The sequence below is a fragment of the Burkholderia sp. 8Y genome (genome assembly GCF_902506145.1).
Classification (GTDB): Bacteria; Pseudomonadota; Gammaproteobacteria; order Burkholderiales; family Burkholderiaceae; genus Caballeronia.
The window spans coordinates 1660078-1888605 of sequence record NZ_LR733520.1; the positions used below are offsets into that span (position 1 = coordinate 1660078).

Consider the following 228528-nt stretch of genomic DNA (forward strand, 5'->3'; position numbering starts at 1 on the left):
CCCATCTGCTCCAGCATGTTCTCGAGCTTCGCGGCCTGCTGCTTGGCGAGCTTCACGTCACGGAACTTGCCTTGACGGAACAGCGCGATTTCGCGCGCCTTGCGCTCGTCCGGCAGCACGATGACTTCTTCGCCCGCCGCCGGCACTTCCGACAGACCCTGAATTTCCACCGGAATCGACGGACCCGCGGTCTTGGTCGGCTTGCCGGTTTCGTCCAGCATGGCGCGCACACGGCCGTAGGCGCTGCCCGCTAGAACCACGTCGCCGCGATTCAGCGTGCCCGACTGCACCAGAATGGTCGCGACCGGACCCTTGCCCTTGTCGAGCTTCGCTTCGATCACGAGGCCCTTCGCGCCGGCATCCACCGGGGCGGTCAGTTCCATCACTTCGGCCTGCAGCGATACATTTTCCAGCAGATCGTCGATGCCCTTGCCGGTCTTCGCCGAGACCTCGAGGAACGGCGAATCCCCGCCGTACTCTTCCGGCACCACGCCTTCCGCGACGAGTTCCTGCTTCACGCGGTCCGGATTGGCATCCGGCTTGTCGATCTTGTTGATCGCCACGACGATGGGCACGCCGCCCGCCTTTGCGTGAGCGATGGCTTCCTTCGTCTGCGGCATCACGCCGTCGTCGGCTGCAACCACCAGAATGACGATGTCCGTTGCCTTCGCGCCGCGCGCACGCATGGCCGTGAAGGCCTCGTGACCCGGCGTATCGAGGAAGGTAATGACGCCGCGCGGCGTTTCGACGTGATACGCGCCGATATGCTGCGTGATGCCGCCCGCCTCGCCCGCCGCCACTTTCGCGCGACGGATGTAGTCGAGCAGCGAGGTCTTGCCGTGGTCGACGTGACCCATGACGGTGACGACCGGAGGACGCGGCAGACGCTCTGCCGTTTCCTCGGCGGCTTCGCCTTCGATGAGGAGCGCCTCGGGATCGTCCAGCTTCGCCGCGACCGCGCGGTGGCCGAGTTCCTCGACGACAATCATCGCCGTTTCCTGGTCCAGCACCTGGTTGATCGTGACCATCTGGCCGAGCTTCATCATCACCTTGATGACTTCCGAAGCCTTCACCGACATCTTGTGCGCGAGGTCCGCCACCGAGATGGTTTCCGGCACGTGCACTTCACGGATGATCGGCTCGGTCGGGGCCTGGAACGACGTCTGTTCCTGATGCTTGCCACGTCCCTTCGGACCGCCGCGCCAGCCGCGATCGACGCCGCCGCTCGTGTCGCCGCGCGTCTTGATGCTGCGGCGCTTCGATGCGTCGTCCTGCTGCCAGCCGCCCTTGCCGCCGGCCTTCTTCTTGTCGCCGGCGGGTGCTGCCGTGGCGGGCGCTGCCGCGCCGCCAGCCGGCTTCTTAGCGACCGCCGGACGCGCGGCTTGCGCGCCCTCGGGCTTCGCCGGCTTGTGCAGCGTGCCCTTCGCTTCGGCGGCCTTGGCCGCTTCCGCCGGCTTGGCTGCGGGCGCCGGTTCCGGCGCCTTCACCTGCGCCTTGCGCGGCGTGTTCATCATTTCGCGAATGGCCCGCGCTTCGGCTTCCGCCGCCGCACGGCGCTTCGCGATGGCTTCCTGTTCGAGACGCGCCTTTTCGGTGGCTTCGCGGGCGGCGTCTTCCGCCTTCTTCGCGGCTTCGCGCTGGGCGGCGCGTTCGCTCGCCGCCTTTTCTTCGGCTGCCTTCTCGGCGGCTTCGCGCTGGGCGCTATCGTCCTGCTTCTCTTGCTTGACTTCGGGCTTGACCTCAGTCGTGACCGGCGCGCGTGCTTCCTGACGCGCGGCCTGTGCGGCGCGCGAAATCTCGGCTGCCTGCGCGGCGGCGTGCGCACGGCGCGCGGCTTCCGCTTCCTGACGGCGACGCTCGGCTTCCGCTGCTTCCTCGCGGGCGCGGCGCTCGGCCTCTTCCTGCTCGAGACGCGCCTGCCGCTCCTTCAACTCGCGCTCTTCACGCTCGAGTTGCTCGGCTGCACGGCGCGCTTCTTCCTCGCGGCGCTGCAGTTCGGCCTCGTCGACTTCGTCTTCGACCTGATTCGGCGTCTCTGCCGGCTGCTCGATGCCGGCCTCGTCGCGCTTCACGAAAACACGCTTCTTGCGCACCTCGACCTGAATGGTGCGAGCCTTACCCGTTGCGTCGGATTGCTTGATTTCCGACGTATGCCGGCGGGTCAGAGTGATCTTGCGCTTGTCGGCATCGGCGGACCCGTGCGACTTGCGCAAATGATCGAGCAGACGCGCCTTGTCCGTCTCGGACAGGTCGTCGTTCGCGCTCGCTTTCTGGACGCCAGCCGCCTGCAACTGCTCGAGCAGCACGCCCGCAGGCATTTTGAGTTCCGCGGCAAATTGGGCTACGTTGTTACTCGCCATTCATTCCTCTTGATGCAAGGATCAGTCCTTGCGGTTAGATCGGGTCATGCGGCCGAACTGGCCGCGATATTTCAGTGCGCCATGGTCATTTCTCACTGGAACCAGTGTTCACGTGCTTTCATGATCAACGCCTTAGCGGCATCCTCTTCCATACCGGTCATTTCGACCAGTTCATCCACTGCCAACTCCGCGAGGTCATCGCGGGTCTGAACCTGATGCTCGGCGAGCTTTGCAAGCAGCTCGTTGTCCATGCCGTCGAGGCTCTTCAGATCGAGCGCGACGCCTTCGACCTTCTCCTCGTTGGCGATCGCCAGGGTGAGCAGCGCGTCGCGCGACCGGTTGCGCAGCTCGTGCACGGTGTCTTCGTCGAACGCTTCGATTTCGAGCATCTCGTTGAGCGGCACGTACGCGATTTCTTCGAGGCTCGTGAAGCCTTCGTCGATCAGGATGTCAGCGACTTCCTCGTCCACATCCAGACGCGCCATGAACAGGTCGCGCAACTTGCCGCGCTCTTCGTTCTGCTTCAGCGCCGATTCGTCCGGCGTCATGATATTGATCTGCCAGCCGGTGAGCTCGCTGGCGAGTCGAACGTTCTGGCCGCTGCGGCCGATGGCGACCGCGAGTTCGCTCTCGTCCACGACGACGTCCATCGAATGCTTTTCTTCATCGACGACGATCGACTGGACGGCTGCCGGCGCGAGGGCGCCGATCACGAACTGCGCGGGGTCTTCCGACCATAGCACGATGTCGACGTTCTCGCCACCGAGCTCGTTGCGCACGGCCTGAACGCGCGAACCGCGGATGCCCACGCACGTGCCGATCGGGTCGATGCGCTTGTCGTAGGCGATCACCCCGATTTTCGCACGCACGCCGGGATCGCGCGCGGCCGCCTTGATTTCCAGCAGCCCTTGTTCGATTTCCGGCACTTCGAGCTCGAACAGCTTCATCAAAAACTCCGGCGCGGTGCGCGACAATTCGATCTGCGGGCCGCGCGCGGTGCGATCTACCTTCGCGATGTACGCGCGCACGCGGTCGCCCACGCGCAGATTTTCCTTCGGAATCAGCTGGTCGCGGCGCAGCAACGCTTCCACGCGACCCGATTCGACGATGAAATTGCCCTTGTCCAGGCGCTTGACCGAGCCGGTCATGATCTTTTCGCCGCGCTCGAGGAAGTCGTTCAGGATCTGCTCGCGCTCGGCGTCGCGCACCTTTTGCAGAATGACCTGCTTGGCAGCCTGCGCACCGATGCGGCCGAATTCGATCGACGGAATGGGTTCCTCGATGTAGTCGTCCACTTCCGCGTCGGCCTTTTGCTCCTTCGCTTCGAACAGCAGGATTTCCTGGTCCGGCTCCTGAAGGCCGGCCTCGTCCGGCACCACGCGCCAGCGGCGGAACGTCTCGTGCTCGCCGCTTTCACGGTCGATCGCGACGCGAATATCGACATCTTCCTCGAACAGCTTTTTCGTTGCTGAAGCAAGCGCAGCCTCCAGAGCTGCGTACACCACGTCCTTGTTGACGTTCTTTTCGCGCGCCAGCGCATCCGCCAGCATCAAAACTTCGCGACTCATTGTTTGCGGCTCCTAAAGTCAACTTTGGGGACGAGACGTGCTTTATCGAGGTCCGCGAGCGTGAAATCGAGCATCGCGGCGCCGTCCTTCCCTTCGAATTCCAATCCGATCTTGTCGCCGTCAGGGGCGTGCAGAATGCCGCGGAACGACTTGCGCCCGTCGAGCGGCTTTTTCAGTGTGACAGCGGCTTCGCTCCCCGCGAAACGCTCGAAGTCGGCCAGCTTCTTGAGCGGGCGGTCGAGCCCCGGCGACGACACTTCGAGGCGGTCGTACTCGACGTTCTCGACTTCGAGCACATACTGAAGCTGACGCGTGACTTTCTCGCAGTCTTCGATGGCGATACCGGCCGGCTGGTCGATATAAATACGCAGCATGCCGCCTCCCGAACGTTCGAGATCGACAAGCTCGTAGCCCAGGCTCGAGACCGTGGTTTCAATCAGTTCCGTCAGTTGCACAGTAACTCCAAGGTGTTTCGCGCCCGCGCCGCGAAACACCTGCGGGCGAGCGCCTTGACTGGGCGCACCCCTGCTCCCGAGATGCCGAACCAAAAAGCCAAAAAAAAATGGGCGCAACGCCCATCTTTTTCAACCGAGGTCGCACCCGGGCAGCGCAAAAACTATGTGCCCAGCGACTTCGTGATTTTAGCCATTTTTCAGGATGAACGCAAACGTAAAGCGCGCGATCGGACCCGTTTCGTGCCAAATCGCATGCTTTTTTGCTTTATGACGACGCCCGTGCGAGCTGGCTTTCTCCGTCGGACGCAGGCGAACCCGCGACCGGCTAAAACGCCTCTTCAACGCCGGCTCAACGTCCGCGCGTGCGGTTGCGCGGGCTGCGGGCCGTGCCGGCCTTGGCTTGTCCCGCGCCTTGCTGCGCGCCGCCTTGACGGTTGCCGCGCGGGCCGTTGCCGCTCGCCTGACGCTTCGCCGGGCCGTTCGCGCCTTGCGGGCCCTGTCCACGCGCGTTGCGCTGCCCGGACCGGCCGCCGCCGCCGCCGTTCGCACGATTGCCGTTCGGCTCATTGCCGATGCGGTTGCCGTTCGCCTCACGGCCGCCGCGCCGGCCCGGACCGCCGGCGTTGCCCGCATTACCGGCGTTGCCCGCATTGCCGAACCCGCCCATGCCGCCCATGCCGCCGAGCCCGCTCGCCCCGAACGCGCCGGGAAGCCCGCCCGCGCCGCCGCGCCGGCCACCGCGAGCCGGCGTCTGCGCCATGCGCGAGTGCGAACTGAGGACCGGTTCGCGCGTGATGAAGCCCATTGAGGTTTGCATCGGGTCGGGCTGAACACGCGGCGCGGCGCTGCGTCCGCCCTTCTCGGCCGTCGGCGCCTTCAGGCCGACAGCCGCCATCAGGCTGCGCACCTCGTTGTCTTCGAGCTCTTCCCAGCGGCCGCGCTTGAGGCCGCGCGGCAACGCGATCGGACCGTGGCGCGTGCGGATCAGGCGGCTCACCATCAGGCCGGCCGCCTCGAACATGCGGCGCACTTCGCGATTGCGGCCTTCGGCCAGCGCGACGTGATACCAATGATTCGTGCCTTCGCCGCCGCCATCCTGGATCCGCAGGAAATTCGCCGGACCGTCGTCGAGTTCGACGCCTTTGAGCAGCTTCTGCTTCATCCCCTCGGACAGCTGGCCGACGACACGCACCGCGTATTCGCGCTCGACGCTGTAGCGCGGATGCATGAACCGGTTCGCCAGATCACCGGAAGTGGTGAGCAGCAAAAGCCCTTCCGTGTTGAAGTCGAGCCGGCCGACCGCGAGCCACTTCGCCGTCTTCATCGACGGCAGCTTGTCGAATACGGACGGACGACCCTCGGGATCCGCATGACTGACGATCTCGCCGGTCGGTTTGTGATACAGCAGGATGCGCGGCGGCTTGCTTGCCAGCTTGCGCTTGAGCGGCTTGCCGTTGATGCGTACCTGGTCAGTCGGCATGATGCGCTGCCCGATGTGCGCGGGCTCGCCGTTCACCGACACGCGCCCGGCAATGATCAGCTCCTCCATGTCGCGCCGCGAGCCCATGCCGGCGTCTGCGAGCACCTTGTGGAGCTTCGGGGCGTCGTCGTCCGGCTCCAGCACGCGCTTTTGCTGCGGCGCGTTGCGGCCACGCCGCAGCATCGGGGCGCGCACGCCCGCCGAACCGTTGTCCGCGTCGAAAGCCGGAGACGTGACGTACGCGAACACGTCGTCGACGGCGGCTGCAGCCGCGCTCTCGACAGTGGCCGGGCCGGCATCGTTGCGCTGGCCGGTGCCCGGCTGCCTTTCGCGCTTTTGCTGCGGATTCTTGCGACGCGCGCCTTCGCGCGGCGCGGGCGCGGCAGCCTCGCCGGAGGCTTCCACGGCAAGCTCGCCCTCGTCGCGGCGCGTACGCTTGCGGCCGCCTTGCCGCGCGGCGTCCTGCTTCCCGTCCGCCGTGTCGCGTTTGGCTGCGGCGTTGCGCGGCGCTTTTGCGCCCGCGTCCTTGCGCGGCATGCGCACCTGCGCGGCGACCACGCCGTCCGGCGGCGCTTCCGCGACCACGCCGGGCGCGGCGGGCGCGCCCTCGGGGCCCTTGGTCTTGGCGACAGCCCGGCGTCGCGCGATCAGACTACGCGGCCCGCGGCGCAGGCCGCGACGCGGACGATCGTCGCCGTCGGCGCTTTCGTCGGTGCGCGTGCGTTCGCCGGCATCGGCCGACTCATGGGCGTCCGCGCCATGCACAGGGCGCGCGGATTCGGGCGAATCGCTGTCGTGGGAGTGTGTCAAAACAACCTCAAATGTCGAATTGCGCACCCTGGCGGGCGCGTCAAAAATATCCGCTGACCGGTCCGGCTCGTCGTCTTCGACGTGATGTTTTATCGAGAGCCGGTTGAATCAGGGGCCATGCAATTGCGTCAGGCGCGGCGCGCCTTCGGTTCTTCGTCCGAGTCGCCGTCGTTCAGTTCAGCGTCGCTCAGATCGGCGTCGTTCGATGAGCGGGCGTCCGTCCCACCGTGTTCTTGATGCGGGCCGTCGGCCGCTGGTCGCGGCGCGCTGACCTCGTCTGCGTCGGCCAGCGTAGGCGTTTCTTCTGAATCAGATGCATCGACTGCCGACCTCAGGCGGACTTGGGTCAGCACGCCGCCGTCGATTTGTTCGTTCGCACGAAGCGTTCCGGCTTCGGATGCTTCGCTTGGCCGAGCATCCGTCGTGTACGGCGTCGCGGCGTCGGCCGCCTGCTCCGCCCCGGCATTGCAGGCGCCCGCTTCGTCGGAAGCCGGTAGGGCCGTTGTCTCGTTCGCGCCGTCGCTAGCAGACGACGGCTGGGCCGCCGCGCCTTCCGGGAAATCGATCGAATGCTGCGCGAGCAGCGCCGCTTCGAACTGCGACGACGGGTTGTCCAGCGCGGGCAATTCGTCGAGCGCGGTCAGGCCCAGATCGTCGAGGAACTGCTTGGTCGTGGCATACAGCGCGGGCCGGCCGGGCACATCGCGATGTCCGATCACCTCGATCCATCCGCGATCTTCCAGCTGTTTAACCACCTGCGTGTTTACCGTGACGCCGCGAATCTCTTCGATATCACCGCGCGTTACCGGCTGACGATAAGCAATAATGGCCAGCGTCTCGAGCACAGCCCGCGAGTATTTCGGCGGCTTTTCGGGATTCAGCCGGTCAAGGTAAGTCCGCATGGCGGGCTTGCTCTGGAACCGCCACCCCGACGCAAGCGCCACCAGCTCGACGCCGCGCCCCGACCAATCAGCCTGGAGTCCTTCGAGCAGCGTGCGAACCGTATCGGCCGAAATGTCCTCGGCGAAAAGTTTGCGCAATTCACTCACCCGCAGCGGTTCCTGCGCGCAGATCAAAGCAGTCTCGAGGACGATTTTCGCCTCTTGGGTATTCATGCAGCTTGGGTCAGCCCTGTGTGGTCAATGATCCGGTTCAAAAACGAGCCTGAGCGAGTTCGAACGTCACCAAAGCGGTGCGTACGATAAAGCTGGACGCGGAGATTCAAGACGCGCTCGCCCGATTGTAATCGGTCATATTGATTGGGAGCACGCACCGGGGAGAGGCGACAAAGGGCGATCGGGGAGCGAACGCCGGGCCATCTCAGCCGGACGAGGTGGCGCTTTCCTAGGCGAAAGCGCGTGACTGAGCGCCATATTACGCAAAAAGAACCGGGGCGTAAAGGTGATCGGTCACGCCCCGCTTTGCTCACTTGCCGCCTCACTTCTCGATGCCCTACGCGCCGCGCGTCGACAAGAAGCGGCGCAGGCGTTCGACGCCCATGTCGAGGCGCGCCGGATCGCAGGCGTAGCACCAGCGCACGAAGCCTTCGCCTTCCGCGCCGAACGCGCTGCCCGGCGCAAGCCCGACGCCGGCTTCCCGCACCAGCGCCTTGCACAGTTCCAGGCTGCGCGCGGCGCCCGGCAGCGAGAAGAACAGGTACATCGCGCCGTCGGGCGCGCGCACGTCGACGCTGTCGATGCCCTGAAGCGCGTTCACCAGATGATCGCGGCTCGCACGCAGATCCGCGACCAGCGATCGCGTGAACGACTCGCCCCCTTGCACCGCGACGATGCCCGCCTGCTGCACGAACGACGGCGCGCACGACGTGTTGTACTCGACGAGCTTGCCCAGATCGTCCATCAGCCGCGCCGGCGCGACCAGCCAGCCGAGCCGCCAGCCGGTCATGAGCCACGCTTTCGAGAACGAATTCACCGCGATCACGCGTTCGTCCCGGTCGGCGAGGTCCAGAAAGGACGGCGCGACGCTCCCGCCCGGCCCGTAGTAAAGGCGCTCGTAGACCTCGTCCGCGACGATCCAGATGCCGTGACGCCGGCAGTGCTCGAGCACGACGCGCTGCTCGTCGCGCGTCATCGTCCAGCCGGTCGGGTTGTTCGGCGAATTGATCATCAGCATGCGCGTGGATGGCGTGAGCGCGGCGAGCAGCCGGTCCAGATCGAGCGTCCATCCATGCGGGCCGTAAGTCAGCGCGACGGTTTGGACCGTTGCGCCGAGAATCTTTGGAATCTCGACGAGGTTCGGCCAAAGCGGCGTCACGGCGACCACGCGATCGCCCACTCCGACGACGAGCTGTGCGGCCAGCATCAGCGCGTTCACGCCGGCACTCGTCACCGCGATGTTGTCGGCGCGCGTCGCGCCGTGCAGCGCGCTGACGTAGCGCCCGAGCGCCTCGCGCAACGGCGCGATGCCGAGATTGTGCGTGTAGAACGTCGCGCCGTCGGCGAGCGCGCGGCTCGCCGCGTCGCGGATGAATTCGGGCGTTACCCGGTCGGATTCGCCGAACCAGAACGGCAGCATGTCCGGCACGCCGAAGCCCGCGTTCGCGACTTCCCGAATCTGCGAGGGACGCAACGCCCGGACGGCGTCGCGCGCGTTCGGCGCACCGTCCGCATGCGCCTTTGCCGCCGTCAAGCCGCTCAATTCAGCGATTACCGCGCCTTCCGATTCACTCATCGCCCGCTCCGTCGAAAAGAATGAAGTCTAACGCGAGCTCGGCGCATTCGAGATGACGCGTCGAAACGCGCGCGCCCGCTAGAGGTCTTCCGCGCGTCGCGGCAGCCCCGCGATCAGCGACCACACCGACTGCGCCGCCGGAGACAGCGAGCGATCCCGCCGCCGCACGAGTTCCACCGTGCGTTCGGCGCGCGGCGTGAGCGGCAGCGCGACGAGCGAGGAATCCGCCGGCAACGGCAGCGCGAGCCGCGGCAAGACGCTGACGCCGACGCCCGCCTCGACGAGCCCGAACACGGTCGCCGAATGCCCGAGTTCCTGAACCACCTGCGCGTCGACGCCGTGCTGCTGCATGACGGCATCGATGATCGGGCGACTGCCCGATGCGTAGTCCAGCATGACAAGCCGCTCGCCCGCGAGCGCCTCCCACGGCGCGGCGCACTCGTGCGCGAGCGGGTGATCCCGCCGCGCGACGAGGCAGAAGGAATCGGTCATCACGGGTTCGCCGTGCAGATCGTCGACCGAAAACGGGCCGATGACCACGCCGAAATCAACTTCGCCCGACTTCACCTTGCGCAGCACGTCCGACTGAACGTCGTCGCGCAGGCTGAGCGTGACGAGCGGAAACTGGCGCGAGCACGATGCGATGACGCGCGGCATCAGCCGGCACGCGACCGTCGGACTGGCCGCGACAATCACCCGCCCGCGACGCTGCTGCCCCAGATCGCGCGCTTCGCGCAGAGCTTCGTCGAGGTCGGCGAGCAGGCGCGACACGGTGCCCACAAGGTCCATGCCGACATCCGTCAGCTGAACTTCGCGCGTCGTCCGGTCGATCAGCTTGAGCCCGATTTCGCTCTCCAGCTCACGCACGGAGCGGCTGACCGCCGATTGCGTCAACCCGATTTCCGCGCCAGCGCGGCTGAAGCTGCGCAGCCTCGATACCTCGATGAAGACGCGCAGTTGGCGCAGGGTCACGTTCAAAGAAGCGTTCATTCAGGCGATTCATGAATAGAAGAGTTTCATGCGCGATTATAGGCGACCAAAGGAGTTTCGCTGCGGTGCAGCATTCGAACGCAAACGCACGGGCGATGGGCCTGCTGCACAGGATTGGTGATTGTCCCGATTTCTTAATCAATCGGTTTCGGGTCTGATACGGGCCATGCTGGCATCGCGTCAGCCTACTGCCATGCGGGTTTCCCGGATTTAGCAACATGCATGGCACGGTTCTCGCATTTCTTTGCGCACAGAGGTCGAAGTCACAGCGGACGTATCGGAACCCGGTTTGCCGCAGCCGCTTCGGCCTTTCCTGGATTCGTTCATCGAATTCGACCAGAGTGCGCGGCGCGGGGCAGCGCACCGGGGTTAGCTTCGCTGAGGTGACATATGGTGCTGTTCGACGATTTGAGAGATAACGAGTGGGCGCTGGTTGAGGCGTTGTTTTGTTCGGAGCCCGCGCGCAGCGAGCGGCGCGGCCGGCCGCGCGTCGAAGCGCGGTCGGTGGTCAACGCCGTGCTGTGGGTGTTGTCGACGGGCGAAGGGTGGTCCAAGCTGCCGGGCCGTTATCCATCGCCGCCCACCTGCCGCCGTCGTTTCGACGAATGGCAAGCCGACGGCACGCTCGCGGAAATCGTAAAGCGTCTCGCGAGCAATGGCCGCGAAGTGTCGTTGCGCGGGCGTATTGGGTCGAGCGCGGTGAAGCCGCCCGCTCCGCCGAGCCGCGATCGTCTGCGCGGCGCTTTCTGGACCAATCCCGAATCGTGGCGCGCGCCGGCCAAGATGGCCTGAGCGCCCGTTGCATGCCGAAGCCGGCTCGTCCGGCTTCGGCCTCATCCTCCCGGCGCAGCCTCGCCGACCTCGCGCCATTCGTTGCGCGATACAACTCTTTACGATTACTTACAGCGCCTTTGTGGATCGAGGCTTAGCGTGACGAGTGACCCAATAGGTCCGATCAGGGCTTCAGGACACTCTCATGAAGGTATCGACACGGCTCATGCACGGCGTTCTGGCGGGGTTCGCCGGCGTGGCGTTCGTTGCGCACGCGCAGCCGCCTGCATCCGATCTGCGTCTCACCGCGAAGACGGCCTCGCCTGCGCCGCCCGACGCCGCGCGTGCTCGCGCTGCCACGCCGCCTGCGCCGCGCGGCGATCTGCGCGGCGACATCGCCAGTAACGTGCGCGCCCGGCCGGATAACGACCGCGACGAACGCGCGCCGCATCACTGACATCTCTGCACAACAAGTCTCGATCGCCGCGGAACCCGGCGCGGCGGCGTCAGTCACACCCTATGCCATGAGCACAGCATGGCAACAGTGGAATCCGGTCTGCCCGTGTCCTCGGATACGGGCTTTTTTTCGACCGCATGGAATCGCTCGTTGCCTGCCACGACGGCGCCCGACGATCCGCGCGATACCGACGCCTCGTCCGATCCCTTCAGATCCTCGCTTCGAGCACCGCTTCGTGGCCGCCGAAAATGTACGGTTCCGTGCGGCGTAAATCCCAGTCGATGGAGCGTTCGTCGCGCGAAAGGCGCGTGAATTCCTGTTTTCCGCGCTCCGTCACGACGGCGATATCGACGGGTGCGTGAAAGCCCGGCGCCGGCGCGACGGTGCGTTGCCGCGCGAGTTCAAGCAGCCCGAGGGCGCGAAGATGGTCGAAACCCTTGGGGCGTTTCGCCCACGGAACTTGACGATACTGCGCCCGGCGAAGTGCTTCGAGTACCGCTTCGTTGGAATACGTGGTCATCTCGTTTTTTCTTCCTGTGCAGCCATGACGACGCTCGTGACGGTCGCAAGACGGTCCGCGACGTCGACTAAACACGGCGCGCCGAATTTCGCGCGAGCGAACGATTTAAGCGTTCGCCGCCTGAATGTTTGGTCGCCGCTTGCGCTAGGTGCTGCTTTCTATTAAAAGCCCCCGTTGAGAGCGCGTTGATCACGCGCTTTACTGCGACATCCGCCGATGCGCTCTGACCACGCGATGACGGAGCAAATTGCCCTGAAACCAATACGTTACTCCAATTAAATTGGTTCTATTTACTTTATTGCTGCTTTTTTTTGCATTGTTCGCATTTTGCAAGCGCCTCCGCGCGGCGATTGTTATCGTTACCGTCCTGCTCGCCTGGGGCTTTGGAACCGGTTGGCTCGCAAGGCCGATGCTCGACATCGCGCAACGCGGTTATGAGAAGACGATAATGCCCTCATTCGCGCCGAAAACCACCATCGTGCTGATGGGCGGCGGCACGGATCGGCGTCACGGCGAACTCGTCCCGAAACGCGATTCGATGCCGCGCATCGCCGCCGCGGCGCGGCTGTATCGGCAATGCCGTGAGAGCGGCGCGTCGTGCCGCCTCATTCTGAGCGGCGGCGATCCTCAACATCACGGACAGGCGGAAGCCGACAACTACGCGCCCTACGTGCTGGCTCAAGGCGTCGCGCCGGCTGACCTGATCCGCGAAAACAAGAGCCTCAACACATACGAGAACGCGCAAAACGTCATGCGCATCTTAGGCAATGCACATGACAACGCGTTGATCGTGGTCACATCCGCGTATCACATGCGACGTTCGGTCCGTGCCTTCGAAGCATTCGGCTACGAACCGCAGCCTTATGTCTCGGACGTGCGCGAGAATCGGCTGACCGTGTTGCCGCGCTTTAGAAGCCTGGAGAACAGCGAGCTCGCGTTGCACGAAGTCGTCGGTCTCGCGCGCTTTCACGTGTGGCGCTGGCTGCATCTGTACTGATGCGCGAAGCGGGCGTATATCAAAATAATCAGGACTGGAAAGTACCTGTGCGCGCCGGTATGATTCCGCTCCGGCTGACACGGCCGGGCCGGCATCGTCTTCCGACATACCGCTGACCTGATCTCAGCCTATGATGAGCCCTGTCGGGCTTGCGCGCTTCGCGTTTCAAACGCGCGCAGGTTCGGGCGGGAGCGATTCTTGCTCTGATGTAACCGTCTTTCCCACCGGATCGGACAGGCGATTCCCGGGTTCAACTGCTACTAGGAGGTAACAATGAAGAAAGTGTCCCTGGCTGTTTTGTTGTCCCTGAGCGCGGTCGCATCGGCCTACGCGCAGAGCGAACAAGGCGTGACGATGAGCACCGATCCCGCACGGATCGCTGACATCGAATCGCGCGCGCAGAATCTGCAATCGCAGCAATCCAACATGCAAAACATGCAGATGGATCAATCGACGACGACGCAGAAGTCGGGCCATCACAAGAAGTCGCACGGCAAGTCGATGAAGCACTCGGCCGAGTAAGCGGTTCAAGTCGCTGACCTGCCTTCGGCGGTTCTGCTGCGCCGTCATCGCGAGATATGAGCGCGCGATGACGGCGTGATCGCTTCGAGAGCGTTTCATCGTCCATCACGAGGCTTAACCGCGCCCTGCGCGATGCGCCACCCAATCGCCGCCTTCGATACGCGGCAATTCCTGCACCGCGCCTGCGGCCACCGGGTAAATGAGGCAATCGACATGCGTCGCTTCGCCGTCCAGTTGAACTTCCACATGCAGCCGGTGCGCACGGAATAGTCCCTCGACGCCCGGATACACTTCCTCGATCTCGTCCAGTACGGCAACGAGCGAGTCTTCGATCCGGTAGACGTCGCCCTTCACCGGCTCGCCCGCCTCGTCCAGCACGAGGCCAGGGTAAGAGCCGAAATCGAAAAGCCGCCCGCGCACATGCGCCGTGCCGATCCATTGCGGTGTCGCCATGGCGCTGCGCTCCGCGGCGCGATTGATGTCGTTGACCTCGCCCGCGCGCAGCGTGCCGTACACGAAGACGTATTGCATCGAAGAAGCCGCTCCTCTCGCTGATGGTTCGTTATGCGCGCATTATCGCTGCTCAAAAACAGCGGTAGCGGATTGGCGTGTGGCTTCGGTTAACATCGCGGATCATGGCTACGCATCACGTGCAACGAGCCACCATGCCAACGTTCGCCGATCCCCGACCGCATCACGAGCAAGTCGAACATCTGGACATTCCCCTCGAGCACTCGCCGACGCTCGATCATCCGATCCGTGTGCGCTCGCGGCCGGTGCCTTCCGGCGTGCGCATCGCGTTGCATACGCATCCGTGGGCGCAGATGGCTTACACGTCGCGCGGCGTATTGCGCGTGGCGACCGCCGATTCGACGTGGATGGTGCCGCCCTCTCGCGCCATCTGGGTGCCGCCGAACGTCACGCACGAAGTGTTGATCGTCGAGGATGCCTATCTGCGCACGCTCTACGTCGACGCGAGCGTGGTGCCGGGCGGGCTCGGGGCGTGCCGCGTGGTGGAGGTGTCGCCCCTGTTGCGCGAGGTCATCGCGGCGCTGGACGAAGCGTCCATCACGCGTGAGCGCGAGCGCCTGCTCGGCACCCTTGCGCTCGATGAAATCATGCGGTCTCAGCCGCTGCCGCTCTCCGTTCCGATGCCGAACGAAAAGCGGCTGCGCGCGCTGTGCGACGCGGTGCTCGCGGACCCGTCGCACTCGGACCTCGAACGCTGGTCGTCCGAAGCCGGCGCAAGCACGCGCACCATCGCGCGCCTTTTCAGACGCGAGCTCGGCGTGAGCTTTTCGCAATGGCGCCAGCAAGCGGTGCTGGCGCGCGCCATTCCGCTGCTGAGCCAGGGCCGGCCGCTCGCACAGGTCGCGCGGGAATTGGGATATCAGAGTCAAAGCGCGTTTTCGGCGATGTTTCGCCGCGCCTTCGGCGAGAGCCCGCGTGCGTTTTTCGCGCGCGACGCCAGCGACGAGCGCGACGCCGACGAACGCTAAGCACGGCGGACCGAATCAGACGCGCCGGACCATGTGGCGGATCGCGCCGAGCTGGGCGAGCCGGGGCCCGGCGGGACGATACCCGAGACGCACATAGAGACGCGCGGCGGGGTTATCGACGAAAACCCGCAACTGGCACTCCGCGAGCCCCCGCGCCCGCGCCCAGCGATGCGCGGTGTTCAGCAGAAAGGTGCCGGCGCCGCGCCCCCGATAACCCGGCGCGATCTGCACGTCGCGAATATGCAGCGAGTTGTCTTCTTCTGTCACGCGCATGACGCCGATCGGCATGCCGTCGGCCTGCAGGATGAAATTCTCGGACTCCCGCCAGCTCGACAGGAACAGATCGCCGCGCCAGACGAGATTGTGGCGACGGTAATAGCCCACCATGTTGTCGTGCGTGAGGGCTTCGGCGAAGGCGAAGTCGGCCATCGTCGCCTGGCGGAGTTGGTAGAGCGAGAGGTCTTCGGTCGGGTCGAGCATCGCACGCATGCAGGCACGGGACAGTGCCTCAACACTAAGACAGCGCGAGCCCGCTGGCAATGGAAAATGCGATGCGGGCGAACGGACCGGATCAGCCGAACACAGGAAACAGGCAAAAAAAAATCCAGCCCGAAGACTGGATTTTTTCACAACGAACTGGCGGAGCGGACGGGACTCGAACCCGCGACCCCCGGCGTGACAGGCCGGTATTCTAACCAACTGAACTACCGCTCCAGTTCTTTCATCAATTCCCGAGGGCAAACCCTCGCGAAAATGCGCAGTGCTTTCTAATAGCAGCCGCCGATGTTCTGGCGTCCCCTAGGGGATTCGAACCCCTGTACTCACCGTGAAAGGGTGATGTCCTAGGCCTCTAGACGAAGGGGACAACGTACTTCCTGCAATCCTGCGGCGAAAAAAAACCGGCTGATCAGCCGGAGTGTTCCTGCTCGCAAGACGTTGGCGGAGCGGACGGGGCTCGAACCCGCGACCCCCGGCGTGACAGGCCGGTATTCTAACCAACTGAACTACCGCTCCAGCTTTTCCTTGCTTCACGAGGCTCTAGTCACCTCATGAAACCAGCAGCGCGTTTCTAGCAGCCGCCGATATTCTGGCGTCCCCTAGGGGATTCGAACCCCTGTACTCACCGTGAAAGGGTGATGTCCTAGGCCTCTAGACGAAGGGGACAGAAACTTGTGATTCTGTCATTACTGCTTGACTTGCTGATTAAGTGCTTCAAATCAGCGAGACCGAAATTCTAAACAACTTCGTGTAGCTTGTGAAGTATTTTTTGCGACTTCCGAAATCCGGAGAACCACCTCGCAATCACTTCACCTGTTCTTGGTGGAGGTAAGCGGGATCGAACCGCTGACCTCTTGCATGCCATGCAAGCGCTCTCCCAGCTGAGCTATACCCCCTTGCAGAACAGAAACGAGATTCTATAGGCCGTTTTCGAAGTTGTAAATACCTTCTGCTGATAGAACCGAAATTTTTTCACTCTCTTTTTCGAAAAACGCGCGCAAAGCACGTTCAGCCCGTCCTCCGCGCGCGGCTCCCCCTCAAGCGCCTGCTTTCTCCAGCCGACGCAGCACCGTTTCACGACCGAAGAGCATCAGCACGATGTCGATGGACGGCGTATGCGTCGTGCCCGCAACCAGCAGACGCACCGGCATCGCGAGCTGCGGCATTTTGAGCTTGTGCGCGGCGAGCGCTGCCTTCAATGCCGCCGAAATGCCTTCCTTGTTCCACTGTGCTTGTTCGAGCCCTGCGCGCAGATCCGCGATGGCTGGCCTCACCGCGTCGGTCACATGCTGCGCGTAGGCGTCGGCGTCGATGGCCGGCTCGCGATAGAACATCGCGGCGTTGTCGGCGATGTCCTTCACCGTCGATGCGCGGTCCTTCAGCAGCCCGACGACCTGGTCGAGCGGTGCGCCGTTGTCGATCGCCGCCGCGTCGATACTCGCTTGCAGCAGGAACGGCCGCGTCAGCTCGGCGAGCCGCGCGTTGTCGGCTTCCTTGATGTAATGCGCGTTCAGCCAGTTCAGCTTGTCGTGGTCGTATTGCGCGGGCGACTTGCCGAGATGCTCCAGATCGAACCATTCGATGAACTGCTCGCGCGAAAAAATCTCGGCATCGCCGTGCGACCAGCCGAGCCGGGCCAGATAGTTGACGACCGCTTCCGGCAGGTAGCCCGCGTCGCGATAACCCATTACCGCCATCGCGCCGTGGCGCTTGCTCATCTTCTCGCCCTGCTCGTTCAGCACGGTCGGCAGATGCGCGTAGACCGGCGTTTCGCCGCCGAGCGCGCGAAGAATGTTGATTTGCCGCGGCGTGTTGTTCACGTGATCGTCGCCGCGAATCACATGCGTGATCTTCATGTCGAGATCGTCGACGACCACGCAGAAGTTGTACGTCGGCGTGCCGTCGGGGCGCGCGATCACGAGATCGTCGAGCTCTTCGTTCGAAATCTCGATTCTGCCCTTCACCGCGTCGTCCCACGCGACGACACCCGTGAGCGGATTGCGGAAGCGCACGACCGGCTTCACGCCTTCGGGAACCGGCGGCAGCGTCTTGCCCGGTTCCGGACGCCACGTGCCGTCGTAGCGCGGCTTTTCACCGGCGGCGCGCTGGCGCTCGCGCAGCGCATCGAGTTCTTCCGTCGACATGTAGCAGTGATACGCGAGGCCCTTCTCCATCATCTGGCCGACGACTTCGCGGTAACGGTCCATGCGCTGCATCTGATAGAACGGACCTTCGTCGAAATCGAGGCCAAGCCACGCCATGCCTTCCAGAATCGCGTCGACCGATGCCTCCGTCGACCGCTCGACGTCCGTGTCCTCGATGCGCAGCACGAAGGTCCCTTTCATCTTGCGCGCGAACGCCCACGGATAGAGCGCGGAGCGGATATTGCCGAGATGGATGAAGCCGGTCGGGCTTGGGGCAAAGCGTGTACGGACTTGGGTCATTGCTGTGTTCTCGATGTACTCGATGATTGCGCTCGCCCGGCGCGAAGGAGCGGCCAGGCGAAGGAGCGAAGAGGCGAACGGGCGGCGCGAGGAGCGCCGTTGGCTCTTGCACGAAAGCGGTTGCCGGCGGTACTGCGCTCGTCGCGCGGACTGGCGCGCACGCGGCAAAGGCCGGCTGAATGAGGCGAAATTATACCCGCCGCCCGCCTGACGCCTGACCGGCCGCCATTTGTTTTATGATGTGCGCGCCGTTTTTCGACGCACCCTGGAACGCGCACGCAATCGTGCATTTGCCGCATCGCTGGAGTCTCACTTGAATTCATCGTCACCCTGCTCACGCCGCGAACCTCGCATTTCGCGCCGCGCATTTTCGCTCGCGGCGGCGTCGTCCGTTCTGGCCGCCTGCACCAGCACGACCGGCGGCATCGCCGGTCGCGGCGCACCCGTCGTGAACACGCCCAACACGGATTCACAACGCCCCGCGCGAATCGGCCTCGCGCTCGGCGGCGGCGCGGCGCGCGGCTTCGCGCACATCGGCGTGATCAAGGCACTCGAAGCGCGCAACGTGCGCGTCGATCTCGTCGCGGGCACGAGCGCGGGCTCGGTTATCGCGGCGCTGTACGCGTCGGGCATGACCGGTATCGCGATGAACAAGCTCGCGCTGACGATGGACGAAGCCTCCATCAGCGACTGGGCGATGCCCTTTCGCACGCGCGGCATCCTGCAAGGCGTGGCGCTTCAAAACTTCCTGAACAAGACGCTCGACAACCGGCCGATCGAAAAGATGGCGAAGCCGCTCGGCATCGTCGCGACCGATCTGAAGACCGGTCAGCCGATTCTCTTTCAGCGCGGCAATACGGGCGTGGCGGTGCGGGCGTCGTGCAGCGTGCCATCGATCTTCGAGCCGGTGAAAATCGGCGATCACGAATATGTCGATGGCGGCCTCGTGAGCCCGGTGCCCGCCGCGTTCGCGCACAAGATGGGCGCGGATTTCGTGATCGCGGTGGATATCTCGGCGCGGCCCGAAACGGCGCTCACGCAAAGTTCGTTCGACGTCCTGATGCAGACCTTCACGATCATGGGCCAGTCGATCAAGGCGTACGAGCTCGACAAATACGCGAACGCCGTCATCCGCCCGAACCTCAACGCGATGAGCAGCAGCGACTTCAGCCAGCGCAACGCGGCGATTCTCGCGGGCGAGGAAGCGGTAGCGAAAATGTGGCCGACGTTGCAGCGGCAACTGGCCGAGCGCGGCATGCGCGTTTGACGGCTTAAGAAAGACGAAGGCCACGCGATGCGTGGCCTTCGATCCTCAGCGCAGCGACTTGACGTTATCGGCGGTGATATCGCCCGGCTGGCCGCCCCACGTCACGCGCAGATAGTTCGTCAATTGCGCAATCTGCTCGTCGCTGTAGGTCGCGGCGAAGGCCGGCATCGGCTGCATGCTTTCGACGCCCTTGAACGGCTGCGCTTCAATGCCGTCGAGCATCGACACGATCAGATTGCGCGCATCGCCCTGACGCAGCGTCGAATTGTCCTTCATCGCGACCGCGACGTGCGGCTTGCCCTCGCCCTCGCGTCCGTGACAGCCCGCGCATGAATCGAGATACAGATTGCGGCCGGCCGCGAGTTGCTGCGCATCGCCGGATTGCACCGTGACCGGCACCGGTGCGGGCGGTGCGTCGCCAAGCAGATAGGTCGCGAGCGCGCGCACGTCATCGCGGTTCAGATGCTGCGTGCTGAGATACACGACCGGATGCATCTCGCCGAAGGCCGAACCCTGCCGGGCGACGCCCGTCGAGAAGTACGCCTGCAAGTCCGCGCCGGTCCAGCCGCGCGCCGCCAGCGCAGCCGGCGTGATGTCCGGCGCACCGATGCGCCCGAGCGCCCCGCCTTGCAGCGTCTTCGCGCTCTGAAGCTGACCGAACGCGCCGCGCGGCGTGTGGCATTCCGCGCAGTGCCCGAGCGCGTTGGCGAGATAACGGCCGCGCGTCCAGTCGGCCGATTGGCCCGTGGACGCGTCGGGCAGCGCGTCGTTCAGGAACAGCATGTCCCAGAACCGCACCGCGAAGCGCACGTTGTACGGGAAGCGCAGACTCGCTTCCACATTCGGCACGGCTGCGGGCTTTTGCGCCATCAGGTAGGCATAGATGGCGTCGCTGTCTTCGCGCGACATCTGCCGGTACGACGTGTACGGCATCGCGGGATATAGCTTGCCGTTGGGCGCCTGACCGTCGTGGAGCGCACGGTAGAACTCGTCGGCGTTCCACTTGCCGATGCCGTACTTCGGATCGGGCGTGATGTTGCTGCCATAGAACGTTCCGAACTGGGAATCCAGCTTCACGCCGCCCGCGAACGGCGCGCCGCCCGTGGCCGTGTGGCACGCAGCGCAGTCTGCGGCCTGGGCGAGATAGCGTCCGCGCGCGACGGCTTCCGGCGAAGCCGCGGCCTGCTGCGCCGTATCGCGATTGCTGTGGCATGCGGACAGCGCGAGCGCGGCAAGCGCGAATGGAACCGCGCGCATGAACGAGCGGCGCACAGTGCGCGTCATGATCGATTTCATCATGCGGCGTCCTTCACAAGTCCGGGCGTGGCAAGCACGAGGTCCTTCACGGCTTCGTAGTAGCGCACGTAGCCGGTGCAGCGGCAGATATGGTCGTTGAGCGCGGCCATGATCGTCGCTTCGACCTGGTCCTTCGTGATCGGCTCGCGCTTGAGCCGCTCCAGCAACACCGTTGTCGCGTTCACGAAGCCCGGCGTGCAATAGCCGCACTGGAAGCTGAAATGGTCGAGGAATTGCTGCTGCACGGGCGAGAGTTCGACCACGTCGCCGTGTTCGTTGCGCTTCGCGTGCCCTTCGATGGTCCGCACCGTCTTGCCGTCGAAGAAATGCGCGCCGTTGATGCACGTGCGGACTTCCTCGCTCGTGCCGTCCGCGCGATCGACGATCACGACGCACGCATGGCACACGCCCTGACCGCAGCCGAGCCGCGAGCCCGTGAGACCGGCGTATTCGTGGAGAAAGTCGATCATCGGCAAGCCGGACGGCACCGGCATCGGGCCGAGCTTGTTGCCGTTGATCGTCATTGAAAGCGAGCGCATCTCGACGCCCGCGGCGGATGGGATGGCCGTCATGCGAGCACCTCCTGAATGTTTTGCGGCGTCACCGGCAGATCGGTGAAGCGATGGCCGATCGCGTGCGCGATCGCGTTGACGATGGCGCCGACCACCGGAATCATCACCACTTCGGCGATGCCCTTCGGCGGATCCGTTTCACTGAGCGGCGGCAGCACGTCGCCCGTCTGCTTCCACACTGCGACGTCGCTCGCGAGCGGCAGCCGATAGCGGTTGAAGTTCCACGTGCCGTTGCCGGGACCGTCCTCGTAGAGCGGCAGATATTCGTGCAGCGCGTGCCCGATGCCCATCGCAAGACCGCCCTGCAACTGCCCCGAGACGAGCTGCGGCGCGATTGTGTTGCCGCACTCCATGATCGAGTGATGCGACAGCAGTTCGACCTTTCCGCTCGCCTCGTTCACGGCGAGTTCGACGAGCGTGCCGACCGCGCTGTAGTACGTGACCGTCGCGTTGTTGCGCTGAACAGGCGGAATCATCACGCGTTTGCGGTTGAGCACGACGTAGCCGTTCGGCGTCTTTCTGCCGGCGCTTTGCGTCGCATCGCTGCCGAAGCGCACCGACAAGCCGTCGAGCGGCAACTGATCGGCGGTGCCGGCGATATCGAACTGCGCCTCGCTCCACTGCCAGCGGTTGAACGTGTGCACGACCGCGCCGGTCGCAAGCCGGAGCTCGTGCGCCTTCCTGGCGAGGACGTCGAAGGCAATGGGTTCGAGGCCGTCGGCGGACAGCTTGCCGTCCGTCCAGCGCGCGTCTTCCATGCGCACGACGAACGAGGTCGCCTGACCGCCGCCGATGCCTTGCGTCCAGATCGCCATCGCGGCGGGCCAGAGGCCGTGGCGGAACAGCACGCGCGCCGCTTCGCGCGTCGCATGCGAGAAGTAATAGGCGGAATTCGTCGCGCTCGAAGGTGACATGTACGCGGGCGACCAGCGCGGATTCGCGCTCAATCGATCCTGCTCGGCCTGCGACATGAGGTAGGGATCGCCGCTCGTGACGACAGGCAGATCTGCCCAGTCGGTGACCGCCATGTGAACCTCGGCGGCGGGCTTGCCGAGCCACTTCGCGACGACGAGCGCCTGCGCCGTCGACGCTCCCGTGCCGATCTCCGCGCCCGAATGCGACAGCGCAATGCGCCCGTCCGCGCTGAATTCGACCTTGGCGAACGCGCTCTCCGCGCCGGTGCCGAAGTCTTTCTGCACGCACGCGAAGCCGACGCCGTAGCGCATGCCCGGATGCGCGGCTTCGTAGTCGGTCTTGCGTTGCGCGCGTCCGGTCCAGAGCGGATGCGCCTTCGCCTGAAGCAGCACTTCTTCCGCGCGCACCGCGCCTGCGGGAATCGCGCCCTGCGTGTTCTTCATGCCGGTGCGCATCACGTTCGCGAGACGCAGGTCGATCGGATCGGTGCCAAGCTGCGCGGCGATGTCGTCGATCATCATTTCGGTCGCCGCCATGCTTTGCAGCGTGCCGTAGCCGCGCGCCGAGCCGGCATCGACCGCACGCGAGGCGATGGCGACCGCGGTCAGGTCGCTCTGCGGGATGTAGTAGATGGACTGCGCGGCCGTCGCGCCGACCATCGCCACCGACGGCGAGAAATTGCAGCGCCCGCCGCCGTTCGCGATGAAATCGCCTTTGAACGCCTGAATCTTCCCGGTCTTCCGGTCGACCGCCATGCGGTAGCGCATGTCGAACGCGTGACGCTTCAGCGAGCTTTGAAACTGTTCGAAGCGGTCGAACGCGAGGCGCACCGGGCGCCCCTCGCCGTACATCGCGGCGACGAGGCCGTAGAACGGCACGTTGAAGTGATCCTTCGAGCCGTAGCCGACCGTGTAGCACGGATGCAGGAACAGGTTCTTCACCGTGAAGCGCGACTTCGCCGCCATTTCCAGCGCGCTCTGCGCGACTTCATACGGCCCTTGCGTCGGCACGACCATGTGCAGCGACTGCGTGGCCGCGTCGTACCAGCAGTTCGCGTTGTCGGGCTCGAGCGCGGCGGTATCGACCGATTGCGTCTTGTATTCGCGATCCACGACGAGCCATTGCTCCGGCGGATGATCCAGCGCGTTCCCGATGGCTTGCGCGTGGAACATGCCCTGCTCGTCGAGCTTGCCGTGTTCGTGGGCGTCGGCCCAGACGGGCTCGCGCTTTTTCATCATGTGCGGAAAAAGCGGCGAGTCCTTCAGGCTGGAGAAGGTGTCGTCGTCGTACGGCGTCTTGCCGCCCACGCGCACGAAACGGAACGACGCCCACGGATCGCGCTCGATGAAACCGGTCGTCGCGCCATAGCGGACGACGCCGTCGCGGAATTGCAGCTTGTCCTTCGCGAGACGGAAGCGCGCGAAATCGTGATAGATCAGCATGGCGACCGCCTGCCCCAGATACGCGGGCGTCTTGCCGGCGGGCAGCAGCATGTCGTCGCCGTAGAAAGCGGGGAACGCGAGCTTGTCGCGCGCGAGATCGTCCGCCGTCACGACGCGATCCGGCGCGAGGCCGCCGTCGAGCGAGGAAAGATCGATGCCTTCGTAGAGGCGATCCGCGAGCGTCGTGCGCAGAATCAGCGCATGCGACTGCTGCTGCGGCCAATGCGGGATGTCCTTCGCGCGGATGTCGCGCGCGAAGACTTTCGCGCCCGTCACCTTCGCGATGCCGTCGATGCGGAACTTGGGATAGCCGCTCGCCGCATGCCATTGAACCGGCGTCAGGATCTTCTCTTCGAACAGTGCGGCGAACGCGCGGCTGCCCAGAGGCGCGATGAACACGGACACGCCCGCGAGCGCCCCCGCCTTCAGAAAACCGCGACGCGACAGGCCGAGTTTCCCCATGTACTTCTCCTCGAATGAACGCCTTTGGACGCGCGCAGGCACCGACGACCGCGCGCAGTCGCGGCGCGGGAATCGTAAATTTCGTTTGCAATGCCAAGCATCGACGCGCGAGCAGCGTCGGCGTCCGGACGTTATGGATGGCGGCTGACACTGCTTGCCAGCACGCAGAGGCGCGATTTTAAGGGGCCGATGGGCGCGGAACAACGCGCGCCGCGTCAAGTTCTGTCAAGATTCGACGCGACGCCAGGCGCGCAAACGAAAACGGCGGCGCTCTTCGCGAGCGCCGCCGTTTTTTGAGATCAGTGAAGAGGCGAACTCAGTAGTCCGCGTCCTCGATCCACGCCGCCTGAATGGCTTCGAGAATCTTTTCGTTGGATTTTTGCGGGTCGTCGTCGAAACCTTCCAGTTCGGTCACCCAGCGATGCAGGTCCGTGAAACGCACATATTGGGGATCGATATCCTGATGCGCGTCGGTCAAGGCCATCGCGATCTCCTGAGTATCTGTCCACTTCATGGGCGAGCCTCCTGTCAATGATTTTCTTTGGCGTGATTGATGGAGTACCGGGGAATCTCGACGACGAGATCGTCCTCGGCGGGCATCATCGCCTGACATGATAACCGCGATGTCGGCTCGAGACCCCAGGCTTTGTCGAGCAGATCGTCTTCGTCTTCCCCGGACGGTTCGAGGGCGTTGAAGCCCTCGCGGACAATGACGTGACAGGTCGTGCACGCGCACGACTTCTCGCACGCGTGCTCGATCTCGATACCGTGTTCCAGCAGGTTGTCGCAGATGCTCTTGCCGACATCGGCGTCGATCACCGCGCCGTCCGGACAAAGTTCGACATGAGGCAGCACAACGATTTGAGGCATGGTTTTCCGTGAATGCTTGAGTGGATCAGACGTCGTCGAGCTTGCGCCCCGCGAGCGCGCGGCGAATGCTCTTGTTCATTCGGCGCGCGGCGAATTCGTCGGTGGCGGCGGCGAGCGCCTTCGTCGCGTCGTCGATCTGCTCGACGGATTCGCCCTGCGCCACCTTTGCCAGTTCTGCCATGAGCGTTTCGATCTGCGCGCGTTCGGCGTCGTCGAGCAATTCGCCGTCGGCGGCGAGCGCGGCCTGCGTCGCCTCGATCAGGCGTTGCGCTTCGACGAGCGCCTCGCGCAGCGCGCGGGCGCGCATGTCGGTCTCGGCGGTCTTGAAGCTTTCTTCGAGCATGCGGGCGACGTCGTCATCGGCGAGACCGTAGGACGGCTTCACGACCACCGATGCCTCCACGCCCGATGTCTGCTCGCGCGCAAAGACCGACAGCAGGCCGTCCGCGTCCACCTGATACGTGACGCGGATGCGCGCCGCGCCCGCTGCCATCGGCGGAATGCCGCGCAGCTCGAAACGCGCGAGCGAACGGCAGTCGGCAACGAGCTCGCGCTCGCCTTGCACGACGTGGATCGCCATCGCGGTCTGGCCGTCCTTGAACGTGGTGAAATCCTGCGCGCGGGCGGTCGGAATGGTCGAATTGCGCGGGATGATCTTTTCGGTGAGACCGCCCATCGTTTCGACGCCGAGCGACAGCGGAATCACGTCGAGCAGCAGCCAGTCGTCGCCCTCGCCGCGCCGGTTGCCGGCGAGCAAGTCCGCCTGAATCGCCGCGCCCAGCGCGACGACCTGATCCGGATCGAGATTGACGAGCGGCGGCTGGCCGAAAAACGTTTCGACCGCGCGGCGGATCACCGGCATGCGCGTCGCGCCGCCGACCAGCACGACGCCCTTGATATCGGCGGGCGTCACCTTCGCGTCGCGCAGCGCCTTCTTCGTCGGCCCGAGCGTGCGCGCGACGAGCGATTCGGCGAGCGCGGCGAACTGCGCTTCGCTCACGGAAACATCGATTGCTTCGCCCGTGGACAAGCTCGCCCGCACGCGCGTTTCGCTCGCGGACGACAGCGCCTCTTTCGCCCTGCGCACGCGATCGAGCAAGAGCCGCACGTCTTCCGGCGTTCGCGGCTGAACGCCGGCCGAGCTCAGCACATGGCGATACAGCGCGTGGTCGAAGTCGTCGCCGCCGAGCGCGGAATCGCCGCCTGCCGCAAGCACTTCGAACACGCCCTTCGTCAGCTTGAGAATGGAGAGATCGAAGGTGCCGCCGCCGAGATCGTAGACCGCGTACAGCCCTTCGGAGGCGTTGTCGAGCCCGTAGGCGATGGCCGCGGCCGTCGGCTCGTTGAGCAGGCGCAGCACATTGAGGCCGGCGAGCTTCGCCGCGTCCTTGGTGGCCTGACGCTGCGCTTCGTCGAAATAAGCGGGAACCGTGATGACCGCGCCGACGAGATCTTCGCCGAGCGTGTCTTCGGCACGGTAACGCAGCGTCGCGAGGATTTCCGCCGACACTTCGACGGGACTCTTCACGCCGTCGACCGTGCGAATCTGCACCATGCCGGGCGCATCGACGAAATCGTACGGCGCGTTTTCGGCGCCTTCGACTTCGCTCTTGCCGCGGCCCATGAACCGCTTCGCCGAGACGATCGTGTTGCGCGGGTCCGTCGCCGCTTCTTCTTTCGCGATACGGCCGATACGCCGGCCGCCCTTTTCCAGATAGCGCACGACGGACGGCAGGAGCACGTGGCCGTCTTCATCGGGCAACGCTTCGGGCACGCTGTTGCGCACGGCGGCCACGAGCGAGTTCGTGGTGCCGAGGTCGATGCCGACCGCCACGCGCCGCTGATGCGGCGCGGGCGCCATGCCGGGTTCTGAGATTTGCAGTAAAGCCATCGTTGGTCTTATGGGGTTGTGTGCGGCGCGCTTGGCCTATGCTTGCTGGTCATGCGCTCGCGGTCAGGCGCTTTCGAGCCGCTCGATCTGCACGCCGATCTCGTGCGCGACGCGTTCGATGAACATCAATTGACGCACCGCTTCGCCCGCCGCCTGATCCGCGTTGCTGTCGATGAGCGCCGCGAGTTTCGAGAAGCGCACGCGCTCTTCGTCGCGCAACGCGTCGAGGAGCGTCTCGAGCGCACCGACGTTCCTGGCCGCGGCGGCATCTTCGATATTCTCGCGCCATTCCATCTGCTGCATGAGAAACGCCGGCTCCATCGCCGTATTGTTCTCGGCGCCCACGTCGATGCCGCGCAGCGAGAGCATATAGCGCGCGCGCTTTAACGGATCGCGCAGCGTCTGATACGCCTCGTTCGCGCGCGTGGCCCATTGCATCGCGAGTCGGCGCTGCGCGTCGCCGGCGGCGGCGAAGCGGTCGGGATGCACTTGCGCCTGCACGGTGCGGTAGGCGTCGTCGAGCCGATCGGGATCGACCGCGAAAGTCGGCGGCAGGCCGAAGAGATCGAAGTGGCTGTCGGTGAGCGTGGCCATGACGTTGTCAGTGAGTTCAGGATGCGCGAATGAAAAAGGCGGCCCGCGCCGCCTCTTTTGCCGAAACCGCCGGCGTCACGCGCGTCATACGCGGAACGATTCGCCGCAGCCGCATTCGTCTTTCGCGTTCGGGTTGTTGAAGCGAAAACCCTCGTTCAGCCCTTCGCGCGCGAAATCGAGTTCCGTGCCGTCAAGATACGCGAGGCTCTTCGGATCGATGATGATCTTGACGCCCGCCGATTCGAACACCATGTCTTCGGGCGCCAGTTCGTCGACATATTCGAGCTTGTAAGCCAGACCCGAGCAGCCGGTCGTGCGAACGCCCAGACGCAGGCCGACACCCTTCCCGCGCCGCGTCAAATACTTATGCACGTGTTGTGCTGCCTTCTCCGTCAACGTGATTGCCATAGTCGTCGCGTCTCTCGCGCTCAAATCGTGCTCCCCGTAGCCGCGCCGCTTTTCATGCGGCGCCGCTACGGCCTTTCGCTGCCACTTACGTGTGCCAACCTTATGCCGCCTGCTGCTTTGCCTGAGCGTCTTCCGCTTGCGGCGCAGCAGCGCCGTGACGCTGCTTGTAATCGGCGACCGCTGCCTTGATCGCGTCTTCCGCGAGAATCGAGCAGTGGATTTTCACCGGCGGCAATGCCAGTTCTTCGGCGATCTGCGTGTTCTTGATCGTCAGCGCCTCGTCGAGCGTGCGGCCCTTCACCCATTCGGTGACGAGCGAGCTCGACGCGATAGCCGAACCGCAGCCGTACGTCTTGAACTTCGCATCTTCGATGACGCCGTCCGCGCCCACGCGAATCTGCAGCTTCATCACGTCGCCGCATGCGGGCGCGCCGACCATGCCGGTGCCGACAGCGTCGTCGTCCTTCGCGAACGAGCCGACATTGCGCGGGTTTTCGTAGTGGTCCAGAACCTTGTCGCTATAAGCCATGATTCAAACTCTCCGTGTGTTCGTTTCGCGTGGAAGCAGTGCGTCGTTCAGTGCGCCGCCCACTGGATGCTCGAAATGTCGATGCCGTCCTTGTGCATTTCCCAGAGCGGCGACAGATCGCGCAGTTTCGCAATTTTGTGCTTCAGCAGGTTGACGACGTAATCGACGTCCTGCTCGGTCGTGAAGCGGCCGACGGTGAAGCGGATCGAACTGTGCGCCAGTTCGTCGTTGCGGCCGAGGGCACGCAGCACATACGACGGCTCCAGCGACGCCGACGTGCACGCCGAACCCGACGACACCGCGACATCCTTCACCGCCATGATCAGCGACTCGCCTTCGACGAAATTGAAGCTGATGTTGAGGTTGTGCGGCACGCGGCGTTCCATGTCGCCGTTGACGTACACCTCCTCGATTTCCTGCAGGCCGCGCAGCAGCCGGTCGCGCAGCATGCGGATGCGTTCGTTTTCGGTCGCCATTTCTTCGCGCGCGATGCGAAACGCCTCGCCCATGCCGACGATCTGATGCGTCGCGAGCGTGCCCGAGCGCATGCCGCGCTCGTGGCCGCCGCCGTGCATTTGCGCTTCGATGCGCACGCGCGGCTTGCGACGGACATACAACGCGCCGATGCCCTTCGGACCGTACGTCTTGTGCGCCGAGAACGACATGAGATCGACCTTCAGCTTCTGCAGATCGATCGTGATCTTGCCGGTGGCCTGCGCCGCGTCGACGTGAAAAATGATGCCCTTCTCGCGCGTGATCTCGCCGATCGCCTCGATGTCCTGAATGACGCCGATCTCGTTGTTCACGCTCATCACGGAAACGAGGATCGTGTCGGGGCGAATCGCCGCCTTGAACTTGTCGAGGTCGATCAGGCCGTCTTCCTTCACGTCCAGATACGTGACTTCGTAGCCTTCGCGCTCGAGTTCGCGGCAAGTGTCGAGCACGGCCTTGTGCTCGGTCTTCACCGTGATGATGTGCTTGCCCTTACTCTTGTAGAAGTGCGCCGCGCCCTTGATGGCGAGGTTGTCCGATTCGGTTGCGCCCGACGTCCAGATGATTTCGCGCGGATCGGCATTCACCAGCGCCGCGACCTGCTCGCGCGCTTCCTCGACCGCGCGCTCCGCATCCCAGCCGTACTGGTGGCTGCGCGACGCCGGATTACCGAACTGCTCGCGAAGATACGGGATCATCTTGTCCACCACGCGCGGATCGATCGGCGTCGTCGCGCTGTAGTCCATGTAAATGGGCAGGTGGGGGATATCGTTGTTCATCAGTCGCTCCGGGAAAATCGGTCAAATCGCTTGGCTGGGTCGCTAGCGCCGCGTCGCAGTACGTTCTGCGGATCGAGGCGCGGCAGGACGCGTCAGCCAGCCAGATTGAAAATGGAATTCGGACCCTTGGGCACCACGCGCGCCGCCTCGACGCCCGCCGGTTCCGCGCGCCGGTCGCGCAGCACCGCTGCGGAACCTTCGCGGGCGCGCTGCTGGTCGACCAGATCCTTCAGCGAGACAGAATCGAGGTACTCGACCATCTTCTGGTTGAGCGTCGCCCAGAGTTCGTGCGTCATGCAGTGGCCGTCGTGCTGCTTCGTGCCTTCGCAGGTGCCTTTGCCGCCGCACTGCGTGGCGTCGATCGGCTCGTCCACCGCGATGATGATGTCCGCGACCGTGACGTTCTCCGCCCGGCGCGCGAGGTTGTACCCGCCGCCCGGCCCGCGCACCGATTCGACGATCTCATGACGACGCAGCTTGCCGAACAGTTGTTCGAGATAGGAAAGCGAGATGCGCTGGCGCTGACTGATGCCTGCCAGCGTCACCGGGCCCTGCTCCTGGCGTAGCGCCAGGTCGATCATCGCCGTGACGGCGAAACGGCCTTTCGTGGTGAGTCTCATAGTTGGGGGCTAACGCTAATACTCGATGGTTTTGATCAAGTATAAATATCCCACAGTTTTAGTCAAGTATCCGGGCGGAATATGTAACGATTTAATCGATCTTTTCGCCTGCCAGCAGCGCCTTGCTGCCCTACGGCCACAACTGCGCGCGGAGCGTCTCGAGCAAGCCTTGACAGGCGTCTTCGCACTGGTCCAGCACGCGCTCGAAACCTTCGTCGCCGCCGAAGTACGGGTCGACCACCACGCGGCTGTCGTCCCGCGTCGCGAATTCCATCAGGAGCCGGATCTTGTCCCGATACTCCGGCGGACAGACCGACGCGAGCGCAGCTGCGTTGGCGTCGTCCATGACGATGAACAGATCGAAGCGGGCGAAGTCTGCCGCGGCGACCTGACGGCCGCGCAGCGTCGACAGGTCGTAGCCGCGCCTTTTCGCCACTCGCTGGGCGCGCTCGTCCGGCGGCTGACCGATGTGCCAGTCACCCGTGCCCGCCGAATCGATGATGATCCGGTCCGCCAGTCTCGCCCGCTCGACGAGCTCGCGCATGACCGCTTCCGCGCTGGGCGACCGGCAGATGTTGCCGAGACAGACGAAGCAGATGGCGATCGAATTCATCGGGCCGTGGACGAGGGAGTTGAAGGTTGAACGGCGCGTTCAAATGCGCTCGGATTATACAAAGGCTCGCCCAAACGCGCCCGGGCTAGCCCTTCTCGCGGTGAATGTCGTGCGTGACAAACCCGCTTTCGCCGTTCGGCATGTCGAGCCAGTCGCGGTGGTCGAGCGTGCGGCGGATATCGGCGAGCCCGCTTTCCCAATGCTCCTGCATTGTCGAGAAGCCGAACTGATAGTCCTTGTACTGGCCCTCGTATTCCTTCTGCCGATAAATCAGGTGAATGATGTTGTAACGCTTCGAGCAGGCGAGTTCGGCGGCGCGGCGGCACCATTCGTCGGTTCGGCGAAGCTCCTCGGGCACGAGCTCGAGGACGTGCTTCAGCAGGTTGCGATACCGCTGCGCACGCTGCATGTCGTCCGTCACGAGCCGCGTGCGGCTCGAATACTGCACGTCCTTGATGCGTCCCATCACGTCGACGATGCTGTCGGGCACTGGCCCGCGCGCGCTCCAGAGATCGACCTGGAAAGCGAGCGTGTCGCGGCGCGGCGTGGCCTGCGCGACCTCGTAAAGTGGCGTATTCGACATGAGGCCGCCGTCCCAGTAGAACTGTCCGTCGATCTCGACGGCGGCAAAACCGGGCGGCAGCGCGCCGGACGCGAGGAAGTGCTCTGCTCGCAGCGTCATCCGCGTGTTGTCGAAATAGGCGAAGTTGCCGGTCGCGACGTTCACCGCACCGACAGACACACGTGTCTCGCCGGAGTTGATGCGGTCGAAGTCGCAAAGGCGTTCGAGCGTGGCCTTGAGCGGCGTCGTGTCGTAATAACTTGCCGTCTCGGGCGAGCCCGCCGCGACGGGCGACGGCGGCGGAAAGCGCGGCACGAAGAAGCCCTTCTGCCCTTCGACGAGTGCGTCGACCGCCTGCAGCGCAGTGAAGGCCTTGCGAATCTGGTCGGTGGAATCGAAGAACGCCCGCTCGACGAACGCGGGCAACGGAAAACCGAAGGCCGGCTGACAGATGGTTTCCCAGAATTCCCGCAGCCGCTCGACGCGCCGTTCCGGCGCATTCCCGGCGATGATCGCGGTATTGAGGGCCCCAATCGAGATGCCGGCGATCCAGTTCGGGTGGATGCCGGCTTCGTGCAACCCTTGATAGACACCTGCCTGATACGCACCGAGCGCGCCGCCGCCCTGAAGCAGGAGCGCGATGGTCTCATAAGGCGGCAAGCCGATGCGCTGCTGCGAAGCCGGCGCTTCTTCGTGGCTCCGCTCGGATCGCACGGCCTCGTTATCGTCGATTTCTGACATGGCGCGCGGTCCCCTACTGCATGTACCAGCCGTGGCTCACAACGAACGATTGTCCCGTCAACGCCGCCGTTTCGAACGCGGACAGGAACAGCACCGTCTGCGCGACGTCTTCGACGGTGGTGAACACGCCATCTACCGTGCCGCCCAGCATGACGCGCTTCACCACTTCTTCTTCGCTGATACCGAGTTCCTTCGCCTGCTCGGGAATCTGCTTGTCGACGAGCGGCGTGCGTACGAAACCCGGACAGACGACGTGAGAGCGCACGTTGTGCTTCGCGCCTTCCTTGGCGAGCACGCGCGCGAGGCCCAGCAAGCCGTGTTTGGCGGTCACGTAAGCGGATTTGAGCGGCGACGCTTCATGCGAATGCACCGATCCCATATAGATGACCACCCCGCCGCGATCGTCCCTGTACATGTGCTTAAGCGCCGCGCGCGTTGTGAGAAAGGCGCCGTCGACGTGAATGGCCATCATCTTCTTCCAGTCCGCGTACGAATAGTGTTCGATCGGATTGACGATCTGGATGCCGGCATTCGAGACGAGGATGTCGATTGAGCCGAACTCGCTCGCGACACGGTCGATGCCCTCATCGACGGCCGCTTCATCCGTGACGTCCATGGCGATGCCGATGGCCTTGCCGCCCTTCCCGCGAATCTCTTGCGCGACGGCATCCGCGCCCGACTGGTTCAGGTCGGCAATCGCGACGGCCGCCCCCGCGCCCGCAAGGGTGAACGCAATCGCGCGGCCGATGCCGCTCGCAGCACCCGTGACCACTGCCGTCTTGCCGTCGAGCTTACCGTTCTGTGACATGCCAACCTCCTGTCGGATGACTGAATTAAAACCGCGATGCATGCGGTCTTCAAGCTGGCCGTTCGGCATAGGAACAATCGCGCAAATTCGGAAGATCGCTTATGCCGTTCGGCCAGCTATTGCGCATGGCCGGGAGCGGCTATTGTGCATGAACGTAGCGGTTCGCCGCAGTGAACGGCCGAGCGAAAGAGTCGCACGCACGCTCCGTTACAATGGGCCGCTTCCGTTTTTCATCGTCTTTTGCGGGTCACTCGTCATGCTCAGTTACCGTCACGCCTTCCACGCGGGCAACCACGCCGATGTGCTGAAGCACGCCATCGTCGTTCAGATGCTTCGTTATCTCGGGTTGAAGGACAAGCCGTACTGGTATATCGACACGCACTCCGGCGCGGGCGTGTATTCGCTCACCGAAGGCTTCGCGGTAAAGAACGCGGAATATGAGTCGGGCATCGCGCGATTGTGGGATCGCACGGACTTGCCGCCGCTTCTCGCCGACTACGTCGATGAAGTGAAGGCGTTGAATCCGGACGGCGCGCTGCGCTTCTATCCGGGCTCGCCGTATCTGGCGTGGCGCGCGATGCGCGAGCAGGATCGCATGCGGCTTTTCGAGCTGCACAGCACGGAGATCGACGTGCTGCGTCACAACTTTCGCGACGCCGGCCGCCGCGCGATGATCTACGACGGCGACGGTTTCGAAGGCATCAAGGCGATTCTTCCCCCGGCGCCGCGCCGCGCGCTCGTGCTGATCGATCCGTCTTATGAGGACAAGCGCGACTATGCGCGCACGGTCGCGTGCCTCGAAGAATCGCTGAAACGGTTCGCAACAGGAACGTACGCGGTCTGGTACCCGCAAGTCGCGCGCATGGAATCGCAACGTTTCGCCGATCAGTTGAAAGCCATTCAGCCGACTGGCTGGCTGCACGCGACGCTCACCGTCAAGGCGCCGCCTGCGGACGGCCTCGGCCTCTTCGGCAGCGGCATGTTCATTCTTAATCCGCCGTATAAGCTGGCGAGCGAGTTGAAGCAGGCATTGCCCTATCTTGTCGATGCCGTCGGTGAGGATGCGGGCGCCGCGTTCAAGCTGGAGCAGCGCGCGGATTAATTGGGGCTTGCGTAAGCAGGATGCGTCGCATGGTGCCTGCGCGAAGGGCTTCCGTTATTTGTCGCGGGCGTCGCCGTCGGCCCGCCGTATTCGACATAGGGCGATACCACGATCGGCTGCTGCTCCTGCTGCGGCGATCCGGGCAACGTCGCCATCGGGACCATGCCCGGGCTTCCGAGCGGTGCGCTTTGCAGGACGGTTCCGCCGACGCCGCTGTGAATGCCGGTTTGCGTATCGAGCACGAGCGGTTCGCCGCCGGGTTTGGCGGATGCCAAATTACCGCAGCAAAGGGCTACGGCAAGCAGTGCGCAACGTGCTGGAAGACGGGTAGTCGTCCTCTTATGGCTCTGACTTGGCATCGATCGCTCTATTCGGTAGACGAAACGACTTTACCTTACCCCGGTGGCAAGCTTTAGGCTAGGCGCGCCAACACCTAACCTTGCTCGACTATCGGAGATTTCATGGTTCCAGCACTGAAGCTGCTGTACGCGCCAGTTGCCCTCATCATCGTCTCTTTCAGCGCAAGCGGCTTCGCGCAGACCGCAGCCGCTTCGCATGGCGCCATGCCTGGCATGGACATGGAACACAGCACGGCCGGCGACGCCAGCAACGCAAATGCGCCGTCGAACGCAGCCTTCGAAGCCGCCGACGAGTCGATGATGTCGGGCATGTCAGGCGTTCAGTACACGGGAAACGCTGACCGCGATTTCGTCGCGCACATGATTCCGCACCATGAAGGCGCGGTCGAAATGGCGAAGGTGGAGTTGAAGTACGGCAAGGACACGCAATTGCGCAAACTCGCGAAGGACATCGTGGCGGCGCAGGAGAGGGAAATCGCTTTCATGAAGCAGTGGCTTTCGAAGCACCCCGCGCAAGACTGACGTCGCTCCGGAACAGAGCAGCGGAAACGACAAAGCCCCGCGTTGCGGGGCTTTTCGTTCAACATCTGGCGCACTTCGCTATGCGCTTGGCGCAGACCTCAGATGTTGTAGCCGTTGTTCTCGAGCGAACGGATACGCTTCTCAAGCTGGACGACATCCGTCGACTGCGCGAGGTACTCTTCGCGACGGCGTTGTTCGGCGGCTTCAAACCAGATGCTGAGTTTTTCGAGCAGGATTGCAAACATGATTTTCTCCAAGGATTTTCGCTGGTCCCTGGCGGTTCGGGTCAGGGATAACCCGCATTAGGGATAACCCTGATTATAGCGGAGCAATCGACGATGCATGAGTGAAATGCTCGCATGAAGTGCATTCCGTTTCGGAATGGTGCGGATCGTACGGCGGTTAGGCTCTTGATTCGACACGGAAACCCGGCGTAAGCGCGTGGAATCGCACCATTTCAGTGCAGTCACTGCGCCAATTTGTCCAGGATCGGGCAATCGGGGCGGCTGTCGCCGTGACAATGGTTGGCCAGATGTGACAGCGTGTCGCGCATGTCGGTCAACTCTGCGATGCGGCAATCGAGCTCGGCGACGTGTTCCAGCGCGATCGCCTTGACTTCCGCGCTGGCTCGCGTTCGGTCGCGCCAAAGCGCGAGCAGCTTGCGAATGTCGTCGACCAGAAACCCCAGACGCCGCGCCTGCCGCACGAAACGCAGTGCATGCACTTCGTGCTCGCCATACACGCGATAGCCGGACGACGTACGCCCGACCGGATTGAGCAGCCCGACGCTCTCGTAGTACCGGATCATCTTCGCGGTGACGCCCGACGCCCGGGCCGCTTCGCCAATGTTCATCAGCTATCTCCAAACTATTGATCGACTCTACACCTTCCCATCATGGCAAGGTATACGATGTCGATACACTCGCACCTAATTCAAGAGGAAATCGACATGACGGAATTCGAAGTTCAGGGCATGAGTTGCCAGCATTGCGTCGCGGCTGTCACGCGTTCGATCCAGGAAATCGATCCGCAGGCGCAAGTCCGCGTCGATCTGGAACGCGGCAGGGTCGCGGTCGAGTCCGCGCAGACGGAGCAGGCGCTGAAAGACGCCATCGACGAGGCGGGTTACACCGTCGTGGGCACGGCATCAGCATGACGGGGAAGAAAGGCTTCACGGTTGCGCTGATCGGCGCGTCGGGTCTTTTGGGGCGCGCGGTCGCCGCCGAACTCGCGAGTGCCGCGGCAGCAGCGGATTGGCGCCTCGTGCGTACGGCGCATCGGCGCGTGGATGCGGGCAGCGTGCCGCTCGATATTCGCGACCACGACGCCGTGCGCGCCTTCGTGCGCCGCGAAAGGCCGGATGCCGTCGTGATCGCGGCGGCGGAGCGTCGGCCGGATGTCTGCGAAGACGACCCGTCGCTCGCCCGCGCGCTGAACGTGGACGCGGTGCGTCTCATCGCCACGGAAGCGAGAGCGGTCGGCGCCTGGGTGCTGTCGATTTCGACCGACTATGTCTTCGACGGCACGTCCGCGCCCTGCTTTCCCGACGACGCGCCCGCGCCGCTGAACGCCTACGGCCACAGCAAGCTGGACGGCGAGCGGGCGCTGCTCCAATCCGATCCGCGCTCCTGCGTGCTGCGTCTGCCGCTGCTTTACGGGCCGGTCGTCGACTGGAATGAATCCGCCGTGACGAGTTTGACGCCCGCGATCGTCGCATCTGCCGATAGTGCAAACTCGCCTGCCCGCATCGACGCCTGGGCGACGCGCTACCCGACCTACACGCCGGACGTCGCGGTGGTCATTCGCGGCATGCTCGAACACCACGCTCGCGGCACGACCATTTCCGGCATCACGCAATGGTCCAGCGACGAGCCGATGACAAAGTTCGATATCGCCGAGCGCATCGCACGTGTGCTGAAGATCGACGCGAAGCTCGTCGCGCAACGCGAACCAACCGACGCGACGCCGCGCCCGCGCGATTGCCACCTGGATTCAGGACGCCTCGAGGCGCTCGGCATTGGGCGGCGCACGCCATTCGACACGGCGATCGAACGGCTGCTCGCGAAATATCCGGCGCTGCCGCCGCTGTGACGTTCAGTGAAAGTCGCGGCTCGACGCGGCGAGCCGCCCGAGCAGCGCAGTGTGATCTTCGAGCCGTTGCGCTACCAGATGCCGCACGTCGCCCTCGTTCTGCCACACGCCATGCACGCCGAGCAGCGACGCGCCGAGCAGCACCTTGCGCTGCTTCTCGACGAGCCCCGGCCAGACGATCACGTTGATCGCGCCGGTTTCGTCCTCGATCGAGACGAAAATCGTGCCGTTCGCCGTGCCCGGCCGCTGGCGCACCGTCACGATGCCGCACGCCCGCACGACGCGCCCTGTCTTGAGTTCCGCCAGATCCGCGGCCGTCCGGAAACGCAGGCGCGCAAGCCTGCCGCGCAACAGCGCGAGCGGATGGCGGTTGAGCGTGAGCCCGAGACTCGCGTAGTCATCGACGATTTCGCGGCCCTCCGATGCCTGCGGCAACGCGAGCGGCGCCTCGGCCATCGGCGCGTCGCGCAGTAATTCGGGCGCGCGCTGCTGCGCGGTCACCGCCCACCACGCCTGACGCCGGTGCCCCGCAATGCTCGCGAGCGCGTTGCCCGCGGCGAGCGCCTCCAACTCCCGACGCGACAACGCCGCGCGGCGCGTGAGATCGTCGACATCGGCAAAAGGCGCCTCGGCCCGCGCGATCATGATCCGCTCGGCCGCGGCTTGCGGCAAACCTTTGATCAGTTGCAGGCCGATTCTCACGCCCGGTCCGCCCGCGCCGTATCGCTGCGCTGGCAGCCGGACACGCGCGGCGAGCTTGCGCGCGCCGCGCCGCATGGTCTTGCGAAAGATCTGATGCGGCAACGGCGCGCCGTAAAACTGCTGACGCCGCTGCTCCTTGCCTGCATCGAAGACGACGCGCTCGCCTTTGCCGGGCGCCATTTCGAGCACCGAGTCCCAGTCGCTCAGCGACACATCCGGCGCGAACACGTCGACGCCGTGCCGCCGCGCGTCCTGCACGAGTTGCGACGGCGAATAAAAGCCGAGCGGCTGGCTGTTTAGCAAGCCGGCAAGAAACGCCGCAGGCTCGTAACGCTTGATCCACGCGCTCAGATAGACGAGCAGCGCGAAGCTCGCTGAATGACTTTCCGGGAACCCGTATTCGCCGAAACCCTCGATCTGCTTGCACACGCGCGACGCGAACTCGTGCTCGTAGCCGCGCGCAAGCATCTTCTTCATGAGGTCGGCCTGATACTCTTCCAGATGACTGCCGCGTCGCCAGGCGGCCATCGCGCGGCGTAGCTGGTCGGCTTGCTCGGCCGTATAGCCTGCCGCGACCATCGCGAGCTTCATCACCTGTTCCTGAAAGATCGGCACGCCGAGCGTGCGACCGAGCACGGGCCGCAGTTCTTCCTTCGGATAATCCTCTTCCTCCAGACCCTGCTTGCGCCGCAGATACGGATGCACCATGCCGCCCTGAATCGGGCCGGGACGGACGATCGCCACTTCGATCACGAGGTCGTAGTACTTTTGCGGCCGCAAGCGCGGCAGCATGCTCTGCTGCGCCCGCGATTCGATCTGGAACACGCCGATGGTGTCCGCGCGGCAGCACATCTCGTAGACCGCTGCGTCCTCCCGGCGAATGTGCGAGATGCCGAATTGCGGGATGCCCCGCCGCAGCGCGACGAATTCGAGCGCGCGACGGATCGCCGACAACATGCCGAGCGCGAGCACGTCGACTTTCAGGAGCTTCAACTGGTCGATATCGTCCTTGTCCCACTGGATCACGCAGCGGTCTTTCATCGCGGCGTTTTCGATCGGCACGAGCCGCGACAGCCGTTCCCGCGCGATCACGAAGCCGCCGACGTGCTGCGACAAGTGGCGCGGAAAACCGCGCAGTTCGCGCGTCAGGCGAATGAGATGCCGCGTGATGTGGGAATCTTCACTGAAGCCCGCTTCCCGGAGATAGCCGGCGACCGCCGACGGCCCGTCCCACCACTGCTGCGCCTTGCCGATACGCTCGATCAGCGAGGCATCCAGTCCGAGCGCGCGGCCCACGTCTTTGAGCGCGCTGCGCGTGTGATACGTCGTGACCGACGCCGCCAGCGACGCGCGATGCCGCCCGTATTTCCGGTAAATGTACTGAATGACTTCCTCGCGCCGCTGGTGCTCGAAATCGACGTCGATATCGGGCGGCTCGTTGCGCGCGTGTGAAATGAAACGCTCGATCAGCAAGCCCATTCTGACCGGATCGAGTTCGGTGATGAAAAGGCAGAAGCAGATGATCGAATTCGCCGCCGAGCCGCGCCCCTGACACAAAATGCCCTTGCTGCGCGCGAAGGCGACGATGTCGTAGACCGTCAGGAAGTATTTCTCGTAGCCCAGGGTGGCGACGAGCGCCAGTTCCTTGTCGATGAGACCGATGGTGTCGGCATCGAATCCGTTCGGCCAGCGCACTTTCGCGCCCGCCATGACGCGTTTGCGCAGATAGCTGGCGGGCGTTTCGCCGGGCGGCACGAGTTCCTCCGGGTATTCGTACTGAAGCTCGTCGAGACGGAAGGTGCAGCGGGCGGCCACTTTCAGCGTTTCCGCGATCGCCGCCTTCGGATACAGCGCGCCGATGCGCAAACGCGTGCGCAGATGCCGCTCCGCGTTTGCTTCGAGCGCATAGCCGCACTCGGCAAGCGGACGGCCCAGGCGAACGGCGGTCAGCGTGTCCTGCAAGGGCTTGCGCGAGCGCGCATGCATCAGCGCGCCGCTTGCCGCGACGAGCGGCAGCCCGCTCGCCTCGGAAATGACGCGGCACGAAGCAAGGCGCTCGTCATCGCTGCCGTCCTGCCAGAGTTCCAGCGCGAGCCACGCGCGCCCCGCCGCGAAGCTGGCAAGCCAGTGCGCGCGCTCGAGCGTGTCGGCGAGCGTCGCCGCGCGCTGCGGCACGAGAATCAGCAGGCAGCCGGGCAAGTGCTTCAGATGCGCGATATCGCCGCGCAGATCGGCGGCATCCGTGGCATCGGACGATGCGGCCGGATCGGTGAAATCTTCGGGGCCCAGCCGATAGCGGCCCTTCGGCGAACGGGAGCGCGCGAGCGAAATCAGCTCGGACAGATTGCCGTAGCCTTCGCGGTTCGTCGCCAGCGCGACGAGCGTGCAAAACGGCTGGCCGTCGGCGTCGGTCAGATTCAATTCGCTGCCGATGATGAGCTTCAAAGCCGATTGGTCGGGCAACGGCTGGCCGGCGAGCCGCGCGGCTTCGACCGCGGCTTTCACCTTGGCCTCGATGTCCTTGATCGCGGCGTGCGCGCGCACGACGCCCGCGAGCGAGCATTCGTCCGTGATCGCGAGCGCGGTATAGCCTTGTTCGAGCGCCGCGACGGCCAGTTCCTGCGGATGCGATGCGCCGCGCAGAAACGAGAAGTTGCTGATGCAATGCAGTTCGGCGTATCCGGGCAGGAGCGAGGAGGCGGACACCGCGCCGGAAAAATCTCTGCCCTCGTCGCCGAGACCGATGATGTCGTTGAGGTCGTCCATCGGCGTCATCCAAAGAATCCATGCAGGAACCACGCGCCGCTCAGACGTTCGCGATACAGCCAGAACATACGGCCGCGATCGTCGGAGGCGACGTAGTAATCGCGCTGGACGCCGTTGCCGTCCCACCACCCTGCCTCGATGCGCTCCGTTCGGCTGATGAGCTTCAGCGGACGGCGATAGAACGGCCGCTCGTTGCGCAGTTGCAGCTTCTGCGGCGTTTCCAGGATCCACGACGGGCGCGGCTGCGAAGGCACGGCGCGATCGGGGAGCTGCAGCGGCTCGTCGGCTTCGGTTTCCTGCGCTTCTTCGGGGGCTTCGTTGGGCGCTTCGTCGGGGGCTTCGTCGGGCGCATTCTCGACATGCGCGAGCTTCGGCTTTTTCGCGCGCTTCGGCTTGCTATCGCGTACCGTCTGATAAGGCTCGACCGTCATTGCCGCCTCGGGCCGATGATCCTCCCGCGCAACCAGTTGCACGACGTTCTCCGCGCCCAGCCGCGCGCTCAGACGCTCGAGCAGTTGCGCCATGGATTCGTTATCGGAAGTGGGCATCGGAAACAGCGTGTCGGACGGCGGCGCGTGCTCGCTGACTTTGTCGGCGAACAGCTTCATTTCGATGACCGGCGCGGCGAGCGTCGTCTGATTCAGCTTTTCGCGCAGCAGCCAGAGGACGTGATCGGCGTCGCGCGTCGGCACGGCCCACGCAATCTTGAGCGTCGATGTCTTCGGCGCATTCCGCGCGGCCAGTTCGTGTTCCAGCAGCAGCGAAAATTCGCTCACTGCCGCGTGATGCGCGCTCAGCCAGCCGGCCAGTTGCAGCACGAGCCGGCGCGCCGCGAACAGCAGCGCCTCGGCGCTTTCCACGCGTGCCTGCAATTCGAGCCGCGCCTCGAACGATGCCGGCGCGCAGAACGCCTCGCGCGGATCGGGCGCCTGCCCGTAAGCCTGCGCGAGCCATTGCAGAATTCCCTGCCCGAATCGCCGCGCGACGCCCTTGCGTGGCAAGCGGCGCAGATCGGCGAGCGTCGAACAGCCAATCTGTTCGAAGACGTTTCCATGCGATTCCGCCGACGGAACCAGCGATACCGGCAACGCGTCGAGTACGCGCACGAGCGTCGTCTCCTTCACGATGCGCACGCGACGCGTCACGCGGCGAGTGCGCGCATGCGCGAGCAGCCAAGCGCCCCACGCGGTCGGCGCACACCCCATTCGCGACGTGAAGCCGCACCCTTTCACCGTTGACGTCACTCTGGCGATCAGCGCCCGCAGGCCGCCGAAAAGCCGCGTGCTCGCACCGACTTCCAGCAGCACCGTATTCGCATGCGCGAGCACGACCTTCGGCGTGAATGCGAGCAACGCCAGCGCAACCGCTTCGAGCGCGCACTGCTCCGCGCTGACATCGACCGTGAGCAGCGTCAGCCGCGGCGCCAGCGCGAACGCGTGAGAACGCGTGCTGCCGGGCCTCACCCCCAGCCGATACGCGATGAGATCGGGCAGCAGAATGCGCGCGTGATCGGCGAGCGCGAAACAGGGCTGATCGCTCTCCTGTGCGGCAGGCGTGTCGACGCGGTCATTCGGCGTCGGCCTCGCTCCAGGCGAAATCGAACCGGCCGATGCGCATGGCATCGATGGCGGCTTGACTGCTTCGAGCGATAAAAGCGGCAATGTCACCGCTATCCACAACATGTTTGACCTCTCGTGCTTTCCTTTGCTGGCTGGCGCGGCGCAGATGCTCGGGCAACGCGGGCAACTGGAGCGGCAGGCGCAAATGCAACGGCTTTTCCAGCAACGGACCGCGTCGCTTGATGATGCTGATCTCCAGCATGACGACCTGCATCCATTCGCGACGATTCATCGTCGGCGCGGCTGCGGGCAGCATCGGTTTGCAGATCATTCGCAGCGGCGCCGCCGATGACTGCTTCGCGGCATTCAGCGGACGAAACAGGAATGCCAGCGATTGCGCCTCCTGTGCCACCACTTGCAATCGCCGCAAGGCTTCGGGGCGCGCCTTGGGGAGCCAGATCAACACGGCGCCGATGCCCTCCTGCTTGAGCGACTGCTCCGCTGCCCACAGCACCTGATCGTCGGGCGCTTTGACCCAGACTAGCTTGTTCGGCGCGATGTTCATCGCCCGAAAGGCGGCGTGATTGGGCATCCAAGGCGGCGCGATGAAGACGACGGAGCGGCTTTGAGCCGTCGCCAGCTCCCGCAACGTGCGCGCGAGCAGCCGTATTTCACCGACACCGCTCTCTTCGATCAGCATTTCGGTGACTGTGCCCGGCTGCCAGCCTGCGCCCGGCAATACCAGATCCAGCATTCGATAGCCGCTCGGAACGACGCCTGAATGCGAGGGGGTGAACTGTTCGCCTTGCCATAGCTGCTGCTGCAGGCGCGAAGTCAGTTCGAAGTCCAGTAATGAAAGTGCGGCACCCATGAATCCCCGTCTGCCGGATGCAGAGTCCGCTCATGCGCGAGCGCAAAGCGGCTTCTGGTTTGTACTGTATGTTTATACAGTATTTTGGGGTGCGCTGGGCGAATGACAGGGTTGCCCAAGAACTTCGAGGAAGTGTAAGCGGGGAAGCAGACGGATCGCGTTTTCGAGAGCCAACGCAAAAACCCCACCTTTGAGGGGTGGGGTTTTTGTTTTCGGCATGAGGAGCCTGACGATTACCTACTTTCACACGGGCAATCCGCACTATCATCGGCGTGGAGTCGTTTCACGGTCCTGTTCGGGATGGGAAGGGGTGGGACCGACTCGCTATGGTCATCAGGCATGAGGGGATGTTGTGTCGTCGGGGGACGGCACAACCAATCGGGGAAGAAGTAGTGTGNGTCTTGCGTCGCTGCATCAGCAGCAGAGAAACGAGATTATGCACGTCGTTTCGGTCAGTGTCAACAAGTTTTTGAACCACTTCTTCACTTGCCAACCGCGCTTGCAATATTTCTCACCACTCACAAGGTCACTGCCAAACCGCCGCTCCCGCTTCCTTCGCGTTCAATGAATCGCGAAGGAACGGAATTGTAGAGAGTGCTCACGCCGACCGCAAGGGCTCGGCGCAGATATTCTCGACTTCAGAGAAGACTGTATGCGCAGCCCACGCCGCCTATCCGCCACGACGACGCACCCAACCGGTAAAACGGCCTTCCAAGCGACTACAATAAAAGGTTCTCTGCCCAAATAAACTTGTATCGATATGCGCACGCGAACCGCTAAACGTATTCCTCCAGACGCGGACAAGCTCGTCAGTCTTTCCCTCGCGCTTTTCGCCTCGGGCAGCCGCGTCGAGGACCGCTTCTGGGAAGCCCGCCTCGACGTACTCATCGCTAAACTGGTGCGCAACGGCAATCAAACAACGCTCGATGCTGCTTTGGATCATCTTCAGCAGAATCATCCGGACGCCTATGGTGCGTTGGCCGACATGGCGGAAACGCACAGCGAGTCGTTCAGGATCGAGATCGATGGCCTGCCGCACGAGGCTCTATTGATCGCAGCGCCTGTGCTCGCGTGGACGCGCTACGCCATCCCGTCCGGCACGCTCAAGAGCGAGACTGTCGACGCGCTGCGCATTCAGTTGCAGGCGCACGTGCTGGCCGACGGCGCGCGCATCGCCGTGGCGCCTTATCTGTACAGCATCGACCAGTTGCCGCGCCATCACGTCGATACGGCGCGCCTCGCGCAACAGTTGACGCAAACGGCGCTCAGCGGGACCGTCGCGCGCATGAATCTGGCTGATTTGCCGGAAACGTCACCTATTCTCGCGGACCCGCGCTTCCTGCTCGCGGTCGCCATCGTTCCGGCAGGCTCGGCATTCTTCCGCTGGCAAGAGGACGAGAACGGAGGCCGCGTCGAGCGCGCTCAATGTCTCGAACAATGGGCGACTCAAGGTGGCGCCAGCTTCGCGACCATCCTGCCCGGATGCGAATTCGAGTGCTTGTTGCCCGATGCCTACTATTCGGCCTGTCGAGATGCCGACGAGCAAGTACGCCCTCACACTGTGCGGACCGCAGTTCGTTATCTGTTCGATACGCTCGGCACCGCGCCTCAGGAACTGCGCGCGGTCATAGCGGGCTTCGGGGAGCGCCGTATCGACGAATATCGGATCGGATTCACGCGTCGCGGCAGCAACGACGTCATCTACGGCGTCGTTTGGCCGCTGTACGGACGCGAGAACGGCGAGGCTGGGCTCGAAGATGAGGCCGAACTCGAAGGCGCCGACGGTCCGATCGAAGAAATCGTGGAGTTGCTGAGGAAGTCTGGCGTCACCGATGTCCGCCGCCATGCAGGACGTTTCGAGCCGGAATTCTGCGACGACTGCGGCGTGCCGCTCTACGCCGACCCGCTCGGCGAAATCGTTCACGCGGAAATGCCGGAGGACGCCGAACCGGCGCAGCCTCACTTCCATTGAAACGCGTGAGCGCATTGCGGCAGTCTGACGAAGCCCCGCCCTCGCGCGGGGCTTTGTGCTTTTCGCCTATGCCGTTCGGATAGGGGGCGCGATCGCAAGAAGTTTGTCAATATCACGCCGACGCCGACATTCGCTGGCGTTCCGCCGCGAGTAGGCGGCGGATGTATTGACACGAGGTTAAGCATGAAAATAATCATCATGGGTTCGGACGCGGAGCGCCGTGCGGGCCTAAGACACTGCTGCGCCGGGTCGCACGTCAAGCGCAGTTCACCGAAGTGAAAGACTGGCGGCAAGCCGCGTCTGCGCTCAAGCGCGTCGAGGCTCGCATGATCGTGATCGACTGGGCCGAGTCCATGCGCATGAGCGAGCTGGAGACGCTGCTCGACAACGCGCCCGCCGTTCCCGCCGCGGTCATGGTGGACCGCTCCGGAGCCGCACAGGTCTACATGCTCATGAGCGCCGGAGCGATGGGTGTCATTCCTCGCACCCTCGAACCCATCCTGATCCTTCGCGCGCTCGAAATGGTTCTCATCGGCGGTCACTATGTTCCGCCGGATGTGATCGATCTCGCGCCCATCCGCGATCTGCCGATCCGCCGTCAACAAGCGATCGCCGCGCAGCCCAGCAACGCGCGCGTGCATCCGACGTTATCGCCGCGCCAGCAACAAATCATGCGCTGCGTGCACATGGGAAGCACGAACAAGATGATCGCCAAGACGCTCGGTATCAGCGAAGGCACGGTCAAGATCCACCTTGCAAGCATCTTCCAGCAACTCGGGGCAACGAACCGCGCGGCCGCGGTCGCCATCTACAACGGCGTGCAGAATACCTATCTGGAGATCCTGCGCAGTCATGCCGACCAGTCCACCCGCGCAACACCGGGCGAGTCCAACGTCATTCCGTTGCGCAAGCGGCGGGCGAAGTATCCGCCGCTGAACGACCAAGAAGGTGCTTCGCTGCCAATGGCGGCGGAGCCCGAGGCGTCGTTCTAGCAACAATCGCGGAATTCGGGTTCGTTCATTGCGCACACGTTTCACGCGCAACGAGTAATATGCAAGGCATGGGGTTCTTCTATACACCGCTACCGCTTTGGCTGACCATCGGCAGTTGGATTGTTGCCGCGGGGCTGCTCGCACTCGTCTTCGTGCAGCGGCCGTTCAGTCGCCTGCAGGACGCCACGCTCCAGCACGTCTGGCTCGGCGTGATCGTCTCGGTCACGGTGTTGTGGGCATGCAATGCATGGTTCGATGACGGACCCGTCATCCATCTGCTGGGCGCGACGCTGATGGTCACGCTGTTTGACTGGCGGCTCGCGCTCATCGGAACTGCCGCGAGCACCGGACTCGCCGCCGTGGTGCTGGATGCCTCCTGGCTCTCGGTCGCAATCACCTATCTGCTTTTCGGAGCCGTGCCCGTCGCGGTCTCCACGCTGCTGCAGCGTCTGTCCAACGCATGGCTCCCACGCAACCTGTTCACCTTCATCGCAGGCCACGGGTTCGTGGTGTCGGCCGCAGCGGTCGCGGCTGCTTGCGGTTCGACCGTGTTGCTAGAGACGGCGCTCGCCGGTGGTCCCGTGAACGTGCCCGCGGCATTCACGCGCGGATCGCTGTTGCTGGGTGCCGGTGAAGCGTTGTTCACCGGGCTGCTCACCGTTTTGATCACGGTGTACAAGCCTGCGTGGATCACCACCTACGACGTGCGCCGTTATCGCCTCGACCGCGGCCCGCGGGTCTGAGCGCGAAACCGAAAGAACGTTCGCGCACGGCGAAACCGCGCCTTCTCGGAATCCGGGCGGTCGGAAACGCGTTCAAAGTGCGATAACATTGAACTCCTTCCCCACACGAGGCATCTTACTTGCCCGTGTCTTCTTAGCGCCAAATTGATGGAAAGTAACTACGCACCGCGCCGGCTGATGCGGCTCGCCGGCCGGCTTGCGGTATGCGCATGGCTTGCATGCGCCGTGTCCGCCTTTGCCGATACGCTCGACGAGCGCAATGAACTGGTTCATCACTTCGTGACCGATTTCAACGCCAATCCGCTGGTCGCGGATTGCGCCGCGCATGGCAATTTCATCGCCGGCACGTCGGCGGCATTCGATCACGTTGAATTCCCGCCCTCTTCTTTCGATGCATCGCATGCCGCCATCGAGCCGTGGAACGACTCGTTCGACGAAAAGAAGCAGCGCATCAAGGTGGACAACGTCGTGACCGTCGAGGGACAAGGCGTCACGAAAGACGGCGACAAAAACCCGACTCCGCTGAAGTTCCGTTGCGGCTATGTGGGCAGCCAGATGCTCGCCTTCGGATGGAATGATCCAGTCCCGCCGCTGCGTCCGCACGCCGAGCCGCGCACCTCGTCCGGCGCGAAGGGCAAGCACGGTGCGAAGACGAAGTCGTCGTCGAAGAAAGCGGCAACGGGAACCAAGACGAAGAGCAGCGGCAATAGCGCGAAAAAGGCGTCGAAGAAGCACTGAGCCGCTTCAAGTGACGCGGCATGAATCAAGGGCGCGGCCATCGCAAGACGGCCGCGCCCTTTTCACTTATGGCGAGGGCCAACCGCTCTCACGCCTCGATAGCCTGCAACTGCCAGAGAATCGCCTGCAGCATCGCGGCGCCGAGGGCCGAACTGCGTTCACCGTTCCAGCCCACGCGCTCGTCCGGCAGCTCGGCGTTGTCCTTGAATGGCATCTCGAGCGTGAGCGACAGGCACTTGTACTCGTTGCTCATGTACTTGGACGCAAGCTTCAGCGCATCTTCGCGATATTTGCTGCTCTCATAGCCGTGCACGTCCTGGAAGTCCGGACTGGCCTGCTTGAAGAACTGCACGAACGCCTTCTGCTCCTTCGCCTGCTGCTCCGTGAAGCCCGGCAGCATCTCTGATCCCGCGACGAACACGTGCGGAATGGCCTCGTCGCCGTGGATGTCGAAGAACATGTCGCATCCGGTCGCGCGAATCGCATCGCGCACGACCAGCACTTCGGGGCTGCGCTCGGCGCTCGGCTCCATCCATTCGCGATTCAGATTGGCGCCCGCGGCATTCGTGCGCAGATTGCCGAGCACGCTGCCGTCCGGGTTCATGTTCGGCACGATATGAAACACCGCGCGATCGAAGAGCGCCCGCGCGACCGGATCGCCCGACCAGTCGCCCCAGCCCGCGAGACGTTTCACGAGCCCTTCGACGAACCATTCCGCCATCGTTTCGCCCGGATGCTGGCGCGCGATGATCCACACATTCTTCTTTGGCCGCGCGTCCGCCTCGTCGTTCAGGCCCAGCGTGAGCAGCGACATCGGACGGTTCTCGACCGTGCGGCCGAGCTCGGTCAGCGTCGCGTGCGGCATCTGCTGGACCGCGCCGAGAAACTCCGAGTGGCGCTCCTCGCTATACGGCTCGAAGTACGCGTAATACACGCGATCGAAGTCGGGCGTGTGATCGATCGTCAGCACGCGGCCGTCGTACTGCGTCGGCACGCGAAACCAGTTCACGCGATCGTAGCTCGCGACCGCCCGGTAGTCGCGCCAGCCCTCGGCGAACGCGCACTGCGCCGCGTTCTCGAACGTCATCACGAGGCGCTCGCCGCGCGCGCCCGACACGCTAAAGTAGAACCATTGCGCGAAATCCGCACGCGTGTCCGGACGCACGCGCAGGCGAATGTTCGCGGGATTGCCCGCGTCGATGACGTCGATCGCGCCTGCGTCGAAATTGCTGGTAATCGAAATGCTCATGATGGTGTCCTTAATGCGCCTGTCTCACTCCGCGACCCGGCGGCGAAACACGTAAGTCGTATCGTTCGATGCCTTCGGATCGAACGTGTAGCCTTCGCTGTCGAAGCCCTTCAGCGCCTCGGGCTCGTCGATTCTGTTCTGCACCGCGTAGCGCGCCATCAAGCCGCGCGCGCGCTTCGCATGGAAGCTGATGATCTTGTAGCGGCCGCCCTTCCAGTCCTCGAAGACGGGCGAGACGACGGGCACGTCGAGCCGCTTTGGCTTCACCGACTTGAAATACTCCTCCGACGCGCAATTGACCAGCACCCGCGCGCCGCGCTGCCGCCTGAACTGTTCGTTGAGCGCCGCCGTGATGCGCTCGCCCCAGAACGCATACAAATCCTTGCCGCGCGCATTCGGAAACTTCGTGCCCATTTCGAGGCGATACGGCTGCAACAAGTCGAGCGGCCGCAGCAGCCCATACAGCCCCGACAGCACGCGCACATGATTCTGGGCGAAGTCGAGATCGGCCGAGTGGAGCGTCTTCGCCGCGAAGCCTTCGTACACGTCGCCGTTGAACGCGAGCACCGCCTGCTTGGAATTGTGTGCGTCGAATGTCTTCGACCATTCGGCATAACGCTGGAAGTTCAGCGCGGCGAGCTGATCGGAAATGCCCATCATGCCGCCGATCTGTTGCGGCGAAAGCTGCCGCAAGCCTTCGATCAACTCGGCGGCGTCATCGACGAATTCAGGCAGCGTGTGCTTCTTGATGTGGGCGGGCGTCTCGTAGTCGAGCGATTTGGCGGGCGATAGAACGATTATCATGGAGGCTCGCCGGCACCCCGCCGGCGACATAGGCATAAACCCCCGATTGTATCGAATGGATAATTCCGCCGCGCCGCTTCAAAATCTGCGGGTCGTGCTCGATTCGAACGTGTGGATCGACATTCTCGTCTTCGACGATCCGGCCACGCGGCCGATCCGCGCCGCGCTCGAAGCCCGCGCGCTCGATGCGCTGATCGACGCCCGCTGCCTTGCCGAACTCACGTATGTGCTCGACTATCCGCAGTTCGTGCGCATCGGAATCGACAAGACGGCGGCGCTCGCGACACTCGCAGGTCTGTCGCGGCTCGTCGCGCCCGACGCGTCCCCGGACGAGCGTCCTCTGCCGAAATGCCGCGACCGCGATGACCAGAAGTTTCTCGAACTCGCGCATGCATCGCAGGCAGATTGGCTCGTCTCGAAAGATCGCGCGGTGTTGAAACTCGCGCGCCGCGTGGCACGCGACTTCGCGTTTCGCATCGCCGAGCCGAAGCCGTTCGTCGCCGCACTGGAAGCACACGCCGGCATCGCCGACCTTGCCTGACAACCGCATGTGAATCCCGCTCAGCTCACGTCCCACTACGCCATGAACGCTACGCACGAACTGCATCCGGCTGCACCCGAATCCTTCCCGTCGCGTCTGCCGAACGTCGGCACGACCATTTTCACCGTGATGAGCGCGCTCGCCGCGCAAAAGGGCGCGGTCAATCTGGGGCAGGGCTTCCCCGATTTCGACTGCGACGCGCGCATCGTCGATGCCGTCGCTTCCGCCATGCGCGACGGTCACAATCAGTATCCGCCGATGGCCGGCGCCGCGCCGCTGCGCCAGGCGATCGCGCGCAAGATCGAGGCGCTCTACGGCCACGCCTACGACGCCGACCGCGAGATCACCGTCACCGCCGGCGCGACGCAGGCGCTGCTCACGGCGGTGCTGTGCTGCGTGCATCCGGGCGACGAAGTCGTCGTGATCGAGCCGATGTACGACAGCTACGTGCCGGCTATCGAACTGGCGGGCGGCAAGCCGGTGTTCGTATCGCTCGAAGCACCCGACTACGCGCTGCCCTTCGACAAGATCGCCGCGGCCATCACGCCGAAGACGCGCCTCCTGATGATCAACACGCCGCACAATCCGACCGGCCGCGTGTGGCGCGATGCAGACATGAGGAAGCTCGAAGACATCGTGCGCGGGACGAACGTGCTGATCGTCTCGGACGAAGTCTATGAACACATGGTCTACGACGGCGCGCCCCATGAAAGCGTCTCGCGCTATCCCGAACTTGCGAAGCGCAGCTTCGTCGTGTCGAGTTTCGGCAAGACGTTTCACGTCACGGGCTGGAAGATCGGCTATGTGGCCGCGCCCGCCGCGCTGACCGCCGAGTTCCGCAAGGTTCATCAGTTCAATGTGTTCACCGTGAACACGCCGATGCAGATCGGCCTCGCGCATTATCTGGAAGATCCGAAGCCGTATCTGGAGCTGCCTGCGTTCTATCAGAAAAAGCGCGACTTCTTTCGCGCCGGGCTCGCCGATACGCGCTTCTCGCTTCTACCCTGCGACGGCACCTACTTCCAGTGCGTCGACTATTCGGCGATCAGCGACATGCCCGAAGCCGAGTTCTCGCAGTGGCTCACGAGCGAGATCGGCGTCGCGGCCATTCCCGTGTCGGCCTTCTATCACGAGAGCCATGAGTCCGGCGTCGTGCGCTTCTGCTTTGCGAAGAAGGAAGAGACGCTCGCGCTCGCGCTCGACCGACTGCGCACGCTCTGAGCGCCCTTTTGCTGCCGGACACGACAGACAACACAGAGAACATCGAGGAGCCGAACCGCATCATGAGTCCGCAGGCATACCAGATCGAAACGTTGGGCATCGTCGGCAGCGGCGCGATGGGACGCGGCATTGCGCAGATCGCGGCGCTCGCCGGGCTGACCGTGCGTCTCTACGATACGAATCCGCAAGCACTCGCGGCCGCGCGTGCGTATCTGTCCGAGACCTTCGGCAAGCTTACCGCCAAGGGCAAGCTCAAGGAGGCGGACGCGCACGCCGCGCTCGCCCGCGTCCACGACGCTCAGGCCATGCGCGAGCTGTCCGACTGCGGCGCGGTCGTCGAGGCGGTCGTCGAGAACCTCGAGATCAAGCGCGGACTTTTCCGGGAACTCGAGGCCGTTGTCGGCGACGCATGCATTCTGGCGTCGAACACGTCGTCGCTGTCTATCACGGCGATCGCGGCGGGCTGCGCGAAGCCGGAACGCGTCGCGGGCTTTCACTTCTTCAACCCGGTGCCGCTGATGCGCGTGGTCGAGGTCATCGACGGCTTGCGCGGCGACCGACACGCCGGCGACGCGCTGATGGAGCTCGCCCGCCGCATGGGGCACACGCCGGTGCGCGCGAAGGACATGCCGGGTTTCATCGTGAATCACGCCGGGCGCGGCATGAACACAGAAGGCTTGCGCGTGGCGAGCGAGGGCGTGGCGAGCTTCGCGGATATCGACCGCATTCTGCGCGAACAGGCGGGCTTTCGGCTCGGGCCGTTCGAGCTGCTGGATTTGACCGCGCTCGACGTCTCGCACCCGGTGATGGAGTCGATCTATCACCAGTTCTACGAGGAGCCGCGCTTCACGCCTTCGCCCATCACCGGCACGCGGCTCGCGGGCGGACTCATCGGGCGCAAGGCGGGCGAAGGCTTTTATCGCTATGTGGACGGCAAGCAGCAAGTGCCGGACGAAGCGCCCGCGCCGACGCAACTGCCGGCGCGCGTGTGGATCAGCCGCGCGTCGCCGGCCGCGCGAGAGCAAGTGCTGAAAGTGATCGCGAAGCACGACGCCGCCGTGCACATCGACACCGGCCACGCGCCCGCGCCGGATTCGCTGATCGTCGTCACGCCGCTCGGTTTCGACGCGACCACGACCGCGGTCGCGGAACATCTCGACGCCACGCGCGTCGTCGCCGTGGATACGCTTCTTCCGCTCTATACGGTCGCGCGCCGCACGATCATGACGACGCCCGCGACCACGCCCGCCATGCGCGACGCGGCGCACGCGCTTTTCGCCGCCGACGGCGTGCCCGTCACCGTCATCCGCGATTCGACCGGCTTCGTCGCGCAGCGCGTGGTCGCGACTATCGTGAACATCGGCTGCGACATCGCGCAGCAAGGCATCGCGACGCCCGAGGACATCGACCTCGCCGTGACGCTCGGCCTCGGCTATCCGCGCGGGCCGCTCGCGCTCGGCGATTCGCTCGGCGCCACGACCATTCTCACGATTCTGCGCAACATCCAGAGCGCGCTCGGCGATCCACGCTATCGCCCTTCTCCGTGGCTCACGCGCCGCGCGCAGCTCGGACTTTCGCTTACCCATACCGAGGAGCTCCGATGAGCGCCGAATTGCTGACACACCGGCCAGCGGGCAGCGACACCACGCTCGTGCTCAAACTGTCGAATCCCGGCGCGCGCAACGCGCTGCATCCGGACATGTATGCGGCCGGCATCGAAGCCCTCTCGACGGCGGAGCGCGACGACTCCGTGCGCGCCATCGTGCTGACGGGCGCCGACAACTTCTTCTGCGCGGGCGGCAATCTGAACCGGCTGCTGGAGAATCGCGCGAAAGATCCGTCGGTGCAGGCGCAGAGCATCGACATGCTTGCGGAGTGGATCAGCGCGCTGCGCGCATCGACGAAACCGGTCATCGCGGCGGTCGAAGGCGCGGCGGCCGGCGCGGGCTTCTCGCTCGCGCTCGCGTGCGATCTGATCGTCGCCGCCGACGACGCGAAGTTCGTCATGTCGTATGCGCGCGTGGGCCTCACGCCGGACGGCGGCGCTTCGTGGTTCCTGGCGCGCGCGTTGCCGCGCACGCTCGCGAGCGAAGTGCTGCTCGAAGCGAAGCCGATCGGCGCGCCGCGCCTGCACGAAGTCGGCGTCGTCAACCGGCTGACGAAAAAAGGCATCGCGCTCGATGCAGCGATCGCGTGGGCCGACGATCTCGGCAGCGTGTCGCCCAAGGCGCTCGCGCGCATCAAGTCGCTGATGAACGCGGCGGACGTGCAGCCGCTCGCCGCGCATCTCGACCTGGAACGCGACGCTTTCGTCGATGCGCTTCATCACGGCGACGCGCTCGAAGGCATTACCGCGTTTCTCGAAAAGCGCCAGCCCAACTACCGCTGAAGCCATGGCTCACTACGAATTGCCGAAGCGGCGGCGCATCTTTCTGATGCGTCACGGTGACGTCACCTATTTCGACGACACCGGCCGCGCCATCGATCCCGAAAGCGTGCCGCTCAACGCGCGTGGCCGCGAGGAAGCAAGCGCGGCGGGCCGCGAGTTCGCGGCGCAGAACGTTCGCTTCGATCGCGTGATCGCGAGCGGCTTGCCGCGCACCATCGAAACGGCGGAGCGCGTGCTCGCGGAGAGTTTCCAAGCGGCGCAAATCGAAATCTGGCCGGAGTGGCAGGAAATTCGCGGCGGACGGCTCGCGAATCTTTCCACGCGCGATATCGAGCGCGCGTTCCTCTCAGTGTTCGATGGCGTCGTGCCGGAAGAGACGCAGTTTCTCGGCGGCGAGACCATCGGCCAGTTGCTCGACCGCGCGTTGCCCGCCATGACGAGGCTGCGCGCGGACACGTCGTGGGACACGGTCCTGCTCGTGCTGCACGGCGGCGTCAATCGCGCGCTGCTCTCGCACGCGATCACGGCGGGCGGGCGCGCGTTCTTCGGGCATCTGTCGCAGGCGACGGGCTGCATCAACGCGCTCGATGTCGGCGAGAAAGCCGGCGACTGGGTCGTGCATGCCATGAATCATTCGCCGCCCTCGCCGCTGCATGCGCAGGTGCGTAATACCACGATGGAACTGCTCTACGCGCAATTCGTGAAGTTCAAGGCGAGCGATACGGATTAAGCCTCACACTCTGCGCCGCGCATACAAAAACGGAGGAGACGATGGCAGACAACGAGACAAACCCGTACGCCGACTTCTCGGCATTCGAAGGCACGCGCCCCGTGCACGAAGGCCAACGCTTCGACACCGACGCGCTCGCCGCCTGGCTCGCATCGCACGTCGATGACTTCGCGGGCCCGCTCGCCGTCGAGCAGTTCGCGGGCGGTCAGTCCAATCCCACGTTCAAGCTCGTCACGCCGTCGCGCGCGTACGTGATGCGCGCGAAGCCCGGCCCCGCCGCGAAGCTCCTGCCCTCGGCGCATGCGATCGAGCGCGAGTATCGCGTGATGGATGCGCTCGCCGCCACCGGCGTGCCGGTCGCGCGCATGCTGGCGTTGTGCGAAGACGAAAGCGTGATCGGCCGCGCGTTCTATGTCATGGCGTTCGTCGAAGGCCGCGTGTTGTGGGACCCGTCGCTGCCCGGCATGACGGCCGCCGAGCGCGCCGCGATCTACGACGAAACTAATCGCGTGATCGCGGCGCTCCATACGGTCGATGTCGACGCCGCCGGACTCGCCGGCTACGGCAAGCCGGGCAACTACTTCGAGCGGCAGATCGGGCGCTGGAGCAAGCAGTACGTCGCATCGCAAACAGAGAAGATTGACGCGATGGATCGCCTGATCGACTGGCTGCCGCAGCATGTTCCTGCGTCGTCGGCACCGAAGGTCAGTGTCGTGCATGGCGACTTCCGGCTCGACAACCTCATCTTTCATCCGACCGAACCGCGTGTGCTCGCGGTGCTCGACTGGGAACTGTCGACGCTCGGCGATCCGCTCGCCGATTTCGCGTATCACTGCATGGCGTGGCATGTCGATCCGTCTCAGTTCCGCGGCATCGCCGGACTCGACTGGGCCGCGCTCGGCATTCCGGACGAAGCCGCGTACGTCGCGCGTTATTGCGAACGGACGGGCTTCAGGATCGAAGGCGACTGGAATTTCTATCTCGCCTACAACATGTTCCGCATCGCCGCCATTCTGCAGGGCATCATGAAGCGCGTCGTGGATGGCACGGCGGCGAGCGCGCAGGCCATCGACGCGGGCCGCCGCGCACGTCCGATGGCCGAACTCGCGTGGAAATACGCGCAGAAAGTCCACGCGTGATGATGGCCCGGGAGACGACCATGAACTTCGAATACACGCCGAAAGTCGAGGCGCTGCGCGCGAGACTGCACGCTTTCTTCGACGCGCACATTTACCCGAACGAGAGCGCATTGCGCGACGAGATCGCGGCGAATCGCGCGGCGGGCAACGCGTGGCTGCCGACTCGCATCATCGAAGACCTGAAGGAAAAGGCGCGCGGCGAAGGACTGTGGAACTTATTCCTGCCGGCGTCGGAGCGCGGCGCCGGGTTGACGAACCTCGAATACGCGCCGCTGTGCGAGATCATGGGGCGCGTGCCGTGGGCGCCCGAAGTCTTCAATTGCAGCGCGCCCGACACGGGCAACATGGAAACCATCGAACGCTACGGCACGGACGCGCAAAAAGCCCGGTGGCTCGAGCCGCTCTTGCGCGGCGAAATCCGCTCGGCGTTCCTGATGACCGAGCCGGAAGTCGCGTCATCGGATGCGACGAATATCCGTTGCAGCATCACGCGCGATGGCGATAGCTACGTCATCGACGGCCATAAGTGGTGGTCGTCCGGCGCGGGCGATCCGCGCTGCAAGGTGTTCATCGTGATGGGCAAGACCGATCCGACCGCGCCGAAGCACGCCCAGCAGTCGATGATTCTCGTGCCGGCGGATGCGGAAGGCGTCACCGTGCATCGCCCGCTGAACGTCTTCGGCTACGACGACGCGCCGCACGGCCACATGGACATTACGCTCGACAAGGTGCGCGTGCCCGCGTCAAACATGCTGCTCGGCGAAGGGCGCGGCTTCGAGATCGCGCAGGGGCGGCTCGGGCCGGGACGCATTCATCACTGCATGCGGCTGATCGGGCTCGCTGAACGCGCGCTCGAACTGATGACCCGGCGCACGCTTGCGCGCGTCGCCTTCGGCAAGCCGATTGCGCAGCACGGCGTGACGCAGGAGCGGATCGCCGAGGCGCGCATCATGATCGAGCAGGCGCGGCTGCTCACGCTGAAAGCCGCCTACATGATGGATACCGTCGGCAACAAGGGTGCGCGCGGCGAGATCGCGATGATCAAGGTCGTCGCGCCGAACGTCGCGTGCCAGGTGATTGACTGGGCGATTCAGGCGCACGGCGCGGCCGGCATCTGCGACGATTTTCCCCTCGCGTATGCGTACGCGTCGGCGCGCACGCTCAGGCTCGCGGACGGACCGGACGAAGTGCATCGCAATGCGATTGCGAAACTCGAGTTTGCGAAATATCTGGAACCGCGCGACTGACTCACGTTGCGCGCCCCGGGCGGCTTCTGCACGGCAAGCGCAAACATGCTCTAATTTTCGCTCCCATTCCGCGACCCGCGTGAATGCGTCACCTGCACGAGAGGAGCGCACATGATCGACGTGTATAGCTGGCCGACGCCCAACGGGCACAAGATCCACATCATGCTGGAGGAGACGGGCCTTGAATATCGGGCCCATGCCATCGATATCGGCGCGGGCGACCAGTTCACGCCCGACTTCCTCGCGATCAGCCCGAACAACAAGATTCCCGCGATCATCGACAACGACGGTCCGGAAGGCAAGCCGTTCGCGCTCTTTGAATCGGGCGCGATCCTCGTGTATCTCGCCGAGAAGACAGGCAAGCTCCTGCCCGCCGATGCCATCGGACGCTATACGACCATTCAATGGCTGATGTTCCAGATGGGCGGCGTCGGACCGATGCTCGGCCAGACGCATCACTTTCGCAACTACGCGCCCGAGAAAATCGACTACGCGATCAACCGCTATACGAATGAAGCGCGCCGGCTCTACGGCGTGATGGACAAGCAACTTGGCGTCACGCAATACCTCGCGGGCAGCGAGTACACCATTGCGGACATCGCGACTTTTCCGTGGACGCGTTCGTGGGAGAACCAGGGCATCGTGCTCGACGAATTCCCGAACGTGAGGCGCTGGTTCGATGCGATCGCCGCGCGACCGGCTGTCGAGCGCGGCGTGCAAGTGCTGGCGCGCGAACGCAAGCCCTTCACCGACAAGGAGAAGGAAGTGCTGTTCGGCGCGACGCAGTACGTCAAACGGTAGACCGCGACGTGTGCCGGCCCGCCGCTTACACCTGCGCGGCGGGTTCGCGCAAGCCGAAGAGCGCGGCCGAATCCACGGTCAGGACCAGTTCGCCGTCCTGATTGTGCGCTTCCCAGCGTGTCGAGACGATGCCGCGATCCGGCTTCCTCTTCGACACGCGCTTGTCGAGCACGCGCACCGTGAGCCGCACCGAATCACCGACGCGCACCGGCTTGAGCCAGCGGATATTGTCGAGACCGGGCGAGCCCATCGACGTCGAATCGGCGAGCATGTCGCGCACGAGAATGCCCATCATCGCCGAGCACGTGTTCCATCCGCTCGCGACAAGGCCGCCGAAGTGCGACGCCCTGCCCGCTTCGTCGGACACATGGAACGGCTGCGGATCGTAGCGGCTCGCGAATTCGATGATCTCCTCGCGGCTGAAGGTATGCGCGCTAAGCGTCACCGCCGATCCGACTTCGAAATCCTCAAAGCTGTAGGTCATGGGTAGGTCCTTGTTTAGGCGTCAGATGATCGAAGGCTGTACGAATCGTGCTGAACGATTCGGGCGAGTGGGCAGTGCAAGGGGGACGGCGCGTCGTTGCGACGGCAGCAGAACGACCGCCGCAATACGCAGCGAGAGAATGGCGATTCATACGCGATGTCTCCTTGTCGAGCCGAAGCCGGGAAGACGCCGCGTTCAATCTTTACTGCAGCGGCTCCTTGAGCGCGGCCGGTACGGGCAGCGGCATCACTTCGATGCCTTCTTCCAGCAAAGCGTGCGCGTCCTCGGGCGTGGTGACGCCGCGGATATTGCGCGCCGGCGCTTCGTTGTAGTGAATGCGCCGCGCCTCTTCGGCGAACCGTTCGCCCACGTTTTCGGTCTTCTCGATCAGCTCTCGCATGAATTGGAGGGCGCGCGCTTGCATGGCGGCCGCATCGGGCGATGTCTTCGGCGCTTCCGCCTGCACCGCCGCTTCCCCGCGCGCCGACGACAGATTCAGACGCGGCGCGGACGGCGTGCGGCTGACATCCGTCGCCGAGCAAACGGGACACGCGACCAGCTTGCGCGTCAGTTGCGACTCGAATTCTTCGGTCGAAGCAAACCAGCCTTCAAACCGATGTTCGTGCGAGCACTTTAAATCGAGAACCTTCATGCTGATGTGACTTCGGTGAGTTTATCTCAGAATCGCGTTTTGCGAACGATCGTGCGCTCTTCAAGAAGAAGTTGTGAATGTCAGCGAGCGAGCGACTTCAGATTCTAGCGGTTTGGCGGCTCAGACGCCGTGCCCGGACGCCAAAACGACAAAAGCGGCCACGCGGCCGCTTTTCATTACGTCTGCACCAACCGGCGTCTTACACAGCCGCCGCCCTGCCCGCCTGCCACTCGCCCGAGCGGAGCTTTTCCAGCCAGAATGCGCCGATGATCGTCTTCACGTCGCTGATCGTGCCGTCCTTGACCCACGCCATCAGCTGCGCTTCATCCGCGATGAACGTTTCGAGGAACTCGCCTTCGTCGAGCTTGGCGTCGCCAGCCGTCAGGCCGCGTGCGAGATAGAGGTCGATGAATTCGGTCGAATAGGAAATGACCGGGTGAATGCGCGTCAAGAAAGTCCATTCCCGCGCGGTATAGCCGGTCTCTTCCTCTAATTCGCGCTTCGCGCACGTCAGCTCGTCCTCGTTCGGATCGAGCTTGCCCGCCGGGAATTCGAGCAGTACGCGCCCGACCGGGTAGCGGAACTGACGCTCCAGCAGCACGCGGCCATCGTCAAAAACCGGCAGGATCATCACCGCACCCGGATGCTCCACGAACTCGCGCGTGGCGTGCTTGCCATCGGGCAATGCAACGGTATCGCGCTTGAGCGTGAGAAACTTGCCTTCGTGCAGCGTGACGCTTTCGACCTTTTTCTCGATGAGGCCGTCGTCGTTATCGGAAACGGTGAACTGGTCTGCCATCTTGCACCCTGTGCCGGTTGAGCAAACAAGCCGCCGAGGGCGCGAAGCCATCAGCGGCGTTTGACGAGATATTGATAGGTGAAGCCCGGAAACGCGAGCACCACGAACAGACTGAAGGTGATGGCGTAGAACTGCCATCCCTGATCGAAACGGTTGCCGGCGCGCGCTTCGAGCATGAAGCCGAGCGCGCCGACCACGAAGTAGAGAACGATCAACTCGCCGATCCTGATCCAGGCGCTTTTCTTCGCCGCCTTATGACGCGCCGGCGCGGGCAGCGGCAACGGCACGACAGCAAAGAGGCGCTGGTTCAGGAACGGCACGTTGGCGCCGACGAGCGCCAACAGCACGATAAACCAGCCCGCAGCCGACATTACAGCGGCAGCGTATGCGTGATCGCTTGCAGGCAAGCCGACATCAGCGGACCCGGAACCAGACCCAGCACGAGCACGGCCAGTCCGTTGAACGCCAGCAGCGAACGATTGAGGCCGTCGGCGACGATCGGCGATGCGTCTTGCGGCGCATCGAAGTACATCAGCTTGACGATACGCAGGTAGTAGAACGCGCCCACGAGCGAAGTCAGCACGGCCAGCACGGCGAGCCACGTCAAACCGGCGTTCATCGTCGCTTCGAGCACGGCGAGCTTCGCGTAGAAGCCGACCGTCGGCGGGATGCCGGCGAGCGAGAACATCATGATCATCATGACGAACGCGAATACCGGGCTGCGCTGGTTGAGACCCTTGAAGTCGTCGATCTGTTCGGCTTCGAAGTCGCGGCGCGCGAGCAGCATCACCATGCCGAAGGTGCCGAGCGTCGTGACGAGATAGATGATGCTGTAGAACATGGCCGAGCTGTACGCGCCCGCCGCGCCCGTCACCTTGCCGTCGACCACGCCGGCCAGCAGCCCGAGCAGCACGAAGCCCATGTTCGAGATGGCGGAGTACGCCAGCATCCGCTTGATGTTCTTCTGCACGATACCCGTGATGTTGCCGACGATCAGCGACAGCGCCGCGAGAATCACCAGCATCTCTTGCCAGTCCACGGCGAACGGCAGCAGGCCCATCACCAGGAAACGCAGACCCCACGCGAACGCCGCGACCTTCGGGCCGCCGCCGGTGAGCAGCGTCATGGCCGTCGGCGCGCCTTGATAGACGTCGGGCACCCACATGTGGAACGGCACCGCGCCCATCTTGAACGCCACGCCAGCCACGATGAAGATCACGCCGAAGAGCAGCACGGCGTCGTTAATGCGACCCGACGCCACGGCCTTCAGCACTTCGTTGAGTTCCAGCGAGCCGGTCGCGCCGTACAGCATCGAGATGCCGTAGAGCAGGAAACCGGACGCGAGCGCGCCGAGCACGTAGTACTTCATCGCCGATTCGTTCGACTGCGGCGCGTCCTTGCGCAGCGCGATGATCGCGTACAGCGACAGCGACATCAGTTCGAGGCCGAGATACAGCGTGAGGAAGTTGTTACCCGAAATCATCACGCACTGGCCGAGCAGCGAGAACAGGCCGAGCAGGAAGAAGTCGCCGCGGAACAGATCGCGGTCTTCCAGATACTTGCGCGAATAGATGATCGACACCGCGTAGCCGAGCGTCACGACCGCCTTCATCGCGCTCGCGAACGGATCGACGATGTACATGCGCGCGAAAAAGTAATGCGGCGTCGGGTCGAGCGCCGAGAACGCGAACCACACGCCGACGAGGATGGTCGAGACCAGCGAGATCGCGTAGGTGGTGCGACGGCTCGACGGACCGAATATCGTGTCGTTCAGCCAGGCCACGACGACGGCGGCCATCAGGATGCCGTCGGGCAACAGGACACTCATAGGGGCGTTTTGCATGATCTTTTAGTTCCTCCGCACGGCGTTACTGAGCCAGCGGCAGCTTGGACTGCGCGACGTGGGAGAGCAGGTTTGCCACCGACTCGTGCATCACGTCGGTGAAGGGCTTCGGGTGCAGGCCCATGTAAAGCGTGAACAACGCGAGCACGACGAGCATGAACATCTCACGCTTGTTGATGTCCGCGAGCTTCGCCACGTGGTCATTGGCCACCGCGCCGAAGTACACGCGCTTGTACATCCACAGCGTATAGGCCGCGCCGAGAATCAGCGTGAACGTCGCGAGGAAGCCGATCCAGAAGTTGAACTTCACGGCGGCCAGAATCACCGTGAACTCGCCGACGAAACCAGAGGTGCCCGGCAGACCGCAGTTCGCCATCGCGAAGAGCATCGAGAACGCGGCGAACTTCGGCATGGTGTTCACCACACCGCCGTAGTCCGCGATCTGCCGCGAATGCACGCGGTCGTACAGCACGCCGATGGACAGGAACATCGCGCCCGAGACGAAGCCGTGCGAGATCATCTGAATGATCGCGCCTTCCACGCCGAGCTGGCTGAAGATAAAGAAGCCGAGCGTGACGAAGCCCATGTGCGCGATCGACGAATACGCGACGAGCTTCTTCATGTCCGCCTGCACCATCGCGACGAGGCCGATATAGATGACCGCGATCAGCGACAGCGTGATGACGACCGGCGCGAGGAAGTGGCTGGCGTCCGGCGCGATCGGCAGCGAGAAGCGCAGGAAACCGTACGCGCCCAGCTTCAGCATGATCGCGGCCAGCACGACGGAACCGCCGGTGGGCGCTTCCACGTGCGCGTCCGGCAGCCAGGTGTGAACCGGCCACATCGGCACCTTCACGGCGAACGCCAGGAAGAACGCAATGAATAGCAGCACCTGCGGCGTCATGCCGATCTTCGCGGCTTGCCACGTGGCGAGATCGAACGTGTGCGTCTGCGTGTACAGGTACAGCAGCGCGATTAGCATCAGCAGCGAGCCGGCGAGCGTGTACAGGAAGAATTTGAACGCCGCATACACGCGATTCGGGCCGCCCCAGACGCCGATGATGATGTACATCGGAATCAGCGTGGCTTCGAAGAACACGTAGAACAGCAGGCCGTCGGCCGTGGAGAACACGCCGATCATGATGCCCGAGAGGATCAGGAACGCGGCCATGTACTGCGAGACGCGCTCCGTGATGACTTCCCACCCGGCGATCACGACGATCACGGTGATGAGCGCGGTCAGCACGACGAACCACATCGAGATGCCGTCGACGCCCAAGTGATACGTGATGTTGAACCGCTCGATCCAGTTCGCCTGTTCGACGAATTGCAGCGCGGCGCTCGACGTATCGAAGCCGGTGATCAGCGGAAGCGTCACGATCAGACCGAGAACCGAGCCGATCAGCGCCACCCAGCGCGCGGGCGCCGGGTTGCGGTCAGAACCTACAGCCAGGACCAGGACGCCGAAGACGATCGGCAACCAGATCGCGACACTGAGAATCGGAAAAGAGTGCATAGGGTCCCTCGCCTTATTTGCCGCCGAGCGTTACAAACAGGGTCAAGAGCCCCAACATGCCGATAATCATGGCGAACGCGTAGTGATAGATGTAACCGGATTGAAGGAAGCGGATCACACCGGCGAACCAGGCGACGAACCGCGCACTGCCGTTGACGACGCCGTCGATGACGACCACATCGCCCTCTTTCCACAGCCCGCGACCGATGGCGATTGCGCCTCGGGCGAAGACCACTTCGTTGATCTTGTCGAAGTAGTACTTGTTGTCGAGCAAGGTATAGATCGGGCCGAAGCGACGGCGGATGACCGGCGGCAGATCCGGGCGCTTCATGTACAGGAACCACGCGACGATCACGCCCGCGAGCGCCAGCCATACCGGCAAGCCCGCGACCGAATGCAGGCCCATCGGGAACCAGCCGTGGAACTCTTCGGCCATTTCGCGCATGCCTTCGTGATTCTCGGCGATGTAAATCACCTTGTCGAACACGACACCGTGCGAGAAGAAGTCGCCGAACAGCATCGGGCCGACCATGATCGCGCCGATGATGACCGACGGAATCGCGAGCAGGATGAGCGGCAGCGTCACGACCCACGGGCTTTCGTGCGGCTCGTGTGCGTGGCCGTGATCATCGTGACCATGACCGTGTGCGTGGCCGTGATCGTCGCTGCCGTGCCCCTGGCCGTGCGTCGCTTCTTCCGCGCCCATCGGCGAGTCGGGGTGCTTCGGACCACGGAATCGCTCCTTGCCGTGAAACACGAGGAAGTACATGCGGAACGAATACAACGCCGTCACGAACACGCTCGCGACCACCGCGAAATACGCGAATCCCGAACCCGGCAGATGCGAGAGCTTCACCGCATCGATGATCGAGTCCTTCGAATAGAAGCCCGAGAAGAACGGCGTGCCGATCAGCGCGAGCGAACCAATCAGCGACGTGATCCAGGTGATCGGCATGTACTTAGCCAGCCCGCCCATGTTGCGCATGTCCTGGTCATGGTGCATGCCGATGATGACCGAACCCGCGCCGAGGAACAGCAGCGCCTTGAAGAACGCGTGCGTGCCGAGGTGGAACACCGCGACCGGATACGCGGACACGCCGAGCGCGACCGTCATGTAGCCGAGCTGCGAGAGCGTCGAGTACGCGACCACGCGCTTGATGTCGTTCTGAACCACGCCGAGGAAGCCCATGAACAGCGCCGTAATCGCGCCGATGACGGTGACGAACGATAGCGCGGCATCCGAGTGCTCGAAGAGCGGCGACATGCGCGTCACCATGAAGATGCCGGCCGTCACCATGGTCGCCGCGTGAATCAACGCGGAGATCGGCGTCGGGCCTTCCATCGAATCCGGCAGCCACACGTGCAGCGGGAACTGCGCGGACTTGCCCATCGCGCCGATGAAGAGGCAGATGCACGCCACGGTCAACAGACCCCAGCTCGTGCCCGGGAACGTCATGGCGGCGAGCTTTTCGCCTTGCGCGAAGACGTCGCCATAGTTCAGCGAACCCGCGAACGCCAGCAGCAGACCGATGCCGAGCAGGAAGCCGAAGTCGCCCACGCGGTTGACGATAAACGCCTTCATGTTCGCGTAGATCGCGCTTTCACGGGTGAAGTAGAAGCCGATCAGCAAGTACGAGACGAGCCCCACCGCTTCCCAGCCGAAGAAGAGCTGCAGGAAGTTGTTGCTCATCACGAGCATCAGCATCGAGAACGTGAAGAGCGAAATGTACGAAAAGAACCGCTGATAGCCGTCTTCCTCCGCCATGTAGCCGATGGTGTAGATGTGCACCATCAGCGAGACGAAGGTCACGATGACCATCATCATCGCCGTGAGGGAATCGACGAGGAAGCCGACTTCCATCTTCAGCGAGCCCATCGTCATCCATTCGTAGATGGTGCCGTTGAAGCTCGCGCCCATCATCACGTCGTAAAACACGAACGCCGAGAGGATGAACGAGATGAAGACGCCGAGAATCGTGACGCGGTGCGAACCCTTGCGCCCGACCGTCTTCCCGAGCAGCCCCGCGATCAGCGAGCCCGCGAGCGGAGCCAGCGGGACCGCGAGCAGGAGGTTTTCATTGAGTGTCGTGGACATAACAGCCTAGCCTGAAATTAACCTTTGAGCTGATCGAGGTCCTCGACGTTGATCGTGTCGAGGCTACGGAACAGGGTCACGAGAATCGCGAGGCCGATCGCGGCTTCAGCGGCGGCCACGGTCAGGACGAAGAACACGAAAATCTGGCCGTGAACATCGCCCAGATAGTGCGAGAACGCGACGAAATTGGTGTTCACCGCGAGCAGCATCAGTTCGATGGCCATCAGGATGATGATGACGTTGCGGCGGTTCAGGAAGATGCCGACGATGCTGATCGCGAAAAGGATCGCGCCGAGCACGAGGTAATGGGCAAGACTCAACATGTTTGTTCTCTCCTTCGCGCTCAGCCCTGATTGTCCACGGCGCCCGCGCCGATGTTGCCGGTCACGGCAGGTTCCACCGATGCATCCGGCGCCTGCTTTTCGGCCTGCATCTTCACGAGGCGCACACGGTCCTGACGGCGAACCTTCACCTGCTTGCTGACGGTTTGCGTCTTCTTGTCCTTCTTGTCGCGAACGGTGAGCGAGATGGCTGCAATGATGGCGACCAGCAGCACGAGACCCGCGATTTCGAACGCAAAAATGTAGTCGGTGTAGATGACCTTGCCGATGAGCTGCGTATTCGGCATCAGCGCCGCACCGCTCACGCCGGCGCCCGCGGCAGCCGTGCCTGCATCGCGCAGCGGCGTGACGGTCGCGCCGTAGCCGTGCCACAGAATCAGCGCCGTTTCGATGACGATGATCGCGCCCACGATGGTCGCGAGCGGCACGAACCGCCTGAAGTCGCGTCGCAGCACGTCGATGTTGATGTCGAGCATCATCACGACGAAGAGGAAGAGCACCATCACCGCGCCGACATACACGAGAACCAGCAGGATCGCGAGGAATTCGGCTTGCAGCAGCATCCAGATCGCGGCTGCGTTGAAGAACGCGAGCACGAGAAAGAGCGCGGATGACACCGGATTGCGCGAGGTGATCACCTTCAGCGCGGACACGGTCAACAGCAGCGCGAAGATATAGAACAGTACGGTTGTGAATTCCATGATTACCGGTTCATCGTTAGGCCATCATCAGGCAGGGTGTGTCGGCGCGCGGCGCAACGCGCCAACAGCAACAGCAATTTCGCTTCGGCTTCGACACCGGCGCGCGGGACGTCATCGTGCTTTGTCGCGCGGCGCCGGTAAGCATCAACGGTAAGGCGCGTCGGCCGCCTTCGATGCGGCGATTTCCGTCTCGTAGCGATCGCCCACTGCAAGCAGCATGTCCTTCGTGAAATAGAGATCGCCGCGCTTTTCGCCGTGATATTCGAGGATGTGCGTCTCGACGATCGAATCGACCGGGCAGCTTTCTTCGCAGAAGCCGCAGAAGATGCACTTGGTCAGATCGATGTCGTAGCGCGTCGTGCGGCGCGTGTTGTCCGCGCGCGTCTCCGATTCGATCGTGATCGCGAGCGCCGGGCACACCGCTTCGCACAGCTTGCAAGCGATGCATCGCTCTTCGCCGTTCTCGTAGCGGCGCAGCGCATGGAGCCCGCGAAAGCGCGGCGACACCGGCGTCTTTTCTTCCGGGAACTGCACCGTGATCTTGCGCTGGAACGTGTAACGGCCCGTCAGCGCCAGACCCTTCAGCAGTTCGGTCAGGAAGAAGGTCTTAAAGAAGTTCTGAATTGCGTTCATGATGATTGGTCCGCTCTTGTCCTGGGTTCGTCCGACTACTTCCAGATGTTGAGCGGCGACATGATCCAGAAGCCGATCACCACCACCCAGACTACCGAGACCGGCAGGAACACCTTCCAGCCGAGACGCATGATCTGGTCATAGCGGTAGCGCGGGAACGTCGCACGGGCCCAGATGAAGACCGACAGCAGGAAGAACACCTTGAGCACGAACCAGAAAACGCCCGGAATGAACGACAGGAAGCCGAACGGCGCGTCCCAGCCGCCGAGGAACAGCGTCGTCGCAATCGCCGAGATCACGATCATGTTGATGTACTCGGCGAGGAAGAACAGCGCGAACGCCATGCCCGAGTAGTCGATCATGTGGCCCGCGACGATTTCCGATTCGCCTTCCACCACGTCGAACGGGTGACGGTTGGTTTCAGCGATGCCCGAGATGAAGTACACGACGAACATCGGCAGAAGCGGCAGCCAGTTCCACGACAGGATGTTGACGCCGAAGCCCGCGAAAATGCCGCGCTGCTGCGAAGCGACGATATCCGACATGTTCAGCGTGCCCGCCACCATCAGCACCACGACGAGCGCGAAGCCCATCGATATTTCGTAGGACACCATCTGCGCCGCCGCGCGCATCGCGCCGAGGAACGCGTACTTCGAGTTCGACGCCCAGCCCGCGAGAATCACGCCGTACACGCCGATCGACGAGATTGCCATCACGTACAGCAGACCTGCGTTGATGTTGCCGAGCACCGCTTTCGCCTGGAACGGGATGACCGCCCAGACCGCGAAGGCCGGCACCACGGTCATGATCGGCGCGATGACGTAGATCCATTTGCTCGCCTGCGTCGGCTGAATGACTTCTTTCAGCAGCAGCTTCAGCACGTCTGCGATCGGCTGCAGCAAGCCCGCCGGGCCCACGCGGTTCGGGCCGATACGCACGTGCATCCAGCCGATGAGCTTGCGTTCCCAGAGAATCAGGTACGCGACGCACAGCAGGATCACCACTGCAACCACGAGGATGCGCACGAGCGCCCACACGGTCGGCCAGGCAACGCCAAGAAGCTGCGTGCCGCCTGCGTTGATCGTATCGAACAAGCCCATTACGCCTTCTCCACTACCAGTTCACCGAACAGGCCGCCGAGTGCGGCGCCAGCCGCGGTAGCCGCCGACACGCGGACCACCGTTTCCGCCAGGTTCGCGTCGCGAACCGCAGGCATCACCACCGACAGGTTGCCTTGCTTGATACGCACGGCATCGCCGTCCTTCAGGCCGAGCTTGTCGAAGACCGTCGTCGGCAGGCCGGCGACGTTCGCGTCGCGCGCCGCTGCCGTCAGGTGCAACGACGGCGCGCGGCGCACCAGTGCGTCGGCGTGATAGATCGGCACGTCGGCGAGACGCTCGAAGCCGCCCTTCACCGAAATGCCCGACGCGGCGCGCTTGGCTGCGACCGTCGACTTGTTCGACAAACGCGCGGTGAGATCGCCCGTGCCGAGCGCGGCCACGCGCACTTCTTCCGCCGTGTCGAATTCGAAGCCCGGCAGGCCGAGCATCGTACCCAGCACGCGCAATACCTTCCAGCCCGGACGCGCGTCGCCCAGTGCGCGGACGACGCCGTTGAACGACTGCGCCGTGCCTTCCGCGTTGACGAACGTGCCCGACGTCTCCGTGAACGGCGCGATGGGCAGGAGCACATCGGCGTAATCCATGCCGTGCTTGAACGGCGACATCACGACCACCATCTCCGCTGCCTTCAGCGCCGCGACGGCCTGCGCCGGGTTGAACGCATCGAGTTCCGGCTCCGCGTTGAAGAGCACGTAGCCCTTGCGCGGCTGTTCGAAGGCCGCGCGGGCGTCGAGACCGCCCTCGCCCGGCAGCGCATCGACGAGATAACCGCCCACCGAATTCGCGCCTTCCGTCAGGAAACCGAGCGTCGCGCCGGTGTTGTCGGCGATCCACTGTGCCGCCGCCTGGATCTGCGCGAAGTCCGGATGCTGAACCGCGACATTGCCGAGCAGCACGACCCGCTTCTCGCCTGCCGACAACGAAGCCGCCACGTCCTTCGCCGCGGCCGACACTTCGCGGCCAGCGAACGCGTCCGGCAGCGCGACACCGCGCGCTTCCGCAACCGCACCCGCGATGCCCGCGAGCTGGTCGAGCCACGCCGAGGGCGCAGCGACCAGGCGATGCGCGGTCGGAATCAGCGAGTCGTCGTTGCTTGCGTTCAGGAACGTGAGCATCGCGCCGTTCTTCGCAGCCTGACGCAGACGCGCGGCGAAGAGCGGATGATCACGACGCAGGAACGAGCCGATGACGAACGCCGTATCGACGTTCGAGAGATCCGCGATCTTCATGCCGAGCCACGGCGCACCCGCGCCAACCGGCGCGGAGAAGTCGCTCTGACGCAGACGGAAATCGACGTTCGGCGAGCCGACGCCTTCCGCGAATTGCTTCAGCAGATACAGTTCTTCGACCGTGCTGTGCGGCGTCGCGAGCGCGGCGATGGCGTTCGCGCCATGGTCCGCCTTGATGCCCTTGATGCCCTTCGCCACGTACTCGAGCGCCGTCTGCCAGTCCGTTTCGATCCAGTTGCCGCCTTGCTTCAGCATCGGCGCGGTCAGACGGTCGTCGCTGTTCAGACCCTCGTACGAGAAACGGTCCTTGTCCGAGATCCAGCATTCATTGATGGCTTCGTTCTCCATCGGCAGAACGCGCATCACGCGGTTGTTCTTGACCTGCACGACGAGGTTCGCGCCGACAGAATCGTGCGGGCTCACCGACTTGCGGCGCGACAGTTCCCACGTCCGCGCGCTGTAGCGGAACGGCTTGCTGGTGAGCGCGCCGACCGGGCACAGATCGATCATGTTGCCGGACAGTTCCGAATCCACGGTCTTGCCGACGAACGACGTGATTTCCGAATGCTCGCCGCGGCCCAGCATGCCGAGTTCCATGACGCCGGCGACTTCCTGACCGAAGCGCACGCAGCGCGTGCAGTGAATGCAGCGCGTCATCTCTTCCATCGAGATGAGCGGGCCCACGTTCTTGTGGAACACGACGCGCTTTTCTTCGTTGTAGCGCGACTGGGACTTGCCGTAACCCACGGCCAGATCCTGCAATTGGCACTCGCCGCCCTGATCGCAGATCGGGCAATCCAGCGGGTGGTTGATCAGCAGGAATTCCATCACCGACTGTTGCGCCTTCACAGCCTTGTCGGAGGCGGTCCGCACGACCATGCCCGCCGACACCGGCGTGGCGCACGCGGGAACGGCCTTCGGCATCTTTTCGACTTCGACGAGGCACATCCGGCAGTTCGCCGCGATCGACAGCTTCTTGTGATAGCAGAAGTGAGGAATGTACGTATCGACCTTATGGGCAGCCTGAATCACCATGCTGCCTTCGGGCACCTCGACCGTCTTGCCGTCAATTTCTAGTTCAACCATGATGGGGAATGGTCCTCAACCTCTTTCGCGCAACTGACTGTGCGCCTGATTACGCGGTAAGCGCCTCGGACGCCGCATGATGCGCGTGCCCGCCGACGAGACAGTGCTTGTGCTCCACGTGATATTCGAATTCGTTCCAGAAGTGCTTCAGCATGCCGCGCACCGGCATCGCCGCCGCATCGCCGAGCGCGCAGATCGTGCGGCCCATGATGTTTTCGGCGACCGAGTTCAGCAGATCCAGGTCTTCCTTGCGGCCGAGGCCGTGCTCGATGCGATGCACCACGCGATACAGCCAGCCCGTGCCTTCGCGGCAAGGCGTGCACTGACCGCACGACTCCTCGTAATAGAAGTACGACAGACGCAGCAACGAACGCACCATGCACCGCGTTTCGTTCATCACGATGACCGCGCCCGAGCCGAGCATCGAGCCGGCCTTGGCGATCGCATCGTAGTCCATGTCGGTCGCGAGCATCATTTCGCCCGGCACCACCGGCGCCGACGATCCGCCCGGAATCACCGCCTTGATCGACTCGCCGCGCACGCCGCCCGCGAGTTCCATGAGCGTCGAGAACGGCGTGCCGAGCGGAATCTCGTAGTTGCCCGGACGATTCACGTCGCCCGACACCGAGAAGATCTTCGTGCCGCCGTTGTTCGGCTTGCCGATTTCAAGGTAATTCTGCGGCCCGATTTCCAGCAGGAACGGCACCGCAGCGAACGTCTCGGTGTTGTTGATGGTGGTCGGCTTGCCGTACACGCCAAAGCTCGCCGGGAAAGGCGGCTTGAAGCGCGGCTGGCCCTTCTTGCCTTCGAGCGATTCCAGCAGCGCCGTTTCTTCGCCGCAGATGTACGCGCCGTAACCGTGGTGAGCGTACAACTCGAACGAGAACCCGGAGCCGAGAATGTTCGCGCCGAGATAGCCGGCTGCGCGCGCTTCTTCCAGCGCCGCTTCGAACACCTTATAGACTTCCCAGATCTCGCCGTGGATGTAGTTGTAGCCGACGGTGATGCCCATGGCATACGCGCCGATGGCCATGCCTTCGATCAGCGCGTGCGGATTCCAGCGAAGAATGTCGCGGTCCTTGAACGTGCCCGGCTCGCCTTCGTCCGAGTTGCAGACGAGGTACTTCTGCCCCGGAAACTGACGCGGCATGAAGCTCCACTTCAGTCCGGTCGGGAAGCCCGCACCGCCGCGGCCGCGCAGACCCGACGCCTTGACGTCGGCGATTACCTGCTCGGCCGGAATCTTCTCTTCCAGAATGCGGCGCAGCTGCTTGTAACCGCCGCGCGCAACGTAATCTTCGAGATGCCAGTTCTCGCCGTTAAGGCCAGCGAGGATCAGCGGCTTGATGTGACGATCGTGAAGAGACGTCATTTCGAAAGTTCCTCGATCAACTGGTCGATCTTCTCGCGGCTCATGAAGCTGCACATGCGGTGATTGTTCACCAGCATGACGGGTGCATCGCCGCACGCGCCGAAGCATTCGCCTTCTTTCAGCGTGAACTTGCCGTCGGGCGTGGTTTCGCCGAAGTCGATGCCGAGCTTCTGCCTGAGATATTGAGCAGCACTATCCGAGCCGCCGTCCGGACCCAGCTGGCAGGGCAAGTTCGTGCAGAGCGTGATCTTGTGCTTACCGACCGGCGCGAGCTCGTACATCGTGTAGAACGTGGCGACTTCCTGCACCGCGACCGGCGGCATGCTCAGATAGTCGGCGACGAACTTCATGAGTTCGGGCGAGAGCCATCCGCGCTCTTCCTGAGCGACAGCAAGCGCAGCCATCACCGCCGACTGCTTTTGCTCGGCGGGATACTTCGCGATCGCACGATCGATTTCTTTCAGGCCTTCAGCTGAGATCATTTTCAGACACGACTCTTTCAATTCCTACCGAACGAAAACCTGCCGCGTACATCTTACTGCGGCAGACCTGGCGTCCTGCGGTTTCCTGTAATTGCTTCAACGCTTCCCGCCCGATTCAGCGCGACGGCGGCCCGGCCGACGAGCGCGCCGCGCGAGCGGGTATTGAAATCGGAATCAGCGATCAATTTCGCCGAACACGATGTCTTGCGTTCCGATGATCGTGACAGCGTCGGCGATCATGTGGCCTCGCGCCATCTCGTCGAGCGCGGCCAGATGCGCAAAGCCAGGCGCACGGATCTTGAGGCGGTACGGCTTGTTCGCGCCGTCCGACACCAGATAGATGCCGAACTCGCCCTTCGGATGCTCGATAGCGGCGTACGTCTCGCCTTCCGGCACGTGGAAGCCTTCCGTGAAGAGCTTGAAGTGGTGAATCAGCTCTTCCATGTTGCTCTTCATGCCGACGCGCGACGGCGGCGCAACCTTGTGATTATCGACCATCACAGGGCCGGCATTCTTGCGCAGCCAGGCAATGCACTGTTTGGCGATGCGCGTGGATTGGCGCATTTCCTCGACGCGCACCAGATAGCGGTCGTAGCAGTCGCCGTTCACGCCAACCGGAATGTCGAAGTCGAGTTGATCGTAGACCTCGTACGGCTGCTTCTTGCGCAGATCCCACTCGATGCCCGAGCCGCGCAGCATCGCGCCGCTCATGCCCAGCTGCAACGCGCGCTCCGGGCTCACCACGCCGATGCCCACGAGACGCTGCTTCCAGATCCGGTTGTCGGTGAGCAGCGTTTCGTACTCGTCGACATGACCAGGGAAGCGATTGAAGAAGTCTTCGATGAAGTCGAGCAGCGAACCTTGACGGTTCTCGTTCATCCGCTCCAGCGCCTTCGCATTGCGAATCTTGGAGACCTTGTATTGCGGCATTGCGTCAGGCAGATCGCGATACACGCCGCCCGGACGGTAATACGCCGCGTGCATGCGCGCGCCCGACACCGCCTCGTACACGTCCATCAGGTCTTCGCGCTCGCGGAACGCGTAGAGGAAGACCGCCATCGCGCCGACGTCGAGTGCGTGCGAGCCGATCCACATCAGATGGTTCAGCACACGCGTGATTTCGTCGAACAGGACGCGGATGTACTTCGCGCGGATCGGCACGTCGATGCCGAGCAGCTTTTCGATCGCCATCACGTAGGCGTGCTCGTTGGCCATCATCGACACGTAGTCGAGACGGTCCATGTACGGCACCGACTGAATGAAGGTCTTGCTTTCGGCGAGCTTTTCGGTCGCGCGATGAAGCAGGCCGATGTGCGGATCGGCGCGCTGGATCACTTCGCCGTCGAGTTCGAGCACGAGGCGCAGCACGCCGTGCGCGGCAGGGTGCTGCGGGCCGAAATTCAGCGTGTAGTTCTTGATGTCTGCCATGACGCTCTCTTAATGTTTCAGACCACCATAGCGATCTTCGCGGATCACGCGCGGCGTGATTTCGCGCGGCTCGATCGTCACAGGCTGATACACGACGCGCTTCTCTTCCGGGTCGTAGCGCATTTCGACGAAGCCCGTGACCGGGAAGTCCTTGCGGAACGGATGGCCGATGAAGCCGTAGTCCGTGAGAATGCGACGCAGATCGGGGTGGCCTTCGAACACGATGCCGTACAGGTCGAACGCCTCGCGCTCGTACCAGTTGGCCGACGACCAGATATCGACGAGCGACGGAATGATCGGCACTTCGTCGTCCGGTGCGAACACGCGCACACGCAGGCGCCAGTTATTCGCAATGGAGAGCAGATGCACGACGGCCGCGAAGCGCGGGCCTTCGTAGACGCCGTCGCCGAAAGTCGAATAGTCGATGCCGGCGAGGTCCATGAGCTGCTCGAAGCCGAGCGAGCGGTCGTCACGCAGCCTCGTCGCGACTTCAAGATAGTTGGCCGCCTTCACGACGACCGTCACCTGACCCAGCGATTCGGTAATGTTCTGGAGACGGTCGCCAAACGCCGCCTCGAGGTTCGCTTTGAGGGTCTCGAGTTTGCTTGCCATAGTTGGGGAGGCTCAGGCCTTTATTGACGGGCGATGGTGTTCGTGCGGCGGATCTTCGCCTGCAACTGGATCACGCCGTAGACCAGCGCCTCGGCCGTCGGAGGGCAGCCCGGGACATAGACGTCGACCGGAACGATACGGTCGCAGCCACGCACGACAGAGTACGAATAGTGGTAGTAGCCGCCACCATTCGCGCACGAACCCATGGAAATGACCCAGCGCGGCTCGGCCATCTGGTCGTACACCTTACGAAGCGCGGGCGCCATCTTGTTGCACAGCGTGCCGGCGACGATCATCACGTCGGACTGGCGCGGGCTCGGACGAAACACTACGCCGAAGCGGTCCAGGTCGTAACGGGCGGCGCCCGCATGCATCATCTCGACCGCGCAGCACGCGAGACCGAACGTCATAGGCCACAGCGAGCCCGTGCGCGTCCAGTTGATCAGCTTGTCAGCCGTGGTGGTGACAAAGCCTTCCTTCAAGACCCCTTCGATACTCATTTGATTTCCACTCCAGATGAGCAGCCAGCCAAAGCCGCCCATGAATCCGGTGATCTACGCGTCATTCCCAGTCGAGGCCGCCCTTTCTCCAGATGTAGGCGAAGCCGAGCAGAAATTCGAGCAGAAAGATCATCATGGCCATGAAGCCGGGCCAGCCGATGTCGCGCAGGGCCACGCCCCACGGAAACAGGAACGCCGTCTCAAGGTCGAAAATGATGAAAAGAATTGCGACGAGATAGTAGCGCACATCGAACTTCATACGCGCGTCTTCGAATGCTTCGAAGCCGCATTCGTACGGGGCATTCTTTTCGGTGTCAGGCTTGTTGGGACCGAGAATCTTGCCGATGCTGACCAGCGCTATACCTAAACCAAGGCCCACCACAAGAAACAAGAAGACGGGGTAATAGGGTGCGAGGTTCAAGGCTTTCCTCTGATCGGTAGTTTCGGTCAGTGATGATTGAGATGCTTGCCGGGACGGACCACCCGGCGACAGGATTCACTTGGGACGGCTCACGATATCAACCATACCGTAAGGGTACTCCAGAAGTGACAATGCCAGCCGAAGCGATGCATGCGGCTGGCATTGGATAACTTTTGGTGCCGACGGCGAGACTCGAACTCGCACAGCTTTCGCCACTACCCCCTCAAGATAGCGTGTCTACCAATTTCACCACGTCGGCACTGTACTGCAATCCGGGAAAACAAACTTCTTAATTGCCGCGAATCGCTTCAAGACTTGAATTATAACTAGGCCCCACGAATTGTTCAACGCACAAAACACGAATTTCGCGAAAATTTGTTCTGGCGTCTTATTTGGGCACGTCGCTGCCCGGCGCGGACGAAGCAGGCGCAGCCGCTGCCGGCGTACTGACCGGAGCCGACGCGCTCTTTCCAGCCGCCGCAGGCGCCGATGCAGACGTCGGACCTGCGCCCAGCACGCCAGCCGATGTCTGCGGCTTGTAGCTCCCGAGATACGTCAGCGCCAGCGTCGTGATGAAGAAGATCGCGGCAAGGACAGCAGTCGTGCGCGACAGGAAGTTTGCCGACCCCGTCGCGCCGAACAGACTGCCCGACGCGCCGCTGCCGAACGCCGCGCCCATGTCGGCGCCCTTTCCGTGCTGAAGCAGCACGAGCCCGATCACGCCAAGCGCCGACAGCAACTGGACGACGATAATCAATGTCTTTAAATACAGCATTTCAACTCACCTGGGTCTTGATGTTTCCGTGACACCGACGTGTCACGACATGCTCTTTCGACTGCTTCGCCACTAACCGCTTATTGCACCACGGTTCGCGCCGCCTGGCAGATCGCAAGAAAATCTTTCGACTTCAGCGACGCGCCGCCAATCAGCCCGCCGTCGATGTCTCGTTGCCCGAACAGTTCCTGCGCGTTCTCGGGTTTGACGCTGCCGCCATACAGAAGCGGCACCTCCGCGGCGGCGGCGCCTTTCTCCGCCAGCTTCTTGCGCAGAAACGCGTGAACCTGCTGCGCCTGGCCTGCTGTCGCGCTCTTGCCCGTGCCGATCGCCCAGACCGGCTCGTACGCGACGACGATGCGCGCCGCTTGCTCCTCGCTCAGCATGAGAAGCACCGCTTCGAGCTGCGCCCCGATGACCCGCTCCGTTGCCTCGGACTCGCGTTCATCGAGCGTTTCACCGACGCAGACGATAGGCGTAAGTCCCGCTTCGAGCGCGCGACGCGCCTTGGCTCCGACCAGTTCCGGCGTTTCGTGATGATACGCGCGACGTTCGGAATGCCCGACGATCGCGTAAGTCACGCCAAAGTCCAGCGCCATCTCGGCCGCGACTTCCCCGGTGTACGCGCCCTGGGTATGCGCCGATACGTCCTGCACGCCCCAGCGCACCACCGACCCCTCGAGCAGCGCCTGCGCTTGCGCAAGATACGGATACGGAACGCACACGCCCACGTTCACGCCGCTGCGCAAAGCCGATGCCCCCGAGGCCACTTCCGTCAGCAAGACCGCGTTTTCCTGCATGCGGCCGTGCATCTTCCAGTTCCCCACCACCAGTTTCGCCCGTTGTCTCGACATGTCTCGTCACTTGGCGGCTTGCGACGGCCGCTTTAGTTATAGGCGGCCATGCATTTCACTCAGCCGCCGCGTTATGGGAATGAACCGCTACAAACTGCGAACTGCTTGCAAAACAGGCGATTTTACTGTGATACGGATAACTCGGTCAAACCGCCGAAGACCGTTCGCGCTTATCACGCGCTCATCACTCGTTTTCTCGCCAATCCAAAACGATCTTGCCGACATGCGTGCTGCTCTCCATCAGCGTGTGGGCGGCGGCGGCTTCGCTTGCCGGAAACACCTGGTGGATGACCGGCTTGATGCGCCCTGCCTCGATTTCAGGCCACACACGTTCCTTGAGTTTGGCGGCAATCCTGGCCTTGAACGCGACGGGACGCGGACGCAGCGTCGAGCCCGTGATGACGAGCCGGCGGCGCAAAATATCGTTGAGGTTGATCTCCGCCTTCGCCCCGCCCAACAACGCGATCACGCAGATGCGCCCGCCATCGGCGAGCGCCTTCAGTTCGCGCGGCAGATAGTCGCCCGCGACCATGTCGAGAATCACGTCGACGCCACGATCGTTCGTGAGCGAGCGCACCACTTCGACGAAATCCTCCGTCTTGTAGTTGATCGCCCGCTCCGCGCCGAGCGTCTCGCATGCCCGGCACTTCTCGTCACTGCCCGCGGTTGCGAACACGCGAAAGCCGAGCGCGCGCGCAATCTGGATGGCCGTGACGCCGATTCCGCTCGATCCGCCCTGCACGAGCAGCGTCTCTTCTTCGCCGTTTTCGCCCGCGCCGAGATGCGCGCGCTCGAAGACGTTGCTCCACACAGTGAAGAACGTTTCCGGCAGCGAGGCGGCCTCAATATCGGACAGACCTTCGGGCACCGGCAGGCATTGCTCGAGCGGCGCGACCGCGTACTCCGCATAGCCGCCGCCCGCCAGCAGCGCGCAGACGCGATCGCCCTTCTTGAGACCGAACGGATTGTGTTTCGAATCCAGATCACCGTCGACGATCTCGCCCGCCACTTCCAGCCCCGGCAAGTCCGACGCACCGGGCGGCGGCGCATACGCGCCCTTGCGCTGAAATACGTCCGGCCGGTTGACGCCGGAAGCGGCCACCTTGATGAGCACCTCGCACTTGCCGGCTTCGGGCATCGGGCGCTCACCCAGCTTCAGAACCTCGGGTGCGCCAAACTCGGTGATTTCGACGGCCTTCATAGCATTCCCCTGAATGGGCATGGCGGGATGGATCGATTCGAGCGGCTCGAACCGGATGGCGCTGCGCACGCGATGAGCAATTCACGCTCCACAGTGCCATCGAGTCCGGCGACGCATCGGACAACGCATAGTCCTGCATCGTCCAATTGACGTCATACAAGAAAACGGCCGGCTCGCAGATGCGGCCGGCCGTCCACACATTACCGCATTACTGCTGCGGCTGCGTCGGTTCGGACTGTTGCGCGGCTTCGTTCAGAAGCGCCTTCGCCGACAGGCGCACGCGGCCCTTCTCGTCCGTCTGGATGACCTTGACCTTCACGATCTGGCCTTCCTTCAGGTAATCGTTGATGTCCTTCACGCGCTCGTTGACGATCTCCGAGATGTGCAGCAGACCGTCCTTGCCCGGTAGGATATTCACGATTGCGCCGAAATCCAGCAGCTTCAGCACCGGGCCTTCGTACACCTGGCCCACTTCCACTTCGGCCGTGATGTTCTCGATGCGCTTCTTCGCCTCGGCCATGCCTTCGGCGCTCGTGCTCGCAATGGTCACGACGCCGTCGTCCGAAATGTCGATGGTCGTGTTGGTCTCTTCGGTCAGCGCGCGGATCACCGAACCGCCCTTGCCGATCACGTCGCGAATCTTCTCCGGATTGATCTTCAGCGTGATCATGCGCGGCGCGAACTCCGACAGTTCCGTGTTCGTGCCCGGAACCGCCGAGGTCATCTTGCCGAGGATGTGCATGCGGCCTTCCTTCGCCTGCGCGAGCGCGACCTGCATGATTTCCTTCGTGATGCCCTGGATCTTGATGTCCATCTGCAGCGCGGTGACGCCTTGCGCGGTGCCGGCCACCTTGAAGTCCATGTCGCCCAGATGGTCCTCGTCACCGAGAATGTCGGTCAGAACCGCGAACTTGTTGCCTTCGAGAATCAGGCCCATCGCGATGCCCGCGACGTGCGCCTTCATCGGCACGCCGGCGTCCATCAGCGCGAGGCAGCCGCCGCAAACCGAAGCCATCGACGACGAACCGTTCGATTCCGTGATTTCCGAGACGACGCGGATCGAGTAGCCGAATTCGTCGGCGCTCGGCAGGCACGCGACCAGCGCGCGCTTGGCGAGACGCCCGTGACCGATCTCGCGGCGCTTCGGCGAACCGACGCGGCCGGTTTCGCCCGTCGCGAACGGCGGCATGTTGTAGTGGAGCATGAAACGCTCGCGGTACTCGCCTTCGAGCGCGTCGATGTTCTGCTCGTCGCCCTTCGTGCCGAGCGTCGCGATGACGAGCGCCTGCGTCTCGCCGCGCGTGAAGAGCGCCGAACCGTGCGTACGCGGCAACACGCCCGTGCGGATTTCGATCGGGCGCACCGTGCGCGTGTCGCGGCCGTCGATACGCGGCTCGCCGTTCAGGATCTGCGAGCGGACGATCTTCGCTTCGATATCGAACAGGACGTTGCCGACGGTGGCCGCATCCGCTGCCACCGCGCCGGATGCCGCCGCTTCCCCGGCGAGCTTCGCCGACGTCGCCGCGTAGACTTCCTTCAGCTTGGCCGAACGCGCCTGCTTGTTGCGCAGCTGGTAGGCGGCTTCCAGTTCCGGCTTCGCGATTTCGGTGACGCGTGCGATCAGCGCCTCGTTCTTCGGGGCCGGCTGCCAGTCCCACTCCGGCTTGCCGCCGTCGCGGACCAGTTCGTGGATCGCGTCGATGGCGGTTTGCATCTGCTCGTGGCCGAACACGACCGCGCCGAGCATCACTTCTTCCGAAAGCTGCTGCGCTTCGGATTCGACCATCAGCACCGCGCGCTCCGTGCCCGCGACGACCAGATCGAGCGCCGATTCCTTCATCTGCGCGCGCGTCGGGTTGAGCACGTACTCGTTGTTGATATAAGCGACGCGCGCAGCGCCGACCGGGCCGTTGAACGGCAGGCCGGACACGGCGAGTGCGGCGGACGCGCCGATCAGCGCGGGAATGTCCGCCGGAATGTCCGGATTCAGCGACAGGACGTGGATCACGACCTGCACTTCGTTGTAGAAGCCTTCAGGGAAAAGCGGGCGCAGCGGACGGTCGATCAGGCGCGAGATCAGCGTCTCGCCTTCTGAAGGACGGCCTTCGCGACGGAAGAAACCGCCCGGAATCTTGCCGGCGGCATAGGTCTTTTCCAGATAGTCGACGGTCAGCGGGAAGAAATCCTGACCGGGCTTGGCCGTCTTCGCACCGACGACGGTCGCGAGAACCACGGTGTCTTCGACATCGACGATCACCGCGCCGCTCGCCTGACGCGCGATTTCACCCGTTTCCAGGCGGACGTTGTGTTGTCCCCACTTGAACTCTTTGACGATCTTATTAAACATTGCGACTCCTTCTATGTTGCGCCGCGCCTTCGGTCGAGCGCGTGAGGCTGTCTCTGCGGCGCTGGGCGGGATGGTCCCGGGCCGCGCGTGAGAGGTGTGTTATGCCATTCCAGTGCGGCGCGCGAAGCGGCTGCGTGGCCGCGCTGGAATGACACAAAGCTCTGCCGCGAGGCTGGACCGAGTGTCGGGTAAAGCGTATGACTGCCGAGAACGACTAAGTACGACGTGCCGACCGATGAAACCGATCAGGCACCACTTCGCGAGCGGATCGCGCAAAAACAAAATGCCTGCATCAGCGAACTGACACAGGCACTTCGTTAGAACACTGGCCGCGAAGCCACGCTAGGAGCCAATTACTTGCGCAGACCCAGCTTTTCGATCAGCGAGCGGTAACGATCCGCATCCTTGCCCTTCAGATAGTCGAGCAGCTTGCGACGACGGCTGACCATGCGCAGCAGACCGCGGCGGCTGTGGTGATCCTTGGAGTGGGCCTTGAAGTGGACGGTCAGTTCGTTGATGCGGCTCGTGAGCAGTGCGACTTGCACTTCGGGGGAGCCGGTATCGTTGGCGCCGCGCGCATATTCAGCGACGACGTCGGACTTCTTGATTTCCGCTACGGACATTTGCTTTTCCTTTGAAACAGACAGGCGGTCACGGAAGAAAGGCCGTGCCGTGGATTGCATCGACAGGCCGGACTCGACGAGTCGGGCCCGATTCACTTCGTCTTCGACAATCGGCGCACCTTGCGGACGCACATCCAGCCAAAAACGAAGCGCAGAGTATAGCACAGCGCGCTTCGCCGGGCGGAGCTCACTCACGCGCCTAACGCGGCGGGCGCATCATCTTGCACGTGGTCGGGGGCGCGGTCTCGGCGGCGGGCACGGACAGCAGCGTGCGAAAGCCGTAGCCGGAACCTTCGTTGTCGAAACGCACGCCCGCCGTTCCCGCCTTGTCCATCTCCATCACGTAGAGCGGCTGAATCAGTTGATGGTCCGACGCGCGCATGGTCGACGGATGGAAGCCCGCGCCGTCGGACTTCATGCCTTCGAGCGCGCGCGCCACGGCGAGCGGGTCGGCGCTGCCGGCGCGCGTCATGGCGGTGGCGAGCATGTCGATCATGAGCGGCATGCGCAGCACGAGGTAATCGTCCGAGGCGGCGGGAAAGCGGGTGCGAAACGCGCGGTAATAAGCGTCGGAGGCCGCGCCGCCCGCGTTCGGGTGCCAGTCGGCGACCGCGATCACGCGCTTCACGCCGGCATCGCCGAGCGCGGCGGGTGCGCCCAGGCTGTTGCCATAGAACGTATAGAACTTTGCGCCGAGCCCCTGCTCCCGCGCCGCTTTCACGAGCAGCGTCAGGTCGTTGCCCCAGTTGCCGGTGATGACCGCATCCGCTGCGCTCGCGCGAATCTTCGCGATGTAGGGCGCGAAATCCTTCACGCGCCCGATGGGGTGGAACTCGTCGCCCGCAATCGCGATGTCCGGCCGCTTCTCCTGCAACGCGCGCCGCGCCTCGCGGCTCACGTCGTGCCCGAAGCTGTAGTCCTGATTCAGCAGATAGACCTTCTTCACGGCGCGGTCGCGTTGCAGCGCATCCGCGAGCGCGTCCATGCGCATGCCCGCGTGCGCGTCGAAGCGGAAATGCCAGAAACTGCACGCGTCGTTGGTGAGCGCGGGGTCGTCGGCGGAATAGTTCAGGAACACGACGCGGTGCTCGGGCTCCCGCTCGTTCTGCTTGTCGATGGCCGCGACGAGCGCCGCCGCCACCGCCGAGCTATTGCCCTGCATGACGAAACCGATCTTCTCGTCGATGGCCGCGCGCAACTGGACGAGGCTCGCCTCGCTGCTGCCCTTGCCGTCGAGCACGACGAGTTCCAGCGGATGCGTGCCGTCGGCGAGCTTGGCGCCGCCCTGCGCGTTCACCCGCTCGACGCCGAAGCGCAGATTCCGCTCGACCGCCGCGCCCGCGTTCGCGAAGGGGCCGGACATGCCTTCGATCATCGCGAGCTTGATCGGCGCGAGCTCGGCGGCGCTCGCCTGCACGGCGCACATCAACGCGGCGCACGTCAACGCCGCGCGCAGCCACCGCGCGCGCCGCTTCGTGCAACCCAGCATGTCACTCAGGCTTGCCATCGCTCTTTCCGAAGATGAAAGCGCGGATCATAGGCCGTGGCGGGCGCGCAATGCAAGCGAGCGAAGCACCGGCTACAGCATGGTTCTTGCGCCGCGTGTCAAAATCGGGGAAAGCGAAAAACATCCTCGCCCGTCGCGAGGAACAGCACGTGGAGGCTTCAATGCTGCACTTAGTCAACCGTCTGCGCGGCGCGGCCGTCTGCGCCGGAGCGGCCTTGCTGCTCGCGGCTTGCGCGCAGCCGTGGCAAAACTATCAGGCAGGGGCGGATGCCTCGACGATCGTCGCCCGGCTCGGTCCGCCGCGTGAGGTTTACGACTTGCCGAACGGCGGCAAGCGCCTGATGTGGCCGACGCAGCCGCTCGGCGAATTCACGACCGCCGCCGATATCGACGCCTCGGGCAAGATCGTCAGCGTGCGGCAAGTGCTCGACGAAAGCGAGTTCTACAAGGCGCAGATCGGCACGTGGACGAACAAAGACGTGCTCGTGAACTTCGGCCGGCCGGTCGAGACGTCGTATTACCCGCTGATGAAGCGGCAGGTCTGGACGTATCGCTATATGGAGGCGAACTTCTGGTACATGATGTACAGCTTCTATTTCGACGATCAGGGCGTCCTGCGCCTGATGCAGAAATCGCCCGATCCGCTGCACGATCCCGACCAGCGCAATCTGTTTTGACGAGCCGCACGCAAGAAAGCCCTCTTCCGAGGGCTTTCTTGCGATTATGCGACCCGCGTGCCGATCAAAGCTGCGGATTGAGCTTCTCGACCTTCGAATGCAGCTTGTTGAGCGCGGCGATATACGCCTTCGCCGAAGCCGCGACGATGTCCGGATCGGTGCCGACGCCGTTCACGATGCGCCCGCTCTTCGACAGCCGCACCGTCACTTCGCCCTGCGCCTGCGTGCCCGTCGTGATCGCGTTCACCGAGTACAGCACGAGTTCGGCGCCGCTTTCCGCCTTCGATTCGATTGCGTGCAGCGTCGCGTCGACCGGACCGTTGCCGCGCGCTTCGCCCGTCATTTCGGCGCCGTCCATCGCGAAGACCACGCGCGCCTGCGGCTGTTCGCCGGTCTCCGAATGCTGTTTCATCGAAACGAAGCGGAAATGCTCCTTCGCCTGCGCTTCCGGCGATTCTTCGGAGACGATCTGCATGATGTCTTCGTCGAAGATTTCGGCCTTGCGGTCCGCGAGATCCTTGAAGCGCGCGAACGCGGCGTTCACGTCCGCTTCGGATTGGAGCGTCACGCCCAGTTCTTCGAGACGCTGCTTAAACGCGTTGCGGCCGGACAGCTTGCCGAGCACGATCTTGTTCGCGCTCCAGCCCACGTCTTCCGCGCGCATGATCTCGTAGGTGTCGCGCGCCTTCAGCACGCCGTCCTGGTGGATGCCCGACGCGTGCGCGAACGCGTTCGCGCCGACCACCGCCTTGTTCGGCTGCACCACGAAGCCGGTGATCTGGGACACGAGCTTCGAAGTCGGCACGATCTGCGTCGTGTCGATGCCGAGGTCCAGGCCGAAGTAATCCTTGCGCGTCTTCACCGCCATCACAATTTCTTCGAGCGACGTATTGCCCGCGCGCTCGCCCAAGCCGTTGATTGTGCACTCGACCTGACGCGCGCCGCCGATCTGCACACCCGCCAGCGAATTCGCGACCGCCATGCCGAGGTCGTCGTGGCAGTGGACGGAGAAAATGGCCTTGTCGGAATTCGGAATGCGCTCGCGCAGCGTCTTCACGAGGTTGCCGTAGAGTTCCGGCACGCCGTAGCCGACCGTATCGGCGATATTGATCGTGCGCGCGCCTTCATCGATCACGGCTTCGAGCACGCGGCACAGAAAGTCGATATCCGAGCGGCTGCCGTCTTCCGGCGAAAACTCGACGTCGTCGGTGAACTTGCGGGCGAAGCGCACCGCGAGCCGCGCCTGGTCATACACCTGTTCCGGCGACATGCGCAGCTTCTTTTCCATATGCAGCGCGGAGGTCGCGATGAACGTATGGATGCGGAACTGGTTGGCGGGTTTCAGCGCATCGGCGGCGCGCTGAATGTCCTTGTCGTTGGCGCGGGCAAGCGAGCAGACCGTGCTGTCCTTCACGAGCGAGGCGATCGTCTGGATCGCGTCGAAGTCGCCGTTGGAACTCGCGGCGAAACCCGCCTCGATCACGTCGACCTTCATGCGCTCCAGTTGCCTGGCGATGCGGATCTTCTCCTCTTTCGTCATCGAAGCGCCCGGGGACTGCTCGCCGTCACGCAAGGTCGTATCGAAGATGATCAACTTGTCTGCTGCCATGTTGGGCTCCTGTGGGGAGATTTATGGATTGTTGGGAATATCGAGATAGAACGACAAAAGGGAATCCGGGTGTTCGCGCCACCGCTGGCGTCGAAAACCTTGAACGAGCAGACGGGAGGCGAGACAGATTAGCGCGGTAGGCGCGCTAGCAGCGATAGTGCGCGTAGGAACGCACCAGCCGAAGAAGACGAGAGGAGGAACAGAGAAAAGTTCATTCGAAAACTATAACGGCTTTCAGAGGCGCGTGCAATGAGGCTTTACGATCGAATCGATAGGCCGCGAGCACGGTCGCTTCAAGGCAACGCCACAAAACAAAAAGCCTGCATTCGCGAGAAAGCAGGCTTTTTGTCGATGCAGCAGGAGCGGTCAGTAACCGCCAAGGGTCGCGCTCACGCGCTGACGCAATTCGGTGCCGTCGTTGAACTGCGCGTTCTCGATGCGGCGTGCGCCCGTGAATCGCTTTTCCCAGTAGGCGTTTTCCATGTCGTCGACGCGGATCGTGCTGCCGGTGGAAGGCGAATGGACGAACTTGTTGTCGCCGATATAGATGCCCACGTGCGAGAACGAGCGGCGCATGGTGTTGAAGAACACCAGATCGCCCGGCTTCAGATCCGACACGCGGACCTTCTCGCCGACACGGCTCATTTCTTCGGCGCGGCGCGGCAGCGTCATCCCAAGCGTGTCCTGGAAAACGTAGCGCACGAAGCCGCTGCAATCGAGACCGGAGTCCGGCGTGTCGCCGCCCCAGCGATAGCGCACGCCGATCATATTGAGCGCGCCGACGACGACGTCGCCCGCCTTGCTCGCCACGCCGGAGAAGAAAGCCTTCGCGCCGCCCGGTGCGCTGGCGGTGTCCGCCGTGGCTGCGACTTCGGGGGCTTTGGAAGCGGTGGAGGTGCCGTTGCCGGCATTTTGGCTATTACTGCTGACTTCGTCGGCGAATGCGCCGGAAGTGGTGGTCATCAGAAGGCCGAGCAACATGCCCGCGGCGGCGCGCGCACATGTCTGAGTCAACGTGAGTGGTTGCATCGGTCGGTAGGATTTACAATTAAAGACTGAAAAATCAGTGAGATATGTGAAAGTTTGAACGCATACTAGCCACAAAGTATTTAACTGTCAAAAGAAATAGAAAAATACAATTGAGACGGACACGCAATTGGCGAAAAAGAAAGATTTTTAGGAATTTAGAGCTGCCGCCAGAAGCTTTCGTGTGTATTCATCCGACGGATCCGCAAAAATCTTCTCTACTTCACCGGATTCGACGACATTTCCATCTCGCATGACCGCGACACGATGCGCCATCGCGCCAATCACTTGCAAATCGTGGCTAATAAACACATACCCGAGATTGTGCTTCTTCTGAATGTCGGCAAGCAGCGCCAGAACTTGAGTCTGGATTGAGACATCGAGCGCGCTCGTCGGTTCGTCGAGAATCAGGATGCTCGGCTCGAGCACCAGCGCGCGCGCAATCGCGATGCGCTGCCGCTGCCCGCCCGAGAACTCATGCGGATAACGCGTGAGCGCCGTGCGATCGAGACCGACTTCGCGCAGCACGGCAATCACCTTCGCGCGCCGTGCGGCCGCATCCAGTTCCGGCCGATGCAGCGCGAGCCCCTCGCCCACGATGCGCTCCACTGTCTGCCGCGGCGACAGCGAGCTGAACGGGTCCTGAAACACCACTTGCAGGTTCGAGCGCAGCACCGTTTTTTCGCGTCCGCGAAAGTCGCCGAGCGCCCTGCCCTGGAACTGCACGGTCCCATGCGAGATGCGCTGCAGGCCGAGGAGCGCCATCGCGAGCGTGGATTTGCCGGAGCCCGATTCGCCGACGATGCCGAGCGTTTCGCCCTGCCGCACGGAGAGTGTCACGTCGTCGACGGCCTTGAAGCGGCCGCGCCGGAACCATCCCTCGAAGCCCGGAAGCCGCGTCGGATATTCGACGCGCACGTCTTTGGCATCCAGCAGCACGGGCGCGATCGGCAGCACCGGCAGCACGCGACGCTCAGGCCGGCTGTTCAGCAACCGCTGCGTGTACGGGTGTTGCGGCGACTCGAAGATCTCGTCGACCGCGCCGCTTTCGACGAGCACGCCCTTCTCCATCACCGCGACGCGCTGCGCAAAACGCCGCACCAGATTCAGATCGTGCGTGATGAGCAGCACGGCCATGCCGCGGTTTTCGGCTTCGTCGCGCTGCAGCTCGAGCAGCAGTTCGACGATCTGCGCGCGGATGGTCACGTCGAGCGCCGTCGTCGGCTCGTCGGCGAGCAGAAGACGCGGCCGGCACGCGAGCGCCATCGCGATCATCACGCGCTGCCGCTGCCCGCCCGAAAGCTGATGCGGATAGCTGTCGACGCGCCGCCCCGGTTCCGTGATGCCCGTGCGCGCCAGGAGCGCGATCGCGCGTGCGCGGGCCTGCCGCGGGGTCGCGCCGTCGTGAAGCTGAATGGTTTCGCCAATCTGGTCGCCGACCGTGTACAGCGGATTGAGCGCGGTCATCGGCTCCTGAAAGATCATCGCGATGTCCGAGCCGCGCAGGCCGCGCATCTCGCGTTCGCTTTTCGCCAGCAGGTCGACGCCCGCGAAGCGGATCGCGCCGCTCATGTCGGCATCGCGCACGAGGCGCAGCACCGACAGCGCCGTTACGCTCTTGCCGGAACCCGACTCGCCGACGAGCGCGACGCGTTCGCCCGCGCGAATATCGAGACTCACGCCGTCCACGGCGAGCGTGTCGCCGAAGCGCACGCGCAGATTGTCGATCGACAGCAGCGGCTCGCTCATTGGCCGCCTCCGGCTTTCACCGCATCGGAAATGCGCGTGTCGAGCGCGTTGCGCAGCGCGTCGCCCATGAACGTGAGCAACAGCAGCGTCGCGACGAGCACGCCGAAAGTCGACACCGAGATCCACCACGCGTCGAGATTGGCCTTGCCCTGCGCGAGCAGTTCGCCGAGCGACGGCGTCGGCGACGGCACGCCCAAGCCGAGAAAATCGAGGCTCGTGAGCGCGAGAATCGCCCCGCTCATGCGAAACGGCAGGAACGTGATGACGGGCGTCAGGCTATTGGGCAGCACATGCCGCCAGATGATCTGCCAGTTGGACAAACCCATCGCGCGGGCGGCGCGCACGTAGTCCTGCGTACGATTGCGCAGGAACTCGGCGCGCACGTAATCGGACAAGCCGATCCAGCCGAAAAGCGAAAGCAGAATGATGAGCAGGATCAGGCTTGGCTCGAAGATCGACGCGAAGATGATGAGCAGATAAAGCTCCGGCAGCGCGCTCCAGATTTCGATCAGCCGCTGCCCGGTCAGGTCGATGCGTCCGCCGAAGTAACCCTGCACCGCGCCCGCGACGACTCCGAGCACCGTGCCGATGGCCGTCAACACCAGCGCGAACAGCACCGACACGCGAAAGCCGTAGACGAGCCGCGCGAACACGTCGCGGCCGCGGTCGTCCGTGCCGAGCCAGTTTTCGCGCGACGGCGGCGCCGGATTCGAGCCCTTCGAGAAGTAATTGAGCGTGTCGTAGTAGTAGTGATTCGGCGGATAGATCGCGAAGTTGCCGGGCGCGTTGAAGCGGTCGCGCACGAAAGGATCGAGATAATCGGCGGGCGTCGGGAAGTCGCCGCCGAAGGTCGTCTCCGCGTAGGTCTTCACGAGCGGAAAGTAGAACTGCCCCTGATAGCGCACGACAAGCGGTTTGTCGTTCGACCACAATGGGCCCCCCAAGCTGATGACAAACGCCGCGACGAACACGACGAGGCTCCAGTAGCCCAGCCGGTTGCGCCTGAAACGCTGCCATACGCGCTGCCCGGGCGTCATCGAGACTTCGGGGCGCAGCGGCTGGCCGTCTGTTGCGGTCGCGGCGCGGCGCGACGATGCGGCTCGGTTCAAGTCAACGCTCCAGTTGCTCGAATTGAATGCGCGGATCGACCCATACGTAGCACAGGTCCGAGACGAGCTTCGTCGCGAGGCCGATCAGCGTGAAGAGATACAGCGTGCCGAGCACGACCGGATAATCGCGCCGCACGACCGATTCGTAGGACAGCAGCCCGAGGCCGTCGAGCGAAAAAAGCGTCTCGATCAGCAGACTGCCCGTGAAGAACGCGCCGATGAACGCCGCCGGGAAGCCGACGATCAGCGGCAAGAGCGCATTGCGAAAGACGTGCTTCCACAGCACGCGCCGCTCGCTCAGGCCCTTCGCGCGCGCCGTCAGCACGTACTGCTTGCGGATTTCGTCGAGAAATGCGTTCTTCGTGAGCATCGTGACGATGGCGAAGCTCCCGACCACCGACGCCGCCACCGGCAACGTGATGTGCCACAGATAGTCGAAAATCTTCCCGCCGAGCGAGAGCGTCGCCCAGTTGTCCGAAGTCAGATTGCGCAACGGGAACAGTTGCCAGAACGTCCCGCCGCCGAACAGCACGAGCAGCAGCACGCCCAGTACGAAGCCGGGAATCGCGAAGCCGATCAGGACGATGAGACTCGTCGCGACATCGAACCGGGAGCCGTTCTTCACGGCCTTCGCGATGCCGAGCGGCACCGATATCAGATAGGTGATGAAGAACGTCCACAAGCCGATGCTGATCGACACCGGCAGCTTCGACACGATCAGCGACCACACGCTCTGATGCCGGAAGTAGCTCTCGCCGAGATCAAAGCGCGCGAACTTGCCGAGCATCGAGAGATAACGCTGAAGCGGCGGCTTGTCGAAGCCGTAGAGCGCCTTCAGTTGCGCGATCTGCTGCGCATCGACGCCTGTGTGCGAGCGCATGCCGAACGCCGCGCCGCCCTCCGCGTTGCCGCGCCGCAGGTCGTGAACCGCCTGCTCGACCGGACCGCCCGGCACGAACTGGATCACGACGAACGTCAGCGTGAGCACGCCGATCAGCGTCGGAATCATCAACAGAATGCGTTTGAGGATGTAGCTCCACATCGCGTCGTCCTTATCTAGATACCGCCGTGGGCTTCTTCCACCACGTCGAGAGCACCCACTCGTCCGCGACGTAATAGAGCGGCAACGTCGACGGATAGCCGAGCGTGTTGCGGTACGCGACCCGATGCGTCGCCGAGTACCAGTGCGGAATCACGTAGTAGCCGTTCATCAGCACGCGGTCGAGCGCGTGCGTCGCGTCCACGAGCTGATCGCGCGTCTGCGCGGACACGACCTTGCGCAGAATCGCGTCGATGGCCGGCGACTTCACGCCCGCCAGGTTGTCCGAGCCCTGCTCGTCCGCATACTTGCTGCCGAAGCGCGACACCTGCTCGGTGCCCGGCACCTGCACGTCGGGCAGACGCACGCTCGTCATGTCGAAGTCGAACGCATCGAGGCGCTTCTGGATCAGCGCGTAGTCGACAGTGCGAAAGTTCATCGTGATCCCGAGCTTTTGCAGATTGCGTCCGAACGCGGCCGCGACCGGCTCCATCGACGCGCCGCCGCCCGTGTCGTCGAGTATCTCGAACGCGAACGGCTGGCCCTTCGCGTTGCGCAGCGCGCCGTCGCGATACGTCCAGCCCGCTTGCGCCAGCAACTCGCGCGCCTTGATGAGATTCGCGCGCAGCGAGCCGGGCGGATCGGTGTCCGGCTGCTTCGGCATGTCGCCGAAAACCGCGGGATCGAGCTGCTTGCGCAACGGATCGAGAATCGCGAGCTCGCCTTCGCTCGGCGTGCCTTTCGCCTGCAAATCCGTATTGACGAAGAAGCTGTCCGTGCGCTTGTACTGGTTGAAGAAGAGTTGCCGGTTGAGCCACTCGAAGTCGAGCGCGAGATCGAGCGCCTGGCGCACGCGCACGTCCTTGAAAAGCGGCCGGCGCAGGTTCATGAAGAAGCCCTGCATCCCCGTGCCGTTGTGGTGCGGAAATTCGCGCTTGATGAGTTCGCCGCTGTCGAACCGCTTGCCGATATCGCGCCTCACCCAGCTTCGCGCGACGTTCTCGACCAACACGTCGTACTCGCCCGCCTTGAACGCTTCGAGCCGCGCGGTGGCGTCCGAATACAGCTTGTATTCGATGCGCGCGAAGTTGTGCGTCCCGACGCGCACCGGCAGCGACGCGCCCCAGTAGTGCGGATCGCGCTTATAGGCGATCGTGCGACCGTTGTCGAACGAGTCGATCACGTAATCGCCGCTCGCGATCGGCTTTTCGAACGCGAGCTGATCGAACGGAACGCGCGTGCCGTCGGCGCGCAGCCCCCATTTGCGCGAAAACACCGGGATGCCGCCCGCAAGCAGCGGCATTTCGCGCGTCGCGACCTTGTATTCGAAGCGGATCGTCAGCCGGTCGACGACGACCGCGCGTGCGATCTGCCCGAAGTACACCGAAAACTGCGGCGCGGCTTTCGGACTCTTGAGCGTCTCGAACGAGAACTTGACGTCCTCGGCCGTGACCGGATCGCCGTTCGTGAAGCGCGCTTTCGGATTGATATGGAAGGTGGTGGACAGCCCGTCCGCGGCCACGTCGATATTGTCCGCGAGCAGGCAATAGGCGCTCGCCACTTCATCGGAGCTACCCGTCGTCAGGCTTTCGAACATGAGCCCGAGTCCCGGCGCGGGATTGCCTCGTAGCGTGAACGGGTTGAACTTGTCGAAGCTCGTCAGGCGGCTCGGATTGGCGAGCACCAGTGTGCCGTCGCGCGGCGCGTCGGGATTGACGTAATCGAAGTGCCTGAAGTCGGGCGGATACTTCGGCTCGCCGTACTGCGCATAGGCGTGCGCGGCGAACGCGGCGCTTGAGGCAAAGAACGCGATGCACGCGGCGAGCACGAGCGCGAGAAGCGTGCCCCGCGCGAGCGATGATGCGTACGGCAGGCGGGACGTCGACAGCCCGGTCATAGGCTCCTTGCGAGATGAGTGAATGGCCCGGCGCGTTGCAGAGCGCATCGGCGCTCACGCGGACTGAGCGGAAGCGGCCGGACGGCTCTGGCGATGTGAGAGAATTCTACCCAATCAAAACGCCATGCGGTTTGGCGCACGGCGGGCCTCTCACGCGAGGCTCGCGCGTCCCGTCGAACCCATGCGCGCCGCACCCGACGCGAAGCCGCAATCGAGACGCCTTGCGAGCCTCGCGTGACATTGACATTCAAGGAGCATTCATGGGCTTTCTCGCTGGAAAACGAATTCTGCTGACCGGCTTGCTGTCGAACCGCTCGATCGCTTACGGCATCGCGGAGGCCTGCAAGCGCGAGGGCGCGGAACTGGCGTTCACGTATGTCGGCGAGCGTTTCAAGGACCGCATCACCGAATTTGCGACCGAGTTCGGCAGCGACATGATGTATCCGTGCGATGTCAGCAGCGACGCCGACATCGAGGCGCTCTTCTCCTCGCTCAAGGAACGCTGGGATACGCTCGACGGTCTCGTGCATTCCATCGGCTTTGCGCCGCGCGAGGCGATTGCCGGCGACTTCCTCGAAGGCATGACGCGCGAGAACTTTCGCATCGCGCACGACATCTCCGCGTACAGCTTCCCGGCGCTCGCCAAGGCCGCGCATTCCATGCTCTCGGACAGCGCGTCGTTGCTCACGCTCAGCTATCTCGGCGCGGAACGCGCAATTCCGAACTACAACACGATGGGTCTCGCGAAGGCATCGCTGGAAGCGAGCGTGCGATATCTCGCGGCATCGCTCGGGCAAAAGGGCGTGCGCGTGAACGGCATTTCGGCAGGTCCGATCAAGACGCTCGCGGCGAGCGGCATCAAGGGCTTCGGCAAGATTCTCGATTTCGTCGAAGACAACGCGCCGCTCAAGCGCAACGTGACCATCGAACAGGTCGGCAACGTCGCCGCGTTCCTGCTGTCGGATCTGGCGGGCGGCGTGAGCGCGGAAATCGTTCATGTCGATGCCGGGTTCCATGCGGTCGTCGGCGGCATGGCTGGCATCGGCGAGTAAGGTTGTGTGCCGCGTCGTCGCGGCAGGGTGTCGAAAGGGCTGTTTCCTCGTGAAACGGCCCTTTTGTCGTTTGGGAGCCGTCGAACGCAATCAATGGTGTCCGTGGCCGTTTCCATGACCATTGCCGTGGCCGTTGCCATGCCCGTGGTCGTATCCGTGGCCACGCCACGGCTCCGGACCGTGCCCGTAGCCGTGATGCCGATACCAGTCGTTGCGGCTCCAGTAGCGTCGTCCATCCCAGTACCGGTCGCCGTGCCAGCCGATGACCACGGGCGGCGCGTACATCGGCGCGGGCTGATAGATGACCGGCGGCGGGGGCGGCGCGTAGACGGGCGTCGGCGCGACGTACACGGGCGCCCGAATCCCGATATTCACGCCGATGCGTACATCGGACGCCTGCGCCGGACTGCCTGCGATGCAGGCGGCGGCACTCACCGCGGCTGCGAGCAACTGCCTCGTTGATTTCATCGCTTTCATCCTCGTTTTCTCGTTGTTGGCATGCGACGAAATATAACGGAATGCTTTCGAACGAATATTTCCGCTTTGTAAGTTTCTGCCGATCGCGCGGTTAGGTCAGAGGAAAGCTTACGTTTCGTTACACCGGGGAAGCCGAGCGCCAAACAAAAAGCCACCCGCGTTCGTGCGGATGGCTTTCGGTCGAGAAGCTAAGCGCCCGGGCTTTCGGCTCAGTGCCAGCCGTGGTGTCCGTGATCTCCGTGATCCCCGTGTCCGTGGTCTTCGTGACCGTATGCGTTGCCGTGGCCGTGATAGCGATACCAGTCGTCGCGATCCCAATATCGGCGGCCGTCCCAGTATTGGTCGCCGTGCCAGCCGATCACGACGGCCGGCTGCGCATAGACCGGAGGCGGCGGCGCGTACATGACGGGCGGCGGAGGCGGCGCGTAGACCGGCGCCGGTGCCACGTACACAGGCGCGGGAATCCCGATGTTCACGCCCACGGACACTCCCGCCATCGCCGCGCCGGAGACCGTCAAGCCGCCGAGCACCAGCGCGTATGCCACGGAAGCCTTCGAAACCTTGTTCATGTGAAGCCCACCTCGATGGGATATTTGTTGTGTTGAATCGACTATATCGAACGATTTGCCGGACAGTTGTTCGAGTTCGTAACGTCGCGTTACTGCCCGCTTGCCCTGCTCGGCGCGGCTCCAGGCTTACGACGATGTAAGCCTCACCGCGTCCGCTGCCGGCGCCAATAGAAACGGCGGCCCGTGCAGGCCGCCGCGATAGTACCGCAATGTCTCGTGCGTCAGTTTGGCAGTTCCTGGCCCTTTGTCTCCGGCGCGAACGGAATAACCGCAAGGCCGACCAGGAACACGATGGCGGTCAGCGCGATCGGCACGCCGAGCGTCTTCATGTTGAGCACCATCGCGCCGATGCCGAAGTTCACGATCGCACCGATGAACCGCCCAACCGACGTGCAGAACGCGAACGCCGTCGCGCGCACGCGGGTTTCGAACTGCTCCGGCAGCCAGAGGCTGAAGAGCGCGAAATTGCCGCCGAAAAAGCCGAGCACGAACAGCAGCGCGATGAACGGCACGAGCCCGTTGTTCAGATAGAACGCCCAGCCGAACGACAGCGCGATCGACGCCGCCATGCCGACGAAGTACACCGCGAGCGTCTTGCGGCGGCCGATGCGCTCGGCCATCGGCGGCAGCGCGAGACAGCCGATGATCGTGCCGATCGACAACAGCCCCGTCGCGATTGACGCCATGCGCGCGGCTTCGGGCTTGGTCATGCCCGCCCGCGTCGCAAGCTGGATGACCGCCGACGGTTCATACACCGCGCCCGCCCACAGCCCGATGATCGCCACCGTGAGCAGCACCGCCGCGACGATCGTGCGCTTGCGGTACTGCGCCGAGAAAATCGAGCGCAGCGGACTCTGATGCTTGACCGCAGGCGCCGCCGTGGCTTCGGCGCGCTCCCACTTGTCGGTTTCCTTCACGCGCATCAGCACGAGAATCGACACGACGACCGGGAACAGGCCGACCAGGAACATCGCGCGCCAGCCGAACGCCGCGCCGATGGTGTAGTTCAGCGCGGCCGCCAGAAAGAAGCCAGCGTAGTAGCCGGTTTGCAGATAGCCCGCGCCCATCTTGCGGCGGTCCTCCGGCCACGCTTCCGCGACGTACGTCCCGGCGAGCGCCCACTCCCCGCCTATGCCCACGCCCGCGAAGAACCGGTAAATGCCGAGCGCCCAGACCGTGTGCGCGGTGGCGGCCAGCCCGGTAAAGATCGCGAACGTGAAGATGGTCGCGGCGAGCACCTTCGTGCGCCCGAACCGGTCCGCGAGCGGCCCCCAGATGAACGACAGTCCCCATCCGACGAGAAAAAGCGCAAAGAGAATCGACCCGGCGAGGCCGACGTTCGCGGGCGTCGCGGCATAGCCCGAACGCGGCAGCAGTTCGGTCAGCGCCGGCGCGAGCACGAGCGCGTAAATGAACGAGTCCATTCCGTCCAGCGTCCAGCCCGCCCAGGCGCCCCAGAAGCCGGTGATCTGCGAACGGTTGAGCGGTGTCTTCCTGGCGCGCGTGGCGCTAATTGGTCGGTCTAGCGTGCTCGGCATGGCGTGTCTCTCCTTCTCTCTGCGGTCGGCGACTGACGGGAAATTCGACGCGCGTGTTATCGGTGTGAGTGTCGGCGTCTAGGGAAAGCACCGGGGTTCGGTGCGCGGTTTTATATATAATATTTGAACAACAGGACGCGACAAGTCCGCACTTTCACCTAGCAGCCATGTCGACAGATCTCTCATCACCATCGGCGTCGCCGGCTCCGTCATCGTTTCGCGACGCGCAGTTCGAGCCGCGCCAGAGCACGTCGCGCTTCATCGCGCATGCGTTGCGCGCCGCCATCGTCGAAGGCGCGCTCACGCCCGGCGAGCCGCTCCGTCAGGACGCGATCGCCCGGCAGTTCTCGGTCAGCGCGATCCCCGTGCGCGAAGCCTTCCGGCAGCTGGAAAGCGAAGGCTGGGTGACGATCGAGCCGAATCGCGGCGCGGCCGTCAGCCCGCAATCGGCGGACGAGGCGCGCGAGATTTACGAGATTCGCGCATCGCTCGAAAGTCTCGCCATCGGCATCGCCATCGGGCATCACACGCCGGAAACGCTCGCCGAATGCAAACGCCTGCTCGAAGCCGCCGAGAACGAGCCGGACCCCGCGCTCTACGTCATGCGCAACGAGGAATTTCATGCGAGCCTGTACGCGCCGGCCAACCGTCCGCACTTGATGGAACTGATCGGCCAGATGCACCGGCGCGGCGAGCGGTACTTGCGTCTCAAACTCGGCCTGCCGATTCATAAAGATTCGTCCGATGCCGAGCATCGCGCGATTTTCGATGCGCTCGCCGCACGCGACATCGAAGCCGCGCAGACGCTCGTCGCGCGCCATCTGCTCGCAACGGGCGAACTGATTCACCGCTTTCTCGCCGATGCGCAGGCGCAAGCAGAATCGAGTCACATCAAGAAAAAGCGCCGCACGCGCGCCGCTTCAGGCAGCGCATCCTCCCGAACGACTTCCCGACAGGCCGACCGATGACTTCGCCCCCTTCCGCCGATGCCCTCACGCAGTCCCGAAGCTGGAACACGCGCGCACAGGAGAAAGCGCGCCGCCTGAAGCTGATCGAGCCGTGGCTCGACGGTCCGGTGCTCGACACCCAACGCATCGTGGATGCGCTGCATGCGCTGATCGTCACGGGAGACCGCGTCGCACTCGAAGGCAACAATCAGAAGCAGGCGGATTTTCTGTCGCGCGCGTTCGCGCGGCTCGACCCGGAGCGCGTGCATGACGTGCATCTGCTGATTTCGAGCATCAGCCGGCCCGAGCATCTGACGCTCTTCGAACGGGGCATCGCGCGCAAGGTCGATTTCGCCTTCGCCGGTCCGCAGAGTCTGCGCGTCGCGCAACTGCTGGAGGACGGGCTGCTGGAAATCGGCGCGATTTATACGTACATCGAACTGTACGCGCGCATGTTCATCGACCTGACGCCGAACGTGGCGCTCGTCTGCGCGGAAAAGGCCGACCGCCACGGCAATCTGTACACCGGCGCGAATACCGAGGACACGCCGACCATCGTGGAAGCGGCCGCGTTCCGGCATGGCATCGTGATCGCGCAGGTCAACGAGATCGTCGATGAACTGCCGCGCGTCGATATTCCCGGCTCGTGGGTCGATGTGATCGTGAAGGCGGACCGGCCGTTCGCCGTCGAGCCGCTTTTCACGCGCGATCCGCGACACATCGGCGAACTGCAGATTCTGATGGCGATGATGACCATTCGCGGCATCTACGCGCGCTATGGCGTGAGCTCGCTGAATCACGGCATCGGCTTCGACACGGCGGCGATCGAACTGCTTCTGCCGACCTACGGCGAATCGCTCGGGCTCAAGGGCAAGATCTGCACGCACTGGGCGCTCAACCCGCACCCGACGCTCATTCCCGCGATCGAAAGCGGCTGGGTCGAGAGCGTGCACTGCTTCGGCAGCGAGGTCGGCATGGAGAACTACATCGCCGCGCGCCCGGACGTGTTCTTCACCGGACGCGACGGCAGCCTGCGCTCGAACCGCGTGTTCTGCCAGCTTGCCGGACAGTACGGCGTCGATCTCTTCATCGGCTCGACCTTGCAGATGGACGCGGACGCGAATTCGTCGACCGTCACGCTCGGGCGGCTGGCGGGCTTCGGCGGCGCGCCGAACATGGGCCACGATCCGCGCGGCCGCCGTCATTCGAGCGAAGCGTGGCTCAAGCTCCTGAAAAACGACGGTCCGAATCCGGCCATCGCGCGGGGCCACAAGCTCGTCGTCCAGACGGCCGAGACGTACAAGAAAGGCGGCGAGCCGACCATCGTGGATGCGCTCGACGCCATCGCCGTCGGTGAAAAAAGCAGCATGCCGATTGCGCCCGTGATGATCTACGGCGACGACGTCACGCACGTGGTGACGGAAGAAGGCATCGCGTACCTGCACGCGGCCGAAGGCGTCGACGAGCGGCGCGCGGCGCTCGCCGCCGTGGCCGGCGTGACGCCGATCGGCATGCGCGCCGATGCAACCAAGACGGCCGAACTGAGGCGGCGCGGCGTCGTCGCGTTCCCGGAAGACCTGGGCGTGCGGCGCGGCGACGCCAAACGCTCGCTGCTGGCGGCGCGCAGCATCGACGATCTCGTCGCGTGGTCGGGCGGTCTCTACGCGCCGCCCGCGCGATTCAGAAGCTGGTGAGCGCGATGACCGCCGCCCTTCCCCTTCGCGATGACGTCTGCCAGAACGAGCGCGCCGCGTCGGCGCCTGCGATCGCCACGCTCGCCGTCGATGCGCTGATCGCCGAGGCGCGTCTCACGCCGAAGCCCGCGCTCGTCGACGAACGCGGCAGCGGCGCGCACCGCGATCTCGATCTCGACACGATGCTGCGCTCGGCGCACGCGCTGGAACCGACGTTTCTCGCGATCGCGCGGGCCGCGTCGGGCGCGGCGCCGTCGCAGGCATTGCGCGAACGGCTCGCGCGCATCGGCCGCGAAGGCGAAGCCGCGATGCTGCGCGCGACCGGCGGCAGCAACGCGCATCGCGGCGCGATCTGGATCGTCGGTCTGCTGTGCGCGGGCGCGGCGATGCATGCGCCCGGCGACAGCGAAGCGATCTGCGCGTCGGCGGCACGGATCGCGCGATACGACGACCGCTTCGCGCCCGCGTCCGCGCAGGCGAGCCACGGTGCGCGCGTGACGGCGCGGTTTCGCGTCGCAGGCGCGCGAGGCGAAGCGCGCGACGGCTTTCCGCACGCGTTGCAGATCGGCTTGCCCGCACTCGACGATGCGCGCCGGCGCGGTCTGACCGAAACCGGCGCGCGGCTCGACGCGCTCCTCGCGATCATGGCCTCGCTCGACGATACGTGCCTGCTTCATCGTGGCGGCACGAAGGCGCTCGCCGTCGCGAAGGACGGCGCGCGGCGCGTGATCGAGCATGGCGGAATCGCGCACGCGCGGGGCAGCGCGGCGCTCGCGCGGCTCGAACGTGACTTGCTGGCGCTGAACGCGTCGCCGGGCGGCGCGGCCGACCTGCTCGCGGCCACACTCTTTCTCGACAGCCTCGGGCAATCGTCCTGAGACGCAACCAGAGGAACGAAGATGGAAAACATGCGATACGAATACCCCGCCAAACGGCCGGTCACGCGCCGCGCGCACGTGGGCGTCGTCGGCTCGGGCGATCTCGAAGTCCTGCTCACGCCGTCGCAAACGGCCAACGCGGAGGTCGTTATCCGCACGAGCGTCGACGGCTACGAGCACGTCTGGAAAAGCGTGCTCGACCGCTTCTTCCAGCGTTACGACGGCGCGGCGAAATTCGAGCTGAACGACTTCGGCGCGACGCCCGGCGTCGTGATGCTGCGGCTCGCCGAAGCCGCCGAAGCGAGCGATGCGTCGGAAAACGGAGAAACTCGATGAACGCTCACGACACGTTTCTCGCGCGGCACAGCTTCATCGAAATGACGGCGCGCGAGCGCGCTCGGGCCTTGCTCGATGCCGGCACGTACCGCGAATTGCTCGGCCCGTTTGACCGGCTCGAATCGCCGTGGCTCGCGATGCAGAACGTCATCTGCCAGTCCGACGACGGCGCGGTGATCGCACGCGGCACGCTCGGCGGCGAGCCGGCGGTGATCGCGGCGATCGAGCCGGCGTTCCAGGGCGGCAGCATCGGCGAAGTGTCGGGTGCGAAGATCGCGGCGTCGCTCGAACTGGCGCTCGGCGAATTCGAAGCGGGCCGCGCGATTCGTCCCGTCATCCTTTTCGAAACCGGCGGCGTGCGCTTGCAGGAAGCGAATCTCGGCCTCGCGGTCATCGCCGAGATTCAGGCGGCCATCGTCGCGCTGCGGCGGCACGTGCCGGTCGTCGGCGTGATCGGCGGGATGGTCGGCTGCTTCGGCGGCATGTCGCTCGCAGCCGCCTTGTGCACGGAACTCGTGATGACGCGGCAGGCGCGGCTCGGCATGAACGGGCCGGAAGTGATCGAGCAGGAAGCGGGCATCGAGGAACTCGACGCGAGCGATCGCCGGCTCATCTGGTCGATGATCGGCGGCGAAGAACGCGTCGCGGTCGGGCTCGCCGATACGCTCGTCGAAGACGACACGGCCGAGGTCCGCGGGGCCGTGCTCGCGGCGTTCGCGCGGGGCGTTCCGGCGCGGCATCGCAGCGAGGACGTGGACGGATTCATCGAACGGCTCGCGCGCGTGAATCCCGACGCGATCGATCCGGAGACGCTGCGCACGCTGTGGAACCCGACGGGAGGATCGCAACGATGAGCACGATCAACGGCATGGATTCGCGCGGCGCGTGCTGGCTGGATGCGTTGACCGATGCCGCCGCCGGCGCCGAAAGCGGCCCGGTCCGCTCGCGCGACGGCGAGCTGGATGGGGCGGCGGCGCGCTTTATCGCCGTGGTGCCCGATCCGCATAACCGCTTTCCCCGCGCGACCGACAACGTGGTCGGCCTGGAACAGGGCTGGCTGCTCGCCCGCGCGGTCCGCGAAGTGATCGAAGCGGATCGCGAGGCGGAATCGAAGCGGCCGATCGTCGCCATCGTCGATGTGAAAAGCCAGGCCTACGGACGGCGCGAGGAATTGCTCGGCATCCATCTCGCGTGCGCCGCCGCCGTGGATGCGTACGCGAGCGCGCGTCTCGCCGGGCATCCGGTGATTGCGCTGATCGTCGGGCCGGCGATGTCGGGCGCGTACCTCGCGCACGGCTATCAGGCGAACCGGATCGTCGCGCTGGATGCGTCGGGCACGGCCGTGCATGCCATGGGCAAGGAAGCGGCGGCGCGCGTCACGCGGCGCAGCGTCGAGAGCCTCGATGCGCTCGGCGATACCGTCTTGCCGATGTCGTACAAGATGAGCGCCTACGCGAAGTTGGGACTGCTGCACGAACTGATCGAAGGCGTGAATGCAGATGCGCCTTCGAAGGCGGATGTCGAGCGCGTGAAGGCGTCGCTGGCTGCGGCGGTTGCGGATGCGCGAGGCGGTCCGCGCGATCTGTCGAACCGGCTGACGTCGGCGGATGCGAAGCGCACGCGGGCGGCGTCGGTTGAGGTGCGCCGGCGGATGCGCGAGCAGTGGGAGGGGTGATGGAGCATCGAAGGCGGTCGATGCGCGTTTCGGCCGTTCGGGGCGTTTCGGGCGTTAGGGGCGTTAGGGGCGTTCGGGGCGTTTAGGGCGTCCGGGCGTTTGCGGCGTTTGCGGCATCGAATGCATTTGGTGCGTTCGGAGGCGCGGGCACGTCCGGGCCGCTCGGTGCATTGCGTGCATTCCACGTATTCCGCAATTTCTGCGTCCCGCGCGCTCTATCCCGCGCTTCGGCCCGCCACGCCGCGTAACCAACGGATAGAGAACCGTATCGCGTGATGAATCCCCCGCTGCCCGAACCGCGCCCGCACGACTTGCTGGCCTTGTCCGCGACTGCGCCGCCCTTTCCCGATGCGCCCCCGTGGGTCGACGCATCGCTCGCTCGCGCGCCGTTCGTGGTCGTGCGACGCGCGCCGCGCATGGGGAGCGCGATCGCGGTCGGCATACGCGGCACGGCTCGCAGCGAGCGATTCGGCGCGTGGCTCGAACCGCGCTACATCGACAGCGCGTTGACGCCCGAAGCGTTGCGGCTGCGCCAGCCCGACGCATCGCGCGAGAATATGCCGGCCTTCGCGTTTCTGCGCGCCATCACGCCGATCCTCGACGCTTCCGGCCTCGCCTGGGGACCGGCGGGGAGCACGGGCTTCGAATTGGCGAGCGGCGTGCCGACGATCACGACACACAGCGACCTCGACGTCATCGTGCGAGCGCCCCAACCGCTTTCGCACGCCGATGCATCGCGGCTTCTCGATGCACTCTCGCTCCAAGCCCGCCCGGCCGGCACGCGCATCGACGTGCAGATCGAAACGCCCGGCGCCGCCTTTTCGCTCGCGGATTTCGCCAGGCAGAACGTGCGCGTGCTGCTTCGTCACGCGGACGGTCCGCGTTTCGCCGCCGATCCGTGGGCTGCGCCGTGATCGCGTATCTCTTTCCCGGACAAGGCGCGCAAACGCCGGGCTTCCTGCATCGGCTGGGCGGCGAGAAGCCGCATCCGGCAATCGCGCGAACGCTTGCGGAGGCATCGGCCATTCTTGGCGAAGACGTGCTCTCGCTCGATGACGCCGACGCGCTCGCATCGACCGTCGCGGTTCAGGTCGCGCTGACCGTGGCGGGCGTCGCGGCGGCGCGTGCGCTCGCCGACGAAGGCATCGAACCGCAAGCCGTCGCCGGGCTGTCCGTTGGCGCGTACGGCGCGGCGGTCGCCTGCGGCGCGCTCGCCTTCGACGAGGCGCTGCGGCTGGTGCGCCTGCGCGCCACGCTGATGGAAGACGCCTATCCGCGCGGCTACGGAATGCTCGCGATACTCGGCATGAACGAACGCGAGATCGCGAGCGTGATCGACGAGGCGCGCGCCGAGGCCCGCGCCGATGCCTACATCGGCAATCTCAACGCGCCGCGACAAATCGTCGTATCGGGCAGCGACGACGCGCTCGACGCCGTGCGCAAAGTCGCGCTCGCACGCGGCGCACGCAAGGTGGAGCGGCTGGCGGTGAGCGTGCCGTCGCATTGCGTGCTGCTGGAAGACGCAGCGGCACGCCTCGCGGAAGCCGCCGACAAGGTGCGCTTCGTCGCGCCGCGCATCGCGTATGTGGGCAATCGCGGCGCACGCGCGCTCGTGCGCGCCGATGCGATCCGCGAAGACCTCGCGACCAACCTGCGCTATCCGGTGCGCTGGCACGATTCGACGATCGCGCTCGCCGAGCGCGGCGCGAACGTGTTCGTCGAGATGCCGCCCGGACGCACCCTGACCCAGCTTCTCGCCGAAGCCCTGCCCGATACGCCGGCCGTCGCGATGGACGCGTCGCCGGTTGCATCGACTGCTGCGCGCGTACGCGCGGCCTGCGGACGCACCAACGACTGAACCTTCTCGACCGTCGGCGTTCTGTCATCCAGCCGTCAGCAGAATCAGAATTGTCGGATATCCTCGGGCGCATGAAAGAGAATCGTGTCGTATGCGTTCTTGTGATCTTTGTGAGAGCCGGGCGAGTCGCATAGCATCAGCGTCATGCCGTCGAAGTGATAATAGATTCCCCATTCGCTCCATATCTGAATGAGAAAGTCGTAATCACTTTGCCAAAGCTGCCGGATATAATCCCGCTTCGGAAAGATATTGTTGTTCAGTGAAACCGCAGCCAGGCGCGTGCGCCACGGGAATTTATACTTCGTGCCTGTAAGCACCGCCTCGGTAACTTCCAAAACCGTTAAATTTTGGAAAATTCGATTCTCTTTGTTCTGGCCTAAAAGCCAGAGCCACGGCCTAACCGTGAATTGATAGTACGCGCGTCGCTCGTCGCTGCCGATCTGCTGGACCTCGGTAATGATGCCCTCGATGGTGCGGACGCCCGCGCCGACATTGCCCGCGCCGAGATCACCGGGCAGTCCCGGAATGAACGTTCCTTTCCCCTCGAATTCCAGCAGGATTTTTATCGTTTTACCAATGTAATCGTCGGGCTTGATCAGTTCGCGGGCTTTATAGAGGCGGAACGTCGGACTATCAAGCGTGGCGAAGTCAAGGCGATATTCAAAGAGTTCGCCGAGCGTTTCGACGCCCTTGAGGCGCTGAGGCAGAAGAATATCCCCGCTGCCCCAAGTGGGTAGCGCCTCGCATTCCACCTTCAGGGTGCGGCTTTGTAGCGGATCGAACATGGTTATTGCCTCACGTCCGAATCAGCGTTGCACCGCAAGCCGTTGTGTCACCGATATAGGCGACGCGGCGACCCTTATGGGTCATTTTGCCCGTCGCGATGATCGGGAAGGTGCCGCCGCACTTTGGGCACTCGGTCAGGTGTTGATCGAGCGCAACGGGAATGCCCAAATGCTTGAAATCGGGCGCTGCTTGAATGACAACGCCGCCGTGATTCGTCTTGTCGCCAAGGCGCGCGGCCTCGCGGCCGGTTGCATCTCTCATCCTTTGTTGTCCTTATTGCTCAAGATGGAAATGCGGAGCATTGCAACGCACGGGCGTTGTCGTCGCTATCGGAATCTTCCTAAAACGGCGGAGGGTGGCGTTGGGTAAGGGACTTGTGTCGCGCCCTGATGCCAAGCGACAAAGATAACAGTTCTGACCAGCGTTGCAGAGCGCATGAACTTCTTGCGCATACGGACCGACTATCGTCGCGATTCCGCACGGAACGGCGAACGCCACGAAGCACTCGCGCGGCACCCCAAAACAAAAAGCCCCACAAGTCTTTCGACTTGCGGGGCTTTTCTCCTACCACTGGCGGAGACGGAGGGATTCGAACCCTCGATCCAGTTTTTAGCCAGATGCTCCCTTAGCAGGGGAGTGCCTTCGACCTCTCGGCCACGTCTCCCAAACTTTTCGTTGCGCCGGGAGTGCAGCGCAACGAGATCGAGATAATAGCCTGTTCAGCCGCAGCGGTCAAATTCGCATGACGATTTTTTCCAATCGATCAAATTCGAATCACGCCGGCAACCGAACCGAAACAGTGCCGAAGGTATGAAACCGCTAGTAGCCGCCTGATAGCCGCTTAACCGCGGTCCAACTCGAACGCCTTGTGCAGCGCGCGAACCGCAAGCTCGGTGTACTTCTCGTCGATCAGTACGGAAATCTTGATTTCGGAAGTCGAGATCATCTGGATGTTGATGCCCTCTTCCGACAACGTGCGGAACATCGTGCTCGCGATGCCCACGTGCGAACGCATGCCAACGCCCACGACCGACACCTTCGACACCTTCGGATCGCCCAGCACGGTTTCCGCGTTCACGTGGCCCTTCACCTGGCCGTTCAGGATCTCCAGCGCGCGCTGATAGTCGCCGCGGCCCACCGTGAACGTGAAGTCCGTCTTGCCGTTCACGCTTTGATTCTGAATGATCATGTCGATGTCGATGTTCGCATCGGCCACCGGACCCAGAATCTGATACGCGACGCCCGGCTTGTCGGGCACGCCCATGACCGCGATGCGCGCTTCGTCGCGCTGGAACGCGATGCCGGAGATAACTGCCTTTTCCATGTTCTCGTCTTCTTCAAAAGTAATCAGGGTGCCCGAGTGCATTTCGGCATCGAGCGGCATGAGCGGATCGGTCAGGCTCGACAGCACCCGCGTCTTCACCTGGTACTTGCCGGCAAACTCCACCGAGCGGATCTGCAGAACCTTCGAGCCCAGGCTCGCCATTTCCAGCATTTCCTCGAAGGTCACGCGATCCAGCCGTCGCGCCTCTTCGACGACGCGCGGATCGGTCGTGTAGACGCCGTCGACGTCGGTGTAGATCAGGCACTCGTCCGCCTTCAGCGCCGCCGCGATAGCAACCGCCGACGTATCCGAGCCGCCGCGCCCGAGCGTGGCGATATGGCCTTCCGGATCGACGCCCTGGAAGCCGGTGATGACCACGACCTTGCCCGCGTCGAGGTCTTTCAACACGCGTTCGCCGTCGATCTCGCTGATGCGCGCCTTCGTGAACGCGCTGTCCGTCCTGATGGGCACCTGCCAGCCGGCATAGCTCACGGCGTCGAGACCTTCCGCGTGCAGCGCGATGGCGAGCAGCCCCACGCTGACCTGCTCGCCCGTGGAGGCAATCATGTCGAGTTCGCGCGGGTCCGGGTTCGCCGTGATGTCTTTCGCAAGACCCAGCAGGCGGTTGGTTTCGCCGGACATCGCCGAGGGCACGACGACCATTCGGTGGCCGGCCTTGTGCCATTTGGCGACGCGCTTGGCGACGTTCTTGATGCGCTCGACCGAGCCCATCGAAGTGCCGCCGTATTTGTGTACGATGAGTGCCATTGTCGTTTTGAACTGAAGGGAAAACCGCGCTGACGCGCTCGATGCGTGATGCTCGTGGTGCTCTGGCGTTGCGCTCGACGGCTTCGGGGATAGGGAAAGCCAGCAACGATACGCGGGTGCCGCCGCATGCCCGCCCGGGGAGTCGCACTCGTAAGGTGACGTTGCGCGCGCAAGGGGCGCGTCGCGGGCGAAATTCGCGTCTTTTGAACGGAGATGCCGCGCAAAGCGCGTGGCGGGCAAACGAGTTACGGTACCCGATCGAGGCCGAAATTTCAAGATTGGACGCCCGCGCGCCCTATTCTACCGGCTTCGCGCAAGACGCCCGGCGTCGAGCGGCTCAGGCCAGCAGCAAATCCGGACGCCAGACGATGCGGCGCAACGGCGAGTGCGACGTTTCCGGCGCGACATCGCGGTTCACGCCGACGAGCGGCACGAACAGAAGCGCGTCGCGAATGAAAAGCAGCGGCACGTCGCGCTTCCACGCCGGCACGCCGCGCTCCTGGAACAGATTCTTGAGCGTGCGGCTGGGCGCGTCGGGAGAAAGACGCATGCGCTCGCCGCCCGCACGCGAACGCGCGACGATCGGCGCGGCGCGCAGCAAGCCCTCGGCGACGACATCGCCGCCGGGCAAAGCGGCCGGCTCGAACACGAACGAGCCGCGCCACTGCGGCAGCCGCCAGACTTCGTCGCCTTGCCAGTGCAGTTCGCTCGGCGCCTTCGCCACCGCCGCGCCTTCATCGAAGTCGGGCGCATCGGCGCTGTCGCCCGTCTCCCAGAAGAGCGCATTGCGATAGACGCGCAGACACCGCCCCGCATGATCGACGCGCAACGCATGCCCGTCGCGGGCGTTGGCCGCATGCCGAAGCTGACGCAGCATATCCGCGATGCGCGCCGTCGATGCAGCCGGCAGATCCCGCGTGCGCATCCAGTAGCGCAGCACGTTGATGGCGCGTTCGTCGTCGAGCGCGAGCAGCGCGTCGAGTGCGAGCGTGCCCTCCTCCTCGCCCTGCGCGACTTCCATGTCGAGTCGCGCGAGTTCGTCGAGCAGCCGCTGCGCCGATGCCGCGTGCGACGCGGTGCGCGCGAGCGCATCGCGAAAGCCGGGGAAGTGCACGGCGAGCACCGGGAGCACGTCGTGACGCAGCGCGTTGCGTGCATAGCGGGTATCGGCGTTCGATTCGTCGTCGATCCAGCTGAGGTCGCGTTCGTGCGCGTATTGCTCCAGCTGCGCGCGCAAGAGCCGCAACAGCGGACGCAGGCGCGGCACGTTCGCGCCGTCGAGCCGCTGCGGCGCCATCGCGGCGAGACCCGCGACGCCCGCGCCGCGCAGCAGTTGCAAGAGCACGGTTTCCGCCTGATCGTCAGCGTGATGCGCGATCAGGAGCGCCGCCGCGCCGTGCGCGTCGCAGAGTTCGTCGAGCGCGCGGTAACGCGCATCGCGTGCGGCGGCTTCGAGACTCTCGCCGCCCGCGCGCATCACCTCGACATTCCGGACTGCATAACGCACGCCGAGCGATGCCGCGAACGCGCGGCAGTTCGCTGCCCACGCATCGGCGTTCGGGCTCAGCCCGTGATGCACATGGAGCGCGACAACGCGCGCCGCGCCAAAAGCACGCACGGCGGCATCGAGCAGAACGGTGGAATCGAGACCGCCGCTGAGCGCGACGGCGAGGAGCGCATCAGCGGCGAGCCCGGCGTCGGACACCGCAGCGCGGACCGCCTCGAAGACGAGGCGACCGGCCGGGGTTTCGCTGTCGGAAGTCACGAGAATCGTGAAGGAATGAGCGCAAAAGGAAACGTCGGGATCGCCCGATCACGCGCCGGGCAGCGACTCCTTGAACTTGCCGTAGGCCATGATCTTGTCGAACCGGCGCTCGCGCAGTTCCTGCACGCTCAGGCCCTGGAACTGCCGCAGCGAATCCGCGAGCGCGCGGCGCAGCAGCGCGGCCATGCCCTTGGGATCGCGGTGCGCGCCGCCGAGCGGCTCGTTCACGATCTTGTCGATAAGCCCGAGCGCCTTCAGGCGATGCGCGGTCAGACCGAGCGCCTCGGCCGCTTCCGGCGCCTTCGCCGCACTCTTCCACAGAATCGACGCGCAGCCTTCCGGCGAGATGACGGAGTACGTGGAGAATTGCAGCATCATGACCGTGTCCGCCACCGCGATGGCCAGCGCGCCGCCCGAGCCGCCTTCACCGATGATCGTCGTGATGATCGGCGTCTTAAGTTCGGCCATCACGAAAAGATTGCGGCCGATGGCTTCCGACTGCCCGCGCTCTTCCGCGCCGATGCCCGGATACGCGCCCGGCGTATCGACGAACGTGAAGATGGGCATGCTGAACTTCTCGGCCAGGCGCATGAGCCGCTCAGCCTTGCGATAGCCTTCCGGACGCGGCATGCCGAAGTTGCGCAGCGCGCGCTCCTTCGTGTCGCGCCCCTTCTGATGGCCGATCACCATGCACGGCTGGCCGTTGAAACGCGCGAAGCCGCCGACGATGGCGAGGTCGTCCGCGAAAGAGCGGTCGCCATGCAGTTCGTGAAAGTCGGTGAAAAGTTCGCTCACGTAATCGAGCGTGTACGGACGCTGCGGATGACGCGCAATTTGCGAAACCTGCCACGGCGACAGGTTCGCGTAGAGATCCTTGGTGAGCTGCTGGCTCTTCTTCGACAGCCGCTCGATTTCTTCCGAGATATCGACAGCGGAATCGTCCTGAACGAAGCGGAGTTCTTCGATCTTCGCTTCGAGTTCAGCGATCGGCTGCTCGAAATCCAGAAACGTGGTCTTCATGTGTTCGAGTCCTTGAACAACGGGCAGGGGCGCAAGGGCGTCTATTCTAACCGCGTCCGTCCCTGATAAAAACGCGCGGGAACTATCGATTATAAATCAACGATAGCCCAGCAAATGCTGTTGTGAATCAGTGGTCTGCGGGAATCGGATTGAGGCTGCGCCACATGTACCACGTCGCGACGGTGCGCCACGGTTCCCAGTTGGCCGCCACTTCGCGCGCTTCGCTGCGCGTGACCGGCTCGCCGCTGAAGTAATTGACGCTGATCGCCTGAATGAGGCCGAGGTCGTCGAGCGGCAGCACGTTCGGGCGCGACAAGTTGAAGATGAGGAACATCTCCGCCGTCCATCGGCCGATGCCGCGAATCTGCGTGAGTTCGGCGATCACCGATTCATCGTCCATCGACGCCCATGTATCGACATGCAGCGCGCCGGAAACAAAGTGCTGCGCGAGATCGAGTATGTACTCGGTCTTGCGCTTAGAGAGCCCGCATCCCTGGAGCTTCTCCGCGCCGAGCGCGATGAAATCCGCCGGCACGACCGTGGGACACGCGGTCTTCACGCGTTCCCAGATGGCTTGCGCGGCCTTCACCGAAATCTGCTGTCCGGCGACGGATCGCGCGAGCGTCGAGAAGGGATCGCCGAGATTGACGAGGTGCATCTGCCCGAACTTCGGGATCAGCTTCTTAAGGATGCGGTCGCGCTTCATGAGATCGGCGCACGCCTTGTCCCAGTAATCGGGACGCACGATCTCGCGCGTGAGGCCGCCCACTTGCACCGGAACGGCGGCATCGGCCGTGACCGCACGCGACTTGCGCACTACTTCGCCCTGCTCCTTGTCGGCAACGAGCGATTGCCCGTTCGCGGCATCGCTCGCGGATGCGCGGCCGCTGCCCTTCGCACGCGGCGCCGGCATCGGCACGATCGCCGCTTTCGACGTGTGCGCGGAGACATCTTCGCCGTTGATGCGGCGTGTGCCGTTCAGTTGCGCGCCTGCCGTTTCCTTCGATGCCGCCCGCGTGACCGCGGTCTTGCGCGGCGTTGCCGTTGATGCACTCTCCGTCTGCGTGCTTGCTTTGAGTTGCGCACCGCGCGCCCGCTTCGTTGCGGGCGACGCAGCACTTCCTGACGCGGGTCGCTTGACCGGCGTCTTCCTGGCCGTTGCCATCTTGCCTCCTGCCTGGCGAGTCGATCAGAGGGTTCGAAGGTTCGCGTTCATACGCGACGCCATTCGGTCGACCCACCCGGTTTGTCTTCAAGCGCAATCCCGGCTTCGAGCAACTGGGCGCGAATCCGGTCTGCTTCGGCATAGTTCTTCGCTTGCTTCGCGGCGATGCGCTCGGCGATCTTCGCTTCGATCTCGTGCGGCGAGAGGCCCTCAGCCGCGGCGGTTCCGCCTGCCTGCTGCAGAAAGGCGCGCGGCTCGCGACCGAAGAAACCGAGCAGCTGGCCCAGGCTCTTCAACTGACGCGCGAGCGCGGCGTCGCGCGTGCGGTTCACTTCGCTTGCGAGATCGAACAGCACGGACACGGCCACCGGCGTGTTGAAGTCGTCGTTCATCGCTGACTGGAAACGCTGCGCGTTCGCCTCGTTCCAGTCAAGTTGCTGATTGTCCGGCTCGACAACCTTCAACGCCGTATATAGACGCGTCAGCGCGTTTCTTGCATCGTCGATATGCACGTCGCTGTAATTCAGCGGCGAACGGTAGTGTGCCCGTGCAATAAAGAAGCGCACCACTTCGGCATCGAATTTTTCGAGCACTTCGCGGATCGTGAAGAAGTTGCCAAGCGACTTCGACATCTTCTCGCTGTCGATCTGCACGAAGCCGTTATGCATCCAGTAGTTCACGAAGGTCTGACCCGTCGCGCCCTCGCTCTGCGCGATCTCGTTCTCGTGATGCGGGAACTGCAAGTCCTGACCGCCGCCGTGAATGTCGAAGTGTTCGCCCAGCAGTTTGCAGGCCATCGCCGAACATTCGATATGCCAGCCCGGACGGCCGCGTCCCCACTTCGAGTCCCAGCCGGAGTCCGCAGGCTCGCCCTCTTTCGCGTGTTTCCACAGCACGAAGTCGAGTGGATCTTCCTTCGCGTCGTTGGCCGCCACGCGCTCGCCCGCGCGCAAGTCTTCGAGCGACTTGCCCGAGAGCTTGCCGTAGCCCGCGAACTTGCGCACCGCGTAGTTCACGTCGCCGTCCTTCGCGTGATAGGCATAGCCGTTCGTCTGCAACGCATCGATCATGCCGAGCATCTGCGGGATGAAATCGGTGGCGCGCGGCTCCATGTCCGGGCGCGCGACGCCGAGCGCATCGGCGTCTTCGTGCATTGCCGTGATGAAGCGATGCGTGAGCGACTTGATCGGCTCGTTGTTCTCGACCGCGCGGCGGATGATCTTGTCGTCGATATCCGTGATATTGCGCACGTACGTGACCTTGAAGCCGAGCGTGCGCAGCCACCGCTGCACGACATCGAACACCACCATCACGCGCGCATGTCCGATGTGACAGTAGTCATAGACCGTCATTCCGCAGACGTACATGCGTACCTCGCCGGGGCGAAGCGGCGTGAAGGGTTGCTTGTCACGCGCGAGCGTGTTGTAGATGCGCAGCGAATTCATAGAGGACAGTGCGTGTGCCGGAACCAACCGTGCGTTGAGTCGCAAACGGCGTGCTCGATACTGCGGGGCGAGGAAGACGCACACGCGAGCGCGAACACGACGGTCGTGCGACCAGGACGGAGACGGCCACGAGTGGCAAAGACAGTCCGATGTCGGCAGCGCGTGAGCACGAGCGCAATGTCGTGTGCAAGGCGCGTGCGCGGAACGTCCGGACCTTTTGTTAGAATGGGTCGGAGTATAACACCCGGATTTGAGCCCATGAAACCTCCAGGCGGCCGCACAGCGGGCACTGCCACGCGTGCTTCTTGCTTCGCTTTCGCCCCCGCCGTTCATGTGTTTCACGCGTAGCCGTGCAGTCGGTTTGCACGCCGTTCACAGCCGAGCTTCCGGGTTCTTCGGTCTCTTCCCGCCTCATTCCTTGACCCATATTCAAGTGACCCACGCCCAAGCGCGCATGCCCTTGCAACTCTCTCGCCGGCCCGCTGCCGATTGTTTCCGCCAACGCTTCGCCGCGACGCTTGCGCGCACCGCCGCAGTCGCCGTGATCGGCGTGGCTGCCTGCTTCGGTTTGTCCAACGCGGCGCTCGCGCAGGTCTCCGCCGCCACGGCTGATGCCACGCCGCAGATCGACGCGTCCATTGCCAACAAGGACTGGAACGCCGCGCTCACGCAGCTCGATGCCCGCCTCGCGAGTCATCCGCGCGACGTGCAGGCGAAGTTCAAGCGGGCGACCGTGCTCGCCCGCCTGAATCGCGACGACGAAGCCATCAGCGCGTTCACCGAACTCACGCAGGCCTACCCCGAGTTGCCCGAGCCGTACAACAATCTCGCCGCGCTCTACGCGAAGAAAGGCCGCTACGAAGACGCGCGCGTCGCGCTGGAGACGGCGGTGAAGGCCAATCCCGGCTACGCCCTCGCTTACGACAATCTCGGCGATCTGTATCTGCGGCTCGCGAGCGAATCGTACAAGCGCGCGCAATCGCTCGGCTCGACGAGCCCGCTCTCGCGCCAGCGCGTCACCGCGATTCAGAACATCATCACGCCGCCGCCGAGAAAGCGCGGCACGGCCGCCGCAGCTTCGGGCGCGCAAGCCGCGTCGGCGGCGCGCGCGACATCGGATGAATGGACGCCCACGCCGGGCTCCAATTTCACGACGATGCCCTCGCCCGACAGTTACTCGCCGTTCGGTGGACCGAGCGGCCCGCTGCCCACATCGCCTTATGTCGCCCCCGACGGGCAGCCGTAAGAAGATAAACCCGCGCGCGCAGGCGGTAAGCTGTCGTCCTGCGCCGCGCGATTGCACGACGCTTTGCATCCATCAATCGAGGATCCGACCTTCATGAAATTGCTGATGTTGGCGCTGTCCGGCGCCGCCCTGATCGCGACCGCCCCCGCCTTTGCTCAACCCGGGCAACCCGCGCAGGCCGCGCATCCGAACGTGCTTTTCAAGACTTCGCAAGGCGACATCCGCGTCGAGCTGTATCCGGAGAAGGCGCCGAAGACAGTCGAGAACTTTCTCGCTTACGTGAAGTCCGGTCAGTACAGCGGCACGATTTTTCATCGCGTGATTCCCGGCTTCATGATTCAGGGCGGCGGCTATAGCACGAGCTTCGCGGAGAAGCCCACGCGCGCGCCGATTCCGCTCGAAAGCCGCAACGGGCTGAAGAACGCGACGGGCACCCTCGCGATGGCGCGCACGAGCGATCCGAATTCGGCGACGGCCCAGTTCTTCATCAATACGGTCGATAATGCCGGGCTCGACTATCCGAACCCGGACGGCAACGGCTATGCCGTGTTCGGCAAGGTCGTCTCGGGCATGGATGTCGTGAAGAAGATCGAAGGCAGCCCGACCACCACGCGCGGGCCGATGGCCGACGTGCCGCAAAAGCCGACCGTGATCGAGTCGGCGACCGTGGTGTCCCAGTAACACGCACACTCGCGGCGGCGTGCGATGGTCGCGCGCCGCCCATTCCGCTCATTCAACACACCGGAGAAAGAACATGGTCGAACTGCATACGAACCACGGCGTCATCAAGCTCGAACTCGACGCCGAAAAAGCGCCGAAGACCGTCGAGAACTTCCTGAACTACGTGAAGAAGGGCCACTACGACAACACGGTGTTCCATCGCGTGATCGACGGCTTCATGATTCAGGGCGGCGGCTTCGAGCCGGGCATGAAGCAAAAGCCGACCGACGCGCCGATCCAGAACGAAGCCAACAACGGCCTGACCAACGACACGGGCACGGTCGCGATGGCGCGCACCAACGACCCGCACTCGGCCACGGCGCAGTTCTTCATCAACGTGAAGGACAACGACTTTCTGAACCACTCGTCGCCGACGCCCCAGGGCTGGGGCTACACGGTGTTCGGCCGCGTGGTCGAAGGACTGGACGTGATCGAGAAGATCAAGAAGGTCAAGACGGGCTCGAAGGGCTTCCACCAGGACGTGCCGGTCGACGACGTCATCATCGAGAAGGCCGTGGTGGTCTGATCGTTCATCGCATGATCGACACGCAGTCTTTCGGTCGCGAATCGAAGCACGAAGCAGCGGGCAGCGCGCATGACGCGCGCCCGCTGTTTTTCGTTTCGGACCTGCACCTGAGCGAGGCGATACCGAACACGGTCGCCGCGTTCGAACATTTCATCGAAGTCACGGCCAACGAGGCGGACTCCGTTTTCATTCTCGGCGATCTATTCGAGTTCTGGGTCGGCGACGACGTGCTCGATCCCGCCGTGGACCACGAGCGCGCTCGCTTCGCGCGGCGCATGACGAAGCTCATGCACACGCTGTCCGAGCGCGGCATCGGGCTCTATGTGATGCACGGCAATCGCGACTTCCTGCTCGGCAAACGCTTCATGAAGGAAGCGGGCGCCATGCCGCTGCCCGATCCTTTCGCGATGACCGCGTTCGGCACGCGCATCGTGCTCGCACACGGCGACGCGCTCTGCACCGCCGATCGCGCGTATCAGCGTTTTCGCCGCTTCGCGCGCAACCGCCACGCGCAGCGGGTCTTTCTCGCGCTGCCGCTCGCCACGCGGCTCGCCATCGGTCAGCGCATGCGAAGCAAGAGCGAAGGCGCGCGCATGGACGGCGCATCGCCGAAATACGACGTGACGCGCAAGGCCGTGTCGACGCTTTTCATCCGAAGCCGCGCCCATACGCTGATCCACGGCCACACGCACCGCCCCGCGATGCATCGCGAAGTGGAAGGCGTGCGCTGGGTGCTGCCCGATTGGGAATTGGATATCGACGCGCCGCGCGGTGGCTATTTACGTCTGGATGCCGGCGGCGTACACGCGCTACCGCTATAACTGGCGTTCGGCGCCGCGCGCCTCGCCTTCCATCACTTTGGACAGGCGCTTCAGGTCGAGCAGCGTCGCGCCATCCATGCCGTGCAGCGCCTCGACGCGCGCGCCGAGCCGCTCCAGTGCCGCGACGATCTCGTCGGTGCGCTGCGCCTGCGTCGATGCGTGATCGATGAGGCCGTGAATCGCGAGCGACACGGGATCGTCGGCGTTCGGCGTGATGCCGTACGCGCAGAACGCGGCGCTCGCGTTCTCGCGCGCATCGGGCTTTTTCCCGACCGCCGGCATCACGACGCGCGCCGGATTGCCGACCGCCGTGCCGCCCGCCGGCACCGGCTTCACGACGACCGCGTTGGAACCGATCTTTGCGTCCGCGCCGACCGTGAAGCTGCCGAGCACTTTCGCGCCCGCGCCGACGATCACGCCGCGCTCGAGCGTCGGATGCCGCTTCGCGCCGCGCGAGAGCGACGTGCCGCCGAGCGTCACGCCCTGATAGATAGTGCAGTCGTCGCCGATGATCGCCGTCTCGCCGATCACCACGCCCATGCCGTGATCGATGAACACGCGCCGCCCGAGCGTCGCGCCCGGATGGATCTCGATGCCCGTGAGAAAGCGCGCGATCTGCGACACGAAGCGGCCAAGCCAGCGCCAGCCGCGATGCCAGCAGCCGTGCGCGAAACGATGCAGCACGATGGCATGCAGGCCCGGATAGCACGTGACGACTTCAAAGACGCTGCGAGCGGCGGGATCGCGCTCACGGATAGCGGCGATGTCTTCGCGAAATCGGTCGAACATGGCGGTGATCTCAGTCGGGGAAAGGTTGCGCTGCGTTGCGCATTCATCGCGCGGTGCTTAGCTGAGAAAGCGCAAAGCTTATGTCGGCGAGCCGTTTTTTGCCGATTGTAGGACGAGCGCGCCGCCTGTGCAGGACGCGCCCGATGCCCCCGATGACAGCGCGGTCGCGCTCACGGCTCTTTACCACCCAGAAGAATATGCTTTGCAATGCCCCGAAGAATGTTCACTTCCTCACGTTCGAGACCTGCTCGTGCAAAAAGACGGCGCACGCGCGACATCAATTTCTTCGGATTGGCCGGATCGAGAAACGAGAGCGCGACCAATGCCTCTTCGAGGTGCGCGTACATGCCTTCGATTTCATCGCTCGATGCGCGCTGCCCCACCGTTTCGCCGGGCGCCGCAGCAGGCGCGGTCTGGTGGAACGCAAGCCGCAGCTCGTAAGCGAGCACCTGCACCGCCTGCGCGAGATTGAGCGAGCTGTAAGCAGGATTCGCCGGAATGTGGGCGAGCGCGCTGCAACGCTCGACATCCGCGTTCGATAACCCGGTGCGCTCGTTGCCGAACACGAGCGCGATATCGCCGTGATGCGCGAACTCGCGCGCGCGATCGCCGACGATGCGCGGCGGCATGTGCGGCGGCCCGTACTCGCGCGTGCGCGCGGTGAGCGCGACGGACCAATGCACGCCGATGAGCGCCTCCGCGAGCGAATCGACGACCTGCGCGGACGCGAGCACGTCGTCCGCGCCGCTTGCCATCGCGACAGCTTCGGGGTCGTGCTTCACTTCGGCGACGCGCGGCGCGACGAGCACGAGGCGCGCGAAGCCCATGGTCTTGAGCGCGCGGGCGGCTGCGCCCACATTGCCCGGATGACTCGGCTCGACGAGGATGAACCGCGTGGACGTGAAGCCGTCGGCGGGGAGAGAAAGATCGTTGGATTCCAAGGCGCGGTTCGTGCTTTTGAGTTGCAGATGAGTTGCAAGATTAACGCGCTATGTTAACGCCGATTCGCGCGGGCAGCCGCCTCTCCATGCGCCGCACCGCATTCGGGTAAAATGGCCCCTTCGCGCTTCGTGAACGTCTGCGGGCGCCCCGCTCTTATTCAATTCGTCTTTCGTCGACCTTAGTCGTTGTCGCCAACCCATCTTGCAACCCATCGCCCGCACACGTTAGTGCAACGCGCGGCGGTCAAAGGATTTCGCTCATGCATCCGATGCTCAACATCGCTGTCAAGGCCGCGCGCCGCGCCGGACAGATCATCAACCGCGCGTCGCTGGACCTGGACCGCCTCCTCGTCAGCAAGAAGCAGCACAACGACTTCGTGACGGAAGTCGACAAGGCGTCGGAAGCGGCCATCATCGAGACGCTGCGCACCGCCTATCCCGACCATTCGATTCTCGCGGAAGAGTCCGGCCAGGACGATCGCGAATCCGATTATCAGTGGATCATCGATCCGCTCGACGGCACCACCAACTTCATCCACGGCTTCCAGTACTACTGCGTCTCGATCGCGCTCGCGCACAAGGGCACGGTCACGCAGGCCGTCGTCTACGATCCGACGCGCAACGATCTCTTCACCGCATCGCGCGGCGGCGGCGCATATCTGAACGAGCGGCGCATTCGCGTCGGCAAGCTGGACCGTCTGTCGGATGCGCTCATCGGCACGGGCTTTCCGTTTCGCGACGGTCAGGGCCTGAACGCCTACATGCGCCTTTTCAGCGAAATGACGCTGTCGTGCGCGGGCCTGCGCCGGCCGGGCGCGGCGGCGCTCGATCTCGCGAACGTCGCGGCCGGACGGCTCGACGGCTTCTTCGAGCAGGGCATTCATCCGTGGGACGTGGCGGCGGGCAGCCTGATCGTGACCGAAGCGGGCGGGCTGGTCGGCAACTACACCGGCGAATCGGACTTCCTGTTCAAGAACGAGATCGTCGCCGCGAACCCGAAGGTCTATGCACAGATGGTCAAGATCCTCGACATGTATTCGCGCACGCGTCTGACGGGCGAGTAACCCAACGCATGCGACGTACGCCTTGCCGGAGCGCGCGCCGTCGCGCTCCGTTCTCGCTACTGCCTGACGGGCGCGGCGCGTGCGCTGCAATGAGCGCCGCGCTCCGCTAGAGTGCTCTCTTTTGCTTCGCGTCCAGCGGGGCGCGCTTCTCCCCTTCCCTTTCCCTTCTTTGCGGCGCCCGGCGCCCCGGCCGCCAGCACGCCATGAAAAAAGGCTTCTATACGATCATCGCCGCGCAGTTCGTCTCGTCGCTGGCGGACAACGCGCTGTTGATCGCCGCCATCGCGATGCTCGCCGTCGTGCGCTCGGCACCGTGGGTCACGCCGCTCCTGCAGATTTTCTTCACCGTGTCCTACGTGGTGCTCGCGCCTTTCGTCGGCGCATTCGCCGATGCCCTGCAAAAGCGCCACGTCATGTTCATCTCGAACGCGCTCAAAGCCGGCGGCTGCGCGATGATGATCGCGGGCGTGCATCCGATGATTGCGTACGGCGTGGTCGGCCTCGGCGCGGCCGCGTATTCGCCGGCCAAATACGGCATCCTGACCGAACTGCTGCCGCCGCAGAAGCTGATCGCCGCGAACGCGTGGCTCGAATCGGCGACGGTCGGCTCGACCATCGTCGGCACCGTGATCGGCGGCGCGCTCGTGAGTCAGGTCGTCCAACGCTGGGTGACGCACGCGCATCTGCCGCTCGTCGCCAGCGCCGCGCACGCCGCGATGTTCGCCGTCATGGTGATCTACGCATCGGCGGCCGTCATCAATGCGTTCATTCCCGATACCGGCGCGCGCTACCCGAATCTGTTGACGCAGCCGACGCGCCTCGTGCACGACTTTTCGCATTGCTTCAAGGTCTTGTGGAGCGACAAGCTCGCGCAGATCGCGCTGTGGGTCACGACACTTTTGTGGGGCGCAGCCGTCACGCTGCAACTGCTGGTGCTGAAATGGGCCGATGCCAATCTCGGATTGTCGCTGTCGAAGGCGGCGGTGCTGCAAGGCATCACGGGCGTCGGCATCGCGCTCGGCGCGGCGGCGGCGTCCGCGTGGATCGCGCTCAGGCAGTCGCTGAAGGTGCTGCCGGTCGGCGTGCTGATCGGCGCGGTGGCCATCGCCATGGCGTTCTACAACAAGGACCTGTTTCCGGCGGGCGCGGGCGTGCATATCGGCCCGTTGTTCGCACCGGCCTACATTCTCATGGCGTATCCGCTGATGATCGCGCTCGGCGGCCTGTCGGGCTTTTTCATCGTGCCGATGAACGCGATTCTCCAGCATCGCGGCGCGACGCTGCTTTCGGCGGGCCATTCGATCGCCGTGCAGAACTTCAACCAGAATCTCGCCGTGCTCGCAATGCTCGGCGCGTATGCGCTCCTTCTGACGGAGAAGGTGCCGGTGCAATGGATCATCGTCGTGTTCGGTGTCTTCGTCTGCGGGATGATGGCGCTCGCGATGCGCCGCCATACGCGCAACGAACGCGAAGTGGATCTCGGCGCGCTCGTCGAGGAATGAACCTTGCTTCATTGTTGAGTCCGGCTGCGTGCTGAAGCGTTCAGACAGGGAGGGAACGATGACGCACGGGTTCAAGTCGTAACAGCAGGGAACGCGCGTCAGCGCAAGGGGCCGCGCGGGCCGGGCCATGCACTCATGGCCTTCGTGCAGCCATTCTCCGGCACGTCAAATAAAGGAGCCATGAAATGGGATTGTTTTCACGTTCGACGCTCGACAGCAAGATCAATGGCGCAGCCGATGTCGGCCAACGCGCCGTGCGCGGTGCGGGCGATGTCGTCGATTCGGCGACCGACCAGTTGCGCAGCCTGCTCGACGATCTGGAGAGCTCTCTCCAAGGCGCGAAGGATATCGACGCCGACCGCCTGCGCAAGCAACTGCAATCGAAGCTGAAGTTCGCGCGCTCGCAGATGGACGGCGCGAGTTCTGTCATCACCGACAAGCTCGGCGATGCAGCGGGCTATGCCGACGACTTCGTCCATGACAAGCCGTGGCACACGCTCGGCGCGGTGGCGGGTCTCGCGCTGCTCGTCGGCTTTCTGGCGGGACGTTCCTAAGTATCGCGCCCGGTTGCATGGGACAGCGGGGCCGCCGATTGCCAACCATCGGCGGCCCCGCCTGCTTTTGAGCGTTCCGTCATGCGGCCTATGCCTTTCGGCCCCCTCCGTCGTCCAACGACGACAGGTTAAACTCTTGCCCTATCGGCTGATTCGCGGCTGATTTGCGGCTGCACGCACGTTGCGTTCGGCCCGTCGCTCTTACCGCACGCAAGATGGGCAATCACACGGCAACTCCCGACTCTCCTTCCGCTTCAGCCGCCGCCGCGCTCCCCGCGGACTTCGCGCAGCATACGCCGATGATGCAGCAGTACTTGCGCATCAAGGCCGAGCATCCCGGCACGCTCGTTTTCTATCGCATGGGCGATTTCTACGAGCTTTTTTTCGACGATGCCGAGAAAGCCGCGCGCCTGCTCGATCTCACGCTCACGCAACGCGGCGCATCAGGCGGCAATCCGATCAGGATGGCCGGCGTGCCGCATCACGCGTGCGAGCAATATCTCGCGAAGCTCGTGAAGCTCGGCGAATCGGTCGCCATTTGCGAACAGATCGGCGACCCGGCTACGTCGAAGGGACCGGTCGAGCGCAAGGTCGTGCGCGTGGTCACGCCCGGCACGCTCACGGATGCCGCGCTGCTCTCCGACAAAAGCGATGTTTATCTGCTCGCGCTATGCCCCGCGCATAACCGGCGCGGCGTGGTCACGAGCGTCGGCCTCGCGTGGCTCAATCTGGCGAGCGGCGCGCTGCGGCTCGCGGAAGTCGCGCCGGAGCAAGTGGCGGCGGCGCTGGAGCGCATTCGTCCGTCGGAAACGCTAATCGCCGATACGGTCGCCGACATGCAGGCGACCTTCGCCGTCACGAACCTCGCCGCGCCGACGCGCGTGCCGGCCTGGCACTTCGATGTCGGCTCGGGCACGCAGCGCCTTCGCGAGCAGCTCAACGTGGCAAGCCTCGACGGCTTCGGCGGTGAAACGCTCACCTGCGCGTGCGGCGCGGCGGGCGCGCTCCTGCTTTACGCCGCGGCCACGCAAGGCCAGCAGTTGCGCCACGTGCGCAGCCTGAAGGTCGAACATGAATCGGAGTACATCGGCCTCGATCCGGCGACGCGCCGCAATCTCGAACTGACCGAAACGCTGCGCGGCACCGAATCGCCGACGCTCTGCTCGCTGCTCGATACATGCTGCACGAGCATGGGCAGCCGCCTCTTGCGTCACTGGCTGCATCATCCGCCGCGCGATGCGTCCGTCGCGCAGGCTCGCCAACATGCGATCGGCGCGCTGCTCGATGCCCCCGCGGGGAGCGGACTCGACGCATTGCGCACCGCGCTGCGCAAGATATCGGACATCGAACGCATCACGGGGCGGCTCGCGCTGCTCTCCGCTCGCCCGCGCGATCTGTCGAGCCTGCGCGACACGTTCGCCGCGTTGCCCGACCTGCAAACGCTCGTCGCCGCGCTGCCCGCGCAGCCGGCGGCGCTCGCGCGCATCGGCGCGGCGCTCGAACCGCCGCGCGAATGCCTCGAGCTGCTCGCGAGCGCCATCGCGCCCGAACCGGCGGCGCTCATCCGCGACGGCGGCGTGATCGCGCGCGGCTACGATCCCGATCTCGACGAACTGCGCGATATTTCGGAGAACTGCGATCAATTCCTGATCGACCTCGAAGCTCGCGAGCGCACGCGTACCGGCATCGGCAATCTGCGCGTCGAGTACAACCGGGTGCATGGCTTTTATATCGAAGTGACGCGCGGCCAAACCGATAAGGTGCCGGACGATTACCGTCGCCGTCAGACGCTGAAGAATGCCGAGCGGTACATCACACCGGAACTGAAGGCGTTCGAAGACAAGGCGCTGTCCGCGCAGGAACGGGCGCTGGCCCGCGAACGCGCGCTCTACGATGCCCTTCTGCAAAACCTGCTGCCCTTCCTCGAAGATTGTCAGCGCGTCGCAAGCGCGCTCGCCGAACTGGACTTGCTCGGCGCGTTCGCCGAGCGGGCGCGCGCGCTCGACTGGGTCGCGCCGGAGTTCGCCGTGGATGCCGGCATCGATATCGATCAGGGACGGCACCCGGTCGTCGAGGCGCAGGTCGAGCAGTTCATTGCGAACGATTGTTGCCTGAGCGTCGACCGCAAGCTGTTGCTCATTACCGGTCCGAACATGGGCGGTAAATCGACGTTCATGCGGCAGACGGCGCTGATTGCGTTGATGGCGTACGTCGGCAGCTACGTGCCCGCGAGGCGCGCACGCTTCGGCGCGCTGGACCGCATCTTCACGCGCATCGGCGCGGCGGACGATCTCGCGGGCGGCCGCTCCACGTTCATGGTCGAGATGACGGAAGCCGCCGCCATTCTCAACGATGCGACCGCGTCCAGCCTCGTGCTCATGGACGAAATCGGCCGCGGCACATCCACGTTCGACGGCCTTGCGCTCGCGTGGGCCATCGCGCGGCATCTGCTGTCGCACAACCACTGCTATACGCTCTTCGCGACGCATTACTTCGAACTGACGCAGTTGCCCACCGAGTTCGCGCAGGCGGCGAACGTGCACTTGTCGGCGGTCGAGCACGATCACGGCATCGTGTTCCTGCATTCGGTCAACGAAGGCCCGGCGAATCAAAGCTACGGCCTTCAGGTCGCGCAACTCGCCGGCGTGCCGGCGGCGGTGATCCGCGCCGCGCGCAAGCATCTGGTGCATCTGGAGCAGCAGTCCATCGGTCAGCCGACTGCGCAGTTCGATCTGTTCGCGAGCCCGCCGTATGCCTTCGACGACGAAGCCGATGAGAAACCGGCCGCGCAGGCCGCGCCCGACCATCCGGTGCTCGACAAGCTGCGTGCGCTCGATCCGAACGAACTGCGTCCGCGCGACGCGCTCGATTTGCTCTACGAACTGCATGAACTGGCGAATCGCGCGCCGGATGCGTCGCACTGAGCGCATCGACGGCACTGGCGCGCCGCGCCTTCTAAGCACGGCGGCGCGGGCTTGCAACCGCGCGCTCCTAACGGCGCTGCTGACAGGCGCGTTGGTTCAGGCACACGCGCAGAATGGCGATCCGGTGTCGTTCGCGGTCATCTCGGACGCGCTCACCCGCTCCGCCGACGAAGCGCCCGTGCGTCAGATGCTCGATGCGATCGCGCGTGATCGCAACATCGGGTTCATCGTCTACGACGGCAACGTGAAAGGCGCGAGCGAAGCATGCCGCGACAGCATCTATCAGTCGCGCCGCGATCTGCTCGATGCGTCGCGAACGCCGCTCGTGCTCTTGCTCGGGCAGCACGACTGGGCTGATTGCGGTTCGACACATGGCGGCGCTTACGATCCGGTCGAACGGCTCGACTTCGTGCGCCAGCTTTTCTTCGCGGACGCCAATTCGCTCGGACAGAATCCGCTCACGCTCACGCGCGAAAGCGAGGTCGCGCGCTTTCGGCCGTTTCGCGACAACGTGCGCTGGCAGGCCGGTGGCATCGCGTTCATCGGCCTGAACGCGCCGAGTCCGAACAACCACTATTCGACGGCAGGCGGGCGCAACGGCGAGTTCGAGGACCGCTCGGTCGCGACGACGTTCTGGCTGGATCACGCGGCGGAATCGGCGCGGCGCGCGGGCATGCGCGCGCTCGTCATTCTGCTTCAAGGCGATCCCGATTTCGCGCGTTACGAACGGCGCGACCGCTTCGCGTGGCTTCGCTTCTCACGCTCGAACGAGCCGCGCGATGGATTTCTGGAGTTGAAGCGCGCGCTCGTGAAAGCGGCCGAGACGTTTCGCGGGCCGGTGATCGTGATTCATAAAACCGAAGCGTCCGAGCCGAACGGCTTTCATATCGACCAGCCGCTGCGCAATGACAAGGGCCTCACGGTGACGAATCTCACGCGCGTCGCGCTGTCGCTCAAGCGGCCGCAATCGCAATGGCTCGAACTAACGAGCGACGCGCGATGGCATCCACCGTTTCGCTTGCGAGTACGCGATACACGCGATACACGCGACTTACAGGATGCACGCAAGCGCGGTGCGAGCGAGCCGAAAGCGGAGACACCCGCGCAGGCCGCGCCGTCGAGCGCGCCTTATGGTTCCTATCCGGATTATTCGGCTCCGTTTCCCTCGACATCAGCTTCCACGCCGCCTGCCCTGCCGCGCAACGATCTGCCCGAGTCGCTGCCGGCGCCGCCCTCGCTGATGCAGCCGGCATCGGGCTTGCCGCCCATTCTCACGCCGCCGCAAGCGTTGCCGCCCATTCTCCCGGTGCCGGCGTCGGGCGTGCCGAACGGCGCATCGCCGGGCGCGCCGGCCACCGGCAACGCGCAATAAAAAAAGCGCAGCCCAAGCTGCGCTTTGCGAACACGCTTTCGATGCCTCGGACCGCTCAGTGCAGCGTCGGGCCGGAATCCGTGCGCGGCTCGTCGTCTTCGTCGTCATCGAGCACTTCCAGGCCATCTACGCCGTGCGCGTGCTGATGCTTGACCTCGTCTTCGGTCGCGGTGCGTACTTCCTGCACCGACAGCGCGAAGCGCAACGCCATGCCGGCGAGCGGATGGTTGCCGTCGAGCACGACTTTATCTTCCGCGACATCCGTGACCGTGTAGATGAGCGCGTCGAGCTCGTCGTCGCTGTCCTCCGGCGTGCCCTCGAACTGCATGCCGACTTCGAGCGGCTCCGGGAAACGACTGCGCTCTTCGATCTTGACGAGCTCGGGGTCGTACTCGCCGAATGCGTCTTGCGGCTCGAGCTGGACCAGCGTTTCGTAACCGGGCTCGCGACCGTCCAACGCTTCCTCGATCTTGGGGAACGTGCCATCATAGCCGCCGTGCAGATAGACCATCGGCTCGTCGCTCTCCTCGATCAGATTGCCTTGCGCATCCGATAGCTTGTAGGCGACCGAAACGACGGTGTCTTTCGCAATTTTCATTGAATCCTCCAAGATACAAGCCTCGATTATACGATGCGCCAGCGGCCCTCAGACGTTACAGCCTTGCCCCTTCCCACCCTTTCCGAGCCCTCCGGCGCGCCGCTTCCCGACGAAGTCACACCGTTGTTGGGCAACCGCACGCCGCGACAGTTCATGCGGCGTTACTGGCAGAAAAAGCCGCTTTTGATCCGTCAGGCGATCCCCGGCATTTCCGCGCCCGTTCCCCGCGACGATCTGTTCGAACTCGCCGATCTCGACGACGTCGAATCGCGCCTGATCACTCATTTTCGCAATACGTGGAATCTCGAGCACGGCCCGTTCGCGCCGGACGAACTGCCATCCGTCAGGAAACGCGAATGGACGCTGCTCGTGCAAGGCGTCAATCTGCATGACGAGCGCGCGCACGCGCTGATGAACCGCTTCCGCTTCATTCCGGACGCGCGTCTCGACGACCTCATGATTTCCTACGCGACGGACGGCGGCGGCGTCGGCCCGCACTTCGACTCTTACGACGTGTTCCTGCTGCAAGTCCACGGCAAGCGTCGCTGGCGCATCGGCGCGCAGCGCGATCTATCGCTAAAACCCGGTCTGCCGTTGAAAGTTTTACAGCACTTCGAGCCGGAAGAAGAATGGGTGCTCGAACCGGGCGACATGCTGTACCTGCCGCCGCATATCGCGCACGACGGTATCGCCGAAGGCGAATGCATGACGTGCTCCATCGGCTTTCGCGCGCCGTCGGCCCGGGAGCTCACCGCCCAGTTTCTTTATCACCTCGCCGAGCGCACCGGCGACGAAGCGGCAGACGGCAAATCCGATGTCCGCTACCGCGATCCGGCGCAGCCGCCGGTCGCGACGCCCGGCGAGTTGCCCGCGCTTCTCGTCGAGCGCGTTGGCGCGATCCTTGCGAAGCTCACCTGGAATGAAAAGGATGTCGCCGAGTTTCTCGGGAGTTATCTGAGCGAGCCGAAAGCCAACGTCGTATTCGATCCGCCGGTGCGCGCGCTTAATGAGCAAAAATTTGTTGAGCGCGCGAAAAAGACGGGGATCGCACTAGATAGAAAGACGAATTTGCTCTACAACACGCACTCGTATTTCGTTAATGGCGAAGCTGCCGCGTTGTCGGCAAAGGCGAAAAAGTGGCTGCCTGAGCTGGCCGACACAAGGCGTCTGGAAGCGAAACGCTTTGTAACACTTACAGACGATTCGGCAATGACATCCCTGCTGCACGAGTGGTATCGTGCGGGCTGGATTCAGACGGACCCGCCGGCCTGAAACGCTTGGCGCGAAAGCGCCCGGCGTATTCATCGAAGGCCCTTGGTTTTGCTGTTCCGCAATAAAAAGTTTGTATGAGAAAGACAACGTACCGTCCCCGCATTTATCGACGGTCGTTACGAAAGTGCCTATAATTTCCGGCCAAGCCGTGTAGGTCTCACACAAAAACAATTGTGAGGCTCCAAAGCGGCCCAGGTCGGTGTTGGAGCACACATTACCGGTACTTTGCGCTGTTGCTTACCTTTAACCATAAAAGGACGTGATCATGAAGAAATCCCTCCTCGTAGCATCCCTGTTGGCTGCTGTTGCCCTGGCTGCATGCAACAAGTCTAGCGATACGGCTGCTCCGAGCGCTGCAAGCGATTCGTCGGCTGCTTCGGCTCCGGCTGCTGCCGCTTCGGACGCAAACGCTGCTGCATCGAGCGCATCGGCCGCTGCAAGCGACGCAGCTTCGGCAGCTGGCGCTGCTTCGGACGCTGCTGCTTCGTCGGCTGCTCCGGCTTCGGGCGCAAGCCAGTAAGGCCAACAGGCTTTACGCCAGCGCATCGCGTCTGGCAGGGCCGCTTGACGCGGCCCATACAAAAAAACCGGCTTACGCCGGTTTTTTTGTTGATGCTCGCAGGTTCGCTTCTTAAAGCGCGAGCCAGTCGAAGCCGTCCGCTTGCGATGCAACCACGACATCGCCCGCCGAGGCGCCCAGCACCCCTGACAGCGCAGCCTGCGCAAGATGCGGCAGATTGTTTTGCTGACTCAGATGCGCGGCGACGAGATGCCGCAGTTTCGAACGATCGAGCGACGCCAGGATTGCTGCGGCGGCATCGTTATTCAGGTGTCCGTGCGTCCCGCCGATACGCGCCTTCAGCGACGCCGGATAGCGGCTCGCGGCAAGCATCGCGACATCGTGATTGGATTCGAGCACGAGCGCGTCACAGCCGCTCAGAACGCTCGTGATATGCGGCGTCGCCACGCCCACGTCGGTCAGGACACCGAGACGGCTCGCGCCATCCGAGAACACGTATTGCAGCGGCTCACGCGCATCGTGAGGCACGGTATAGGGCAGCACGCTGACGTCGCCGATCGCGACGCTCTCGTCGCCCCAAAGCACACGCAAATCGACGTTCGCCTCGTCCGCGCCGACCGCGCGCGCGGTGCCCCAGCTCATGTAAAGCGGAATGGACCACTTGCGCGCCAGTGTCAGCGCGCTGCCGATATGGTCCGTATGCTCGTGCGTGATGACGATGGCATCGAGTTGCGCCGAAGCACATCCGAGCCGCACGAGCCGGCGCTCCACTTCCTTCGCCGAGAAACCGCAATCGAGCAGCACGCGCGTGGTAGTCGCGCCGCTCGTCGACTCGACGAGCAATGCGTTGCCTTCGCTGCCGCTCCCCAGACTGGCGAATCTCACAATCGCTTGGCGTCCGGGCCTAGTTCAGTTGCGCGTGCAGCAGCGACACGATGCGTTGCGCATCGGTCGAGTTGTCCGGCTGGCCGTTCGCATCCACGACGGCGACCTGCGTGAGCGCATCCGCCTTCGGACGGACGTTCACGAGGAACTGGCGCGTGGGCTTCGGCGAATTGCTCGAGAAGAGCTTGCCGAAGAGACCTTCCTTCTTCAGTTCAGCCATCGAATCCGAATAGTGCACGTAGTAGATGCCCTTCTCGCGGTCGCGATTGTCGACCGTGAAGTTCGTGCGATCGAGCGCGAGGCCGACGCGCAGCCATGCGCGATCGAACGGCTCGGCGAGATCGAGCGTCGACGTGCCTGCCGTCTGCTCAACGGCAACCTTCGCGCCGGCGGGACGCGCCTGAGCAATCAGTTGCTTCGATTGATCCTCGGTCAGGCCGAACTTCTGCATGATCTTCGCGAGGAACGCGGCTTCGAGCGCCGGATTGCGCGGACGCGTCTCCCAGCGCGACGACGTCTTGTCCTGACCCGTCAGCACTTCCTCCATCGCGCTATGCGTGACGGAGATGTCCGTGGAGCCGTCCGACGCGCGATCCACCTGCGTGCGGAACATGTCGCGCGTGCCCGACGAATACGCGAAATCGAGCAGCTTGCCGACGCTGTTGCGGAACCAGTCGCTCGGAATGTTCGCGCGATTTTCGGCCCAGTCGGTCGCCATGATGCCGGTCTGCGCCGAGTCCGTCTTCAGCGTGAAGCCGTTTTCGGTCCAGAACTCGCGCAACTGCGGCCAGACCTGATCGGGCGAACGGCCATCGACGACGAGCCAGCGGCGGTCGCCGTCGCTCTCGACGTGCATCCCGTACGGATCTTGCGCGTTCGGCACGCCGAGCGTCAGGTTGCCCGCGGGCGTGGCGTTGCGCTGCGCGGTGCCGCCGAGCGTGTTGACCGGCGGCGGCGCCGCGTAACGCTGGCTGATGTCGGCCGTGCTGAGATCGGACGGAACGGTCAGCGACGGCGCGGTTTCAGCGGCCTTGTAGTTCACGCGATCGGGCGCGAGCCAGTCGTTCAGCGTGTCGCAACCCGCAAGCGCGAAGACGACGCCGGCGGAAAGCGACAGCACGCTCAGGCGTTTGGCTTGGGTAAGAAGAGTGGAATGTTTCATGAGGTCCTTCTTTGCTGCAGATGACGTGCTGATAACGCATGGCCTCGCGTCGGTCCCGCGTGCGAAACGCGGGCTGGCGAGGCCGATGAGCGGCGGTTGATGACGGGTCGCGATCGCTTCGATCACGTAGAGCGGCGCCGCCGAGTTCGATGTGTCGTCGATATCGCGAGTGCGCCGCCGCGCCTAGGTCAAGAGAGAAGCCCGGCGTCGCGCAACGCGCCACGCACGATGTCGTGAAAGCGCGCGTCGAGCGGCGTGAGCGGCAGGCGGATGCCGCCTTCCATGCGGCCGAGCGCCTGCAGCGCCCATTTCGCCGGAATCGGGTTGGATTCGCAGAACAGTTGCTTGTGCAGTTCCAAAAGGCTCAGATGGATGCGGCGCGCGGTGATCGCGTCGCCTGCGAGCGCGGCGCGGCACAACTCGCTCATCTGCTTGGGCGCGACGTTCGCCGTCACCGAGATGTTGCCGTGACCGCCCAGCAGCATCAGCGCGATGGCCGTGGGATCGTCGCCGCTGAAAATGGCGAAATCGGCCGGCGCGTGCTTGATGAGATGCGCGGCGCGATCGATGTTGCCGGTGGCTTCCTTCACGCCGATGATGCCCGGCACCTCGGCCAGCCGCAGGATCGTCTCGTTGCTCATGTCCGCAACGGTGCGGCCCGGCACGTTGTAGAGAATCACGGGAAGATCGACGGCTTCCGCGATGGCGCGGAAGTGGCGAACCATGCCTTCTTGCGTCGGCTTGTTGTAGTACGGCACGACTTGCAGCGTGGCGTCCGCGCCGACTTTCTTCGCCTGCTTCGAGAGTTCGATGGCTTCCGCCGTCGAATTGCCGCCCGCGCCCGCGATGATCGGGAACCGCCTGGCCGCGTGCTCGACCGCCGTCTGCACCATCAGCACATGCTCTTCGACCGACAACGTGGCCGACTCGCCGCTCGTTCCCACGACCACGAGTCCGTTCGAGCCCTGTTCGACGTGCCAGTCGATCAGCTTACGAAACGCTGGCAGATCCAGACTACCGTCCTCGTGCATCGGTGTGACGATGGCCGGGATGCTGCCGCGAATCCGGAGGCCGCCGGTTCCGCCGTTCGATCCGCCGTTCATTCCGCCGTTAGTTCCGTTAGTCATGAAACTCTATGAATTTAATCGTGAATTTAATCGCAAAAAGCGATATTACGCGATTGTAGCGGATTAGCCCGCCAAATCGTAACGAGGCGAACCCGCAGGCGTGTTACCAATCGTGAGCGGTTCGGCTGCGTCGGGCTGCGTCGCATTCGCTGCCTGCACCTCACGGACCGCGCAGACTCGCTGCACGCAGGCAGCACGCGGGCGTTCGACAAAACCGTCTTCATAGGCGACCACGCGAAGCCGTCCGCGCACCGCTTCGAGCAACTCGCCGGGCGTCAACAGAAACGCGGGATTCGACGGCTTGCCGATGCGCTCGTTCCCGGCCGCGAACGTCTCGTAAATGAGCACGCCGCCGGGCGCGAGCGAATCGATCAGATGCCCGAAAAGCGGGCGATGCAGATAGTTCGTGACGACCACCGCGCCGAACCGGCGACCGGATGGAAGCGGCCACGGCGCGCCTTCGAGATCGGCGGCGAGCGTCGCGATGCCATCGCACGCGGAGAGGGACGCAAGCGCCTCAGCATCCCGATCGACGGCGAGCACCGCATGACCGCGCCCGGCGAACCAGCGCGCGTGGCGGCCGCCGCCCGATGCGACATCGAGCACGTCCGCGCCGGGCGCAACGAGATGCGCCCAGCGGGTGACCCAACCGCTCGGCGTGCCGGCGTCCATCAGTTGTACGAGAGACCCATGGCTTCGCGCACGTCGCGCATGGTTTCGGTCGCGAACTTGCGCGCCTTGTCGCAGCCGTCGGCGACGATCGCGCGCAAGAGCGACGGATCGTCCATGTACTTTTGCGCGCGTTCGAGCATCGGCTGCTGCTCGCGCAAGATGCCTTCGATCACCGGCTGCTTGCAGTCGAGACAACCGATGCCCGCGCTGCGGCAGCCCTGCTGCACCCACTGGTGCGTCGCTTCGTCGGTGTAGACCTGATGCAGTTGCCACACGGGGCACTTGTCAGGATCGCCCGGATCGGTGCGGCGCACGCGGGCCGGGTCCGTGGGCATGGTGCGGACTTTTTTCGTGATGGTCTCGGCGTCTTCGCGCAAGCCGATGGTGTTGCCGTAGGACTTCGACATCTTCTGGCCGTCCAGACCCGGCATGCGCGACGCCTCGGTGAGCAGCACTTGCGGCTCGACGAGAATCAGCTTGCGCGCGCCTTCGAGATAGCCGAACAGACGTTCGCGGTCGCTCATCGACAGGCTTTGCGATTCCTGCAGCATCGCGCGGGCTTGCTCGAGCGCCTCGTCGTCGCCTTCCTGCTGATAGGCGACGCGCAGTTCGTGATACAGCTTCGCGCGCTTGCCGCCGAGCTTCTTCGCGGCTTCGAGCGCCTTTTCCTCGAAATCCGGCTCCTTGCCGTAGAGATAGTTGAAGCGGCGCGCGATTTCGCGCGTCATCTCGACGTGCGGCACCTGGTCCTCGCCGACCGGCACGAGCGACGCGCGATACAGCAGAATGTCCGCCGCCATCAGCACGGGATAGCCGAGAAAGCCGTACGTGGACAGATCCTTCTCCTTCAGCTTCTCGATCTGCTCCTTGTAGGTCGGCACGCGTTCGAGCCAGCCGAGCGGCGTGCCCATGCCGAGCAACAGCGACAGTTCCGCGTGCTCCGGCACCCGGCTCTGGATGAACAGCGTGGCCTGCGAGGGATCGATACCCGATGCGAGCCAGTCGATCAGCACTTCCCACACGTTTTTCTCGATGACCTCGGGCGTCTCGTAGTGCGTGGTGAGCGCGTGCCAGTCCACCACCGCGAAGAAGCACGGATACTCGGATTGCAGCCGCACCCAGTTTTTCAGCACGCCGTGATAGTGGCCGAGGTGCAGCGACCCGGTGGGCCGCATGCCGGAGAAGATACGGTCAGGGAACATGATCTTAGGGAAAGAGTGAAGCGAAGGGATTCAGTATGGCCGACACCGCCGCGTAGCCCACGTTGACGAGCGGGCCGAGCCAGAAGCGCGTCAGCGCGTTCGTCATGATGAGCGCCATCACGATCCAGAAGCCGTAAGGCTCGATCTTCTGAAAGGCAAGCGACGCGCGCACCGGCAACAGCGCCGACAGAATGCGCCCGCCGTCGAGCGGCAGCAGCGGGAACAGATTGAGCACGCCGAACACCAGATTCACGCCGACGCCCGCCGCCGCCATCCGCGTGAAGAACGGTTCGTCGACGTGAAACGCGGCGAGCAGCACGGCGAGCACGCCCCACAGGAGCGCCTGCACGAAGTTGCTGCCCGGACCCGCCGCCGCGACCCACAGGCCGCCCCAGCGCGGATTGCGCAGATTGCCGAACGCGACAGGAACCGGCTTCGCGTAGCCGAACATGAACGCGCCGCTCGTCACGAAGTACAGCACGATCGGAATGACGATGGTCCCGATCGGGTCGATGTGGCGCATCGGGTTCATGGACACGCGGCCGAGCACGTAGGCCGTGTTGTCGCCGAGCAGACGCGCGGCATAGCCATGCGCGGCCTCGTGCAGCGTGATCGCGAAGATCACCGGAAGCGCGTAGACCGCGATGGTTTGTATCAGGGAAGGATCCATAGGGCGCTATTGTATCAAGCGGGCACGCGTCATCAGGCGCGTCGAGGCGTGCGCGCGGCGGTTCTCATGCGAAATGCAGGACGCAAAGCGCCGGCCCTCACGCCGTCAGGCCGAACGGCTCCAGACTGCCCCGGCCCGCGCGCACCAGCACCGGCTCGCCGCCCGTCAGGTCGATCACCGTGGAAGGCTCCGCCGGGCACGCGCCGGCATCGATCACGAGTTCGATCTGCTTTTCGAGCCGCTCGCGGATTTCCTCCGCGTCGTTGATGGGCTCGTCCTCGCCGGGCAGGATCAGCGTGGACGCGAGCAGCGGCTCGCCGAGCGCCCCGAGCAGCGCGAGCGTGATCTCGTGATCGGGCACGCGCAGCCCGATCGTCTTGCGCGACGGATGCGACAACCGGCGCGGCACTTCCTTCGTCGCCTGCAGCACGAACACGTACGGCCCCGGCGTGACCGATTTGATCAGCCGATACTGCCGGTTGTCGACCATCGCGAAATTGGCAAGCTCCGACAGATCCCGCACGAGCAGCGACAGCAACTGCTTGTCGTCGATGCCCCGAATGCGCCGCAGCCGCTCGACGGCGGTCTTGTCGTCCAGATGGCAGGCGAGCGCGTAGCTGGAATCGGTCGGCAGCGCAACGATGCCGCCGTCCTTGATGATCTGCACGGCCTGGTTGATCAGGCGCGGCTGCGGATTATCCGGATGAATACGAAAGAATTGGGACATGGGGACGCCTTGTTGTTTCGTTCTTGCCCGCCGACGCCGTCGCTGCGCGCGTGAGTGCGCGAGCGCCGCGCTTCTGCCGCATGGTGCGCGCGAGAGATGCAGTCAGGCAAGGACCGTGCGCGTGCGCAGCGGGCGCCCGGAAGGCGCTACAGCCAGCGCGCCCAGACGGGCGTGAGGTCCTCGGGCAGCGGCGGAAGCCGGCCCAGATCGACGCGCCCTTCCCCCGGCCCGTGAAAGTCCGAACCGCGCGACGCCTCGAAACCGTAGCGGCGCGCGAGCTCAGCGTACTCGCGGTACTGGTCGGGCGTATGACTGCCGGTCACGACTTCGATGGCCTTGCCGCCGAGCTGGATGAACTCGTCGAAGAGCGCGGCGAATTCGACCGGCGTGTAATCGTAGCGGCCCGGATGCGCGATGATCGGCTCGCCACCCGCCTGGCGAATCCACTGCACGGCATCGGCGAGTTTCGCCCAGCGGTGTCCGACATAGCCGGGTTTGCCGTCGCCGAGATAGCGCGCGAACACGTCGGAAGTCGTCTCGGCGTAGCCTTCGTCCACGAGAAAACGCGCGAAGTGCGTGCGCGAGATCATGTCCGGGTCATCGGTGTAGCGCAGCGCGCCTTCATAGGCGTTCGGGATGCCGACCGCCGCGAGCGCCTCGCCGATGGCCACGCCCCGCGCGGCGCGCCCGTTGCGCGTCGACGCGAGGCCGTCGAGCAGCGCCTGATTCTCCGGATCGACGTTCATGCCGACCACGTGCACCGTGCGCGACGCCCACGTCACCGAAATCTCGACGCCCGGCAGATAGCGCATGCCGAGCGCCTCGGCGGCTGCGCGCGCCTCACGCTGTCCGCCGAGCTGATCGTGGTCGGTCAGCGACCACAGTTCGACGCCGCGCGCGTGCGCACGCGCCGCGACCTCGGCGGGCGAAAGCTGGCCGTCGGAAACGGTGGAATGGCAGTGCAGATCGGCGTTAAGGGCGGGCTTCATGGATTGTCATTTTACTTGAACGGCACGCAACAACGCTTGCCTCGATTACCGCGATGCCGCCCGCGCCCGCCTCGCGTTTCACGCGCAGAACGACTCGATCAGCGCGGCGATGCGCTCGGGCTGATCGTGGTGAATCATGTGCCCGGCATCGCCGACCATCTCCTCGCGCCAGTCGGCAAAGGCGGCGAAGCGCGTCTTGAATTTGGCGACCGGCATCGAACCCGCGAAGGCCGTGAGTGTCTCGGACGCCTCAGCCTCCACGTGCAGCACGTTCGCCTGCACGCGAGACCACACGGCCATCACTTCGTCGAGCCGATACAACGTAGGGCTACGCAGCTTGTGTGCCGGGTCGGCGAGCAGATGAAACGCGCCGTCGGCCTCCTGCCGCGCCCAGTGCTGCGCGAGAAACCTCGCCCGCGAGCGCGCGAGACGCGGATTCGTGCGGATCAGCCGGTCGGCGACATCGTCGAGCGTGGCGTAGCTGCGCAGCGGCGGCGGCGCGCGCAGATCGTCGAGCCATCGCGTGAGCGCCTGGGGCGCTTGCGACGGCCGCGTCGCCGGAAGTCCGAAGCCTTCGAGATCGACCACGCGCCGCACCCGCGCCGGCCGCACGCCCGCATAGAGCAGCGCGACGTTCGCGCCCATGCTGTGCCCGACGAGATTCACCTGTCCCGTCGGCGCGTAATGGTCGAGGAGCGCGTCGAGGTCGGCGAGGTAATCGGGAAAGTAATAGTGCCCGCCGCCGTTTCGCGCGACCGGCCAGTCCGACAGGCCGAAGCCGCGCGCATCGGGCGCGAGCACCTGCCAGTCGCCCGCGAGCGCATCGACCACGAACTGGAAGGACGCCGCCACGTCCATCCAGCCGTGCAGCATGAAGAGCATGGGCGCGTCGGGCGAACCCCAGCGGCGCACGTGCAGGCGTACGCCGCGTGCATCGACGAACTCGGAGCGCGATTCTTTCATGGTCCGCCTCGGGAAATCATGTCAAAAAGAATGACCGTTCAGTATAGCGGCGATGCGTTTTTCGCGACGCGCAGCTACGCCGAACCGTCCAGTCCCGCCAGCGCGCGAAGTTCGACCTCGTCGAAACCGGCGTCGCGGCGCGCTTCGAAATTGAACGGGCCGCGCAGCTTCGGCGCGTGATATTGCCCGGCGAGCCGTTCGTACGTGACGTGCGGATCGAGCGAAGCGCGGTCGCACAGGAAGCGGAACCAGCGATTGCCGATCAATACGTGTCCGATTTCGTCGCGCAGGATCACGTCGAGGATCGCCGCCGACGCGTGATCGCCCGCCTGCGCGAGCCGCTTGCGAATGGGCGGCGAGGCGTCGAGCCCGCGCGCTTCGAGCGTGCGCGGCACGAGCGCCATGCGCGCGAGCGCGTCGCCGCGCGTGCGCTCGGCCATCTCCCAGAGGCCGTCGTGCGCGGGGAAGTCGCCGTAGACGTGGCCGAATTCGGCGAGACGCGTCCGCAGCAACGAGAAGTGATGCGCTTCTTCGGCGGCCACCTTCAGCCAGTCGACGTAGAAATCCGCCGGCATCGACGGAAAACGCCATACGGCGTCGAGCGCGAGGTTGATCGCGTTGAATTCGATGTGCGCGAGCGCGTGCAGCAGCACGGCGCGTCCCGCTTCGGACTGCATGCCTCGGCGCTTCAGCGACGACGGCTCGACGAGTTCCGGGCGCGCCGGGCGTCCCGGCAGATCGCCGGGTTCGGCAAGCACGAGCGCCGGATCGACCGCCGATGCGCCCGCGCCCACGCTTCCGTACAGCGCGCGCGCCCGGTCTGCCTTCGCGACAGGCTCGCATTCGCGCAGAATCGCGAGCGCCGCGCGGCGCGCGCAGGATGCGTCGGCATCGGAAGGGAGAGCGGCAGGCGGCGAGAGATTCGGCATGACAACGGCTAATGGAAATCGGAGCCCGGAGGCGAAATGCCGCAAACGGCTAAAATGATGATCCGACGGGCAAAGCACCGCGCGCAACAAGCGCGCCGGTTAGGCCCGAAGCCAAGGCGCGCATTGTAGCGCCGCGCGGCCGGCATCCATCATCCAAGACGCAAGCCAGAGGAGACACCGTGGCGATCTACAAACTCGGCGACGACGCCCCTACCATCCATGAAAGCGTGTTTCTCGCGGACACCGCGACCATCATCGGCCAGGTGACGCTCGAAGAAAACGCGAGCGTGTGGTTCGGCGCGGCGCTGCGCGGCGACAACGAGCCGATCGTCGTCGGCCACGGCAGCAACGTGCAGGAGGGCGCGGTGCTGCACGCCGACCCCGGCTTTCCGCTGACGATCGCGGCAAACGTGACCGTCGGCCATCAGGCGATGCTGCACGGCTGCACCATCGGCGAGGGCTCGCTGATCGGGATTCAGGCCGTGGTCTTGAACGGCGCGGTGATCGGCCGCAACTGTCTGGTTGGCGCGGGCGCGATCGTCACCGAAGGCAAGGTTTTTCCCGACAACACGCTGATTCTCGGCGCGCCCGCGAAGGCGGTGCGCGAAATCGGCGAAGCGGACATCGCCCGCATGCGCGCCGCCACGGCGAGTTACGCCGACCGGCGCGAATACTATAAGGCGCAGCTCGTGCGCATCGGCTGAACGGCGGTTCTGCGCGCAACGCAGAGCGGCACGTTCCGCCTCAACACCCAAGGAAGAGTTGTGAACGACCAGTTGCAGAAATTCATGTTCAACGCGGCGCCGGTGCGCGGCGAGATTGTTTCGCTGCGCAATACGTGGCAGGAAGTGCTCGCGCGCCGCGCGTACCCGCCGGCCGTGCGCAACGTGCTCGGCGAAATGATGGCCGCGTGCGCGCTGCTTTCCGCGAACCTCAAGTTCGACGGCACGCTCATCATGCAAATCTACGGCGACGGTCCGGTGAAGATGCTGGTCGTGCAGTGCAGTTCGAGCCTGACGCTGCGCGCGACGGCCAAGCTCGCGGAAGGCGCGGAAAGCACGCTCGGCGACGACATGCCGCTCGCGGACCTGCTCAATCGCAACGGTCACGGCCGCTGCGTCATCACGCTCGATCCGTCCGACAAGAAGCCTGGCCAGCAGCCATATCAGGGCATCGTGCCGCTGTCCGGCGAGCACGGCCCGCTCGCGTCGATGGCCGAGGTGCTGGAACAGTACATGCATCACTCCGAGCAGCTCGACACGCGTCTGTGGCTTGCCGCCGATACCGACCGCGCCGTCGGCATGCTGTTACAGAAGCTGCCGGGCGATGGCGGCATCGTCCCGCATCCGGGCGAACACGACGCCGATACGTGGCAGCGCGTCTGCCATCTCGGCAGCACGCTGTCGAATGAGGAATTGTTGAAGGAAGACCCGGAAACGGTGTTCCGGCGCCTCTTCTGGCAGGAAAACGTGCAGCACTTCGAACCCGCGCCGGCGCGCTTTCAGTGCACCTGCTCGCGCGAGAAGGTCGGCGGCATGCTGAAGATGCTCGGGCGCGAAGAGGTGGACAGCGTGATCAAGGAACGCGGCAGCGTCGAAGTGCACTGCGAGTTCTGCAATCAACGCTACGAGTTCGATCCGGTCGACGTTGCGCAACTTTTTGTCGCAAAGGAGCTGTCGCAGGGCGTGAGTCCCGCAGCGGATCAGCGGCACTGATCGCCGTCTGCGCCTTGTCCGGCGGCACTTTGAACGCGCCAGACACAGCGCCCGCCGGCCGGAGCAACGGCGCGTGGAGTCGGCTTAGCTGCACTCGCCGCGCGCTATGATTGACGCTTGTTTAGTTGTCCGACCGGCTGGAGGTCGCAAATGAAAACCGCATCGCAATTGTTGAGACTTTCGTCGTGCGTGGCCGCCGCGCTGCTCGTCACCGGCTGCATGATGGACCCACCCGGCCCGTCGCCCATCTATAGCCGTCTGCCGAACACGCCGACGACCGCGCAGCAGACGCTCACGCCCGAGGAGCAGATGCAGCGTTACAACGCGATCGACCAGCAGGCGCTGAGCGAATCGCAGCAAGCCGCGACTGCCGGCAATAACGCGAAGATGATGTCCGGCTACTACTCGCCGCCTGTCAGCGTGTACGGCGGCTATTCCAGCGGCGGCTGGGGCGGCCCTTACTGGGGCACGGGCGTCGGCATCGGGACATGGTGGTAATCCGCTCCCGCGATACAGCCGAAAGCGCGTAAAAAATGGCGCAGTCGATCAAGACTGCGCCATTTTCATTTGCCTGCCGAACGCGTCACGTCAGCCGCCCGCGCCCTGCTTCTTCTTCGCTTCGACCGCCTTGTCCTTGCGCGCCTGGCGATCGAGGTCGCGCAGTTGCTGCTTCGATCGCGACACCGGATTCGGCACCACGCGCAACGGCGCGGCGGACACCTGACCGCGCGTCGAGCCGCTCATGCCCGGCACGTTCGCCGAGTTGACGGGCGCGGTCGAATTGGGCGCGACGAACTGCACGAACACCTCGCTGTCCTTCACCATGCCCATTTCGTAGCGCGCCCGCTCTTCCACCGCGGAGGTGCCGCTTTGCAGGTCCTGGACTTCGCCCTGCACGCGCTCGTTGCGCAGCTTCAGGTTCGTGTTCTTGTCGGTCTGCTGCGCGAGTTGCTGCTGCAATTCATGCACGCGCAGCCAGCCGCCGTGCCCCCACCAGAGCGGGTACTGGATCAACACCAGCAACAAGACCAGAACGACAGTTACAAGCCGCATTCAAGTAGCCAAAATAAGCGCCGCCCGTCGGTCTCGTTCGACACGAGGCCGGGGCGGCGGGCAGAAGATAAGATCAACGTCCTTATCGACTAAAGCGGCGAAAGCTTTAGCGAAAACGTTCAGCGCAAGTTGTAGAACGCCGACTTGCCGGGATAGCTTGCGATATCGCCGAGGTCTTCTTCGATGCGGAGCAACTGGTTGTACTTCGAAATACGGTCGCTGCGCGACAGGGAACCCGTCTTGATCTGGCCCGCGTTCAGGCCCACCGCGATATCCGCGATGGTCGAATCTTCCGTTTCGCCGGAGCGGTGCGAGATGACCGCCGTGTAACCCGCGCGCTTGGCCATTTCGATAGCCGCGAAGGTTTCCGTCAGCGTGCCGATCTGGTTGATCTTGATGAGGATCGAGTTGGCGATGCCCCGCTCGATGCCTTCCTTCAGGATGCGCGTGTTCGTGACGAAAAGGTCGTCGCCGACGAGCTGCACTTTCTTGCCGAGGCGCTCGGTCAGCGTCTTCCAGCCGTCCCAGTCGCTTTCGTGCATGCCGTCTTCGATCGAGACGATCGGGAACTTGTCGGCGAGCGTAGCGAGATAGTCGGTGAATTCGCCCGACGACAGTTGCAGGCCTTCGCCCGCGAGCTGGTACTTGCCGTCGTGGTAGAACTCGCTCGCCGCGCAGTCGAGCGCGAGCAGCACGTCTTCACCGGCGCGATACCCGGCCTTTTCGATGGCTTGCAAAATGGTCGACAGACACTCGTCGTTGCTGCCGAAGTTCGGCGCGAAGCCGCCTTCGTCGCCCACGGCCGTGCTCATGCCGCGATCCGAGAGGATTTTCTTCAGCGCATGGAACACTTCCGCGCCGCAACGCAACGCTTCGCGAAACGTCGGCTGGCTCACCGGCACGATCATGAATTCCTGGATGTCCAGGCTGTTGTTCGCGTGCGCGCCGCCGTTGACGATGTTCATCATCGGCACGGGCAGTTGCATGGCGCCCGAACCGCCGAAATAGCGGTAGAGCGGCAAGCCGGCTTCTTCGGCGGCGGCCTTGGCCACCGCCATCGACACGGCGAGCAGCGCGTTGGCGCCGAGGCGCGACTTGTTGTCGGTGCCGTCGAGTTCGAGCAGCGTCTTGTCGAGGAAAGCCTGTTCCGAGGCGTCGAGGCCCATGATGGCTTCGGAGATCTCGGTATTGATGTGTTCGACCGCCTTCAGCACGCCTTTGCCGCCATAGCGGCCGGCTTCGCCGTCGCGCAATTCGATGGCCTCGCGCGAGCCGGTGGACGCGCCCGACGGCACGGCAGCACGGCCCATCGTGCCCGATTCGAGCAACACGTCGCATTCGACGGTCGGATTGCCTCGCGAATCGAGAATCTCGCGGCCGATGATATCTACGATAGCACTCATGGTTTCCTCAAATTGACGATGAATTCTGTCAGTCACGATAGAAGCGGCCAGCCTTCGCTGCGCTGGCCTCGCTTCGTTGGCCTGGCTCAGACCTTCCGGCGCGCGGCCGGTTCACTACGGCGCTCGTCTGCCTGTCGCGCAGCCTTAAAGACTGCGCGCCCGCCTCAGTTGAAATCGTTCTCGAGAAACGGCCCGCTTTTCACCGCGCGATCGAGCGCGATGAGCGTCGTCAGCAGCGATTCCATGCGCGCGAGCGGCACCGCGTTCGGACCATCCGACTTCGCGCAGGCCGGATCGGGATGCGTCTCCATGAACAATCCGGCGACACCCGTGGCGACCGCCGCCCGCGCGAGCACCGGCACGAACTCGCGCTGACCGCCCGAACTCGTGCCCTGCCCGCCCGGCAACTGCACCGAGTGCGTGGCGTCGAACACGACCGGCGCGTTCGTTTCCCGCATGATCGCGAGCGAGCGCATGTCCGACACCAGATTGTTATAGCCGAACGACACGCCGCGCTCGCACGCCATGAAGCGGTCTTCGGACAGCCCCGCCTCACGCGCCGCGTCGCGCGCCTTGTCGATCACGTTCTTCATGTCGTGCGGCGCGAGAAACTGGCCCTTCTTGATGTTGACGGGCTTGCCCGAGCGCGCGCACGCGTGGATGAAATCGGTCTGACGGCACAGGAACGCGGGCGTCTGCAACACGTCCACGACCGATGCCACCGCTTCGATCTCTTGCTCGGCATGGACGTCCGTGAGAACGGGCACGCCGAGTTGCTTCTTCACTTCGCCGAGAATGCGCAAGCCTTCGTCCATGCCCAGACCGCGAAACGACTTGCCGGAGCTGCGGTTCGCCTTGTCGTACGACGACTTGTAGATGAACGGGATGCCGAGCTTCTGCGTCATTTCCTTGAGCCGGCCCGCCACGTCGATCGTCATTTGCTCCGATTCGACGACGCACGTGCCCGCGATCAGGAAGAACGGCTTGTCGAGTCCCGCTTCGAAGTGACAGAGCTTCATGCCTGCGCTCCCGCCGTTGCGACGACCGGCGCTGCCTGCTCGCCGGCCGACGCGATGCTATGCGCGCGCGCCGCTTCGACGAACGCCTTGAAGAGCGGGTGGCCGTCGCGCGGCGTCGAGGTGAATTCGGGGTGGAACTGCACGCCCACGAACCACGGATGCATCGACTGCGGCAACTCCATCATTTCGGGCAGATCCTCGCTTGGCGTACGGGCGCTGATGATAAGGCCGCCCGCTTCGAGCTGGGGCACGAAACGGTTATTGACTTCATAACGGTGACGATGACGCTCGTTCACATCCGTGCCGTAGATGCGCGCGGCCATCGTGCCCGGCTTGATTGGACACTTCTGCGAGCCGAGGCGCATGGTGCCGCCCAGGTCCGACTCTTCGCTGCGCTTTTCGATACGGCCCGCGCGGTCGTACCACTCGGTGATGAGCGCGACGACCGGGTTCGTGGTGCCGGAATCGAATTCGGTGCTGTTCGCGTCCGCGAGGCCGGCGACGTCGCGTGCGAACTCGATGACCGCGAGCTGCATGCCCAGGCAGATGCCGAGATACGGCGTCTTCGATTCGCGCGCATGGCGGATCGCCTTGATCTTGCCCTCGGTGCCGCGACGGCCGAAACCGCCCGGCACGAGCACGGCGTCGAGGTGCTTCAGGCCATCGGCGCCTTCGGCTTCGATCTGCTCGGAATCGATATATTCGATGTTGACCTTGGTCGACGTGTGAATGGCCGCGTGGCGCAGCGCCTCGATCAGCGACTTATACGACTCGGTGAGCTCGACATACTTGCCGACCATGCCGATGGTCACTTCGTGCTTCGGATTCTCCAGCTTCTCGACGAGGTCCGACCACATCTTGAGGTCGGCCGGCTTCGGCGAGAGCTTCAGCTCGTTGCAGACGATTTCGTCGAGGCCCTGGTCGTTGAGCATCTGCGGAATCTTGTAGATGCTGTCCACGTCCCACACCGAAATAACCGCTTCCTCATGCACGTTCGAGAAGAGCGAAATCTTCTGGCGCTCGTCGTCGGGAATCGGGCGATCCGCGCGGCACAGCAGCACGTTCGGATAGATACCGATTTCGCGCAGCTTCTGCACGCTGTGCTGCGTCGGCTTCGTCTTGAGCTCGCCCGCGGTGGCGATGAACGGCACGAGCGTCAGGTGCACGAAGCAGGCGCTGTTGCGGCCCATGCGCAGGCTCATCTGACGCGCGGCTTCGAGGAACGGCAGCGATTCGATGTCGCCCACCGTGCCGCCGATTTCGACGATCGCGACATCCGGCTGGCCGCACGTGGCCGCTGCCGCGCCGCGCTCGACGAACGCCTGGATTTCGTTGGTGATGTGCGGAATGACCTGCACCGTCTTGCCGAGATACTCGCCGCGGCGTTCCTTGCGGATCACCGATTCGTAGATCTGGCCCGTGGTGAAGTTGTTGGCCTTGCGCATCTTCGTGCTGATGAAGCGCTCGTAGTGGCCGAGGTCGAGGTCCGTCTCCGCGCCGTCTTCCGTCACGAACACTTCGCCGTGCTGAAACGGGGACATCGTGCCGGGGTCGACGTTGATGTAGGGATCGAGCTTGAGGAGGGTAACTTTCAGACCGCGCGATTCGAGGATCGCGGCGAGGGAGGCGGCGGCAATACCCTTGCCGAGGGAAGAAACTACGCCGCCGGTGACGAATACATATTTGGTCATCGCTAGATGCTCGCGGGAAAAACGGATTATACCGTAAAGGCCGTCCGCGACCCAGCGGCCGACGCGCCCGAACGCCTCGCGCCAATCCGTTATTTACGGCTATTTCAGCGCACTGTTTCGATCCCCGCACCTCTCTCCGAACGCCGTTCAGCCGATGGAACGAAGCAGCCGCCGGATGGCGCGCGCGGTCTCGATGGGCCGCTCCATCGGAAAGAGATGGCTGCCTTCGATCCATTCGAGATGCTCGCCCGCGACGCGCCGCGTCATGCACAGTCCGACGTGCCGCACTTCCGTGGAATGCGTGCCCGCGACGAAGCCGACCGGCACCGGCGCGCCGTGCGCGAGCCGCGCGCCGAGCGTATGCGGCAACGTGCGATAGATCAGGTATTCGACATGGCGGTCGAACGCGAGCGTGCGCGTGCCGTCCGGCAGCGTCTGCGGAATGCCGAAGTCGATGTAATCGGCCAGCATGCGCTCGTCCCAGCGCGCGAACGCGGGCTTCGCGCGGAAATGCCGCCACGCTTCGTCGCGGCTCGCCCAGTGCGTGCGGCGCTTTTTGGTCGCGGCGGCGGGTGAAAGCCGCTCGTCGAGTCCTGTCCATTGCGTCACGCGCAGCACGCCGCTGCGCCATCCCGCGATGATCGGCGAATCCAGCATCACCACGCCCTTCACCCACTGCGGGCGCTTGAGCGCCGCCATCAGCGAGAGATAGCCGCCGAGCGAATGCCCGACGAGCCACACCTTCGGATGCCCGCCGTCCGTGTACTGTGGCGCTTGCCGGTAGCGGCCCATGTCCTCGACGAGCTGATCGACGAGATGCGGCCAGTCCTGCGTGACCGGAAAGCGCGAATCGTGGCCGTATCGCTGGATGCTGCGGATCTGGTAGTCGTCCGCAAGCTCGGCGAAAACCGTGCGGTAAGTGGACGCCGGAAAGCCGTTTGCGTGCGAGAAATGGATGATGTCCTTCAAGGGCTCCTCGTTCTTGTCGTATTGTTTTCAGCGCCCCATCCAGTAACGCGCGTGCGTTTCCCGGTAGCGATCGAGCACGATGTCGAGACCGATGTCGATGCGCGCCGCGCCGTCCTCGTCGCTGCGCGTGAGCGCGATGTCGCGCAAGCCGTAGCGCGCGTACACCGTGGGATTCGGATGGTGAAAGCGGTTGCGATAGCCTACCTGAAATACCGCGGCGAGCGGCCCGACGGAATCAAGGAAAGGCTCGGTCGACGACGTGCGGCTGCCGTGATGCGGCACGATCAGCACGTCGGCGCGCAGCGCGGCGGCATCGCGCGCGAGCAGCGTGCGTTCGACGTCGGCTTCGATATCCGCCGTGAAAAGCGCGGCGCGTCCCGCTGCGTTCGTCACCTTCAGAACGCAAGCCTGATGATTCGGCGTGCCGGTGAGCGGCCCGGGGTCGGGCCACAGCACGCGGAAGTCCACGCGGTCCCATGTCCAGTGCTGGCCGGCCGCGCAGCGCAGCGTATCGGCGCCGCGCTTGCTGGCGTCGGACCAGAGCGGATGGCTCGCCGGCAGCGACGCGAGCAGTTGCCGCACCGCGACCGCTTGCAGCACTGCGGGCGCGCCGCCCGCGTGATCCGAGTCCGAATGGCTGACGACGAGCGCATCCAGCGAGCGCACGCCCGTTGCAAGCAGATACGGCGCGACGATGCGCTCGCCCGCGTACGTCGATTCGGGGCCGGGGCCGGCATCGAACAGCAGCGTGTGGCGCGCCGTCTCGACGACGAGCGCCGAACCTTGCCCGATATCGAGCGCGGTCATGCGGAACGTGCCATCCGGCACGCCCGGCGACGCCGGCACGAGAAGCGGCAGCCACGTCAGCGGCACCGCGAAGCGCAACGGCCAGCCGCGCGGCGCAAGCGCCCACGCCGCGCCCGCGAGCGACGCGGCCAGCGCGAACGCGCCGGGCTGCGGCAAGTGCCAGAGGGACCAGGCGGGGCCCGCGTCGGCGAGGCGTTCGAGCGCGTCGAAAAGCACGCACAGCGCGGCATGCGCGAGGTGGAGCATCGGTATATCGAGCGGTGCCGGGACGATGAGCGCGGCAAGCGTCGCGGGCGTCACGACGAAGCTGATCCACGAAATCGCGAACGCGTTCGCGAGCGGGCCGGTGAGCGGAATGTGCGAAAACCAGTAGGCGGTGAGCGGCGCGAGCGACAGCGTGACGGCGTATTGGACGCGCGCGCTCGAGGTCATGTGTTGACGCAGCTTCATGGCGGCGCGGCGGCACGTGCCTAGCAGCGAGAGCGAGCGGTTGCGCGGCGGCGGATCGGCGACGGCTTGGCTCGACGCGCTTTCGTCGGAAAGCAGCGGATCACGCGCCTTCACAGCCGCGCGGCGGCACGCGCTTGCGAGCGGGCGCGAGCGGTCATGCGGCGGCGGATCGCCGACGGGCCGGCTCGATGAGAGTTCATTGGGAAGCAGCGAATCACGCACCTTCACAGCCGCGCGGCGGCACGCGCTTGCGAGCGGGCGGGAGCGCTCATGCGCCGGCGGATCGCCGACGGGCCGGCCCGACGCAACTTCATCCGCAAGCAGCGGATCACGCGCTTCCATTCCCGCGAGCCAGTCGTCCGCGTCGTCGGGCGGCGCTTTCGACGCGCGTCTGCCGTACGCCGCCATCGCATGCAGAATCGCCGCCACCGCGACGAAGGAAAGCCAGAATCCGGGCGATGTCACCGCCCACGGGTCCGCGATCAGCACGAACACGAGCGCCCACGCGAGCACGAGCGAGGCCGCCGGCCGCCGCCCGCCGACAAACCCGACGGCGAACACCGTCAGCGTCCACAAGGCGCGCTGCGCGGGCACGTTGAAGCCCGCGAGCGCGGCATACAACGCCGCGAACGACGCCGCGCCGAGCGCCGCCACCTTCGGCGCCGCCACGAGAAGCGGCGCGGGCACGCCGCGCCACCTGACCCGCCTCCACAGGAAGCCGCAGACGAACGCCGCGAGTCCCGCGACGAAGCCGATATGCAGGCCCGAGATCGCAACGAGATGACTCGTGCCGGTCGCGCGCAGGGTCGCCCAGTCGGCGTCGCTCACGGAATCCTGCGCGCCCACGGCGAGCGCGACGACGATGCCGCGATGCGGCGCGTCCGCGAGCACCGTTTCGATGCGCTGCCGAATGCGCTCGCGCCAGCGATCGACGGTGAGCCACGGGCCGATGGCATCGCCGCGAAGACGTCGCGCAGGTATGCTCGCGGACACCGAGCCCGTCGCGCGAATGCCGCGTTCGAGCAAGCCGACTTCCCCGTCGCGCAGCGAGAAATTCGCGTTGGCGTGCGCGCGCTTGAGCCGTGCGGTCAGCGTCCAGCGTTGACCGGCCACGAGCGCGGGCAGCGCAGCGGCGGCGGGCGTCCACAGCAACCTCACGATGCGCGGAAAATCGCGCAAGCCCGCGCCGTTCGATTCCACTTCGAAGAGAAAGCGCGTGCCTTCGGCCTGCGGCTCCGGCAGTCCGCGCACGAAGCCGGTCAGTTGTATATCGCGCTGCTCGAATTCGACCGGCAAGTGCTGCTGCAAGCGCAGTTCCGCGCGCACGGCGGCATAGGCGAAGCCGCATGCGGCGGCCGCAATCGCGAAAGCCGCGATGCGCCCTCGCCCGCGCACGGCGCAACCAACGCCCGCCGCGACGCAGAGAAAAGCGATACATGCCGCCGAGCCACCCCAGCCGGGTAACGCAGCCTGTTGCTGCAAATATGCGACGCCCAATGCAAAACACAGCAACACCGCCCGCACGCTTATGCTCTCTTCTCACGTCACGCGAAACGCATCCGCCCGGACCACAAGAAAATCAGTGATCCGAACCAAATGCAACCATGAACGATTATGAAGCCGCGAGTGCGAGCCGGGGCAGCGCCGCGTGCGCGTTAGCCGTTGTGCCTATAGAAAGCGCGTCTTCGTCGATGCCGCGAAGTTGCGCGAGCACCTTCGCGATGCCCGCGACCTGATCGGGCGTATTGCGGCCCTTGTAGCGCCAGGCGGGCGCAATGTCGGGCGCATCGGTTTCGAGCACGATGGCATCGAGCGGAAGATCGGCGGCAAGCCGCCTGATCTGTCGCGCGCGCTCGAACGTCAGATTGCCGCCGAAACCGAGCCGCATGCCCTGCGCGATGAACGCCTCGGCCTGCTGAAAGCTGCCGTTGAACGCATGCGCGATGCCGCCATGGATGTCGTGCATGCGCAGACCCTTTAGCACCTTGTCCTGCGACTTGCGCACGTGGCAAATGACGGGCAGTCGAAACTCGCGCGCGAGCTTCAGTTGCTCGTAGTAGAAGAACTGCTGACGCGCATCGTCGAGCGCCGGCACGAAGTAATCCAGCCCGATCTCGCCGATGCCCACGAAGCGCGGATCGTCCATGCTCGCCGCGATCTGTTCGCACAGCACGCGCAGGTCGTCGTCGGTGGCCCGCGGCGTAAAAAGCGGATGGATGCCGAGCGCATATGCGCCGCCTTCGATGCGATGCGCGAGCGCGCGCACCGTATCGAAGTTCGCACGCTCCACGCCCGGAATCACGATGCGCGTCACCGCCGCATCGACGGCCGCGCGCGCGACGGCGTCGCGGTCCGCGTCGAATTCGGAGGCATCGAGGTGACAGTGCGTGTCGATCCACATGGCGTCCTCCGCGCGCCGCGCCGCTTAGACCGGCACCGGCGGCTCTTCGTGCAGCACGCCGTCGCGCAGACGCATGATGCGGTCGCAGCGCGCGGCGAGATCGGGATCGTGCGTGACGATCACGAAGCTCGTTTCCAGCGTCTGCGACAGCTCCAGCATCAGGTTGAAGACGGTGTCGGCGGTGCCGCCGTCGAGATTGCCGGTCGGTTCGTCGGCGAGCACGCACGCCGGGCGCGTGACGAGCGCCCGCGCAATCGCGACGCGTTGCCGCTCGCCGCCCGACAGCGCGCCCGGCCGATGCTTCGCGCGATGCCCGATGCCCACGCGCTCCAGCATGCCCATCGCTTCCTTGCGCGCAGCCTCTTCGCTCATGCGGCGGATGCGCAGCGGCATTGCGACGTTATCGAGCGCGGTAAATTCAGGCAGCAGATGATGAAACTGATAGACGAAGCCGAGCGCGCGATTACGCAGTTCGTTGCGCTCTTTTTCCTTCAGCTCCGTGAACGGCTTGCCGAGCAGCGACACCTTGCCCGCGCTCGGCTCGTCGAGGCCGCCGAGCACATGCAGCAGTGTGCTTTTGCCGGAACCGGACGCGCCGACGATCGCGAGCTTTTCGCCGCGATAGATTTCGAGCTGCGCGTTGTCGAGCACCTGCACGTTCGAGCCGCCCTGCACGAACGCCTTCGAAATGGCCGACGCCTGCAAGACGACGTTGTTTGCCGGAATCAGGTCACTCATAGCGCAGCGCCTCCGCCGGACGAACCTTCGCGCCGCGCCAGCTCGGATAGAGCGTGGCGAGCGAGGACAACAGGAACGCGATGACGCCGATCTTCATGACATCGCCCGGCACGAGTTCGGACGGCAACTCGCTGATGAAGTACACCGAAGGCGGCAGGAACTGCACGCCGAGCAGATGTTCGATCATCGGCACGAGCCACGGAATGCTCCACGCGATCAGGCAGCCGAGCGACACGCCGAGCGCCGTGCCGATAAAGCCGATGGTCACGCCCTGCACCACGAAGATCTTCATGATCGAGCCGGGCTGCGCGCCGAGCGTGCGCAGAATGGCGATATCGGCCTGCTTGTCGGTGACGGTCATCACGAGCGACGAGACCAGATTGAACGCCGCCACCGCGATGATCAGCGTGAGAATGATGAACATCATGCGCTTTTCGATCTGCACGGCGGAGAACCACGTCTTGTTCTGCTGCGTCCAGTCGCGGATATAGAGGTCGCCCGAAAGCGTGTGCGACAGTTGCCGCGCGACGTCGGGCGCGCGCTGCATGTCTTTCAGGCGCAGACGCACGCCGGTCGGCGCGGGAAGACGGAAAAGCGCCTCTGCATCGCGGATCGAAATGAGCGCGAGCGTCGAATCGTATTCGTAGTGGCCGGATTCGAAGATGCCGACCACCGTGAACTGCTTCAGGCGCGGCATCATGCCCGCCGGCGTGATGGTGCCTTCGGGCGCGACGAGCGTGATCTTGTCGCCGGTCATCACGCCGAGGTTCGTCGCGAGATCGGCCCCGAGCACGATGCCGAATTCGCCGGGCACGAGGTTCGCGAGCTTGCCGGCGCGCATTTCCTTGCCGATATCCGACACTTCCGGCTCGAGCGTGGGCTCCACGCCGCGCAGCGCGACGCCGCTCACCGCGCCTTGCCGCGTCAGCAGCGCCTGCGCTTCGACGTAGGGCGCCGCGCCGGTCACTTCCGGATTGCGCCGCGCTTCCTGCGCGGTCAGTTGCCAGTTCGGCATGGAGCCGGTCGGCGAGAAGATCTCGACGTGCGCGAGCACCGAGAGCATGCGGTCGCGCACTTCCTTCTGGAAGCCGTTCATGACCGACAGCACGACGATCAGCGCGGCGACGCCGAGCGCGATGCCCGCCATCGACACGAGCGCGATGAATGAGATGAAGCCGTTGCCTGTGGTGCGTTTGCTGGCGCGCGTGTAGCGCCAGCCGATCTGCCATTCGTACGGAAGTTTCAAGCGAATCCTTGTGTCTGCTGTTGCTGCGTTGCTATCTTGGCCGGCGGGAAAGGGTGAATCGCCCGGTCATCGCGGCGCATGACCGGGCCGTCCGTCTTGCGCCGCGAAATTTGCGAAAGTTTGCCACACATGGGGTCAGCGCCGTAACAAGCGCGGGGTCTTGCGCTCGCGCAACCGGCTATCCGGCACGCGGGTTACACGCCGCGCTTCAGCCGATGACGCCCCGCGCTTTGCCCTACAATGCCGACCATCATGCCCGTTCCCGACCTTCATCTTCTGCTGCCGTTCGCCCTGCCCTCGGCGGCGGACGCCGCAACCGCGCTGCACGGACTGGAAAGCGCGGCGCTCGACACGCTGCTCGCCCGCGCGACACTCGAAGAACGCGTGATCGGCGAAGACTTTCAGCGCACGCTGCCGCACGAACGCTGGATCGCGCAACGCTTCGGCATCGTTTCGCCGAACGCGAGTCAACGTTATGCCGACGACGCCCCGCTCGCGCCCTTCATGCTGCTCGCCGATGGCGGCGATCCCGGCGCGTCGGGTGCGGCTGGCGCGGCGCTCTGGGCGTGCATCGAGCCGGTCCACGTTCGCATCGCGCACGATCATCTCGTGCTGATCGATCCCGCCACGCTCGGCGTGCGGACCGAGGAAGCGCGCGCGCTGCTCGACACCGCGCAGCCCGTCATCGAAGAACTGGGGCTGGCGTTGCAGGCGCCCACACCGTTGCGCTGGTATGTGTCGGGCGATGCGCTCGGCGCGCTCGCGGGCGCGTCGCCGTTGCGCGCGGCGGGACGCAACATCGAAATCTGGCTGCCGCACGAAGCCCGCACCGGCGAACGTTCGCGCCCGTGGATGAAGTTGCAGAACGAAGTGCAGATGGCGTGGTTCGAACATCCGCTCAATGTCGAGCGCGAGTCGCGCGGACTGCCGCCGATCAATTCCATCTGGCTGCACGGACAAGGCGCGATGCGCCCGGTCACGCGCCCGTTCGCTGCCGTGATGTCCGATGCCGCCGCCACGCGCGGCCTCGCGCTCGCCTCGGGCGTGAAGCCGTCGATGCCGCCGGCGTCGTTTGCATCGCTCGCGAAAGACGGCGGCGAAGGCGCGACGCTCGTCGAGCTGGACCCGTTCTCCGCCCCTTTCATCGAGCAGGACTGGGCGCGCTGGAACGCTGCGCTGAAGGCGCTCGAAGACGCGTGGTTCGCGCCGGCGCTCAATGCGCTGCGAAGCGGTTCGCTCAGGCGCCTGCGTCTCACGCTGTGCGGCGACACGGGCTCGGTCACGCTGTCGGTCACGCGCGGCGACCTGCGCAAGTTCTGGCGCCGCCGGCCGATCGCGGCGCTTTTCATCGAATAAGGTCTGACTCGAATGACGCGAATCGTTACGCGCGCCTCCTCCCCCGCCGATGCCGAAGCCCTGACGCGCCACGGCCTGCATCCCGTGATCGCGCGGCTCTACGCGTCGCGCGGCGTCACCTCGCCGGATGAAGTCGAGACGGAATTGAAACGCCTCCACGCGCCAATCGGCCTCAAGGGTTGCGACGACGCCGCCGCCGTGCTCGCCGATGCGCTCGCGACGGGCAAGCGCATGCTCGTCGTCGCGGACTACGACTGCGATGGCGCGACCGCGTGCGCCGTCGCCGTGCGCGGCCTGCGCATGTTCGGCGCGACGATCGACTATCTCGTGCCGAACCGCTTCGAATACGGCTACGGACTGACGCCGGAGATCGTCGAGCTGGCCGCGCGCTCGCCGCTCGGCGTGCCCGAGTTGCTGATCACGGTCGATAACGGCATCGCGAGCGTCGAGGGCGTCGCGGCCGCGAACGCGCTCGGCATCGATGTCCTCGTGACCGATCATCACCTGCCGGGCGACGAACTGCCGGCCGCCCGCGCCATCGTCAATCCGAATCAGCCGGGCTGCGGCTTTCCGAGCAAATGCATCGCGGGCGTGGGCGTCATGTTCTACGTGCTGCTCGCGCTGCGCGCGGAATTGCGCCGGCGCGGCGCGTACGAGCGCGCGCCCGAGCCGCGTCTGGACGGGCTTCTCGATCTCGTCGCGCTCGGCACGGTGGCCGATGTCGTGAAGCTCGACTGCAACAATCGGATTCTCGTCGCGCAGGGGTTGAAGCGCATCCGCGCGGGCCGCATGCAGCCGGGCATCGCCGCCCTGTTTCGCGCGGCGGGCCGCGATGCGCGCGCCGCGTCGGGCTTCGATCTCGGCTTCGCGCTCGGGCCGCGCCTGAACGCGGCGGGACGGCTCTCGGACATGTCGCTCGGCATCGAATGTTTGACGACCGACGACATCGGCCGCGCATGGGAACTCGCGCAGCAGCTCGACGCGATGAACCGCGAGCGGCGCGAAATCGAAGCTGGCATGCAGCAGCAGGCGCTCGCGGAACTGCAAACCTTCGTTCCCGGCGAGCGCGCGACGCTCACGCTCTACGATGCGAGCTGGCATCAGGGCGTGATCGGCATCGTCGCCGGGCGGCTGAAGGAGCGTTTTCACCGGCCGTCGTTCACCTTCGCGCACGCCGACGACGCCGGCACGCTCTCGAAAGGCTCGGGCCGTTCGATTCCCGGCTTCCATCTGCGCGATGCCGTCGATCTCATCAGCAAGCGCGAGCCCGGTCTCATCCACAAGTTCGGCGGCCACGCGATGGCCGCGGGCCTCACGCTCGCGACCGCCGACATCCCGCGCTTCACCGACGCGTTCGAAGCGGTCGGCCGCGAGTGGCTGACCGCCGACGCGCTCTCGCGCACCATCGAGACGGACGGCGAGCTGGAGGACGCGTACTTCACGCCGCAATTCATCGAACTGCTCGACGCCGCCGTCTGGGGACAAGGCTTTCCGGCCCCGACGTTCTCCGGCGAATTCGATGTCGCGTCGCAATCGCTCGTGAAGGACAAGCACCTGAAGCTGCAACTGATGCGCGGGCGCCAGCGTTTCAACGCAATCTGGTTCAATCACGTCGATCCGCTGCCGCCGCGCGCGACTGTCGCGTACCGGCTCGTCAGCGATTCGTGGAACGGCGTGGCACGCGTGCAGCTGATCGTCGAGCACGCGGCGTAGGCGGCGTCGGCATCGAATACGATCGCTATCACGCACACGAACACGAACACGGCGAGCTTTCGCGGCGAGTGAGCAGCGAAGCGCACTGCAAAGCGCCCCGCGCCGCGTGCGGCGGCGTGCGTCCGCGAGCGCCGTCGGCAACGGACGGAAGGTGTCGATCGGCTATAATTTGACCTTTTTACGAAGCCGAAGATCGACAATGGAAGCAGAACGTCTCAACGCGATCGAAAGCCTTCTGGCCGACCTGCGCCGCCGCGCAGGCGAGCTACGGGGGTATCTTTGACTACGACGCCAAGTCCGCGCGTCTAGCCGAAGTCAACAAGGTACTCGAAGACCCGAACGTCTGGAACGACTCGAAGAACGCCCAGGCGCTCGGTCGTGAAAAGAAGCTGCTCGACGGCGTGGTCTCGACGCTCTCCGCCCTCGACAACGATCTGCGCGACGCCGAAGAACTCTTCGAGATGGCGCGCGAAGAAGGCGACGAAGACACGCTCGTCGCCTGCGAATCTGACGCCGATGCCCTGAAGGCGCGCGTCGAAGACATGGAATTCCGCCGGATGTTCTCGAACCCGGCCGATCCGAACAACTGCTTCATCGACATTCAGGCGGGCGCGGGCGGCACCGAGGCGTGTGACTGGGCGTCCATGCTGCTGCGCCAGTATCTGCGCTACTGCGAGCGCAAGGGCTTCAAGACCGAAGTGCTCGAAGAATCCGAAGGCGACGTCGCGGGCATCAAGAGCGCGACGATCAAGGTCGAAGGCGAATACGCATACGGCTATCTGCGCACCGAAACCGGCATTCACCGGCTCGTGCGCAAGTCGCCGTTCGATTCGTCGGGCGGGCGGCATACGTCGTTTTCGTCGGTGTTCGTGTATCCGGAAATCGACGACTCCATCGAGATCGAAATCAATCCCGCCGATATCCGCACGGACACGTATCGCGCATCGGGCGCGGGCGGCCAGCACATCAACAAGACGGACTCCGCCGTGCGTCTCACGCACGCGCCGACCGGCATCGTCGTGCAGTGCCAGAACGACCGCTCGCAGCACCGCAACCGCGCCGAAGCCATGCAGATGCTGAAGGCGCGTCTGTACGAATTCGAGATGCGCAAGCGCCAGGCGGAGCAGGACAAGCTCGAATCGAGCAAGACGGACGTGGGCTGGGGCCATCAGATCCGCTCCTACGTGCTCGACCAGAGCCGCGTGAAGGACCTGCGCACCAACGTGGAAATGAGCAACACGCGCGCCGTGCTCGACGGCGACCTCGACGACTTCATCAGCGCGAGCTTGAAACAGGGCGTTTGACGCCGTGCAGCGGCGCGGCCTTCCGGTCGCGCCGCTTTTGTTTCATCCCGCCGCGCATTCGCCGCATTTGCCGCATCAAAACCCAAGAATCATCATGACCGAACCGACTCAGACGAGCGCCGCTCCCGAACTGGAAGATAACCAGATCATCGCCGAGCGCCGCGACAAGCTGCGCTCGCTGCGCGAGCAAGGCGTCGCCTATCCGAACGATTTCCGCCCGACGCATCAGGCGGCCGCGCTGCAAGGCGACTACGCCGAGACCGACAAGGAGGCGCTGGAAGCCAATCCCCTGCCCGTCGCGCTCGCGGGCCGAATGATGCTCAAGCGCGTGATGGGCAAGGCGAGCTTCGCGACGGTTCAGGACGGCAGCGGCCAGATCCAGTTTTTCGTGACGCCCGCCGATGTCGGCGCGGACGTCTACGAGGCGTTCAAGAAGTGGGATCTGGGCGACATCGTCGCGGCGAAGGGCATGCTCTTTCGCACGAACAAGGGCGAACTGTCGGTGCGCTGCACGGAACTGCGGCTCTTGTCAAAGGCGCTGCGTCCGCTGCCGGACAAGTTTCACGGCCTCGCCGATCAGGAAATGCGCTATCGCCAGCGTTATGTGGATCTGATCGTCACGCCGGAATCGCGCAAGACGTTCATGGCGCGCACGAAGGCGGTCACGTCGATCCGCAACTTCATGGCGCAGGCGAACTTCATGGAAGTCGAAACGCCGATGCTGCACCCGATTCCCGGCGGCGCGGCGGCGAAGCCCTTCGTCACGCATCACAACGCGCTCGACATGCAGATGTTCCTGCGCATCGCGCCGGAGCTCTATCTGAAGCGGCTGATCGTCGGCGGCTTCGAGCGGGTGTTCGAGATCAACCGTAATTTCCGGAACGAAGGCGTGTCGCCGCGCCACAACCCAGAATTCACGATGATGGAGTTCTACGCGGCCTACACGGATTACCGCTGGCTGATGGACTTCACCGAACAATTGATCCGTCAGGCCGCCATCGACGCGCTCGGCACCGCGACCATCACGTATCAGGGCCGCGAACTGGATCTTTCGAAGCCGTTCCATCGCCTGACGATCAATCAGGCGATTCAAAAGTACGCGCCGCAGTACACCGACGCGCAGCTTGCCGACGCCGTGTTCGTGCGCGCGGAACTGAAGAAGTTCGGCGTCGATACGACGCAGCCCGCTTTCCTGAACGCCGGCATCGGCGCGTTGCAGCTTGCGCTCTTCGAGGAGACGGCGGAATCGCAGTTGTGGGAACCGACGTATATCGTCGACTATCCGGTGGAAGTGTCGCCGCTCGCGCGGGCGTCGGATTCAGTGCCGGGCATCACGGAACGCTTTGAATTGTTCATCACGGGCCGCGAGATCGCGAACGGCTTCTCGGAACTGAACGATCCGGAAGATCAGGCCGCGCGCTTCCAGAAACAGGTCGACCAGAAAGACGCGGGCGACGAAGAAGCCATGTACTTCGATGCCGACTATATCCGCGCGCTCGAATACGGCATGCCGCCGACGGGCGGCTGCGGCATCGGCATCGACCGTCTGGTGATGCTCCTGACCGACAGCCCGAGCATCCGCGATGTGATTCTGTTCCCGCATCTGCGTCGCGAAGATTGAGATCGCGGTCGGCTCATGCAGCAGAAGAAAGCGCGTCCTTCGGGGCGCGTTTTTTTTGCCCTTCTGGCTGGCATTCTGTGTGCTTCAACCGAAGAAAAAGCCGGTTACAACCTGAAAAAGTGCCGACGACGCATCTGCGCGAGAATGGACGCTGTCGGCACGTCGCCTCGAACGGAGGTCAAAAATGGACAACGGGACCAACAAACTGACACCTGCGCCCGGTACGGGCGAGCCGCGACGGCTGCATCCGCTCGTCGCGACGGCTGCGGGCGCGGTCATCGTCGCGAGCCTTGCGGCAACGGCAGCGATGACCGGGCTCTTCCCCGGCGCGCACAGCAATTCGGCGCAAAATCCGCAGACACAAACGGCAGCGGTCGCGCAGCAGCAACCCGTGGCCGCGCCTGCAGCGCCGCCCGCCGCGCAACCCGTGGCCGCACAGCCCGCGCCCGCGCAGCAAGCGGCGACGCAGCCGGTGCAGCAAGCGCCCGTGCAGCAGCCGCCCGCGCAGCCGTCGTATGCCCAGCAGCCGCCGCAACAGCCCGCTTACTGCTCGACCTGCGGCACAGTCGAAGCCATTTCCGTCGTGCGCCGCGAGGGGCACGGAACGGGAATTGGCGCAGTCGGTGGTGCGGTGGCGGGCGGTGTCGTCGGCAACCAGTTCGGACGCGGCGGCGGCCGCACCGCGATGACCCTGCTCGGCGCGTTAGGCGGCGGGCTCGCGGGCAATTCGGTCGAAAAGCACCTGCGCAGCGAGACCGATTATTCCGTGCGCGTGCGGATGGAAAACGGCAAGACGCGCTATTTCACCTACAGGCAGCAGCCGCCGTTCGCGCAAGGACAGCGTGTGCGCGTGCACAACGGCGCGCTCGTCGCTGCGGGCTGACTGGACTCAAGCGCGCGCATGTAAAAAAGGGCGATGGGTTTCGCGACCCATCGCCCTTTTTAGCATCGAAAGAAATTCGCGCTAATGATCCCGCTGCGAACTGCGCGCAGGGTTCGGTCTGCCGCGCATCGCCATGTACGCCCACCAGACATAGCCCGAGAAGCCGTACAGCACGAAGAGGCAGAACAGCATGACGGGCGGATCGGACGAGACGAGCACGAACGCGACCACGACCAGCAGAACGCCCGCGAACGGCACGCGATAACGCACGTCCAGCGCCTTGCCGCTATAGAACGGCGCGTTCGACACCATCGTGACGCCCGCGTAGACGGTCAGCGCGAACGCGACCCACGGCAGCCACACGAGCTTGAGCGGCACGCGATTGTCGGTCGCGAGCCACACGAAGCCGGCGATCAGCGCGGCGGCAGCCGGACTCGGCAAGCCCTGGAAATAGCGTTTATCGACCACGCCGACGTTCGTATTGAAGCGCGCGAGCCGCAACGCCGCGCCCGAGCAGTACACGAACGCCGCGAGCCAGCCCCAGCGGCCGAGGTCCTTCAGCACCCATTCGTACATGACGAGCGCCGGCGCGACGCCGAACGACACCATGTCCGAGAGACTGTCGAACTGCTCGCCGAACGCGCTCTGCGTATGCGTCATGCGCGCGACGCGGCCGTCCATGCCGTCGAGCACCATCGCGACGAAAATGGCGATGGCCGCGATCTCAAAGCGCACGTTCATCGCCTGGACGACCGCGAAGAAGCCGCAGAACAGCGCCGCCGTGGTGAACGCATTGGGCAGCAGATAAATGCCGCGCTTTCTTAAGAATTGCTGCCGCTTCGCGCGCCGCGTTTCCACGGCGCCGACGTCCTGCGCCGCCTTGTTGCGACGGAACGCGCGCGGCGGCGCGCCGTTCATGCGGTTCCGGCGCGGTTTGAATGCCGCCATCGACGCCCCCGCGTTATTCCGCGAACTCGGCGAGGATCGTCGACGAGGCGGACACCTTCTCGCCGATCGACACCCGCGGCCGGCTGCCCACCGGCAGATACACGTCCACGCGCGAACCGAAACGGATGAAGCCGTAGCGTTGGCCGCGCGTGAGCGGCTCGCCGGCATGGGCGTAGCAGAGAATCCGCCGCGCGATCAGCCCGGCAATCTGCACCGATGTCACCGTGTGCCCGCTCGCGGTTTGCAGCACGATCGCGTTGCGCTCGTTCTCGGTGGACGCCTTGTCGACGGCCGCGTTCAGGTACGCGCCTGGGAAGTACTGAACCTTGCTGATCGCGCCATCGACCGGCGAACGCTGCGAGTGCACGTTGAACACGTTCATGAACACGCTGATCTTGAGCGCCTCGCGGCCCGCGTACGGATCATGCGCCGTTTCGACCGCGACGATGCGCCCATCGGCCGGACACAGCACGGCATTGGCCTGCGTGGGAATGGGGCGCGGCGGATCGCGGAAGAACTGGACGACGAAAATCACGATCAGCCAGAAGATCCAGGCGAAGCCGAAGCCGCCGATCGCCTGCACGAGAATGGCAACGACGGCCGCGATGGCGATGAACGGCCAGCCTTCGCGGGCAATGATCGGATGGGGATAGTTCATGAACGAGGTGTGTGTTTTTAAAACCCGTAGGATAGCAAAAGCCGCCCTCGGCACAGCGGCTTCGGGCGGCTTTCGTTACAGCAAGAACCGTGACGCGTGAAAAACTTAGTTCTTCGACTGGTCGACGAGCTTGTTCTTCGCGATCCACGGCATCATCGCGCGCAGCTTTTCGCCAACCTGCTCGATCTGATGCTCGGACGTCAGGCGGCGGCGCGATTGCAGCGTCGGTGCGCCCGCGCGGTTCTCGATGATGAAGCTCTTCGCGTATTCGCCCGTCTGGATGTCCTTCAGCACGGCCTTCATCGCCTTCTTCGTCTCTTCCGTCACGATGCGCGGACCCGTCACGTACTCGCCGTACTCGGCGTTGTTCGAGATCGAGTAGTTCATGTTGGCGATGCCGCCTTCGTAGATCAGGTCCACGATCAGCTTCAGTTCGTGCAGGCACTCGAAGTACGCCATTTCCGGCGCGTAGCCCGCTTCCACCAGCGTTTCGAAGCCGGCCTTGATCAGGTCGACGGTGCCGCCGCACAGAACCGCCTGTTCGCCGAAGAGGTCGGTTTCCGTCTCTTCACGGAAATTCGTCTCGATGATGCCCGCGCGGCCGCCGCCGTTGGCCACCGCGTACGAGAGCGCCACGTCGCGCGCCGAGCCGGTCTTGTCCTGCGCGACCGCGATCAGGTGCGGCACGCCGCCGCCTTGCGTGTACGTGTTGCGCACCGTGTGGCCCGGTGCTTTCGGCGCGATCATGATGACGTCGAGATCGGTGCGCGGAATCACCTGGCCGTAGTGCACGTTGAAGCCGTGCGCGAACGCGAGCGCCGCGCCGTTCTTGATGTTCGCGTGGACTTCCTTCGCGTACACCTCGGCGATCTGCTCGTCGGGCAGCAGCATCATGACGACGTCCGCGCCCTTCACGGCTTCGGCCACTTCCTTGACCGGCAGACCGGCGTTCTCGGCCTTGCTCCACGATGCGCCGCCTTTACGCAGGCCGACCGTCACGTTCACGCCGCTTTCCTTCAGGTTGAGCGCGTGTGCATGGCCTTGCGAGCCATAACCGATGATGGTGACTTGCTTGCCCTTGATGAGGGAGAGGTCGGCGTCTTTGTCGTAGAAAACTTTCATGGTGGTTCCTTGAGTCCTGGGTCTGTCTCCGCGCGAAGCAGAGGAAATGAGTCGAGTTGCGTGTGGCGCTACACTTTGAGGATGCGCTCGCCCCGGCCGATGCCGGAACTGCCCGTGCGAACCGTCTCCAGAATCGCCGTGGCGTCGAGCGCCTGAATGAACGCGTCCAGCTTGTCGGACGCGCCCGTCAGTTCCATCGTGTAGGTCTTTTCGGTCACGTCGATGATGCGGCCGCGGAAAATATCCGCCATCCGCTTCATCTCTTCGCGTTCCTTGCCGACTGCCCTTACCTTGATGAGCATCAGCTCGCGCTCGATGTGGGCGCCCTCTGTCAGGTCGACCACTTTCACCACCTCGATCAGGCGGTTCAGGTGCTTCGTGATCTGTTCGATCACGTCGTCCGAGCCGATGGAGACGATGGTGAGCCGCGACAGCGAACTGTCTTCGGTCGGCGCCACCGTCAGCGTTTCAATGTTGTAGCCGCGAGCGGAAAAGAGCCCGACGACACGCGATAACGCGCCCGGCTCGTTTTCCAGCAGTACGGAGATGATGTGTTTCATTGTGCGTGTTTCCCGATATGTCCAGAAGAGGCGTTCATCCGAGAAACCCGCGCGCGGCACTCGTCTTTTGTGGAGACGGGCGCGCACGAGCCTCGCGTGACGAAGCCGCGTTATAGATCCTCAGAGCCGAGCAGCATTTCCGTGATGCCCTTGCCTGCCTGCACCATGGGAAATACGTTTTCGGTGGGATCGGTCTGGAAGTCCAGAAACACGGTGCGATCCTTCAGACGCAGCGCCTCTTTGAGCGCCGGTTCGACGTCCGCCGTTCTTTCCACGCGAATGCCGACATGGCCATACGCTTCGGCGAGCTTCACGAAGTCAGGCAGCGCGTCCATGTAGGAACTGGAATAACGCTTCTTGTACTCGATCTGCTGCCACTGGCGAACCATGCCGAGATAGCGGTTGTTGAGCGAGATGATCTTGACCGGCGTGTTGTACTGCTTGCAGGTCGAGAGCTCCTGGATGCACATCTGGATGGAGCCTTCGCCCGTGATGCAGACCACGTCCTCGTCCGGATAGGCCATCTTCACGCCCATCGCGGCGGGCAGGCCGAAGCCCATCGTGCCGAGGCCGCCCGAGTTGATCCAGCGGCGCGGCTTGTTGAACGGATAGAACTGCGCCGCCCACATCTGATGCTGGCCGACATCCGAACACACGAACGCGTTGCCGTCCGTCAGCTCCGCGAGCTTTTCGACGACGTACTGCGGCTTGATGATCTCGCTCTTGCGGTCGTAGGCGAGGCAGTCTTTCGAGCGCCAGCCCTCGATTTCGTCCCACCACGACCTGAGCGCGGCCGTGTCCGGACCGTGCTCCGCGTGCTGAAGCTGCTCGATCAGTTCCTTGAGCACTTCCTTCACGTCGCCGACGATCGGGATATCGACCTTCACGCGCTTCGAGATGGACGACGGATCGACGTCGATATGGATGATTTTGCGCGGCGACGATGCGAAGTGCTTCGGGTCGCCGATCACGCGGTCGTCGAAGCGCGCGCCGATGGCGATCAGCACGTCGCAGTGCTGCATGGCCATGTTGGCTTCATACGTGCCGTGCATGCCGAGCATGCCGAGGAACTTCTTGTCGCTCGCGCGATAGCCGCCCAAGCCCATCAGCGTGTTGGTGACGGGATAGCCGAGCAGATCGGCGAATTGGTTCAGCTCGCGCGATGCGTCCGCGAGAATGATGCCGCCGCCGGTGTAGATGTACGGGCGCTTGGCCGACAAGAGCAGTTGCACCGCCTTGCGGATCTGACCGGAGTGGCCCTTCGTGACCGGATTGTAGGAACGCAGCGACACGCTCTTGACCGGCTCGTAGCGGCACGGCGCCTTCGACACGTCCTTCGGAATGTCGATCAGCACCGGGCCGGGACGTCCCGTGCGCGCGATGTAGAAGGCTTTCTTGACGGTGGCGGCGAGATCGCGCACGTCCTTCACGAGGAAGTTGTGCTTGACGCAGGGCCGCGTGATGCCGACGGTGTCGCATTCCTGGAACGCGTCGAGGCCGATGGCCGCAGTGGGCACCTGCCCGCTGATGACGACGAGCGGAATGGAATCCATGTAGGCCGTGGCGATGCCAGTGACGGCATTGGTGACGCCCGGGCCGGAGGTCACGAGGCACACGCCTACTTTGCCGGTCGAGCGCGAATACGCGTCGGCGGCGTGCACGGCGGCCTGCTCGTGGCGCACGAGAATGTGCTGGATCTGGTCCTGCTTGTACAGCTCGTCGTAGATGTAGAGTACCGAGCCGCCGGGATAGCCCCACACGAACTCGACGTTTTCGTCGGCGAGCGCGCGCATGAGCACGGTCGCGCCGATGGAATCGGCATCGTGAGAGGGAGTGGTATCCGACGTGGAGAATTCCGCGCTAGGCATGTTCATTCATCACCTTTCGAATTTTCGGCAAAAAATTGATCGGGTGCTCTCTGCCGGGCTTGTGGCTCGGGTTCAAGCGGCGCGTCTTGGTTTGACAGGCGAACTTCTTGGGCTCGCCTCAAAGCAGACAATTCACTTTATGATGCGAGTCGGGAAAGATAGCCCGTTTTCGCGCACACGGTCAAGCAAAAACTTCCCCGCCGCGCGTTCGAGGCGCCCTGCGCGCTCGTCGCGCGGGCTTTTGACAGGAGCCGCGCACGCAACGCCGAGCAACAAATCGTTTCCCGATCCTCCCGCGACAGCGAAAATTTGCTAGCATCCGCAGGTTTTCCTGGAACTCCACAATCTCTTTCGACGCAAATTCGTTGCGCCGGGTCCCCAACGGATGGCATCAGACAAGGAACTCGCCGATTTTCTGGCGGGCGTCGAAAGACGCGCGTTCAAGCAGACCGTGTACACCGTCCGCGACGACGACGCGGCGCTCGACATCGTCCAGGACGCCATGATCAAGCTCGCGGAGAAGTACGGCGACCGGCCGTCGCCCGAGCTTCCTCTTTTGTTCCAGCGTATCCTCCAGAATGCGACGCACGATTACTTTCGCCGCCAGAAGGTACGCAATACCTGGATCAGCCTATTCTCCTCGTTCGGCAGCGCCGACGACGACGAATTCGACCCGCTCGAAACCTTCGAATCGCAGGACGGCGCAACCGGCAGCGAAAGCAGCGAGAGCCGACTGGAGCGCGAACAGGTGCTGAACCTGATCGACGCGGAAATCCAGAAATTACCGGCGCGTCAACGAGAAGCTTTTCTCATGCGTTACTGGGAAGATATGGATGTCGCCGAGACGGCCGCCGCGATGGGGTGCTCCGAGGGCAGCGTGAAGACGCACTGTTCACGCGCCACGCACGCTCTCGCGCAAGCCCTGAAAGCCAAAGGGATCACGCTATGAGTTCCGCTCTTGAAACGAAGGAAAACGAGTTCGCGCTGAAGGTCATTCGCGCGCTCGACGAAAGCACGTCGGCCATTCCCGCCGCAGCGGTGGACCGGCTCGCAGTGGCGCGCCGCGCTGCCATCGCGCGCAAGAAGCCCGAGAAAGTGGCCGTCGCCGCCGCTGCGCCCGCGTTCACGCCGGTTCTGGCCGGCGCGGGCGCCACGCTGTCGGCTGGCGGCCCAGGCGACGCCCCCGGCCGCAAGAGCCTGTTCGCGCGCCTGGGCGGCTTCGGGCTGGCAGGGCCGGTGTTCGCGCTCGCCGTCGCGCTGGCGGGCATCGCGTATTGGGAAGATCAAGAGCGCAAAGCCGAACTCGCCGACATCGACGCAGCCATGATGAGCGACAGCCTGCCGCTCGACGCTTATCTCGACCACGGCTTCAACGCGTATCTGACGCGCAATCACTAAGCATCGAACCGAGCGGGGGAATTTTCGGGTGAGTTACAAGCGCGGTCTCGCGATTGTCTTCGGCTGCGCGATTGCGGGTCTGGTCGCGTTCGCCGCCACTTATCCGCGCTTCTATTCGCCGTCGGCCACGGCGCCCGCCTCCGCCGCCGCGCCCAGCGGCGCAAGCGCGGGCCCGGACGCATCCCTTTCGCCGCTCGCCGCGCTTTCAACCGACAACCCGCTCTCCTGGAGCCGTCTGACGGAAGCGCAGCGCGTCGCGCTCGCGCCTTTCGCGTCGCAGTGGGACTCGTTCAACGACGAGCGCAAGCAGAAGTGGCTCAGGATCGCATCGCGCTATCACCGCATGTCGCCGGATGCGCAAAAGCGGCTGCATCAGCGCATGGAGGAATGGGTGCGGATGACGCCCGACGAGCGCAAGGTCGCGCGTGAGAATTATCAGGTGTCGAAACTCGTGCCGCCCGACAAGCGCGAGAAGGCGTGGGACGCGTATCAAAAGCTTTCCGAAGAGCAAAAGAAGAAGCTCGCCGCGAGCGAGCGCAACCGCCGCCCGACGGTCGTGAGCGCGCCGCCGACCGGCAAAGCCGAAGTCAAGGACATCAACCGGCTCGTGACGGCACGCGAGCAGGGGCACGCGGCGTCCCGCGTGGAACCCGCGCCGGCCGCGGGCGCGCCGGCCTCGGGCGTGCCATCGCAGCCCGCCGTGCCGAACGCGGCGAGCATCGTCCCGGCCACGCCGATTCCCGTTTCGCCGCAGCAGGCGCCTTCGATGTACAACGGCTCGTGATCGCCCGATGAGCCTTTCCGCCACCGCGACCGTCCCGCCGCTCTCCGCGCCCAGCCTGCGCCGGCGTCTTTCCACGATGGTCTACGAAGGCGTCATCTTGTTCGGCGTCGTGTTCATCGCCGGCTATCTCTTCAGCACGCTCACCCAGCAGCGCAACGGGCTCACGCATCACGACTGGCTGATGTCGTGGATCGGTCTCGTGCTGGCGGCGTATTTCGTGTGGTTCTGGACACACGGCGGCCAGACGCTGCCGATGAAAACCTGGCGCCTGAAAGTCGTCGATGCGCGCGGTGAGCCGCTCACCGTGGGCCGCGCGCTCGCGCGCTACGCGCTCGCGTGGCTGTGGTTCCTGCCGCCGCTCGCGCTGCATCCGCTCTTTGGGCTCGCGGTGCCGCAGACGCTGATCGTGTTCGCCGTCTGGATGGCGCTGTGGGCGGCAGCCGTCTGGCTCGATCCGGCCCGCCAGTTCCTGCACGACCGCCTCGCCGGCACGCGCATCGTCGCGGCGTGAGCGGGCACCTTCTCCGCCTTCCCTTTCCCGCGTAATAAGAACTTCTCGTGACTGTCACGGCTCGGTCACGGCCGCATGGCGCAATGCGCATACCAAAACTCGATGCGCGAGCCAATGGCCCTCCACTCGACAGTCACGCCGGCATGTGATCCCTCCACCGCTTACCGCTTTCGCAGTTCCGGCTTGCGCGTCGATCCGTCGGCGCTCGTTCCCGAGTCGCCCGAGCCCACTTCGCCCGTCATCGACGGCGAATCGCCGGACGGAACGCATCGCTATCGCACGATCTGGCTCTCCGATATCCACCTCGGCTCCGGCGGCTGCCAGGCAGCGTATCTGCTCGATTTCCTGCGGCATCACGAATCGGACTATCTGTACCTCGTCGGCGACATCATCGACGGATGGCAGCTTCGCAAGGGCTGGTTCTGGCCGCAGGCGCACAACGACGTGGTGCAAAAACTCCTGCGCAAGGCGCGCAAGGGCACGCAGGTCGTCTACATTCCCGGCAATCACGACGAAGCCGCGCGCCAGTTCTGCGACCTCGCGTTCGGCGACATCCACGTGCGCGGCGAAGCGTTCCATACGACGCTCGCGGGCAAGCGCCTGTGGATCGTCCACGGCGATCTTTTCGACGGCGTCATTCAGCACGCCAAATGGCTCGCCTATCTCGGCGACACCGCCTACACCGCGATTCTGCTGCTCAACCGCTGGTTCAATCGCGTGCGCACGAAGTTCGGTTTCAATTACTGGTCGCTCTCGCAGTACCTGAAGCATCAGGTCAAGAACGCGGTCAATTTCATCTCGCAGTTCGAACGCGTGATGACCGATGAAGCGCGCCGCCGCGGCTGCGACGGCGTCGTGTGCGGGCACATTCACAAAGCGGAAATCCGCGACATCGACGGCATCCTGTATTGCAACGACGGCGACTGGGTGGAGAGCCTCTCCGCGCTCGTCGAAACCTACGACGGCGAACTCAAGGTCGTCTACTGGACCATCATGCGCGCGCCCGGCCAGCCGGCCGCGACAGCACGCGCGACGGTCTGAGCCCGCACCCCGGCCCACACACCACGCCGCACCAGGAAAACGCAATGAAGATCATGATCGTGACCGATGCATGGGAGCCGCAAGTCAACGGCGTCGTGCGTACCCTCAAGAACACGAGCAAGGAACTGATGGCGCTCGGGCATCGCGTGGACATGCTGACGCCGCTCGAATTCAAGACGATTCCCTGTCCGACTTACCCCGAAATTCGCCTGTCGCTGATGCCGGCGCGCCACGTCGCCGAACGCATCGACGCGTTCGACCCCGACGCGCTGCACATCGCGACCGAAGGCCCGCTCGGCTTGGCCGCTCGCTCGTACGCGCTGCGTCGCAAGCTGCCATTCACGACCGCGTATCACACGCGCTTTCCCGAATACGTGGAGGCGCGCTTTGGCATTCCGCTCGGGCTGACGTATCGCTTCCTGCGCTGGTTTCACGGACCGTCGCAGGCGGTCATGGCGCCGACGCCCGTCGTCAAGAAAGATCTGGAGGACTACGGATTCACCAACGTCGTGCTGTGGACGCGCGGCGTCGATCTGGACATCTTCCAGCCGATGGACTCGAAGGTGCTCAACACCGCGCGGCCGATCTTTCTGTACGTCGGGCGCGTCGCCATCGAAAAGAACGTCGAAGCGTTTCTGAAGCTGGATCTGCCCGGCTCGAAATGGGTCGCGGGCGAAGGCCCGGCGCTCGCCGAACTCAAATCGCGCTATACGAACGTCAACTATCTCGGCGTGCTGTCGCAACCCGAACTCGCGAAGGTGTATGCCGCCGCCGATGTCTTCGTGTTCCCGAGCCGCACCGATACGTTCGGCCTCGTGCTGCTGGAAGCGATGGCCTGCGGCACGCCGATCGCGGCGTATCCGGTCACGGGCCCGATCGACGTGCTCGGCGAGCACGGACCCGGCGCGCTCAACGAAGACTTGCGCGAGGCATGCCTCCAGGCGCTCAAGATCGAGCGCGCCGACGCGCGCGCCTGGGCCGAACGCTTCTCGTGGCGCGCGGCGTCGGAGCAGTTCGCGTCGCATTTGCGGCAACTGGAGCCGCGCGCGCCGAGCGCCGGCCGGGCGGCCGCATGACGCGTCGTCCGTTGGCGGAAGAACGCGCCGAAGCGAATGCACGCGCAGCGCCCGGCCGCATCATGGACCCGTTCGACGACGAAACCGACGCCAGCGCCGATTCGGCCGATGCGCCGCCTCAGGCGACCGAACCGCTCGGCACCGACGACCTGCCCTTCAATCCGTACAAGGGCAATCGCGGCTTCACGCGCGCCTGGCACGCGATGAAGAACTCGCTCTCGGGCTTTCGCATCGCGATTCGCGAGGAAAGCGCGTTTCGCCAGGAACTGACGCTCGCCGCGATTCTGCTGCCGTGCAGTCTTTTCGTGCCGGTCGCGCCTGTCGAGCGCGCGGCGCTGATCGCGTCGGTGCTGCTCGTGCTGATCGTCGAGTTGCTCAATTCGAGCGTCGAGGCCGCCATCGACCGGATTTCGCTGGAACGCCACGAACTCTCCAAGCGCGCGAAGGACTTCGGCAGCGCCGCCGTGATGGTCGCGCTTGGGGTCTGCGTGCTCACCTGGGTCATGATCCTCTGGCCGCTCGCGCCGGCGCTCGCGACATGGTTCGGGCATCTTCCAAACTGAACGCGCGTATCTCGTAAAGTCGCCGTCCGGCGCGGGAGCCACGTCCGGGACGAAGAACGAGCGGTTTATAATCGTCCGATATTCTCAAAAATCGCAACGGAACCGGACGCGCGCATGCTTGCACGAGGCCGCCGCAACCGGATGCCAAGGTCGGACGACATGGAAGCCAAACCTCCCCGCCGTACCCGCGAACGGATTCTCGAACTGTCGCTGAAGTTGTTCAACGATATCGGCGAACCCAACGTCACCACGACGACGATCGCCGAAGAGATGGAAATCAGTCCAGGCAATCTGTACTACCATTTCCGCAACAAAGACGACATCATCAACAGCATCTTCGCGCAGTTCGAGCAGCAAATTCAGAAGCGCCTGCGCTTTCCCGACGATCATCGGCCGACGATCGACGAGATGTGGTCCTATCTGCAGTACATGGCCGATTTCCTCTGGACGTATCGCTTTCTCTACCGCGACCTGAATGACCTGCTCGCGCGCAACCGCACGCTGGAAACGCATTTCAAGCAGATCATCACGCACAAGGTGCGCTTCGCGCAGCAGCTATGCGAGGCGCTCGTCGCCGATCAGGAAATGGTCGCGACGCCCGCGGAGATCGGGGTCATCGCGACGAACATCGGCGTGATCGCGACATACTGGCTGTCGTATCAGTACGTGATGAACCCGCGCAAGTACAACGATCAGGAAGCGATCCGCGCGGAGTTGCATCAGGTGAGCGTGCATATCATCTCGATCATGGCGCCGTATCTGCGCGGCCGATCGCGCCAGCTTTTCGACGATCTGGTCTCCGGCAAGCTGCCCAAGCGCCAGTATGCGGACTTCCTGCCGCCGCGCGACGATGCGTCCAGCGCACCGAAGAACGAAACTCCGAAGGATTCCCGATAATGAAGGCTGTGTGTGTCTATTGCGGCTCCGCGTCCGGAGCCCGCCCCGTCTATGCGGAAGCGGCGCGCGCGTTCGGCCGTGCGCTCGTGGAAGCGAATGTGTCGCTCGTGTATGGCGGCGGCCGCGTCGGGCTGATGGGCCTGATCGCCGATGAAGTGCTCGCCGCCGGCGGACGCGCGGTCGGCGTGATTCCCGAGCTGCTGCTCGCGAAGGAAGTCGGCCATACCGGTCTCACCGAACTGCACGTCGTGCCCGACATGCACGAACGCAAGAAGAAGATGGCCGATCTCGCCGATGCCTTCGTCGCGATGCCCGGCGGCGTCGGCACGTACGAGGAGTTCTTCGAGGTCTATACGTGGGCGCAGCTTGGCTATCACCAGAAGCCCGTGGGCCTGCTGGACGTGAACGGCTATTTCGGCCCGCTTCTCTCGATGCTGCGTCATACCATCGACGAAGGCTTCATGCGCAAGCCGTATCTGGACATGATTCAGGTGGCCGCCGAGCCGGAAGAAATGATCGCGAGACTCGCGGCGTACACGCCGCCGGTCCACGACAAATGGTCCGAGAACCGCAACGCCGTCTGAGGAGCGAAGCATGCCCAAAGTCATCCTGATTACCGGCGCGAGCCGTGGCATTGGCCGTTCGGCGGCCATTCTCGCGGGCGCGCGCGGCTGGTCGGTCGGCGTAAACTACGCGTCGAACGCGCAAGCCGCCGACGAAACCGTCGCGGCGGTGCGGGCGGCGGGCGGCAAGGCCATCGCGATTGCCGGCGACGTGCGTGACGAAGCCGCGATCATCGCGATGTTCGACGCCACGGAGAAAGCCTTCGGCAAGATCGACGGCGTGGTGAACAACGCGGGCATCGTCGCGCCGGGCGCGCGGCTCGCGGACATGCACATCGAGCGGCTGAAGCGCATTTTCGACACCAACGTGCTGGGCGCGTATCTGTGCGCGCGCGAGGCGGCGCGGCGTCTTTCGCGTGCGCGCGGCGGCAACGGCGGCTCGCTCGTGAACATTTCGTCGGCGGCCGCGCGCCTCGGCTCGCCGAACGAATACGTCGACTATGCGGGCTCGAAAGGCGCAATCGACGCGCTGACCATCGGGCTCTCGAAGGAACTGGGCCCGGAAGGCGTGCGCGTCAACGCGATTCGCCCCGGCCTGATCGAAACCGATATTCACGCGAGCGGCGGCAAGCCGGACCGCGCGCACGTGCTCGGCGCGCAGACACCGCTCGGGCGCCCCGGCACGGCGGACGAAGTCGGAGAATCGATCGTCTGGCTGATCTCGGATGCGTCGTCGTATGTGACCGGCGCGATTCTGGATGTGACGGGCGGGCGGTAAGCGCGTCGGGCGTTCAGAACCCGCCGCGTTCAGCAAGCCACGCTTTCTCTTCGGGCAACGTTTCGCGCCCGAGAATCCTGTTCCGATGCGGAAAGCGCCCGAACCGCTCGATGACCTCCGCGTGCTTGATCGCGTAGTCGTAAAAGCTCGCGATGCCCGTTTCGTCGCGCAGCTTCGCGAAAAGGCGCACTGATTCGCGCTGGCTGGCGAGCGTTTCGTCGTGCTCGAACGGCGTGTACACAAACGCGCGATGACAGGCGCTCGGCAGCCGAAGATCGTCGCCCTGCTCCACGAGCTTCTTCGCGATGGCAAGCGCCCGCGCGTCGCCGGCGAAAGCGCGCGGCGTGTTGCGATAGCAGTTGCGCGAGAACTGGTCCAGCACCACGATCAACGCGAGCGCGGAAAGCGGCTCGCGTTCCCATTCTTTCAGACCGCCCGCCTGCGCTTCGTCGAGCAGGCCGCCGAAGCGTTCGGTGAGCATCGCGTCGAATGCGCGCTTCTTGGTCCACCACTGCCGGCGCTCGGCGCCGAATTCCGGCGTACCCGGCGCGCCGAACCAGCAATCGAGGACGTCCTGCGCGCGAGAATCCGCGGTCAAGCCAGCTCCAGCACGAGCCGCCGCGTGCGCGCGCTCTTCTTCTCCAGCTTGGCGATGCGCAAGGTGCCGATTTCGCCGGTATTGCGCACATGCGTGCCGCCGCACGGCTGCAAGTCCACGTTTTCGATGCGCAGCAGCCGCACGCGGCCGAGGCCCATCGGCGGCTTCACGCTCATCGTGCGGACGAGTTCGGGGCGCGCGGCCATTTCGTCGTCGGTGATCCATTCGGTGCGGACGTCGTGCGAACCGCCGACGAGTTCGCGCAGCTTCGCCTCCACCGCTTCGCGCTCGATCGGCTCGACCGTCGCGAGATCGAGCCGCGCGTAGTCGGTCGTGATGCTGCAGCCATCGACCGGATACGGCAGCACGGCGCAGATCAGATGGCTCGCGGTATGCAGCCGCATATGCCGATAGCGCCGCTCCCAGTCAATCTCCGCGCTCAACGTGTCGCCGACCTTCAGCTTCCCGAGCGCGTCTTCCTGGCCCGGCGCGGGCACATGGACCGCATCGTCGGGCGTTGCGCCTTCGAACTTGGCCTTGCGCGTATCGGCGATGGCGATGATAGTGCCGTCCGCGAGCGTCAGCGTTCCGGCATCGCCCGCCTGCCCGCCGCCGAGCGGATAAAACACGGTCTGGTCCAGATGAACGCCGGCTTCGTCGATGGCGGTGACGGTCGCCTCGCAGCGCGTCTGATAAGCGTCCTCGCGAAAGAGTGCGCGTGTGGTCATGACTTCGTTCCTCGAATGCCTGGGATAGTCAGATGATCGGCAGATGATGCCGCAAACGGGCGCGGACCCGCCCGGTACACCAGCGGGCGAATCAGCCGGGACGGTTGCGCATCCAGTCGGCGGTATCGAAGAACGACGTGAGCAGGCGCTCGCGCAGCGGCTCGGAGAGACCGACGTCCTGCATCGCCCACGCCATGCAGCGCAGCCATTGATCGCGCTCGCTCGACGCGATGGCGAACGGCAGATGCCGCGCCCGCAGCCGCGGATGCCCGAAGCGGCTGATGTAATGATCCGGGCCGCCCATCCAGCCGCACAGGAACCAGAAGGTCTTGTCGCGCGAATTGTCGAGCGTCGGCGGATGCAGCGCGCGAATGCCCGCGAACTCCGGCTCCAGGTCCATCAAATCGTAGAAACGGTCCACGAGCGCGCGCACGCGCGCCTCGCCGCCGATCAGGTCGAACGCGCTCGGCGCGGCGTCCCGATTCGTCGCTTCGTCATCGGAAATCGGTTGATTCACTTCGCTCATTGATTTGCTTTAGCTGAGAACTTACGCGTCCCGCAGCGATTGCAACGCCGGGCGCGCCAGCACGCGCCGCAGACTGAGCCAGCCGCCGAGCCCCGCGCACGCGATGCCCGCGACGACGCCCGCCGGCACGAGCCACGGATTGAAATCGATATGGAATTCGAACACGCGCGACGCGAGCACGTAGCCGATGCCCTGCGCGCCGAGCGCGGCCATCAGACCCGACAGCGCGCCGACCGCGACGAACTCCGCGACCTGCACCGAGCGCACTTGCCGGTGCGATGCCCCGAGCGCGCGCAAGAGCGCCGACTCGCGCATGCGCTCGTCGCGCGTGCCGGCGAGCGCCGCGTACAGCACGAGCACGCCCGCCGCGAGCGTGAAAACGAAGAGAAACTGCACCGCGCCGATCACCTGCGCGAGCGTGCGCTGGATCTGCGCGAGGATCGGTGCGGTGTCGATGGCCGTCAGGTTCGGGTATGCGGCAATCAGGCCGTCGATCATGCGCTGGTCGTTCGCGGGCAGATAGAAACTCGTGATGAAGGTCGCGGGCAAATCCGCGAGCGCCTCGGGCGGCATCAGCACGAAGAAGTTGACCTTGAACGAATTCCAGTCCACCTTGCGCAGACTCGTGACGGGCGCTTCCACCGGCAACCCCGCCACATCGAAACGCAGCATGTCGCCCATCTTCACGCGAATCGTCTTCGCGATGCCCTCTTCCATCGACACCTGCGGCTTCGCGCTCGTGCCGTACCACGCGCCCTGCGTCACGCGGTTGTCGTCGGGCAGCGCGGTCGTGTAGGACAGGTTGAATTCGCGGTCCACCAGCCGCTTCGCATCCGGCTTGTCGTAGCTGTCCGGATTCACCGCGTGGCCGTTGATCGCGACGAGACGTGCGCGAACCATCGGCGAGAGCACGGCTTCGGCCTGGCCGTGGCCGTGCAGATAGGCGAGCACGCCGTCGCGCTGATCCGGCTGAATGTCGATCAGGAACTCGTTGGGCGCATCCGGCGGCGTGGCGTCGCGCCATCCCTTGATGAGATCGTTGCGCGTCATCGCGATCAGCAAGAGGCACATCAGCCCGATGCCGAGCGCCGTGATCTGCAACGCGCTCGCGCCGCTGCGCCGCTCGAGCGATGCAAGCGCATAACGCCAGCCGACGCCCGCGCGGCTCTTCTCGCGCCGCACGAAGCGCGCCGCCGCCCAGAGCGCCGCCCGGGCGATGACGCCGAACAGCAGCAGCCCGGCCGCGAACCCGCCCGCGACGATGACGCCGAGCTTCAGCTCGCCCGCCGCGACCACGAGCAGCGCCGCGAACAGCAGCACGCCGACGCCGTACGCCGCATACGCAACGCGGCTCGCATCGCCCAGTTCGCGGCGGATCACGTGGACCGGCGGCACGCGCGTGAGCGGCAGAAGCGGCGGCAGCGCGAAACCGAGCAACAGCACGAGACCCATCGCGATGCCTTGCAGCGCCGGCCAGACGCTCGCCTGCGGCAATTCCACATCGACGAGCGAGCCGAGCGCATGGAGCAAAACAAGATGTCCGATGAAGCCGAGCACGATGCCCGCCACGCTGCCGATCACGCCGATCGCCAGGAATTCGTTGATGAAGAGTGCGCGCAGCGTCCGCTGGCTGACGCCGAGGCAGCGCATCGCGGCGCAGCCGTCGAGATGGCGTCGCGCGAAACGATGCGCGGCCATCGCGATGGCGACGGCGGCGAGCAGCGCCGTCAGCAGCGAGACGAGCGTCAGGAAGTGGCTCGCGCGGTCGATGGTCTGCCGGACTTGCGGCTGGCCGTCCGACAGCGACTCGAGCGCGACGCCGCGCAGCTTGCCGCCATCCGTCTTGCCACGCGCGAACTGCGCGAACCGCTCGACCTGCGCGTTCGGCCCCGCCACGAGCAGCCGGTACGTGACGCGGCTGCCATAGCCGATGAGCCCCGTTCCCGCGATTTCATCGGCGCGCATCATGAGACGCGGCGAGAAGTTGACGAACGAGAAGCCGCGATCCATCTCCCGCGTGATGACGGCCGCGACCGTGAACGTGCGCGTGCCGACCTTGACCGCCCCGCCGACCTTCGTCTTCAGCGCGTCGAGCAGCGCGGGATCGACCCAGACGGTGCCGGGCGCGGGAATGCCTTGCGCGGGCGCGTCAGGGGCATCGCTGCCGGGCGCGATGCGCAGCGCGCCGCGCAACGGATAGCCCGGCGTCACGCCCTTGATCGCCGCGAGCCGCGACAACGGCGTCGGCGCCGCCGAGCTGACCATGCTCGGAAAGATGGTCGTGCCCGCGGTGTCGAGCCCGAGCGCACGGGCTTGCTGCGCGAACATCGGATCGACGGGGTGATCGGCGCGCACGACGAAATCGGCGGCGATCATCTGACGCGCATCGCGGGAGAGTCCCTGCCGCATGCGATCCGCGAGAAAGCCGACGCTCGACAACGCGGCGACCGCCAGCACGAGCGCGAGCAGCAGCATCGTGAGTTCGCCCGCGCGCCAGTCGCGGGCGGTCATGCGCCAGGACTGGCGCACGGTCTGCAGAAAGTCGAGCCTCGCGCTCGGATGCGTGTCGTGCGCTGCGTGCGGTCCTTGCGACGCCTTGGCCGCGGGTTTGTCGTTGGCCGCCGTGCTCAATCGTGCTTGCTCCGCAGACGGCTGATCGGGTTATGCGTGCCCGGCAGCATGTGTTTGGCCATGCGCGAGACGCCGCCATGCACGCCGCGCGCGAGACGCGGCAGCGCCCAGCCGGCGACCACCAGGAACGCGATCAGCATGACGAGGAACAAAAGCGGCACGAAAAACGCGAGCACCAGGCCGAGCGTCGCGCCGACATCTTCCGTCGCGGATGCCGCCCAGTTCGACAGCGGCTCCGGCGAGAGATTGATGAGCGCGCGCGTGCCCGCCTTGGCGAAATGCGATGCCCCGGCGAGCGTGCCGCCGGCGAGCGCGGCGATGGTAAGCAAGGTCGGATCGGCGTGGCCGAGCGCGCCTGCCGCGAGCACGGCGCCCGCCGGAATGCGAATGAACGTATGAATCGCGTCCCACAGGGAATCGACCGCGGGAATCTTGTCGGCGAGAAACTCGACGACCGTGAGCACCGCCGCGACGCCGATCACCCAGGGCGACGCGAGCACCGCGAGCGTGTCGGGCAGATGAATGACGCCCATGCGTGCGAACAGCCCGGCGACGAAAACCGTGAGGTAAAGGCGCAGCCCGCTCGCCCATGAAAGACCCGCCGCGAGCGAAAGTGACTCCAGCATTGCCGCCTCCTTGTTGCGCCAGCCGCGCGCTTTGGCCACGGCGCGTTGCTGTACCGGCTGAAACAGTTGGCTCGCTTCCGGTGCTCGAAGCCGACCGGAGAAAGCCGCGACGCGGGCGCGGGTGAGATGGAACCGCCAGCCTTCCCCGCGCGAAAAACGCCACATCACGCGAGGACGCCCGTCAGACTGACCTCAGACCATTATATCCACGCAAAAGCGCGCGGTGCATCGAGCGCCTGAGCGATTGCCGTTCCCGGCGCGACGCCGCGCCGGACGACGCGCCTTTCAGTGTCCCGACGTGAGCTTGAGCCCGATCAGCCCCGCGATGATGAGCACCGCGCTCACGATGCGCGCCGCCGACACCGCCTCGCCCATGAACACGATGCCGAACACGAATGCGCCGACCGCGCCGATGCCCGTCCACACGGCATACGCGGTGCCGAGCGGCAACTGGCGCATGGCCAGCGCGAGCAGCACGAAGCTGCCGATGGCCGTGACGATCGTGAAGACGGATGGTCCAAGCTTCGTGAAGCCTTCGGACGTCTTGAGCCCCGCCGCCCACGCGACTTCGAGCAGACCGGCGATGAAAAGAAGAATCCAGGACATTGGGTGACTCCCATGCAGATGGGGCCGTCCCCAATGAGTCGATGCGCGTGCGGTCGTCCGGCACGCGTTTAGCTGATGAGCGAAGCCCGAATTGTAGCAAAGGGGTGAAGCGCGCCGCGTGGCAAGCCAGAAGCAAAGCGTGTATCAAGGAACGACGCGCGTGCTTGTGTGCATCGCTGACGCAAACGTTGCAAGAATCGACCAAGGAGCGTTCATGCATATCGACCCGGTGCTGCTCTCACGCTTTCAGTTCGCGTGGGTCATTGCGTTCCATATCTTGCTTCCGGCTTTCACGGTCGGGCTCGCGTGTTTCATCGCCACGCTCGAACTCAACTGGTGGATCACCAAGCGCGATGTCTACCGGCGTCTCTCGGCGTTCTGGCTCAAGATCTTCGCGGTCTCGTTCGGCATGGGCGTGGTGTCGGGCATCGTGATGCCGTTTCAGTTCGGCACGAACTGGAGCCGTTACGCCGACCGCACCGCGAACGTCGTCGGCCCCTTGATGGGGTATGAAGTGCTCACCGCGTTCTTTTTGGAGTCGGCGTTTCTCGGCGTGCTGCTGTTCGGCCGCAAGCTCGTGCCGCAATGGGCGCACGTGATGTCCGCCTTGTTCGTCGCGGCCGGCACGCTGATCTCGTCGTTCTGGATTCTCGCCGTCAATAGCTGGATGCAGACGCCGCAAGGTTACCGCCTCCTGCCCGATGGCCGCTTCGAAGTGGTGAGCTTCTTCGACGTGATCTTCTCGCCGTCGTTTCCGTACCGGCTCGGGCATACGGTGAGCGCGTTTCTCGTGACCACCGCTTTCGTGATTCTCGGCGTCGGCGCCATGTACATGCGTCAGGGCCGCGCGATCGAGGAAAGCCGCGTCATGCTGAAAATGTCGCTGATCTTTCTCATCATCATGGTGCCGGTGCAGATGGTGCTCGGCGACGCCCACGGCCTCAACACGCTGAAGCACCAGCCCGCCAAGCTCGCCGCGATGGAAGCGTTGTGGGACTCCGGCTCGCGCGTGCCCGCCAATCTCTTTTCGATTCCCGATCAGGACGAAGAGCGCAACCACTTCGAGATTTCGGTGCCCGTGCTCGGCAGCATCTATCTGACGCACGATCCGAACGGCTACGTGCGCGGGCTCAAGGACTTTCCGCGCGAGGACCGGCCGCCCGTGGCCGTCGTGTTCTTCGCGTTCCACATCATGGTCGGCATCGCGATTTTGATGCTCGTGGTCGTGCTGTCGGGCATCGTGCTCTTTGCGCGCGGCAAGCTCGAACGCAGCAGGCGATGGCTGCGCGCGGCATCGTTCGCGATGCCGCTCGGCTTCATCGCCGTCCTCGCGGGGTGGACCACGACCGAAGCCGGCCGGCAGCCGTGGACCGTGTACGGCGTCCTGCGCACGCGCGATTCGGTGACGCCCTCGCTCACCACCGGCGATGTCGGGCTGTCCTGGCTGCTCTACGTGCTCGCGTACGCCGTGATCTTCGGCTCTGGAACCATCCTCTTGCGGCGTCTCGTGCGCATCGGTCCGTCCGAGGCCACGCAGGGCCACGAGAACGAACTGCTTCAGCCGAAGACGCGCGCGGCGCGCCCGCTCTCGGCGGTGTCGTCGGGCGGCGGGACGTCGCGGCAGACGGCGGACGTCGCGCCGAGCGACGACATCGTGCCGCCGCGCCGGCCCCGCTAGCCCATCTTCTGAAAATCGGAGAACGCGATGCTCGATCTCGTGCCGCTGTGGGCCGCCATTCTCGCGCTGGCCGTGTTCATGTACGTGCTGCTCGACGGCTTCGATCTCGGCGTCGGCATGCTCTTTCTGCTGCGCCGCGACCACGACGAGCGCAATCTGATGATCAACTCGGTCGCGCCCGTGTGGGACTTCAACGAAACGTGGCTCGTGCTCGGCGGCGGCGGGCTTTTCGCCGTGTTTCCGCTCGCCTACGCGATCATCGTGCCGGCGGTCTATTTCCCGATTCTTTTCATGCTGCTCGGGCTGATCTTTCGCGGCGTCGCGTTCGAGTTCCGCGAAGTCGTCGGGGCGCGCAAGTGGCTGTGGGATCGCGCGTTCGCGTACGGGTCGCTGCTCGCCACGTTTTCGCAAGGCATCGTGCTCGGCATGTTCATTCAGGGCTTTCCGATCGTGGGCCGCCAGTACACGGGCACGAGCTGGGACTGGGTCGCGCCCTTTCCGCTGCTGGTCGGCGTCGGCCTCGTGTTCGGCTACGCGCTGCAAGGCTCGACGTGGCTCGTGCTCAAGACCGAAGGCGACTTGCAGGCGTGGGGCCGCAAGATGGCGCGCGTGGCGCTGATCGGCGTGATCGCATTCATCGTGCTCATCAGCGTGTGGACGCCGCTGAAAGACGCGCGCATCGCCGCGCGCTGGTTCGGTTTTCCGACGGCCTTCGCCTTCTCGCCCGTGCCCTTGCTCACCGCGTTCCTCGCGTGGAAGCTCTGGTCGAGTCTTGCGAGAGGCCGCGAAGTGCTGCCCTTCGTCTGCTCGATGGGCCTCTTCTTTCTCGCGTTCACGGGGCTTGTCATCAGCCTGTGGCCGTTCATCGCGCCGCCTTCGGTGACGCTATGGGACGCGGCGGCCTCGCCGATCGCCCATCAGTTCTTCATCATCGGCACGTTGTTCCTGCTGCCGGTGCTGATGATCTACGTGGTCTGGTCGTACTGGGTGTTTCGCGGCAAGGTGCGCGGCGACATGGGCTATCACGTGGATTGACGGCGTGGCTGACGCGTCAGAGCTTCTGCTGAACCGCGAGCGAGAGAATGCGCGTCCACTTGCGCGCTTCGGCGCGATCGGTCATCGGCAGACGCCATTGGCCGTGCGCGGTATCGGCGACATCGAGGACGACGTGCCAGCCGCCACGCGCGTCGTCGCGTTCGAGTTGCGCGTCGCGCAGGTCCGCGAAGATGTAGTGGCCGCTCGCCTCGCCCACGCGCACATCCAGGAGACGCTTGCCCGCGGCGAGCCGCACGCCGCCCCAGTCGCGCTTCAGTTCGTGGGTCCAGCTGGTCGCCGCGTCGCCCTTGACGCGCGGCAGATTCGGCGCGATCTCGCGGCGCCGCGCGAGCCAGTACGCGATGCCCGCCGCGATCGCCGCCGCCGCGACCAGCGCGACGCCGACCGCGACGCCGAGTCCGAAGCGCGCATGGAGCGCGTCGAACGACCACACCGCGCCGTAGATCAGCGCCGCGAGCGCGATGAGTGCGAGAACGATCGGCATGGCGGCTACCCTTTGCGAAGCAACGATGCTGCCGTCATCACTGCGTCTTGTGCTTCGCGTTCCAGTCGCGCAACGCCTGCAGCGTGTTCGCGACATGCTGGTCCGGCGAGAGGCTCGTGTACTCGTAGATGACCTTTCCGTCCGGCGCGATCACGTAGGACACGCGATTGGCCATCGAGCTCTTGAAAGGCAGCGCGGCGTCGTACGCGCCGATGATCTTCGCGTCGGTATCGGCGGCGACCGGAAACTTGCTGCGGCATTCGCTCACGGAAAAACGCTGCAACGTGCCGATATCGTCATGCGACACGCCGATGACCGTGGCGCCCTGCGCCTTGTACTGATCGACGGCTTCGGCGAATTCGTGCGCCTCGACCGTGCAGCCCTTCGTGAACGCCGCCGGATAGAAGTACAGCACGACGGGGCCCTTCTTCAGCGCGTCGGCGAGCGAGTACTGGTAGACGTTGCCGCCGAGCGACGCCTGCGTGACGAACGCGGGCGCGGCATCGCCCGGCTTGAGCGTCGCGCGCGCCATCAGCGGATAGGCCGCGACCGCGCATGCAATCGCCGCCGAAACCGTCAAGCTTGCCACCGTCGTTCTTCTTTTCATGCGGATGCCTCTCCGTGATCGTGTTGGTGCCGCGTCAGTCGAGCCGCTGCTCGCTGAACCATGCCGCCGCTTCGACCTGAAGCGTGGCGAGAAGCGCGGGCGTCAGCGCGTCGAGCGCCGGGTGAGCGAGCCGGCTTTCGTCGATCGCGCCGATATCGCCGCGCTCCGCCGCCCGCGCGATGCCGAGCAGCGCGCCGAGTTCACCTTCGCCCGCGAGAATGGCCGAGCGGATATCGGCGGCTAGATGGAGCTTATCGACAATTTCGGCGGGCTGCATGTCGACCACCACGTGCACGAGCGAAAAGATGCCCGCCATGAACGCCGCATCGGAAAACGCTTCATCCGATGGACGCAGTGCGCCGGCTGCCAGTTCCATGAAGCGCGCCCGCGTGCCGACGAGTTGCAGAAGCGGGTCCGAACGCCACGGCAGGCCGCTGCCGTCCGCGTACAGCAGCAGTTGCGTCCAGCGCATCAACTGGCGCGTGCCGGCGGCGGCCACCGCCTCCTTCAGCGAGGAAACGTCCCGCCCCCGCGCATGCGCGCTCGAATTGGCGAGGCGCATGAGTTGCAGGACGATATCCGGATTGCGCTTGAGTTCGGCTTCCAGTACGCGCATGTCGGGCTCGCTGCCGAGCACGGACAAGAGCCGCAGGAGCGTGGCGCGCGCCGGGCTCGCGCGCCGCGCCGACAGAACTTGTGGCCGCGCGAAGAAATAGCCCTGAAAGAGATCGAAGCCGAGGTCCCGCGCCTGCACGAAGTCCTCGTGCGTCTCGACCTTTTCCGCGACGAGCAGCTTGCCGTGCTTCTTGACGAGCGACGCGAGCTCGCGCAAGTGCGAGCGTTCGGCGGCGAGCACATCCACCTTGACGATATCGACCGACGGGAGCGCGGCGAGCAGGACATCGTCGAGACGCGTCACGTCGTCGAGCGCGAAGCGGAAGCCATCGCGGCGCAACTGCGCGCAACGCTTGAAGAGCGCGTCGTCCAGCACGATGCTCTCCAGCAGTTCCAGCACGAACCGCTCGGGCTGCATGAGATGCACGATGTCGTCGAAGATCAGCTCGCGGCTCATGTTCACGTAGCCGGGATGCAGGCCGAGCACCGCCGGCACGCCGATCTCGCCGACCGTGCGCGCGACGACATGCGCGGTCGCCTGCACGTCGTCGTCGACGCGGGCGCGGTTCTCGGGGCTGTCGCGAAACAGCAGTTCGTACGCGGCGAGCGCGCCCGCGCCGTCGAGAATCGGCTGGCGGCCGACATAGACGCTCGGCTCGCGTGCGGAGCGCGGCTTCAGCGAGGAATCGGGCATGGCGCGATCGGAAAAAGGGCGGCGAATCCCGCAGGCGAAGGAACAATGCGGACAACGCGCGCGGGCGCAAAGGTTTGCGCCGGCGCCGGCACGAGAGCGGTCTCGAAGCCGCAACGGCGCGCGCGCGCCGGAGATGAAAGGCGATCGATCATGAGGCTTGACGTGTGCGACAAATTCCCGAATCGGACGACCGGGGCCGCGGAACGCGCCCTGGCTGGCGACGGCGGCCAAGGCGTTTTCCGCAGGAAACGCGCACTGTAACCGAAAATCGCCTTGCGCCCATGTTACGCATGTGCGCGGCGGCCGCGCCGCGCGTTTTCCCTGATTGCCGCGTCGCGTCTGCGTCACAGCCGCATGTGACGGTTAAAGAATTCCGCTGCTGCGCCGATAACTTGCCTGTTAGAGCGTGCCGCGCCTCATGCCGGCGCGCCGCACGCCGAGCCGCTCGAAGCGGTATCCGCGCGCCGCCGAAGCATCCGACGCCCGCGTGAGCGTCGACCATCGGCTGCGCGCCGCCGCAAAACCTTAACTGACCATGCAAGCGAACCGGACCCCCGTCTCCTGCCGCGCACCCTGGCGCATCGCGCTCGATGCGCTGCGCCGCGCATGGAGACCCGCCGCACGAGACGCCCGCGACCCGCAGGCGCAGGCGCCCGCCTCGCCTGCGCCTTGTGCTGTCGACGGCGCGGGCATCGCGGCCAAGCCCGCCGCCGCGCTCGAAGCGACGCTCGGCGCGGTCGATTTCCTCGCGCAAATCGACGACGCGCTGCGCTTTCAGTACGTGTCGCATGCGAGCATCGACTTCATCGGCTATCACCACGACTATCTGAGCATGCTCACGCTGCACGATCTCGTGCCGTCCGAGGAAGCGGGCGAACTGGATGCGCTCGTCGCCCGGGCGCGGGAAAGCGGCGAGCTCGAACGCGCGACGCTCCATCTCGTGAAGTCGCTCACCTATCCGATCTGCGTCGAACTGCGGCTGCTCGCGACCGCCGCGCAGGGCACGCCCGGCTTCGCGCTCGCCGCATTCGACGTGTCGCGCTGGCGCGAACGCGAAGATTCGCTCAAGCACGCGCTGCATCACGATCCGCTCACGGGCCTCGAAAACGCGACGGCGCTGCAAGCCGCGGTCACCGCGATGCAGGCCGAAGCGGAACGCACGCGCACGCACGCGGCGCTCGTGCTGCTCGATATCGACGACTATCAGCGCATCAACCGCGCGCTCGGCTCGGAAGCCGGCGACGACATGCTGCGCGAAACCGCCCGCCGCATTCAGCACACGGCGGCGCACGGCGAGCGCGTGGCGCGCGTGGCCGGCGACGAGTTCGCCGTGCTGCTGCCCGCGGGCGCCACCGCCGAAGCCGCCGAGAATCTCGGGCGGCGGCTGCTCACCGCGATCGCGCAGCCGTACCGGTATCGCGGGCAGCACACGCATTTGTCGGCGAGCGTGGGCGTGGCGTTGTATCCGGACCACGCGGCCAAGGACGCATCCAGCACGTCCGGCGTGCAGGCGAGCCTTCTGCGCATGGCCGATCTCGCGCTCGCGCAGGCGAAGGCCACGGGCGGCAACACGCTCGTCGTCCACAAGCTCGACGACAATCCCGCCGACGCCGAACGCCTGAAGCTCGAAGCCGATCTCTACGAGGCCGTGCGCAACGGCGAGTTCTCGCTCTTTTTCCAGCCGATCACGAAGATCCGCACGGGCGCGGTCGTCGGCGTGGAGGCGCTGATGCGCTGGCATCATCCGGTGCATGGGCTCGTGCCGCCCTCGACGTTCATTCCGCTCGCGGAATCCATCGGCCTCATCAACTATCTCGGCAACTGGGTGCTGAAGGCCGCGTGCATGCAGCTCGTGCAGTGGGACGGCATCGGCATCCGGCTCGACTACGTGTCGGTGAACGTGTCGCCGCAGCAGTTCCGCGACAAACGCTTTACTGCCGCGGTGAAGGAAGCCATCGCGCTGACGGGTATCGACGCGAAGCGCCTCGTCTTCGAGATCACCGAGAGCCTGCTGATGCAGGACCCGGAAGAAGCGACGCGGCTTCTGGAGACGCTGCGCTCGCTCGGCATCCGCTTCGCCGTGGACGACTTCGGCACTGGCTATTCGAGCCTCGCGTATTTGCAGCGGTTTCCGCTCGCGAAGCTCAAGATCGACCGCAGCTTTGTCGAGAACCTCATTACGTCCCGCAACAACCGCGCGATCGTGAGCGCGGTCGTCGGGCTCGCGCAGTCGCTCGGGCTGGAACTGGTGGCCGAAGGCGTCGAGACGGAAGCGCAGCGCGATCTGCTCGCCGAACTGGGCTGCGATCACATGCAGGGCTGGCTGATCAGCCAGGCGATGCCGTCGGACGAACTCGCGCGTTCGTTTCAATCGAGTACGCTCGTGTTGCACGAAACATGATGAGAGCACGAATGTTCGTGTTTTAGTCGAACAGCGCGCTTTAGTGCCCTGAATCCGTGTATCTTTCCGGGGCTAAGCCGCTGAATGGATGGATCGAGCTGAGCCGCTTCGGATCAGCCGTTGCGCAACAACAGGTTTTTTTACGCATGGCACGCACCAAGGCCGAACTACTGGACAAGTTGTGGGGGCGCATGAGCGAGCGCGGGGACTTCCCCATGCTTTCGCAGGCGCTGCGCACGACTGTGTCCGCGATGAGCGACGACGACCTCGACTTCACTGCGCTGGTGCAGGTCGTCCTGTCGGACTTCGGGCTCACGCAGAAGGTGCTGCGGCTCGCCAATTCCGCGATGTACATGGCTTTCGGCGGCAACATCACGACCGTCACCCGCGCGCTCATGGTGCTCGGCATGGACGCGGTCGGGCATCTCGTCGTGGGCCTGAAGCTCGTCGATCACTTTCATCAGAGCGCGCCGCGCCGCATCGATGCCAAACTCGAACTGAACCGCACGCTGCTCTCGGGCACGGTCGCGCGGCAAGTGACCGAGCGCATCGACTTGCGTTCGGCGGAAGAAGCGGTGGTCTGCACGCTGATGCGGCAAATCGGCAAGCTGCTCGTCGCGTTTTATCTGGAACACGAGTGGGACCAGTTGCGCCGCAAGGCGGCGACCGAGAACATCAGCGACAGCAGCGCGTGCGCCGCGCTGCTCGGCGTGACCTTCGAGGAAATCGGCATCGAGGCGGCGGACCGCTGGCGTCTGCCGGAAACGATTCGCGCCGGCATGCGCGTGAGCGATCTCACCGCGCCGCCGGACGAAACCGTGCCGAAGCATGTGCGCTGGCTGCAAGCCGTCACGAACTATTCGACCGAAGTCGCCGATGCGCTCACCGCGCAGAACGTCGCGGCGGACGGCCGCGAGTCGATGCTCGTCGATATCGCCGAGCGTTACAGCGGCGCGCTCAGCACGGACGCGGAAACGCTTGCCTCCATGAGCCTCGCGCTCGCGAGCGAGGAAGGCGGCGACGGCGTGATGCGCGAGATCGTCGAATTGCAGGCGAATGCGGACGCCATGGCGCGCGCGAGCGTGTCGGCGGAGGCGCGTATCGGCGCGAGTCTCGACGACTTGCGCTCGCTGCCGTCGAAGAACGCGCTTGCGCCGGTGCTGGCGCTTGCGTCGGAGGCGGTGCTGGCGGGGCTGGGACTGTCGCGTGCGGTCGTCTTCGTGCGCCAGGCCAACGATGAGTTTCAGGCGCGTCTTGGCATGGGCGCGGGCATCGAGCCGATGCTTCCCGCGCTGTCATTCAGCGCCGAATTCCGGCCGGACGTGTTTCATCTTGCGATCACCAATCCGGTTGGCATTTTTATCGAGAATGCTCACGATGCGCGCATCGATGCGCGTTTGCCGCGCTGGTACAAGGAGACGCTCGGCGAGGCGCAGGCGTTCGTGCTTTTGCCCGTGAAGTCCAACGATTCGACCGTTGCGCTCGTGTATGGCGACTGGACGGCCGGGCAGCATGTGCACAAGATTTCTGCGCAGGAGATGAGCGCGCTCAATGAGCTCACGCGGGAGCTGAGCCGTTTTTTTTCTAACGCGGACTGGAAGGAAGTCGAGTTGATCTGAGGTTTTTTCTTGCCTCCGGCGGTCGGTGCCTTTTTGTTCGCGACGTTCTTGTTTTTTCTTTTCTGCGTTTGCGTGCGGCGGCGGCTTTTTGGCGGGGAACTTGTTTTCGTGTCGGTCTATTAGCGTTGCCCCTCCCCGGGGCGGGGGTCACTTTCTTTGCAGCAGCAAAGAAAGTAACCAAAGAAAGCAGCTTTTTCGCCCGCTGTTCCAAATAACCGGAGCACTCCGTGGAACCATATTGGCCCTCAGCTTGAATCAACCCTGAATCACCTTCCGCGTCCGCTGAACGCCACGTCCTCCGAGCTCCTTGGCTCGACAGAACCAGTGGGGCACGTCCCGCTACTGCAAAACAAGTTCAACGAAAAGTCAGCTCCGTAGGCGGGGCGGGTAAGGCGGAGCGCGGCGCGTACGTGCTCGCCCGCGCTCGTCCCAGATCACGATGCATCTCCCCTATCCTCTCGTACGTCATTAATGGGTCTGGCTTGTCACCTGTCCATTTCTAGGGGTAATGTGCCGAGAAGTGTGCAGAAAGTTCGGAGGCAGGAAGATGCCGAAGGAAGGGGTGGCCGTGGTGTAAGTTGATGAATGTCGAGTTCGTCAACCTGCCCTCGGGAGGGCTTACGCCATGGCCACGACCAAGCGTAGTACGAACCGGCCGCCAGTGGAAGCGCTGGTTGCCGGTGACCGGGATCTGATGAAGGCGCTCATGAAGGATGCGCTTCAGGAAGTGCNCGCGCTGCTGCATAGCGGCGTGCGGCGTTCGGCGCTGCGGGCTACGCCCTTCGCACCGAACGTCGCACAGAAGGATCAACTGAAACCACTGGCATCCGGTTTCTGCACAGCTTGACGCACACAACTTTTCTAGGTGAGTAAGCACCCAATAAGCCGTATAAAAGACCCAATGGCGGAAGTGTCCCACTGGTTTTGTCGAGCCAAGGGGCTCGAAGGACGTGGCGCTCAGCGGGCGTGGAAGGCGATTCAAGGCTGTTTATTTACCGAGTGCCACCGCCTTTCTGCGGAGTGACCACGCTGTCTTTGCATCGTGCGGTTCAGAAAAAAGCTGCTTTCTTTGGTTACTTTCTTTGCAGCAGCAAAGAAAGTGACCCCCGCCCCGGGGAGGGGCAACGCTAATAGACCGACGCGAGAACAAGCTTCACGAAGGAAACAGCAGCAGAAACAAGCACCCCGCCCCGGGAAGGGGCGCGCTAATGGACCAACACGAGAATAAGCACCCCAAACAACACGCAAATGAAAAAAGAGGCTCAAGCCAGTTGAAACTTCCCAACAAGCCCCTTGAGCGCCCGCGCCTGATCATCGAGCGATTGCGCGGCAGCCGCCGCCTGCTCGACGAGGGCAGCATTCTGCTGCGTCCCAGCATCCATCTGCGATACAGCGTGTCCAATCGCCTCGATCCCCGACTTCTGCTCGGCTGAGGCCGCCGAAATCTCGCCCATGATGTCGGTCACGCGACGCACCGCGCGCACCACTTCCTCCATCGTCGCGCCGGCTTCCTGCGCGTAAGTCGAGCCATCGGAGACACGTGAAACCGACGTGTCGATCAGCGTCTTAATCTCCTTCGCAGCCGACGACGACCGCTGCGCAAGACTGCGCACTTCGCCCGCGACGACCGCGAAGCCGCGTCCCTGCTCGCCCGCGCGCGCCGCTTCGACCGCCGCGTTCAGCGCGAGAATGTTCGTCTGGAACGCGATGCCCTCGATCACGCCGATGATGTCGCCGATGCTCTTTGCGCTGGCATCGATACGCTGCATCGTCTCGACGACACGGCCGACGACCGCGCCGCCCTTCTCCGCGATTTCCGATGCGTTATGCGCGAGGGTGGTCGCCTGCATCGCGTTATCGGCGTTCTGGCGCACCGTCGAGGTCAGTTCCTCCATGCTCGCCGCCGTCTTCTCCAGCGCGACGGCCTGCTCTTCCGTGCGGCGCGACAGATCGATGTTGCCAGTCGAGATTTCGCTCGACGCCGACGCGATCGCCTCCGCGCTCGCCGCGATATCGCCGACCGTCGCGGACAGTCCCGACTGCATTTCGGACAACGCGTAAAGCATGCTGGCGTCGTCGCGGCGCTTGAGACGGATCGGATAGGCAAGATCGCCCGACGCGATGCGGCTCGCGATTTCCTTCGCATAAGCGGGCTCGCCGCCGAGCTGCCCGGACAGACGCCGCACGACCCATTCGCTGACGATGATCGCGAGCACGAAAAGCGCAGCCGTCAGCACCGACACCATGACGAACGACGAATGGAAAATGAACGCGGCGGCGTCGATGGTCACTTTTGCGGCGGCGCCACGGCGGGCGACGAGGTCATCGACCATCTTTTCGAGCTTGCCGGTCTCGACGAGCAGCGACACGTCCTGCGTGCCGACTTGCCAGTTCATCTGCGAGAGATCGAGCGGCTGCTCCTTCACCAGCTTGACGAAGCCGCGCACGTTGCCGCTCCATGTCGCGAGCGCGGCTGCGAAACGCTTCTGTTGCGCGAGCGCGTCGGTGTCGGCGTGATCGATGTATTGCGCCAACTGCGCCTGTTCCTTACCGATTTGCGTGAGCGCCTCTTCGATCTGGCTGCCGAGGTCGTCGCGCTCCTTCGCCGTCGATGCGGTGAGCAGCATCTTCTGCGAGCGGCTCGCGCGCAACAGATAGCCGCGCGTTTCCTCGGCCGCGCGGCTCGCCACGTAGCCCTGCGTATAGATGGATTCCGTCGCGCCGTTGAGCCGGCTGATCTGCGTGAGCGCGATCGCGCCGATCGCCAGCGTGCCCGCCAGCACGAGGCCGAACGCGAGGCGCAACGACGCCTTCACGGACAGCGGGCGCTTCGTCGCCGGAAGGCTTCCTGCGGCGTTCGCCGCCTGTGCTGAAGCCGTGGCCGGCAGCAAGCCCGCGCCTCGCGCGCCGCGTAGCGGAAAAAATTTCATCGATTTATCCCCGAGTCGTTTTTCTTCAAAGGGGCGCCGCGCTTTGCGGCACACCCACATCGCTGGTCTACGGCATGCGCCTCGTTTTCTTTAGCGCGGCGAGCACGGTCGTTCGTTTTGCGCGACTCAAAAGTTTCGTGCGGTCCACAGGTCCTCGTCTGTCCGATTCGCGACAAACCTTGGCATGACAACGCGCACGCGCCATCCTAAACTTGTCGGGCATTCCGTTCGCGCATGAATCGCGGGCCGAACAAACTAATCAAGACCACCGCTTCCTTTCCTCATCACACCATGCAAACGAGTATCGACAAAGGCGCTTTCCCCAGTTCTGGCGGTGCGTCGGCAGTGGATGCGGCGAACGCGGCCACCGCCGCCAACACCGCCGCGCCCGTGCAGCGCACCGTGTATTCCGTGCTCGGCGCGATCAGCTTCTCGCATCTGCTGAACGACATGATCCAGTCGCTGATTCTGGCGATCTACCCGATGTTCAAGAGCGAGTTCGCGCTCAGCTTCGGGCAGATCGGCCTCATCACGCTGACGTATCAGATCACCGCGTCGCTGCTGCAACCCATCGTCGGGCTTTACACGGACAAGCATCCGAAGCCGTATTCGCTGCCGGTCGGAATGGGCTTCACGCTGTCCGGCCTGCTGCTAATGTCTGTCGCCGGCAACTTCGGCACGCTCCTCGTCGCGGCGGCGCTCGTCGGCTGCGGGTCGTCGGTGTTTCATCCGGAATCGTCGCGGGTGGCGCGCATGGCCTCAGGCGGCAAGCACGGCCTCGCGCAGTCGCTGTTTCAGGTGGGCGGCAACGCGGGCTCGTCGCTCGGGCCGCTGCTCGCTGCGCTGATCGTCATTCCGCACGGCCAGCGCAGCATCGCGTGGTTCTCGGCGGCGGCCCTCCTCGCGATGGTCGTGCTCGCGAACATCGGCCGCTGGTACAAGCGTCATCCGGCGATCAAGAAAGGCCGCGCGAAAGCGGCGCACGCGGCGCTGCCGCGCGAAAAGGTCGTGATGGCGATGAGCGTCCTCGTGCTGCTCGTCTTCTCGAAGTACTTCTATCTCGCGAGCATCACGAGCTATTTCACGTTCTATCTGATCAGCAAGTTCGGCGTATCGGTGCAGGCCGCGCAGATCCATTTGTTCGTGTTCCTCGCGGCGGTCGCGGCGGGCACGATCATCGGCGGGCCGGTGGGCGACAAGGTCGGACGCAAGGCGGTGATCTGGGTATCGATTCTCGGCGTCGCGCCGTTCACCTTGCTGATGCCTTATGTGAACCTGTTCTGGACGGGCGTGCTGTCGGTGGTGATTGGCCTCGTGCTGGCGTCGGCCTTCTCGGCGATTCTGGTCTATGCGCAGGAACTGATTCCCGGCAAGGTCGGCATGGTCGCGGGCCTGTTCTTCGGCTTCGCGTTCGGCATGGGCGGCGTCGGCGCCGCGGTGCTCGGGCACCTCGCGGATGTGACGAGCATCGATTACGTCTACAAGCTCTGCGCGTTCTTGCCGTTGATCGGCGTGCTGACGGTGTTGCTGCCGAAGACGCACGACGTCAAGGCGTAAGGTCCGCTTCGGCAAGACGCCCGGTCATGAAGGCATGGCCGGGCGTTTGTCTTTCTGGACACGGTCAACGACACGTCGCGACGAGTTTCCTGTAGCCATTTTCGACGACAGGCTCGACCGCCTGACAGCGCGATACGCGCGTCGTGAGCTTTCGGGAAAGCAGAATCGTGTTGCCATATCCGCACGACATCCAGACGCCCTGGGCGTTTTCAGCGGCGACCGCGAGCGTCGAATTGCGGCATCGCTTGCGAGAAATCAATGCCGCGCGTTTGCCTTATCGCTTCGTCCCGGCTTCCAGCGCCGCCCTGATCTGCGCGAGCGCACTGGCGTCCTCGATGGTCGGCAGATCGCCCGGATCGCGGCCTTCCGCCAACGCCGCGATCGCACGGCGCAGCAGCTTACCGGAGCGCGTCTTCGGCAGCATCGATACGAAATGCACGCGCGCCGGACGCGCAATCGCGCCGAGTTGCGTATCGACCGCGTGACACAACTCCGCCTCCATGCCGTCGCGGGCGCCGGGCGCGTCGATGCGATCGGCGTCGCGCAGCACGACGAACGCCGTCGCCGTCTGCCCCTTCACCGCGTCGGTCACGCCGACGACCGCCACTTCCGCGACCGCCGCGTGCGCCGACAGCGCCTCCTCGATTTCGCGCGTGCCGAGCCGATGCCCCGCCACGTTGATCACATCATCGGTGCGCCCGAGAATCGACACGTAGCCGTCCTCGTCCTGCACGCCCCAGTCGAACGTCGAATAGACCATCTGGTTCGGCACGCTCTGCCAATACGTCTCGACGAAGCGGCGGTCGTCGCCCCACACGGTCTGCATGCAGCCCGGCGGCAGCGGATAGCCAAGCGTCACCACGCCCTTCTCGCCCGGCGCGCACGGCTCGCCGGTCAACTCGTTGCGCAGCGCGAGATTGAAGCCCATCGACGGCACGCCCGGCGAGCCGAGTTTCGACGGAAATGCCTCGATGCCGCGCGGAATGGCGAGCATCGGCCAGCCGGTTTCCGTCTGCCAGTAGTTGTCGATGACGGGCTTCTGCAACGCGCTCTGGATCCACTGCGCGGTGGGCTCGTCGAGCGGCTCGCCCGCGAGAAAGAGCGTGCGCAGGCTCGACAGGTCGTATTTCGCCATCAGCGCCGGGTCCTGCTTCTTCAGCACGCGGATCGCGGTGGGCGCGGTGAACATCAGGTTGATCTTGTGCTGCTCGACGAGCCGCCACCAGATGCCGCCGTCCGGGCGAACGGGCGTGCCTTCGTACATGACGGTCGTGAGCCCCGCGATGAGCGGCGCATAAATGATGTAGCTGTGTCCCACGACCCAGCCGATGTCCGATGCCGTGAACATCGTGTCGCCGGCCGCGCCCTCGAAGATGTGCGCCATCGACGCCGCGAGCGCGACCGCATAGCCGCCGACATCGCGCTGCACGCCCTTCGGCCTGCCGGTCGTGCCCGACGTGTAGAGCACATACGACGGCTCGTTCGATTCGAGCCACTCGCAGGGAACGTGGGCATCGAAAAACTGTTCACGCAGCGGCTCGTAGGCGACGAGATAGCTCGCCTGCAACCGCTCGGGCGCAAGCTGCCGGTCGATCAAGAGCACTTGCGGCACCTTGAATTCGGCGCGCGACAAGGCTTCGTCGACGAGCGGCGTGTAGTCGATCACCTTGCCCGCGCGCGCGCCCGCATCGGCGGTGACGATGAGCGTGGGCTCGGCGTCGTCGATGCGCGCCGCGAGATTCGGCGCCGCGAAGCCGCCGAACACGACCGAATGGATCGCGCCGATGCGCGCGCACGCGAGCATCGCGAAAAGCGCCTCGGGGATCATCGGCAGATAGATGAGCACGCGGTCGCCCTTCTTGACCGACAGCGAGCGCATGACGGCGGCCATGCGGTTCACTTCCGCGTGCAATTCGGCATACGTGTAGCGGCGCTCGATGCCCGTTTCCGTCGACACATAGACGAGCGCCTCTTGCTGCGCACGCGAGGCGAGATGGCGGTCCACCGCGTTATGACACAGATTGGTGCGCCCGCCGACGAACCATCGCGCGAACGGCGGGTTGCTCGCATCGAGCACCTGTTCGAACGGCGTCTGCCAATGGATGCGGCGGGCCTGTTCGGCCCAGAACGCTTCGGGCTCGTCGATCGACTGGCGATACGCTTCTCGGTAAGTCGGCATGCGCGTCCTCTGCAAGATGCAATGCGTGGCTGCAATCGTGGCTGAGTCTGTGCTGGGTCGGTGCGTCTGACTCGCTCCACAGCATAGAGCAGCCAGCGAATGCCTGACTAGAGAGGGCGCGCCCTGATCGTGGACGGTTCGGCGCGTTCAGACCGCGCGGCTGCGCGCCGGCGCGCTCGCCGGTGCCGCGCCGTGTTTCAGCAGCACGGGCGCCAGTTCTTCAGCCACCCGCATGCTCGACACGACGACCGTGCGAAGGCCGCTGTCCGCAGTCAGCCTGCGCAGCCTTTCGCGCGTGCTCGCCCGCGCTTCGATGCGCGGCTCGATCGCGATGAATCCACGGCAATACGCCGCGAGCGGCGCGCGGTGCGTACGCAGCCAGGCGGCGCGAAGGTCGAAATTATCGGCGGTTTCGTGGTCGCAATGTTCGGCGACGATCACGAACGGCGTGGCGAGCGCGAGCAGTCGGCGCATCTGCGCGGCCCAAGCGAACGCGAAGCCCGGCTTCATCGCCCGGCGACGCACGCGCACGAGTGGGAAGCGGCTCGCGTCGAGCATGGCGGCGTCGAGCGCGAGCGGCTTTCCGGCTTGAAGCGCGTTGGAAGGATAGTCGGCGGCGTTCACAGCGGTTTCGGGCTCCATTCGTTCAGGGCGGCGATGAGGCTGGGCCAGCGGGAACGGCGCGGCACAACGCGATTCTTTCGCGCGGCGCGCGGCGGCGGGTATTCAGGGCGCACCGACGACGGCGCGGCGGGCGCGTCGGTCCAGGCGCGTCGCGTGGTGTCGAGGACTTTTGCGGCGTTGATGGCGATCGCGCAGCGCGCGTTCGCGTCGCGCGGTTCGCCGCTTGTTGCGCCGTTTGGATTTGGATCGTCGGTCACGTCGGGCCTCCAGTCGTGCATTTGCGATGCATGACTGGCATTGTATTGAGAATCATTCTCAATAACAAGCAGGATGTGGTGAGGTGCGGCAAGCTGCGATGGCTGTCAAGCCGATCGCTGCGGCCCGCCGTCCCCAGAGGTCGCCCGCCCGAGGTTGCTTCAGCGGCTCAAGCGATTCGAGGTTTCAACGGATCGAGGCTCGAGCGGTTCGGGCGGTTGAAGAGGTTCTGGCGGTTCTGGCGTTCTTGCGTTCTGGCGTTGTGCCTTCTGGCATTCTGGCGTTCTTGGCGGTTCGGGTTGTTCGAGCAGTTCGAGCAGTTCGAGCAGTTCGAGCAGTTCGAGCGATTGGAGCGATTTGCGCAGTTGGCGCAGTTCAGCGGCTCAGCCGCTCAACCGCCCCAACCCGCTCGCCCCAAAAACCGCGCCAACACCCCCGACGAGTACGTCCCTGCAATGGCCGTCAGGAATTCGGCGAAGGACGCGGGTGCGGCGGCATCGGCGGTATCGGAAATGGTGCGCACGACCGCGCACGGCACGCCGTGCTCGTAACAGACCTGCGCGAGCGCCGCGCCTTCCATCTCGACCGCGAGCGCGTCCGGCAGCGCCGCGCGCAGCGCGCCCACCGCCTCGTGACTTGCGATGAACTTGTCGCCGCTCACCACCAGCCCGCGATGCACGCGCGGCCGCATCACGGCGAAGCGGTCAGCGAGCGCGTCGCCTTCGGCTTCGATGAATGCGAGCGCCGCATCGGCGAGCGCATCCGAGAGCGCGCGGTCGGCGTCGAAATGCGTGCGTTCGAGCAGCGGCACCTCGTAGCGCGGGAAAAACGGCGACGCGTCCAGATCGTGCTGAAGCAGCGCGTTCGCGACCACGATATCGCCCACGCGCACGTCCGCCCGCACGCCGCCCGCGACGCCGGTGAAAAGAATCGCATCGACGCCGAAGACATGGATGAGCGCGCTCGCCGTCGCCGCCGCCGCGACCTTGCCGACACGCGCGAGCGTCACGACGACCGGCACGCCGTGCGCCTCGCCGACGTGATATTCGCGCTTGCCGAGCGTGACCGTACGCACCTCGCCCGCGCCGCGCATGTGCGCGGTCAGATCGCCGAGTTCCTGCGGCAGCGCCGCCATGATCGCGAGGCGCTTCATTCGACCGCCTGCAGCTTGGCCACGGCCAGCGCCAGCCACTTTTCGCCGTGACGCTTGAAGCGCACTTGCGCGCGCGCATCGCCGCCAGAGCCTTCGAGCGCCGTCACAGTGCCCTCGCCGAACTTCGTGTGGAAGACGGCCTGTCCGACCTTGAAGCCGGTATCGGCCGCCCGCTGTTCGTTCGCGAACGACGGCAGCGCCGGGCTCGCCGTCGATGGACCGCCGCGCTCCTGTCCCGGCCGCGCGAACCAGTCGCGGCCCCAGCCGGCGTTGTCGGCGCGTCCGCCCCAGCGCGCGCCCGCTTCGACTTTCGGTGTGAGCCACTTGAGCGAGCCTTCCGGCAGTTCGTCGAAGAAGCGCGAGCGGATGTTGTAGCGCGTCTGCCCGTGCAGCATGCGGCTTTGCGCGAACGAGAGATACAGCCGCTCCTTCGCCCGCGTGATCGCCACGTACGCGAGCCGCCGCTCCTCCTCCAGACCGTCGGATTCCTGCGCGCTGTTCTCGTGCGGAAAGAGCCCTTCCTCCAGCCCGGTGATGAACACCGCCGTGAACTCCAGCCCCTTCGCCGCGTGGACGGTCATCAGCTGCACGGCGTCCTGCCCGGCTTGCGCCTGGTTGTCGCCCGCTTCGAGCGACGCATGCGAGAGAAAGCCCGCGAGCGGCGTCATGGTGTCGGGATTCTGCGCGGGATCGGCGATGCCAGGCGCATCGAGCACTTCGATTTCGCCGTCCTCGCTCACCGCCGTGATTTCGTGCGCGGCGGTCGCGCCGGGACGCAGCGGAATGGAGCGCGCGGGCGTGTCCAGCCCGTAGCCCTCTTCGCTCACGAACGCAGCCGCCGCGTTCACCAGTTCCTGCAAGTTCTCCAGCCGGTCCTGCCCTTCGCGCTCCGTCTCGTAGAACGCGGCGAGTCCGCTCGCGCGCACGACGTATTCGACCGTTTCGGGCAGACTCATCTGCTGCGTCTCGGCGCGCATCTTCGCGATGAGCGTCGCGAACGCGCCGAGGCTCGATCCCGCCTTGCCGGTCACGTACGGCACGGCGGCGGCCATCGAACAGTTGTAGAGACGCGCGGCGTCGGCCAATTGCTCGATGGAGCGCGCACCGATGCCGCGCGTCGGGAAATTGACGACGCGGGCGAATGCCGTGTCGTCGTTCGGGTTGTCGATCAGCCGCAGATACGCAAGCGCGTGCTTGATTTCCTGACGCTCGAAGAAGCGCAGGCCGCCGTACACGCGGTAGGCAATGCCCGCGTTCACGAGCGTGTGTTCGATGGTGCGCGACTGCGCGTTGCTTCGATACAGCACCGCGATCTCGCCGCGCGCGAGTCCCGTGTTGATGAGCGCCTTGATTTCCTCGACGATCCAGCCCGCTTCCTGCGAATCGGTCGCGGCTTCGTAGACGCGCACCGGCTCGCCGTGTCCCGCGTCGGTGCGCAGATTCTTGCCGAGGCGCCGCGCGTTGTTCGCGATCAGGTAATTCGCGGTATCGAGAATATGGCCGTGCGAGCGGTAGTTCTGCTCCAGCTTGATGAGATTGCGCACGCGGAATTCGCGCTCGAAATCGTGCATGTTGCCGACGTTCGCGCCGCGAAACGCGTAGATGGATTGATCGTCGTCACCGACCGCGAAGATCGCGTTGTGCTCGCCCGCGAGCAGCTTCAGCCACGCGTATTGCAGCTTGTTCGTGTCCTGAAACTCGTCGACGAGGATATTGCGAAAGCGCGCCTGATAATGCGCGCGCAGCGGCGGATTGTGCGCGAGCAGTTCGTAGCAACGCAGCAGCAGTTCCGGAAAATCGACGACGCCTTCGCGCTGGCATTGCTGATCGTAAGCCTCGTACAGCTCGACGAACTTGCGATTGAAGTTGTCGGTGGCATCCACGTCTTTCGGACGCAGCCCCTGCTCCTTCGCGTTGTTGATGAAGTACTGGAGATTTTTCGCCGGATACTTCTCGTCATCGACGTTCAGGCCCTTCATGAGCCGCTTGATCGCGGAAAGCTGATCGGCGGTATCGAGAATCTGGAACGTCTGCGGCAGGCCCGCGTCGCGGTAATGCGCGCGCAGCATGCGGTTGCAGAGGCCGTGGAACGTGCCGATCCACATGCCGCGCGTGTCGATGGGCAGAAGCGCCGACAGGCGCGACATCATTTCGCGGGCGGCCTTGTTCGTGAACGTGACCGCGAGAATGGTCGGCGGCGAAGCGTAACCCTGCTGGATCAACCATGCGATGCGCGTGATGAGCACACGCGTCTTGCCGCTGCCCGCGCCCGCGAGGATCAGCGCGGGCTCGTTCGGCAGCGTCACGGCGGCAAGCTGTTCGGGATTGAGATTGGCGAGTAAATCGGGCATGGGAAAGTGAGCGGCAGCAAGCCCGCCGAAAGAGCGGGCCGAAGAAGCCGGCGAGAAGTCGCCGAAGAGCCGACCATTATAAGACCGCGCCGATGGCGTCGTCCGGCAAGCCCCTGCCCGGCGGCGGACCGGCCGCGCCCGGATTCGTCCGATTGCGCGCCCCAAACCTTATAATCGGTGATTACCCCGCATCTTTTCACGCATATTTCGGCAGATTTCACGATGAGCGACAGCACGCTTGCGAAAAGTTTCGAGCCCCAGAACATCGAGTCCCAATGGGGCCCGGAATGGGAGAAACGCGGCTATTCGGCCCCCACGTTCAAAGAAGGCGCGAAGAATTTCTCCATTCAACTGCCGCCGCCCAACGTCACCGGCACGCTGCATATGGGGCACGCGTTCAACCAGACCATCATGGATGGCCTGACGCGCTATCACCGCATGCTCGGCGAAAACACGCTGTGGGTGCCGGGCACGGACCACGCGGGCATCGCGACGCAAATCGTCGTGGAAAGACAGCTCGACGCGCAAGGCATCTCGCGCCACGACCTGGGCCGCGAGGAGTTTCTCAAGCGCGTATGGGCGTGGAAGCAGGAATCCGGCTCGACCATCACGCGGCAGGTGCGCAGGCTCGGCGCGTCGATCGACTGGTCGCGCGAATACTTCACGATGGACGACAAGATGTCCGCCGCCGTGCGCGATGTCTTCGTGACGCTCTACAAACAAGGGCTGATCTATCGCGGCAAGCGTCTCGTGAACTGGGACCCGGTGCTGGGCACCGCCGTGTCCGATCTCGAAGTGGTCAGCGAAGAAGAAAACGGCAGTCTGTGGCACATCAAGTATCCGCTGCCGGACGGCTCGGGCCATTTGACGGTCGCGACGACGCGCCCCGAAACCATGCTCGGCGACGTCGCCGTGATGGTGCATCCGGAAGACGAGCGTTACGCGCATCTGATCGGCAAGACCGTCGTGCTGCCGCTGTGCGACCGCGAAATTCCCGTGATCGCCGATGACTACGTGGACCGCGAGTTCGGCACGGGCGTCGTCAAGGTGACGCCCGCGCACGACTTCAACGACTACGCGGTCGGCCAGCGTCACAAGCTGCCGCAAATCGAAATTCTCACGCTCGACGCGAAGATCAACGGCAACGCGCCCGAGAAGTATCGCGGCATGGACCGGTTCGACGCGCGCAAGCAGGTCGTCGCCGATCTCGACGCGCAAGGTCTGCTCGACTCCGTCAAGCCGCACAAGCTGATGGTGCCGCGCGGCGACCGCACGGGCGTCGTCATCGAGCCGATGCTGACCGACCAATGGTTCGTCGCGATGAGCAAGCCCGCGCCCGAAGGCACGTTCAATCCGGGCAAGTCCATCGCCGAAACCGCGCTCGATGTCGTGCGCAACGGCGAAATCAGGTTCGTGCCGGAGAACTGGACCACGACCTACTATCAATGGCTCGAAAACATTCAGGACTGGTGCATCTCGCGTCAGTTGTGGTGGGGGCATCAGATTCCGGCGTGGTACGGCGAGAACGGCGAGATCTTCGTCGCGAAGACCGAGGAAGAAGCCCGCGCCGACGCGCAAAGTCAGGGTTACACCGGCTCGCTCAAGCGCGACGACGACGTGCTCGACACGTGGTTCTCGTCCGCGCTCGTGCCGTTTTCGTCGCTCGGCTGGCCGAACGAGACGAAGGAACTGAAGGCGTTCCTGCCTTCGTCGGTGCTCGTGACGGGCTTCGACATCATCTTCTTCTGGGTCGCCCGGATGGTGATGATGACCACGCATTTCACCGGCAAGGTGCCGTTCGAGACCGTTTATGTGCACGGCCTCGTGCGCGACGCGGAAGGCCAGAAGATGTCGAAGAGCAAGGGCAACACGCTCGATCCGATCGACATCGTGGATGGCATCGACCTCGAAACGCTCGTCGCCAAGCGCACGAGCGGCCTCATGAATCCGAAGCAGGCCGCGCAGATCGAAAAGAAAACGCGCAAGGAATTCCCCGAAGGCATTCCGGCGTTCGGCACGGACGCGCTGCGCTTCACGATGGCGTCGATGGCCACGCTCGGTCGCAATGTGAATTTTGATCTGGCACGCTGCGAGGGGTATCGGAACTTCTGCAACAAGCTCTGGAACGCCACGCGTTTCGTCTTGATGAATTGCGAAGGCCACGATTGCGGTTTCGCCAACGCCGCGGGCTGCAAGCCCGGCGATTGCGGACCCGGCGGCTACACGGATTTCTCGCAGGCCGACCGCTGGATCGTGTCGCTGCTTCAGCGCGTGGAAGCGGAAGTCGAAAAGGGCTTCGCGGACTATCGCTTCGACAATGTCGCGAGCGCGATCTACAAGTTCGTGTGGGACGAGTACTGCGACTGGTACCTGGAACTCGCGAAGGTGCAGATTCAGAACGGCACGCCCGAGCAGCAGCGCGCCACGCGCCGCACGCTCTTGCGCGTGCTCGAAACGGTGCTGCGCCTTGCGCACCCGGTCATTCCGTTCATCACCGAAGCGTTATGGCAGAAGGTGGCCCCGCTGACGGACGCCTACCCTGCGGGCGCGAAGGAAGGCGAAGCGTCGATCATGACGCAGCCGTATCCGCGTCCGGAAACGAAAAAGCTGGATGAATCCGCTGAACAGTGGGCCGCCGAACTGAAAGCAGTGATCGACGCATGTCGTAATCTGCGGGGCGAAATGAACCTCTCGCCCGCGGTGAAAGTGCCCTTGCTCGCGCATGGCGACGCCGCGCGTCTTTCGACGTTCGCACCGTACGTTGCGGCGCTCGCGCGTCTCGCGGAAGTGAAGATCATCGACGACGAAGCCGCGCTCGACAAGGAAGCGCACGGTGCGCCGGTCGCGATTGTCGGCGGGCACAAGCTGGTGCTGAAAGTGGAGATCGACGTGGCGGCGGAGCGCGAGCGTCTGACGAAGGAAGTCGAACGTCTGAACGGCGAAATCGTCAAATGTAACGCGAAGCTGAGTAATGAAAGCTTTGTTTCAAAAGCGCCGGCCGCTGTCGTTGAACAGGAGCGCAAAAGGCTGGCAGAATACAAGACCACTATCGAGAAGCTTCAGGCGCAATTATTGCGACTGCCGGTCTGATTGGGAGTTTCTTTTACCTCTCGTCAGGTATTCGCTCGATGTTCTAAATGATTAAGAGGATCAGGGTTATCACATGCTAAAAGTTACCAAAGCGGTCTTTCCCGTTGCGGGTCTCGGCACGCGGTTCCTCCCCGCGACCAAGGCAAGCCCGAAGGAAATGCTGCCGGTCGTCGACAAGCCGCTGATTCAATACGCGGTTGAAGAAGCGATGGCCGCCGGCATCACCGAAATGATCTTCGTCACCGGCCGCAGCAAGCGTGCCATCGAAGATCATTTCGACAAGTCCTACGAGATTGAAGCCGAGCTGGAGGCGCGCGGCAAGGACAAGCTTCTCGAGCTCGTGCGCAGCATCAAGCCGAGCCATGTGGATTGCTTCTATGTGCGGCAGGCCGAGGCGCTCGGTCTCGGCCATGCAGTGTTGTGCGCCGAAAAGCTCGTCGGCGACAACCCGTTCGCCGTGATCCTCGCGGACGACTTGCTGTACGGCAAGCCGCCCGTGATGTCGCAGATGATCGAAGTCTTCGACCACTATCACAGCTCGGTGATCGGCGTCGAAGAGATTCCGCCGCAAGACACGAAGTCCTACGGCATCATCGACGGCAAGGAGTGGGAAGACAACATCGTCAAGCTGTCGGGCATCGTCGAGAAGCCGGAACCGGCGGTGGCGCCGTCGAACCTCGGCGTGGTCGGCCGCTATGTGCTGAAGCCGCGCATTTTCGACCATATCCGCGCGCTCAAGCCCGGCGCGGGCGGCGAGCTGCAACTGACGGACGCGATTCAGTCGCTGCTGTCGGATGAGCAAGTGCTCGCGTACAAGTATCACGGCACGCGTTTCGATTGCGGCAGCAAGCTCGGCTATCTGAAGGCGACGGTCGAATTCGCGCTGCGCCATCCGGAAGTGTCAAAGGATTTCGAAGAATACCTGCGCACGCGTTCGCCGGTTCTCGAAGGGTAAGCGTCAACCGCTCTTTGCGAAAAAAAATGCCCGTCACGTTCGTGACGGGCATTTTGCTTTGCGCGCCTGATTTCTTCAGCGGCGCCGCATCAAGAAGATGAACGTCTTGTCCTGCGAACTGGCCTCGACGATTTCATTGCCGGTCTGCTTGGCGAACGCCGCGAAATCGCGCTGCGAGCCGGGATCGGTCGCGAGCACCTTCAGAATCTGGCCGCTCGTCATGTCGGCCAGCGCCTTCTTCGCCCGCAGAATCGGCAACGGGCAGTTAAGCCCGCGTGCGTCGACTTCCTTGTGAACTTCCATCGCGATTGAACCTTCCATGTGCCTGATGGTTCGATTCTAACGCAGCGGTCACAGATCCACCGGGCGCCCGCTTGCATAGGCTTCGGGCGACTTGAGAGTTCTCTACTTCACTCGTGGGATGCGAGCGGCTAGATTGCGATCTCTGTTTCACGACCCTTTGCCGGGCCTGCGTGCTACCGCGCCTTCGAAGCCGTCAGATGGGCCAGCGGGTCAGCCAGCGAGCGGGTCAGCACGAAGGGAAGCCGGACTGATCGCCGCGACATGCACAACCAGCCGGGACATAACCATTTGCTTCTCGGCGGGGGTTTGGAGCAACGCGCGAGGATTACGTAAGCCTCGGGACCGGACAGGCGCACGAGCGCGCACTGCGCATGCGCTTCCTGCTTCGTTAGGCCGGAGAGGTCCACGACGCTCGACGAATGGCCGATCAGGTCACGGACCCAATCGGCCTGCATGCGGCTGCGTGAAGGATGGACAGCAGCGATGGTGACCAGCACACGCCGGGTCGCGCCTGCGTCGACCGCAGGCGCCGCCGCGATGCGATAGCTAGTCGAGAGGGCTACTCTCACGTCCCGGAGCATCTCACCACGCATTGCCCGTCGTAGCACTTATAGTTCGACGTTAGCCGATAGTAGTACGTATCGCTTTAGGGCGAGTAGAGGTAGTGAGTGACGGTAAGAATAGCGAACGGCAGCTTCGCAAAATCTTTCCGCTGATCGATCATATGACCGTTCACGTACGCGTCGGCCCCCATGTTAATGATGTACTCCGAACCGCTCTTGTCCCTGTAGAAACCTTCCGGGGCATCCCACTGACAGCAGGAGAACCGCAGACGCTTCCAGTCCGCCCATGTTGTAAGCCACGTATCGACTTCATCAAGGTGCGAACCGTCTACTCGATATATCGCTTCGAAGCCAGGAATCTTAGGGGCATCCATCATCACAGGCTTGCACTTCAAGAACGTTAGCTTCCAGTGCTGTCGGCCGATCTGTTTCAAATAGTCGCCACACGAAAGCGGTGGCTCAGGACGTTCATCGCAATGGTTGCCACACGCGAGCGAGGGCTGGCGTTGAACCGTTTTGGCGTGCACATTACTTGTCTCGCCTGCATGCGATGTCGTGCCTGCGGATACGACCGCCAGGCAACACGACAGCATTGCGTTCACAAGCCATTTCATTTCGTCACCTCCAGATAGGCGACATATAAGCCGTTCGTATTCGGGAGCCGGTGCGAAATAAGAAAGTCATAGACCGTGTTCCACTTAAGGATGTCGTGTACCGTAACGCAGCCTTCAGAGAGATGGCCGATATGTACATATCGCGACGAGTTTCCCTTCGTTCCCTCGAGTTCAATGGGAAACCAGGCGTCGTTCGCCTTGATCCGACCGGGATAAGTATTGCGATATCCCTCTGTACTGATGTGTGCGTGCGAGCCATCGACGGTCATGATGCGATGACGACCGGGGGCGATGGGAGTGAAGCGGCCGCCCCAGACGCTGTTTAGCGTTACGGTGACGTTCTCGCCGCCAACCTTCAAGATGCCCCACTGCTGTTGCAGACGACCCTTAAACGGCGAGTTCTCTTCACCGAGACGTCCGTATTTGACCTTGAGCGTCTCGTTAGATTCGGTAGGCGGCGTGCCTCGAAGATAGTGCGCTGCGTCTTCGGTTTTCATACTCGCCGTGCCGCTGTCTCGATACGGACCGTCTATTATCCGAAAGTAGATTCTTCCGCCTTCCTCCTTCAGCAGGGCGACCTTCGTATAGGCGCAAAGCTGAACGGAGTTACGATCGGAGGAGCCAATTCTCGCGCCGACCGTGCCATGCGTGTCTTCGTCCAGTCGAACGTAACGAACTCCACTGATCGCTTTATGAATGCTACCTTGATTGTCGTTGGACCTTGCCCTACGGTTCTGCACAAACTCAGCAAATGAATCAGCCATCTCTACACCAATATCTCTAGTTCAATATCCATCGGCACGCTAGTTCGGACACGTACCGTCTCGCCGGCTTCGTTGGTCGTTCCTTCCCGCGTCGAGCCGTCGCCTAGCCTGAGCCGGAAACGCTGATTCGGAATCGGGTTGTCGTCCTCGTCGACCAGCACGATTAATTCGTCGAATGCCAAGGTCTCACTGCCTCCCGACCACGACAAGCCCGCAGACTGTGCGTGAGCGTAGGAGCCCGACGTATCTTCAATAATCCAACCCCTTCCGTATCGGGGTAAGATAACCGGTCTCGTGTCGCACTTGCACCGCACGAAGTCACCGGCCACTGCCTGCCTTCGACCAGACGGAATGTCATACAGTCGGGCACCGTCGCTGCAACCCGATCCGCCGATGATTGTTCCGATGCTCTTGCACTTTCCGCAGTAGGCGTTGCCGCCGATGAATGCCATCGTGCGATTGCCCTCGTCACAAAAAAATGCGCTCATGCCCGACGACATGACGTAGCTGTCGGGACTGGTCGAAAGCGGATCGCCTTCGACCGCTGAAAAGTAATGGCCCATCGCGCTATATCACCAGTTCGAAAACGAGGCCCATCGGGCTATCCGTATAGACACGCTCGGCCGCGCCGTTCGCATCAGTGACGCCTTGGTAGACCTTTCCGTCATCGGTCGTAATCATGTATTGCTGACCTGCAATTGGCTTTCCATCTTCGTCAACCAAAACGAACTGCTCGTCATATGGAGCGTTCTCGCCCGGCGTCAAACCCCTCTGACCACCCTTCCATGCGATGTAGGCCGGATCGCCGGACGTGAACGACATCCACATGTTCCTGTCGGCATAGAACACCGGGGCGGGGCTACAGCCGCATACGTTGACGTCACCACTGAGCGCCCACTGCTTTCCGTTCGGGCCCGTGCCCGGTCGCCGTGGCCCGCGCGGCGCGATAAAGCCCTCGCGCTTGCAGGCGGTGCAATAGGTACTCATTCCGAGCGTTGCGATATGAACGCGCGGCGGCGGATTCGAGCAGGTAACCGTTGGCAGGCCTTCTGTGATAACGGCGCTTCCGCCGCGGTCTCCGCAGGCAAGGAAAGAACGCTTGAACATCAGGCCGTTCCTTGCCGGTTCACCGGTGCAATTGCCTCGCCACTGACGAATCGAAATTGCTTCGAACCCTTCGCATCAACCTTCCACCAACCCGTCGTGTCTCGCAGTACACCGCCGCGCGCCGTGGTGGAACCCCGTACTGCAAGGCGATAGCGTGGAGGTGCAGAAGGAACCACATAGGCCGGATCGAACAGACCTTCGATAGTTTCGCCCTCGCAAACGAAAAGACCGTCGTCGTCGAGCAGCGACGTGGCAACTCTATCGCCGTTGCTCAGGCCGCTTCCCACAAGGGCATACGGCACGAAGCTGTTCGTCAACCCATATCCTGCACCGTCGGTAATGACCGCCTGACTGCCATCCGGATAGGAGACCACATCGCCGACCAATGCGATACGCAGGCCCCTTATTTCACGCGGACTGGTTGGGATCACCCATCCCCGTCTCTCGGTCTTCGATCCTGCCGTGGCAAACAGATGTGTCGTTCCGTTTTCCATAGCGTCTCCATTTATTGTTGCTGTGGGAGCATAAAATTAACGGATCGCACCTCTGTTTTGGAGTCCTTCGGGGTAAAGAATTGTGGCTGAGTCGATGTGCACCCTCAACTGCGATGGCGATAGCTGCCCAATGGCCGAAATAAACTCAATGCAGATGCCCATCGGCATTAGGAGATCGCCGCTGTCCGTTATCGGGCGATCGTCCGCGAAAGGAAGGCACGAACATGAACAAGGTTGACACCAAGGTCCGGCACGTGACCAAGCGCGGGGCGAACGTGTTCGCCGAACTGGGCCTCGCGCCCGGAGAAGCACGCCAGTATCTCGCCGAGTTGCAGACGCTGATCGGCCAGACGCTCGTGCTCAAGGAGCAGCTCATGGACGAGTTGGCCTCCTGGATCGAAGCCCAACATCTGAAGCAAGCGGATGCCGCCGAGATTCTTCACGTTACGCGGCCGCGCGTATCCGATGTCGTCAACAAGAAGACGAGCAAGTTCACGATCGACTCGCTCGTGGAAATGCTCGCCCGCATAGGCAAGCCGGTCAGGATGGTCGTCGGCTGAGCGGCGTAATCAAGCCGAATGCAGGCGATGCTTTCGGCTGCGATCACAACTCCACCGCCCGCCCGCTCGCATAGGCTTCGCGCAAAGCGATGCCAATGCGCGTCGCCTCCCGTGCATCGTTCAGCGTGAGGCCGGTCGGCGTGCCGTCGCTCACCAGCGCAACGAACGCCTGCGCCTCGCGCAAGAACGCATCCTCGAAACGCTCGAAGAACGTCGGCGTACACGCGTTGCGCATACCGTACTCATCCGCGATTTCAACGCGATTCAGCCGCGGATTGCGCCCGACTGACAACGCGCCCGCCGTGCCAATTACTTCGGTCTGCGTATCATGTCCATGCGCCATCGTGCGCGACGCGTACAGCACGGCCAGCCGCCCATCGTCGAATTCGACGACGCCCACGCCGTTGTCGATATCGCCGCACTCGCGCAAGCCCTCGTGCATCGCGATGGTGCCGCTCGCGAACACGCGCTTCGCACGCGGATTGCCGAGCAGCCAGCGCGCGAGGTCGATGTCATGCACGCTGCAATCGAGAAAGAGCCCGCCCGAAGTCGGCGCGAAGCGCACGAAGAAGCCATCGGGATCGTTCTTGTCGCACGTCTGCGAGCGCACCATGAACGGCCGGCCAATCGAGCCCTTCCCGACCTGCTCGAACGCATCGCGATAACTCGCGTCGAAGCGGCGCACGAAGCCGATCATCACATGAAGCCGTGGATGCCGCGCGTGCGCTTCGATCACGCGGTCGCATTCGTTCAGATCGAGCGAAAGCGGCTTCTCGCAGAAGACGTGCTTGCCCGCGTCGAGCGCCGCGATGATCTGGCGCGCGTGCAGCGACGTCGGCGTGACGAGCCACACCGCATCGACCGAAGCGTCGGCGAGCAGCGCGTCGTAGTCCGCATAGAGCGCGAGTTCCGGCAAGCGTTCGCGCGCCCACGCCCGTTCCTCGTCGACGGGACTGCACGCGGCCACGAGCCGCGCGCCCGGCACATGCCACGCGAGATTCTCGGCGTGGCGGCGTCCGAGCCGCCCGAGCCCGACGATCCCCACGCGCACCACGCGCACCGCGCTCACGCCTGCTGCTCCCCAAGCCGCACGATGCGCTTCTCGCGCCACGAAAGCGTCGCGGCTTCGGCCAGTTCCAGCGCCTTCAGGCCATCGGCGACGGTCGTGCGGACCGGCTTGCCGTGATTGACGGCATCGAAGAAATGCGCGATTTCCAGCGCATATGCCTGGCGATAGCGTTCGAGAAAGAACGCTTCGGGCACGTCCGTCGAGACGGCCGTCTTCGAATAGGCCGTCACTTCGGTCGGCCGCACGTTGCCCGCCTGAATCATGCCCGCGCTGCCGAGCAGTTCGAACCGCTGATCGTAGCCATACGCCGCGCGCCGCGCCGTGTTGATCTGGCACAGCCGTCCGCGCTTCGTGCGGATCGTGACGGCGGTCGAATCGATATCGCCGGCATCCGCGATAGCCGGATCGGAAAGGCAACTGCCCGTCGCGTGCAGCGTCTCGGCTTCGTCGTCGAGCATCCAGCGGAAGATGTCGAAGTCGTGGATCAGCATGTCCTTGAAAATGCCGCCCGAATGCTTGATGTACTCGACCGGCGGCGCGCCGGGATCGCGGCTCGTCACGATCAGCATTTCCGGATCGCCGATTTCGCCGGCCACGACGCGGGCCTTTAGCGCCGAGAACGTCGGGTCGAAGCGCCGCTGAAAGCCGATCATGCAGACGACGCCCGCGCGTTCGACGGCATCGGCGCAGGCACGCGCGCGCGCAAGCGTCAGGTCCACCGGCTTCTCGCAGAACACGTGCTTGCCTTGCGCCGCCGACTGCATGATGAGATCCGCGTGCGTGTCCGTGCTGGAACACACGACGGTCGCGCCGATCGTCGCATCGCCCATTGCGCCGTCGATATCGGCCACCTGCGCGCCGTGCTGCGCGGCAAGCGCGGACGCCGCGTCGCGATTCACATCGACGACATACTTCAGCCGCACGCCCGGCTGCCGCGCCAGATTCGCCGCGTGAATCTTGCCGATGCGCCCCGCTCCAAACACCGCCACGTCAATCGTCATAACCGCCTGTCTCCCTGGATTCTTCGACGTTCAATTCGAGCCGGTACGCGAGCGCGATGAACAGCGCCTGGCACAAGCAGATGGTGCTCGTGAGCGAGCGGAACGCGAACGCGCTGCCCTCCTTCACGAGCAGACTCGCGCTCGCGTGACGCGCGAGCGGCGAAAGCTGGCTATCGGTGATGACGAGGGTCGCCGCGCCGTGATGCTGCGCCGCGCGCACGCAGTATTGCGTCTCCTTGCCATAGGGCGCGAAGCTGATCGCGATGAGCACGTCGCCCTTCTTCACGCTGCGGATCTGTTCGCGGAACATGCCGCCGAAGCCGGAAACCAGATGCACGCGCTTCTTCGTATGGCCGAGCGCGTAGACGATGTAGCTCGCCACCGCGAACGAGCGGCGCACGCCGATCACGTAGATGTTCTCCGCCTTCTCCAGCATTCCGACGGCGGCTTCGAACTGCGCGTCGTCGAGGCCGGCTTCCAGTTCGTCGAGACCCGCGCGGCTCGCCGCGATGAACTCGCGCGCCACCGAGACGCCGGAAGCCGCGCCCGCCTTCTCGTCGATCAGCTTGCGGATGCGCTGCTGATAGCTCTCCGACGTGCTGCCGCCCGCGTACGCCTGCCGGAAGACCGCCTGCAAGTCGGAGAAGCCGGAGAAGCCGAAACGCTGCGCGAAGCGCACGACCGCGGACGGATGCACGCCGCACGACGCGGCGATGTCGCTCGTGCGGTCCATCATCACGCGCGCCCGATGCTGCTCGATATACGACGCCACGCTCTTCAACTGGCGCGGCAGCGAGTCGTACGCATCGGTGATCCGCTGCATCAGGTCGTCGACGGAAAGCACGTCGGTACTGGTTTCATCCTGCATGGAAAGCCCGGTTCGTCGGCGCGCGAAAGCGTGCGCCGGTGCAGCGGATTATAGAAAGCCCGCATGCGAATTGGAAAGCATTTTCCATTTGTCGCACCGTTGAAATATCTATTGCAGACCGCCAAAAAGTGACCTACTCTGCTCGTGAGCGTGATGAGAGCGGCTCCCGGCCCTCGAACGGCTCGCCAAAAGATCACACCAGACAACAACCGAGATAGGTGGAGACAATGACCCTTTGCAACGGTCGGGCCGCGCTGCGCGCGCTGGCGGCTGCTGCTGCGCTGTGCAGCGCCGCGTGGTTCACGTCGTCCCCCGCGCAGGCCGCGCCGGACGCCAGATTCGTGCTCATCAGCCACGCGCCGGACTCGGACTCGTGGTGGAACACCATCAAGAACGCGATCAAACAGGCGGACGAGGACTTCAACGTCCAGACCGACTATCGCAATCCGCCCAATGGCGACATCGCCGACATGGCGCGTCTCATCGAACAGGCCGCCGCGCGCAATTACGACGGCGTCATCACGACGATCGCCGACTTTGACGTGCTCAAGAGCGCGATCAACAAGGTGACGGCCAAGAAGATTCCGCTCGTGACCATCAACTCGGGCACCGAGGAGCAAAGCGCGCAGCTCGGCGCGATCATGCACATCGGTCAGCCGGAATATGTCGCGGGCAAGGCGGCGGGCGAGAAGGCGAAAGCCGCGGGCATCAAGTCGTTTCTGTGCGTGAACCATCTCGCGACGAATACGGTTTCGTTCGACCGTTGCCGCGGTTTCGCCGATGCCATCGGTGCGGACTATAAGGCCGCCACGCTCGATTCGGGACAGGACCCGACCGAGATTCAGTCGAAGGTGTCCGCGTTCCTGCGCAATCATCCGGATACGCAGGCGATTCTCACGCTCGGACCGACGCCCGCCTCGGCCACGCTCAAGGCGGTCACGCAAATGGGCCTGCAAAACAAGCTCTATTTCGTGACCTTCGACTTCTCCGATGACATCGCGAAGGCAATCAAGGACGGGACGATCAAGTTCGCCATCGATCAGCAGCCCTATTTGCAGGGCTATATTCCGGTCGCGGTGCTCGCCATCGTGAAGAAGGAGCACACCACCGATCCGGCGAAGATCCGCCAGATTCTCGAAGCGAATCCGAAGTTCAAGGCGCGCCTCGAAACGTATGGCTTGCAGCCGTCGTACGGGCCGAAGAACATTCGCTCGGGACCGGGTTTCATCACCAAGGAAAATCTCGACAAGGTCGTGAAGTACGCCGGGCAGTATCGTTGATGCACGGCTGACCGTCTTGGGGCGGCCGCTCGCGCGCCGCCCGCGTTTCTCTCACACGACATGCTGCTGCGTCCGCTCGCGGACGCGGCAGGAACGCACGCATCCGCACCGCATTGGTGATCGTTTCAAGGAGCCATCATGGGCGTAGCCGGCAAGCACTATCCTCCACACGCGAATCCTCAGCACGACACCGCCGACGCTGCGACCGACAAGGACAGGCCATCGGACGAGCGCGTGCGCCGGCAGTCGTGGTTCGGGCATCTGCTTAATCGTCCGGAATTCGCCGCGATATCGGGCACCGTGCTCGTCTTCCTCGTATTCGGCTTCGGCGCGGGTTCGTCGGGCATGTTCAATCTCGACGGCGTGATGAACTGGTCGCAGGTCGCCGCCTACCTCGGGCTGCTCGCCGTCGGCGCGTGTCTCCTGATGATCGCGGGCGAATTCGACCTGTCCATCGGCTCGATGATCGGCTTTGCCGGCATGATGGTCGCGCTGCCTTCGGTCTATTTCCATTGGCCGATCTCGCTTGCCATTCTGTTCGCGTTCGTCGCGTCGATGCTGCTCGGCGCGCTCAACGGCTATCTCGTGATGCGCACGCGGCTACCGTCCTTTATCGTCACGCTTGCGTTTCTCTTCATCCTGCGCGGCCTGACGCTCGCGCTGTCGATCATGTTCGCGGACCGCACGATCATCTCCGGTGTCGGCGATCTCGCGCAGAAAGACTGGCTCGCCGATACGCTCTTTCACGGCGTGGCGTTGCATGGCCTCTTCACGTGGCTCGCGCATCTGGGTATAGGCAAGCTGCTCGATAGCGGCGAGCCGCTCGTGCCGGGCATTCCGAAGGTCATCATCTGGTGGCTCGTGCTCGCGGCAGTCGGCGCGTTCGTGCTCGCGAAAACGCGCTACGGCAACTGGATTCTCGCGGTCGGCGGCGATGCGAATGCCGCGAAGAACGTCGGCGTGCCGGTCAAGCGCGTGAAGATATCGCTCTTCGTGCTGACCGCGTTCTGCTCGTGCCTCTTTGCCGTGCTGCAAGTGTGCGACATCGGCTCAGCCGCGGCGGATCGCGGCTTGCAGAAGGAATTCGAAGCGATCATCGCGGCAGTCATCGGCGGGACGTTGCTTACGGGCGGCTACGGCTCGGTCGTCGGCGCATGCTTCGGAGCACTCATCTTCGGCGTCGTGCAGATCGGCATCACGTACACGAATGTCAGCTCCGACTGGTTCCGCGTGTTTCTCGGCGTGATGCTGCTGATCGCCGTGCTCTTCAATCACTACGTGCGCCGCCGCGTGTCGCAGGCGCAATGAGGACGACGGCCATGAACGACGACAACATTCTCGCGCTCGAAAACGTCAGCAAGTTCTTCGGCAAGGTGATTGCGCTCAACGGCGTGACCTTGCGGCTCAAACGCGGCGAAGTGCACTGTCTGCTCGGCGATAACGGCGCAGGCAAGTCCACGCTCATCAAGACGCTGGCGGGCGTGCACGCGCCCTCGTCCGGCCAGTATCTGGTCGATGGCAAGCCCGTGCATTTCGATTCCCCGAAAGAGGCGCTCGATCTCGGCATTGCAACGGTGTATCAGGATCTGGCGCTCGTGCCGCTGCTCTCCGTCGCGCGCAACTTCTTCATGGGCCGCGAGCCGCAGAAGAAGCGTTTCGGCCTCTTCAGCGTGATGGACCTCGATCTCGCCGCCGCGACGTCGCGCGCCAAGCTCGCGGAAATGGGCATCAACGTGCGCGACCCGCATCAGCCCATCGGCACGATGTCCGGCGGCGAAAAGCAATGCCTCGCGATTGCGCGCGCCATCCACTTCGGCGCGCGCGTGCTGATTCTCGACGAACCAACTGCCGCGCTCGGCGTGAAGCAGAGCTTCAACGTGCTGAAGCTGATTCACAAGGCGCGCGCGAAAGGCATCTCGGTGATCTTCATCACGCATAACGTGCACCACGCGTATCCAATCGGCGATTCCTTCACGCTGCTCAATCGCGGCCGTTCGATGGGCACCTTCACGAAGGACACCATCACCAAGAACGAAGTGCTCGACATGATGGCGGGCGGCGCGGAGATGCAGAAGATGATCGGCGAGCTCGAAGGCGCGACCATCTGATACCGGGGACACATTCATGCCTGCACAAAACATCTCCCGCTTCGCGCCGGACCGCACGCGCGATATCGTGTGTCTCGGGCGTCTCGCCGTCGATCTGTATGCGCAGCAGGTCGGCGCGCGGCTCGAAGACGTATCCACGTTCGCGAAGTATCTCGGCGGTTCGTCGGCGAACATCGCGTTCGGTTGCGCGCGGCTCGGGCTCAAGTCGTCGATGCTCGCTCGCGTCGGCAACGATCACATGGGGCGCTTCCTCACCGAAACGCTCGCACGCGAAGGCTGCGATGTCAGCCACGTTCGCATCGATCCAGACCGCCTCACCGCGCTCGTGCTGCTCGGCATAGAAGACCGCGATACGTTCCCGCTCGTGTTTTATCGTGAGAACTGCGCGGACATGGCCGTCGACGAGAACGATTTCGACGAGGCGTATATCGCGTCATCGAAGGCGCTGCTCATCACCGGCACGCACTTTTCGACGGAGCAGGTGAACCGGACGAGCCGTCGCGCGCTCGAATATGCGCGACGCAATCAGGTCCGCACGATACTCGACATCGACTATCGGCCGGTGCTGTGGGGGCTCACGGGCAAGGCCGATGGCGAGACGCGCTTCGTCGCGAATGAAGGCGTGACTGCGCATTTGCAGCGCATTCTGCCGTTGATAGACCTCGTGATCGGCACCGAAGAAGAGTTTCGTATCGCGGGCGGCAAGGACCGTCTCATCGATGCGCTGACGATGGTCCGCACCGTGACGAGCGCGACGCTCGTCGTGAAACGCGGGCCGCTCGGATGTTCGATCATCGAAGGCGCGGTGCCGGCTTCCATCGACGATGCGCCGATTCACGGCGGTGTCGAAGTGGAAGTGCTCAACGTGCTCGGCGCAGGCGATGCGTTCGCCTCGGGCTTTTTGTCCGGATGGCTGCGCGATGCGCCGCTCGAAGCATGCGCGAGCGCGGCGAACGCATGCGGCGCGCTCGTCGTCTCGCGGCACGGCTGCGCGCCCGCGATGCCCACGCCCGCCGAACTCGACTACTTTCTCGCCGCCGCGAAACAAGACCCGGCACGCATGCGCCGCCCCGACCGCGACGCGACGCTCGCGCGGCTGCATCGCGTGAGTCCTGCGCGCAAAGCGTGGGACGAAGTGCTCGGCTTCGCGTTCGATCATCGCAATCAGTTCTTCGAACTGGCGCAGCAAGCGGGCGCGAGCGAAGCGCGCATCTCGACGCTCAAAGGCTTGTTCGTTGAAGCCGTCGCGCAGACGGAGAAGGAACTGCAACTCGACGGACGTATCGGTGTACTAATCGATGATCGCTATGGACAGGATGCGCTCAACGCGGCGACGGGACGCGGCTGGTGGATCGGCCGGCCCGTCGAATTGCCCGGCTCCATGCCGCTCGTCTTCGATCATGGCCGCTCGATCGGCACGACGCTCGTCGAATGGCCGCGCGAGCATGTCGCCAAGTGCCTCGTTCACTATCATCCGGATCATCCGCATGACGTGCGGCTCGAACAGGAAGCGCAACTGCGCGCGCTCTACGATGCAGTACAGGCAAGCGGCCACGAACTGCTGCTCGAAGTGATCGTGCCGAAGAACGGACCGCCTGTTGCGGACGACACCGTGTATCGCGCGTTGAAGCGTCTCTATAACCTCCAGATCGTCCCCGAGTGGTGGAAGCTCGAACCGATGAGCGCGGCGCAATGGCAAGCCGTCGATGGCCTGATTGCCGAGCGCGATCCGTATTGTCGCGGCGTCGTGCTCCTGGGCTTGTCCGCAGGGGTCGATCAGTTGCGCGAAGGCTTCAGGGAAGCGGCATTGTCGAAGACATGCAAAGGCTTCACGGTAGGCCGCACCATTTTTCATGAGCCGAGCCACGCATGGCTCGCAGGCGAAATAAGCGACGACGAACTCATTGCCCGCGTGCGCCGCACGTTTGAAACGCTGATCGCGGCGTGGCGCGATGCACGCGCATCGCAGGACACGAACGCGGATCTCAAGGCCCTTCACGCAACCCAGGAGCAAGCCGCATGAACGCAGTGGCTTCCACCATCAGACTGACCGCCGCGCAGGCGCTCGTGCGCTATCTCGCGGCACTGCGCACGGAACACGGCGAGCCGCTTTTTGGCGGCGTTTTCGCGATCTTCGGGCATGGCAATGTCGCGGGAATGGGCGAGGCGCTGTATCGGCATCGCGAGGAATTGCCGACGTATCGCGCGCATAATGAACAGGCGATGGCGCATAGTGCGATTGCCTACGCCAAGGCGCACATGCGGCGCCGCATGATGGCCGTGACGACGTCCATCGGGCCGGGCGCGACGAACCTCGTGACCGCCGCTGCGCTCGCGCATGTGAACCGCTTGCCGGTGCTGCTCTTGCCCGGCGATATCTTCGTCTCGCGCGCGCCCGATCCCGTGCTTCAGCAAGTCGAAGACGCGCACGATGGCGGCGCATCCGCGAACGATGCGCTGAAGGCGGTGTCGCGCTACTTCGATCGCATCGTGCATCCCGCGCAGTTGTTGAGCGCGTTGCCGCGCGCCATTCGCGTGCTGACCGATGCGGCGCAATGCGGGCCCGTGACGCTCGCGTTGCCGCAAGACGTGCAGGCCATGGCGTACGACTACCCTGCTTCGTTCTTCGAGCCGCGCGCTGTCGACTTTCATGCGCCCGCCGCCTCGCCACGCGAGATCGAGCGCGCTGCCGCCTTGCTGCGCGAATCGCGCGAGCCGATGATCGTGTCGGGCGGGGGCGTCCTGTATGGCCTCGCCACTCGCGCACTGCGCGACTTCGCGCACAGGCACGGCATTCCGGTCGCGGAAACGCAGGCCGGCAAGGGTGCGCTCGCGTGGGACGACGCGTTGAACGTGGGCGGCATCGGCGTGACAGGATCATCGTCCGCGAATGAACTCGCGCACGCGAGCGATTGCGTGCTTGCCGTGGGCACGCGCTTGCAGGACTTCACGACGGGCTCCAACACGCTTTTCGCAGCGGCGCGGCTTCTTGCCATCAACGCGAATCCGTTCGATGCGCTCAAGCAAAACGCCGTCGCCGTCGAAGCGGATGCGCGTCTCGCGCTCGATGCGCTGTCGGCTGCGCTCGGCGACTGGCGCGCCGCGCCCGAATGGACCGCGCGCGCGCAGCGTCTTGCGAACGACTGGCGCGAGACGGTGGCCCACGTGAGCAACACGCCGCCACCGGACGGACGCCTGCCGCGCGAAGCCGATGTGATCGGCGCGGTGCAACGCTCGCACGATGCGTCGCCTGCCGACGATATCGTCGTGTGCGCAGCCGGCACGCTGCCCGCCGATTTGCAGAAGCTGTGGCGCACGGGCGCGCCGGGCGGTTATCACGTCGAATACGGCTATTCGTGCATGGGCTATGAAATCGCGGGCGGCCTTGGCGTGAAGCTCGCGCGTCCCGAACGCGAAGTGATCGTGATCGTCGGCGACGGCAGCTATCTGATGATGAACAGCGAGCTGGCGAGTTCCGTGATGCTCGGCGCGAAGTTGATTGTCGTGCTGCTCGACAATCGCGGCTACGGCTGCATCAACCGCTTGCAGCAGGCGTGCGGCGGCGCGCCCTTCAACAACCTGCTCGACGATTGCCGACAAGGCGAATCAGGCGCACCGCACATCGACTTCGCGATGCACGCCCGTTCGATGGGCGCGCTCGCGGAACACGTATCGAACATCGGCGAGTTGCAGGACGCGATGAAGCGCGCGCGTGCAGCGGACCGCAGCTATCTGATCTCCATCGACACCGATCCCGCGCGCACCACGGAAGAAGGCGGTTGGTGGTGGGAAGTCGCAGTGCCCGAAGTATCGGATCGCGATGCGGTCATGTCCGCGCGTGCAAGCTATGAACGTGCGCTGAAAGCCCGTGCCGGCAATATCGACTAAGCAACAGCACAAGGACACGACACCATGCCTTTGAATGTCCGCATCGGAATCAACCCGCTGTCATGGATGAACGACGACCTGCCTTCGCTCGGCGGCGAGACGCCGCTCGCGGTCGCGCTGACCGAAGGCAAGCGCATCGGCTATGAAGGCTTCGAACTCGGCAACAAGTTTCCGCGCGAACCGCAAGCTTTGAAGGCGCTCTTCGCGCAATACGATCTTGCGCTCGTCTCGGGCTGGTATTCCGGGCAACTCGCGCGACGCAGCGCGGAAGAAGAGATCGAAACCGTGGCTGCGCATCTCGAGCTGCTCGCGCAAAACGGCGCAACGGTCATGGTCTATGGCGAAGTCGCCGATTCGATTCAAGGCGCGCCGCGTCCGCTGTATCAGCGTCCGCGCTTCTTTTCGGATGCGCAATGGTCCGACTACGCCGCGCGGCTGAATCGCTTCGCCGAATACACGCTTTCGAAGGGCGTGCGTGTCGCCTATCATCATCACATGGGCGCGTATGTCGAAACGCCCGCGGACGTGGACCGTCTCATGGCGCTGACGAGCGATGCCGTCGGTCTGCTCTTCGATGCGGGCCATATCACGTTCGCCGGCGGCGATGCGCTGAGCATGCTGCAAAAGCACATTGCGCGCGTGTGCCATGTGCATTGCAAAGACGTGCGCCCCGAGATCGTGAAGCTCGCGCGCAACCGCAACTGGAGCTTTCTCGATGCGGTCATCAATGGCGCGTTCACCGTGCCGGGCGACGGCGCGGTGGATTATCCCGGCATCGTCGCGTGCCTGGCCGAGCATGACTATCGCGGCTGGCTCGTCGTGGAAGCGGAACAGGACCCCGTGATTGCGCCGAGCTATGCGTATGCCGACAAGGGCTATCGCACGCTGCGCGCACTCGTCGACGCAACATACAAGGAGGCGGCATGAGCCTGCTAGTGAAAGCATCGCGCGAAGGTCAGACCATCGCGCGCGTCACACCGGATTCCGCGGGCTGGAAGCATGTCGGCTTCGCCGCGTATCGCATGGATGCGGACGATGTCGTGCATGTGTACGACGCGGACCGCGAGAGTTGCATCGTCGTGTTGACGGGGACGGTCAGCATCGAAGCGGGCGACGAGCATTGGCAGTCCATCGGCTCGCGCGACAGCGTCTTCGAAGACGCCGCGCCCTATGCGGTCTATGTGCCGCCGAAGCTCGCCGCGATCGTGCGTGCCGAGCGCGAAACGGAGCTTGCCGTGGCGAGCGCGCCCGCGACGGGTCGATATCCGCCGCGCCTCATCGAGCCTTCGCAGATGAAACGCTCGACGCGCGGCAAACATGCAAATACGCGCTACGTATGCGACATTCTTCCGCAAACCGAGACTGCCGAATCGCTGCTCGTGGTGGAAGTGAGAACACCCGGCGGACATGCATCGAGCTATCCTCCACATAAGCACGATCAGGACAACGTACCAAATGAAAGCGCGCTCGAAGAGACGTATTATCATCGCCTGAATCCGCCGCAAGGTTTTGCTTTTCAGCGCGTCTATACCGACGAACGCGATCTCGATGAAACCATGGCTGTTGAAGATCACGATGTGGTGATGGTGCCGCGTGGGTATCATCCGGTCGTCGTGCCTTATGGCTACGACAACTACTATCTCAACGTCATGGCGGGCAACAAGCGGACGTGGCACTTCAAGAACGATCCGAAACACGAATGGATCGTGGAGCGCGACAGCAAAGGCTGATTCAGCCGACCGACAACCAGTCGCGCACAACGTCGTCGCGCTGCTCGAGTTGCGCGAGCGATCCGTCGAAGCGCACTGCGCCGTGGCCCATCACCGCGACGCGCGCATTCAGCATGCGCGCGATCGTGAGCCGCTCTTCGATCAGCAGGATCGCGACGCCGCGTTCGCGCAACATCGCGAGGCACGCGGCCACTTGCGCGATGACCTGCGGCGCGAGCCCTTCGCCGGGCTCGTCGATGACGATGAGCGATGGATCGCCCATCAGCGTGCGTGCGAGCGCGAGCATCTGCTGTTCGCCGCCGGACAGCGCGCCGGCTTTCACCGACGCGCGCTCGTGCAGCGCGGGAAAGAGCGCGTAGGCATCGTCGAAGGTGAAGCGCGTGCCTTTCTTTTCGCCGAGCAGGAGGTTCTCGCGCACGCTCAAAGCCGGGAATATATCGCGCGTTTCCGGCACATACCCGATACCCAGCCGCGCGATTCGAAACGCACGCAGCCCGACGAGCTGTACGTCGCGATAACGCATGTCGCCCGCGCATCGCACGAGGCCCATGATGGCTTTCGCCAGCGTCGAACGGCCGGAACCATTGCGGCCGACGAGCGCGACGGCCTCGCCTTCTCCGACCGACAGGTTCGCGCCGTGCAGCACTTGCGCCGCGCCGTACCACGCACGCAAGTCCTCGATGCGCAGTAGCGCGCTCATGCCGACGCTCCGAGATAAGCCTCCTGCACCGCGCGATTGCGGCGGATCGCATCGGGCGTGTCGGATGCGACCACGCGCCCGCGAACCAGCACCGACACGCGATCCGCCAGCGAGAACACGGCGTCCATGTCGTGCTCGATGACGAGCAGCGAGCGGCCTTCCGTCGTCGCGCGAATCAGTGCGAGCGCACGCGCCGCCTCCGCGCGATTCATGCCCGCCGTCGGTTCATCGAGCAGAATGAGCCGCGCATCGGTCGCGAGCGCGATGCCGAGATCCAGCGCGCGCTGCTCGGCGTACGTGAGGCGCGCGGCGGGCTCGTCGGCGCGCGACGAGAGGCCGATCGCGTCGAGCATCGCGCGGGCACGCTCGTCTGTCGCGTGCGAGCGGAACCAGCGGTCGAGCCTGCGCGACGACGCCGCGCCCAGCACGGCGCACCGCAGGTTATCGAGCACGGAGAGACCCGCGAAGACGCTTGTCGTCTGGAAGCTGCGCGCGAGGACGCGGCTCACGCGCTGCGGCGGTTTGCCCGTGATATCGACATCCTGCGCGACGATGCGGCCCGCGTCCGGTCTCGCGCGGCCCGAGATCAGATCGAAGAGCGTCGATTTGCCCGCGCCGTTCGGCCCGATGATCGCGTGTCGCTCGCCTTGCTCGATGCGCAGATCGACGCCCCGCAAGACTTCCGTCGCGCCGAATCGCTTGACGACGCCATCGACGCGCAGTGCGGCCGTCATTGGGCGCGCTCCTTAGTACTCGATAGGCGCGCAAGCCAAAGCCCGAGCAACGCGCACGGCACCGCGATCCACCACGCGCCGCGCGGCAGCGTCGCGGCATCGGCGTGGCGCGCATAGAGCATCTCGACTGCCACGACCACCACGACGCCCCACGCGACCGCGCTCGCCACGCGCAGGCCGAGCGCACGCAGATCGCGCGTCACGAGGCCCGCGACGCCATCCGGCAACGCGACGACCGCCCATATGAAAAAGAGGCCGAGGTACATCGGCCACGCGGCGGACACGCTCGCCACCGCGACGCTGAAAAACGTCAGCAGCACCGCGCCGATCACGGGACCGAAGAACGACGCGGTGCCGCCGATCACGGTGGCGACCAGCACGCCGGTCGAGCGCGCGAGCCCGACGCTTTCCGCCGAGACCAGCTCCACGTTCACGAGCGACAGCACGCCCGCGACGCCCGCGAAGAACGCCGAAACGACGAGCATCGTGAAGCGCACCCGGCGCGGCGCGAAGCCGATGGCCGCGGCGCGGGCCGGATTGTCGCGCACGGCGTTGGCGAGCCGGCACATCGGCGTGCGCGTGAACGCGAACATCGCGAGTGTCGAGACGACGCACCAGCACGCGATCAGCGCATACGCCTGCCATGACGGGCCGAAGCTCCAGGCGAAGAACGGCGGTCCGTTCGCGCGGTCGATGCTCACGCCGCCCTCGCCGCCGAACCAGCCGGGAATCAGCCACACGCTCGCCGCGACGAGTTCGCCGATGCCGAGCGTGATCATCGCGAACGCGGTGCCCGCGCGCTGCGTCGAGATTGCGCCGATGAGCACGGCGGCCAGCGCGGCGGCGCCTCCGCCGACAAGCGGCAAGAGCGGCAACGGCACGCGCAAGCCGTTGAACGCGTGCGCGGCGGCGAACGCGCCCAGGCCGGCATAGACCGCATGCCCGAACGAGAGCAAGCCCGTTTCGCCGAGCAGCAGGTTGTACGAGAGCGCGAAGACGATGAGCGTCGCCGTCTGCGCGAGATACGCGAGCAGCCACGACTGATGGAAGAACACCGGCGGCAGCGCGAGCGCGGCGATCAGCACGACGAAGGGGATGAACCTACGCATCGCGCGTGCGCTCGCCCATGAACCCGTGCGGGCGCGCCGCGAGCATCGCCACGAGCAGCAGATATGGCAGCACCGGCGCAAGCTGCGCGACGGTCAGCGCGCTCCACGCATCCGGCAACGCGATGCCGAACGATGCCGCGATGCTGCCCGCCGATGCCGTCGAGCCGACCGCGAAGGTCTGCGCGCAGCCGATCAAAAGCGACGCGACGAGCGCGCCCGACAGCGATCCGATGCCGCCGATCACGACGATGACGAACACGATCGGCCCGACGGCATCGGCCATTGCGGGTTCGATGACGGCGAGCGGCGCGCCGATCACGCCCGCGAGCGCGGCGAGCGCCGTGCCGACCGCGAAGACCGTCGTGAAGACGCGCGGCACGTCGTGCCCGAGCGTCTCGACCGTCGCCGGATGCGTCAGCGCCGCGCGCACGACAAGACCCGTGCGCGATGTCCGAAGCACGATGGCGAGCACGCCGAGCATCGCGATAGAAAGCGTCATCATGAAGACGCGATAGCGTGCGAAGGCCGCGCCATACAGCGTGAAGAGCGGGCCGTCGAGCGCGTGAGGGATCGTCGCGGGCAACGGGCCCGTGCCCCAGACGAGCTTCACGCCTTCGCCGATCACCATCGCCGCGCCGAACGTCAGCAGCAGTTCGGCGAGCGCGCCCCGCGAATGCACGCGTCGCAGAAGGCATCGCTCGAAGAGTGCGCCGAGCGCGCCCACGACGAGCGGCGCCACGATGAGCGCCGCCCAGAATCCGGCGTGAGAGGCCAACGTCTCGCCGACATACGCGCCCAGCATGTAGAAGCTCGCGTGCGCGAAGTTGAGCACGCCGAGCATCGAAAAGATCAGCGTGAGACCGGCCGACAGCATGAAGAGCAGCAGCCCGACGCTCACGCCGTTGAGCAGGCTGACAGTGAACCACTGAAGCAAGACGAAATCCTCAGGCGTTGACGAGCGGCTTCAACGCATCGACGAGCCGCGCGGGCAGCGGCACCGGCCTGCGCGTCACGCGATCCACGTACACATGCACGAAATGCCCTTGAGCGGCCGCCTCGTCCGAGCCTTCCGCGAAGATCGCGACTTCGTAGCGCACGCTCGACGTGCCGAGCCGCTCCACGCGCAGGCCCGCGTCAATCCGCTCGGGAAACGTCACGGACGCGAAGTAATTGCAGCGCGTCTCCACGACGAGCCCGATGGTCTCGCCTTCATTGAAATCAAGCACGCCGTTGCGCAGCAGATACTCGTTCACCACCGTGTCGAAGTAGCTGTAATAGACGACGTTGTTGACGTGCCCATACACGTCGTTGTCCGACCAGCGCGTGCTGATCGCAAGAAAGTGAGGGTAATCCGCTCGCGTGCTTCGAACCGGCTTCGTCATGGTTCAGAGGGATTCCGTCAGCATGCGGCGATAGTCGTCGGCGCTCGCCTCGCGCGGGTTCGTCTTGTGGCAATGGTCCGCGAGCGCGCCCTTCACGACCTTGTCGAACATGCTTTCGTCCACGCCCATTTGCGACAGACGCGTCGGCAAGCCGAGGCGCTCGGTCATGTCGTGCAGCGCCTGCGCGACATCGGCGTTATCCGCGAGATTCATCACGCGGCGCATGCGCGCGAAACGGCGCTCGGCGACGACCGTCGGTGCGCTTTCGTTGAAGCGCAGCACGGCGGGCAGCACGACCGCGTTCAGCGTGCCGTGATGCAGCGACGTGCGCCCGTTCACCGCGAGGCCGCCCAACGGATGCGACAGCGAATGCACGCAGCCGAGTCCTTTCTGAAACGCCATCGCGCCTTGCATGGACGCGGACATCATGTTGAGGCGCGCGTCGCGGTCCTGACCGTCGCGCGTGGCCCGCTCGATGTTCGCCCACGCGCGTTCCAGCCCATCCAGCGCGATGCCGTCCGCGGGCGGATTGAACGCCGGCGCGAGGAACGTTTCGATGCAATGCGCGATGGCGTCCATGCCGGTCGCGGCGGTGAGGCCGGGCGGCAGGCCGAGCGTGAGCGACGGATCGCAAATCGCGGATTTCGGCAGCAAGTGCCACGAATGAAAGCCGAGCTTGCGCCCGTCGTTCAGGATGATGATCGCGCCGCGCGCGACTTCGCTGCCTGTGCCGGACGTGGTCGGCACGGCGATGAGCGGCGCGGCGCGCTCGGTGATCTTGCCGCTGCCGCCTTCGATGGTCGCGTAGTGCGTGAGCGGCTCGTCGTGCGTGGCGGCAATCGCGACGCCCTTCGCTAGATCGATCGACGATCCGCCGCCCACCGCGATCAAACCGTCGCAGCCTTCGCGCTTGTATTGCGCGGCGGCCGCCATGACCATCGCTTCGGTCGGGTTCGACGGCGTGTCGTCGAATACCGGCAACGCGCCGAGCTTCGCGCTCTCGATGACGCGCGCGGACAGGCCGGCTGCCGCGACGCCCTTGTCCGTGATGACGAGCGGCCGCTTCATGCCGATGCGCGCGCATTCGCTTTGCAGCATGTCGAGCGAGTCGTAGCCGAGATGGATGTGCGTCAGATAAAAGATGAAGGCCATGGCGGGCGGTGGCGTCGGTAGGGTCGCGTGGATGAGTGCGGCCATGTTAGGAGCCGCGCGGCGAACGTGTCAATCGGGGTCCGCCGCGCGCGCATTGAAGGCCGGGAGTCAGCGCGCGGCGCAGAGCGCGCGCACTTCGTCGGTAAAACGCTCGACGGTTTCCTGCTGCGTGTCCCACGCGCACATCAGCCGGCAGCCGCCCGAGCCGATGAACTGATAGAAGCGCCAGCCCTTCGCGCGCAATGCCGCCGACACAGACGCGGGCAATTCCGCGAACACCGCGTTCGCTTCGGGCTTGAACAGCACGTTGACGCCGGAAATATCCGCGAGGCGCTCGGCCATGAGTTGCGCCATTGCGTTCGAATGGCGGGCGTTGCGCAGCCAGACGTCGTCATTGAGCAGGCCGAGCCACGGCGCGGAAATGAAGCGCATCTTCGATGCAAGCTGCCCCGCCTGCTTCAGCCGATAGGCGAAATCCGTGGCGAGCGCCTTGTCGAAGAACACGACCGCCTCGCCGACCGGCAGGCCGTTCTTGGTGCCGCCGAAGCACAGCACGTCGACGCCCGCGCGCCACGTGATCTCCGACGGATGCACGTTCAGCGTCGCGACGGCATTCGCGAAACGCGCGCCGTCCATATGCACCTTCAGATGCCGGCGCTTCGCGATGGCCGCGATGGCGCGCACTTCCTCGACCGTGTACACCGTGCCGACTTCCGTCGCCTGCGTGAGCGCGACCACCTTCGGCTTCGGATAATGGATGTCGGCGCGCTTCGTGACGAGTTCCTCGATGGCGTCGGGCGTGAGCTTGCCGTTCTCGCCCTTCGCCGTGAGCAGTTTCGAGCCGCCGGAGAAGAATTCGGGGCCGCCGCATTCGTCGGTTTCGATGTGCGCGAGTTCGTGGCAAATGACCGAGTGATACGACTGACAAAGCGACGCCAGCGCAAGCGAATTGGCCGCCGTCCCGTTGAAGACGAAGAAGACTTCGCAGTCGGTCTGGAACAGTTCGCGGATGCGGTCGCAGACGCGTGCCGTCCACGAATCGTCGCCATATGCGGGCTCGTGGCCGCTCGTGTTGGCCTCGACGAGCGCGGCGAGCGCCTCGGGGCAGATGCCGGCGTAGTTGTCGGAGGCGAAATGCTGGGTGAATGGCGTGGGCGCTGTCATGGGATCGCTGAGATGGCTCGTGGCTATGCCCGGACGATGTGCGGACGATGTGCGGCTGTGCGTCGTACGTCCGCGCCGGAATGCCGGCCATTTTAGCGGTTCGGTCGCGCGAGGCGTCACGCCATGCTGCTGTGCTCGCGCGAGCGGAGAACGCGAGCGGCCGGAGCCGCCCGCGTTTAACGGCTTACTTGCCGCTCGGCGCGCTCGCCGCGGCAGCCTGTTGCGCTTTCTTGTCCTTCTTGTTGGCTTCGTGATGGCCGATCGCGCAGCCGCCGACCGCGCCCGCCGTGCCATGCTTGCCCGCCACGTGCCCCGCGACGCCGCCGACGGCCGCGCCTTCCATACAGCCCTTCGCCTGTGCCGCCCCCGCCGAAGCGATCATCGCGGTGGCGAGCAAAACGGATGCGAATGTGCGATTCATGGTTCATCTCCCTTTGTGGTTGAGTGAACCGCCGTTGCACGCGCTATGCCTGACAGCTTGTAATGGTGAATGAAAGCGGCCCGATTGGCATTTCGCCAATCGGGCCGCTCGGAACTGCAGTTACGTCAGCGCGTTTAAAGCTGTTGCTGCACCCAGCCCGTCACGCCTGCGAGCGCGGCCGGCAGCTTGGCAGGCTCGGTGCCGCCCGCCTGCGCCATGTCGGGACGCCCGCCGCCCTTGCCGCCGACTTGCTGCGCGACGAAGTTGACGAGTTCGCCCGCTTTCACCTTTTTCGATGCATCCGGCGTCACGCCCGCGATCAGGCTGACCTTGCCGCCATCGACCGAGGCGAGCACGATCGCCGCGCTCTTCAGCTTGTCCTTCAGCTTGTCGACGGTTTCGCGCAGCGTCTTCACGTCCGCGCCTTCGAGTTCGGCGGCGAGCACGTGCACGCCGGAAACGTCGACGGCTTGCGAGACGAGTTCGTCGCCCTGGCTCGATGCGAGCTTCGACTTGAGCGCGCCCAGTTCCTTTTCCAGCGCCTTGACGTGCTCCTGAACCTGCGCGATGCGCTGCGTCAGTTCCGAGGGCTGCGCCTTCAGCACGTTCGCCGCCGCGTTGATGCGCGCGTCCAGTTCCTGCACGTAGCGCACGGCGTTGTCGCCGGTGATCGCCTCGACGCGGCGAATGCCCGCCGCCACGCCGCCTTCCATCACGATCTTGAAGAAGCCGATGTCGCCCGTGCGCTGCACGTGCGTGCCGCCGCACAGCTCGCGCGAGAAGCCGAGGTCGAGCACGCGCACGGTGTCGCCGTATTTCTCGCCGAAGAGCGCCATCGCGCCGCCCTTCACCGCTTCGTCGTACGGCATGACGCGCACGACGCCCGGCGCGTTCGCCACAATCTCCGCGTTCACGATTTCTTCGACGCGGCGGATTTGTTCGTCCGTCATCGGCGCATTATGCGCGAAGTCGAAGCGCGTCTTGTCGGCATCGACGAGCGAGCCTTTCTGCTGCACGTGGCCGCCGAGCACTTCGCGCAGCGCCTTATGCATCAAATGCGTGGCCGAGTGATTGCGCGCGGTGCGGGCGCGGCGGATCGCGTCGATCTGCGCCTTCACCACGTCACCGACCTTCAGCGTGCCTTGCGCGACCGTGCCGTGATGACCGACGACATCGGCCTGGACTTTGAGCGTGTCCGCCACTTCGAAGCGCGTCGCCGCGTTCACGAGCACCCCCTGATCGCCGACCTGACCGCCCGATTCGGCGTAGAACGGCGTGTGATCGAGCACGACGACCGCTTGTTGTCCCGCCTCTGCCTGCTGAACCGACGCGCCTTCCACGTACAGCGCGACGATCTTCGCGTCGTCGAAAATCTCCTTCTCGTAGCCGTGGAACGTGGTCTTCGCGCCCGAGTATTCGAGGCCCTGCGCGAGCTTGAACTTGCCGGCCGCGCGCGCCTGATCGCGCTGGCGGGCCATCGCGTCGTCGAACGCGGGTTCGTCGACCGTCACGCCGCGCTCGCGGCAGACGTCGGCCGTCAGGTCCAGCGGAAAGCCGTAGGTGTCGTGCAGCTTGAACGCGAGTTCGCCGTCCAGTTGCTTGATGCCCTTCTTTTCCAGCTCCGCGAGTTCGCCTTCGAGAATCGACATGCCGTGCTCGATTGTCTCGAAGAAACGCTCTTCTTCCTGACGCAGCACGTCGGTGACGCGCTGCTGCGCGTCTTTCAGTTCCGGGTACGCCGCGCCCATTTCCGCGACGAGATCCGGCACGAGCTTGTGGAAGAACGCGCTCTTCTTGCCGAGCTTGTAGCCGTGACGGATCGCGCGGCGCACGATGCGGCGCAGCACGTAGCCGCGGCCTTCGTTGCCGGGAATCACGCCATCGACGATCAGGAACGAGCACGCGCGGATGTGGTCGGCGATGACCTTCAGCGAGTTGTTTTCCAGATCGGCGGTGTTCGTTTCGCGGCCAGCGGCCTGGATGAGCGTCTGAAACAGGTCGATTTCGTAGTTGCTATGCACGTGCTGGAGCACGGCGGCAAGACGTTCCAGGCCCATGCCCGTGTCCACGCACTGCTTCGGCAGCGGCGTCATGTTGCCCTGCGCGTCGCGGTTGAACTGCATGAACACGAGGTTCCAGATCTCGATGAAGCGGTCGCCGTCTTCTTCGGGCGACCCCGGCGGGCCGCCCCAGATTTCCGGGCCGTGGTCGTAAAACACTTCGGAGCACGGACCGCACGGGCCGGTATCGGCCATCTGCCAGAAGTTGTCGGAGGCGTAGCGCGCGCCCTTGTTGTCGCCGATGCGGATGATGCGCTCGACCGGCACGCCGATTTCCTTCGCCCAGATGTCGTAGGCTTCGTCGTCTTCCTGATAGACGGTGACGGTGAGCTTGTCCGCCGGAAGCTGATAGACCTTGGTCAGCAGTTCCCAGCAATAGTGGATGGCGTCGCGCTTGAAGTAATCGCCGAACGAGAAGTTGCCGAGCATCTCGAAGAACGTGTGATGCCGCGCGGTATAGCCGACGTTTTCGAGGTCGTTGTGCTTGCCGCCCGCGCGCACGCTGCGCTGCGCGGTGGTCGCCCGCGTGTACGGCCGCGATTCGGCGCCGAGGAACACGTCCTTGAACTGGACCATGCCCGAGTTCGTGAAAAGCAGCGTCGGGTCGTTGCCGGGCACGAGGCTCGACGAGCGGACGATCGTGTGGCCCTTCGATTCGAAGAACTTCAGGAATTTCTCGCGTATTTCGGCGGCTTTCATGGCGTACGGGGCGCGTCTGCGTTCTGTGATGCGGTTTTTGGTATTGCCCGGCATGCCTTGCGACAAGGACTTTCGGCCAGGCAGAGGTAATTTTTGATTATACGGGATTCGCCGCGCGGCCCCGCCTGATAACGGTTTGAGCGCGCCGTGCGCGCGGTGTCCCGCCGCCGTTCAGGTGCGCCCGGCTTTCCCGGTGGCGCGGTTTCATGCGACAGTCGCGAATACGGCAGCCGATCCACCGAATCATCCTTGAGCGAGCGATACATCGAATGGGAGCCTTGAGCCATATCCGCGTACTCGATCTGACCCGCGTGCTGGCGGGCCCGTGGTGCGCGCAGACCCTGGCCGATCTCGGCGCGGACGTCATCAAGATCGAGCGGCCCGACACCGGTGACGACACGCGCCACTGGGGTCCACCCTATCTCAAGACGCCGGACGGCGCGGACACGCGCGAAGCCGCCTACTATCTGGCGGCGAATCGCAACAAGCGGTCCGTCACAGTGGATATCGCCACGAAAGAAGGCCAGCGCATCGTGCGCGAGCTGGCCGCGCAAAGCGATGTCGTGCTGGAGAACTACAAGGTCGGCCAGTTGAAGAAGTACGGGCTCGACTATGAATCGCTGAAGCAGGTGAAGCCGGACATCGTCTATTGCTCGGTGACGGGCTTCGGCCAGACGGGTCCGTATGCGCAGCGCGCGGGCTACGACTTCATCATTCAGGGCATCGGCGGGTTCATGAGCATCACCGGCGAGCGCGACGGCCAGCCGGGCGGCGGCCCGCAGAAAGCCGGCGTCGCGATCGCGGACCTGATGACCGGCATGTACGCGACCGTCGGCGTGCTGGCGGCGTTGAGCCATCGCGACAGAACGGGCGAAGGCCAATACATCGACATGGCGCTGCTCGACGTGCAGGTCGCGATGCTCGCCAACATGAACACGAATTTTCTCGCGAGCGGCAAGCCGCCGGTGCGCTGGGGCAACGCGCATCCGAACATCGTGCCGTATCAGACGTTCCGGACGAGCGACGGCTGGGTCATCGTCGCGGTCGGCAACGACGGGCAGTTCCGCAAGTTCGTCGAAGCGGGCGGCCGCGCTGAACTGGCCGACGATGCGCGTTTCGCGACGAACCCCTCACGCGTGCGCAACCGCGATCTGCTCGTGCCGATGCTCGCGGAGATGGTGCGCGAGCGCGGCAAGCACGCGTGGCTCACGGCGCTCGAAGCGGCGGGCGTGCCCTGCGGCCCGATCAACGATCTGGCGGAAGTGTTCGAGGATCCGCAGGTCGTGGCGCGCCGGATGCAGATCGACTTGCCGCATCCTGAAGGCGGCGCGGTGAAGCTCGTCGCAAGCCCGATCAAGATGAGCGCGACGCCGCCCGAAGCGCGCACGCATCCGCCGATGCTGGGCGAACACACCGCGAGCGTGCTGGCGGATGTGCTCGGCTATGACGACGAGGCAATCGCGCGGCTGCGCGCATCGAAGGCGATCTGAGCCGAAATCAGCGCACGCCCGCGCCGATCAGCCCGCCCGCCGCCGCGCCCGCGACGGTGCCAAGCGGGCCGCCCGTGAGCACATAGCCCAGCGCGCCGCCGGCAGCCGCTCCGACGCCGGCGTGCGCCTGCTGGCGCGACATGCCCGAGCATGCGGCGAGGCTCGAAACGAGCGCGGCGGCCGCAGCGATCTTGATGGTCGTGGTAGCGATCTTCTTCATGGCTGGCTTCCTTCTTCTGCTTGTGTTGTCGTTGTGATGTCTTGTTTGTCGTTGCTTCGCCGGGCCGAAACCCGAGCGCCGAGCCGATCATAAAATCTGCCCGATGCGGCTCACAAGCCGATTTACGTCCCGTTACGGTCGTTACGAAGCGTCTCGCGGCGGCACCGCCGGCCGCGAGGCGCAACCGGCCTGCCCGCGCCGGTTGCGTAAGGTAGAATCGACCCGATATCAAGCCATGATTCGAACCCGTTTCCGAGCCGCGCGGAACGGTTGCCGAACCGATCACACGCGAGCGCATCCGTTGGCACTCTTTTTCGCATGAACACCGATCGCAACGACGCCCCGGCGCCATCCAATTTCATTCGCAACATCATCGAAGACGACAACCGCTCGGGCAAATGGGCGCAGCGTGTCGAGACGCGCTTTCCGCCCGAGCCGAACGGCTATCTGCACATCGGCCATGCGAAGAGCATCTGCGTGAACTTCGGTCTCGCCGCGGATTACGGCGGCGTGTGCCATCTGCGTTTCGACGACACCAATCCCGAGAAGGAAAGCGTCGAGTACGTCGACTCCATCATCGACGCCGTGAAGTGGCTCGGCTATGACTGGAACAAGGACGGCCGCGAGCACAAGTACTTCGCGAGCGACTATTACGACAAGCTCTACGAGTTCGCCGAAATGCTGATCGCGAAGGGTCAGGCGTACGTCGACAGCCAGAGCGCGGAAGAAATGCGCGCGACGCGCGGTTCGGCCACGGAAGCGGGCATCAACTCGCCGTATCGCGACCGCACGCCCGAAGAGAACCTGGACCTCTTCCGCCGCATGAAGGCCGGTGAGTTCAAGGAAGGCGAGCACGTGCTGCGCGCGAAGATCGACATGGGCTCGCCCAACTTCAACATGCGCGACCCGGTCATCTATCGCATCCGTTTCGCGCACCATTACCGTACCGGCGACACCTGGTGCATCTACCCGATGTACGACTACGCGCATTGCGTGTCGGACGCGCTCGAGAACATCACGCATTCGCTGTGTACGCTCGAATTCGAGGATCATCGTCCGCTGTACGACTGGTTTCTCGCGCAGCTCGCGAATGACGGCGTGTTCAAGCGTCCGCTGCCGCAGCAGATCGAGTTCTCGCGCCTGAACCTCACGTATGCGATCACCAGCAAGCGCAAGCTCCTGCAACTCGTGCAAGAGAATCACGTCGATGGCTGGGACGATCCGCGCATGCCGACCATCGTCGGCGTGCGGCGTCGCGGCTTCACGCCTGAAAGCATCCGCCTGATGGTGGAGCGCGTCGGCGTGACGAAGGTGGATTCGTGGATCGACATGAGCATTCTCGAAGGCGCGCTGCGCGACGATCTGGACGAGAAAGCGCCGCGCGCCATCGCCGTGCTGGATCCGCTGAAGCTCGTCATCGACAACTATCCGGACGACCAGACGGACGAGTGCAGCGCGCCGGTGCATCCGCATCATGCGGACCGTGGCGCGCGCTCGTTTCCGTTCTCGCGCGAACTGTGGATCGAGCGCGAGGACTTTCAGGAGACGCCGCCGAAGGGCTATTTCCGCCTGTTCCCCGGCAACAAGGTGCGGCTCAAGTACGGCTTCGTCGTGGAATGCACGGGCGCAGACAAGGACGAAAACGGCAACGTGACCGCCGTCCACTGCAACTACTTCCCCGACAGCAAGTCGGGCACGGAAGGCGCGAACGCGTATAAGGTGAAGGGCACGATCCATTGGGTCAGCGCGGCCACGGCCTACCCCGCCGAAGTCCGCATCTACGACCGGCTTTTCAAGGAGCCGCAACCCGGCGCGGGCGGCGCGGAGTTTCTGGACGCGCTGAACCCGGATTCGAAGCGCGTCGTCAACGCGTATCTGGAGCCGAGCGCACGCGAAGCCATGCCCGAAGACCGCTTCCAGTTCGAGCGGCACGGCTACTTCGTCGCGGATCGCGTCGATTCGCAGCCGGGCAAGCCGGTGTTCAACCGGATCGTCAGCTTGCGCGACAGCTGGGGCAAGCCGGCGTGATCGCCGGAACTCGGGCGCCGCGCGAACGTGTGGCGCCCGAAACGTCAGCAGCACTCGACACGTCATGAAAACCGCCGCTCGGAACGAGGACACCATGAAGCAGCCGCAATGGCCCGCAGTTCGCATCGCGTGCGCGATGGCGGTGGCGCTGGCCCTCGCGTGCCCGGTCGCGCGTGCCGCGAACGCGACGGACATCGCTTCCGCGCAGCCCGCCGTCGATCAGATGCCGCCGTCCGCGACGCTGCGCAAGATCGCGGAAAACGGCGCGATCGTGCTGGGCACGCGCGAGTCGTCGGTTCCGTTTTCGTACATGGTGCGCCAGCAGCCGACCGGCTATTCCTATGCGATCGCGCTGAAGGTCGTCGACGAAGTGAAGCGGCGGCTCTACATGCCGAATCTCGCGGTCAAGAACGTGGCGGTCACGTCCGCGAACCGCATCTCTTACGTGGTCAACAATCAGGTCGATCTGGAGTGCGGCTCGACCGCGCACATCGCCGAGCGCGATCCGCTCGTCGCGTTCTCCAACAGCATCTTCCGGTATGGCATCCACATGGCCGTCAAGCGAAAGTCGGGCATTCGCGATTACGCGGATCTCGCCGGCAAGACCGTCGCGACGACGGCGGGCACGTCCGACGAGCGCATCCTTCGGCAGATGACGATGGACCGCAAGCTGAACATGCGCATCATCAGCGCGCGCGATCACGCCGAAGGCTTCGCCGCGCTCAAGAACGACCGCGCGGTCGCGTTCGTGATGGATGATCCGCTGCTCTACGGGCAAATCGCCGAGCAAGGCGCGGCGCGCGGCGAATACATGGTGACGGGCAGTTCGCTCGCGAACGAGACCTACGGCTGCATGATGCGCAGAGGCGATCCGGTGTTCAAGCGCATGGTGGACGACGTGATCGCGAACATGCAGCGCAGCGGCGAAGCGACGAAGCTCTACGAAGCCTGGTTCATGCAGCCGATTCCGCCGGACGGCATCAATCTGCAATTTCCGATGTCGCCGGAAATGAAGGCGCTCTTCGCACACCCGAACGACCGCAGGGCCGACTGAGAGGCCGTGCTTAGTCGAGCGTTTCGTTCAGTTCGGCGAGCGAGAGCGTCGTCTGAAAGAGGCGCGCGAGGCTGCGACTTGCGAAGCGGTCCACTTCCGCGGGGCTGACCCAGCGGTACGCATCCATCTCCGGGATCATGGTGCCGTCGCTGTAGCGCGGGAAATACGATTCGCACACGCATTTCGCGAGGTCGACTTCGTCGTCG

At 64.4% G+C, this 228528-nt stretch carries 215 protein-coding genes, 7 tRNA genes, 1 rRNA gene and 1 pseudogene (2 of these 224 cut by a window edge); 79 read left to right on the forward strand and 145 right to left on the reverse strand.

Annotated features, from left to right (window positions below; translation table 11 throughout):
* The 7 genes from infB to GV035_RS18295 all read right to left on the reverse strand — a co-directional run.
* Positions 1-2360 carry the 5' portion of a translation initiation factor IF-2 gene (infB, locus tag GV035_RS18265; RefSeq protein ID WP_159836405.1) on the reverse strand. Its footprint begins 625 nt before the window's first position, so 2360 of the gene's 2985 nt are visible here — the first part of the coding sequence; it begins with the start codon at positions 2358-2360; its stop codon lies off the left edge, out of view.
* 92 nt (positions 2361-2452) lie between these two features.
* On the reverse strand, positions 2453-3928 hold the full coding sequence (gene nusA, locus GV035_RS18270) for a transcription termination factor NusA (RefSeq protein ID WP_159836406.1): 1476 nt from the start codon (positions 3926-3928) through the stop codon (positions 2453-2455).
* Complete coding sequence (rimP, locus tag GV035_RS18275; RefSeq protein ID WP_159836407.1) at positions 3925-4383, reverse strand: ribosome maturation factor RimP; 459 nt, start codon at positions 4381-4383, stop codon at positions 3925-3927. Before rimP ends, nusA begins: the two co-directional genes overlap by 4 nt.
* Positions 4384-4732: 349 nt before the next feature.
* On the reverse strand, positions 4733-6673 hold the full coding sequence (rluB, locus tag GV035_RS18280) for a 23S rRNA pseudouridine(2605) synthase RluB (protein ID WP_159836408.1): 1941 nt from the start codon (positions 6671-6673) through the stop codon (positions 4733-4735).
* 128 nt (positions 6674-6801) lie between these two features.
* Entirely contained in the window at positions 6802-7788 is a 987-nt protein-coding gene (scpB, locus tag GV035_RS29940) for an SMC-Scp complex subunit ScpB (RefSeq protein WP_159836409.1), read from the reverse strand.
* Positions 7789-8125: 337 nt separating this feature from the next.
* A complete protein-coding gene (locus GV035_RS18290; protein ID WP_159836410.1) occupies positions 8126-9364 on the reverse strand; it encodes a pyridoxal phosphate-dependent aminotransferase in 1239 nt (412 codons plus the stop codon).
* A 78-nt stretch (positions 9365-9442) separates the two neighbouring features.
* The gene (locus GV035_RS18295) at positions 9443-10342 is read right to left on the reverse strand and encodes a LysR family transcriptional regulator (RefSeq protein ID WP_159838047.1); all 900 of its coding nucleotides are present in this window, start codon (positions 10340-10342) and stop codon (positions 9443-9445) included.
* A 402-nt stretch (positions 10343-10744) separates the two neighbouring features.
* Between GV035_RS18295 and GV035_RS18300 the strand changes: the two genes are divergently transcribed.
* Positions 10745-11146 (forward strand): transposase, encoded by a 402-nt coding sequence (locus GV035_RS18300; RefSeq protein WP_159836411.1) that lies wholly within the window; start codon positions 10745-10747, stop codon positions 11144-11146.
* Positions 11147-11330: 184 nt separating this feature from the next.
* Positions 11331-11582: a hypothetical protein gene (locus tag GV035_RS18305; RefSeq protein WP_159836412.1), complete on the forward strand. Its 252-nt coding sequence runs from the start codon at positions 11331-11333 to the stop codon at positions 11580-11582.
* Between the two features lie 208 nt (positions 11583-11790).
* On the opposite strand, the gene GV035_RS18310 is transcribed toward GV035_RS18305, so the two are convergent.
* The gene (locus tag GV035_RS18310) at positions 11791-12102 is read right to left on the reverse strand and encodes a hypothetical protein (protein ID WP_159836413.1); all 312 of its coding nucleotides are present in this window, start codon (positions 12100-12102) and stop codon (positions 11791-11793) included.
* 448 nt (positions 12103-12550) lie between these two features.
* Here GV035_RS18310 and GV035_RS18315 point away from each other — a divergent pair, with 448 nt between their 5' ends.
* Together GV035_RS18315 and GV035_RS18320 are read left to right on the forward strand one after the other, a co-directional pair.
* Positions 12551-13099 (forward strand): YdcF family protein, encoded by a 549-nt coding sequence (locus tag GV035_RS18315; protein ID WP_236572655.1) that lies wholly within the window; start codon positions 12551-12553, stop codon positions 13097-13099.
* 273 nt (positions 13100-13372) lie between these two features.
* A complete protein-coding gene (locus tag GV035_RS18320) occupies positions 13373-13621 on the forward strand; it encodes a hypothetical protein (RefSeq protein ID WP_159836415.1) in 249 nt (82 codons plus the stop codon).
* Positions 13622-13735: 114 nt separating this feature from the next.
* Here the strand turns inward: GV035_RS18320 and GV035_RS18325 are convergent, their stop codons facing one another.
* Positions 13736-14152, reverse strand: a complete 417-nt coding sequence (locus GV035_RS18325; RefSeq protein ID WP_159836416.1) for a gamma-glutamylcyclotransferase family protein — start codon at positions 14150-14152, stop codon at positions 13736-13738.
* A gap of 134 nt (positions 14153-14286) precedes the next feature.
* On the opposite strand from GV035_RS18325, the gene GV035_RS18330 reads away from it, so the two are divergent.
* Positions 14287-15120: an AraC family transcriptional regulator gene (locus tag GV035_RS18330; RefSeq protein ID WP_159836417.1), complete on the forward strand. Its 834-nt coding sequence runs from the start codon at positions 14287-14289 to the stop codon at positions 15118-15120.
* Between the two features lie 15 nt (positions 15121-15135).
* On the opposite strand, the gene GV035_RS18335 is transcribed toward GV035_RS18330, so the two are convergent.
* The 7 genes from GV035_RS18335 to gltX all read right to left on the reverse strand — a co-directional run bounded on the left by GV035_RS18335 (position 15136) and on the right by gltX (position 18062).
* On the reverse strand, positions 15136-15600 hold the full coding sequence (locus tag GV035_RS18335) for a GNAT family N-acetyltransferase (RefSeq protein ID WP_159836418.1): 465 nt from the start codon (positions 15598-15600) through the stop codon (positions 15136-15138).
* Between the two features lie 157 nt (positions 15601-15757).
* Positions 15758-15834: transfer RNA gene (locus tag GV035_RS18340), tRNA-Asp, on the reverse strand.
* Positions 15835-15909: 75 nt separating this feature from the next.
* Positions 15910-15985 (reverse strand) — tRNA-Glu (locus GV035_RS18345).
* 72 nt (positions 15986-16057) lie between these two features.
* Positions 16058-16134, reverse strand: a tRNA-Asp gene (locus GV035_RS18350).
* Between the two features lie 74 nt (positions 16135-16208).
* A tRNA-Glu gene (locus tag GV035_RS18355) sits at positions 16209-16284 on the reverse strand.
* Between the two features lie 154 nt (positions 16285-16438).
* Positions 16439-16514, reverse strand: a tRNA-Ala gene (locus tag GV035_RS18360).
* A 141-nt stretch (positions 16515-16655) separates the two neighbouring features.
* Positions 16656-18062 carry a glutamate--tRNA ligase gene (gene gltX / locus GV035_RS18365; protein ID WP_159836419.1) on the reverse strand — a complete coding sequence of 469 codons (1407 nt, stop codon included), beginning with the start codon at positions 18060-18062 and terminating at the stop codon, positions 16656-16658.
* Positions 18063-18363: 301 nt separating this feature from the next.
* Between gltX and GV035_RS18370 the strand changes: the two genes are divergently transcribed.
* Positions 18364-19329: a patatin-like phospholipase family protein gene (locus GV035_RS18370; protein ID WP_442859596.1), complete on the forward strand. Its 966-nt coding sequence runs from the start codon at positions 18364-18366 to the stop codon at positions 19327-19329.
* A 45-nt stretch (positions 19330-19374) separates the two neighbouring features.
* Here the strand turns inward: GV035_RS18370 and GV035_RS18375 are convergent, their stop codons facing one another.
* The 14 genes from GV035_RS18375 to GV035_RS18440 all read right to left on the reverse strand — a co-directional run bounded on the left by GV035_RS18375 (position 19375) and on the right by GV035_RS18440 (position 32923).
* Positions 19375-20628 (reverse strand): c-type cytochrome, encoded by a 1254-nt coding sequence (locus GV035_RS18375; RefSeq protein WP_159836421.1) that lies wholly within the window; start codon positions 20626-20628, stop codon positions 19375-19377.
* Complete coding sequence (locus GV035_RS18380) at positions 20625-21197, reverse strand: (2Fe-2S)-binding protein (RefSeq protein ID WP_159836422.1); 573 nt, start codon at positions 21195-21197, stop codon at positions 20625-20627. The genes GV035_RS18375 and GV035_RS18380 overlap by 4 nt, the downstream gene beginning before the upstream one ends.
* Positions 21194-24016, reverse strand: a complete 2823-nt coding sequence (locus tag GV035_RS18385; RefSeq protein WP_159836423.1) for a xanthine dehydrogenase family protein molybdopterin-binding subunit — start codon at positions 24014-24016, stop codon at positions 21194-21196. The genes GV035_RS18380 and GV035_RS18385 overlap by 4 nt, the downstream gene beginning before the upstream one ends.
* Before the next feature lie 316 nt (positions 24017-24332).
* Positions 24333-24530, reverse strand: coding sequence for a Fe-S cluster assembly protein IscX (gene iscX / locus GV035_RS18390; RefSeq protein ID WP_159836424.1), 198 nt, complete (start codon positions 24528-24530; stop codon positions 24333-24335).
* Positions 24531-24544: 14 nt separating this feature from the next.
* Positions 24545-24886, reverse strand: a complete 342-nt coding sequence (gene fdx / locus GV035_RS18395) for an ISC system 2Fe-2S type ferredoxin (protein WP_159836425.1) — start codon at positions 24884-24886, stop codon at positions 24545-24547.
* Positions 24887-24911: 25 nt separating this feature from the next.
* A complete protein-coding gene (gene hscA / locus GV035_RS18400) occupies positions 24912-26777 on the reverse strand; it encodes a Fe-S protein assembly chaperone HscA (RefSeq protein ID WP_159836426.1) in 1866 nt (621 codons plus the stop codon).
* Positions 26778-26840: 63 nt separating this feature from the next.
* Positions 26841-27371, reverse strand: coding sequence for a Fe-S protein assembly co-chaperone HscB (gene hscB, locus GV035_RS18405; protein WP_159836427.1), 531 nt, complete (start codon positions 27369-27371; stop codon positions 26841-26843).
* Positions 27372-27455: 84 nt separating this feature from the next.
* A complete protein-coding gene (gene iscA / locus GV035_RS18410) occupies positions 27456-27779 on the reverse strand; it encodes an iron-sulfur cluster assembly protein IscA (RefSeq protein WP_159836428.1) in 324 nt (107 codons plus the stop codon).
* Positions 27780-27879: 100 nt separating this feature from the next.
* Positions 27880-28308 (reverse strand): Fe-S cluster assembly scaffold IscU, encoded by a 429-nt coding sequence (gene iscU / locus GV035_RS18415; RefSeq protein ID WP_159836429.1) that lies wholly within the window; start codon positions 28306-28308, stop codon positions 27880-27882.
* A gap of 47 nt (positions 28309-28355) precedes the next feature.
* A complete protein-coding gene (locus GV035_RS18420) occupies positions 28356-29579 on the reverse strand; it encodes an IscS subfamily cysteine desulfurase (protein WP_159836430.1) in 1224 nt (407 codons plus the stop codon).
* A 92-nt stretch (positions 29580-29671) separates the two neighbouring features.
* Positions 29672-30199 carry a Fe-S cluster assembly transcriptional regulator IscR gene (iscR, locus tag GV035_RS18425; RefSeq protein ID WP_040050918.1) on the reverse strand — a complete coding sequence of 176 codons (528 nt, stop codon included), beginning with the start codon at positions 30197-30199 and terminating at the stop codon, positions 29672-29674.
* A gap of 130 nt (positions 30200-30329) precedes the next feature.
* Complete coding sequence (locus GV035_RS18430; protein WP_159836431.1) at positions 30330-30812, reverse strand: low molecular weight protein-tyrosine-phosphatase; 483 nt, start codon at positions 30810-30812, stop codon at positions 30330-30332.
* An 85-nt stretch (positions 30813-30897) separates the two neighbouring features.
* A complete protein-coding gene (locus tag GV035_RS18435; RefSeq protein WP_159836432.1) occupies positions 30898-32115 on the reverse strand; it encodes a patatin-like phospholipase family protein in 1218 nt (405 codons plus the stop codon).
* A 13-nt stretch (positions 32116-32128) separates the two neighbouring features.
* On the reverse strand, positions 32129-32923 hold the full coding sequence (locus GV035_RS18440) for a 3-hydroxybutyrate dehydrogenase (RefSeq protein ID WP_159836433.1): 795 nt from the start codon (positions 32921-32923) through the stop codon (positions 32129-32131).
* Between the two features lie 256 nt (positions 32924-33179).
* Between GV035_RS18440 and GV035_RS18445 the strand changes: the two genes are divergently transcribed.
* Entirely contained in the window at positions 33180-34025 is an 846-nt protein-coding gene (locus GV035_RS18445; protein ID WP_159836434.1) for a 23S rRNA (adenine(2030)-N(6))-methyltransferase RlmJ, read from the forward strand.
* Here GV035_RS18445 and GV035_RS18450 read toward each other — a convergent pair.
* Positions 34022-34300, reverse strand: coding sequence for a hypothetical protein (locus GV035_RS18450; protein ID WP_236572656.1), 279 nt, complete (start codon positions 34298-34300; stop codon positions 34022-34024). The genes GV035_RS18445 and GV035_RS18450 overlap by 4 nt on opposite strands.
* A 186-nt stretch (positions 34301-34486) precedes the next feature.
* On the opposite strand from GV035_RS18450, the gene copM reads away from it, so the two are divergent.
* Complete coding sequence (gene copM, locus GV035_RS18455; RefSeq protein WP_201303997.1) at positions 34487-34906, forward strand: CopM family metallochaperone; 420 nt, start codon at positions 34487-34489, stop codon at positions 34904-34906.
* A 98-nt stretch (positions 34907-35004) separates the two neighbouring features.
* On the opposite strand, the gene GV035_RS18460 is transcribed toward copM, so the two are convergent.
* Together GV035_RS18460 and cueR are read right to left on the reverse strand one after the other, a co-directional pair.
* Positions 35005-35151: a DUF3563 family protein gene (locus tag GV035_RS18460; protein WP_159836435.1), complete on the reverse strand. Its 147-nt coding sequence runs from the start codon at positions 35149-35151 to the stop codon at positions 35005-35007.
* Positions 35152-35372: 221 nt separating this feature from the next.
* Complete coding sequence (gene cueR, locus GV035_RS18465) at positions 35373-35759, reverse strand: Cu(I)-responsive transcriptional regulator (protein WP_159836436.1); 387 nt, start codon at positions 35757-35759, stop codon at positions 35373-35375.
* Between the two features lie 96 nt (positions 35760-35855).
* Here cueR and GV035_RS18470 point away from each other — a divergent pair, with 96 nt between their 5' ends.
* Positions 35856-36062: a heavy-metal-associated domain-containing protein gene (locus GV035_RS18470; RefSeq protein WP_159836437.1), complete on the forward strand. Its 207-nt coding sequence runs from the start codon at positions 35856-35858 to the stop codon at positions 36060-36062.
* Entirely contained in the window at positions 36059-36997 is a 939-nt protein-coding gene (locus GV035_RS18475; protein ID WP_159836438.1) for a dTDP-4-dehydrorhamnose reductase family protein, read from the forward strand. Before GV035_RS18470 ends, GV035_RS18475 begins: the two co-directional genes overlap by 4 nt.
* A 3-nt stretch (positions 36998-37000) precedes the next feature.
* Here the strand turns inward: GV035_RS18475 and GV035_RS18480 are convergent, their stop codons facing one another.
* The 4 genes from GV035_RS18480 to rrf all read right to left on the reverse strand — a co-directional run bounded on the left by GV035_RS18480 (position 37001) and on the right by rrf (position 43233).
* Positions 37001-40465 carry an error-prone DNA polymerase gene (locus GV035_RS18480; protein ID WP_236572657.1) on the reverse strand — a complete coding sequence of 1155 codons (3465 nt, stop codon included), beginning with the start codon at positions 40463-40465 and terminating at the stop codon, positions 37001-37003.
* A 5-nt stretch (positions 40466-40470) separates the two neighbouring features.
* The gene (locus GV035_RS18485; protein WP_159836439.1) at positions 40471-42087 is read right to left on the reverse strand and encodes a Y-family DNA polymerase; all 1617 of its coding nucleotides are present in this window, start codon (positions 42085-42087) and stop codon (positions 40471-40473) included.
* Positions 42032-42895, reverse strand: coding sequence for a translesion DNA synthesis-associated protein ImuA (gene imuA / locus GV035_RS18490; protein WP_159836440.1), 864 nt, complete (start codon positions 42893-42895; stop codon positions 42032-42034). The genes GV035_RS18485 and imuA overlap by 56 nt, the downstream gene beginning before the upstream one ends.
* Positions 42896-43119: 224 nt before the next feature.
* Positions 43120-43233, reverse strand: a 5S ribosomal RNA gene (gene rrf, locus GV035_RS18495).
* A gap of 422 nt (positions 43234-43655) precedes the next feature.
* Between rrf and GV035_RS18500 the strand changes: the two genes are divergently transcribed.
* From GV035_RS18500 to GV035_RS18515, 4 genes are all read left to right on the forward strand, one after another.
* A complete protein-coding gene (locus tag GV035_RS18500) occupies positions 43656-44867 on the forward strand; it encodes a DUF2863 family protein (RefSeq protein ID WP_159836441.1) in 1212 nt (403 codons plus the stop codon).
* Between the two features lie 326 nt (positions 44868-45193).
* Entirely contained in the window at positions 45194-45859 is a 666-nt protein-coding gene (locus GV035_RS18505; protein WP_236572658.1) for a helix-turn-helix transcriptional regulator, read from the forward strand.
* Between the two features lie 68 nt (positions 45860-45927).
* Positions 45928-46602, forward strand: coding sequence for an energy-coupling factor ABC transporter permease (locus GV035_RS18510; protein WP_159836442.1), 675 nt, complete (start codon positions 45928-45930; stop codon positions 46600-46602).
* Positions 46603-46749: 147 nt separating this feature from the next.
* Entirely contained in the window at positions 46750-47340 is a 591-nt protein-coding gene (locus tag GV035_RS18515; RefSeq protein WP_159836443.1) for a BspC domain-containing protein, read from the forward strand.
* Positions 47341-47428: 88 nt separating this feature from the next.
* On the opposite strand, the gene GV035_RS18520 is transcribed toward GV035_RS18515, so the two are convergent.
* Both GV035_RS18520 and yaaA read right to left on the reverse strand, forming a co-directional pair.
* Positions 47429-48589 carry a M14 family metallopeptidase gene (locus tag GV035_RS18520; RefSeq protein WP_159836444.1) on the reverse strand — a complete coding sequence of 387 codons (1161 nt, stop codon included), beginning with the start codon at positions 48587-48589 and terminating at the stop codon, positions 47429-47431.
* Positions 48590-48613: 24 nt separating this feature from the next.
* Positions 48614-49393 (reverse strand): peroxide stress protein YaaA, encoded by a 780-nt coding sequence (gene yaaA, locus GV035_RS18525; protein WP_159836445.1) that lies wholly within the window; start codon positions 49391-49393, stop codon positions 48614-48616.
* Between the two features lie 55 nt (positions 49394-49448).
* Between yaaA and GV035_RS18530 the strand changes: the two genes are divergently transcribed.
* The 8 genes from GV035_RS18530 to GV035_RS18565 all read left to right on the forward strand — a co-directional run bounded on the left by GV035_RS18530 (position 49449) and on the right by GV035_RS18565 (position 57461).
* Positions 49449-49934, forward strand: a complete 486-nt coding sequence (locus GV035_RS18530) for a putative toxin-antitoxin system toxin component, PIN family (RefSeq protein WP_159836446.1) — start codon at positions 49449-49451, stop codon at positions 49932-49934.
* A gap of 42 nt (positions 49935-49976) precedes the next feature.
* Complete coding sequence (locus GV035_RS18535) at positions 49977-51155, forward strand: pyridoxal phosphate-dependent aminotransferase (RefSeq protein ID WP_159836447.1); 1179 nt, start codon at positions 49977-49979, stop codon at positions 51153-51155.
* Positions 51156-51217: 62 nt separating this feature from the next.
* Positions 51218-52759, forward strand: coding sequence for a 3-hydroxyacyl-CoA dehydrogenase (locus tag GV035_RS18540; protein ID WP_159836448.1), 1542 nt, complete (start codon positions 51218-51220; stop codon positions 52757-52759).
* Positions 52756-53544, forward strand: coding sequence for an oxepin-CoA hydrolase, alternative type (locus GV035_RS18545; RefSeq protein ID WP_159836449.1), 789 nt, complete (start codon positions 52756-52758; stop codon positions 53542-53544). Before GV035_RS18540 ends, GV035_RS18545 begins: the two co-directional genes overlap by 4 nt.
* Positions 53545-53548: 4 nt before the next feature.
* Positions 53549-54274: a histidine phosphatase family protein gene (locus tag GV035_RS18550; protein ID WP_159836450.1), complete on the forward strand. Its 726-nt coding sequence runs from the start codon at positions 53549-53551 to the stop codon at positions 54272-54274.
* 41 nt (positions 54275-54315) lie between these two features.
* Positions 54316-55413 (forward strand): phosphotransferase, encoded by a 1098-nt coding sequence (locus GV035_RS18555; protein ID WP_159836451.1) that lies wholly within the window; start codon positions 54316-54318, stop codon positions 55411-55413.
* Between the two features lie 20 nt (positions 55414-55433).
* Positions 55434-56660 (forward strand): acyl-CoA dehydrogenase family protein, encoded by a 1227-nt coding sequence (locus GV035_RS18560; protein ID WP_159836452.1) that lies wholly within the window; start codon positions 55434-55436, stop codon positions 56658-56660.
* 111 nt (positions 56661-56771) lie between these two features.
* A complete protein-coding gene (locus tag GV035_RS18565) occupies positions 56772-57461 on the forward strand; it encodes a glutathione binding-like protein (RefSeq protein ID WP_159836453.1) in 690 nt (229 codons plus the stop codon).
* A 25-nt stretch (positions 57462-57486) separates the two neighbouring features.
* Here GV035_RS18565 and GV035_RS18570 read toward each other — a convergent pair whose 3' ends face one another.
* The 25 genes from GV035_RS18570 to GV035_RS18690 all read right to left on the reverse strand — a co-directional run bounded on the left by GV035_RS18570 (position 57487) and on the right by GV035_RS18690 (position 82002).
* A complete protein-coding gene (locus GV035_RS18570; protein ID WP_159836454.1) occupies positions 57487-57945 on the reverse strand; it encodes a MaoC family dehydratase in 459 nt (152 codons plus the stop codon).
* Positions 57946-58147: 202 nt separating this feature from the next.
* Positions 58148-58597, reverse strand: coding sequence for a DUF1178 family protein (locus GV035_RS18575; RefSeq protein ID WP_159836455.1), 450 nt, complete (start codon positions 58595-58597; stop codon positions 58148-58150).
* Between the two features lie 199 nt (positions 58598-58796).
* Positions 58797-59396 carry an NUDIX domain-containing protein gene (locus GV035_RS18580; protein ID WP_159836456.1) on the reverse strand — a complete coding sequence of 200 codons (600 nt, stop codon included), beginning with the start codon at positions 59394-59396 and terminating at the stop codon, positions 58797-58799.
* Positions 59397-59446: 50 nt separating this feature from the next.
* On the reverse strand, positions 59447-59767 hold the full coding sequence (locus GV035_RS18585; protein WP_159836457.1) for a DUF2818 family protein: 321 nt from the start codon (positions 59765-59767) through the stop codon (positions 59447-59449).
* Positions 59767-61239, reverse strand: a complete 1473-nt coding sequence (nuoN, locus tag GV035_RS18590; RefSeq protein ID WP_159836458.1) for an NADH-quinone oxidoreductase subunit NuoN — start codon at positions 61237-61239, stop codon at positions 59767-59769. Before nuoN ends, GV035_RS18585 begins: the two co-directional genes overlap by 1 nt.
* Before the next feature lie 25 nt (positions 61240-61264).
* Entirely contained in the window at positions 61265-62755 is a 1491-nt protein-coding gene (locus GV035_RS18595; protein WP_159836459.1) for an NADH-quinone oxidoreductase subunit M, read from the reverse strand.
* Between the two features lie 13 nt (positions 62756-62768).
* Positions 62769-64850: an NADH-quinone oxidoreductase subunit L gene (nuoL, locus tag GV035_RS18600; RefSeq protein ID WP_159836460.1), complete on the reverse strand. Its 2082-nt coding sequence runs from the start codon at positions 64848-64850 to the stop codon at positions 62769-62771.
* A 17-nt stretch (positions 64851-64867) separates the two neighbouring features.
* A complete protein-coding gene (gene nuoK / locus GV035_RS18605; RefSeq protein ID WP_007588140.1) occupies positions 64868-65173 on the reverse strand; it encodes an NADH-quinone oxidoreductase subunit NuoK in 306 nt (101 codons plus the stop codon).
* 20 nt (positions 65174-65193) lie between these two features.
* Entirely contained in the window at positions 65194-65892 is a 699-nt protein-coding gene (locus GV035_RS18610; RefSeq protein WP_159836461.1) for an NADH-quinone oxidoreductase subunit J, read from the reverse strand.
* Positions 65893-66036: 144 nt separating this feature from the next.
* Entirely contained in the window at positions 66037-66525 is a 489-nt protein-coding gene (gene nuoI / locus GV035_RS18615; RefSeq protein WP_159836462.1) for an NADH-quinone oxidoreductase subunit NuoI, read from the reverse strand.
* A 35-nt stretch (positions 66526-66560) separates the two neighbouring features.
* Positions 66561-67625, reverse strand: a complete 1065-nt coding sequence (nuoH, locus tag GV035_RS18620) for an NADH-quinone oxidoreductase subunit NuoH (RefSeq protein WP_159836463.1) — start codon at positions 67623-67625, stop codon at positions 66561-66563.
* On the reverse strand, positions 67625-69961 hold the full coding sequence (nuoG, locus tag GV035_RS18625; RefSeq protein WP_159836464.1) for an NADH-quinone oxidoreductase subunit NuoG: 2337 nt from the start codon (positions 69959-69961) through the stop codon (positions 67625-67627). Before nuoG ends, nuoH begins: the two co-directional genes overlap by 1 nt.
* Positions 69962-70010: 49 nt before the next feature.
* Positions 70011-71333 (reverse strand): NADH-quinone oxidoreductase subunit NuoF, encoded by a 1323-nt coding sequence (gene nuoF / locus GV035_RS18630; protein WP_159836465.1) that lies wholly within the window; start codon positions 71331-71333, stop codon positions 70011-70013.
* Positions 71330-71815 carry an NADH-quinone oxidoreductase subunit NuoE gene (gene nuoE / locus GV035_RS18635; RefSeq protein ID WP_159836466.1) on the reverse strand — a complete coding sequence of 162 codons (486 nt, stop codon included), beginning with the start codon at positions 71813-71815 and terminating at the stop codon, positions 71330-71332. The genes nuoF and nuoE overlap by 4 nt, the downstream gene beginning before the upstream one ends.
* A gap of 174 nt (positions 71816-71989) precedes the next feature.
* On the reverse strand, positions 71990-73243 hold the full coding sequence (locus GV035_RS18640; protein ID WP_159836467.1) for an NADH-quinone oxidoreductase subunit D: 1254 nt from the start codon (positions 73241-73243) through the stop codon (positions 71990-71992).
* 9 nt (positions 73244-73252) lie between these two features.
* Entirely contained in the window at positions 73253-73855 is a 603-nt protein-coding gene (locus tag GV035_RS18645) for an NADH-quinone oxidoreductase subunit C (protein ID WP_159836468.1), read from the reverse strand.
* A 20-nt stretch (positions 73856-73875) separates the two neighbouring features.
* On the reverse strand, positions 73876-74355 hold the full coding sequence (locus GV035_RS18650) for a NuoB/complex I 20 kDa subunit family protein (protein ID WP_006052903.1): 480 nt from the start codon (positions 74353-74355) through the stop codon (positions 73876-73878).
* Between the two features lie 61 nt (positions 74356-74416).
* On the reverse strand, positions 74417-74776 hold the full coding sequence (locus GV035_RS18655; protein WP_159836469.1) for an NADH-quinone oxidoreductase subunit A: 360 nt from the start codon (positions 74774-74776) through the stop codon (positions 74417-74419).
* A gap of 174 nt (positions 74777-74950) precedes the next feature.
* Positions 74951-75035 (reverse strand) — tRNA-Leu (locus tag GV035_RS18660).
* Between the two features lie 129 nt (positions 75036-75164).
* Positions 75165-75551 (reverse strand): preprotein translocase subunit SecG, encoded by a 387-nt coding sequence (gene secG / locus GV035_RS18665; protein ID WP_159836470.1) that lies wholly within the window; start codon positions 75549-75551, stop codon positions 75165-75167.
* Positions 75552-75631: 80 nt separating this feature from the next.
* Complete coding sequence (gene tpiA, locus GV035_RS18670; protein WP_159836471.1) at positions 75632-76405, reverse strand: triose-phosphate isomerase; 774 nt, start codon at positions 76403-76405, stop codon at positions 75632-75634.
* Between the two features lie 184 nt (positions 76406-76589).
* Entirely contained in the window at positions 76590-77606 is a 1017-nt protein-coding gene (locus tag GV035_RS18675; RefSeq protein ID WP_201303999.1) for an NAD(P)H-quinone oxidoreductase, read from the reverse strand.
* 208 nt (positions 77607-77814) lie between these two features.
* Positions 77815-79953, reverse strand: a complete 2139-nt coding sequence (gene pnp, locus GV035_RS18680; protein WP_159836472.1) for a polyribonucleotide nucleotidyltransferase — start codon at positions 79951-79953, stop codon at positions 77815-77817.
* A gap of 353 nt (positions 79954-80306) precedes the next feature.
* Positions 80307-80576, reverse strand: a complete 270-nt coding sequence (gene rpsO / locus GV035_RS18685; protein WP_159838055.1) for a 30S ribosomal protein S15 — start codon at positions 80574-80576, stop codon at positions 80307-80309.
* 199 nt (positions 80577-80775) lie between these two features.
* Positions 80776-82002 (reverse strand): branched-chain amino acid ABC transporter substrate-binding protein, encoded by a 1227-nt coding sequence (locus GV035_RS18690; protein WP_159838057.1) that lies wholly within the window; start codon positions 82000-82002, stop codon positions 80776-80778.
* Between the two features lie 242 nt (positions 82003-82244).
* On the opposite strand from GV035_RS18690, the gene GV035_RS18695 reads away from it, so the two are divergent.
* The gene (locus GV035_RS18695) at positions 82245-82760 is read left to right on the forward strand and encodes a hypothetical protein (protein ID WP_159836473.1); all 516 of its coding nucleotides are present in this window, start codon (positions 82245-82247) and stop codon (positions 82758-82760) included.
* A 64-nt stretch (positions 82761-82824) separates the two neighbouring features.
* Here the strand turns inward: GV035_RS18695 and GV035_RS18700 are convergent, their stop codons facing one another.
* The 6 genes from GV035_RS18700 to GV035_RS18725 form a co-directional block, all read right to left on the reverse strand.
* Positions 82825-84369, reverse strand: coding sequence for a 2-isopropylmalate synthase (locus tag GV035_RS18700; RefSeq protein WP_159836474.1), 1545 nt, complete (start codon positions 84367-84369; stop codon positions 82825-82827).
* Between the two features lie 366 nt (positions 84370-84735).
* Complete coding sequence (locus GV035_RS18705; RefSeq protein ID WP_159836475.1) at positions 84736-85398, reverse strand: C40 family peptidase; 663 nt, start codon at positions 85396-85398, stop codon at positions 84736-84738.
* Positions 85399-85545: 147 nt separating this feature from the next.
* On the reverse strand, positions 85546-87144 hold the full coding sequence (locus tag GV035_RS18710) for an ABC transporter ATP-binding protein (RefSeq protein ID WP_159836476.1): 1599 nt from the start codon (positions 87142-87144) through the stop codon (positions 85546-85548).
* The gene (locus GV035_RS18715; RefSeq protein WP_159836477.1) at positions 87141-88253 is read right to left on the reverse strand and encodes an ABC transporter permease; all 1113 of its coding nucleotides are present in this window, start codon (positions 88251-88253) and stop codon (positions 87141-87143) included. Before GV035_RS18715 ends, GV035_RS18710 begins: the two co-directional genes overlap by 4 nt.
* Before the next feature lies 1 nt (position 88254).
* Positions 88255-89295 (reverse strand): microcin C ABC transporter permease YejB, encoded by a 1041-nt coding sequence (locus GV035_RS18720; protein WP_159836478.1) that lies wholly within the window; start codon positions 89293-89295, stop codon positions 88255-88257.
* Between the two features lie 10 nt (positions 89296-89305).
* Positions 89306-91189, reverse strand: a complete 1884-nt coding sequence (locus tag GV035_RS18725; RefSeq protein WP_236572659.1) for an extracellular solute-binding protein — start codon at positions 91187-91189, stop codon at positions 89306-89308.
* A gap of 260 nt (positions 91190-91449) precedes the next feature.
* Between GV035_RS18725 and fabI the strand changes: the two genes are divergently transcribed.
* Entirely contained in the window at positions 91450-92241 is a 792-nt protein-coding gene (fabI, locus tag GV035_RS18730) for an enoyl-ACP reductase FabI (protein WP_159836480.1), read from the forward strand.
* A gap of 90 nt (positions 92242-92331) precedes the next feature.
* On the opposite strand, the gene GV035_RS18735 is transcribed toward fabI, so the two are convergent.
* The 3 genes from GV035_RS18735 to GV035_RS18745 form a co-directional block, all read right to left on the reverse strand.
* Positions 92332-92709, reverse strand: a complete 378-nt coding sequence (locus tag GV035_RS18735; protein WP_268892272.1) for a hypothetical protein — start codon at positions 92707-92709, stop codon at positions 92332-92334.
* A 218-nt stretch (positions 92710-92927) separates the two neighbouring features.
* Positions 92928-93287 carry a hypothetical protein gene (locus GV035_RS18740; protein WP_159836482.1) on the reverse strand — a complete coding sequence of 120 codons (360 nt, stop codon included), beginning with the start codon at positions 93285-93287 and terminating at the stop codon, positions 92928-92930.
* Positions 93288-93508: 221 nt separating this feature from the next.
* Positions 93509-94825 carry an MFS transporter gene (locus tag GV035_RS18745; RefSeq protein ID WP_159836483.1) on the reverse strand — a complete coding sequence of 439 codons (1317 nt, stop codon included), beginning with the start codon at positions 94823-94825 and terminating at the stop codon, positions 93509-93511.
* A 167-nt stretch (positions 94826-94992) separates the two neighbouring features.
* On the opposite strand from GV035_RS18745, the gene GV035_RS18750 reads away from it, so the two are divergent.
* From GV035_RS18750 to mdcH, 8 genes are all read left to right on the forward strand, one after another.
* Positions 94993-95793 (forward strand): GntR family transcriptional regulator, encoded by an 801-nt coding sequence (locus tag GV035_RS18750; protein WP_159836484.1) that lies wholly within the window; start codon positions 94993-94995, stop codon positions 95791-95793.
* On the forward strand, positions 95790-97466 hold the full coding sequence (mdcA, locus tag GV035_RS18755; RefSeq protein ID WP_159836485.1) for a malonate decarboxylase subunit alpha: 1677 nt from the start codon (positions 95790-95792) through the stop codon (positions 97464-97466). Before GV035_RS18750 ends, mdcA begins: the two co-directional genes overlap by 4 nt.
* Before the next feature lie 5 nt (positions 97467-97471).
* Positions 97472-98344 carry a triphosphoribosyl-dephospho-CoA synthase gene (locus GV035_RS18760; protein WP_159836486.1) on the forward strand — a complete coding sequence of 291 codons (873 nt, stop codon included), beginning with the start codon at positions 97472-97474 and terminating at the stop codon, positions 98342-98344.
* Positions 98345-98365: 21 nt separating this feature from the next.
* Complete coding sequence (locus GV035_RS18765; protein ID WP_159836487.1) at positions 98366-98680, forward strand: malonate decarboxylase subunit delta; 315 nt, start codon at positions 98366-98368, stop codon at positions 98678-98680.
* Positions 98677-99534, forward strand: a complete 858-nt coding sequence (locus GV035_RS18770; protein ID WP_159836488.1) for a biotin-independent malonate decarboxylase subunit beta — start codon at positions 98677-98679, stop codon at positions 99532-99534. The genes GV035_RS18765 and GV035_RS18770 overlap by 4 nt, the downstream gene beginning before the upstream one ends.
* Positions 99531-100355 carry a biotin-independent malonate decarboxylase subunit gamma gene (gene mdcE, locus GV035_RS18775; protein WP_159836489.1) on the forward strand — a complete coding sequence of 275 codons (825 nt, stop codon included), beginning with the start codon at positions 99531-99533 and terminating at the stop codon, positions 100353-100355. The genes GV035_RS18770 and mdcE overlap by 4 nt, the downstream gene beginning before the upstream one ends.
* Before the next feature lie 275 nt (positions 100356-100630).
* Positions 100631-101269: a malonate decarboxylase holo-ACP synthase gene (locus tag GV035_RS18780; RefSeq protein ID WP_159836490.1), complete on the forward strand. Its 639-nt coding sequence runs from the start codon at positions 100631-100633 to the stop codon at positions 101267-101269.
* The gene (gene mdcH, locus GV035_RS18785; RefSeq protein ID WP_159836491.1) at positions 101266-102213 is read left to right on the forward strand and encodes a malonate decarboxylase subunit epsilon; all 948 of its coding nucleotides are present in this window, start codon (positions 101266-101268) and stop codon (positions 102211-102213) included. The genes GV035_RS18780 and mdcH overlap by 4 nt, the downstream gene beginning before the upstream one ends.
* Before the next feature lie 44 nt (positions 102214-102257).
* On the opposite strand, the gene GV035_RS18790 is transcribed toward mdcH, so the two are convergent.
* From GV035_RS18790 to cysS, 8 genes are all read right to left on the reverse strand, one after another.
* Positions 102258-102998, reverse strand: a complete 741-nt coding sequence (locus GV035_RS18790) for a phage late control D family protein (protein ID WP_159836492.1) — start codon at positions 102996-102998, stop codon at positions 102258-102260.
* A gap of 10 nt (positions 102999-103008) precedes the next feature.
* The gene (locus tag GV035_RS18795) at positions 103009-103260 is read right to left on the reverse strand and encodes a PAAR domain-containing protein (RefSeq protein WP_159836493.1); all 252 of its coding nucleotides are present in this window, start codon (positions 103258-103260) and stop codon (positions 103009-103011) included.
* A gap of 310 nt (positions 103261-103570) precedes the next feature.
* A tRNA-Ser gene (locus GV035_RS18800) sits at positions 103571-103663 on the reverse strand.
* A 177-nt stretch (positions 103664-103840) separates the two neighbouring features.
* Positions 103841-105091 (reverse strand): aspartate kinase, encoded by a 1251-nt coding sequence (locus tag GV035_RS18805; protein WP_159836494.1) that lies wholly within the window; start codon positions 105089-105091, stop codon positions 103841-103843.
* 337 nt (positions 105092-105428) lie between these two features.
* Complete coding sequence (gene tilS / locus GV035_RS18810; RefSeq protein ID WP_159836495.1) at positions 105429-106856, reverse strand: tRNA lysidine(34) synthetase TilS; 1428 nt, start codon at positions 106854-106856, stop codon at positions 105429-105431.
* Between the two features lie 48 nt (positions 106857-106904).
* Positions 106905-107876: an acetyl-CoA carboxylase carboxyltransferase subunit alpha gene (locus GV035_RS18815; RefSeq protein WP_159836496.1), complete on the reverse strand. Its 972-nt coding sequence runs from the start codon at positions 107874-107876 to the stop codon at positions 106905-106907.
* Positions 107877-108003: 127 nt separating this feature from the next.
* Positions 108004-109041 (reverse strand): DNA-3-methyladenine glycosylase family protein, encoded by a 1038-nt coding sequence (locus GV035_RS18820; protein ID WP_159836497.1) that lies wholly within the window; start codon positions 109039-109041, stop codon positions 108004-108006.
* A 47-nt stretch (positions 109042-109088) separates the two neighbouring features.
* On the reverse strand, positions 109089-110486 hold the full coding sequence (gene cysS, locus GV035_RS18825; protein ID WP_159836498.1) for a cysteine--tRNA ligase: 1398 nt from the start codon (positions 110484-110486) through the stop codon (positions 109089-109091).
* A gap of 454 nt (positions 110487-110940) precedes the next feature.
* Between cysS and GV035_RS18830 the strand changes: the two genes are divergently transcribed.
* The 4 genes from GV035_RS18830 (at position 110941) to GV035_RS18845 (ending at position 113799) form a co-directional block, all read left to right on the forward strand.
* On the forward strand, positions 110941-111732 hold the full coding sequence (locus tag GV035_RS18830; RefSeq protein WP_159836499.1) for a tetratricopeptide repeat protein: 792 nt from the start codon (positions 110941-110943) through the stop codon (positions 111730-111732).
* A gap of 93 nt (positions 111733-111825) precedes the next feature.
* Positions 111826-112413: a peptidylprolyl isomerase gene (locus tag GV035_RS18835; RefSeq protein WP_159836500.1), complete on the forward strand. Its 588-nt coding sequence runs from the start codon at positions 111826-111828 to the stop codon at positions 112411-112413.
* 73 nt (positions 112414-112486) lie between these two features.
* A complete protein-coding gene (locus tag GV035_RS18840) occupies positions 112487-112978 on the forward strand; it encodes a peptidylprolyl isomerase (RefSeq protein WP_159836501.1) in 492 nt (163 codons plus the stop codon).
* Between the two features lie 11 nt (positions 112979-112989).
* On the forward strand, positions 112990-113799 hold the full coding sequence (locus GV035_RS18845; RefSeq protein ID WP_159836502.1) for a UDP-2,3-diacylglucosamine diphosphatase: 810 nt from the start codon (positions 112990-112992) through the stop codon (positions 113797-113799).
* Here GV035_RS18845 and cysE read toward each other — a convergent pair.
* Both cysE and GV035_RS18855 read right to left on the reverse strand, forming a co-directional pair.
* Positions 113794-114588, reverse strand: coding sequence for a serine O-acetyltransferase (gene cysE, locus GV035_RS18850; protein WP_159836503.1), 795 nt, complete (start codon positions 114586-114588; stop codon positions 113794-113796). The two genes, GV035_RS18845 and cysE, sit on opposite strands and share 6 nt — an antisense overlap.
* Positions 114589-114758: 170 nt before the next feature.
* Positions 114759-115529, reverse strand: coding sequence for an RNA methyltransferase (locus GV035_RS18855; protein WP_159836504.1), 771 nt, complete (start codon positions 115527-115529; stop codon positions 114759-114761).
* Between the two features lie 260 nt (positions 115530-115789).
* On the opposite strand from GV035_RS18855, the gene GV035_RS18860 reads away from it, so the two are divergent.
* The 5 genes from GV035_RS18860 to GV035_RS18880 all read left to right on the forward strand — a co-directional run bounded on the left by GV035_RS18860 (position 115790) and on the right by GV035_RS18880 (position 122945).
* Positions 115790-116593, forward strand: a complete 804-nt coding sequence (locus GV035_RS18860) for an inositol monophosphatase family protein (RefSeq protein WP_159836505.1) — start codon at positions 115790-115792, stop codon at positions 116591-116593.
* A 203-nt stretch (positions 116594-116796) separates the two neighbouring features.
* A complete protein-coding gene (lplT, locus tag GV035_RS18865) occupies positions 116797-118095 on the forward strand; it encodes a lysophospholipid transporter LplT (protein WP_159836506.1) in 1299 nt (432 codons plus the stop codon).
* A 185-nt stretch (positions 118096-118280) separates the two neighbouring features.
* The gene (locus GV035_RS18870) at positions 118281-118649 is read left to right on the forward strand and encodes a DUF883 family protein (protein WP_159836507.1); all 369 of its coding nucleotides are present in this window, start codon (positions 118281-118283) and stop codon (positions 118647-118649) included.
* Positions 118650-118948: 299 nt separating this feature from the next.
* Positions 118949-121573, forward strand: coding sequence for a DNA mismatch repair protein MutS (mutS, locus tag GV035_RS18875; protein ID WP_201304047.1), 2625 nt, complete (start codon positions 118949-118951; stop codon positions 121571-121573).
* Positions 121536-122945 carry a hypothetical protein gene (locus GV035_RS18880; RefSeq protein WP_236572661.1) on the forward strand — a complete coding sequence of 470 codons (1410 nt, stop codon included), beginning with the start codon at positions 121536-121538 and terminating at the stop codon, positions 122943-122945. Before mutS ends, GV035_RS18880 begins: the two co-directional genes overlap by 38 nt.
* Positions 122946-123000: 55 nt before the next feature.
* Here GV035_RS18880 and GV035_RS18885 read toward each other — a convergent pair whose 3' ends face one another.
* A complete protein-coding gene (locus tag GV035_RS18885; protein WP_159836509.1) occupies positions 123001-123543 on the reverse strand; it encodes an FKBP-type peptidyl-prolyl cis-trans isomerase in 543 nt (180 codons plus the stop codon).
* A 33-nt stretch (positions 123544-123576) separates the two neighbouring features.
* Between GV035_RS18885 and GV035_RS18890 the strand changes: the two genes are divergently transcribed.
* Together GV035_RS18890 and GV035_RS29515 are read left to right on the forward strand one after the other, a co-directional pair.
* The gene (locus GV035_RS18890) at positions 123577-124815 is read left to right on the forward strand and encodes a cupin domain-containing protein (RefSeq protein ID WP_159836510.1); all 1239 of its coding nucleotides are present in this window, start codon (positions 123577-123579) and stop codon (positions 124813-124815) included.
* Between the two features lie 265 nt (positions 124816-125080).
* On the forward strand, positions 125081-125335 hold the full coding sequence (locus GV035_RS29515; RefSeq protein WP_236572749.1) for a hypothetical protein: 255 nt from the start codon (positions 125081-125083) through the stop codon (positions 125333-125335).
* 111 nt (positions 125336-125446) lie between these two features.
* On the opposite strand, the gene GV035_RS18900 is transcribed toward GV035_RS29515, so the two are convergent.
* The 10 genes from GV035_RS18900 to GV035_RS18945 all read right to left on the reverse strand — a co-directional run bounded on the left by GV035_RS18900 (position 125447) and on the right by GV035_RS18945 (position 134661).
* Positions 125447-126220 (reverse strand): MBL fold metallo-hydrolase, encoded by a 774-nt coding sequence (locus GV035_RS18900; protein WP_159836512.1) that lies wholly within the window; start codon positions 126218-126220, stop codon positions 125447-125449.
* Between the two features lie 19 nt (positions 126221-126239).
* The gene (bamC, locus tag GV035_RS18905) at positions 126240-127382 is read right to left on the reverse strand and encodes an outer membrane protein assembly factor BamC (protein ID WP_159836513.1); all 1143 of its coding nucleotides are present in this window, start codon (positions 127380-127382) and stop codon (positions 126240-126242) included.
* 188 nt (positions 127383-127570) lie between these two features.
* On the reverse strand, positions 127571-128509 hold the full coding sequence (dapA, locus tag GV035_RS18910; protein WP_159836514.1) for a 4-hydroxy-tetrahydrodipicolinate synthase: 939 nt from the start codon (positions 128507-128509) through the stop codon (positions 127571-127573).
* 63 nt (positions 128510-128572) lie between these two features.
* Positions 128573-129181, reverse strand: coding sequence for a class I SAM-dependent methyltransferase (locus tag GV035_RS18915; RefSeq protein ID WP_159836515.1), 609 nt, complete (start codon positions 129179-129181; stop codon positions 128573-128575).
* Positions 129181-130383, reverse strand: coding sequence for a tryptophan--tRNA ligase (locus GV035_RS18920; RefSeq protein ID WP_159836516.1), 1203 nt, complete (start codon positions 130381-130383; stop codon positions 129181-129183). The genes GV035_RS18915 and GV035_RS18920 overlap by 1 nt, the downstream gene beginning before the upstream one ends.
* A 4-nt stretch (positions 130384-130387) precedes the next feature.
* Positions 130388-131053, reverse strand: coding sequence for a site-2 protease family protein (locus GV035_RS18925; protein ID WP_159836517.1), 666 nt, complete (start codon positions 131051-131053; stop codon positions 130388-130390).
* A 97-nt stretch (positions 131054-131150) separates the two neighbouring features.
* Entirely contained in the window at positions 131151-131780 is a 630-nt protein-coding gene (locus tag GV035_RS18930) for an L-threonylcarbamoyladenylate synthase (protein WP_159836518.1), read from the reverse strand.
* Positions 131781-131926: 146 nt separating this feature from the next.
* Positions 131927-132769 (reverse strand): 3',5'-nucleoside bisphosphate phosphatase, encoded by an 843-nt coding sequence (locus GV035_RS18935; RefSeq protein WP_159836519.1) that lies wholly within the window; start codon positions 132767-132769, stop codon positions 131927-131929.
* 78 nt (positions 132770-132847) lie between these two features.
* The gene (locus GV035_RS18940; RefSeq protein WP_159836520.1) at positions 132848-133732 is read right to left on the reverse strand and encodes an alpha/beta fold hydrolase; all 885 of its coding nucleotides are present in this window, start codon (positions 133730-133732) and stop codon (positions 132848-132850) included.
* 74 nt (positions 133733-133806) lie between these two features.
* The gene (locus GV035_RS18945) at positions 133807-134661 is read right to left on the reverse strand and encodes a ferritin-like domain-containing protein (protein ID WP_159836521.1); all 855 of its coding nucleotides are present in this window, start codon (positions 134659-134661) and stop codon (positions 133807-133809) included.
* A gap of 179 nt (positions 134662-134840) precedes the next feature.
* On the opposite strand from GV035_RS18945, the gene GV035_RS18950 reads away from it, so the two are divergent.
* From GV035_RS18950 to GV035_RS18960, 3 genes are all read left to right on the forward strand, one after another.
* Positions 134841-135365, forward strand: coding sequence for a gamma carbonic anhydrase family protein (locus GV035_RS18950; RefSeq protein ID WP_159836522.1), 525 nt, complete (start codon positions 134841-134843; stop codon positions 135363-135365).
* 60 nt (positions 135366-135425) lie between these two features.
* Positions 135426-136376 carry an Hsp33 family molecular chaperone HslO gene (gene hslO / locus GV035_RS18955; protein WP_159836523.1) on the forward strand — a complete coding sequence of 317 codons (951 nt, stop codon included), beginning with the start codon at positions 135426-135428 and terminating at the stop codon, positions 136374-136376.
* 150 nt (positions 136377-136526) lie between these two features.
* Positions 136527-136874 (forward strand): hypothetical protein, encoded by a 348-nt coding sequence (locus GV035_RS18960; protein ID WP_159836524.1) that lies wholly within the window; start codon positions 136527-136529, stop codon positions 136872-136874.
* Positions 136875-136964: 90 nt separating this feature from the next.
* Here GV035_RS18960 and ftsB read toward each other — a convergent pair whose 3' ends face one another.
* From ftsB to GV035_RS19005, 9 genes are all read right to left on the reverse strand, one after another.
* Complete coding sequence (gene ftsB / locus GV035_RS18965) at positions 136965-137429, reverse strand: cell division protein FtsB (RefSeq protein ID WP_159836525.1); 465 nt, start codon at positions 137427-137429, stop codon at positions 136965-136967.
* 119 nt (positions 137430-137548) lie between these two features.
* Positions 137549-138832, reverse strand: coding sequence for a phosphopyruvate hydratase (gene eno / locus GV035_RS18970; protein WP_159836526.1), 1284 nt, complete (start codon positions 138830-138832; stop codon positions 137549-137551).
* A gap of 164 nt (positions 138833-138996) precedes the next feature.
* Positions 138997-139851, reverse strand: coding sequence for a 3-deoxy-8-phosphooctulonate synthase (kdsA, locus tag GV035_RS18975; RefSeq protein ID WP_159836527.1), 855 nt, complete (start codon positions 139849-139851; stop codon positions 138997-138999).
* The gene (locus GV035_RS18980; protein WP_159836528.1) at positions 139848-141542 is read right to left on the reverse strand and encodes a CTP synthase; all 1695 of its coding nucleotides are present in this window, start codon (positions 141540-141542) and stop codon (positions 139848-139850) included. The genes kdsA and GV035_RS18980 overlap by 4 nt, the downstream gene beginning before the upstream one ends.
* A 147-nt stretch (positions 141543-141689) precedes the next feature.
* Complete coding sequence (locus GV035_RS18985) at positions 141690-142511, reverse strand: alpha/beta hydrolase (protein WP_159836529.1); 822 nt, start codon at positions 142509-142511, stop codon at positions 141690-141692.
* 27 nt (positions 142512-142538) lie between these two features.
* The gene (locus GV035_RS29520) at positions 142539-145292 is read right to left on the reverse strand and encodes a ComEC/Rec2 family competence protein (protein WP_236572663.1); all 2754 of its coding nucleotides are present in this window, start codon (positions 145290-145292) and stop codon (positions 142539-142541) included.
* An 88-nt stretch (positions 145293-145380) separates the two neighbouring features.
* The gene (locus tag GV035_RS18995) at positions 145381-146169 is read right to left on the reverse strand and encodes a TatD family hydrolase (protein ID WP_159836530.1); all 789 of its coding nucleotides are present in this window, start codon (positions 146167-146169) and stop codon (positions 145381-145383) included.
* A 24-nt stretch (positions 146170-146193) separates the two neighbouring features.
* A complete protein-coding gene (gene lolD, locus GV035_RS19000) occupies positions 146194-146907 on the reverse strand; it encodes a lipoprotein-releasing ABC transporter ATP-binding protein LolD (protein WP_159836531.1) in 714 nt (237 codons plus the stop codon).
* Positions 146900-148153 carry a lipoprotein-releasing ABC transporter permease subunit gene (locus GV035_RS19005; protein ID WP_159836532.1) on the reverse strand — a complete coding sequence of 418 codons (1254 nt, stop codon included), beginning with the start codon at positions 148151-148153 and terminating at the stop codon, positions 146900-146902. The genes lolD and GV035_RS19005 overlap by 8 nt, the downstream gene beginning before the upstream one ends.
* 240 nt (positions 148154-148393) lie before the next feature.
* On the opposite strand from GV035_RS19005, the gene GV035_RS19010 reads away from it, so the two are divergent.
* From GV035_RS19010 to GV035_RS19030, 5 genes are all read left to right on the forward strand, one after another.
* Positions 148394-149509: a regulator gene (locus GV035_RS19010; RefSeq protein ID WP_159836533.1), complete on the forward strand. Its 1116-nt coding sequence runs from the start codon at positions 148394-148396 to the stop codon at positions 149507-149509.
* Positions 149510-149521: 12 nt separating this feature from the next.
* Positions 149522-151222, forward strand: coding sequence for a single-stranded-DNA-specific exonuclease RecJ (recJ, locus tag GV035_RS19015; protein WP_159836534.1), 1701 nt, complete (start codon positions 149522-149524; stop codon positions 151220-151222).
* Between the two features lie 199 nt (positions 151223-151421).
* Positions 151422-152526, forward strand: a protein-coding gene (prfB, locus tag GV035_RS19020) for a peptide chain release factor 2 (RefSeq protein WP_159836535.1) whose coding sequence is annotated in 2 segments (ribosomal slippage) — positions 151422-151502 and positions 151504-152526 — 1104 coding nt in all. Because the reading frame shifts where the segments join, the coding sequence is not laid out codon by codon here.
* Between the two features lie 94 nt (positions 152527-152620).
* Positions 152621-154147: a lysine--tRNA ligase gene (gene lysS / locus GV035_RS19025; protein ID WP_159836536.1), complete on the forward strand. Its 1527-nt coding sequence runs from the start codon at positions 152621-152623 to the stop codon at positions 154145-154147.
* Positions 154148-154331: 184 nt separating this feature from the next.
* The gene (locus GV035_RS19030; protein WP_159836537.1) at positions 154332-155030 is read left to right on the forward strand and encodes a glycine zipper 2TM domain-containing protein; all 699 of its coding nucleotides are present in this window, start codon (positions 154332-154334) and stop codon (positions 155028-155030) included.
* An 81-nt stretch (positions 155031-155111) separates the two neighbouring features.
* On the opposite strand, the gene pssA is transcribed toward GV035_RS19030, so the two are convergent.
* The 5 genes from pssA to GV035_RS19055 all read right to left on the reverse strand — a co-directional run bounded on the left by pssA (position 155112) and on the right by GV035_RS19055 (position 160192).
* Positions 155112-155978 (reverse strand): CDP-diacylglycerol--serine O-phosphatidyltransferase, encoded by an 867-nt coding sequence (gene pssA / locus GV035_RS19035; RefSeq protein WP_159836538.1) that lies wholly within the window; start codon positions 155976-155978, stop codon positions 155112-155114.
* 13 nt (positions 155979-155991) lie between these two features.
* Entirely contained in the window at positions 155992-156636 is a 645-nt protein-coding gene (locus GV035_RS19040) for a phosphatidylserine decarboxylase (protein ID WP_159836539.1), read from the reverse strand.
* A 105-nt stretch (positions 156637-156741) separates the two neighbouring features.
* On the reverse strand, positions 156742-157758 hold the full coding sequence (ilvC, locus tag GV035_RS19045; RefSeq protein ID WP_159836540.1) for a ketol-acid reductoisomerase: 1017 nt from the start codon (positions 157756-157758) through the stop codon (positions 156742-156744).
* 68 nt (positions 157759-157826) lie between these two features.
* Positions 157827-158318 (reverse strand): acetolactate synthase small subunit, encoded by a 492-nt coding sequence (gene ilvN / locus GV035_RS19050; RefSeq protein WP_008341906.1) that lies wholly within the window; start codon positions 158316-158318, stop codon positions 157827-157829.
* Between the two features lie 110 nt (positions 158319-158428).
* The gene (locus GV035_RS19055; RefSeq protein WP_159836541.1) at positions 158429-160192 is read right to left on the reverse strand and encodes an acetolactate synthase 3 catalytic subunit; all 1764 of its coding nucleotides are present in this window, start codon (positions 160190-160192) and stop codon (positions 158429-158431) included.
* A gap of 379 nt (positions 160193-160571) precedes the next feature.
* On the opposite strand from GV035_RS19055, the gene GV035_RS19060 reads away from it, so the two are divergent.
* The 10 genes and pseudogenes from GV035_RS19060 to GV035_RS19105 all read left to right on the forward strand — a co-directional run bounded on the left by GV035_RS19060 (position 160572) and on the right by GV035_RS19105 (position 167797).
* Positions 160572-161135: an RNA polymerase sigma factor gene (locus GV035_RS19060; RefSeq protein WP_159836542.1), complete on the forward strand. Its 564-nt coding sequence runs from the start codon at positions 160572-160574 to the stop codon at positions 161133-161135.
* Positions 161132-161584 carry a DUF3619 family protein gene (locus tag GV035_RS19065; protein ID WP_159836543.1) on the forward strand — a complete coding sequence of 151 codons (453 nt, stop codon included), beginning with the start codon at positions 161132-161134 and terminating at the stop codon, positions 161582-161584. Before GV035_RS19060 ends, GV035_RS19065 begins: the two co-directional genes overlap by 4 nt.
* A gap of 28 nt (positions 161585-161612) precedes the next feature.
* Positions 161613-162368 (forward strand): DUF3106 domain-containing protein, encoded by a 756-nt coding sequence (locus GV035_RS19070; protein WP_159836544.1) that lies wholly within the window; start codon positions 161613-161615, stop codon positions 162366-162368.
* Positions 162369-162375: 7 nt separating this feature from the next.
* Entirely contained in the window at positions 162376-162879 is a 504-nt protein-coding gene (locus tag GV035_RS19075; protein WP_159836545.1) for an RDD family protein, read from the forward strand.
* A gap of 264 nt (positions 162880-163143) precedes the next feature.
* Positions 163144-163920 (forward strand): annotated as a pseudogene (locus GV035_RS19080) (UDP-2,3-diacylglucosamine diphosphatase); the annotation flags it as partial.
* A gap of 44 nt (positions 163921-163964) precedes the next feature.
* On the forward strand, positions 163965-164996 hold the full coding sequence (locus tag GV035_RS19085) for a glycosyltransferase family 4 protein (RefSeq protein ID WP_159836547.1): 1032 nt from the start codon (positions 163965-163967) through the stop codon (positions 164994-164996).
* Entirely contained in the window at positions 164993-165559 is a 567-nt protein-coding gene (locus tag GV035_RS19090) for a diacylglycerol kinase (RefSeq protein WP_159836548.1), read from the forward strand. Before GV035_RS19085 ends, GV035_RS19090 begins: the two co-directional genes overlap by 4 nt.
* A gap of 159 nt (positions 165560-165718) precedes the next feature.
* Complete coding sequence (locus GV035_RS19095) at positions 165719-166456, forward strand: TetR/AcrR family transcriptional regulator (protein WP_159836549.1); 738 nt, start codon at positions 165719-165721, stop codon at positions 166454-166456.
* Complete coding sequence (locus tag GV035_RS19100) at positions 166456-167040, forward strand: TIGR00730 family Rossman fold protein (RefSeq protein WP_159836550.1); 585 nt, start codon at positions 166456-166458, stop codon at positions 167038-167040. The genes GV035_RS19095 and GV035_RS19100 overlap by 1 nt, the downstream gene beginning before the upstream one ends.
* Before the next feature lie 10 nt (positions 167041-167050).
* Positions 167051-167797, forward strand: coding sequence for an SDR family oxidoreductase (locus GV035_RS19105; RefSeq protein ID WP_159836551.1), 747 nt, complete (start codon positions 167051-167053; stop codon positions 167795-167797).
* Between the two features lie 13 nt (positions 167798-167810).
* On the opposite strand, the gene GV035_RS19110 is transcribed toward GV035_RS19105, so the two are convergent.
* The 6 genes from GV035_RS19110 to sugE all read right to left on the reverse strand — a co-directional run bounded on the left by GV035_RS19110 (position 167811) and on the right by sugE (position 173512).
* Entirely contained in the window at positions 167811-168395 is a 585-nt protein-coding gene (locus tag GV035_RS19110) for a DUF924 family protein (RefSeq protein WP_159836552.1), read from the reverse strand.
* Entirely contained in the window at positions 168392-169123 is a 732-nt protein-coding gene (locus GV035_RS19115; protein ID WP_159836553.1) for an alanyl-tRNA editing protein, read from the reverse strand. The genes GV035_RS19110 and GV035_RS19115 overlap by 4 nt, the downstream gene beginning before the upstream one ends.
* Positions 169124-169214: 91 nt before the next feature.
* A complete protein-coding gene (locus GV035_RS19120; RefSeq protein WP_159836554.1) occupies positions 169215-169649 on the reverse strand; it encodes a group II truncated hemoglobin in 435 nt (144 codons plus the stop codon).
* A 21-nt stretch (positions 169650-169670) separates the two neighbouring features.
* Entirely contained in the window at positions 169671-172280 is a 2610-nt protein-coding gene (locus GV035_RS19125; protein WP_159836555.1) for an ABC transporter permease, read from the reverse strand.
* Positions 172277-172906: a DUF4126 domain-containing protein gene (locus GV035_RS19130; RefSeq protein ID WP_159836556.1), complete on the reverse strand. Its 630-nt coding sequence runs from the start codon at positions 172904-172906 to the stop codon at positions 172277-172279. Before GV035_RS19130 ends, GV035_RS19125 begins: the two co-directional genes overlap by 4 nt.
* Before the next feature lie 285 nt (positions 172907-173191).
* On the reverse strand, positions 173192-173512 hold the full coding sequence (sugE, locus tag GV035_RS19135) for a quaternary ammonium compound efflux SMR transporter SugE (RefSeq protein WP_159836557.1): 321 nt from the start codon (positions 173510-173512) through the stop codon (positions 173192-173194).
* Positions 173513-173726: 214 nt separating this feature from the next.
* Between sugE and GV035_RS19140 the strand changes: the two genes are divergently transcribed.
* Complete coding sequence (locus GV035_RS19140) at positions 173727-175190, forward strand: cytochrome ubiquinol oxidase subunit I (protein ID WP_159836558.1); 1464 nt, start codon at positions 173727-173729, stop codon at positions 175188-175190.
* 27 nt (positions 175191-175217) lie between these two features.
* The gene (gene cydB / locus GV035_RS19145) at positions 175218-176225 is read left to right on the forward strand and encodes a cytochrome d ubiquinol oxidase subunit II (RefSeq protein WP_159836559.1); all 1008 of its coding nucleotides are present in this window, start codon (positions 175218-175220) and stop codon (positions 176223-176225) included.
* A gap of 16 nt (positions 176226-176241) precedes the next feature.
* On the opposite strand, the gene GV035_RS19150 is transcribed toward cydB, so the two are convergent.
* From GV035_RS19150 to GV035_RS19160, 3 genes are read right to left on the reverse strand one after another with little or no spacing between them, the layout of a single operon-like run.
* Entirely contained in the window at positions 176242-176730 is a 489-nt protein-coding gene (locus tag GV035_RS19150) for a hypothetical protein (RefSeq protein ID WP_159836560.1), read from the reverse strand.
* Positions 176731-176767: 37 nt separating this feature from the next.
* Complete coding sequence (locus tag GV035_RS19155) at positions 176768-177337, reverse strand: peroxiredoxin (RefSeq protein WP_159836561.1); 570 nt, start codon at positions 177335-177337, stop codon at positions 176768-176770.
* 34 nt (positions 177338-177371) lie between these two features.
* On the reverse strand, positions 177372-178646 hold the full coding sequence (locus tag GV035_RS19160; RefSeq protein WP_159836562.1) for an EAL and HDOD domain-containing protein: 1275 nt from the start codon (positions 178644-178646) through the stop codon (positions 177372-177374).
* A 535-nt stretch (positions 178647-179181) separates the two neighbouring features.
* Here GV035_RS19160 and GV035_RS19165 point away from each other — a divergent pair.
* Both GV035_RS19165 and GV035_RS19170 read left to right on the forward strand, forming a co-directional pair.
* Positions 179182-181047: a putative bifunctional diguanylate cyclase/phosphodiesterase gene (locus GV035_RS19165; RefSeq protein ID WP_159836563.1), complete on the forward strand. Its 1866-nt coding sequence runs from the start codon at positions 179182-179184 to the stop codon at positions 181045-181047.
* Positions 181048-181193: 146 nt separating this feature from the next.
* Positions 181194-182666 carry an HDOD domain-containing protein gene (locus GV035_RS19170; protein WP_159836564.1) on the forward strand — a complete coding sequence of 491 codons (1473 nt, stop codon included), beginning with the start codon at positions 181194-181196 and terminating at the stop codon, positions 182664-182666.
* Positions 182667-183928: 1262 nt separating this feature from the next.
* Here the strand turns inward: GV035_RS19170 and GV035_RS19180 are convergent.
* Positions 183929-185596 carry a methyl-accepting chemotaxis protein gene (locus GV035_RS19180; RefSeq protein ID WP_159836566.1) on the reverse strand — a complete coding sequence of 556 codons (1668 nt, stop codon included), beginning with the start codon at positions 185594-185596 and terminating at the stop codon, positions 183929-183931.
* Between the two features lie 291 nt (positions 185597-185887).
* Between GV035_RS19180 and GV035_RS19185 the strand changes: the two genes are divergently transcribed.
* Entirely contained in the window at positions 185888-187153 is a 1266-nt protein-coding gene (locus GV035_RS19185) for an MFS transporter (RefSeq protein ID WP_159836567.1), read from the forward strand.
* Positions 187154-187217: 64 nt separating this feature from the next.
* Here GV035_RS19185 and GV035_RS29945 read toward each other — a convergent pair whose 3' ends face one another.
* From GV035_RS29945 to GV035_RS19210, 6 genes are all read right to left on the reverse strand, one after another.
* Complete coding sequence (locus tag GV035_RS29945) at positions 187218-187412, reverse strand: STY0301 family protein (RefSeq protein ID WP_442859575.1); 195 nt, start codon at positions 187410-187412, stop codon at positions 187218-187220.
* Positions 187413-187427: 15 nt separating this feature from the next.
* Positions 187428-189332: a propionate--CoA ligase gene (locus tag GV035_RS19190; RefSeq protein ID WP_159836568.1), complete on the reverse strand. Its 1905-nt coding sequence runs from the start codon at positions 189330-189332 to the stop codon at positions 187428-187430.
* Between the two features lie 147 nt (positions 189333-189479).
* Complete coding sequence (locus GV035_RS19195) at positions 189480-189956, reverse strand: hypothetical protein (protein WP_201304001.1); 477 nt, start codon at positions 189954-189956, stop codon at positions 189480-189482.
* Complete coding sequence (locus tag GV035_RS19200) at positions 189953-190213, reverse strand: hypothetical protein (protein ID WP_159836569.1); 261 nt, start codon at positions 190211-190213, stop codon at positions 189953-189955. Before GV035_RS19200 ends, GV035_RS19195 begins: the two co-directional genes overlap by 4 nt.
* Before the next feature lie 389 nt (positions 190214-190602).
* Complete coding sequence (locus GV035_RS19205) at positions 190603-191364, reverse strand: 5'-methylthioadenosine/adenosylhomocysteine nucleosidase (protein WP_159836570.1); 762 nt, start codon at positions 191362-191364, stop codon at positions 190603-190605.
* Positions 191361-193715 (reverse strand): UvrD-helicase domain-containing protein, encoded by a 2355-nt coding sequence (locus tag GV035_RS19210; protein WP_159836571.1) that lies wholly within the window; start codon positions 193713-193715, stop codon positions 191361-191363. The genes GV035_RS19205 and GV035_RS19210 overlap by 4 nt, the downstream gene beginning before the upstream one ends.
* A gap of 222 nt (positions 193716-193937) precedes the next feature.
* Here GV035_RS19210 and GV035_RS19215 point away from each other — a divergent pair, with 222 nt between their 5' ends.
* Positions 193938-196805, forward strand: a complete 2868-nt coding sequence (locus GV035_RS19215) for a valine--tRNA ligase (protein WP_159836572.1) — start codon at positions 193938-193940, stop codon at positions 196803-196805.
* Positions 196806-196878: 73 nt separating this feature from the next.
* Positions 196879-197760, forward strand: coding sequence for a UTP--glucose-1-phosphate uridylyltransferase GalU (gene galU, locus GV035_RS19220; protein WP_159836573.1), 882 nt, complete (start codon positions 196879-196881; stop codon positions 197758-197760).
* A gap of 75 nt (positions 197761-197835) precedes the next feature.
* Here galU and GV035_RS19225 read toward each other — a convergent pair whose 3' ends face one another.
* The 7 genes from GV035_RS19225 to GV035_RS29150 all read right to left on the reverse strand — a co-directional run bounded on the left by GV035_RS19225 (position 197836) and on the right by GV035_RS29150 (position 201605).
* Positions 197836-198063 (reverse strand): sulfurtransferase TusA family protein, encoded by a 228-nt coding sequence (locus GV035_RS19225; protein ID WP_159838065.1) that lies wholly within the window; start codon positions 198061-198063, stop codon positions 197836-197838.
* 173 nt (positions 198064-198236) lie between these two features.
* A complete protein-coding gene (locus GV035_RS19230) occupies positions 198237-198560 on the reverse strand; it encodes a hypothetical protein (RefSeq protein ID WP_159836574.1) in 324 nt (107 codons plus the stop codon).
* Between the two features lie 149 nt (positions 198561-198709).
* Positions 198710-199240, reverse strand: a complete 531-nt coding sequence (locus GV035_RS19235) for a DUF4952 domain-containing protein (protein ID WP_159836575.1) — start codon at positions 199238-199240, stop codon at positions 198710-198712.
* Positions 199237-200004, reverse strand: a complete 768-nt coding sequence (locus tag GV035_RS19240) for a hypothetical protein (RefSeq protein ID WP_159836576.1) — start codon at positions 200002-200004, stop codon at positions 199237-199239. Before GV035_RS19240 ends, GV035_RS19235 begins: the two co-directional genes overlap by 4 nt.
* Before the next feature lie 2 nt (positions 200005-200006).
* A complete protein-coding gene (locus GV035_RS19245) occupies positions 200007-200567 on the reverse strand; it encodes a hypothetical protein (protein WP_159836577.1) in 561 nt (186 codons plus the stop codon).
* A 4-nt stretch (positions 200568-200571) separates the two neighbouring features.
* A complete protein-coding gene (locus GV035_RS19250; protein WP_236572665.1) occupies positions 200572-201111 on the reverse strand; it encodes a hypothetical protein in 540 nt (179 codons plus the stop codon).
* Positions 201111-201605 carry a PAAR domain-containing protein gene (locus GV035_RS29150; protein WP_201304002.1) on the reverse strand — a complete coding sequence of 165 codons (495 nt, stop codon included), beginning with the start codon at positions 201603-201605 and terminating at the stop codon, positions 201111-201113. The genes GV035_RS19250 and GV035_RS29150 overlap by 1 nt, the downstream gene beginning before the upstream one ends.
* A 224-nt stretch (positions 201606-201829) precedes the next feature.
* Between GV035_RS29150 and GV035_RS19260 the strand changes: the two genes are divergently transcribed.
* Entirely contained in the window at positions 201830-202165 is a 336-nt protein-coding gene (locus GV035_RS19260; protein ID WP_159836578.1) for a helix-turn-helix domain-containing protein, read from the forward strand.
* 43 nt (positions 202166-202208) lie between these two features.
* Here the strand turns inward: GV035_RS19260 and GV035_RS19265 are convergent, their stop codons facing one another.
* Genes GV035_RS19265 through GV035_RS19275 form a run of 3 tightly spaced genes read right to left on the reverse strand, consistent with a single transcriptional unit; the run spans position 202209 to position 205103 of the window.
* Positions 202209-203225 (reverse strand): Gfo/Idh/MocA family oxidoreductase, encoded by a 1017-nt coding sequence (locus tag GV035_RS19265; RefSeq protein ID WP_159838069.1) that lies wholly within the window; start codon positions 203223-203225, stop codon positions 202209-202211.
* A 5-nt stretch (positions 203226-203230) separates the two neighbouring features.
* Positions 203231-204235 (reverse strand): inositol 2-dehydrogenase, encoded by a 1005-nt coding sequence (iolG, locus tag GV035_RS19270; protein ID WP_159836579.1) that lies wholly within the window; start codon positions 204233-204235, stop codon positions 203231-203233.
* Positions 204225-205103: a MurR/RpiR family transcriptional regulator gene (locus GV035_RS19275; RefSeq protein ID WP_159836580.1), complete on the reverse strand. Its 879-nt coding sequence runs from the start codon at positions 205101-205103 to the stop codon at positions 204225-204227. Before GV035_RS19275 ends, iolG begins: the two co-directional genes overlap by 11 nt.
* 227 nt (positions 205104-205330) lie before the next feature.
* Here GV035_RS19275 and GV035_RS19280 point away from each other — a divergent pair, with 227 nt between their 5' ends.
* From GV035_RS19280 to iolB, 7 genes are all read left to right on the forward strand, one after another.
* A complete protein-coding gene (locus tag GV035_RS19280) occupies positions 205331-206383 on the forward strand; it encodes a sugar ABC transporter substrate-binding protein (protein WP_159836581.1) in 1053 nt (350 codons plus the stop codon).
* A gap of 138 nt (positions 206384-206521) precedes the next feature.
* Positions 206522-207691, forward strand: a complete 1170-nt coding sequence (locus tag GV035_RS19285) for an ABC transporter permease (RefSeq protein WP_159836582.1) — start codon at positions 206522-206524, stop codon at positions 207689-207691.
* 11 nt (positions 207692-207702) lie between these two features.
* Complete coding sequence (locus GV035_RS19290; RefSeq protein ID WP_159836583.1) at positions 207703-208491, forward strand: ATP-binding cassette domain-containing protein; 789 nt, start codon at positions 207703-207705, stop codon at positions 208489-208491.
* Positions 208492-208507: 16 nt separating this feature from the next.
* Entirely contained in the window at positions 208508-210514 is a 2007-nt protein-coding gene (locus GV035_RS19295) for a bifunctional 5-dehydro-2-deoxygluconokinase/5-dehydro-2-deoxyphosphogluconate aldolase (protein ID WP_159836584.1), read from the forward strand.
* On the forward strand, positions 210511-212379 hold the full coding sequence (gene iolD / locus GV035_RS19300; RefSeq protein WP_159836585.1) for a 3D-(3,5/4)-trihydroxycyclohexane-1,2-dione acylhydrolase (decyclizing): 1869 nt from the start codon (positions 210511-210513) through the stop codon (positions 212377-212379). Before GV035_RS19295 ends, iolD begins: the two co-directional genes overlap by 4 nt.
* A 24-nt stretch (positions 212380-212403) precedes the next feature.
* On the forward strand, positions 212404-213306 hold the full coding sequence (gene iolE / locus GV035_RS19305) for a myo-inosose-2 dehydratase (protein WP_159836586.1): 903 nt from the start codon (positions 212404-212406) through the stop codon (positions 213304-213306).
* On the forward strand, positions 213303-214109 hold the full coding sequence (gene iolB / locus GV035_RS19310) for a 5-deoxy-glucuronate isomerase (RefSeq protein WP_159836587.1): 807 nt from the start codon (positions 213303-213305) through the stop codon (positions 214107-214109). The genes iolE and iolB overlap by 4 nt, the downstream gene beginning before the upstream one ends.
* Position 214110: 1 nt before the next feature.
* Here the strand turns inward: iolB and GV035_RS19315 are convergent, their stop codons facing one another.
* The 9 genes from GV035_RS19315 to alaS form a co-directional block, all read right to left on the reverse strand.
* The gene (locus GV035_RS19315; protein ID WP_159836588.1) at positions 214111-214809 is read right to left on the reverse strand and encodes an ABC transporter ATP-binding protein; all 699 of its coding nucleotides are present in this window, start codon (positions 214807-214809) and stop codon (positions 214111-214113) included.
* Positions 214806-215543 carry an ABC transporter ATP-binding protein gene (locus GV035_RS19320; protein ID WP_159836589.1) on the reverse strand — a complete coding sequence of 246 codons (738 nt, stop codon included), beginning with the start codon at positions 215541-215543 and terminating at the stop codon, positions 214806-214808. Before GV035_RS19320 ends, GV035_RS19315 begins: the two co-directional genes overlap by 4 nt.
* Positions 215540-216652 carry a branched-chain amino acid ABC transporter permease gene (locus tag GV035_RS19325; protein ID WP_159836590.1) on the reverse strand — a complete coding sequence of 371 codons (1113 nt, stop codon included), beginning with the start codon at positions 216650-216652 and terminating at the stop codon, positions 215540-215542. Before GV035_RS19325 ends, GV035_RS19320 begins: the two co-directional genes overlap by 4 nt.
* Positions 216645-217526: a branched-chain amino acid ABC transporter permease gene (locus tag GV035_RS19330; RefSeq protein ID WP_236572752.1), complete on the reverse strand. Its 882-nt coding sequence runs from the start codon at positions 217524-217526 to the stop codon at positions 216645-216647. The genes GV035_RS19325 and GV035_RS19330 overlap by 8 nt, the downstream gene beginning before the upstream one ends.
* A gap of 70 nt (positions 217527-217596) precedes the next feature.
* On the reverse strand, positions 217597-218034 hold the full coding sequence (locus GV035_RS19335) for an acyl-CoA thioesterase (protein WP_159836592.1): 438 nt from the start codon (positions 218032-218034) through the stop codon (positions 217597-217599).
* Positions 218035-218037: 3 nt separating this feature from the next.
* A complete protein-coding gene (locus tag GV035_RS19340; RefSeq protein ID WP_159838071.1) occupies positions 218038-219186 on the reverse strand; it encodes an iron-containing alcohol dehydrogenase in 1149 nt (382 codons plus the stop codon).
* A 108-nt stretch (positions 219187-219294) separates the two neighbouring features.
* Positions 219295-220350 (reverse strand): threonine aldolase family protein, encoded by a 1056-nt coding sequence (locus GV035_RS19345; RefSeq protein WP_159836593.1) that lies wholly within the window; start codon positions 220348-220350, stop codon positions 219295-219297.
* A gap of 184 nt (positions 220351-220534) precedes the next feature.
* Positions 220535-220771, reverse strand: a complete 237-nt coding sequence (locus GV035_RS19350; protein ID WP_159836594.1) for a hypothetical protein — start codon at positions 220769-220771, stop codon at positions 220535-220537.
* A 134-nt stretch (positions 220772-220905) separates the two neighbouring features.
* Positions 220906-223530 (reverse strand): alanine--tRNA ligase, encoded by a 2625-nt coding sequence (gene alaS, locus GV035_RS19355; RefSeq protein WP_159836595.1) that lies wholly within the window; start codon positions 223528-223530, stop codon positions 220906-220908.
* 269 nt (positions 223531-223799) lie between these two features.
* Between alaS and GV035_RS19360 the strand changes: the two genes are divergently transcribed.
* The gene (locus GV035_RS19360; protein WP_159836596.1) at positions 223800-225020 is read left to right on the forward strand and encodes a CaiB/BaiF CoA transferase family protein; all 1221 of its coding nucleotides are present in this window, start codon (positions 223800-223802) and stop codon (positions 225018-225020) included.
* A gap of 7 nt (positions 225021-225027) precedes the next feature.
* Here GV035_RS19360 and GV035_RS19365 read toward each other — a convergent pair whose 3' ends face one another.
* The gene (locus GV035_RS19365) at positions 225028-225240 is read right to left on the reverse strand and encodes an ornithine carbamoyltransferase (protein WP_159836597.1); all 213 of its coding nucleotides are present in this window, start codon (positions 225238-225240) and stop codon (positions 225028-225030) included.
* 318 nt (positions 225241-225558) lie between these two features.
* On the opposite strand from GV035_RS19365, the gene GV035_RS19370 reads away from it, so the two are divergent.
* A complete protein-coding gene (locus GV035_RS19370; protein ID WP_159836598.1) occupies positions 225559-227268 on the forward strand; it encodes a glutamine--tRNA ligase/YqeY domain fusion protein in 1710 nt (569 codons plus the stop codon).
* Positions 227269-227362: 94 nt separating this feature from the next.
* Complete coding sequence (locus GV035_RS19375) at positions 227363-228322, forward strand: transporter substrate-binding domain-containing protein (protein WP_159836599.1); 960 nt, start codon at positions 227363-227365, stop codon at positions 228320-228322.
* A gap of 10 nt (positions 228323-228332) precedes the next feature.
* Here the strand turns inward: GV035_RS19375 and GV035_RS19380 are convergent, their stop codons facing one another.
* Positions 228333-228528, reverse strand: partial view of an NUDIX hydrolase gene (locus GV035_RS19380; protein WP_159836600.1) — the end only. It continues 266 nt past the right edge of the window; the window shows 196 of its 462 coding nt (coding positions 267-462); the start codon falls outside the window, past its right edge; its stop codon occupies positions 228333-228335.

Bases quoted from the DNA above. Each gene is read 5' to 3' on its own strand.
- nusA (WP_159836406.1), bottom strand. From the start codon at position 3,928: ATGAGTCGCGAAGTTTTGATGCTGGCGGATGCGCTGGCGCGCGAAAAG.
- scpB (WP_159836409.1), bottom strand. From the start codon at position 7,788: ATGAATACCCAAGAGGCGAAAATCGTCCTCGAGACTGCTTTGATCTGC.
- GV035_RS18290 (WP_159836410.1), bottom strand. From the start codon at position 9,364: ATGAGTGAATCGGAAGGCGCGGTAATCGCTGAATTGAGCGGCTTGACG.
- GV035_RS18300 (WP_159836411.1), top strand. From the start codon at position 10,745: ATGGTGCTGTTCGACGATTTGAGAGATAACGAGTGGGCGCTGGTTGAG.
- GV035_RS18305 (WP_159836412.1), top strand. From the start codon at position 11,331: ATGAAGGTATCGACACGGCTCATGCACGGCGTTCTGGCGGGGTTCGCC.
- GV035_RS18310 (WP_159836413.1), bottom strand. From the start codon at position 12,102: ATGACCACGTATTCCAACGAAGCGGTACTCGAAGCACTTCGCCGGGCG.
- GV035_RS18315 (WP_236572655.1), top strand. From the start codon at position 12,551: ATGCCCTCATTCGCGCCGAAAACCACCATCGTGCTGATGGGCGGCGGC.
- GV035_RS18320 (WP_159836415.1), top strand. From the start codon at position 13,373: ATGAAGAAAGTGTCCCTGGCTGTTTTGTTGTCCCTGAGCGCGGTCGCA.
- GV035_RS18325 (WP_159836416.1), bottom strand. From the start codon at position 14,152: ATGCAATACGTCTTCGTGTACGGCACGCTGCGCGCGGGCGAGGTCAAC.
- GV035_RS18330 (WP_159836417.1), top strand. From the start codon at position 14,287: ATGCCAACGTTCGCCGATCCCCGACCGCATCACGAGCAAGTCGAACAT.
- GV035_RS18335 (WP_159836418.1), bottom strand. From the start codon at position 15,600: ATGCTCGACCCGACCGAAGACCTCTCGCTCTACCAACTCCGCCAGGCG.
- gltX (WP_159836419.1), bottom strand. From the start codon at position 18,062: ATGACCCAAGTCCGTACACGCTTTGCCCCAAGCCCGACCGGCTTCATC.
- GV035_RS18375 (WP_159836421.1), bottom strand. From the start codon at position 20,628: ATGATGAAATCGATCATGACGCGCACTGTGCGCCGCTCGTTCATGCGC.
- GV035_RS18380 (WP_159836422.1), bottom strand. From the start codon at position 21,197: ATGACGGCCATCCCATCCGCCGCGGGCGTCGAGATGCGCTCGCTTTCA.
- GV035_RS18385 (WP_159836423.1), bottom strand. From the start codon at position 24,016: ATGGGGAAACTCGGCCTGTCGCGTCGCGGTTTTCTGAAGGCGGGGGCG.
- iscX (WP_159836424.1), bottom strand. From the start codon at position 24,530: ATGAAGTGGACAGATACTCAGGAGATCGCGATGGCCTTGACCGACGCG.
- fdx (WP_159836425.1), bottom strand. From the start codon at position 24,886: ATGCCTCAAATCGTTGTGCTGCCTCATGTCGAACTTTGTCCGGACGGC.
- hscA (WP_159836426.1), bottom strand. From the start codon at position 26,777: ATGGCTTTACTGCAAATCTCAGAACCCGGCATGGCGCCCGCGCCGCAT.
- hscB (WP_159836427.1), bottom strand. From the start codon at position 27,371: ATGGCCACGCTCACCGACAGCCACTTCGATCTCTTCGGCCTGCCGCCG.
- iscA (WP_159836428.1), bottom strand. From the start codon at position 27,779: ATGGCAATCACGTTGACGGAGAAGGCAGCACAACACGTGCATAAGTAT.
- iscU (WP_159836429.1), bottom strand. From the start codon at position 28,308: ATGGCTTATAGCGACAAGGTTCTGGACCACTACGAAAACCCGCGCAAT.
- GV035_RS18420 (WP_159836430.1), bottom strand. From the start codon at position 29,579: ATGAACAACGATATCCCCCACCTGCCCATTTACATGGACTACAGCGCG.
- iscR (WP_040050918.1), bottom strand. From the start codon at position 30,199: ATGAGACTCACCACGAAAGGCCGTTTCGCCGTCACGGCGATGATCGAC.
- GV035_RS18430 (WP_159836431.1), bottom strand. From the start codon at position 30,812: ATGAATTCGATCGCCATCTGCTTCGTCTGTCTCGGCAACATCTGCCGG.
- GV035_RS18435 (WP_159836432.1), bottom strand. From the start codon at position 32,115: ATGTCAGAAATCGACGATAACGAGGCCGTGCGATCCGAGCGGAGCCAC.
- GV035_RS18440 (WP_159836433.1), bottom strand. From the start codon at position 32,923: ATGTCACAGAACGGTAAGCTCGACGGCAAGACGGCAGTGGTCACGGGT.
- GV035_RS18445 (WP_159836434.1), top strand. From the start codon at position 33,180: ATGCTCAGTTACCGTCACGCCTTCCACGCGGGCAACCACGCCGATGTG.
- copM (WP_201303997.1), top strand. From the start codon at position 34,487: ATGGTTCCAGCACTGAAGCTGCTGTACGCGCCAGTTGCCCTCATCATC.
- GV035_RS18460 (WP_159836435.1), bottom strand. From the start codon at position 35,151: ATGTTTGCAATCCTGCTCGAAAAACTCAGCATCTGGTTTGAAGCCGCC.
- cueR (WP_159836436.1), bottom strand. From the start codon at position 35,759: ATGAACATTGGCGAAGCGGCCCGGGCGTCGGGCGTCACCGCGAAGATG.
- GV035_RS18470 (WP_159836437.1), top strand. From the start codon at position 35,856: ATGACGGAATTCGAAGTTCAGGGCATGAGTTGCCAGCATTGCGTCGCG.
- GV035_RS18475 (WP_159836438.1), top strand. From the start codon at position 36,059: ATGACGGGGAAGAAAGGCTTCACGGTTGCGCTGATCGGCGCGTCGGGT.
- GV035_RS18480 (WP_236572657.1), bottom strand. From the start codon at position 40,465: ATGGACGACCTCAACGACATCATCGGTCTCGGCGACGAGGGCAGAGAT.
- GV035_RS18485 (WP_159836439.1), bottom strand. From the start codon at position 42,087: ATGCCATGCGCATCGGCCGGTTCGATTTCGCCTGGAGCGAGGCCGACG.
- imuA (WP_159836440.1), bottom strand. From the start codon at position 42,895: ATGGGTGCCGCACTTTCATTACTGGACTTCGAACTGACTTCGCGCCTG.
- GV035_RS18500 (WP_159836441.1), top strand. From the start codon at position 43,656: ATGCGCACGCGAACCGCTAAACGTATTCCTCCAGACGCGGACAAGCTC.
- GV035_RS18505 (WP_236572658.1), top strand. From the start codon at position 45,194: ATGATCGTGATCGACTGGGCCGAGTCCATGCGCATGAGCGAGCTGGAG.
- GV035_RS18510 (WP_159836442.1), top strand. From the start codon at position 45,928: ATGGGGTTCTTCTATACACCGCTACCGCTTTGGCTGACCATCGGCAGT.
- GV035_RS18515 (WP_159836443.1), top strand. From the start codon at position 46,750: ATGGAAAGTAACTACGCACCGCGCCGGCTGATGCGGCTCGCCGGCCGG.
- GV035_RS18520 (WP_159836444.1), bottom strand. From the start codon at position 48,589: ATGAGCATTTCGATTACCAGCAATTTCGACGCAGGCGCGATCGACGTC.
- yaaA (WP_159836445.1), bottom strand. From the start codon at position 49,393: ATGATAATCGTTCTATCGCCCGCCAAATCGCTCGACTACGAGACGCCC.
- GV035_RS18530 (WP_159836446.1), top strand. From the start codon at position 49,449: ATGGATAATTCCGCCGCGCCGCTTCAAAATCTGCGGGTCGTGCTCGAT.
- GV035_RS18535 (WP_159836447.1), top strand. From the start codon at position 49,977: ATGAACGCTACGCACGAACTGCATCCGGCTGCACCCGAATCCTTCCCG.
- GV035_RS18540 (WP_159836448.1), top strand. From the start codon at position 51,218: ATGAGTCCGCAGGCATACCAGATCGAAACGTTGGGCATCGTCGGCAGC.
- GV035_RS18545 (WP_159836449.1), top strand. From the start codon at position 52,756: ATGAGCGCCGAATTGCTGACACACCGGCCAGCGGGCAGCGACACCACG.
- GV035_RS18550 (WP_159836450.1), top strand. From the start codon at position 53,549: ATGGCTCACTACGAATTGCCGAAGCGGCGGCGCATCTTTCTGATGCGT.
- GV035_RS18555 (WP_159836451.1), top strand. From the start codon at position 54,316: ATGGCAGACAACGAGACAAACCCGTACGCCGACTTCTCGGCATTCGAA.
- GV035_RS18560 (WP_159836452.1), top strand. From the start codon at position 55,434: ATGAACTTCGAATACACGCCGAAAGTCGAGGCGCTGCGCGCGAGACTG.
- GV035_RS18565 (WP_159836453.1), top strand. From the start codon at position 56,772: ATGATCGACGTGTATAGCTGGCCGACGCCCAACGGGCACAAGATCCAC.
- GV035_RS18570 (WP_159836454.1), bottom strand. From the start codon at position 57,945: ATGACCTACAGCTTTGAGGATTTCGAAGTCGGATCGGCGGTGACGCTT.
- GV035_RS18575 (WP_159836455.1), bottom strand. From the start codon at position 58,597: ATGAAGGTTCTCGATTTAAAGTGCTCGCACGAACATCGGTTTGAAGGC.
- GV035_RS18580 (WP_159836456.1), bottom strand. From the start codon at position 59,396: ATGGCAGACCAGTTCACCGTTTCCGATAACGACGACGGCCTCATCGAG.
- GV035_RS18585 (WP_159836457.1), bottom strand. From the start codon at position 59,767: ATGTCGGCTGCGGGCTGGTTTATCGTGCTGTTGGCGCTCGTCGGCGCC.
- nuoN (WP_159836458.1), bottom strand. From the start codon at position 61,239: ATGCAAAACGCCCCTATGAGTGTCCTGTTGCCCGACGGCATCCTGATG.
- GV035_RS18595 (WP_159836459.1), bottom strand. From the start codon at position 62,755: ATGCACTCTTTTCCGATTCTCAGTGTCGCGATCTGGTTGCCGATCGTC.
- nuoL (WP_159836460.1), bottom strand. From the start codon at position 64,850: ATGTCCACGACACTCAATGAAAACCTCCTGCTCGCGGTCCCGCTGGCT.
- nuoK (WP_007588140.1), bottom strand. From the start codon at position 65,173: ATGTTGAGTCTTGCCCATTACCTCGTGCTCGGCGCGATCCTTTTCGCG.
- GV035_RS18610 (WP_159836461.1), bottom strand. From the start codon at position 65,892: ATGGAATTCACAACCGTACTGTTCTATATCTTCGCGCTGCTGTTGACC.
- nuoI (WP_159836462.1), bottom strand. From the start codon at position 66,525: ATGAACGCAATTCAGAACTTCTTTAAGACCTTCTTCCTGACCGAACTG.
- nuoH (WP_159836463.1), bottom strand. From the start codon at position 67,625: ATGGGCTTGTTCGATACGATCAACGCAGGCGGCACGCAGCTTCTTGGC.
- nuoG (WP_159836464.1), bottom strand. From the start codon at position 69,961: ATGGTTGAACTAGAAATTGACGGCAAGACGGTCGAGGTGCCCGAAGGC.
- nuoF (WP_159836465.1), bottom strand. From the start codon at position 71,333: ATGACGTCTCTTCACGATCGTCACATCAAGCCGCTGATCCTCGCTGGC.
- nuoE (WP_159836466.1), bottom strand. From the start codon at position 71,815: ATGATCTCAGCTGAAGGCCTGAAAGAAATCGATCGTGCGATCGCGAAG.
- GV035_RS18640 (WP_159836467.1), bottom strand. From the start codon at position 73,243: ATGGCAGACATCAAGAACTACACGCTGAATTTCGGCCCGCAGCACCCT.
- GV035_RS18645 (WP_159836468.1), bottom strand. From the start codon at position 73,855: ATGGCAAGCAAACTCGAGACCCTCAAAGCGAACCTCGAGGCGGCGTTT.
- GV035_RS18650 (WP_006052903.1), bottom strand. From the start codon at position 74,355: ATGAGTATCGAAGGGGTCTTGAAGGAAGGCTTTGTCACCACCACGGCT.
- secG (WP_159836470.1), bottom strand. From the start codon at position 75,551: ATGCTGTATTTAAAGACATTGATTATCGTCGTCCAGTTGCTGTCGGCG.
- tpiA (WP_159836471.1), bottom strand. From the start codon at position 76,405: ATGTCGAGACAACGGGCGAAACTGGTGGTGGGGAACTGGAAGATGCAC.
- GV035_RS18675 (WP_201303999.1), bottom strand. From the start codon at position 77,606: ATGAAGGCCGTCGAAATCACCGAGTTTGGCGCACCCGAGGTTCTGAAG.
- pnp (WP_159836472.1), bottom strand. From the start codon at position 79,953: ATGTTTAATAAGATCGTCAAAGAGTTCAAGTGGGGACAACACAACGTC.
- rpsO (WP_159838055.1), bottom strand. From the start codon at position 80,576: ATGTCCGTAGCGGAAATCAAGAAGTCCGACGTCGTCGCTGAATATGCG.
- GV035_RS18690 (WP_159838057.1), bottom strand. From the start codon at position 82,002: ATGTGCGCCGTGCAGGCGAGCGCCGCCGAGCTCGCGCCGATCAAGCTC.
- GV035_RS18695 (WP_159836473.1), top strand. From the start codon at position 82,245: ATGCTGCACTTAGTCAACCGTCTGCGCGGCGCGGCCGTCTGCGCCGGA.
- GV035_RS18700 (WP_159836474.1), bottom strand. From the start codon at position 84,369: ATGGCAGCAGACAAGTTGATCATCTTCGATACGACCTTGCGTGACGGC.
- GV035_RS18705 (WP_159836475.1), bottom strand. From the start codon at position 85,398: ATGCAACCACTCACGTTGACTCAGACATGTGCGCGCGCCGCCGCGGGC.
- GV035_RS18710 (WP_159836476.1), bottom strand. From the start codon at position 87,144: ATGAGCGAGCCGCTGCTGTCGATCGACAATCTGCGCGTGCGCTTCGGC.
- GV035_RS18720 (WP_159836478.1), bottom strand. From the start codon at position 89,295: ATGTGGAGCTACATCCTCAAACGCATTCTGTTGATGATTCCGACGCTG.
- GV035_RS18725 (WP_236572659.1), bottom strand. From the start codon at position 91,189: ATGACCGGGCTGTCGACGTCCCGCCTGCCGTACGCATCATCGCTCGCG.
- fabI (WP_159836480.1), top strand. From the start codon at position 91,450: ATGGGCTTTCTCGCTGGAAAACGAATTCTGCTGACCGGCTTGCTGTCG.
- GV035_RS18735 (WP_268892272.1), bottom strand. From the start codon at position 92,709: ATGAAATCAACGAGGCAGTTGCTCGCAGCCGCGGTGAGTGCCGCCGCC.
- GV035_RS18740 (WP_159836482.1), bottom strand. From the start codon at position 93,287: ATGAACAAGGTTTCGAAGGCTTCCGTGGCATACGCGCTGGTGCTCGGC.
- GV035_RS18745 (WP_159836483.1), bottom strand. From the start codon at position 94,825: ATGCCGAGCACGCTAGACCGACCAATTAGCGCCACGCGCGCCAGGAAG.
- GV035_RS18750 (WP_159836484.1), top strand. From the start codon at position 94,993: ATGTCGACAGATCTCTCATCACCATCGGCGTCGCCGGCTCCGTCATCG.
- mdcA (WP_159836485.1), top strand. From the start codon at position 95,790: ATGACTTCGCCCCCTTCCGCCGATGCCCTCACGCAGTCCCGAAGCTGG.
- GV035_RS18760 (WP_159836486.1), top strand. From the start codon at position 97,472: ATGACCGCCGCCCTTCCCCTTCGCGATGACGTCTGCCAGAACGAGCGC.
- GV035_RS18765 (WP_159836487.1), top strand. From the start codon at position 98,366: ATGGAAAACATGCGATACGAATACCCCGCCAAACGGCCGGTCACGCGC.
- GV035_RS18770 (WP_159836488.1), top strand. From the start codon at position 98,677: ATGAACGCTCACGACACGTTTCTCGCGCGGCACAGCTTCATCGAAATG.
- mdcE (WP_159836489.1), top strand. From the start codon at position 99,531: ATGAGCACGATCAACGGCATGGATTCGCGCGGCGCGTGCTGGCTGGAT.
- GV035_RS18780 (WP_159836490.1), top strand. From the start codon at position 100,631: ATGAATCCCCCGCTGCCCGAACCGCGCCCGCACGACTTGCTGGCCTTG.
- GV035_RS18790 (WP_159836492.1), bottom strand. From the start codon at position 102,998: ATGTTCGATCCGCTACAAAGCCGCACCCTGAAGGTGGAATGCGAGGCG.
- GV035_RS18795 (WP_159836493.1), bottom strand. From the start codon at position 103,260: ATGAGAGATGCAACCGGCCGCGAGGCCGCGCGCCTTGGCGACAAGACG.
- GV035_RS18805 (WP_159836494.1), bottom strand. From the start codon at position 105,091: ATGGCACTCATCGTACACAAATACGGCGGCACTTCGATGGGCTCGGTC.
- GV035_RS18815 (WP_159836496.1), bottom strand. From the start codon at position 107,876: ATGAAGACCACGTTTCTGGATTTCGAGCAGCCGATCGCTGAACTCGAA.
- GV035_RS18820 (WP_159836497.1), bottom strand. From the start codon at position 109,041: ATGGCAACGGCCAGGAAGACGCCGGTCAAGCGACCCGCGTCAGGAAGT.
- cysS (WP_159836498.1), bottom strand. From the start codon at position 110,486: ATGAATTCGCTGCGCATCTACAACACGCTCGCGCGTGACAAGCAACCC.
- GV035_RS18830 (WP_159836499.1), top strand. From the start codon at position 110,941: ATGCCCTTGCAACTCTCTCGCCGGCCCGCTGCCGATTGTTTCCGCCAA.
- GV035_RS18835 (WP_159836500.1), top strand. From the start codon at position 111,826: ATGAAATTGCTGATGTTGGCGCTGTCCGGCGCCGCCCTGATCGCGACC.
- GV035_RS18840 (WP_159836501.1), top strand. From the start codon at position 112,487: ATGGTCGAACTGCATACGAACCACGGCGTCATCAAGCTCGAACTCGAC.
- GV035_RS18845 (WP_159836502.1), top strand. From the start codon at position 112,990: ATGATCGACACGCAGTCTTTCGGTCGCGAATCGAAGCACGAAGCAGCG.
- cysE (WP_159836503.1), bottom strand. From the start codon at position 114,588: ATGTTCGACCGATTTCGCGAAGACATCGCCGCTATCCGTGAGCGCGAT.
- GV035_RS18860 (WP_159836505.1), top strand. From the start codon at position 115,790: ATGCATCCGATGCTCAACATCGCTGTCAAGGCCGCGCGCCGCGCCGGA.
- lplT (WP_159836506.1), top strand. From the start codon at position 116,797: ATGAAAAAAGGCTTCTATACGATCATCGCCGCGCAGTTCGTCTCGTCG.
- GV035_RS18870 (WP_159836507.1), top strand. From the start codon at position 118,281: ATGGGATTGTTTTCACGTTCGACGCTCGACAGCAAGATCAATGGCGCA.
- mutS (WP_201304047.1), top strand. From the start codon at position 118,949: ATGATGCAGCAGTACTTGCGCATCAAGGCCGAGCATCCCGGCACGCTC.
- GV035_RS18880 (WP_236572661.1), top strand. From the start codon at position 121,536: ATGAACTGGCGAATCGCGCGCCGGATGCGTCGCACTGAGCGCATCGAC.
- GV035_RS18885 (WP_159836509.1), bottom strand. From the start codon at position 123,543: ATGAAAATTGCGAAAGACACCGTCGTTTCGGTCGCCTACAAGCTATCG.
- GV035_RS18890 (WP_159836510.1), top strand. From the start codon at position 123,577: ATGCGCCAGCGGCCCTCAGACGTTACAGCCTTGCCCCTTCCCACCCTT.
- GV035_RS29515 (WP_236572749.1), top strand. From the start codon at position 125,081: ATGAAGAAATCCCTCCTCGTAGCATCCCTGTTGGCTGCTGTTGCCCTG.
- bamC (WP_159836513.1), bottom strand. From the start codon at position 127,382: ATGAAACATTCCACTCTTCTTACCCAAGCCAAACGCCTGAGCGTGCTG.
- dapA (WP_159836514.1), bottom strand. From the start codon at position 128,509: ATGACTAACGGAACTAACGGCGGAATGAACGGCGGATCGAACGGCGGA.
- GV035_RS18915 (WP_159836515.1), bottom strand. From the start codon at position 129,181: ATGGACGCCGGCACGCCGAGCGGTTGGGTCACCCGCTGGGCGCATCTC.
- GV035_RS18920 (WP_159836516.1), bottom strand. From the start codon at position 130,383: ATGTTCCCTGACCGTATCTTCTCCGGCATGCGGCCCACCGGGTCGCTG.
- GV035_RS18925 (WP_159836517.1), bottom strand. From the start codon at position 131,053: ATGGATCCTTCCCTGATACAAACCATCGCGGTCTACGCGCTTCCGGTG.
- GV035_RS18930 (WP_159836518.1), bottom strand. From the start codon at position 131,780: ATGTCCCAATTCTTTCGTATTCATCCGGATAATCCGCAGCCGCGCCTG.
- GV035_RS18935 (WP_159836519.1), bottom strand. From the start codon at position 132,769: ATGAAGCCCGCCCTTAACGCCGATCTGCACTGCCATTCCACCGTTTCC.
- GV035_RS18940 (WP_159836520.1), bottom strand. From the start codon at position 133,732: ATGAAAGAATCGCGCTCCGAGTTCGTCGATGCACGCGGCGTACGCCTG.
- GV035_RS18945 (WP_159836521.1), bottom strand. From the start codon at position 134,661: ATGCCGAATCTCTCGCCGCCTGCCGCTCTCCCTTCCGATGCCGACGCA.
- GV035_RS18960 (WP_159836524.1), top strand. From the start codon at position 136,527: ATGAAAACCGCATCGCAATTGTTGAGACTTTCGTCGTGCGTGGCCGCC.
- ftsB (WP_159836525.1), bottom strand. From the start codon at position 137,429: ATGCGGCTTGTAACTGTCGTTCTGGTCTTGTTGCTGGTGTTGATCCAG.
- eno (WP_159836526.1), bottom strand. From the start codon at position 138,832: ATGAGTGCTATCGTAGATATCATCGGCCGCGAGATTCTCGATTCGCGA.
- kdsA (WP_159836527.1), bottom strand. From the start codon at position 139,851: ATGAAGCTCTGTCACTTCGAAGCGGGACTCGACAAGCCGTTCTTCCTG.
- GV035_RS18980 (WP_159836528.1), bottom strand. From the start codon at position 141,542: ATGACCAAATATGTATTCGTCACCGGCGGCGTAGTTTCTTCCCTCGGC.
- GV035_RS18995 (WP_159836530.1), bottom strand. From the start codon at position 146,169: ATGTGGATCGACACGCACTGTCACCTCGATGCCTCCGAATTCGACGCG.
- lolD (WP_159836531.1), bottom strand. From the start codon at position 146,907: ATGAGTGACCTGATTCCGGCAAACAACGTCGTCTTGCAGGCGTCGGCC.
- GV035_RS19010 (WP_159836533.1), top strand. From the start codon at position 148,394: ATGCCGACCATCATGCCCGTTCCCGACCTTCATCTTCTGCTGCCGTTC.
- recJ (WP_159836534.1), top strand. From the start codon at position 149,522: ATGACGCGAATCGTTACGCGCGCCTCCTCCCCCGCCGATGCCGAAGCC.
- lysS (WP_159836536.1), top strand. From the start codon at position 152,621: ATGACCGAACCGACTCAGACGAGCGCCGCTCCCGAACTGGAAGATAAC.
- GV035_RS19030 (WP_159836537.1), top strand. From the start codon at position 154,332: ATGGACAACGGGACCAACAAACTGACACCTGCGCCCGGTACGGGCGAG.
- pssA (WP_159836538.1), bottom strand. From the start codon at position 155,978: ATGGCGGCATTCAAACCGCGCCGGAACCGCATGAACGGCGCGCCGCCG.
- GV035_RS19040 (WP_159836539.1), bottom strand. From the start codon at position 156,636: ATGAACTATCCCCATCCGATCATTGCCCGCGAAGGCTGGCCGTTCATC.
- ilvC (WP_159836540.1), bottom strand. From the start codon at position 157,758: ATGAAAGTTTTCTACGACAAAGACGCCGACCTCTCCCTCATCAAGGGC.
- ilvN (WP_008341906.1), bottom strand. From the start codon at position 158,318: ATGAAACACATCATCTCCGTACTGCTGGAAAACGAGCCGGGCGCGTTA.
- GV035_RS19055 (WP_159836541.1), bottom strand. From the start codon at position 160,192: ATGAACATGCCTAGCGCGGAATTCTCCACGTCGGATACCACTCCCTCT.
- GV035_RS19060 (WP_159836542.1), top strand. From the start codon at position 160,572: ATGGCATCAGACAAGGAACTCGCCGATTTTCTGGCGGGCGTCGAAAGA.
- GV035_RS19065 (WP_159836543.1), top strand. From the start codon at position 161,132: ATGAGTTCCGCTCTTGAAACGAAGGAAAACGAGTTCGCGCTGAAGGTC.
- GV035_RS19075 (WP_159836545.1), top strand. From the start codon at position 162,376: ATGAGCCTTTCCGCCACCGCGACCGTCCCGCCGCTCTCCGCGCCCAGC.
- GV035_RS19085 (WP_159836547.1), top strand. From the start codon at position 163,965: ATGAAGATCATGATCGTGACCGATGCATGGGAGCCGCAAGTCAACGGC.
- GV035_RS19090 (WP_159836548.1), top strand. From the start codon at position 164,993: ATGACGCGTCGTCCGTTGGCGGAAGAACGCGCCGAAGCGAATGCACGC.
- GV035_RS19095 (WP_159836549.1), top strand. From the start codon at position 165,719: ATGGAAGCCAAACCTCCCCGCCGTACCCGCGAACGGATTCTCGAACTG.
- GV035_RS19100 (WP_159836550.1), top strand. From the start codon at position 166,456: ATGAAGGCTGTGTGTGTCTATTGCGGCTCCGCGTCCGGAGCCCGCCCC.
- GV035_RS19105 (WP_159836551.1), top strand. From the start codon at position 167,051: ATGCCCAAAGTCATCCTGATTACCGGCGCGAGCCGTGGCATTGGCCGT.
- GV035_RS19115 (WP_159836553.1), bottom strand. From the start codon at position 169,123: ATGACCACACGCGCACTCTTTCGCGAGGACGCTTATCAGACGCGCTGC.
- GV035_RS19120 (WP_159836554.1), bottom strand. From the start codon at position 169,649: ATGAGCGAAGTGAATCAACCGATTTCCGATGACGAAGCGACGAATCGG.
- GV035_RS19130 (WP_159836556.1), bottom strand. From the start codon at position 172,906: ATGCTGGAGTCACTTTCGCTCGCGGCGGGTCTTTCATGGGCGAGCGGG.
- sugE (WP_159836557.1), bottom strand. From the start codon at position 173,512: ATGTCCTGGATTCTTCTTTTCATCGCCGGTCTGCTCGAAGTCGCGTGG.
- GV035_RS19140 (WP_159836558.1), top strand. From the start codon at position 173,727: ATGCATATCGACCCGGTGCTGCTCTCACGCTTTCAGTTCGCGTGGGTC.
- cydB (WP_159836559.1), top strand. From the start codon at position 175,218: ATGCTCGATCTCGTGCCGCTGTGGGCCGCCATTCTCGCGCTGGCCGTG.
- GV035_RS19150 (WP_159836560.1), bottom strand. From the start codon at position 176,730: ATGCCGATCGTTCTCGCACTCATCGCGCTCGCGGCGCTGATCTACGGC.
- GV035_RS19155 (WP_159836561.1), bottom strand. From the start codon at position 177,337: ATGAAAAGAAGAACGACGGTGGCAAGCTTGACGGTTTCGGCGGCGATT.
- GV035_RS19160 (WP_159836562.1), bottom strand. From the start codon at position 178,646: ATGCCCGATTCCTCGCTGAAGCCGCGCTCCGCACGCGAGCCGAGCGTC.
- GV035_RS19165 (WP_159836563.1), top strand. From the start codon at position 179,182: ATGCAAGCGAACCGGACCCCCGTCTCCTGCCGCGCACCCTGGCGCATC.
- GV035_RS19170 (WP_159836564.1), top strand. From the start codon at position 181,194: ATGGCACGCACCAAGGCCGAACTACTGGACAAGTTGTGGGGGCGCATG.
- GV035_RS19180 (WP_159836566.1), bottom strand. From the start codon at position 185,596: ATGAAATTTTTTCCGCTACGCGGCGCGCGAGGCGCGGGCTTGCTGCCG.
- GV035_RS19185 (WP_159836567.1), top strand. From the start codon at position 185,888: ATGCAAACGAGTATCGACAAAGGCGCTTTCCCCAGTTCTGGCGGTGCG.
- GV035_RS19190 (WP_159836568.1), bottom strand. From the start codon at position 189,332: ATGCCGACTTACCGAGAAGCGTATCGCCAGTCGATCGACGAGCCCGAA.
- GV035_RS19205 (WP_159836570.1), bottom strand. From the start codon at position 191,364: ATGAAGCGCCTCGCGATCATGGCGGCGCTGCCGCAGGAACTCGGCGAT.
- GV035_RS19210 (WP_159836571.1), bottom strand. From the start codon at position 193,715: ATGCCCGATTTACTCGCCAATCTCAATCCCGAACAGCTTGCCGCCGTG.
- GV035_RS19215 (WP_159836572.1), top strand. From the start codon at position 193,938: ATGAGCGACAGCACGCTTGCGAAAAGTTTCGAGCCCCAGAACATCGAG.
- galU (WP_159836573.1), top strand. From the start codon at position 196,879: ATGCTAAAAGTTACCAAAGCGGTCTTTCCCGTTGCGGGTCTCGGCACG.
- GV035_RS19225 (WP_159838065.1), bottom strand. From the start codon at position 198,063: ATGGAAGTTCACAAGGAAGTCGACGCACGCGGGCTTAACTGCCCGTTG.
- GV035_RS19235 (WP_159836575.1), bottom strand. From the start codon at position 199,240: ATGAAATGGCTTGTGAACGCAATGCTGTCGTGTTGCCTGGCGGTCGTA.
- GV035_RS19240 (WP_159836576.1), bottom strand. From the start codon at position 200,004: ATGGCTGATTCATTTGCTGAGTTTGTGCAGAACCGTAGGGCAAGGTCC.
- GV035_RS19245 (WP_159836577.1), bottom strand. From the start codon at position 200,567: ATGGGCCATTACTTTTCAGCGGTCGAAGGCGATCCGCTTTCGACCAGT.
- GV035_RS19250 (WP_236572665.1), bottom strand. From the start codon at position 201,111: ATGTTCAAGCGTTCTTTCCTTGCCTGCGGAGACCGCGGCGGAAGCGCC.
- GV035_RS29150 (WP_201304002.1), bottom strand. From the start codon at position 201,605: ATGGAAAACGGAACGACACATCTGTTTGCCACGGCAGGATCGAAGACC.
- GV035_RS19260 (WP_159836578.1), top strand. From the start codon at position 201,830: ATGAACAAGGTTGACACCAAGGTCCGGCACGTGACCAAGCGCGGGGCG.
- iolG (WP_159836579.1), bottom strand. From the start codon at position 204,235: ATGACGATTGACGTGGCGGTGTTTGGAGCGGGGCGCATCGGCAAGATT.
- GV035_RS19275 (WP_159836580.1), bottom strand. From the start codon at position 205,103: ATGCAGGATGAAACCAGTACCGACGTGCTTTCCGTCGACGACCTGATG.
- GV035_RS19280 (WP_159836581.1), top strand. From the start codon at position 205,331: ATGACCCTTTGCAACGGTCGGGCCGCGCTGCGCGCGCTGGCGGCTGCT.
- GV035_RS19285 (WP_159836582.1), top strand. From the start codon at position 206,522: ATGGGCGTAGCCGGCAAGCACTATCCTCCACACGCGAATCCTCAGCAC.
- GV035_RS19290 (WP_159836583.1), top strand. From the start codon at position 207,703: ATGAACGACGACAACATTCTCGCGCTCGAAAACGTCAGCAAGTTCTTC.
- GV035_RS19295 (WP_159836584.1), top strand. From the start codon at position 208,508: ATGCCTGCACAAAACATCTCCCGCTTCGCGCCGGACCGCACGCGCGAT.
- iolD (WP_159836585.1), top strand. From the start codon at position 210,511: ATGAACGCAGTGGCTTCCACCATCAGACTGACCGCCGCGCAGGCGCTC.
- iolE (WP_159836586.1), top strand. From the start codon at position 212,404: ATGCCTTTGAATGTCCGCATCGGAATCAACCCGCTGTCATGGATGAAC.
- iolB (WP_159836587.1), top strand. From the start codon at position 213,303: ATGAGCCTGCTAGTGAAAGCATCGCGCGAAGGTCAGACCATCGCGCGC.
- GV035_RS19315 (WP_159836588.1), bottom strand. From the start codon at position 214,809: ATGAGCGCGCTACTGCGCATCGAGGACTTGCGTGCGTGGTACGGCGCG.
- GV035_RS19320 (WP_159836589.1), bottom strand. From the start codon at position 215,543: ATGACGGCCGCACTGCGCGTCGATGGCGTCGTCAAGCGATTCGGCGCG.
- GV035_RS19325 (WP_159836590.1), bottom strand. From the start codon at position 216,652: ATGCGTAGGTTCATCCCCTTCGTCGTGCTGATCGCCGCGCTCGCGCTG.
- GV035_RS19330 (WP_236572752.1), bottom strand. From the start codon at position 217,526: ATGCTGTCGGCCGGTCTCACGCTGATCTTTTCGATGCTCGGCGTGCTC.
- GV035_RS19335 (WP_159836592.1), bottom strand. From the start codon at position 218,034: ATGACGAAGCCGGTTCGAAGCACGCGAGCGGATTACCCTCACTTTCTT.
- GV035_RS19340 (WP_159838071.1), bottom strand. From the start codon at position 219,186: ATGGCCTTCATCTTTTATCTGACGCACATCCATCTCGGCTACGACTCG.
- GV035_RS19345 (WP_159836593.1), bottom strand. From the start codon at position 220,350: ATGACAGCGCCCACGCCATTCACCCAGCATTTCGCCTCCGACAACTAC.
- GV035_RS19350 (WP_159836594.1), bottom strand. From the start codon at position 220,771: ATGAATCGCACATTCGCATCCGTTTTGCTCGCCACCGCGATGATCGCT.
- alaS (WP_159836595.1), bottom strand. From the start codon at position 223,530: ATGAAAGCCGCCGAAATACGCGAGAAATTCCTGAAGTTCTTCGAATCG.
- GV035_RS19360 (WP_159836596.1), top strand. From the start codon at position 223,800: ATGGGAGCCTTGAGCCATATCCGCGTACTCGATCTGACCCGCGTGCTG.
- GV035_RS19365 (WP_159836597.1), bottom strand. From the start codon at position 225,240: ATGAAGAAGATCGCTACCACGACCATCAAGATCGCTGCGGCCGCCGCG.
- GV035_RS19370 (WP_159836598.1), top strand. From the start codon at position 225,559: ATGAACACCGATCGCAACGACGCCCCGGCGCCATCCAATTTCATTCGC.
- GV035_RS19375 (WP_159836599.1), top strand. From the start codon at position 227,363: ATGAAGCAGCCGCAATGGCCCGCAGTTCGCATCGCGTGCGCGATGGCG.